Annotated in this window: 136 protein-coding genes, 4 tRNA genes and 1 rRNA gene; 49 read left to right on the forward strand and 92 right to left on the reverse strand. The window is 61.9% G+C overall.

Annotation, left to right across the window (positions count from 1 at the left end):
* Positions 1-134 precede the first annotated feature (134 nt).
* The gene (locus ACP7DE_RS20885; protein ID WP_426073885.1) at positions 135-3,473 is read left to right on the forward strand and encodes a DEAD/DEAH box helicase; all 3,339 of its coding nucleotides are present in this window, start codon (positions 135-137) and stop codon (positions 3,471-3,473) included.
* Positions 3,474-3,532: 59 nt separating this feature from the next.
* On the opposite strand, the gene ACP7DE_RS20890 is transcribed toward ACP7DE_RS20885, so the two are convergent.
* Together ACP7DE_RS20890 and ACP7DE_RS20895 are read right to left on the reverse strand one after the other, a co-directional pair.
* On the reverse strand, positions 3,533-4,945 hold the full coding sequence (locus tag ACP7DE_RS20890) for a heavy metal sensor histidine kinase (protein WP_426073886.1): 1,413 nt from the start codon (positions 4,943-4,945) through the stop codon (positions 3,533-3,535).
* On the reverse strand, positions 4,942-5,652 hold the full coding sequence (locus ACP7DE_RS20895; protein WP_426073887.1) for a heavy metal response regulator transcription factor: 711 nt from the start codon (positions 5,650-5,652) through the stop codon (positions 4,942-4,944). The genes ACP7DE_RS20890 and ACP7DE_RS20895 overlap by 4 nt, the downstream gene beginning before the upstream one ends.
* A gap of 137 nt (positions 5,653-5,789) precedes the next feature.
* Between ACP7DE_RS20895 and ACP7DE_RS20900 the strand changes: the two genes are divergently transcribed.
* Positions 5,790-6,284 carry a GlcG/HbpS family heme-binding protein gene (locus ACP7DE_RS20900; protein ID WP_426073888.1) on the forward strand — a complete coding sequence of 165 codons (495 nt, stop codon included), beginning with the start codon at positions 5,790-5,792 and terminating at the stop codon, positions 6,282-6,284.
* A gap of 10 nt (positions 6,285-6,294) precedes the next feature.
* A complete protein-coding gene (gene uraH, locus ACP7DE_RS20905; RefSeq protein WP_426073889.1) occupies positions 6,295-6,705 on the forward strand; it encodes a hydroxyisourate hydrolase in 411 nt (136 codons plus the stop codon).
* Between the two features lie 14 nt (positions 6,706-6,719).
* On the opposite strand, the gene ACP7DE_RS20910 is transcribed toward uraH, so the two are convergent.
* Positions 6,720-7,418: a glutathione binding-like protein gene (locus ACP7DE_RS20910; protein WP_426073890.1), complete on the reverse strand. Its 699-nt coding sequence runs from the start codon at positions 7,416-7,418 to the stop codon at positions 6,720-6,722.
* A 188-nt stretch (positions 7,419-7,606) separates the two neighbouring features.
* On the opposite strand from ACP7DE_RS20910, the gene ACP7DE_RS20915 reads away from it, so the two are divergent.
* On the forward strand, positions 7,607-8,032 hold the full coding sequence (locus ACP7DE_RS20915) for a hypothetical protein (protein ID WP_426073891.1): 426 nt from the start codon (positions 7,607-7,609) through the stop codon (positions 8,030-8,032).
* Positions 8,033-8,036: 4 nt separating this feature from the next.
* Here the strand turns inward: ACP7DE_RS20915 and ACP7DE_RS20920 are convergent, their stop codons facing one another.
* Complete coding sequence (locus ACP7DE_RS20920; RefSeq protein WP_426073892.1) at positions 8,037-9,683, reverse strand: methyl-accepting chemotaxis protein; 1,647 nt, start codon at positions 9,681-9,683, stop codon at positions 8,037-8,039.
* A 325-nt stretch (positions 9,684-10,008) separates the two neighbouring features.
* Here ACP7DE_RS20920 and ACP7DE_RS20925 point away from each other — a divergent pair, with 325 nt between their 5' ends.
* Positions 10,009-10,374 carry a hypothetical protein gene (locus tag ACP7DE_RS20925; protein ID WP_426073893.1) on the forward strand — a complete coding sequence of 122 codons (366 nt, stop codon included), beginning with the start codon at positions 10,009-10,011 and terminating at the stop codon, positions 10,372-10,374.
* On the opposite strand, the gene ACP7DE_RS20930 is transcribed toward ACP7DE_RS20925, so the two are convergent.
* Entirely contained in the window at positions 10,368-10,805 is a 438-nt protein-coding gene (locus ACP7DE_RS20930; RefSeq protein WP_426073894.1) for a hypothetical protein, read from the reverse strand. The genes ACP7DE_RS20925 and ACP7DE_RS20930 overlap by 7 nt on opposite strands.
* 193 nt (positions 10,806-10,998) lie before the next feature.
* On the opposite strand from ACP7DE_RS20930, the gene ACP7DE_RS20935 reads away from it, so the two are divergent.
* The gene (locus ACP7DE_RS20935; RefSeq protein WP_426074002.1) at positions 10,999-11,817 is read left to right on the forward strand and encodes an AraC family transcriptional regulator; all 819 of its coding nucleotides are present in this window, start codon (positions 10,999-11,001) and stop codon (positions 11,815-11,817) included.
* 48 nt (positions 11,818-11,865) lie between these two features.
* Here ACP7DE_RS20935 and folE read toward each other — a convergent pair whose 3' ends face one another.
* Positions 11,866-12,432, reverse strand: coding sequence for a GTP cyclohydrolase I FolE (gene folE / locus ACP7DE_RS20940; RefSeq protein WP_426073895.1), 567 nt, complete (start codon positions 12,430-12,432; stop codon positions 11,866-11,868).
* 77 nt (positions 12,433-12,509) lie between these two features.
* Complete coding sequence (gene nudC, locus ACP7DE_RS20945) at positions 12,510-13,346, reverse strand: NAD(+) diphosphatase (RefSeq protein ID WP_426074003.1); 837 nt, start codon at positions 13,344-13,346, stop codon at positions 12,510-12,512.
* Positions 13,347-13,638: 292 nt separating this feature from the next.
* On the opposite strand from nudC, the gene ACP7DE_RS20950 reads away from it, so the two are divergent.
* The 5 genes from ACP7DE_RS20950 to ACP7DE_RS20970 all read left to right on the forward strand — a co-directional run bounded on the left by ACP7DE_RS20950 (position 13,639) and on the right by ACP7DE_RS20970 (position 22,122).
* Positions 13,639-15,972 (forward strand): catecholate siderophore receptor Fiu, encoded by a 2,334-nt coding sequence (locus ACP7DE_RS20950; RefSeq protein ID WP_426073896.1) that lies wholly within the window; start codon positions 13,639-13,641, stop codon positions 15,970-15,972.
* Positions 15,973-16,354: 382 nt separating this feature from the next.
* A complete protein-coding gene (locus ACP7DE_RS20955; RefSeq protein ID WP_426073898.1) occupies positions 16,355-17,668 on the forward strand; it encodes a dicarboxylate/amino acid:cation symporter in 1,314 nt (437 codons plus the stop codon).
* A 108-nt stretch (positions 17,669-17,776) separates the two neighbouring features.
* On the forward strand, positions 17,777-18,769 hold the full coding sequence (locus ACP7DE_RS20960; RefSeq protein ID WP_426073899.1) for a porin: 993 nt from the start codon (positions 17,777-17,779) through the stop codon (positions 18,767-18,769).
* A gap of 109 nt (positions 18,770-18,878) precedes the next feature.
* Positions 18,879-20,786 carry a sensor histidine kinase gene (locus tag ACP7DE_RS20965; protein WP_426073900.1) on the forward strand — a complete coding sequence of 636 codons (1,908 nt, stop codon included), beginning with the start codon at positions 18,879-18,881 and terminating at the stop codon, positions 20,784-20,786.
* Positions 20,779-22,122, forward strand: coding sequence for a sigma-54-dependent transcriptional regulator (locus ACP7DE_RS20970; protein ID WP_426073901.1), 1,344 nt, complete (start codon positions 20,779-20,781; stop codon positions 22,120-22,122). Before ACP7DE_RS20965 ends, ACP7DE_RS20970 begins: the two co-directional genes overlap by 8 nt.
* Here ACP7DE_RS20970 and ACP7DE_RS20975 read toward each other — a convergent pair whose 3' ends face one another.
* Positions 22,123-22,860 carry a metallophosphoesterase family protein gene (locus ACP7DE_RS20975; RefSeq protein ID WP_426073902.1) on the reverse strand — a complete coding sequence of 246 codons (738 nt, stop codon included), beginning with the start codon at positions 22,858-22,860 and terminating at the stop codon, positions 22,123-22,125.
* 256 nt (positions 22,861-23,116) lie between these two features.
* Here ACP7DE_RS20975 and ACP7DE_RS20980 point away from each other — a divergent pair, with 256 nt between their 5' ends.
* Positions 23,117-23,965, forward strand: a complete 849-nt coding sequence (locus tag ACP7DE_RS20980) for a hypothetical protein (protein WP_426073903.1) — start codon at positions 23,117-23,119, stop codon at positions 23,963-23,965.
* Between the two features lie 6 nt (positions 23,966-23,971).
* On the opposite strand, the gene ACP7DE_RS20985 is transcribed toward ACP7DE_RS20980, so the two are convergent.
* Positions 23,972-24,481, reverse strand: a complete 510-nt coding sequence (locus ACP7DE_RS20985) for a hypothetical protein (RefSeq protein ID WP_426073904.1) — start codon at positions 24,479-24,481, stop codon at positions 23,972-23,974.
* Positions 24,482-24,731: 250 nt separating this feature from the next.
* Between ACP7DE_RS20985 and ACP7DE_RS20990 the strand changes: the two genes are divergently transcribed.
* On the forward strand, positions 24,732-25,646 hold the full coding sequence (locus ACP7DE_RS20990) for an ABC transporter ATP-binding protein (protein WP_426073905.1): 915 nt from the start codon (positions 24,732-24,734) through the stop codon (positions 25,644-25,646).
* A 9-nt stretch (positions 25,647-25,655) separates the two neighbouring features.
* A complete protein-coding gene (locus ACP7DE_RS20995) occupies positions 25,656-29,237 on the forward strand; it encodes an ABC transporter permease/M1 family aminopeptidase (RefSeq protein WP_426073906.1) in 3,582 nt (1,193 codons plus the stop codon).
* Between the two features lie 90 nt (positions 29,238-29,327).
* Here the strand turns inward: ACP7DE_RS20995 and ACP7DE_RS21000 are convergent, their stop codons facing one another.
* Entirely contained in the window at positions 29,328-29,576 is a 249-nt protein-coding gene (locus ACP7DE_RS21000) for an SDR family NAD(P)-dependent oxidoreductase (protein ID WP_426073907.1), read from the reverse strand.
* A gap of 204 nt (positions 29,577-29,780) precedes the next feature.
* Here ACP7DE_RS21000 and ACP7DE_RS21005 point away from each other — a divergent pair, with 204 nt between their 5' ends.
* Entirely contained in the window at positions 29,781-30,197 is a 417-nt protein-coding gene (locus tag ACP7DE_RS21005) for a hypothetical protein (protein ID WP_426073909.1), read from the forward strand.
* On the opposite strand, the gene ACP7DE_RS21010 is transcribed toward ACP7DE_RS21005, so the two are convergent.
* Both ACP7DE_RS21010 and ssb read right to left on the reverse strand, forming a co-directional pair.
* Positions 30,194-30,676 carry a DUF1203 domain-containing protein gene (locus ACP7DE_RS21010; protein WP_426073910.1) on the reverse strand — a complete coding sequence of 161 codons (483 nt, stop codon included), beginning with the start codon at positions 30,674-30,676 and terminating at the stop codon, positions 30,194-30,196. The two genes, ACP7DE_RS21005 and ACP7DE_RS21010, sit on opposite strands and share 4 nt — an antisense overlap.
* A gap of 192 nt (positions 30,677-30,868) precedes the next feature.
* Positions 30,869-31,387, reverse strand: coding sequence for a single-stranded DNA-binding protein (ssb, locus tag ACP7DE_RS21015; RefSeq protein WP_426073911.1), 519 nt, complete (start codon positions 31,385-31,387; stop codon positions 30,869-30,871).
* A gap of 381 nt (positions 31,388-31,768) precedes the next feature.
* Between ssb and uvrA the strand changes: the two genes are divergently transcribed.
* Complete coding sequence (uvrA, locus tag ACP7DE_RS21020) at positions 31,769-34,618, forward strand: excinuclease ABC subunit UvrA (RefSeq protein WP_426073912.1); 2,850 nt, start codon at positions 31,769-31,771, stop codon at positions 34,616-34,618.
* A 142-nt stretch (positions 34,619-34,760) separates the two neighbouring features.
* On the opposite strand, the gene ACP7DE_RS21025 is transcribed toward uvrA, so the two are convergent.
* Positions 34,761-36,632, reverse strand: coding sequence for a phosphoenolpyruvate carboxykinase (GTP) (locus tag ACP7DE_RS21025; RefSeq protein WP_426073913.1), 1,872 nt, complete (start codon positions 36,630-36,632; stop codon positions 34,761-34,763).
* 328 nt (positions 36,633-36,960) lie between these two features.
* On the opposite strand from ACP7DE_RS21025, the gene ACP7DE_RS21030 reads away from it, so the two are divergent.
* Positions 36,961-37,974, forward strand: coding sequence for a D-2-hydroxyacid dehydrogenase family protein (locus ACP7DE_RS21030; RefSeq protein WP_426073914.1), 1,014 nt, complete (start codon positions 36,961-36,963; stop codon positions 37,972-37,974).
* Here ACP7DE_RS21030 and ACP7DE_RS21035 read toward each other — a convergent pair.
* Positions 37,962-38,735, reverse strand: a complete 774-nt coding sequence (locus ACP7DE_RS21035; protein WP_426073915.1) for an L-asparaginase — start codon at positions 38,733-38,735, stop codon at positions 37,962-37,964. The genes ACP7DE_RS21030 and ACP7DE_RS21035 overlap by 13 nt on opposite strands.
* Positions 38,736-38,913: 178 nt before the next feature.
* Between ACP7DE_RS21035 and ACP7DE_RS21040 the strand changes: the two genes are divergently transcribed.
* Together ACP7DE_RS21040 and ACP7DE_RS21045 are read left to right on the forward strand one after the other, a co-directional pair.
* Positions 38,914-39,399, forward strand: coding sequence for an asparaginase domain-containing protein (locus ACP7DE_RS21040; protein WP_426073916.1), 486 nt, complete (start codon positions 38,914-38,916; stop codon positions 39,397-39,399).
* Positions 39,400-39,919: 520 nt separating this feature from the next.
* Complete coding sequence (locus ACP7DE_RS21045; RefSeq protein ID WP_426073917.1) at positions 39,920-42,691, forward strand: TonB-dependent receptor; 2,772 nt, start codon at positions 39,920-39,922, stop codon at positions 42,689-42,691.
* 134 nt (positions 42,692-42,825) lie between these two features.
* Here ACP7DE_RS21045 and ACP7DE_RS21050 read toward each other — a convergent pair whose 3' ends face one another.
* Positions 42,826-43,722, reverse strand: a complete 897-nt coding sequence (locus ACP7DE_RS21050) for a recombination-associated protein RdgC (protein ID WP_100874868.1) — start codon at positions 43,720-43,722, stop codon at positions 42,826-42,828.
* Positions 43,723-43,840: 118 nt separating this feature from the next.
* Positions 43,841-44,995: a DNA polymerase IV gene (gene dinB / locus ACP7DE_RS21055; protein ID WP_426074004.1), complete on the reverse strand. Its 1,155-nt coding sequence runs from the start codon at positions 44,993-44,995 to the stop codon at positions 43,841-43,843.
* A 203-nt stretch (positions 44,996-45,198) separates the two neighbouring features.
* On the opposite strand from dinB, the gene ACP7DE_RS21060 reads away from it, so the two are divergent.
* The 8 genes from ACP7DE_RS21060 to ACP7DE_RS21095 all read left to right on the forward strand — a co-directional run bounded on the left by ACP7DE_RS21060 (position 45,199) and on the right by ACP7DE_RS21095 (position 50,420).
* Positions 45,199-47,379, forward strand: a complete 2,181-nt coding sequence (locus ACP7DE_RS21060) for a S9 family peptidase (RefSeq protein ID WP_426073918.1) — start codon at positions 45,199-45,201, stop codon at positions 47,377-47,379.
* Positions 47,380-47,477: 98 nt separating this feature from the next.
* Positions 47,478-47,553 (forward strand) — tRNA-Val (locus tag ACP7DE_RS21065).
* A gap of 54 nt (positions 47,554-47,607) precedes the next feature.
* Positions 47,608-47,684: transfer RNA gene (locus ACP7DE_RS21070), tRNA-Asp, on the forward strand.
* Between the two features lie 217 nt (positions 47,685-47,901).
* Positions 47,902-47,977, forward strand: a tRNA-Val gene (locus tag ACP7DE_RS21075).
* A 57-nt stretch (positions 47,978-48,034) separates the two neighbouring features.
* Positions 48,035-48,111: transfer RNA gene (locus ACP7DE_RS21080), tRNA-Asp, on the forward strand.
* Positions 48,112-48,217: 106 nt separating this feature from the next.
* Positions 48,218-49,321 carry a hypothetical protein gene (locus ACP7DE_RS21085; RefSeq protein WP_426073919.1) on the forward strand — a complete coding sequence of 368 codons (1,104 nt, stop codon included), beginning with the start codon at positions 48,218-48,220 and terminating at the stop codon, positions 49,319-49,321.
* The gene (locus tag ACP7DE_RS21090) at positions 49,312-49,938 is read left to right on the forward strand and encodes an ABC transporter ATP-binding protein (RefSeq protein ID WP_426073920.1); all 627 of its coding nucleotides are present in this window, start codon (positions 49,312-49,314) and stop codon (positions 49,936-49,938) included. The genes ACP7DE_RS21085 and ACP7DE_RS21090 overlap by 10 nt, the downstream gene beginning before the upstream one ends.
* Positions 49,939-50,072: 134 nt before the next feature.
* A complete protein-coding gene (locus tag ACP7DE_RS21095; protein WP_426073921.1) occupies positions 50,073-50,420 on the forward strand; it encodes a CzcE family metal-binding protein in 348 nt (115 codons plus the stop codon).
* Between the two features lie 71 nt (positions 50,421-50,491).
* On the opposite strand, the gene ahpF is transcribed toward ACP7DE_RS21095, so the two are convergent.
* The 21 genes from ahpF to ACP7DE_RS21200 form a co-directional block, all read right to left on the reverse strand.
* Positions 50,492-52,087: an alkyl hydroperoxide reductase subunit F gene (gene ahpF, locus ACP7DE_RS21100; protein ID WP_426073922.1), complete on the reverse strand. Its 1,596-nt coding sequence runs from the start codon at positions 52,085-52,087 to the stop codon at positions 50,492-50,494.
* Positions 52,088-52,191: 104 nt separating this feature from the next.
* The gene (ahpC, locus tag ACP7DE_RS21105; protein ID WP_034780873.1) at positions 52,192-52,755 is read right to left on the reverse strand and encodes an alkyl hydroperoxide reductase subunit C; all 564 of its coding nucleotides are present in this window, start codon (positions 52,753-52,755) and stop codon (positions 52,192-52,194) included.
* 188 nt (positions 52,756-52,943) lie between these two features.
* Complete coding sequence (locus tag ACP7DE_RS21110) at positions 52,944-53,345, reverse strand: DUF3597 domain-containing protein (RefSeq protein WP_426073923.1); 402 nt, start codon at positions 53,343-53,345, stop codon at positions 52,944-52,946.
* A gap of 176 nt (positions 53,346-53,521) precedes the next feature.
* Positions 53,522-56,374 (reverse strand): EAL domain-containing protein, encoded by a 2,853-nt coding sequence (locus tag ACP7DE_RS21115; protein WP_426073924.1) that lies wholly within the window; start codon positions 56,372-56,374, stop codon positions 53,522-53,524.
* Between the two features lie 134 nt (positions 56,375-56,508).
* Positions 56,509-56,901, reverse strand: a complete 393-nt coding sequence (gene rbsD / locus ACP7DE_RS21120) for a D-ribose pyranase (RefSeq protein ID WP_426073925.1) — start codon at positions 56,899-56,901, stop codon at positions 56,509-56,511.
* A gap of 4 nt (positions 56,902-56,905) precedes the next feature.
* Positions 56,906-57,817 carry a ribokinase gene (gene rbsK, locus ACP7DE_RS21125; protein WP_426073926.1) on the reverse strand — a complete coding sequence of 304 codons (912 nt, stop codon included), beginning with the start codon at positions 57,815-57,817 and terminating at the stop codon, positions 56,906-56,908.
* Positions 57,814-58,872 carry a LacI family DNA-binding transcriptional regulator gene (locus tag ACP7DE_RS21130; RefSeq protein ID WP_426073927.1) on the reverse strand — a complete coding sequence of 353 codons (1,059 nt, stop codon included), beginning with the start codon at positions 58,870-58,872 and terminating at the stop codon, positions 57,814-57,816. The genes rbsK and ACP7DE_RS21130 overlap by 4 nt, the downstream gene beginning before the upstream one ends.
* A gap of 20 nt (positions 58,873-58,892) precedes the next feature.
* Entirely contained in the window at positions 58,893-59,864 is a 972-nt protein-coding gene (locus tag ACP7DE_RS21135; RefSeq protein WP_426073928.1) for an ABC transporter permease, read from the reverse strand.
* Positions 59,865-59,882: 18 nt separating this feature from the next.
* Entirely contained in the window at positions 59,883-61,442 is a 1,560-nt protein-coding gene (locus tag ACP7DE_RS21140; protein ID WP_426073929.1) for a sugar ABC transporter ATP-binding protein, read from the reverse strand.
* A 91-nt stretch (positions 61,443-61,533) separates the two neighbouring features.
* Positions 61,534-62,493 (reverse strand): sugar ABC transporter substrate-binding protein, encoded by a 960-nt coding sequence (locus ACP7DE_RS21145; RefSeq protein ID WP_426073930.1) that lies wholly within the window; start codon positions 62,491-62,493, stop codon positions 61,534-61,536.
* Positions 62,494-62,701: 208 nt separating this feature from the next.
* On the reverse strand, positions 62,702-63,583 hold the full coding sequence (locus ACP7DE_RS21150; protein ID WP_426073931.1) for an EamA family transporter: 882 nt from the start codon (positions 63,581-63,583) through the stop codon (positions 62,702-62,704).
* A 163-nt stretch (positions 63,584-63,746) separates the two neighbouring features.
* A complete protein-coding gene (locus ACP7DE_RS21155) occupies positions 63,747-64,835 on the reverse strand; it encodes a zinc-ribbon domain-containing protein (protein ID WP_426073932.1) in 1,089 nt (362 codons plus the stop codon).
* Between the two features lie 8 nt (positions 64,836-64,843).
* Positions 64,844-65,968, reverse strand: a complete 1,125-nt coding sequence (locus ACP7DE_RS21160; protein ID WP_426073933.1) for a hypothetical protein — start codon at positions 65,966-65,968, stop codon at positions 64,844-64,846.
* Positions 65,969-66,037: 69 nt separating this feature from the next.
* Positions 66,038-66,760: a hypothetical protein gene (locus ACP7DE_RS21165; protein ID WP_426073934.1), complete on the reverse strand. Its 723-nt coding sequence runs from the start codon at positions 66,758-66,760 to the stop codon at positions 66,038-66,040.
* Positions 66,761-66,804: 44 nt separating this feature from the next.
* Positions 66,805-67,836: a zinc ribbon domain-containing protein gene (locus ACP7DE_RS21170; RefSeq protein ID WP_426073935.1), complete on the reverse strand. Its 1,032-nt coding sequence runs from the start codon at positions 67,834-67,836 to the stop codon at positions 66,805-66,807.
* Positions 67,837-68,117: 281 nt separating this feature from the next.
* A complete protein-coding gene (locus ACP7DE_RS21175) occupies positions 68,118-70,379 on the reverse strand; it encodes a YgiQ family radical SAM protein (RefSeq protein ID WP_426074005.1) in 2,262 nt (753 codons plus the stop codon).
* A 226-nt stretch (positions 70,380-70,605) separates the two neighbouring features.
* Complete coding sequence (locus ACP7DE_RS21180) at positions 70,606-70,884, reverse strand: DUF4404 family protein (protein ID WP_426073936.1); 279 nt, start codon at positions 70,882-70,884, stop codon at positions 70,606-70,608.
* Positions 70,885-70,895: 11 nt separating this feature from the next.
* Positions 70,896-71,108 (reverse strand): VF530 family DNA-binding protein, encoded by a 213-nt coding sequence (locus ACP7DE_RS21185; protein WP_071326083.1) that lies wholly within the window; start codon positions 71,106-71,108, stop codon positions 70,896-70,898.
* Positions 71,109-71,229: 121 nt separating this feature from the next.
* Entirely contained in the window at positions 71,230-73,383 is a 2,154-nt protein-coding gene (locus ACP7DE_RS21190; protein ID WP_426073937.1) for a M3 family metallopeptidase, read from the reverse strand.
* Between the two features lie 225 nt (positions 73,384-73,608).
* Positions 73,609-75,753 carry a M3 family metallopeptidase gene (locus ACP7DE_RS21195; RefSeq protein ID WP_426074006.1) on the reverse strand — a complete coding sequence of 715 codons (2,145 nt, stop codon included), beginning with the start codon at positions 75,751-75,753 and terminating at the stop codon, positions 73,609-73,611.
* A 168-nt stretch (positions 75,754-75,921) separates the two neighbouring features.
* Positions 75,922-76,140, reverse strand: a complete 219-nt coding sequence (locus ACP7DE_RS21200) for a SlyX family protein (protein WP_426073938.1) — start codon at positions 76,138-76,140, stop codon at positions 75,922-75,924.
* Between the two features lie 158 nt (positions 76,141-76,298).
* Here ACP7DE_RS21200 and ACP7DE_RS21205 point away from each other — a divergent pair, with 158 nt between their 5' ends.
* Entirely contained in the window at positions 76,299-76,664 is a 366-nt protein-coding gene (locus ACP7DE_RS21205) for a type II toxin-antitoxin system RelE/ParE family toxin (RefSeq protein WP_426073939.1), read from the forward strand.
* A gap of 16 nt (positions 76,665-76,680) precedes the next feature.
* Positions 76,681-77,037, forward strand: coding sequence for an addiction module antidote protein (locus ACP7DE_RS21210; protein WP_353659549.1), 357 nt, complete (start codon positions 76,681-76,683; stop codon positions 77,035-77,037).
* Positions 77,038-77,048: 11 nt separating this feature from the next.
* Here the strand turns inward: ACP7DE_RS21210 and ACP7DE_RS21215 are convergent, their stop codons facing one another.
* Positions 77,049-79,109, reverse strand: coding sequence for a UvrD-helicase domain-containing protein (locus tag ACP7DE_RS21215; RefSeq protein WP_166448575.1), 2,061 nt, complete (start codon positions 79,107-79,109; stop codon positions 77,049-77,051).
* A 210-nt stretch (positions 79,110-79,319) separates the two neighbouring features.
* Here ACP7DE_RS21215 and ACP7DE_RS21220 point away from each other — a divergent pair, with 210 nt between their 5' ends.
* A complete protein-coding gene (locus ACP7DE_RS21220; RefSeq protein WP_426073940.1) occupies positions 79,320-79,805 on the forward strand; it encodes an SRPBCC family protein in 486 nt (161 codons plus the stop codon).
* Positions 79,806-79,814: 9 nt separating this feature from the next.
* Here the strand turns inward: ACP7DE_RS21220 and ACP7DE_RS21225 are convergent, their stop codons facing one another.
* Positions 79,815-80,936 (reverse strand): HD-GYP domain-containing protein, encoded by a 1,122-nt coding sequence (locus tag ACP7DE_RS21225; protein ID WP_426073941.1) that lies wholly within the window; start codon positions 80,934-80,936, stop codon positions 79,815-79,817.
* Between the two features lie 163 nt (positions 80,937-81,099).
* Complete coding sequence (locus tag ACP7DE_RS21230; protein WP_426073942.1) at positions 81,100-82,548, reverse strand: dihydrolipoyl dehydrogenase; 1,449 nt, start codon at positions 82,546-82,548, stop codon at positions 81,100-81,102.
* A gap of 128 nt (positions 82,549-82,676) precedes the next feature.
* On the opposite strand from ACP7DE_RS21230, the gene ACP7DE_RS21235 reads away from it, so the two are divergent.
* Positions 82,677-83,567 carry an ArgP/LysG family DNA-binding transcriptional regulator gene (locus tag ACP7DE_RS21235; protein ID WP_426073943.1) on the forward strand — a complete coding sequence of 297 codons (891 nt, stop codon included), beginning with the start codon at positions 82,677-82,679 and terminating at the stop codon, positions 83,565-83,567.
* 1 nt (position 83,568) lies between these two features.
* Here the strand turns inward: ACP7DE_RS21235 and ACP7DE_RS21240 are convergent, their stop codons facing one another.
* Both ACP7DE_RS21240 and hemE read right to left on the reverse strand, forming a co-directional pair.
* Positions 83,569-85,650, reverse strand: coding sequence for a primosomal protein N' (locus ACP7DE_RS21240; RefSeq protein WP_426073944.1), 2,082 nt, complete (start codon positions 85,648-85,650; stop codon positions 83,569-83,571).
* Positions 85,651-86,491: 841 nt separating this feature from the next.
* On the reverse strand, positions 86,492-87,577 hold the full coding sequence (gene hemE, locus ACP7DE_RS21245; protein ID WP_426073945.1) for a uroporphyrinogen decarboxylase: 1,086 nt from the start codon (positions 87,575-87,577) through the stop codon (positions 86,492-86,494).
* 198 nt (positions 87,578-87,775) lie between these two features.
* Here hemE and ACP7DE_RS21250 point away from each other — a divergent pair, with 198 nt between their 5' ends.
* From ACP7DE_RS21250 to ACP7DE_RS21270, 5 genes are all read left to right on the forward strand, one after another.
* A complete protein-coding gene (locus ACP7DE_RS21250; RefSeq protein WP_426073947.1) occupies positions 87,776-89,719 on the forward strand; it encodes a prolyl oligopeptidase family serine peptidase in 1,944 nt (647 codons plus the stop codon).
* A 35-nt stretch (positions 89,720-89,754) separates the two neighbouring features.
* Complete coding sequence (locus tag ACP7DE_RS21255) at positions 89,755-93,921, forward strand: SNF2-related protein (RefSeq protein WP_426073948.1); 4,167 nt, start codon at positions 89,755-89,757, stop codon at positions 93,919-93,921.
* A gap of 69 nt (positions 93,922-93,990) precedes the next feature.
* Entirely contained in the window at positions 93,991-94,479 is a 489-nt protein-coding gene (locus tag ACP7DE_RS21260; protein WP_426073949.1) for a hypothetical protein, read from the forward strand.
* A 163-nt stretch (positions 94,480-94,642) separates the two neighbouring features.
* Complete coding sequence (locus ACP7DE_RS21265; RefSeq protein ID WP_426073950.1) at positions 94,643-96,502, forward strand: DUF885 domain-containing protein; 1,860 nt, start codon at positions 94,643-94,645, stop codon at positions 96,500-96,502.
* A gap of 169 nt (positions 96,503-96,671) precedes the next feature.
* Positions 96,672-96,986, forward strand: coding sequence for a hypothetical protein (locus ACP7DE_RS21270; protein WP_426073951.1), 315 nt, complete (start codon positions 96,672-96,674; stop codon positions 96,984-96,986).
* Positions 96,987-97,070: 84 nt separating this feature from the next.
* Here ACP7DE_RS21270 and tatC read toward each other — a convergent pair whose 3' ends face one another.
* The 41 genes from tatC to ACP7DE_RS21475 form a co-directional block, all read right to left on the reverse strand.
* Positions 97,071-97,826 carry a twin-arginine translocase subunit TatC gene (gene tatC / locus ACP7DE_RS21275; RefSeq protein WP_426073952.1) on the reverse strand — a complete coding sequence of 252 codons (756 nt, stop codon included), beginning with the start codon at positions 97,824-97,826 and terminating at the stop codon, positions 97,071-97,073.
* Positions 97,823-98,356, reverse strand: a complete 534-nt coding sequence (gene tatB / locus ACP7DE_RS21280) for a Sec-independent protein translocase protein TatB (RefSeq protein ID WP_426073953.1) — start codon at positions 98,354-98,356, stop codon at positions 97,823-97,825. The genes tatC and tatB overlap by 4 nt, the downstream gene beginning before the upstream one ends.
* A 48-nt stretch (positions 98,357-98,404) precedes the next feature.
* Complete coding sequence (tatA, locus tag ACP7DE_RS21285) at positions 98,405-98,641, reverse strand: Sec-independent protein translocase subunit TatA (protein ID WP_034780931.1); 237 nt, start codon at positions 98,639-98,641, stop codon at positions 98,405-98,407.
* A gap of 80 nt (positions 98,642-98,721) precedes the next feature.
* On the reverse strand, positions 98,722-99,093 hold the full coding sequence (locus ACP7DE_RS21290) for a histidine triad nucleotide-binding protein (protein WP_426073954.1): 372 nt from the start codon (positions 99,091-99,093) through the stop codon (positions 98,722-98,724).
* A 15-nt stretch (positions 99,094-99,108) separates the two neighbouring features.
* Complete coding sequence (locus ACP7DE_RS21295) at positions 99,109-99,480, reverse strand: phosphoribosyl-ATP diphosphatase (RefSeq protein ID WP_071326066.1); 372 nt, start codon at positions 99,478-99,480, stop codon at positions 99,109-99,111.
* Positions 99,477-99,914, reverse strand: a complete 438-nt coding sequence (hisI, locus tag ACP7DE_RS21300) for a phosphoribosyl-AMP cyclohydrolase (protein ID WP_426073955.1) — start codon at positions 99,912-99,914, stop codon at positions 99,477-99,479. Before hisI ends, ACP7DE_RS21295 begins: the two co-directional genes overlap by 4 nt.
* Before the next feature lie 26 nt (positions 99,915-99,940).
* Positions 99,941-100,702, reverse strand: a complete 762-nt coding sequence (gene hisF, locus ACP7DE_RS21305; protein WP_426073956.1) for an imidazole glycerol phosphate synthase subunit HisF — start codon at positions 100,700-100,702, stop codon at positions 99,941-99,943.
* Positions 100,703-100,761: 59 nt separating this feature from the next.
* Positions 100,762-101,535, reverse strand: a complete 774-nt coding sequence (gene hisA / locus ACP7DE_RS21310) for a 1-(5-phosphoribosyl)-5-[(5-phosphoribosylamino)methylideneamino]imidazole-4-carboxamide isomerase (protein WP_426073957.1) — start codon at positions 101,533-101,535, stop codon at positions 100,762-100,764.
* Between the two features lie 69 nt (positions 101,536-101,604).
* Positions 101,605-102,243 (reverse strand): imidazole glycerol phosphate synthase subunit HisH, encoded by a 639-nt coding sequence (hisH, locus tag ACP7DE_RS21315; protein WP_426073958.1) that lies wholly within the window; start codon positions 102,241-102,243, stop codon positions 101,605-101,607.
* Between the two features lie 35 nt (positions 102,244-102,278).
* Entirely contained in the window at positions 102,279-102,869 is a 591-nt protein-coding gene (gene hisB, locus ACP7DE_RS21320; RefSeq protein ID WP_010402123.1) for an imidazoleglycerol-phosphate dehydratase HisB, read from the reverse strand.
* A gap of 19 nt (positions 102,870-102,888) precedes the next feature.
* A complete protein-coding gene (hisC, locus tag ACP7DE_RS21325; RefSeq protein ID WP_426073959.1) occupies positions 102,889-103,983 on the reverse strand; it encodes a histidinol-phosphate transaminase in 1,095 nt (364 codons plus the stop codon).
* A 33-nt stretch (positions 103,984-104,016) separates the two neighbouring features.
* Positions 104,017-104,955 (reverse strand): DNA-methyltransferase, encoded by a 939-nt coding sequence (locus tag ACP7DE_RS21330; protein ID WP_426073960.1) that lies wholly within the window; start codon positions 104,953-104,955, stop codon positions 104,017-104,019.
* A complete protein-coding gene (gene hisD, locus ACP7DE_RS21335; protein WP_426073961.1) occupies positions 104,952-106,277 on the reverse strand; it encodes a histidinol dehydrogenase in 1,326 nt (441 codons plus the stop codon). The genes ACP7DE_RS21330 and hisD overlap by 4 nt, the downstream gene beginning before the upstream one ends.
* 26 nt (positions 106,278-106,303) lie before the next feature.
* Complete coding sequence (gene hisG / locus ACP7DE_RS21340) at positions 106,304-106,984, reverse strand: ATP phosphoribosyltransferase (RefSeq protein WP_426073962.1); 681 nt, start codon at positions 106,982-106,984, stop codon at positions 106,304-106,306.
* A 20-nt stretch (positions 106,985-107,004) separates the two neighbouring features.
* Complete coding sequence (gene murA, locus ACP7DE_RS21345) at positions 107,005-108,255, reverse strand: UDP-N-acetylglucosamine 1-carboxyvinyltransferase (RefSeq protein ID WP_070257789.1); 1,251 nt, start codon at positions 108,253-108,255, stop codon at positions 107,005-107,007.
* Positions 108,256-108,259: 4 nt separating this feature from the next.
* A complete protein-coding gene (locus tag ACP7DE_RS21350) occupies positions 108,260-108,496 on the reverse strand; it encodes a BolA family protein (RefSeq protein ID WP_010402134.1) in 237 nt (78 codons plus the stop codon).
* Positions 108,497-108,554: 58 nt separating this feature from the next.
* Positions 108,555-109,316 carry an ABC transporter permease gene (locus tag ACP7DE_RS21355; protein ID WP_426073963.1) on the reverse strand — a complete coding sequence of 254 codons (762 nt, stop codon included), beginning with the start codon at positions 109,314-109,316 and terminating at the stop codon, positions 108,555-108,557.
* Positions 109,313-110,230: an ABC transporter ATP-binding protein gene (locus tag ACP7DE_RS21360; RefSeq protein WP_426073964.1), complete on the reverse strand. Its 918-nt coding sequence runs from the start codon at positions 110,228-110,230 to the stop codon at positions 109,313-109,315. The genes ACP7DE_RS21355 and ACP7DE_RS21360 overlap by 4 nt, the downstream gene beginning before the upstream one ends.
* Before the next feature lie 211 nt (positions 110,231-110,441).
* Positions 110,442-110,789 (reverse strand): STAS domain-containing protein, encoded by a 348-nt coding sequence (locus tag ACP7DE_RS21365; protein ID WP_426073965.1) that lies wholly within the window; start codon positions 110,787-110,789, stop codon positions 110,442-110,444.
* Positions 110,790-110,841: 52 nt separating this feature from the next.
* Positions 110,842-111,477, reverse strand: coding sequence for an MlaC/ttg2D family ABC transporter substrate-binding protein (locus ACP7DE_RS21370; protein ID WP_426073966.1), 636 nt, complete (start codon positions 111,475-111,477; stop codon positions 110,842-110,844).
* A gap of 72 nt (positions 111,478-111,549) precedes the next feature.
* Complete coding sequence (locus ACP7DE_RS21375; protein WP_426073967.1) at positions 111,550-112,431, reverse strand: MlaA family lipoprotein; 882 nt, start codon at positions 112,429-112,431, stop codon at positions 111,550-111,552.
* Entirely contained in the window at positions 112,428-112,898 is a 471-nt protein-coding gene (gene mlaD / locus ACP7DE_RS21380) for an outer membrane lipid asymmetry maintenance protein MlaD (RefSeq protein WP_070346035.1), read from the reverse strand. The genes ACP7DE_RS21375 and mlaD overlap by 4 nt, the downstream gene beginning before the upstream one ends.
* A 79-nt stretch (positions 112,899-112,977) precedes the next feature.
* Entirely contained in the window at positions 112,978-113,763 is a 786-nt protein-coding gene (mlaE, locus tag ACP7DE_RS21385; protein WP_426073968.1) for a lipid asymmetry maintenance ABC transporter permease subunit MlaE, read from the reverse strand.
* On the reverse strand, positions 113,760-114,569 hold the full coding sequence (locus ACP7DE_RS21390) for an ABC transporter ATP-binding protein (RefSeq protein WP_426073969.1): 810 nt from the start codon (positions 114,567-114,569) through the stop codon (positions 113,760-113,762). Before ACP7DE_RS21390 ends, mlaE begins: the two co-directional genes overlap by 4 nt.
* Before the next feature lie 257 nt (positions 114,570-114,826).
* Positions 114,827-116,290 (reverse strand): glutamate synthase subunit beta, encoded by a 1,464-nt coding sequence (locus ACP7DE_RS21395; protein ID WP_426073970.1) that lies wholly within the window; start codon positions 116,288-116,290, stop codon positions 114,827-114,829.
* A 78-nt stretch (positions 116,291-116,368) separates the two neighbouring features.
* On the reverse strand, positions 116,369-121,069 hold the full coding sequence (locus tag ACP7DE_RS21400; protein WP_426073971.1) for a glutamate synthase-related protein: 4,701 nt from the start codon (positions 121,067-121,069) through the stop codon (positions 116,369-116,371).
* 194 nt (positions 121,070-121,263) lie between these two features.
* On the reverse strand, positions 121,264-121,971 hold the full coding sequence (locus ACP7DE_RS21405) for a transposase (protein WP_426073972.1): 708 nt from the start codon (positions 121,969-121,971) through the stop codon (positions 121,264-121,266).
* A 154-nt stretch (positions 121,972-122,125) separates the two neighbouring features.
* Entirely contained in the window at positions 122,126-122,806 is a 681-nt protein-coding gene (locus ACP7DE_RS21410; RefSeq protein WP_426073973.1) for a response regulator transcription factor, read from the reverse strand.
* Positions 122,807-122,943: 137 nt separating this feature from the next.
* Entirely contained in the window at positions 122,944-124,080 is a 1,137-nt protein-coding gene (locus ACP7DE_RS21415) for an ATP-binding protein (protein ID WP_426073974.1), read from the reverse strand.
* Positions 124,081-124,131: 51 nt separating this feature from the next.
* On the reverse strand, positions 124,132-127,236 hold the full coding sequence (locus ACP7DE_RS21420) for a DEAD/DEAH box helicase (protein ID WP_426073975.1): 3,105 nt from the start codon (positions 127,234-127,236) through the stop codon (positions 124,132-124,134).
* 210 nt (positions 127,237-127,446) lie between these two features.
* Positions 127,447-127,935 carry a YbjN domain-containing protein gene (locus tag ACP7DE_RS21425; protein ID WP_426073976.1) on the reverse strand — a complete coding sequence of 163 codons (489 nt, stop codon included), beginning with the start codon at positions 127,933-127,935 and terminating at the stop codon, positions 127,447-127,449.
* A gap of 25 nt (positions 127,936-127,960) precedes the next feature.
* Complete coding sequence (locus ACP7DE_RS21430) at positions 127,961-128,650, reverse strand: hypothetical protein (RefSeq protein WP_426073977.1); 690 nt, start codon at positions 128,648-128,650, stop codon at positions 127,961-127,963.
* 9 nt (positions 128,651-128,659) lie between these two features.
* A complete protein-coding gene (locus ACP7DE_RS21435; RefSeq protein WP_426073978.1) occupies positions 128,660-130,366 on the reverse strand; it encodes a putative porin in 1,707 nt (568 codons plus the stop codon).
* Between the two features lie 66 nt (positions 130,367-130,432).
* Positions 130,433-131,149: an energy transducer TonB family protein gene (locus ACP7DE_RS21440; RefSeq protein ID WP_426073979.1), complete on the reverse strand. Its 717-nt coding sequence runs from the start codon at positions 131,147-131,149 to the stop codon at positions 130,433-130,435.
* A 10-nt stretch (positions 131,150-131,159) separates the two neighbouring features.
* Positions 131,160-131,570, reverse strand: coding sequence for an ExbD/TolR family protein (locus ACP7DE_RS21445; RefSeq protein WP_034753784.1), 411 nt, complete (start codon positions 131,568-131,570; stop codon positions 131,160-131,162).
* Between the two features lie 13 nt (positions 131,571-131,583).
* Positions 131,584-133,365: a DUF2341 domain-containing protein gene (locus tag ACP7DE_RS21450; RefSeq protein WP_426073980.1), complete on the reverse strand. Its 1,782-nt coding sequence runs from the start codon at positions 133,363-133,365 to the stop codon at positions 131,584-131,586.
* A 56-nt stretch (positions 133,366-133,421) separates the two neighbouring features.
* Positions 133,422-135,053 (reverse strand): ShlB/FhaC/HecB family hemolysin secretion/activation protein, encoded by a 1,632-nt coding sequence (locus tag ACP7DE_RS21455; protein ID WP_426073981.1) that lies wholly within the window; start codon positions 135,051-135,053, stop codon positions 133,422-133,424.
* 153 nt (positions 135,054-135,206) lie between these two features.
* A complete protein-coding gene (locus ACP7DE_RS21460) occupies positions 135,207-148,886 on the reverse strand; it encodes a filamentous haemagglutinin family protein (RefSeq protein WP_426073982.1) in 13,680 nt (4,559 codons plus the stop codon).
* 186 nt (positions 148,887-149,072) lie between these two features.
* Positions 149,073-150,020, reverse strand: a complete 948-nt coding sequence (locus ACP7DE_RS21465; RefSeq protein WP_426073983.1) for a FecR family protein — start codon at positions 150,018-150,020, stop codon at positions 149,073-149,075.
* On the reverse strand, positions 150,013-150,570 hold the full coding sequence (locus tag ACP7DE_RS21470; RefSeq protein WP_426073984.1) for an RNA polymerase sigma factor: 558 nt from the start codon (positions 150,568-150,570) through the stop codon (positions 150,013-150,015). The genes ACP7DE_RS21465 and ACP7DE_RS21470 overlap by 8 nt, the downstream gene beginning before the upstream one ends.
* Before the next feature lie 2 nt (positions 150,571-150,572).
* A complete protein-coding gene (locus ACP7DE_RS21475) occupies positions 150,573-151,238 on the reverse strand; it encodes a secretin and TonB N-terminal domain-containing protein (RefSeq protein WP_426073985.1) in 666 nt (221 codons plus the stop codon).
* 247 nt (positions 151,239-151,485) lie between these two features.
* On the opposite strand from ACP7DE_RS21475, the gene ACP7DE_RS21480 reads away from it, so the two are divergent.
* The 5 genes from ACP7DE_RS21480 (at position 151,486) to ACP7DE_RS21500 (ending at position 155,827) form a co-directional block, all read left to right on the forward strand.
* Positions 151,486-151,872 (forward strand): hypothetical protein, encoded by a 387-nt coding sequence (locus tag ACP7DE_RS21480; protein ID WP_426073986.1) that lies wholly within the window; start codon positions 151,486-151,488, stop codon positions 151,870-151,872.
* A gap of 92 nt (positions 151,873-151,964) precedes the next feature.
* On the forward strand, positions 151,965-154,313 hold the full coding sequence (locus ACP7DE_RS21485) for a Tex family protein (RefSeq protein WP_426073987.1): 2,349 nt from the start codon (positions 151,965-151,967) through the stop codon (positions 154,311-154,313).
* 18 nt (positions 154,314-154,331) lie between these two features.
* Positions 154,332-154,835, forward strand: coding sequence for a GNAT family N-acetyltransferase (locus ACP7DE_RS21490; RefSeq protein ID WP_426073988.1), 504 nt, complete (start codon positions 154,332-154,334; stop codon positions 154,833-154,835).
* 73 nt (positions 154,836-154,908) lie between these two features.
* The gene (grxD, locus tag ACP7DE_RS21495; RefSeq protein WP_116742780.1) at positions 154,909-155,220 is read left to right on the forward strand and encodes a Grx4 family monothiol glutaredoxin; all 312 of its coding nucleotides are present in this window, start codon (positions 154,909-154,911) and stop codon (positions 155,218-155,220) included.
* Entirely contained in the window at positions 155,213-155,827 is a 615-nt protein-coding gene (locus ACP7DE_RS21500; RefSeq protein WP_426073989.1) for a UbiX family flavin prenyltransferase, read from the forward strand. The genes grxD and ACP7DE_RS21500 overlap by 8 nt, the downstream gene beginning before the upstream one ends.
* Positions 155,828-155,959: 132 nt before the next feature.
* Here the strand turns inward: ACP7DE_RS21500 and ACP7DE_RS21505 are convergent, their stop codons facing one another.
* Positions 155,960-156,286 (reverse strand): hypothetical protein, encoded by a 327-nt coding sequence (locus ACP7DE_RS21505; protein ID WP_426074011.1) that lies wholly within the window; start codon positions 156,284-156,286, stop codon positions 155,960-155,962.
* A gap of 89 nt (positions 156,287-156,375) precedes the next feature.
* Positions 156,376-156,783: a hypothetical protein gene (locus ACP7DE_RS21510; RefSeq protein WP_034753756.1), complete on the reverse strand. Its 408-nt coding sequence runs from the start codon at positions 156,781-156,783 to the stop codon at positions 156,376-156,378.
* Between the two features lie 699 nt (positions 156,784-157,482).
* On the opposite strand from ACP7DE_RS21510, the gene ACP7DE_RS21515 reads away from it, so the two are divergent.
* The 6 genes from ACP7DE_RS21515 (at position 157,483) to ACP7DE_RS21540 (ending at position 164,210) form a co-directional block, all read left to right on the forward strand.
* On the forward strand, positions 157,483-157,887 hold the full coding sequence (locus tag ACP7DE_RS21515) for a MerR family transcriptional regulator (RefSeq protein ID WP_426074007.1): 405 nt from the start codon (positions 157,483-157,485) through the stop codon (positions 157,885-157,887).
* Positions 157,888-158,067: 180 nt separating this feature from the next.
* Complete coding sequence (locus ACP7DE_RS21520) at positions 158,068-159,252, forward strand: isovaleryl-CoA dehydrogenase (protein ID WP_426073990.1); 1,185 nt, start codon at positions 158,068-158,070, stop codon at positions 159,250-159,252.
* A 53-nt stretch (positions 159,253-159,305) separates the two neighbouring features.
* On the forward strand, positions 159,306-161,108 hold the full coding sequence (gene aceK, locus ACP7DE_RS21525) for a bifunctional isocitrate dehydrogenase kinase/phosphatase (protein ID WP_426073991.1): 1,803 nt from the start codon (positions 159,306-159,308) through the stop codon (positions 161,106-161,108).
* Positions 161,101-162,297 (forward strand): acetyl-CoA C-acyltransferase, encoded by a 1,197-nt coding sequence (locus ACP7DE_RS21530; RefSeq protein WP_426073992.1) that lies wholly within the window; start codon positions 161,101-161,103, stop codon positions 162,295-162,297. Before aceK ends, ACP7DE_RS21530 begins: the two co-directional genes overlap by 8 nt.
* Before the next feature lie 76 nt (positions 162,298-162,373).
* Positions 162,374-163,042, forward strand: coding sequence for an SDR family oxidoreductase (locus ACP7DE_RS21535; protein ID WP_426073993.1), 669 nt, complete (start codon positions 162,374-162,376; stop codon positions 163,040-163,042).
* A gap of 40 nt (positions 163,043-163,082) precedes the next feature.
* Positions 163,083-164,210, forward strand: coding sequence for an acyl-CoA dehydrogenase family protein (locus ACP7DE_RS21540; protein WP_426073994.1), 1,128 nt, complete (start codon positions 163,083-163,085; stop codon positions 164,208-164,210).
* Between the two features lie 489 nt (positions 164,211-164,699).
* Here the strand turns inward: ACP7DE_RS21540 and ACP7DE_RS21545 are convergent, their stop codons facing one another.
* The 4 genes from ACP7DE_RS21545 to ACP7DE_RS21560 form a co-directional block, all read right to left on the reverse strand.
* On the reverse strand, positions 164,700-165,593 hold the full coding sequence (locus tag ACP7DE_RS21545; RefSeq protein ID WP_426074008.1) for a YihY/virulence factor BrkB family protein: 894 nt from the start codon (positions 165,591-165,593) through the stop codon (positions 164,700-164,702).
* A gap of 87 nt (positions 165,594-165,680) precedes the next feature.
* Positions 165,681-166,760 carry a S66 peptidase family protein gene (locus tag ACP7DE_RS21550; RefSeq protein ID WP_426073995.1) on the reverse strand — a complete coding sequence of 360 codons (1,080 nt, stop codon included), beginning with the start codon at positions 166,758-166,760 and terminating at the stop codon, positions 165,681-165,683.
* 89 nt (positions 166,761-166,849) lie between these two features.
* On the reverse strand, positions 166,850-169,642 hold the full coding sequence (locus ACP7DE_RS21555; RefSeq protein WP_426073996.1) for a TonB-dependent receptor: 2,793 nt from the start codon (positions 169,640-169,642) through the stop codon (positions 166,850-166,852).
* Between the two features lie 216 nt (positions 169,643-169,858).
* Complete coding sequence (locus tag ACP7DE_RS21560; protein WP_426074010.1) at positions 169,859-171,670, reverse strand: ABC transporter substrate-binding protein; 1,812 nt, start codon at positions 171,668-171,670, stop codon at positions 169,859-169,861.
* A gap of 216 nt (positions 171,671-171,886) precedes the next feature.
* Between ACP7DE_RS21560 and ACP7DE_RS21565 the strand changes: the two genes are divergently transcribed.
* Together ACP7DE_RS21565 and dacB are read left to right on the forward strand one after the other, a co-directional pair.
* The gene (locus tag ACP7DE_RS21565; protein WP_426073997.1) at positions 171,887-173,125 is read left to right on the forward strand and encodes a nucleoside recognition domain-containing protein; all 1,239 of its coding nucleotides are present in this window, start codon (positions 171,887-171,889) and stop codon (positions 173,123-173,125) included.
* Between the two features lie 8 nt (positions 173,126-173,133).
* Positions 173,134-174,636 (forward strand): D-alanyl-D-alanine carboxypeptidase/D-alanyl-D-alanine endopeptidase, encoded by a 1,503-nt coding sequence (dacB, locus tag ACP7DE_RS21570; protein ID WP_426073998.1) that lies wholly within the window; start codon positions 173,134-173,136, stop codon positions 174,634-174,636.
* A gap of 14 nt (positions 174,637-174,650) precedes the next feature.
* Here the strand turns inward: dacB and ACP7DE_RS21575 are convergent, their stop codons facing one another.
* The 3 genes from ACP7DE_RS21575 to rrf form a co-directional block, all read right to left on the reverse strand.
* Entirely contained in the window at positions 174,651-175,514 is an 864-nt protein-coding gene (locus ACP7DE_RS21575; RefSeq protein WP_426073999.1) for a CPBP family intramembrane glutamic endopeptidase, read from the reverse strand.
* A gap of 18 nt (positions 175,515-175,532) precedes the next feature.
* Positions 175,533-176,006, reverse strand: a complete 474-nt coding sequence (locus ACP7DE_RS21580) for a MarR family winged helix-turn-helix transcriptional regulator (RefSeq protein ID WP_426074000.1) — start codon at positions 176,004-176,006, stop codon at positions 175,533-175,535.
* A gap of 174 nt (positions 176,007-176,180) precedes the next feature.
* Positions 176,181-176,293 (reverse strand): 5S ribosomal RNA (gene rrf / locus ACP7DE_RS21585).
* Between the last annotated feature and the right edge of the window lie 221 nt (positions 176,294-176,514).

The following is a 176,514-nucleotide window of genomic DNA, read 5'->3' on the forward strand; positions in this document are numbered from 1 at the left end:
GTTGCTGCCTGGCTTTTTTTCGTCCGCAATCACCACTTTTTTTGCGGCAAAGCCCGCGCAATAGGCAAAAGTGCAAAACGTGCAGCGCGCATACGCTTTACAATCCTCGCTCGCTTTACAAAATATTGGTCATCATGAATCAGGCAGAACAGCAGCGCCTCCTGGCTATCCTGGAGTATTGGCACAAGATCGAATTCTTTATCCCGTTTGACCTGAATCAAATCACGGACGTTGAAGACCAGTCCACCGTGCGTCTCCTGCAGCGCGAACAGCTAGCGCAACTGCCGCTGCAGTTCGCCACGCAATGGCAAGTGCCGTCCGACCGCGAAATCGACGGCTTCTCGCTGTTCCTCGGCGTGTTCGACAAGGCCGAAATCAACAAGGCTTGCCCGCCGGCTAACGGACCGGAAAACATCGCCGAAACAGAAAAGACGGAACTGGCCGGACGTTCGTGCTTTGCCCGCCTGAACCTCAATGCACTGGGCGAGCCGCAGTTCGATCCCGTTTCCGTGTCGACCTTGCCGTGGGCACTGGGCCGCGCACGCACGCCGGACTGGTCGGGCCTGAGCCTGGACGCCTTCAGCGACAGCCAGTTGGTGCTGCAAGACAGCTTGCGCAACTTCGCCGCCGCCCGCACGCCGCAGCAAGTGACGGACGAGGCCGGCAATGTGTCGGCGCCCCTGTCTGGCATGGAAATCGCGGCCCTGGCCGACCTGCTGCGCGACTGGGCCGGCTTCCACCCGTCGGCCGGCCAGCCGTTGGCCGTGTTGGAATTGCGCACGCGCAAAAAACGCGCCGCCGTAACGGAAGCCGATACGCTTGAGTCCAGCCAGAACCGCACCTTGGACTTTGGCGACGCGGTGGAACCATCGATCGATATCCTCAACAGTTTTTACCTGGACGACCTGGAACAGATCATCCGCGCCTTGCGCGGCGGCAAGTTGCCCGCGACAGTCGCCGCCTATCTGACGCCGCTGGCGCAGGATGAGCGCATCGACCTGTACAGCCCGGCCGGACGCCAGGCGCTGGCCGCCATGCTCAACCCGGCCAACATGAACCGCGGACACTGGCTGGAAGACGCCAGCTACGCCATGAGCCTGATGCAGCAGTTCGCCATCCACGGCGCGCGTACTGGCTTGAGCGAACGGGGCATCTTTTCCGTCAACGGTCCACCGGGCACGGGCAAGACGACCTTGCTGCGCGAATTGTTCGCCGACAACATCGTGCGCCGCGCCAGCGTGCTGTCCTGCCTGGACCGCGCCGGCGACGCCTTCATCGGCAAGGTGGCCGTGGCCTTCGAAGGCGTGCGCGATCCGATCACCATCGCCCGCTTGCGCCCGGAACTGACGGGCTTTGAAATGGTCGTCGCCTCGTCCAACAATGCGGCGGTGGAAAACATTTCCGGCGATCTGCCGAAACCCAAACAGCTGGGCAAGGAATGGGCACGCACGCGCTATTTCGAAAGCGTCGCGCGCCGGGTCGTGGCCGACGGCAATGGCGCCAACCGCGCCTTGAGCGAGGCTGAGGCGCCATGGGGCTTGATGTCCTGTGCGCTGGGCAATAGTGCCAACCGCCGCCGCTTCGTCAGCAATTTTTATGACGACGACTGGGACAAGAGCACGGCGCGCAAAACGCCGAACGCGCAGAATATCCGCCAGTGGCTGGCCAGCTACCAGGGCGTCAGCTTCGCCCAGGCGGCGCGCGAGTTTCGTGAGACGGAACACGTGGTGGAAAAGGCCTTGGCCGAGCACGCCCAATACGCGGCCCTCTGGCAAGCCGTGGGCACTTGCACGGAAAACGACTTCACCCAGGCCAGCCAGCAAGCGCTGATTACTGCCGAGCAAGAGATGGATGCGGCGAATGGCGCCCTGTCCGGCGCGCTGGCGCAACAGGACACCTTGCTCGCCAGCAAGAAGGAATTGCTGGAAGAGGAACGTTTGGTGGCGCTGACGCAGCCGGGTTTCTTTGCTCGTTTATTCCGCACGGCACCGGCGCGCGCCTACAAGGACGCCGTCATCGCCAACGCCGAGGCGCAGCGCCAGGCCGCGCGCGACGTCTCCGCCATCAAGCTGCTGCTGAAAGGCGAACTGGAGCCGCGCTGCGAGCGCGCCCGCAACTGCCTGCACATCGCCTTGCGCACGGCGCAGTCGCGCCAGCGCGAATGGGATGACAGCACGGAACTGCTGCGCCGCGCGCGCATGCGTTTCCCCACCATTATCGCGCCAGCGACCCTGGACGAGCTGGACGGCGACGCGCTGCAGATAGCCGGCCTGTGGCATGAGCCAGCCCTGGCGCGACTGCGCTCGCGCTTGTTCGCCAAGGCCCTGGCGCTACATGAAGCCTGGCTGGCGGAAGTGGCGAAAAAAGGCGGACCCGGCTTTGGCGGCAACTTGCTGGCCGTGTCGAAATTGCTGAAAAACAAGCGCGCCTATGACCAGTCGCATATCGCCATGGTGTGGCACAGCCTGTTCATGGTGGTGCCTGTTGTGTCGACCACGTTTGCCTCGTTCGCGCGCCAGTTCCAGGGCATGGGTCCCGAATCGCTGGGCTGGCTGTTCATCGACGAGGCGGGCCAGGCCGTGCCGCAAGCGGCGCTGGGCAGCCTGTGGCGTGCCAGGCGCGCTGTCGTCGTGGGCGACCCGCTGCAAATCGAACCCGTATTTACTGTACCGGGCCGCCTTGTGCAAACCCTGTCCGCCCTGTCGCCGCATACGCAGGATGGCAGTTACGCACCGACAAGCGTTTCCGTGCAGACCCTGGCCGACAAGGCCAATCGTTATGGCGCGCATGTCGGCGCCGGCAGCGCCCAGCCCCTGTGGATAGGCAGCCCCTTGCGCGTGCACCGCCGCTGCGTGGAGCCAATGTTTTCGCTGGCCAATAGCATCGCCTATGAAGACAAGATGGTCTATGGTTTGAGCGAACGCACGCCGCCGGCCAGCGCGCGCGGCCTCACGCGCGGTCCCAGCCGCTGGATCGACGCCGTCGGCCCCGTCAGCTACAAGCAGGTGGTGCCCGTGCAGCTCGATTTCGTGCTGGAAGTGCTGTTGAAACTGTACCGCCGCGACGGCAAGCTGCCGGAAATGTATCTGATTACGCCGTTCAAGGCCGTGCGCAAGGAATTGCGTTCGCGCATCGTCGACCTGGACTGGGACCGCCGCCTCGGCTATGGCAAGGCCCCCACGGTGCGCGAATTGCGCCAGTGGAGCAGCCAGATGGTGGGCACCGTGCATACTTTCCAGGGCAAGGAGCAAAGCGTGGTGATGCTGATTCTCGGCGCCGACGACAGCACGGCGGGCGCCGCGCAGTGGGCGGCCAGCACGCCGAACCTGCTCAACGTGGCCCTCACGCGTGCACAACACTATGTGTACGTCGTCGGCAACCCGCTGCTGTGGGGACAGTTGCCGCATTTTGCGCCCGCCTGCGCGCAACTGCCGCATACGGGCATGCATGAGTTTTTGGTGGAGATGGGCTAAAGGCCACGTGACCATGCTTTGCTGCGTAGGTCAGATTACGGCCCGTGGCCTAATCCGACCTACGCGCGTTCCTGCGCTGGGAAAACGAGGGAAAACGTCGTGGCGGCCGCATCCGACGCCACGGTCGCGCTGCCGCCATGCAATTGCATGATGGCCGTGACGATGGCCAACCCCAGGCCTGTGGAAGCGGCCGAGTCGCTGCGGGCCGGGTCGGCGCGGTAAAAGCGCTCGAACAGGTGCGGCAGGTGGCGCGCGGGGATGGCGGGACCGAGGTTGCTCACGCTCAATTCCACGCCCTCGTGCGTCGTGTGCGAACGCAGCAAGATGGTGCTGCCTGGCGCCGCGTGGCGGATGGCGTTCGACAGCAGGTTGCCGAGTGCGCGGCGCAGCAGTTGCGGCTCGGCTGTCACTGCGCCGCTGCCGTGGCAGGCCAGCGCCAGCCCCCGCTCTTCGGCCAAGCCTTCAAAGAAATCGGCCAGGCGCAAAAACTCCTCCTGCACGGGCAAGACTTGCTTAACGAGCAGCATTTCATCCTGCTGCGCGCGCGCCAAAAACAGCATGCTGTCGATCATGCGCGACAGCCGTTCCAGCTCTTCCACATTCGACGACACCAGCTGCTCATACTCGTGCGCACTGCGAGGACGGGCCAGCATCACCTGGCTTTGTCCCAGCAGATTGGTGACGGGCGTACGGAATTCATGCGCCAGGTCGGCGGAAAATTGCGACAGCCGCGCATAGCCTTCCTGCAGCCGCGCCAGCATGGCGTTGAGCGCCTGGATCAAAGGCAAGAGTTCCGTCGGCGCGCCGCGCGCCTCCAGCTGCTGGCCCAGCTTGCCGGGCCGCACCAAGGCCGCATGGGCGGCGATATTGCGCAACGGCCGCAGCCCCCGCAACAGCATCACGCTGGCCAGAATGGCCGCCACCAGCGCGCTGACGGCCACCGACACGACGATCTGCCAGCGGTAGGCGGCAAACATGGCCGTGCGGTCGCCGTAGACCCTGGCGACAGAAATGTCGGCCATTTGCGCCGGGTCGCCAATGCGCGCGCTGGCCGCCACGACCCTGGCCGGATAGCCGTCGCGGCTGGTCCAGCTGACGATGGCGGCAGCCGTGACCGGCGCATCGACGGCCACGGGAACAGCATGCGCCACCGTCTCGCCATGCGGATTGACATCGATCAAACGCGTGCCATCGGCGCGCACAATACGTACCAAGGAATTTTCTTGCCCGCTCATGGTGTCGCGGAAATACTGGGGCCGCTCGCGGATGATATCGAGGGTGCCCGCATTGCCCAGTAGCTGCTGGATCTGGCGCAGTTTTCCCAGCAACAAGATGTCGTCACGACGCTCGATTTCCGCCACGAATGAACGGTACAGATGCATGCCCAGCCCGGCCGACACGAGCGCCACGATCAGCACGAAGACGACGGTGACGCGCAGGGTCAGCGAACGGCGCAGTTCCGCCAGCTTCATTGCGTGGCGCCGTTCTCAGGCACCGTGGGCGCACGCAATTCGCAGACATAGCCCATGCCGCGCAAGGTGTGGATCAGCTTGGGTTCGAACGGGTCGTCGAGCTTGCTGCGCAGGCGGCGGATGGCCGCGTCGATGACGTTGGTGTCGCTCTCGAAATTGATGTCCCACACTTGCGAAGCGATAATGGAGCGCGACAAGACCTCGCCCTGGCGCCGCGCCAATAAATGCAGCAAGCCGAATTCTTTCGCCGTCAGCGTGATGCGCTGGCCTTGCCGGCTGACCTTGCGTTTCATCACATCGATTTCCATGTCGCCGATACGGATGACGTCATCTTCGCGCGGCGGTCCGCGCCGCAGCAGGGTGCGGATGCGCGCCACCAGCTCGGCAAAGGCAAACGGTTTCACCAGGTAATCGTCGGCGCCCAGTTCCAGCCCTTTGACGCGGTCCTGCACTTCGTCACGCGCCGTAAGGAAAATCACGGGCACATCCGCGCCGCCCTCCTGCAGGCGCAGTGTGCGCAAGACTTGCCAGCCATCCATGATGGGCAGCATGACGTCGAGTACGATGAGATCGGGCGCTTCCGTGCTGGCCATGTGCAAGCCGTCACGGCCATTGCGCGCCAGGCTCACCGTAAAGCCGGACTCGGCCAGGCCGCGCAGCAAATAGTCGCCCGTCTTCGGTTCGTCTTCGATGACCAGAATACGCATGGCAGCTTTCTTAATGGAAATTGGAGTATTTTACGCCGCACGCAGGCCACTGCGGATGATAAAAATGTCATGCGGCTATCATCTTCGCGTAGGGCAACACTGGGCATACTGGCGCCACTTTATTCCATAGATGCCAGATGAAAACCCTGTTACTCGGCAGTACCCTGCTGTGCCTGCTGGCCAGCCCAGCCCACGCCCAATTACGCACGGTCGATGACCTCTCGCTGGCAGCGGCCAACAAGTTGGCCAACGCGGCCATGGCCGCTTGCCAGGCGCAAGGGCGGCACATCGTCGTCAGCGTACTGGACCGTGGCGGCAATGTCGTCGTCGTACAGCGCGCCGATGGCGTCGGTCCCCACAACACGGATGCCAGCCGGCGCAAGGCATACACAGCCCTGTCCACCAAAAGTGATACCTACACGCTGGCCGTGGCTGCCCGCAACAATCCGGACATGGCCAACCTGAGCACCGTGCCGGAGCTGTTGCTGCTGGGTGGCGGCCTGCCGTTGATGGCCCAGGGGCAAGTGGTCGGCGCCATCGGCGTCGCTGGCGGCGGTGGCGCGCAGCAAGACCGCGCCTGCGCCCAGGCAGCCCTGTCCTCCATCCCTGAACTCGATCTCCCTACACCTTGAAAGGAACACGATGAACTACCTGAAAAAAACCGCTGCCGCCCTGACCTTCGCCAGCCTGTCCAGCATGGCCCTGGCCGCCGCCAATCCCTTGAGCGTGCACATCCTCGACTTGCAAAGCGGCCAGCCGACGGCGGGCGTGACGGTGACCCTGGAGCAAAAGAAAGGCGAAGGCTGGCAACAGTTGGCCAGCGCCGTCACGAATGCGCAGGGGCGCATCGCGGCCATGTATCCGGCCGAGACGCCCATGCAGGCGGGCGACTACCGCATCGTGTTTAAAACAGGCGAACACTATGCGCGCCTGAAACAAGAAACCTTCTTCCCGGAAATCCCCGTGCAATTTCACGTGGAAAAGACTGACCAGCACTATCACATTCCCTTGCTGCTCAGTCCTTTCGGCTTTTCCACGTATCGGGGTAACTGAGGGGGAAATGAAGCTTAGCCGATAGTTTTCGCCGTCTGCCCGAACAACACGCTTTTCGCGTCGCCGCTGACGGTGGGCTGCACGTTGATTTCGGCCGCGCGCGCATACGCGCGCACGGTGGAGGGACGCGCGGCAATGGCCGCGAACCAGCGCGCCAGGTGCGGGAAATCTTCCAGCTTCTGGCGCTGGCGTGCGTGCGGCACGATCCACGGGTAGATCGCCATGTCGGCGATGGAGTAGCTGTCGCCGGCTACGAAGGCACGGTCCGCCAGGCGCTTGTTCAGCACGCCATACAGGCGGTTCGTTTCATTGACGTAGCGCGTGATCGCATAGTCGATGGGCTCCGGCGCGTATTGCACGAAATGGTGGTTCTGCCCGGCCATAGGACCCAGTCCGCCCATTTGCCAGAACAGCCATTGCATGACCTCGGCGCGGCCGCGCACGTCCGCCGGCAGGAATTGCCCGCTTTTCTCGGCCAGGTATTGCAGGATCGCGCCCGACTCGAACAGGGACAAGGGCGCGCCGCCATCTTCCGGCGCCTGGTCGACGATGGCGGGGATGCGGTTGTTCGGCGCGATGGCGAGAAATTCGGGCTTGAATTGCTCGCCCTTGCCGATATGCACGGGAATAATGTTGTAGGGGATGCCCGCTTCTTCCAGGAACATCGTCACTTTGTGCCCGTTGGGCGTGGTCCAGTAATACAGGTCGATCATCGTGGTCTTTCCAGGTAGATAAGTAGGGCAGGCGAACTTGGCCTAACTATTGTCGCGCCGCAACTGATATGCATGGATATAATGCCACGTAAGCGAAAAACAAGACGGCGCCCAAGCAAGGCAAGCATTCACTAGCGCCGTCACGCAGGCATCCCGACATTCCAGAGAACAAACCAAGAAAGCCGACCATGCGCAAACTCCTGATCGTCATGCTGTCCGTCCTGCTGTCAGGCTGTGTCCAGGACTTCGCCATCTATCTGTTCGACGGCCAGGACCATTCCCTGACCGTGCGCCGCCAGCAACGTTATTTTTGGCAAGATACCGTGGAAGTGCAGCTGATGGCCACCAATCTGCCGCAATGCCAGCGCCTGCATATCCTGTCGACCGACGCACCCGCCGACATCAAGGTCGAGCTGTTTGCTGCCGGCGATGGCCTGTGGAATATCCGCATGGGCAAGCAACTGTGGCAGGCGGAAACGACTACCTGCAATGCGCTGACCGAAATGGAAAACGACCCGAAAGCCGACCTGGGCCAGCCGGTCGGGCAATTCGTGGTCGTCGATGACAAGCTGGAATTCGAACCGGCGCCGCAAGCGGCGGCACCAGCGCAATAACTTCTTAGCGCGCCGCCAGGCTGCGCAGCGGCTTTTTCGCCACGGCGCGTGGCGCGCCACCCGAACTTGTCGCCAGGCGCGGCGACGTTCCCGGTTCCTGCGCCGACAGTTTGAAGCGCGCCACCAGTTGCGCCAGCACGGCCGCCTGGTCCTGCATGCTGGCCGCCGCCGCTGCCGCCTCTTCCACCAGTGCCGCATTTTGCTGCGTCACACTATCCATTTCCGTGATCGCCTGGTTGACATGGCCGATGCCCGTGCTTTGCTCGTGCGAGGCGGCCGTGATGTCGGCCATGATGTCGGTCACACGCGAAACGCTGGCCACCACCTGATCCATGGTCGTACCCGCCTGTGCGACCAGAGTGCTGCCGGCCGCGATGCTGTCGACGGAAGCGCCGATGAGTTCCTTGATTTCCTTCGCTGCGCCAGCCGATCTTTGGGCCAGATTACGCACTTCCGACGCCACCACGGCAAAGCCGCGGCCCTGTTCGCCGGCACGCGCCGCTTCCACCGCAGCGTTCAAAGCCAGGATATTCGTCTGGAAGGCGATGCCATCGATGACGCCGATGATGTCGACGATCTTGCGCGACGAGGCGTTGATGGTGTCCATGGTGCCGATCACTTGCGCCACCACGGCGCCACCCTGGCGCGCCACGGCAGAAGCGGACTGTGCCAGTTCATTGGCCTGCACGGCATTGCCCGCGTTTTGTGTCACGGTCGAGGTCAATTCCTCCATCGAAGCCGCTGTTTCTTCCAGCGAACTGGCCTGCATTTCCGTGCGCGCCGACAAGTCCATATTGCCGCTCGCAATCTCGCTCGATGCCGTGGCGATCGTCTCGGCGCTGTGGCGGATTTCACTGATCGCATCGACCAGGTTGGCCTGCATGGTTTTCATTGCGTACAGCACGCTGTGGCGGTCGTTGGCGTGCGTGCGCACGTTGCCGCTCAAGTCGTTGTTGGCGATCTTTTCAGCCACGTCGGCTGCATACTCCGGGTCGCCGCCCAGCGCATGGCGCAGGCTGCGGTTGATCACGACGACGACGGCAGCCAGCAAGCCACACACCAGCACCAGCACGCCCAGCGAAGTCAGCAGTGACTGGCGGAAGGCCGCATCGATATCGTCCATATACACGCCCACCACCAGGGTCCAGGCCCACGGTTTGTAGGCCACCACGCGGCTCATCTTCGGTTCGGGGTTTTTCTGGCCCGGACGGGGAAAATAATAGTGGACGAAGCCCTTGCCCGCATCGCTCTTGCCGACAGCAACGATGTCGCGGTACAGATAAGTGCCGTTGGCATCCTTGAAGTCCGCCATGTTCTTGCCGTTGGTTTGCGGCGCGGCGGGATTCATCACGACAACGGCATCGAGGTTGATGATGGACAAATAACCGGTCTCGCCAAAACGCATGCTCTTGATGACGGCGGTCGCCTGCTTTTGCGCCTCTTCCTTCGTCAAGGCGCCGCTGGCGGCCAGGTCGCCGAACATCTTGACGGCGCCCAAGCCCAGGTCGGCGGCATTGCTCAGGTCGGCGCTGCGCTCTTCGATGCGGATCTTGCGAATTTCCAGGGCGTTATAGACAAAAATGACGGTGATGCATAACAGACTGCAAATCAGGGGGATCCATAACTTCTGCTGGAACGTCAATTTTTTCATGCTGTGTCTCCAACTATCTATTTTTGGCGAGGGGCGTGGCCCGCTTCCTGCCCGGCAGGCCAGGAATGCGGCGGCGACGGTGCTCGGGCGGCACCGTTCAGACGTCTCCAGCATACGCTCGAACGACCAATATTTACAATGCCGGCAAGCAATGATTTTTGCCCGGTGTTGTTAATGCGTTGAGACAATTGATGAGAATTCATGCTGCGTTGCAATAAAAAGGCAGGCAGACAGGCTACCGCAAGGCAGGCGAGGGTGGCGTGCGTGTGTCAAAATGCACACCGGCGGATACACGACGAATCACGATGAATCACGAAAGAACAGCATGACCAAGAATGAAGCCATGAAACGCATCAACGACCGCCTGGGCAAACCCACCCTGACGGACAAGAACACGCATTTTGCCAGCGTCGCCAGCTATGGCACGGACGAAGGCTGGTGGCTGAAGATTCCCTTCCTGACCTTCAAGCAGGAATTGCACTTCGTCCTCAACAATGAAAAGACGAAAAGCTTCCAGCACCTGAAAATCGGCGCCAACCAGATCCTCAGCCCCGGCATGAAGTTCCGCAGCACGGGCGGCGCAGCCGACGCCTTCATGTCGGCCTCGGCGCCGAAACGCCTGGTCGACCTGCTCGACGGCGGCAGCAAGTACAACTTCACCAAGCATTTTGTCAACGACTATCGTTATTGATGCACGGCCGTGCTACCGTCGCCTGACGGCAGCCGCGGCGGCAACCACGCCTTGAGCAAATGCTGCGCGATATCGAGCGCGTCGTCGCGGCTGGTGCCAAAATGCAGGGGGTAGCCCCAGAACTGGCCAAACATGACGGCAAAGGCCTTGCCCGCCAGGCGCTTGGCCGCGCTCGGTTCGACCAGCACCATGCCCTGGATATACGCGCGCAGAGCGGCCTTGTGCCGCTTCATCCACAGCACGGCGCGCTTGCGCTCATCCTGCGGATGCGCATGCCCGTCCTCGTCCAGGCCTTCTTCACTGAGAATGACAAACGCCTGCTGGCGTGCCAGCAGGGCCTCGAACTGGGCGAACAAGGCAGCGTCGTGATGGTGTGCGGCAGGATCGCGGCGGATCCAGACCAGGGGGAAATCGGTGATATCGAGTTGCATGGGAGACTCCTATGGGGGGTTGCCGTTCCTCCCGGCCTTCATCAGAACACTGGCGGCAGCGGTTGCCGTTGAAGCGGGGCTGCGGATAGGGACACGATACCGATGGCGGCGCCCGACGTCATTGCATAAAATAGCCACAATATTATTCAATCCAGCCAAAACGCCGCCCATGCCACATCCATTGCTGCCTAGCATGCTCTCCACCCAGTTGGGCCTTGACGGGTCCGCCTCCATCATCGATTTCGACGTCGACGGCGTGCTGCGCCCCCTGTTGGCCCTGGGCCTGGCCAGCGTGCGCGAGGAATGGGAGCAAGCGCCGCACCAGCACCGCAAGGGACAGTTGCTGTACGCCACGCGGGGCGTGATTCATTGCGAAATAGAAAGCGGCGTGTGGATCGTACCGCCCCAGTGCGCCGTGTGGATACCGGGCGGCCTGATGCATGCCGCGCAGGGCGTGGGCGAGGCCGAATGCTACTGCCTGTTTGTCGAGGCGGCCATGGCACCGGCCTTGCCCGCCGTCTGCTGTACCGTGGCCGTCTCGCCGCTGCTGCGCGAACTCATCGCCAAGGCAGCCGGCTTTCCCACCCTGACCGCGCTGCATGGCGCGCAGGAACGCCTGGTGGCCACCCTGCTTGATGAGTTGGCCGCGGCACCCGTGGAAGACTTGCATTTGCCGATGCCGCGCGATGTGCGGCTGCGCCGCCTGGCCGCCCTGCTGCTGGCGCAGCCGGCCGATAAAAGCACCTTGGCGGAATGGGCCAGCCGCATCGGCATGAGCGAGCGCAGCATGACCCGGCAGTCATTGGAAGAAATGGGCATGAGCGTGGGCCGCTGGCGCCGGCAATTGCACGTCATTCTTGCCTTGCAAGGGCTGGCGCGGGGCCACAGCGTGAAAGCGGTGGCGCTGGAACTGGGCTATGAAAACACCAGCGGTTTTGTCACCATGTTCCGCAAGGCGGTGGGCAAACCACCGGCGCGCTATCTGGCGCAACGGGAATCCGGAAAAACATAAAAAAGGCGGCATCGCGCCGCCTTCGTCCTGCATCGCCGCCGAAAACAATCAGCTTTCGCGTGCCAGGGCCAAAAATTCCGTGCGCAGCGCCAGGTTCGGCTGCATCTCGCCCAGCATGGCCGAGGTGATGGTTTCTTCGCCCGGCGTGCGGATGCCCCGGCTTTCCATGCACAGGTGACGGCAGCGCACGACCACGCCCACCGATTTCGGTTCCAGCACTTCCATCAGGGCATTGGCGATCTGCATCGTCATGCGTTCCTGCACTTGCAGGCGCTTGGAGAAGCAATCGACCAGGCGCGTCAGTTTCGACAGGCCGACGATCTTGCCGTTGGGCACGTAGCCGATGGTGGCCTTGCCAAAGAAGGGCGCCAGATGGTGTTCGCAATGGCTGTAGACGGGGATGCCGCGCACGACGATCAACTCGTTATACTGTTCCGCGCCATCTTCAAAGGCTTTCAGCAAGTCCACCGGATCCTGGCTATAGCCGGAGGTCCAGTGCTTCCACGCCTTGGCCACGCGCATCGGCGTTTCCAGCAAGCCAGGACGCTGCGGATCTTCACCAAAGCTGCTAATCAGCCGGCGCCAGTCGTTTTCGGAAAATTCTTCTTGAGACATGCTAAACCACCCTAAAATTTGCAATTGCCGCCAGTATATAGAAAATGCGACAAGCTGCCCGAACCGCCCTGCCTTTCCTATGCCGCTGGCGGACGGTGCGCGCCGACCAGCAGCGCCGAAATCGACACGCTCGAACTCGCTTCCGGCCAGGCATCGCCGGGGCCAAACCAGCGCGCCTCGGCGATCTCGTTCTCGTCGAGGCGGATCTCGCCATCGAGGTAATCGGCTGTAAACGCGATCATCAGCGAATGGGGAAACGGCCAGGACTGGCTCATGAAGTACTGCAGATTGTGCACGCGCAAACCCACCTCTTCCATCACTTCGCGGTGCACGGCTTCCTCGATCGATTCACCCGCTTCCAAGAAACCAGCCAGCGGGCTAAAACGCTGCGATGGCGAATCTTTGTGCATGGCCAGCAACACGCAGTCGCCCTTGCGGATGAGTACCATCATGGCTGGCGAAATGCGTGGATAGGCGAGCATGCCGCAGGCGGCGCACGTGAAGCAGCGTTCGCCGCGCGTGCGCTGCATGGGCGCGGCGCACACGCCGCAATGGCGGTGCGTGCGCGCCCACTCGGCCAGCTGCGCGGCGCGGCTGGCCAGGCCCAGGAAGGCGTCGTCGACAGCATGGAACAACGAGCGCATGCCGTGCCAGGCCAAGCCGCTGTCGGCGGGCAGCAGCTCGTCATCGGTCCAGACGGTCTGGCAATAGCGGCCCTGCCACAGGCCCACGGGCTGGGCGCGGCTCAAGTCGATATCGAGCGCGGCCGCCTCGGCGGCAGTGGGCAGGATCAGCTCGGGCGTACGCAACAGCAGGCGCCCACGGTAAAAGACAAAGGTGAGCGTCTCGGTGGCGGCCGGGGCCGGTTCGGGTAGGTCGATCAGGGGGACAAAGGCATCGGGAGTCTGCAGCATGCTGGGCGGAGATTTGTAAAGGTTGCTCATCATACTCCCGCTCCAGAACGCTTGCGCGCATAGCAGCGGCCAGGCAGCAAAGCAAGCATTCATGCACCATGACAGTGTTTTTTTTGCGGCACACCCAATCCGTTGCGTAAACGATACTGATAACGATTCTCATTTACGAAGTAGCGCCCAGTTATTACAATACGGCCTTCCGTCTCCATCGCCAGCCACTTGCCCGCGTGCCGAAGCACTGCGGCGCAGAGCCAGCCAGGAACCACTACCCTGACCTTATCGAGAGAGCAAGATGGCAATCAAGAGCCGCAAACACGCCCCAACCCGTTTCAACCAGCACATCGGCGCCGCCCTGGCCGTGATGCTGCTGCCTGTGGCCGCCCAGGCCGCCGATCCCGCAGGCCAAAGCGCGCCGTCTTCGCAACAAACCCTGAACGAAATCAAGGTCGTGGGCTCCAAGGAAAATGATTTCAAGGCCGAAAAAGCCTCGTCGCCGAAATACACGGAAGAGCTGGTCAACACGCCGCAAACCATCGTCGTCATCAAGAAGGAATTGATCGAACAGCAAGGCGCGCTGACCCTGACGGAAGCGCTGCGCAACACGCCAGGCGTGGGTACCTTCTTCCTCGGTGAAAACGGTAATACCAACACCGGCGACGCAGTGTACATGCGCGGCTTCGACTCCTCGGGCAGCATCTATGTCGATGGCGTGCGCGATGTCGGGTCCATCTCGCGCGACGTCTTCAACATCGAACAGATCGATGTGCTGAAGGGCCCGGCGGGCACGGACAGCGGCCGCGGCTCGCCTACCGGTTCGATCAACCTGGTCAGCAAGACCGCCACTATGGAAAACAAATTCAAGTCGCTGCTGACGGCGGGCAGCGGCAAGCAGAAACGCGCCACGGCCGACTGGAACCGCATTCTCGACACCGATACCGGTACGGCATTGCGCCTGAACCTGATGACGCAAGACAGCGGTGATCCGGCCCGCGATGAAGTCAAAAACAAGCGCTGGGCCTTCGCGCCCACCGTCACCTTCGGCATCGGCAAGCCGACGCGCATCACGGCCAGCTACCTGCACGTGGATCAAAACAACGTGCCCGACGGCGGCGTGCCGACTATCGGCTTGCCTGGCTACGCCACGCCGGACAGCATCACGCCCACAAACAAGGTCATCCGCACCTTCCTGAACGGCGCGGCCAAGGTCGATCCAAAGAATTTCTACGGCTCCACTTCAGACTACAACAAGGTCAAGGCCGACATGGGCACCTTGCGCATCGACCATGATTTCTCGCCCAACGTGCAGCTCCAGAACACCACGCGCTACGGCAAGACCAAGCAGGACTACCTGCTGACGGCCTTTATGGGTAACACCGCCGGCCTGAAGACGCCGGTTGTCACCGATCCGTCAACCTGGACCATGGCGCGCTCGCTGCGCACTGTGAAGGACCAGGAAAACACCATCCTGACCAACCAGACCGTGGTCAGCGCGCAATTCGACACGGGCGTGCTGAAGCACTCCCTGGTGGCCGGCGCCGAATTCACCAGCGAAAAGCAGACCAACTACAGCTATGTGCCCGCCAGCCTGGGCACCTTGCCGGATGCCAATCTGTACAATCCGAATCCGCGCGACCCGGTCAGCGGCTATAAACCAGTACGCAGCGGTGCCTACGCGCAAGGCGAAGTCAATACCCAAAGCGCATATGTCTTCGACACCGTCAAGTTCGGCGACAAATGGATCTTCAACGGCGGCGTGCGCTTCGACCACTTCAACACCACGTATGATGCCGTCACCCTGCAAACGGCCGTGGCGCAAGGCCAAGTACAAAAACTGCCAGTCGGCACGCCGATTCCGGTGCATATCACCTTAAACGACACCTTTGCCAACGGCAAGATCTCGGCCATGTACAAGCCGACGCCGGACAGCAGCGTGTATGCCTTGCTGGCCACGTCGAAAGCGCCGCCAGGCACCAATTTTGCGCTGAGCACCAACGCCAACAGCGCGCAAAACCCGAACTATGATCCACAGGAAACCATCACCAAGGAAATCGGCACCAAGTGGGACTTCCTGAAGCAAAAATTGTCGCTGTCGGCCGCCGTCTACCAGACCACCGTCAAGAATGAAGTGGAGCAGGATCCTGTCATCCCGACCATTTTTTACCAGACCGGCAAGAAGCGCGTGCAAGGCCTGGAACTGGGCGTGGTGGGCGAGATCATGCCGAACTGGCTGGTCAGCGCCGGCTATACCCGCATGAACACCAAGGTCGAGTCGAACAAAGTCTTCACGGCCAGCGGCGCCCAGAACCTCACCTACACGCCAAAACAGGCGTTCACCAGCTGGACCTCGTACACCCTGCCGTTTGGCTTGAAAATCGGCGGCGGCGCGCGCTACGTGGGCGAAATGCTGCGCGGCACCGACGGCGCCGTCGGCACGCCGGCCCGCGTCGATGCCTACTGGGTCTTCGATGCCATGGCAACGTATCCAGTCAACGAAAACCTGGACTTGCAGTTGAACGCCTACAACCTGGCCGACAAGACCTATGTGGCGGCCATCAACAAGTCCGGCTTCCGTTACACCCCGGGCCAGCCACGTTCGTTCAGCCTGACGGCGAATATCAAGTTCTAACATCGAGAACACGCATTGCGCCACATCGAGCCCCTCTTCGGAGGGGCTTTTTTATTGTCCTGATAATCTTGCCTTGTTGGCGCACCGCCACCGTGCCGCGACTAGCGTATGAAAAGTCATACAGCGATGCCCCGCCGCGTCCAATATTTCGCGCAAGCACGCCAAGTTGCGACATCTTAACAACAAAAAATCTTCCTTAAATCAACAACTTAAGAAGTTAGCTACCAAATTCCCATTTCAGGCATATCCTTTGCTATGTACAGGTTTTGCTGCAAATAATCGCTAGCACGCAAAAGCTTGTTTTTGAGAAATATTGACTCCAAGCTTGAGTTGCTCGCTATCAATAATCCGCTCACAGCGGCGTTTCACCGGAGGAGTCAAAATGAAAAAGAAACGGCCATTAACCCTGTACATCCTGATTGCCATGATCCTCGGCATTGCCGTCGGCTATGGATGCAACACCGCCTTCCCTGATGCCAAGCTCAGCGCTCAAATCGCTGGCAATATTTCCATCGTCACCGACGTCTTCCTGCGCCTGATCAAAATGATCATTGCGCTGCTGGTATTTTCCACCCTGACAGTCGGCATCGCCCACATGGGCGACGGCAAGACAGCGGGCCGCATCGGCTTGAAAGCCATGTGCTGGTTCGTCGTTGCTTCACTCGTCTCGCTGGCACTGGGCATGGTGCTGTCGAACCTGATGCAGCTGGGCACGAACCTGGGCTTGCCATTGCCGGACGTACACGCTTCGACCAATTTGAAAACGGCTGCCTTCACCTTGAAAGATTTCTTCACGCACCTGGTGCCGAAGTCGCCGATCGAGGCCATGGCCAACAATGAAATCCTGCAAGTGCTGGTGTTCTCGATCTTCTTCGGCGGCGCACTGGCCGGCCTGGGCGAATCGGGCAAGACCCTGACGGCTGTCGTCGACCAGCTGGCGCAAGTCATGCTGCGCATCACCGGCACCATCATGAACCTGGCCCCACTGGCCGTGTTCGCCGCCATGGCCTCCGTCATTACCACCCACGGCCTGGGCGTGCTGATCACGTTTGCCAAATTCATGGGCGGCTTCTACCTGGGTCTGCTGTGCCTGTGGGCACTGCTGATCGGCGCCGGCTTTGTCGTCATTGGCCCGCGCATCTTCAAGCTCGTCGGCCTGATCCGCGAACCGTTCCTGCTAGCATTCTCGACGGCCAGCTCGGAAGCGGCCTATCCAAAACTGCTGACGGCGCTCGACCAATTCGGCGTGGACCGCAAGATTTCCAGTTTTGTGTTGCCAATGGGCTACTCCTTCAATCTCGATGGCTCGATGATGTACTGCACCTTTGCCGTGCTGTTCATTGCCCAGGCCTATGGTATCGACCTGTCGCTCGGCACGCAGATCACCATGCTGCTGCTGCTGATGCTGACCTCGAAAGGCATGGCCGGCGTACCGCGCGCCTCGCTGGTGGTGATTGCCGCTACCCTGAACCAGTTCAATATTCCGGAAGCGGGCTTGCTGCTGCTGATGGGCGTGGACCAATTCCTCGACATGGGCCGTTCGGCCACCAACGCGGTCGGCAATGCCGTCGCCACGGCCGTCGTCGCCAAATGGGAAGGTGGTCTGGCCACCGAGGAAGAAGCAGCCGCGGCTAACGCCGCCAACCAGAACACGGAAAGCCATTGGGGCGAAGCTGACCACGCTAGCAAAGCCTGATAGCGCCATGGTCCGCCACAAGCGGGCCATTTATTTGTTGTCCATGTTGAGTAACAAGCAGTCAGGTAGTGCGATCAGTAGTCATTCCAACTTATTAGAGAGATTTTCATGAAAAAAGTCCTGTTTACCCTGCTGGCCCTTGGCGCAGCTTCCGGCGGCGCATTGGCCCAATCAAGCGTGACCATGTATGGCGTGGCTGATGCCGGCCTGGTGTTCGACAAGGATGCGGCTGGAGACCGCGTGAACCGCGTCGCCTCCGGCGTCGCTTCCGGCTCGCGCATCGGCTTCAAGGGCAAGGAAGACCTCGGTGCTGGCCTGGCCGCCACCTTCGTGCTGGAAAGCGGTTTCAATATCGACACCGGCACCTCGGGCCAGGGCGGCCGGCTGTTCGGCCGCCAGGCGTACGTTGGCCTGACCGGCAGCGCCGGCGCCGTCACCCTGGGCCGCCAATATTCTCCGTACTACCTGGCCTTGCGCGACGTAGCCGATCCGTTTGTCATCGGCCTGGCCGGCACGGCATCGAACATTATGGCGACGAATTACCGCGTCGATAACATGGTGCAATACACCACGCCCACCTGGAGCAAGCTGTCGGCCGACCTGGCGTATGGCTTCGGCGAAGTGGCCGGCGACAATGCGAAAAACCGCAGCATGGGCGGCGCCGTGCATTACATCGACGGCCCGCTGAACGTGACCCTGACGCACCACCGCAAGGAAAATGCGCTGGCGACCCAGCAAACGCGCAACACCCTGCTGGCCACGCGCTACGACTTTGGCGTAGTGCAAGGTAACTTCGGCTACGCCGACAACCGCGCCCTCGACAACAGCAAGAGCAATGACATCCTGGTTGGCTTCAGCGCCCCGTTCGGCGCCACCAAGCTGGTCGCGTCGTACATCCGCCACAACGACAAGAGCAACGCAAACCGTGACGCCCAGCAGTGGGCCATCGGCGCGTTCTACGCCCTGTCCAAGCGCAGCGACCTGTACACCGGTTACGGCCACATCAGCAACAAGAACGGCGCCACCTTCGTCGTCGGCAATGCCACTGACGATGGCACCGGCAACAGCGGTTTCAATTTAGGTATGCGTCATACGTTCTAATCGCGGCTCACGTTAGCGCAGGCCGCCGGATGCACATCCGGCGGCTTTTTTATTTCCGCGATTACTTAAATGCGATACTGTGGATTCTTGCAAGTTGGCAGCTGATTTTATGAATAGCAGTAACAAACCCTCCCTTTCCTGGCGCCAGCGCCTGTCGCAACGGTCGGGCCGCGAAACGCTGGCCTGGGGCGTGGTGCTGGCCGCCTGCCTGGCCACCGTCTGGCTCGTGTATTTCTGGACCGAACGCATCGCCATCGGCAAGCTGCAGGCGAGCGGCGCACAGCGCCTGGAGGTGTATGTCAGCAGTCTTGAAAATGCGCTGGAGAAATACGACTTCCTGCCCAAGACCCTGGAGCTGAACCGCGACGTCATCCGTTTGCTGCAGCACCCGGAAGACCCGGTACTGGTCGATACGGTCAACCATTACCTCGAGCAGATGAATGCCCAGGCGAAATCGTCGACCATTTTCATCAGCAACCTCGACGGCAACACGCGGGCCGCCAGCAACTGGCAGCAGCCCGACAGCTTTATTGGCGACAATATCTCGTTCCGCCCCTACGCCCAGGACGCGCTGCGCGGCACGCCGGGCCGCTTCTATGGCGTGGGCACGACGCGGCTGGAGCCCGGCTACTTCTTTGCCCATGGCATCTACCAGAATGGCCACATGCTGGGCCTGGCAACGGTCAAGGTGAACCTGGAAAACCTGGAAAAACGCTGGGTGCAGGGCGCCGACAAGGTGATGCTGGCCGATGAGCACGGCGTGATCTTCCTCAGTTCCATGGCGGACTGGAAGTACAAGACCCTGGCGCCGCTGTCGCCCGCCATCGTCGAAGAGCTCAACCGCACGCGCCAGTATTACTCAAAGCAGCTGGAGGCCATTCCCTTCGTTTCCGACCGCCAGTTGGGCAATGGCGCGCGCGTGATCAGCGTGCGCGAGCAGGAACACGCCGACACGCCACCGAAGACCAGCTCAAGCGTCATGACGCAGATCAAGCTCAAGTCCCCGCAAGGCTGGACCTTCATCTATTTATCCGACCTGGCGCAGGCCAAGGCCAGCGCGCGCGCGGCGGCGGCCTTCTCCTGCGTGCTGCTGGGCTTCTTCATGCTGCTGTTCTTTTACCTGCGCCAGCGCCGCGCGGCCGTGGCGCAAAAATTGCGCGCCCGCGAAGACCTGCAGCATGCTTATGACAACCTGGAAGCCATGGTCGAGGAACGCACGTCGGAACTCAATGCCATGACGCAAAGCCTGAGCCAGGAAATCGAGGTGCGCAGCAAGGCCGAGCAGAAACTCCACATCACGCAAAACGAACTGTTTCAGGCCGGCAAGATGGCCGTGCTGGGACAAATGTCGGCCAGCATCACGCATGAACTGAACCAGCCGCTGACGGCATTGCGCACCATGTCCGACAATGCCGTCATCCTGCTCGAGCGGGGACGGCTCGACGACGCGCGGCGCAACCTGGCGAAGATCTCGCAAATTGCAGCCAGGATGGGGACCATTACGGGGCAATTGAAGATTTTTGCGCGCAAATCGACCACCAGCCTGACCTCCGTGTCGATTCCGACGGCGATCAGCAACGCCCTGTTCCTGGTCGAGCGCCGCCTGCAGGTTGAAAATGTACGTTTCACCCTGCAACTGCCGCCTGAAGACCTCTTCGCCATGTGCGAAAGCAACCGCCTGGAACAGGTGCTGGTCAACCTGTACGCGAATGCGCTCGACGCCATGAATGGCAGCGACGTGCGCAGCTTGCGCGTGGCCGTCGAATGCACGTCGGAACACGTGCTGATCCACGTGGCCGACACGGGGCCAGGCCTGTCGACGGAAGTGTGCGAACACCTGTTCGAACCGTTCTTCACGACCAAGCCGCAAGGACTGGGACTGGGCCTGGGCCTGGCCATTTCCGAACAGATCACGCGCCAGTTCGGCGGCGTGCTGCGCGCCGAGAACGCCCCCGGCGGCGGCGCCATCTTCACCATCGAACTACAGATTGCAACGCAGGAGGAAAAACATGTTTGACGGCTTGAAGGTCTTGCTGGTCGAGGACGACCCCACCGTACGCGAAGGCAGCGAGCAGGCACTGCAGCTGGCCGGGCTGGACGTGCTGGCCTTCCACTCGGCCGAGCTGGCCTATAAACTGCTGACGCCGGATTTCCCCGGCATCGTGGTCAGCGATGTGCGCCTGCCCGGCATGAGCGGCCTGGAATTGCTGCAAGCGGTCAAGACGCTCGATGCCAACCTGCCCGTGATCCTCGTCACGGGCCACGGCGACATCACCATGGCCGTGCACGCCATGCGCACAGGTGCCTACGATTTCATCGAAAAACCATACTCATCCGAGCAATTGGTCGACGTCATCCTGCGCGCGCTGGAAACGCGACGCCTGACGCTGGAAGTGCACAGCCTGCGCCGCCAGCTCGAGGACGGTGGTGGCATCGAAGCGCGATTACTGGGCAATTCAATGGCGATGCGCGACATACGTCGCTTGATACTCGACGTTGCCGATGAACCGGCTGACGTGCTGATCTATGGCGACACGGGCACGGGCAAGGAAATGGTGGCCCGCTGCCTGCACGACTTCAGCCATCGCCGCAAGCACAACTTCGTCGCCGTCAACTGCGGCGCGATTCCCGAAAGCATCTTTGAAAGCGAAGTCTTCGGCCATGAACCGGGCGCGTTTACGGGTGCGGCCAAGCGGCAAGTGGGCAAGATCGAGCATGCCAACCAGGGCACTTTTTTCCTCGACGAAATCGAAAGCCTGCCCCTGTCCCTGCAAGTGAAATTGCTGCGCGTGCTGCAGGAACGCTATATCGAACGGCTCGGCTCGAACGTGCCCACGCCCGTCGACGTGCGCGTCATCGCGGCGGCCAAGCTGGACCTGGAAGACTTGTCGCAGCAGCAGAAGTTCCGCAGCGACCTGTACTACCGCCTGAATCTGATCGTGCTGCATCTGCCACCGCTGCGCGAACGACGTGAAGATATTCCCATCCTGTTCGAGCACTTCGTGCTGGCCGCCGCCGCCCGCTACAACCGCGCCGCGCCCGTGGTCTCCAGCACGCAGATGCGCAACCTGATGGCCCATTCCTGGCCCGGCAACGTGCGCGAACTGCGCAATATCGCCGACCGCTTCGTACTGGGCATCGCCGGTGGCGCCTCGAGCCTGCTGGCGGGCGGCCAGGCCAGCCCCCTGTCGCTGGCGGAGCAGGTCAACGGCTTCGAACGTGCATTGATCGAACAGGAACTGCGCGCATATTCAGGCAACGTCAGCGAAGTGAGCACGGTGCTGGGCTTACCGAAACAGACCTTGTACCACAAGATGCAGAAGTACAATCTGGTAGCCGAAGAGTTCAGATAATCAGGCGACCCGGCCCGTGCGCAAGGGCACAACCCAGTCGGGCCGGCCGTTCGCCAGCGCCAGCCGGGCCGCCTTCTCCCAGTCATACTCCACCGCATGAAAGTGCGCCGTCCAGGCGCCGTCCGCGCCCTGTTCGGCGATCGCATAGCGCGCATGCGGCGTGCCGTTCTGCATCACGTGCGGATAACCGTGGTCATCGTCGTACGCTTGCAAGCCTACGCTGCCCGGGTTGACGATCAGCCGCCCATCGGCCAGACGCACTTGGCGCGGCATGTGCGTGTGGCCGCACAGGATCAATGCCGCGTTCGCCTCGCCGGCGCGCGCCGCCACCTCGTCAGGCGTGGCCGCGCGGCTGCCTTGCGGCGTGACGCTGTCGAGAAAATACACGAGGTCGCTTGTCGGGGTGCCATGCACGAGCAGCACATCGTGGCGCAAGCGCAAGGTGGCCGGCAGCGCGTCTATCCACGCAAGTTGCTCGGGCAGCAGTTGCGCGCGCGCAAAGGCGTCCGAGACGCCCATGCGGGCCGGATCAGCCAGTAGCTGGCGCTCGTGGTTGCCGCGGATGCTGGGCAAGCCGAGGTCCATCAGGCGCGCCGCCGTGGCGCGCGGCTGCAGATGGCCCGAGACGATATCACCCAGGTTGACGATCACATCCACGCCCTGGCGGGCGATGTCGGCCAGCACGGCCTCAAGCGCATCCAGGTTGCCATGGATATCGGAAATGGCAGCGATTTTCATGTGCAGGTCTCCTCTTTTTACACACCATTCTGCACGCGTCCAACGTTGCAGACAATGCCGGCACGCTGCAGTCGGCCTGGCAAGCTGGCCTGGCACAGGTAGCAGCTGTTAGGCTCGGTAGGACAAATCCGACGGTAATTTGCGCCGTGCGGCTACGTGATTCAAATGTAACAATTGCTACCATTTCCTTATTGCATTCAGCTGTAGGCCGCCCCAGCGTCGCGGCCCACCCATCATCTTTCCAAGGAGTAGTCCCATGGTTGTTACGTCCGTCCCCGCCCGCCTGTCCCCACCCCGTTTGCGGCATCTGGCCTTGCGCGGCAGCATGATACTGGGCGTGCTGGGCATGGCCACGGCGGCCGCCACGGCGCGGGCCGAGCCATCGCCCGCCCTGGACCGTGCCAGCATCTCGGTAGGGGCGTTTTCCGCCGATCCGCGCATCAATATCGGCGCCGACACGCAGTTTGGCCGCATCGACGCGCCCGAATCGAAGCCCAGCCATACCACCATCCCGCGCATCAAGGCGGACTTGCTGATCGGCGACCGCCACGGCCTGGCATTCGACTATTACCGCTACGACAAATCCTACACGCCCAGCCTGACGGGCGAGACCATCATCAATGGCCAGCCCGTCACGGGCACGGCCACAGCGAATGCCGACCTGAAACTGGACCTGGCCAAGTTGGCCTATAAATGGTGGCTGGGCAGCGGCAACGACACCTTCGGCATCGGCCTGGGCGCCGCTTACTATCATGCCAGCCTGAACGGCACGGCCACCGGCGTCGTCAATGGTGAAACGGCCACGGCACGCGACTCCATCGGCGAGCATGCGTTAGCGCCGCTGCTGGAAGTGGGCTGGCGCCACGCCTTCACGCCGGACTTGCGCATGTATGCGGAAGTGTCGGGCATCAAGAAAAATGGCGGACGCATCAACGGTCACATCTACGGCGGGAATGTCGGCGTGGAATGGTTTCCGTTCAAGAATATCGGTTTCGTGGCCGATTACGGCATGTCGAAAATCAAGCTGCACCGCGACAGCGAACGTGATGCCGACCTGAACATCCGCCTGACGGGACCGTCAGCGTATGTCAAAGTACGCTTCTAAACCGGCTCAGGCCGCCGGTTTCAGCAGCGTTAGCTGAAACTGCGGCAGGCTGGCATCGTCCCACGCCTCGACCCTGGCAAACGGCAGGCGCGCAAACGCCTGCTGCCAGAACGCGCAGGCAGCGGCATCGGCGCGAAACATCGCCACCATCCATGTCTGCGCGCTACCCAGCAACACTCTGCGCACCACCTCCAGCGCCACGCCCCGGCGCCGGTATTTTTTTAGAATGAAAAAGTCGCTGAACTCCTGCACGGCCAGCTCACCCGCCATGCCCGGCTCCGTGAGAAAAAAGCCCGCCAGTTCGCCATCGACCTCGATCCAGCTGGCCGTATGGCCGGCCGCATGCACATACGACGCCAGCCCCGCATCGAACACATCATAGCGGCCACCGGCCAGCAGCGCCTCGCCGCTCCAGGCCGAATTATCGTAGCAATACAGCTGGAACAACTGCGCCAGCGCGCCCTCTTCGCCGGGCGCAACGGCGCGCAATGTCATGTTCTGTACGACCGGCATCATCCCGCCTTTCCGCCACCTGGCGTCGCTGAAATGGCGAGTGTAGCACCACGTCACTCATCCGTCCCTCCTGTCTTTCAGCCCTGCATTTCCACCCCTGGTCGCAAAAAGATTACTTTTTTCCAATTGCTTATATATTATTTCCTTTAAGTAACGTCCGCCATCGCGGCTGACAAACAAGGTGATCCCCTTTTACAGACCGGCAGACAGGCATCTGCCGGCTTTTAGACCCAAGCTCTGGAGAATGCTGCACATGCTATCGATCAAACAGCTGAACAAAACATATGCCAATGGCGTCAAGGCCATCAACCATGTCAGCCTGGAAATTCCCAACGGAATGTTCGGCTTGCTGGGACCGAATGGCGCAGGCAAGTCCTCGCTGATGCGTACCATTGCCACCTTGCAAGACCCCGATAGCGGCAGCATCCACTTCGATGGCCTCGACGTACTGCAGGATAAGGCAGGCTTGCGCCGCCAGCTCGGTTATCTGCCGCAAGATTTCGGCGTGTACCCGAAAGTGAGTGCGGAAACCCTGCTCAATCACTTTGCCGTGCTCAAAGGCTTGACGGAGAAAGGGCCGCGCAAGGAAGCCGTGGAAGCCTTGTTGCAGCAAACCAATCTATGGGAAGCACGCAAGCGCAACCTGGGCACATATTCGGGCGGCATGCGCCAGCGCTTCGGCATCGCCCAGGCACTGCTGGGGGCGCCGCGCCTGGTGATCGTCGATGAACCGACGGCCGGCCTGGATCCGGACGAGCGCAACCGCTTCCTCAACCTGCTGGCGAAGATCGGCGAGCAGGTGGTGGTGATCCTGTCGACGCACATCGTCGACGACGTGACGGACCTGTGCCCGCGCATGGCCATGATCGTCAAGGGCCAAGTGCTGGTGCAGGGCGAGCCGCAAGCGGCCATCGACACTCTGCACGGCAAGGTCTGGCGCCGCAGCGTCACGACGGAAGAACTGGCGCAGTACCAGCAAACCTTGAACGTGCTGTCGACGCGCCTGGTGGGCGGCAAGCCGCAAATCAATGTGTTTGCCGACAGCCAGCCCGACAGCGGCTTCGTGCAGATCGCCGCGGACCTGGAAGACGTGTACTTCCTGCACGTGCGCAACGCTGCCCGCCATGGCGCCGCGGCTCCCGCCGCACCGGTAGCAGTCGCAGCATAAGGGGCCGCCATGTGGAAGGAATTTTTCAAGTTTGACCTCGGCTATCAGCTGAAACAGCCGCTGCTGTGGATATTTGCCGTCATCCTGGCTTTGCTGGCCTTTGGCGCCAGCAGCAGTGATTCGATCCAGATCGGCGGTGCCATCGGCAACATTAACCGCAATGCGCCCACCGTAGTGGCGCAGCTGCTGACGATGTTCAGCCTGCTCTCGATGTTGCTCATCACCATCTTCATCGCCGGCGCCGTGCTGCGCGACAGCGAAATCGGCATGGCCGACATGCTGTTCGCCACGCCCATGCGCAAGTGGGATTACCTGTTCGGCCGCTTCGCCGCCGGCTTTGTCGCCTGTCTGGTGATCTTTGCCGCCATTGCCCTGGCCCTCATGCTCGGCCCCCTCATGCCCTGGGTCGATGCGCAGCGCGTGGGGGCGTTCTCCCTGCATGCGTATGCGTGGAGCTTCGCCGTGATGGTGATCCCGAACTTGCTCTTCATCGGCGCCCTGCTGATGCTGCTGGCGGCCACCACGCGCTCGATGTTGCTCGTCTACGTGGGCGTGCTGGGCTTTTTCGTGCTGTGGGGCACGGCCGGCGCCTTTACGCGCGACATCAACAACGAATGGATCGCCGTCCTGCTCGACCCGTTCGGCATGCGCGCCCTGGGCCGCATGACGCGCTACTTCACGTCCGCCGAAGCGAACGCGGGCCTGCCGCCCCTGTCCGGCTTCCTGCTGGCCAATCGCTTGCTGTGGCTGGGTATCACGGCCGTACTGTTCGCCGCCACCGTGGTCCTGTTCAAGCCGCAGCGCACGGGCACGGGCAAACGGCTGTTCGGCAAGCACAAGGCCGTGGCCGCCGCCCCCGCCGTCACGCCGCCGCTGCAGCTGCCGCGCAGCATTCCCACTTTTACCCCGGCGACGGCCTGGCGCCAGTGGTGGCACATCCTGTGCTTCGACGCGGCTGGCGTCTTCAAGAGCCTGCCCTTCCTCGTCATGCTGCTGTTCGGCGTCATCAACCTGATCGCCGGCTCCAGCGTGGCCAAGGACATGTACGGCACGGCCGTGTATCCGATGACGCATCTGATGCTGCAAAGTATCAACAACAGCTTCAGCTTCCTGTTAATTATCATCGTCACGTTTTACGCGGGCGAATTGATCTTCAAGGAACGGCAAGCCAGGATCGCCGATGTCAGCGATGCCATGCCCGTGCCTGACTGGGTGCCCCTGCTGGCCAAATGCACGGCCCTGATCGGCGTCATCGGCGGCTATCTGCTGGTGGGCGTCATCGCCGCGATCGGCTTCCAGCTCGTCAAGGGCGGCGCGCCCGTGGAGCTGGGCCTGTACCTGAAAGGCACCCTGTTGGGCGCCCTCTTCTTCGTGCTGATGGGCTTGTGCGCGCTCACCCTGCAAGTATTGTCGAATAACAAGTTCATCGGCTACCTGCTGGTGATCCTGCTGATGGTGGCGCAAGCCGTGCTGGGCATGCTGCACCTGGAGCACAATCTGTACGCCTTCGGCGGCACGCCGGCCATCAAGTACTCGGACATGAATGGCTATGGCCACTTCTTGACGGGCTGGGCCTGGTTTGCGCTGTACTGGAGCCTGTTTACCGTGGCACTGGTCATGCTGGCGCAGGCGTTCTGGGTGCGCGGCCTGTCCACCGGCTGGCGCGCCCGCGTGCGACTGGCGGGGCAGCGCCTGAACGGCCGTGCCGGCGCCGCGCTGGCCGCAGTCCTGCTGTGCTGGGCGGGTACGGGTGGCTGGATCTTCTACAACACGAATGTGCTGAATCAGTACGAACCGTCGAACATCGGCATGGACAAGCAGGCGCGCTACGAAAAATTGTACAAACAATACAAAGACTTGCCGCAACCGAAGATCACGGATGTCCAGGCCGATGTGGATATTTATCCTAAGCAACGTAAAGTGTTGATCAAGGGCCACTACGTGTTACAGAACAAGACCGCACAGCCGCTCGACACACTGCGCATCCAGCTCGATCCGCAGCGCAAGACGACCTGGCTGAACTTGCCTGAGCACAAGGTGATGCTGGACGACAAGGAACTCGGTTTCAGCATCCTCAAGCTGGCCCAGCCCCTGGCGCCGGGCGCCACCCTGCCGCTGGACTTCACGGTGACGGTCACGCACCAGGGCTTTACCAACGATGGCACGCCGGACCAGGTCAACCTGAACGGCAGCTTCTTCAACAACCAAGCCTTCTTCCCCCACTTCGGCTATGCGAAGGAGATGGAGTTGCTGGACCGCAATGAGCGCCGCAAGCGGGGCCTGGGCGAACCCCAGCGCATGGCCAAGCTGGAAGATCAGTCCGCGTATGGCAACACGGTACTGGGCGGCGAGGCGGACTGGATTCATTTCGACACCACCGTCTCGACCAGCGGCGCGCAGATCGCGCTGGCGCCTGGTTACCTGCAGGCAAGCTGGGAAAAGGATGGCCGCCGCTATTACCGCTACAAGATGGACCAGCCGATGCTGCCATTCTTTGCCTACCTGTCGGCGCGCTGGGAAGTCAAGAAAGGCGAGTGGAACGGCCTGCCGATCGAAATTTATTTCGATAAAAAGCACGGTTACAACACGCAGCGCATGATCACCTCCGTGCAAAAGTCGCTCGACTACTACAGCACCCAGTTCACGCCCTACCAGCACAAGCAGGTGCGCATCCTGGAATTCCCCGGCTACCAGAGCTTTGCCCAGTCGTTTGCCAACACGATTCCCTACTCGGAAGGCATCGGCTTCATCGCCGACCTGCGCGACAAGGAGGATATCGACTACGTGTTCTACGTCACGGCGCATGAAATGGCGCACCAGTGGTGGGGCCACCAGGTGATCGGCGCCAATGTGCAGGGCGCCAGCATGCTGATGGAGTCCTTGGCGCAATATTCGGCGCTGATGGTGATGGAAAAGGAATACGGCCGCACTAAAATGCGCCGCTTCCTGCGCTATGAACTGGACCGCTACCTGAGCGGACGCGGCGGCGAAGCCATCGAAGAACTGCCGCTGGCGCGCGTAGAGGGACAGCAATACATCCACTACAACAAAGGCAGCCTGGTGTTCTACCGCCTGCGTGACGAGCTCGGCGAGGAAGCCCTGAACCGTGCCCTGAAACGCTATCTGCAGGACAAAGGTTACCAGCAGGCGCCATTCACCACCTCGGGCGAACTGCTGGCGTACATCCGTGCCGAAGCGCCACAGGACAAGCAGACGCTGGTCACAGACCTGTTCGAGAAAATCGTCTTCTACGACAACCGCGTGACGCAAGCGACGGCCGTGAAACGCCCGGACGGCCAGTGGGATGTCACCATGCAACTGCACCTGGCCAAGCTGGAGTCCGACGGCAAGGGCAAGGAGAGTGCTCGCGTCTATGACGAGCCGGTGGAAATCGCCATCTTCGCGCGCGCCCCGGGCGCCAGGGAAGAGGATGAAAAAGTCCTGTTCACGGACAAGCGCGTGTTGTCGGGCAGCGACCCGGTGGTGACGATTACGGTGAAAGACAAACCGTTTGAAGTAGGCGTCGATCCCTACAACAAGATGATCGACCGCGTCTCGCGCGATAACCGCAAGGAAGTCAGTTTTAAATAAGGCTTGCTTCAAGGCGCTTGCTGCTACGCAAACAGGCCGCGCATTCGATGAGTGCGCGGCCTGTTTTTTCGATGCGTTTGTTACGCGCAATCAATCCATCAACGGTACACGAGACCACCATCGATTAGCGGCCACCTGATCGAGCTGCGACACGTCGGCAATGACGGTGACGGCGCGGCGCCCCAGCGCGCGCACTTCGGCGGCGGCAAGGTCCAGCTTGTCCTGGTTCAAATCCACCAGTGCGATATCGGCGCCATCTTTGGCCAGGCGCAAGGCGATGGCCTTGCCTATGCCTTGCGCGGCACCCGTGACCAGCGCGACTTTTCCGGAAATACCCATCTGCGTTCCTTTCAGTACAGGGAAAAAGAGCAGCAAAAAACCGGTCCGGCGCAGCAGCGCCCGCGGCCGGTTCCGCAACGTAGAGACGCTTCAGCCTACCTGAAATTGGCATTTGGCCGCAGCTTGAAACGTGCGCAGCCGCTGGCGTAAGATGGGCGGCATCACCATCGCCTGCTTATTCATCCGCGTTCAAAGGAGTGCCCTATGCTGCGTCGTCACCTGTCCCTCCGCGCCAGCCTGCTGCTGGCGGCACTCGTCTTTGCCACGCCGGCCTGGAGCGCCGATCCTGTCCACAAGGAAAACGTCGAATTGACGGCAGGCAAATCCGCCCACAATGTCAAAGGCAAGATCAAGGGGTACGCCACGGCCGAATACACGTTGACAGGCAAAGCCGGCCAGACCTTCAGCGTCAAGCTCAAGACGAATCAACCGTCGAATTACTTCAACATCCGCCAGCAAGGCCAAGAGGAAGCCCTGTTCATCGGCTCGACCAGCGGCAACAGTTTCCAGGCAAAACTGCCAGCCGATGGCGAGTACACGGTGCAGGTGTATTTGATGCGCAATGCGGCGCGCAGGAATGCGGTGGCGATGTACACACTGGATATCGGCTTGCGCGATTAGGCAAGGGAGCGGCCAACGCGGTCGATGCGGGCCGCATAACAGCCCCGCTTGGCATTGTGGACGTGAATATAACTGACGTCTGCATGGCCGAATAGTTGTGCAATGACGGCTTCCACGGCGGTGCCGTCCACCACTTCCGCATCGAGCATCATGCCATCAACAGCATAGGCGCGCAGCGACAATAAACGCCGCCGCATCGATTCCGGCACTTGATTGATGGCATCGTACGCTTGCGTAGCGCCCTCGCGGACAAAAATGGCGTGGGACGCCCGGTAGGGCGTCATGGCGGGCTGGCAGACATGGTTCAACAACAGCACGGTCTCGCCCAATTCGGCATCCACCAACGCTATACGGTCAGGAAATCCGGGATGCTGGTCGACCACACAGCGTCGCATGCCGAGCGCCGTTAACGCGGCATCGGATAAGGAAAAAAGGGGCAGAAAAGGCTCGGGCGACAGCCCCGTAATGCGAAAATCCATGCTGTTCTCCAGCGTCGTCAAAACCACCATCAGACCAGCATCCAGACAGCACCGCCATCCGTTCCTTGCTGTGGAATGAGACTCTGCGCCCTGGATTGCCGTCGACAGCCCGTGCCTACAAAAAAAGCCTGCTTCACGAATGAAACAGGCTTTTTATCCACAGTGCCTGACGGCAGGCGTCAGAATGGCAGATTAAAATGGAATATCGTCGTCCATATCCGAGAAGTTCGGTGCTGGCTTCGGTGCCGGGCGTGGCGCCGGTGCCGGGGCTGGACGCGGGGCTGGCGCTTGGCGCGGGGCCGGGGTGTCGTAGCCACCACCACCGCCGCCGCCACTGTAGCTGTCATCGCCACCGCCGACGTCGCCGCCCATGCCGGAGCGACCGCCCAGCATTTGCATCTGTTCCGCGATGATGTCGGTTGCGTACTTCTCGACGCCGTCCTTGTCCGTGTATTTACGGGTTTGCAAACGGCCTTCGACGTAGACGGATGAGCCTTTTTTCAGGTATTGGCCGACGATTTCCGCCAGACGGCCGAAGAACGAGATACGGTGCCACTCTGTCAATTCTTTTTGTTCGCCCGTGTTGCGGTCCTTCGATTTGTACGAAGTGGCCACGGCGATGTTGGCGATCGCGTCGCCGCTAGGCATGTAGCGGATTTCCGGGTCACGGCCCAGATTGCCGACGATGATGACTTTGTTGACTGATGCCATGAATAACTCCTGATGAACTGCAGCGGGAGTCGGTGTCCCGCGCGTTAGTTTAGTGTACTAAACGAGGATTATAAGCGACCACGCGGCGCAAAGCACCCGCTTTCTAACGGACGCCAGCAGCCGTGCGGCAGCACGTTTTTTTCACGGCAAGGGAAAACAAGAAACTTGAATACTGGTATTATATACAGTGTTTAAACTTCTGCACGCATCTGTATCAAACTTTGTCGGGGCACGTTCGCCTGGCGGCGCAATCCGCCCATGGACGCCTCAGGCATGCAGAGCAAAACCCGGCTATAGTAACAGGTTGACCCGTTGTGGCTCCTCATCTGCCCCCAGGCACAATGCGCCAGCCGCACCACTCACTGAAAGCAAGGCAATCACATGGAACAGATCCGCATTCGCGGTGCTCGCACGCATAACCTCAAGAATATCAATCTCGATTTGCCGCGCAATAAGCTGATCGTGATTACCGGCTTGTCCGGCTCCGGCAAGTCTTCGCTGGCCTTCGACACCTTGTACGCGGAAGGCCAGCGCCGCTATGTCGAGTCGCTGTCGGCCTATGCGCGCCAGTTCCTGCAATTGATGGAAAAGCCGGACGTCGACCTGATCGAGGGCCTATCCCCCGCCATCTCCATCGAACAGAAGGCAACGTCGCACAACCCACGTTCGACAGTGGGTACCGTGACGGAAATCCACGATTATTTGCGCCTGCTGTACGCGCGCGTGGGCACGCCCTACTGCCCCGACCACCCGGAAAATGCGCTGGCCGCCCAGTCCGTCTCGCAAATGGTTGACGCCGTGCTGGCCATGCCGGAAGACACCAAGCTGATGATACTCGCGCCCGTCGTCGCGAACCGCAAGGGCGAACATGTCGACCTGTTCGAGCAAATGCAAGCACAGGGCTTCGTGCGTTTTCGCGTACAGAGCGGCACGCATGCGGCCAAAATCTATGAAGTCGATGACCTGCCGAAATTAAAAAAGACGGAAAAACACACAATCGACGTCGTCATCGACCGCGTCAAGGTGAACCAGGAAATCAAGCAGCGCCTGGCGGAAAGTTTCGAGACAGCCCTGCGCCTGGCCGACGGCCGCGCCATTGCCTACGAAATGGATACCGCCCAGGAACACGTGTATTCGAATAAATTCGCCTGCAATGTGTGTGGCTACTCCCTGCAGGAACTGGAACCGCGTTTGTTCTCGTTCAACAACCCCATGGGCGCCTGTCCGGAATGCGACGGCCTGGGACACATCGAATTCTTTGACCCGAAACGCATCGTCGCGTTCCCGAATCTGTCGCTCGCGTCGGGCGCCGTCAAGGGCTGGGACCGCCGCAACCAGTTTTACTTCCAGATGCTGTCGAACCTGGCCGCCTACTATGAGTTCGACCTGGACATGCCGTTCGAGCAGCTGGACTTGAATTCGCAGCAGGCCGTGCTGTACGGTTCCGGCAAACAAGTGATTCCGTTTAGCTATGTGAACGAACGGGGCCGTACCGTCATCAAGGAACACACGTTCGAAGGCGTGGTCAACAATCTGCAGCGCCGCTACCGCGAAACGGATTCGATGGCCGTCAAGGAAGAACTGGCCAAGTTCATCAATGAAAAATGCTGCCCGTCATGCAATGGCGCACGCCTGCGCGTGGAAGCGCGCTTCGTCAAGGTCGGCACCGGCAAGCAGCAGCGCGCCATCTATGAAGTAGCAGGAAAACCGCTGCGCGAGACCCTGGAATTCTTTGAAAAGCTGAAACTGACGGGCGCCAAGAAAGAGATCGCCGACCGCGTCGTCAAAGAAATTATTTCGCGCCTGAAATTCCTCAACAACGTGGGCCTCGATTACCTGTCGCTGGACCGCAGCGCCGACACGCTCTCCGGCGGCGAAGCTCAACGCATCCGCCTGGCATCGCAAATCGGCTCCGGTTTGACGGGCGTCATGTATGTGCTCGATGAACCGTCGATCGGCTTGCATCAGCGCGACAATGACCGTTTGATCGAAACGTTGAAACACTTGCGCGACATCGGCAACAGCGTGCTGGTAGTCGAGCATGACGAAGACGCCATCCGCACGGCCGACTACATCGTCGACATGGGCATCGGCGCGGGCGTGCACGGCGGCGAAATCATCGCCGAAGGCACCCTGCAAGACATTCTCAAGAACAAGAAATCGCTGACGGCGCAGTATCTGAACGGCAAGCTGAAAATCGCCGTGCCAGCCAAGCGTCACGCCAGTAATCCGGAAAAACAGCTGGTCATTACTGGCGCGACGGGCAACAACCTGAAAAAAGTCTCGCTGAGCTTGCCGGTGGGCTTGATGACGTGCGTCACGGGCGTGTCCGGCTCGGGCAAATCGTCGCTGGTCAACGATACCTTATATCCTGCCCTGTCGCGCCATTTGTACGGTTCGCAGACGGAACCGGCGCCGCACGAATCGATCAGCGGGCTGGAACATTTCGACAAGGTCATTTCCGTCGACCAAGCCCCCATCGGCCGCACGCCACGTTCCAATCCGGCCACCTATACGGGCTTGTTTACGCCGATCCGCGATTTGTTCTCCACCGTGCCAACAGCCAAGGAACGGGGCTACAGCGCCGGGCGCTTCTCGTTCAACGTGAAGGGTGGGCGCTGCGAAGCGTGCCAGGGCGATGGCGTGATCAAGGTCGAAATGCATTTCTTGCCCGACGTCTACGTGCCATGTGATGTGTGCCACGGCAAGCGTTACAACCGCGAAACCCTGGAAGTGCACTACAAGGGCAAGAACATCACGGAAGTGCTGGGCATGACGGTAGAAGAGGCGCATGAATTCTTCAAGCCCGTGCCCTTGATCGCGCGCAAGCTGCAAACCCTGCTCGACGTGGGCCTGGGCTACATCAAGCTGGGCCAGAGCGCCACCACCCTGTCCGGCGGCGAGGCGCAGCGCGTCAAATTGTCGCTGGAACTGTCCAAGCGCGACACGGGCCGCACCCTGTACATCCTCGACGAACCGACGACAGGCTTGCACTTCCACGACATCGATTTGCTGATGAAAGTGATCCACCGCCTGCGCGACCAGGGCAACACCCTCGTCATCATCGAGCACAACCTGGACGTCATCAAGACCGCCGACTGGATCGTCGACCTGGGCCCCGAAGGGGGCGCCGGCGGCGGCCAGATCATCGCCACAGGCACGCCAGAAGACGTGGCCCTGAATCCGGCCAGCGTGACAGGTAAATACCTGGGGCCGCTGCTGAAGCAATAACGACGGTAGCGCAATAAAAAACGGCGCGGATTGCTCATGCAATCCGCGCCGTTTCTCTTTTTGCTAGCACCCCAGTCATTGCCGGCGTGTCATTTATCGCACGCCAGTCTTCGCCGACGTGTTTCTCCCCCACTACTAAACTTTACGCACTCAGCCGCTTTTCCAGCGCAGCCTTGTTATCTGCCAATTCTTGCGGCAGATGATACGCGAGTTTTTCAAACAACTCCGTATGCAATTTCAATTCTTCCAGCCACGCGGCCTTGTCGATCGAGGTGATGGTATTGAACTGTTCTTGCGTGAATGGCAAGCCATCCCAGTTCAGGTCACCATACTCCGGCGTCGTGCCAAACAGGTTTTCCACGCCGCCCGCCTTGCCTTCGATACGCTCCAGCATCCATTTGAGCACGCGCATATTGTCGCCAAAGCCAGGCCAGACGAACTTGCCAGCCTCGTCCGTGCGGAACCAGTTGACGCAATAGATCTTTGGCAGAGCAGCCGGGTTGACTTTGCCCACCTTGACGCCCATGTACAGCCAATGCTGGAAGTAATCGCTCATGTTATAGCCGATAAACGGCAACATGGCAAATGGATCGCGGCGCACGACGCCCATCTGGCCCACGGCCGCAGCCGTCGTTTCCGAGCCCATGGTGGCGGCCATGTAGACGCCTTCGACCCAGTTGCGCGCTTCCGTTACCAGCGGCACGGTGGTCGAACGGCGGCCACCGAAGATGAAGGCCGAAATCGGTACGCCTGCCGGATCGTCCCAGGCGGCGTCGATCACCGGGTTTTGCGTAGCAGCAACAGTGAAGCGCGCATTCGGGTGCGCCGCCTTGGTGCCGGACGCCGGCGTCCAGTCCTTGCCCTGCCAGTCGATCAGGTGGCTTGGTGCTTCTTTCGTCAAACCTTCCCACCAGACATCGCCATCGTCCGTCAGCGCCACGTTGGTGAAGATCGTGTTGTCGCGCATGGACGCCATGCAGTTGTAGTTGGTTTTTTCGTTGGTGCCCGGCGCCACGCCAAAATAACCCGCTTCCGGGTTGATGGCATACAAACGGCCATCGGCACCCGGCTTGATCCAGGCGATATCGTCGCCGATGGTGGTCACTTTCCAGCCGTTGAAACTTGCCGGCGGGATCAGCATGGCGAAGTTGGTCTTACCGCAAGCCGATGGGAACGCTGCCGCCACGTAATGCTTCTTGCCTTCCGGCGATTCCACACCGAGGATCAGCATGTGTTCGGCCAGCCAGCCCGGGTTGTTGTCGGATGCTTGCGCTTCCTGGTAGCCCATGTTCGAAGCGATGCGCAGGGCGAAACATTTCTTGCCCAGCAAGGCGTTGCCGCCGTAGCCCGAACCGAAAGACCAGATTTCGCGCGTTTCCGGGAAATGCACGATGTACTTGGTGCTGTTGCACGGCCATTTCACGTCTTGCTGACCCGTCGCCAGCGGTGCGCCGACGCTGTGCACGCACGGCACGAAGGCGCCATCGGTGCCCAGCACGTCATACACGGCACGGCCCATGCGGGTCATGATCTTCATGTTAACGGCGACATACGGCGAATCAGACAGTTCCACGCCGATGTGCGCGATGGGCGAACCCAGCGGACCCATCGAGAATGGCACGACGTACATGGTGCGGCCGCGCATGCAGCCATCGAACAGGCCGTTCAGGGTGTGGCGCATCTCGCCGGGCTCGGTCCAGTTATTCGTCGGGCCAGCCGCTTCTTTCGTTGCCGAGCAGATATACGTACGGTCTTCGACGCGGGCCACGTCGCTCGGGTCGGAGCAGGCCAGGTAGGAATTCGGGCGCTTTTCCGCGTTCAGCTTTTTCATGGTGCCGCTGGCAACCATCGCGGCACACAGGCGCTCGTACTCTTCTTGCGAGCCATCGCACCAGTAGATGCGGTCCGGCTTGGTCAGCGCGGCAATGTCGGCCACCCAGTTGATCAGTTTCTGTTGTTTAATATAAGCTGGGACGTTGAGTGCGGCGACGCCACCCATGACGGGCTGATTCATATTACCTCCAATACCAATAAAAGAAATTCTGGTCGTTCCGGCAAGACAGGCAGCATCGTTGAGAGGTGGCTGCGGCTCACTGCGGGCGGCGTGCTCACGCGGGCAGGGCTCTGGTGTCGTTTACCTGGATCATGCACCCAGGTAGCGGGAACAGTTTGCGCTATAGCTATAATCAGGAAGCTTCAAAAGTGCCGGCGATTGTACACCCGAGTAACGGCTATTCTCGCAAAAATGTAGGAGAATAGCTTGACTAATGTAGTAGGCTATTCAGCATTGTCCGTATCCTGTTATTTCCCTACCAAATCCTTACTCAAATCGGCCATCCACCATGAAAATTGCCATACTCGATGACTATCAGGATGCCGTGCGCGGCCTCGATTGTTTCCCATTGCTCGATGGCCACGAGGTCAAGGTGTTCAGCAATACGGCGCGGGGCCTGGGCCAGCTGGCGATTCGCCTGGCGCCGTTCGACGCGCTGGTGCTGATCCGCGAACGCAGCAGTTTCAACCGCGCCTTGCTGTCGAAACTGCCGAATCTGAAACTGATTTCGCAAACGGGCAAGGTCAGCGGACACATCGACGTGCCGGCCGCAACCGAGTTGGGTATCGCCATAGCGGAAGGCATCGGCTCGCCCACGGCGCCGGCCGAACTGACGTGGGCGCTGATCATGGCGGCGCAGCGCAAGATCGTGCCGTACGCGCAACATTTGCAGGAAGGGCTATGGCAGACGTCGTCGCTGGAAGCGGCGCGCAATACGCTGGGCACGGTGCTCAAGGGACGCACCCTGGCGATCTGGGGCTACGGCAAGATCGGCCAGCTGGTCGCCAGCTATGGCCGCGCCTTCGGCATGACCATTCTCGTGTGGGGCAGCGAAGCGAGCCGCGCCGCGGCCGTGGCGGCCGGCGATACGGCGGCGGCATCGCGTGCAGCCTTCTTTGAACAGGCCGACGTATTGACCTTGCACCTGCGCCTATCCGACGCCACGCGCGGCCTGGTAACAAACGAAGACCTGGCGAGCATGAAACCGACCAGCCTGTTCGTCAACACCAGCCGCGCCGAACTGGTGGCCGATGGCGCGCTGGAAGCGGCGCTGCCGCTGGGATGCCCGGGTGCCGCCGCGCTGGACGTGTTTACGGACGAGCCGCTGCCTCCAGGCACGCCATTGCTGCTGCTGCCGAACGTGCTGGCCACGCCACACCTGGGCTACGTCGAGCGTGACAGCTATGAACTGTATTTCCGCTACGCCTTGCAAAACATCGTCGATTTTGCGCAGAATCAATGCACGCGCCTGCTCAATCCCGCAGTGCTGACGCATGCGCGGCAAATGCCTCAGGAGCGCTGAAAGCCCTTGATGAGGTCCGGCTCACCCGTGATGCGTATGGCGGGCGCTGGCAGCACGTGCCGGCCGCGCCACAGGCCGGCCCAGCCAGGCGGCCAGGCGATGTCCGGCCCCTCGTACGGCGCCACGCCGGCGCGCACGGCGACCACCGGCACGGGCGGCATGTCAGCCAAGGGCTCGCCTGGGGTGCGCGGCATGTCCAGGCTGTACATGTAATTAGGTAATAAAGCGTCGCATACGCGGCCAAACCAATCGCTATGGTCGTCGTCGCGCCCCAGCGCCTGCGCCAGGCCCTGCGGGTCGAAACGGGCCAGAGCATCGATCAGTTCGCCGGTAGCGGCGCCGGGCTTATCGCCCCAGCCCATCACGGGGTTGACGTTGTAATCGGCGCCCGAGCCGTACCAGCCTTCGCGCCAGGGCCGCTGCATCCAGTCGCGCGGCCCCGTAAACAAATGCCAACGCCAGTGCAGGCCCGACGGTTTCGGCCAGGAATACAGATACAGTTTTTGATAACCGGCCTGGTGCAGCTCACGCACCATGGACATCAGGCGCGCGTGCGGCATGCGGTCGGGCGGCGCGCGGCGAAACAGGATCGCTTCGCCATCGGCAAACTGCACATCGTCGGTCGACAGGTTCAGGTCCAGGGTCCGCGCTTCGCTGCCGAAACGGGCGGCGATCCAGCCCGTCAGCAGATTCACGGACGTGATCACGCCATAGCCGCGGTGGCGGTGAAAAATGACAGTGCCGGGAGCGAGCGCTTTCATACGGAGTGGGGGCGGTAGGCAAACAAAGAAACCAGTGTACTCACAGATGGGCAAATTTTCCAGATGCGGCGCAAACGCAGGCGGCAAGCACGCTGCCCCATCTGCAGCGCCCATTCACGCAACGCTGCCAATCCACGCTATCATGCGCGTCATTCTCCACTGACATCGTGACCACATCATGACTTTGCGCATACTCGCCACTGGCGGCACTTTCGACAAACACTACAACGAATTGAACGGTACTCTGGGCTTTTCCGACAGTCATTTGCCGGCAGCGATAGCCCGCGCGCGCATGACGGCACCCGTGGCCCTGGAGCAACTGCCACTGCTGGACTCGCTCGACATGCAGGATGCGGACCGCCAGCGCGTGCTGGCCTCGTGCCGCGCGGCACAGGAAAAAGCCATCGTCATCATCCACGGCACCGACACCATGCGCGAAACGGCGCAAGTGCTGGGCGCGGCGAACCTGCAGCAAACGGTCATCCTGACAGGCGCCATGATTCCCTACGAAATCAACAATTCCGATGCCCTGTTCAACCTGGGCTTTGCCTGCGGCGTGGCGCAAACCTTGCCAGCCGGCGTGTATGTGGCCATGAATGGCCAGATCTTCGCCTGGGACAATGTGCAAAAGAACCGCGCCGCCGGCGTGTTCCAGCCCTTATAAGCCGATGGCAGGCAAGATGTAAAAAGCAGACTGGCAAACGCTCTGACTGACACTCTGTCACAATTCGACAAGCCCGTTTCCAACGGGCTTTTTTTACATTTTTCACCGTTCATAAATTCAGCAATACAACAGTTTTCATCGAATTATTATAGGTAAAACATTAAATTGCCAATATAATAATTTTATGTTGTAAAAAAACGCCATCTATCATTTTTAAAAACATCAATATTATTAAATATAAAACTTCAATTTAACAATTTAGTTAAATATTCTTCTGTATCCATAATTTATTGCCAAATCCGACACGGTTGATATGCATTTTTTCTTGCTGAGACGACATAATGTTTGCCTCGACAAGTCATAAGTGCATTTATAACAATATTGCGCTAAGTAGTCTTCCACTTCCTATTGACGTGGTTTCGCCTACCGTACACGAGCATCCTGGTCATCTATCCGATGGCTTGATACGTGCTCGTGTACCGCTTGTCGTTATTAAAACTACTACGGAGTAATTGTTACAATGGCATTTAAAGAAAAAATTGGCGTGCGCAGCGTACGCCTGGCCCTGACCGTCCTGGCAGGTAGCGTGTTGTTCTCTGGCCAATCCATGGCGGACGAGGCAATTCAAAAAGTTGAAATTACCGGTTCGAGTATCAAGCGTATCGCCGTCGAAGGCGCCTTGCCTGTACAGCGCCTGACGCAAGAAGCGATCGCCAAATCGGGCGCCACCTCGGTAGCCGACCTGATCCAAGCCCTGCCGGCCATGCAAGGCTTCACCATCGGCGCAGTTGCTGCCGGTTCCGATTCGGGTGGCAATACCAGTGCATCGCTGCACGGCATTGGCGAGACCTACACTCTGGTACTGTTGAACGGCCGCCGCATCGCGCCACAAGGTTCCGGCACCACGGTCAACCTGAACGCCATCCCGATGAGCGCCGTTGAGCGCGTCGAAATCCTGACCGATGGCGCTTCGGCCCTGTACGGCTCGGACGCCATCGCCGGCGTACTGAACTTCATCCTGAAGAAAAACGTCCAAGGCGCGACCCTGGAAGCCACCTATGGCGGTCCGGAAGACAAGGGCGGCAACGCCTGGAATACCAGTGTCACCTACGGTTTCGGCGACCTGGACGAAGACCGCTTCAACGTGCTGGTATCGTACCGCCACGACGAACAGTCGAAACTGATCGCGACCGACCGCAAATTCGCCGATACCTCGTTCCTGAAATTCGCCCGCGGCGGCAAGAACTACATCTGGGACCGCACCAGCACCTCGGCCTCGCCGGCAGGCGCGACTGTTGCCTACAACAACAGCACCACTTCGACGGCCTTCACGCCGTATCTGAAGCAAAACAATGGAAATTGCCCTGATAATTCCTACGTCACGACCAGCAATCGCAACGCTTGCGGCTTCGACACCGGTTCCACCGTAGAAATCGTGCCGCAATCGAAACGCGACAGCCTGTTCTCCAAAGCAACCTACAAGCTCAATGACAGCCTGAACGCGTTCGCCGAACTGGCCTACTCGCGCTACGACCTGACGGCGCGTATCGCCGCCAACCCGATCCCCATCTCGATCGCGCAAACGGAAAAAGACCCTGTCACCGGCGTTGAAAAGCTGGTGTTCAAAAATCCTTCCGCCTACGCGAATTATGTACAACCCTACCTGTCGCCAGCGCAACAGGCGGACATCAAATCGATCACGGCCAACTACCGCAGCACCGACTTTGGTTTGCGTGCAAGCCAGACCGTTACCCAAACCAAACACATGGTGGTTGGCGTGGAAGGCGAACTGGGCGCGTGGAACTTCGAGAGCGGCCTGACCTGGTCGCAAAACTCGATCGACGAGCGCTACACGAGCGGTTACCAGAAAAACCAGGCCTTCAAGGACATACTGGCCAACCCGGATTTCGATGCGTTCGCGTTGGGCCAAAAGCCATCCGTGCAAGCGCAGGTCGCCGGCGCGCAATTCGTCGGTTCGGTACGCACCGCATCGACCACCATGCGCGGCGTCGACACGCATGGCTCGCGTGAATTGTTCTCCTTGCCAGGCGGCAAAGCCAGCCTGGGTATCGGCGGCGACTACCGCACCTACCGCTATGAGCAGTCGCCAGGCGCCACCGGCGACGACATCTACAGCTTCAACACGAAGGCTGCCTACGACATGAGCCGCGACACCTACGGCGCGTTCGTCGAGTTGCTGGCTCCACTGGCCAAGTCGTTCGAAATGACCGTCGGCGGCCGTTACGATGCGGTCAAGGCAATCGATGATAAGCTGAACAACAAAACCATCGGCAAAAAGGACAGCGCCAATACCTACAAGGTATCGGCACGCTGGCAGCCGGTACAAACCGTGCTGATCCGCGGTTCCTACGGCACGGGCTTCAAGGCGCCAAGTATGCTGGACATCGCTCAGCCACTGGTCAACGCCGGCTTTACCGCCAAGAAATTTGACTGCCCAACCCCAGGTTCGCCACTTTGCCGCGGTGAAACAACGCAATACAACGCCGTGTCGCAAGGCAATCCAGAACTGCAATCGGAAAAATCGAAGCAATTCACCCTGGGCTTCCGTGTCGAGCCTAGCGCAGCCTTCTCGTTCGGCGCCGACCTGTGGGACGTGAAACTGCGCAATGCCGTATCGGAAATCACCGAAGAGCAGGCATTTGCCGATCCGGTCAAGTACGCAACGAGCTTCTCGACCTACAAGGAACCATCGACCGGCAATACCTACTACGCGTTCAAGAAACTGTCGGTCAACATCGGCAAGAAGGAATACCGTGGTATCGACTGGGATCTGTCGGCCAACCACAAGTTTGACTTCGGCAAGCTGACCGCCCAATTGAGCGGTACGCACATGTTGCACGCCAACTACACCAAAGCCGGCAGCGACAATGTGTTCACCAGCAACATGAACTTCTTCGGCGACACCAACGAAGTCACGTTCCGCAACCTGATGAAGCTGACGACGACCCTGGATACGGGCCGCCTGAGCAACACGGTAACGGTCAACTACCGTAACGGCTACACCGATGCCCCCGCGACCGTGTATGACTTAGCAGCCAAAAAAGAAGTGAAGGGTTTCCGCCTGCAAGTACCGTCGTACACGACGTTCGACTGGCAAGCACGTTTCGCCTTTGACAAGCAAACCACGATCCGCGCAGGCATCAAAAACCTGTTCGACCGTGCACCGCCGCTGTCGCTGCGCGCTTCGTCGGGCCACCAAGTCGGCTTCGACCCACGCTACGCCGATCCAATGATGCGTTCGTTCTACATCACCGGCAACTACAAGTTCTAATTTGACGTTGTGAATTGACTTGTCTGGAAAGCGCCTTGCACTTCACCGTGCAAGGCGCTTTTTTTATGCGTCCGCAGATTGCACAGGCGAAAAAAAGGAGCCGCAGCTCCTTTTCCGTACCTGTACGACTGCTTTTATGCCGTCGCCTCGCCGCCCAAGGCTTCGACCACATCGGCCATCAGCTTGCTCAGCTCGCCCGTCATCAGCATCACGTCGCCGTCGAAACGCTCGTCGTCGTTCTTCGTGCTCGATTCCGTTTCCTTGATCACGTCCAGCGGCTTGACGCTCTTGATGGCCAGGGACTCCGTCAGCACGAACGATATCTTGTCATTCCACGTCATGGCCAGGCGCGTGCACTGCTTGCCGGCCGCGATGTGGCGGCGCACATCGTCCGCTTCCAGGGTATGGCGCACGTAGCGCACGGTGGCCTTGCTTTCGCCCGTGGCGCGCAATTCCGTATCCATGTCGACCGTGAAGCCGGCAGGCGCATCGTCCGCTTGCAGCCATTCCGTCATCACCGCCACCGGCGAGCGCTGCACGCGCAGACTTTCCAGCGGCAGTTTATCGACGGCCTTCAACAGCAGCTTGATGACTTCATCGGCTTTTGCCGGGCTGGCGGCATCGACCACCAGCCAGCCATTGACGGGGTCGATCCACGTCCAGACGTTGCTGCGGATGCTGAAGGCGCGCGGCAGCAGCTCGTCGGCCACGCGCTCTTTCAATTCTTTCATGGCTTTCTTGCCAGGCGCAAAGCCTTGCGCTTCTTCCATCTCGGCAGCGCGGGCCTTGGCCACCTGGTTGATGACGGTCGCTGGCAACAGTTTCTTTTCCGTGCCCAGCAAGATCAGCATTTGCTTGTTGACCACGTGGACCAGACCGCCATTCGGGCGTGGCGTATCCCAGCCCTGGCGCATCAGATCCATGCTGGTCGCCGGCGTAAATTTGTTCGAGGACAAGGCCTCTTCCAGTTGTTCTGGCGTATAAGCCCATGGTGCGGGCAGGCGGTAAATCTGAAGATTCTTGAACCACATAATTTTTGTCTTCCGTTTGTTTCAGTAGTGCCAGGGGAACGCCATTCTACACTTTCGACACGGGAATGCCGTCAAAAGCGCGGACTGGCGCGATGCTTGTTATGCATGGGGAATGCCGCTACAGGGCGGGGAACAGCTCCGCCTGGGCTGGCGCCTGCCGCGTCACGCCGGCCGGATCGGACAAGGTCGAGATGCGCACGCCCAGCAGGCGGATTTTCTTTTCAAACGGCACGCGCCGCAGGCAATCGCGGCTGGCGCGCAGGATGGCGGCGGCGTCCGCCGTGGCGCTGGGCAAGGTGATGTCGCGCGTGACGGTGCTGAAATCCTCGAAGCGCAGCTTGATGCCCACCGTGCGCCCCGCCAGCGACTGTTTATCCAGGTCGCCCGCCACGCGCGTGCACAGGCTTTCCAGCTTTTCCGACAGGGTGGCGCGGTCACGCACCACCTGCAAGTCGCGCTCGAACGTCGTTTCGCGGCTGACGGACTTGGTTTCCCTGCTCGTCTGCACAGCCCGCTCATCGATGCCCAGCGCCGCCTGGCGCAGCCAGCCCGTGTACAGGTCGCCGAACTGCGTGCGCAGCATGGCCAGGTCGGCTTGCGCCAGTTCACCAATGCTGACGATGCCCAGCGCTTCCAGCTTGGCCGTGGCTTTCGGGCCGATGCCGTTGATCTTTTTTGCCGGCAAGGGCCACACGCGCGTTTCAATATCCTCGGGCGACAAAATGGTCAATCCGTCGGGTTTTTCCAGATCAGAACAGATTTTCGCCAGCAATTTGTTGGGCGCCAAGCCGATCGAGCACGACAGGCCCGTCGCTTCGAACACGGCCGCCTTCAGGCGCGCCGCCATGGCCGGCGCCTGCTCGCCGTATTCGGTCAGGTCGACATAGATTTCATCGATGCCCACGTTCTGGATGATGGGGCACAACTGGGCCACGGCTTGCTTGAAGCGGGCCGAATACTCGCGGTAAGCCTCGAAATCGGCCGGCAGCAGGATGCTGTCCGGCGCCAGCTTGGCCGCCTTCATGATGCCCATGGCGGAAAACACGCCAAACTTACGCGCCGCATAGGTCGACGTGGTGACGACGCCGCGCCCCACGTAGTCGCGCATGCGCGCAAATTGCCGCGTGCCATCTTCCTGCAGCACGGGCTGCTGCAGCCGGCCGCCGCCAATGACGACGGCTTCGCCGCGCAATTGCGGATATTTCAACAGTTCCACGGAGGCGAAGAAGGCGTCCATGTCCAGGTGGGCAATCCAGCGGCGCGCTTCAGGCAATATTGGGGCAGATAGGGTCAAAGGGGCACCTCGCGGCGGATTGGCTTGCCTTTATTGCGGCAAGATACTGTGCATGCATACAGTATTACCCGAAATGGCCACGGATGCAAGATGAAACGAACGCGGCGCGACGGCGGCGATCAGCGGTTGCTTTTCTCAATGGCAAGATTACAATCTTGGCACAACTATTAAAAGGAGTCGTCTTGTCTATCACCCATCACGCTTCGCGCCGCCGGTCCGTCTGGTCATCCATCCTGCCGGCCCTGCTACTGTCCACGCTGGCGCCATCTGCGCTGGCCGACACTACCACCACCGTTGCCGCCACCGTCGCCACGTCCACCGCGCCGGTTGCCGGCAAGACAGCCTGGCAGGAAACGCGCCACGGCACGGTCGTCACGGACGACTACCGCTGGCTGCAAAAGAAAACCGACCCTGCCGTGATCGATTACCTGAATACGGAAAACGCCTACACGGCCGCCGTCACGGCCCCGATCCAGCCGCTGGCAGACAAGATCTATGCGGAAGTCAAGGGCCGCATGCAGGAAGTGGACTTGTCCGTGCCTGCGCGCCAAGGTAACTTTTACTATTACACGCGCACGGAAGCGGGCAAGCAATACCCGCTTCATTGCCGCCGTCCTGTCGGCGCCAGCGGTGCCTACGATGCGCAGGCGGTCGAGGAAATTCTGCTGGACCAGAATCAATTGGCCGAAGGCAACAAATTCTTTGCCGTGCGCGCGTTTTCCATCAGCCCGAATGAACAATTGCTGGCCTACACCACCGACACGACGGGTTTCCGCCAGTACGAGCTGCATGTCAAGGATTTGAAGACGGGCAAGTTGCTGGGCGACAGCATGCCACGCGTGACTTCGCTGGCCTGGGCGGCGGACAATGCCACCCTGATGCTGGCCCAGGAAGATGCCACCACCAAGCGCTCGGACCGCTTGTTCCGCCTGGCCCTGGGCGGCGCGCCGCAACAGGTCTACCACGAGCCGGTGGAACAGTTCGCCATCCATGTGGACCGCACGCATGACAAGCAGTTCTTCGTGCTGACCTCGGGCAGCACGGATACCACCGAAGTGCTGCTGTTGCCAACGAACAAGCCGCAAGGCAGTTTCCAGAGCGTGCTGAAACGCGAAAAAGGCCACCGCTACGTCGTCGAACACCGCGACGGCCAGCTGTATATTCTCACCAACAAGGAGGCGAAGAATTTCCGCGTCGTCAGCGCGCCGCTGTCTGCGCCGCAGCTGAAACACTGGAAGCCCGTCGTGCCGCACAACAAGGACGCCGTGATCCAGTCCATCGACGTCTTCCAGGGCTACCTGGTGGTGATGGAAAAGGCACGCGCCCTGAACCGCGCGCGCATCTACGATTTCGCGCATAAAAACTGGAAGACGGTGCAATTCGACGACCCCGTCTACCTGGCCACGTCGGTCGGCACGCCGGAGTTTTCCGCCACACAATTTCGCATGTCATACCAGTCGCCTGTCACGCCGCCCACGGTGATTGACGTCAGCATGGAGGATGGCAAGCGCACGGTGCTGAAACAGCAGGAAATCGTCGGCGGCTTTGACGGCAGCCGCTACACCACGCAGCGCTTGTGGGTGAAGGCGCGCGATGGCGTGCAAGTGCCGCTGTGGGTCGTCTACAAGAAAGGCGTCAAGCTCGACGGTTCCGCACCGCTGCTGCTGTACTCGTATGGCTCGTATGGCATTTCCACGGAAGCCACTTTTTCCATCAGCCGCATCAGCCTGCTGGAGCGGGGCGTCATCTATGCGCAAGCGCATATCCGCGGCGGGACGGACATGGGCGAAGCCTGGCATGAAGACGGCATGCTGATGAAGAAGAAAAACACCTTCCATGACTTCATCGACAGCGCCGACTACCTGGTGCGCGAAAAATGGACCAGCCCGAACCGCCTGATCATCCAGGGCGGCAGCGCGGGCGGCCTCTTGATGGGCGCCGTCGTCAACATGCGCCCCGACCTGTTCCACGCCGTGCACGCGGCCGTGCCGTTTGTCGACGTGATGAATACCATGATGGACGCCAGCCTGCCCCTGACGACGGGCGAATACCTGGAATGGGGCGATCCTAACCAGAAAGCGGCCTACGACTACATGCTCAGCTATTCGCCCTACGACAACATTGCGCGCAAGAACTATCCCGCCATGCTGGTGACGACGGGCCTCAACGACAGCCAGGTCATGTACTGGGAACCGGCCAAGTATGTGGCCAAGCTGCGCGCGTATAAAACGGACAGCAATCCGCTGCTGCTGAAAACGAATATGGGCGCCGGCCATGGCGGCGCTTCGGGCCGCTACAACGCCATCGCCGAGAACGCGTTTAATATGGCGTGGATGCTGTCCCAATGGAATATCACGGAATAATGTGAAAAAGCGCTTGCACAAGGATTTCCATCGTCCTATAATAGCGCCTCTTCCAGACGTGGTGACAAACGTCGGGATGGTTTTCTGAGACAAGCAACGGGTGCTTAGCTCAGTTGGTAGAGCGGCGCCCTTACAAGGCGTAGGTCGGGAGTTCGAGCCTCTCAGCACCCACCAAATCAGAAAACTGTCCAGTGCTTCATGGATCAGCAATACAGATCATACGAGCTTGGAGTGGTAGTTCAGTTGGTTAGAATACCGGCCTGTCACGTCGGGGGTCGCGGGTTCGAGTCCCGTCCGCTCCGCCAATAAAAGAAAAGCCCTTTGGTTCTCAGAACCGAAGGGCTTTTCCCATTTCAGAAGCAAAAAACACCTCAGTACTCCTCCCCTTGAACATTTTTGCGCTTTTCAGCAAAAAAACTGCTTTTAGCCCTCAAGAATAGTTGCACAAGCGGGAAAGCGCCCCCTATAATAGTGCCTCTTCCAGACGTGGTGACAAACGTCGGGATAGTTTTCTGGGTATGCGGGTGCTTAGCTCAGTTGGTAGAGCGGCGCCCTTACAAGGCGTAGGTCGGGAGTTCGAGCCTCTCAGCACCCACCACCAATACAGAAAATTATCCAGTGCTTCATGGATCAGCAACACAGATCATACGAGCTTGGAGTGGTAGTTCAGTTGGTTAGAATACCGGCCTGTCACGTCGGGGGTCGCGGGTTCGAGTCCCGTCCGCTCCGCCAATAAAAGAAAAGCCCTTTGGTTCCCAGAACCGAAGGGCTTTTCCCATTTCAGGCCCGAAAAATGCACTAGAATCAGCGCTCATCCTGACTCTGCAGCTCCTGCCTGATGCGCCTGCCCCACAGTCTTTCCCCTTACCTCGCCCTGCGCCTGCGCCTGGCCCATCATGCTTTGCTGCAATTTGCCGCCAGCCTGGCCAGCTCCATGGAAATTCTCGTGTTCCTGGCCGGCCCCGTCCTGCTGGGTCTACTCAGCGTCATCGCCCTGCCCGGCTTTCTCGCCGTGAGCCTGCCCTGGCCCGCCGCCCTGGGCGTGCTGAGCGCGCAAGCCCTGCTGACCTGCCTGCCCGCCTGGCTGCTGCGCAAGCGGCTGCTGCCGGCCCCCATCGCCGCCTGGCTACGCCAGCTGCCCTTGCCGACGCGCTTGCGCTGGCAAGCCGATGTAGCCGTGGCCGGCTTGCTGATGCTGCCGCTGGGCCTCGCTTATGCCGTCTCGGCCGCCATCTGGCTGGTGCAGTCGCCGCCCTGGCTGCGCCCGATTGTCGCGCCTGGCATCGCCGCCACCATCGCCGCCTGGCTGCTGGCCTGGCTGCTGACGACGCTCATCGTGACGCAGCGCCTGCGCGCGCCACGCCCCGCACAAAGGGCGCGCTCGCCAACGATGAGCGCCTATGTGCCGCAACGGCCGCGCTGGCGCACCGTGTTCCTGTGGCGCCAGCTGTTCTGGCTGCCGTTCTGGCGTAACGACAATGTGATTGGCATCCAGCAAAGCGTGCTGCTGGCCACTGCTGGCGCCAGTATGCTGGCCTGGCTGCTGCGTGCGCCCCTGGTGCCCGCACCGCTGCTCGGTTTACTGGCCAGCGCCAGCCTGATCATTGTGACGGACCGCGGCGACAAGGCCGTGCGCGAGCAGATCGCCGTGCTGCGCCCTTCGCTGAACGCCTGGCCCCTGGCCAGCACTGCCTTGACACGCCTGGCCTGCGCCGCGAGCCTGCTGCCACCGTTTGCCGTGCTGCTGGCAGGCGCTGTCTTACTGTACAACATCCACCCCGCCTCCTTGCAGCAGCGCGTCACCAGCGTGTATGCCCTCACCGCCAGCGCGGCCTTGCTGGCCATCGTCGGCTTGCCCCGCCTCAAGGCGCGCGGGCGCGTCGTCCTCGTCGTCTTGTCCATCCTTGCCTTGAGCGCTATCGGAAGCGAATTATGGAATTGAATATCCCCTCTCCTGTCCTGCAGATCCAGCACCTCGATTTTCACTTTGCCACGCACAGCGTCTTCCGGGGCTGCAATCTGCAATTCGGCCCCGGCATCACCTGGCTGCGCGGCGCGAACGGGGCCGGCAAGACGACCTTGCTGAAGTTGGCGGGTGGCGCCCTGCTGCCCGCGCGCGGCGCCATCCGTCTGGATGACGTCGACAGCGGCTGCATGCCGCTGGCGTACCGCGCACTGGCCTTCTATTGCGGCGGCGACGCGCCCGCCCTGCCCTGGCTGCAGGTGCATGAATGGCTCGACTTGCACCTGGCACTGTACCCGGGCAGCGACCAATCCCTGCTGAACGACGAGCTGAAGGCGTTTGCCATGACGTCCACCTTGCAGCAAAGCATCACCGCCCTCTCGCTGGGCCAGCACAAAAAACTGCAACTGGCGCTGGCCCTGGCCTTGCCCGTGCGCCTGCTGCTGATCGATGAACCATTCAATGGCCTCGACGCGGCCGCCATGGCGCATCTGCGCGCGCGCCTGGCCGACCCGCTTCGCCTGGCGCGCCAATGCATCGTGCTGACCAGCCACCTGGCGCCGGACGTACCGCTGGCGGCGACGGTGGAAATATAGACAGAAAATACAGATTTGCAGTTCAACCAAGAAACGCTTACGATGCCGTGTTGCAAAAACCGGCGATCCCGGTGCAGCCACAACAACAAAATGGCGCGGTTATGCACCGCGCCTGGCTTATTCTTGGAGAAATTATGTTGAACACCCACCGCAACGCCCTTGCCATCCTGTGCGCCGCCTTCGCCACCTGTGCCACCTCGGCCATCGCCGCCGGCCCCACGGGCACGCCCGCCGACTATGGCAGCAGCGCCCCCCATGCCGCCGCCCAGCGCAGCATCGACCTGCAGCCCGAGACGCGGCACATCAACGTCACGCGCGGCGAAGCCGTCACCATCGCGCGCGCCGGCCAGCGTTTTACGTGGCACGTGCAAACCTTCAACAACAAGACCGTCTTCGCCCTGGCCGAGATCGCGCCCAAGGACATGCCCGTCGATGGCGTCGCCGTGTATGTGGCCGCCAATCCCCAGTACGCGGGCAGCTGAGTTTCCTCTACGCATAAAAAAACCGGAACAGCCTCGCGGCCGTTCCGGTTTTTTTTGATACAGCGCAATGATCAAGCCGTCAGTGCTTCCTTGACAGCGGACTCTTCGACCACTTCCTCGTCATCCGAGCGGATCAGGTGGTCAAAGGCGGACAGGGCTGCCTTGGCACCTTCGCCGGTGGCGATGATGATCTGCTTGTACGGCACCGTGGTGACGTCGCCGGCTGCAAACACGCCGGGGATCGAAGTCTGGCCGCGGGCATCGACTTCGATTTCACCGTGGCGCGACAACGCTACCGTGCCTTTCAGCCACTCCGTGTTCGGCACTAGGCCGATTTGCACGAAGACGCCTTCCAGCTCGACCTTGTTCGACTCGCCGCTAATGCGGTCCGTGTAGCGCAGGCCATTGACGATCTTGCCATCGCCGTGGATCTCGGTGGTTTGCGCCGAGGTGATCACGGTCACGTTAGGCAGGCTGTGCAGCTTGCGTTGCAGCACTGCATCGGCGCGCAGTTCCGCGCCGAACTCGATCAGGGTCACGTGTTTCACCAGGCCGGCCAGGTCGATCGCCGCTTCCACACCCGAGTTGCCGCCGCCGATCACGGCCACGCGCTTGCCCTTGAACAAAGGACCATCGCAGTGCGGGCAGTACGCCACGCCGTGGTTGCGGTATTCCTTCTCGCCCGGCACATTGATTTCGCGCCAGCGGGCACCGGTGGCCAGGATGACGGTCTTGGCTTTCAAGATGGCGCCATTCGCCGTTTCAATCTCGACCAGCTTGCCCGGCGTCAACTTCGTGGCGCGCTGGGTGTTCATGATGTCGACTTCGTATTCCTTGACGTGCTGTTCCAGCGCCATGGCAAACTTCGGACCATCCGTTTCTTTGATGGAAATGAAATTCTCGATGGCAAGGGTATCGAGTACCTGGCCGCCAAAACGCTCGGCCAGCACGCCCGTCTTGATGCCTTTGCGGGCCGCGTAGATGGCCGCTGCCGCACCGGCAGGGCCGCCGCCGACGATCAGTACATCAAAGACGTCTTTCTTGTTCAGCGCTTCCGCCTGACGTGCGCCGGCGTTGGTGTCGAGCTTGGCGAGGATTTCCTCGACATTCGTGCGTCCCTGGCCAAAATGCTGGCCATTCAGGAACATCATCGGCACGGCCATGATCTGGCGCGCTTCCACTTCTTTCGGGAACACGCCGCCATCGATGGTGGTGACCTTGATGCGCGGGTTGATCACGGCCATGGCATTCAATGCCTGCACCACTTCCGGGCAGTTATGGCAGGAGAGCGAAATAAACGTTTCAAACTCGTAGTCGCCGTCGAGGTTGCGGATCTGTTCGATCACGGCGTCGTCGAACTTGATGGTGTGGCCGCCCACTTGCAGCAGCGCCAGCACCAGCGAAGTAAATTCATGGCCCAGCGGGATGCCGGCGAAACGCACGCCGATATCGGTGCCTGGGCGGTTGATACTGAACGATGGCTTGCGCTCGGCGCCATCATTGCGCTTGACCAGAGTGATCTTGTCGCTCAACAGGACGATTTCCTGGAGCAATTCTTCCATTTCACGGGCCTTGGCGCTGTCATCGAGACTGGCGACGATCTCAATGGGCTGCACTACTTTTTCCAAATAGGTTTTCAACTGCGCTTTGAGATTTGCGTCCAACATGATTTTTTCCTTTGACAAATATTTAGGCGAATGCCGGGCCGGACACCCGGTCCGGCATCGCGGTAACTACTTGTTTGCTGCTAGATATTGCAAGGTTTCAAGACTTAAATCTTGCCAACCAGGTCCAGCGATGGGGTCAGGGTTGCTGCGCCTTCCGTCCATTTGGCTGGGCAAACTTCGCCTGGGTGAGCGGCAACGTATTGGGCTGCCTTGACTTTGCGCAACAGTTCCGATGCGTCACGGCCGATGCCGTTGTCATGCACTTCCAGCACTTTGATGAAGCCGTCTGGATTGATGACGAAGGTACCGCGCAGTGCCATGCCTTCTTCTTCGATCATGACTTCGAAATTGCGCGACAGGGTACCGGTTGGGTCGCCGATCAGGGCGTATTGCACTTTCTTGATCGCGTCCGAGGTGTCATGCCATGCTTTGTGCGCGAAATGCGAGTCGGTCGAGATGCCGTAGACGTCGACGCCCAACTTCTGGAATTCAGCGTGGTGATCGGCCAGGTCTTCCAGTTCGGTTGGGCAAACGAAGGTGAAGTCGGCTGGGTAGAACACGAATACCGACCACTTGCCTTTCAGCGACGCTTCCGTCAGGTCGACGAATTTGCCATTGTGGAACGCGGTTGCCTTGAATGGTTTAACTTGGGTATTGATGAGCGACATAATCATTTCCTCTCGTGTGGTGAATCAGTAAGACCCTAGTGTAAGGGGTTTTAATCCATATGCAAAATTGATTGTAACAATAGTTTCAATTGTTTTTAGCTATCGCAACGCTATGGGAACACCATCATAGGCAGTTCTTGCAGGATTGAATAGCGGCAGCGGTGGGGATTCGTGCTGCCGCCGGGTGCTTAGTTCTTCAGTTCTTCCGGTACCTTGCCGCCGTTTTCCGCCAGCTTGATCATCACCTGGCGATGCAGCCAGATATTCATGCTGGCCGAATCATTGGTATCGCCCGTGAAGTGCAGCTCTTGTGCCAGTTCCTTGCGCGCGGCCAGGCTGCTGTCAAGCTGAAGCAGTTTCATCAGGTCGACGATGGATGTGCGCCAATTGAGTGTTTCCGCGTTCTTGCTGGCCAGGTCGACCAGCACCACTTCCACGTCCACCACCGGCACGGCAACCGCTGGTGCAGGTGCAGGTGCTGCCGCCGATGCTGCTGCAGGTGCTGTCGTAGCGGCGGCTGGCGTGGCTGCCGGAGCGGCGTCGGAAGCATGGTGGAAGATTTTGTTGTAGATATTGCTGAAAATGCCCATGAGGTCACCTCAAGTTGAGTGAATGGAAGAAGATTTGCCTGCGCGCCCGGTTCATAACGCGAACCGGTGACAGCTGGAGCCGGGCGCAGGCGCCAGCCCGTCGAGTATAAGCCTGTTCAGGCCGGGAGCCCTGTCCCGCAGGGCCAGTGGACATCTGGTGGCAGAGTATGCCTGTTTCAAGGGTGCAAGGGCCGCCGGGCGTGCAGCAGCGCATCGAACGCTTCGATGGCCAGCGGCGGCGCAAACAAATCGCCTTGTGCAAAATCGCAGCCGATCTCCAGCAACCGCGCGCGCTGCTCTTCGGTCTCCACCCCTTCGGCGATGACCCGCAAGCCCAACTTGTGGGCCATGGTGACGATGGCTTCGCACAGCACCAGTTCGCTGGCGCCGGGCGCCAGCTTGCGCACCAGCACGCCGTCGAGTTTCAGGTAATCGATGCCGCATTGCTGCAATTGCGTCAGCGAGGCCTGGCCGCTACCGAAGTCGTCCAGGGCGATCTGCAAGCCCGCCTCGCGCAAATGCTGCAGCCGCTGCGCCATGCCGTTGCCGGCGCTGGCACCGTGTCCCAGCAGCGCATCTTCGCGCATGTCGAGCACGATGGCCGAGGCCGGCACATCGAACGCCATCAGTTGGCGCAGCCAGGTGCCGGGCGACTCCACTTCGCGCTGCAATTCCAGCGGCGACTGGTTCAGACACAGCTGCAGTCCCGGCAAGCCGATGGCCTGGCCCTGCGCGCGCCAATGCAGCAATTGCGCGGCTGCCGTGCGCAGCACCCAGTCGCCGATCTCCACGATCAAACCGCTGCTTTCGGCCAGCGCCAGGAAATCGGGCGGGCACACGATGCCCCGCTGCGGATGATGCCAGCGCAGCAAGGCTTCCACTTTAACAATATTGCCACTACGCAGTTCGACAATGGGCTGATAATGCAGCTGCATCTGCTGTTCGCGCAGGGCCGTGCGCAAGTCCGCCCCCATGCGCATGCGGTTGACGGCCGCCACCTGCATCGCCGGCGTAAAGTAGCTGTAGCGGTTGCGCCCCGCCCCTTTCGAGACATACATGGCCTGGTCCGCATGCTTGAGCAAGTCCTCGATAGTGCCCGCGTCGTCCGGATACAGGGTGATGCCGATCGAAGCCGAGACGAATGCCTGTTCCTGTCCCAGCAAAAACGGCGCCAGCAAGCCGTCGAGTATCTGCCGCGCGATGCGGTCGACTTGCTGCAGATCATCAAGGTCGGACAGAATCACCGTGAATTCATCGCCGCCCAGGCGCGCCACCGTGTCCGTCTCGCGCACGCCGACGCGGATGCGCCGCGCCGCTTCGATCAGCAAAATATCACCCTGGTGGTGGCCCAGGGTGTCGTTGACTTCCTTGAAATGGTCGAGGTCGATGAACAGGATGGCCACGCGGCTCGTATCGCGGCGGCCCTGGGCCAGCGCCTGGCGCAGGCGCTCATGGAACATGCGCCGGTTCGGCAATTGCGTCAAGGTATCGAAATTGGCTTGCTGCCAGATTAGCGCTTCCGTTTGCCGCTTGTCCGTCACGTCTTCCAGCATGCACAGGTGGTGTGGCCCGCCGTGGCGCGCCGTGGCAATGGCCGTCACCGATGCATCGACCCAGACCACGCCGCCATCGGGACGCACGATGCGCTTGGCGTGGCGGAAGCCCTGCATGCGCCGCGCCAGCAGCTGCGCCACCTGCTCTTGCTCGCCGGCCACGTCGTCGGGATGGCTGATCTCCATCCAGCTCGACCGCTTCATGTGTTCCAGGCTGCGCCCGCTGATGGCCAGGTAGCGCGGATTGATGTCGAGAAACTGTCCGCTCACGGTATCGATCAGGGCGATGCCCATGGGCGCTTCCTCGAACATGGTGCGAAAGCGCAACTCCCCCTGGCGGATGGTTTCCTCGGTGCGGTGGCGCTCGCGCGCCAGATTGCTGAAGTGAAAGGCCGCCGACACGGCCAGCAGGCTGCCCGCCACGCCCAGCGACAGGTACAGCCAGCCCAGGTCGGCGCCTGGCACGGGGCGATACAAAAAGTCCTTGTAGGCGCCGCTGTCCGTGGCATTGGGCGGCAACACGCCCATGGCGACATACGTGTCGGCGATATGCTGCCAGCGCTGGGGATTCATGTAGCCGAGCTCCACCAGCACGGGCTGCAGCAGCAATTCCATCTGCTGCGCCTCGTACAGCAGATGCGCGCGGTCGTGGCGCTGGCTGTATTTGACGTGGATCAGACGCGCCATTTCCTCGCGGTGCGCCATCGCGTATTGCCAGCCGCGCAGGCTGGCCGCACGGAACGCTTTGACGCGCTCGGGATGGCGACGCAGCTCGTGCTCGCTGGTAAACAAGTTGTCGCCGTAGAAATCGATACCGGCCGTGCGCGGCGTAAATTGATAGTAGGAAAAACCCGCCCGGTCCAGGTAGTCCGGTTCGTTTGTGGAGTACGCGGCAATCGCATCGACCTTGCCGTCGATCAAATCCTCGACCCGGTAGCTGGGCGGCAAGTGACGCAGCTGCTGCGGCGCGACGCCCATTTTCTGCAGGAACAGCGACACTTCATCGGAAGCGGTCGCCACGTCGGACGCACCTATCATCACGGCCGCCCCCGCCAGCTTGCGCACATCGGGCGCGCCGCCATGCCGGCGCATCAGCAGCACGCTGGGCGAATGCTGGAACACCACGGCCAGCACCACCAGGGGCTTGCCAGCCATGCGGCTGAGCAACAAGCTGCTGTTGCCGACGCCATACTCGGCCTGACCCGCCAGCACGGCGGCCTCGGCACGCGGCACACCGCTGCCTTCGACCAGCTTGACCTCCAGCCCCGCCTCGCGGTAATAACCTTGCTCGATGGCCGCGTAATAGCCGGCAAACTGGAATTGATGCGTGAAATTGAGCTGCAGGGAGATGGATTCCAGCGCCCGGGCGGGCGTTGCCAGGCACAGCAGCAGGAAGAAAAGGCAGCGCCAACCGTACACAAGCCTGCCGGCAGGCGGCAAGAAGGAGCGGAAAGCGTCGGCTGCTTTCATCGGCATGGCAGGACACCACAGGAAACTGCCGAGCTGGCAGGGGTAAGGCTATTGTAGCCGCCCCTTTTGCCGATGGATGATTATTTCTGTGAAGTCAATAACGATGATGTTTTTGGCAAACAGTTTCACCATTATTTGCGCTAGAACACGACGCCAGCCACCAGAATGACGTTGGCATACGGACTGCACTCACCCGTGCGCACGATGGCGCGCGCGCCCTTCGACAGTTGCTTGAACTCGTCGTGCGTCACCTGGCGCGCATCGGGTAAATCCAGCGCCGCCACCTGCGCCGCCATGGCCGGGTTGTGCTGCAGTAACTCGCTGGCGAACAAATGGTATTCCACCTGCATTTCGCTCAGCACGGTGTTCACGGTATCGATGAAGCCGGGAATGCCGCGCGTCAAGGCCAGGTCGATCAGGGGCACGCCCGGTTGCGACGGCAAGCCCGCATCGCCGATGACGAGCATATCGCCATGCCCCAGCGAAGCAATCATGTGCGACAGCGCAATATTGAGCAGCGGTGATTTTTTCATAGGTTCAGAACAGCTCGTGCAAGTGGGGGATCGAGGTTTGCGCGCCAGGCTTGGTAACGCTCCAGGCGGCCGCGCGCTGGCCTTGTTGAATCGCTTCGGCCTCGTCCATGCCGGACGCCAGGCCCGCCACAAAACCGCCGATAAAGGTGTCGCCGGCGGCCGTCGTATCGACGGCTTTCACCACTTCGGCCGGGAAATCATAATCGCCGCCATACAGCGCCGCGTGCACGCCCTTGGAGCCGAGGGTGATGATGACGTTATCGCTGCCCAGCTTTTGCAGCGCAGCCGCCAGCACCTTGACGTCCACGCCTTCCGGGCTGACGCCGGCCAGCATGGCCGCTTCGATTTCATTCGGAATCAGGTAGTCGACCAGTTCCAGCACGCCGTCCGGCAAGCTGGCGGCCGGGGCCGGGTTCAACACCACGGTCTTGCCCAGGGAACGGGCCAATTTGATGGCGTGCACGACGGTGGCCATCGGCGTTTCCAGCTGCAGCACGACAATATCGGCCTGTTCAATTAACCCTTGCGCAGCGTCAATGTGCGCAGGGCTGAGCAGATCGTTGGCGCCGCCGGCAATCACGATGCTGTTCTGGCCATTCTCGTCCACCAGGATCGAGGCGATGCCGGACGCGACACCGGGCAAGGTGGTGATGTGACTGTCGATGATGCCGTCGCCCACCAGCGCCGCGCGCAGGGTCGTGCCGAACGCATCATCGCCCACGCAAGCGACCATGGCCACTTGCTGGCCACCGGCGGCCACTTTGCCGCTGAGGCGCGCGCAAGCGACGGCCTGGTTGGCGCCCTTGCCGCCAGGAATGGTGCGAAAAGCGCCGCCCGTCAGGGTTTCGCCGGGGAGGGGCATGCGCGGCACGCGCAAGACCAGGTCCATATTGATGCTGCCGATAACCACGATCATGATGTCATTCCCATCAGTTCAGTTGCAGGTGAAGAAGTCGGTGCGGAAGAAGTTACAGTGGCAGGCACGCTGGAGCCGCGCACGTGCAGTTCGGGCGCGATGCTGCGCTGCTGGCGCGGCAAGGCCGGGTCGGCGATGCGCGCCAGCAGGCAGGCGGCCGTGATGTGGCCCAGCTCGCGCGTGTTTTGCGCCACGCTGCTCAAGGCCGGATGCACGAAGCTGGCCAGGTCGATATCGTCGAAGCCGACGACGGCCAGCTCGCCAGGCACGGCAATGCCGCGCTCGGCGGCGGCGCGCAGGGCGCCAAATGCCATCAAGTCATTGCAGCAGAACAAGGCGTCGGGGCGCTGGCCTTGCGGCAGCGCCAGCAAGTCCAGCGCCGCCGCATAGCCGCCCGCGCTCGTAAAATCGCTATGGCGGCACAGCGCGTCGGCCAGGACCACGCCCGCGTCCGCCATGGCGCCGCGCGCGCCGTCGACGCGCTCGTTGGAAATGCTCACTTCGCGGGGGCCGGCGATGCAAGCGAGGCGCCGGCGTCCCAGCCCCAGTAAATGGCGCGCGGCCAAAGATCCCCCGGCGCGGTTGTCGACAGCCACGGCATCGATGGACAGGTCGCTGGGCGCGCGGTCGAGCAGCACGGCCGGCACCTTCATCTTGCGCAGCAATTCGCCATCGCTGTCGGCCAGCGCGGATAAAATCAAGCCGTCGCAGCGCTTGGTCAAGAGCACGTTCAGGTAGTCGCGCTGCTTGACGGGGTCATCATCGGAATTGCACAGGATCACGCTGTAGCCGGCAGCGTAGCAGCTGTCCTCGATGCCGCGCGCCACTTCCGAAAAATACGGGTTCGTATTATTTGGGATGATCAGGCCGATGGTACCCGTGCTGCGGCTGCGCAAGGAACGCGCCAGCGCGCTAGGCACGTAATGCAATTGCTCCGCCGCCGCCAGCACGGCGCGGCGCGCCTCGTCGCTGACGGGGCGGGTATTGTTGAGGACGTGCGAGACAGTGGTAAACGACACCCCTGCCGCCTGCGCCACTTGTTTGATGGTTGCCATGGTCGCGCGGTTTCCTTCCCTTACGAACGCTCGCCGCGGCGGCGGTAAGTGTCGAGCACCACGGCGGCGACGATCACCAGGCCCGTGACGATGCGTTTCACGGGTTCGGACACGCCCACTTGCGCCAGGCCCGCTTCCAGCACGGAAATGATCAGCACGCCGATAAAGGTGCTGATGACGGAACCGCGTCCGCCCATCAGGCTGGTGCCGCCGATCACGACGGCGGCGATCACTTGCAATTCCATGCCCACGCCGCCATTCGGGTCGGCCGCTTCCAGGCGCGACACTTGGAACAGGGCGCCCACGCCGGCGAGGAAACCCATCAAGGCAAACACCAGCACTTTTGACGGTTTCGTGTTGATGCCGGACAAACGCACGGCTTCTTCATTCGTGCCGATACCGATCCAGTGGCGTCCCAGCACCGTGCGCGTGAGCACCAGGTGGCCGATCACAACAATGGCGATGGCGGCGATGAAGGCGGGCGACAGGCCAAAGGCGATCGGCGAGCTGATGCCGTCAACGGCGCTGCCGATGTATTCCGTGCGCGAATTGGTCACTTGATAGGCGAGGCCCCGGGCCATTTCCAGCACGCCCAGCGAAACGATGAATGAGGGAATGCGCCAGCCGACGGAAATCAGGCCCGTGGTGGCGCCGCACAGCGCGGCGACGAACATGCCCAGCAGGGCCGCGCTCCACACGGGCCAGCCCCAGTGCACGACAGCCAGCGATAGCACGGAGGCGGCCAGCGCCATCACGGAGCCGACCGACAGGTCGATGCCGCCGATGATCAGCACGAAGGTCATGCCGACAGCCATTACCACCAAAGTCGGGATGTTGTTCGACAGGGTGCTGAGCGTGGCGAGCGTAAAGAAGTTTTCGCTGGCAAACGAGAACAGCACGCACATGGCCAGCAGGGCGCCGATCAGGCCCGCATAGTTTTTCAGGTCGGCCAGGCTGCGCTGCAGATACGAAGGAGATGAGTGGGTGGTCATGGGAATCTTTCCGGCGGATCAGGCCGCAGCTGGAGTGGAAGTTGGGGTCAAATAGCCGGAGAAGGCGGCCGACAGCAGCGCGTCCTGGCTCCAGGCACCGCGCTCGAAGGTCTCGACGATGCTGCCCGCGCTCATGACGGCGATGCGGTCGCAGATCAGCATCAGTTCGCGCAAGTCGCTCGACACGATGAGCAAGCCCTTGCCCTGGCGCGCCTGTTCGGCCAGCACCTGATAAATATCAAACTTGGCGCCGATATCGATGCCGCGCGTGGGCTCGTCGAACAGCATCACGGGGCAGTCCCGGTACAGCCAGCGGGCGATCACCACTTTTTGCTGGTTGCCGCCAGAGAGTTCCGCCACCGTTTGCGCGCTGTTGCGCGAGCGGATGCCCAGGCGCTGGATATAATCGTCGGCCACCGTCGCTTCGGCCGCATCGTTGAGCCAGCCAAGGCCAGCGTGGCTGACGGTATCAAGCGAGGCCAGGGTGGTGTTGACGGCGATGGACTGGCGCAGCAACAAGCCTTGTCCCTTGCGGTCTTCCGTGATCATGGCGATGCCGGCCTGGACAGCCGCCTGCGGCGAGGTCAAGGCGGCGGGCGTTGTGCTGTCACCGAGGAAAACTTTGCCGGCATCGGCGCGGTCGGCGCCGAAAATCAGGCGCAGCAATTCCGTGCGGCCCGATCCGATCAAGCCGGCAATGCCGAGGATTTCGCCGGCGCGCAAGTCGAACGAGGTGGGCTTGACCACCTTGCCGCGCGCCAACCCGCGCACGCGCAGCAGCGGCGCGCCGATGGTGCGCCCGCTCAAGTCCACCGCATCGTCGGCCGAGCGGCCCACCATCAGGCTGACCAGGTCGGCGGCGGAGTGTCCCGCGATATCGTCATCGCACACCAGTTGCCCATCGCGCAGCACGGCGATGCGGTCAGCCACGCGCTTGAGTTCTTCCAGGCGGTGCGAAATATAGATGATGCACACGCCTTCGGCCTTCAGGCGCTCGATTTGCAGGAACAGCAATTCCACTTCGCGGTGCGTCAGCATGGCCGTCGGCTCGTCAAGCACCAGCAGGCGGCAGGAACCGATCAGGTTGCGCGCGATTTCGATCATTTGCTGGTGGCCGATGCCCAGTTCGCCCACGAGTGTCCACGGGTCGAGTCCGCCCAGGCCGACTTTATCCATCTGTTCGCGCGCATCGCGTTCGAGGCGCGGTCGGTCGATGAAGCCGAAACGCTGCGGCAAATTCTTGAGGTACAGGTTTTCCGCGATCGACAGGGTGGGAATCAAATTGAGTTCCTGCATCACCATGCGGATGCCCAGCGCCTCGGCGGCAGCGCGCGAGGCAGGCTGATAGGGCTTGCCATCGAGCAGCATCGTGCCCGTGGTGGCTTGCTCCAGGCCGCAGATGATCTTCGACAGGGTGCTCTTGCCCGCGCCGTTCTCTCCCGTCAGCGCCAGCACTTGGCCAGGGGCGAAGCGCAAGCCCACGCCGCCCAGCACGGGGCCGACATAGGACTTGCCGATGTTGTCCAGGGTCAATAGAGGGGTGGCGGCCGGTGGCGCCGGGGGAATGTCGGTAGGCATGATAAAACTCCGCGGTAGTGGCGGCGGGGCCGGCACCGCCTACTCGTGAGTACGCAGGCGCCGGCCCCGGCGGGATCAAACGATCAGGCGATCAGGACTGGGCGCCCTTGGCGACCAGTTCGACCTTGGTTTCGATGACGCCACCAAGCTCGGCCTGTTTCTTCTTTTGCGCCAGGGCTTTGAGCACGGTCTCGATACCGAACACGGCTTGCTGCGAACCGAACTGGTCGGCGGTAGCCAGCACGCGGCCATCGGCCAGCATCGGCTTGATGGCGTTGATGTTGTCGTAGCCGACGACCAGCACTTTGCCAGTCTTGCCGGCCGCCTTGATGGCGGAAATGGCGCCGATGGCCATGTTGTCGTTACCGCACAGCAAAGCCTTGATATTCGGGTTGGCGTTCAGCATGGCGGCCGCCACCGTGTTGGCAGGGGCGATTTCCCACTGGCCCGACTGCACGCTGACGACCTTGGCGCCGGCCGCATTCATGGCGTCCTGGAAACCCAGGGTGCGCTGCTGCGCATTGTAGGTGGTGGAGACGCCTTCGAGGATGCCGACCGGATCGCCCTTCTTGATTTGCTTGGCCAGGTAGTCGCCGACCACCTTGGCGCCCTTGCGGTTGTCCGGACCGACGAACGGCACGGTGATGCCCTTCTCTTTCAGGGCGCCCTCGTCGAGCTTGTTGTCGATATTGACGACGATGATGCCCGCGTCGATGGCTTTCTTCAGCACCGGCACCAGCGCTTTCGAATCGGCCGGCGCGATCACCAGCGCGTTGACGCGCGAGACGATCATTTGCTCGACCAATTTGATCTGGCTCGACGTATCCGTTTCATCCTTGATGCCGTTCGACAGCAAGTCGTACTTGGCGGCATTCGCCTTCTGATGCGCCTTGGCGCCGTTTTCCATGGTCAGGAAAAATTCATTGGCGAGCGACTTCATCACCAGCGCCACCTTCGGTTTGGCAGGTGTCTGCGCCATGGCTGGCACGGCGGGCAAGGCACACACCAGGACAGCGGCGGCAATCATTTTCAGGCGAATACGGGATGTCATGAGCGTCTCCAGAGTTGTTGGTCAAGCACGTGTAGAGCATGCTTTTATGAAATTTCATTGCGCGCAAACGTTTGCGCGATGCGAATAGTGCCTCAATGCGCTATATCAGTGCAAGCAAAACTGTATGTGCGGTGCAGCAAAAAAGGAATGCCCAGAGGAGAACAGGCAGGCCGATGCGATCAGCCTGCCTGGGGGAAATGGACGGAAATCAGGGGGTTGTTGCGGGACGGGCGCTGGCCCACTGCACGGCCAGCACGCTGGCCAGCACCAGCAGCAAGCCCAGCATCGACCAGCCCGTCATGGCCTGGCCCAGCAAGGCCCAGCCCAGCACGACAGCCATCAGGGGACTGAGCAAGCCCAGCGACGAGACGGCAACGGGCGACAGGCGGGCGATGCCACGGAACCATAAGGCATACGCCAGCAAGGCGCCGGCCAGGCACAGGTAGGCATAGGCCAGGACTTGCTGCAAGGATAGCGCTGGCAAGGGTGCGTCGGCCAGCAAGGCGACGGGCGCCAGCATCAGGCCGCCGAGCAGCAATTGCCAGCCCGTCAGCGCCAGCACGGGCAAGTCCGGCCTCCAGCGCCGCGTCAGGTAAGTGCCAGCCGCCATGCAGGCCGTGCCGCCCAGTGCTGCGGCGATGCCGATGGGTTCCCACACCGTGCGCGGCGACAACAACAGGACGCCCATGCCGGCCACGCCCAGCACGCTGGCCAGCAGCGCAAGGCGGGCCGGACGGCGCCCTTCCACGCCCCAGGCCAGGCCCATCACCAACAGCGGCTGGATGGCCCCCACCACGGCCGCCAGGCCGCCCGGCAAGCGGTAGGCGGCCACGAACAGCAGCGCCTGGAACACGCCGATATTCAGTGCGGAAAGAATCAGCACGCGGCCCCAGTCGCACCGCGCGGGCAGGCGCCGCATCAGGAGCAGCAACAGCAAGCCTGCCGGCAGCACGCGGATCAAGGCCGCCGTGAAGGGGCGATCGGGCGGCAGCAATTCGGACGTGACGATATACGTGGAACCCCAGATCAGGGGCGCCAGCGCCGTGAGCACGATATCGCCCCAGGCGGGACGGGCAGCGGAGGCGGACATATACTATCTCGACGTTAAGATAAAAGCCCAGTGTGATCGCAGACTATCTTGATGTCAAGATAAACCAGTCGCTGCGCCGCTGCCTGACGGGCGTAAAAAAGCCCGGCATGACCGGGCTGCGGGGACTGTGCCAGGCGGCAAGCTGCGCCGCCTGGATCGCCGCTTAGTCGCGCATGCGCCGCAGGGTCGTCACCCGCATGCCGCCCATGCTGATCTGCGCCGTGCTGCCATCGTCGCTGACGATAATGTCCATGGCCGCATCACCCGCACCTTCCGGCGCGATCGTCACGGTATTGCCTTTGGTGGTGAAGGTGGCCTTGGTCGAGGTCCCGTTATTGATCACGCTGTCGCGTGTAAATTCCAGGACATTGCCCATCGCCGCCTGCCATTTCCCCACCGCCGGGTGGCCGCCAAAGCGGAACACGCTCTTCAGCTTGTCCAGCATGCCCGCGCCCTGCACGGCCGGTGCTTTGCCTATCACACCGGTCATGGCCGCCTGGCTCATCTGCGCTTCGTCGATGACTTGCCACTGCTTGTCGACCAGCGCCAGCGGCAACCGCACTTCCAGGTCGCCGTCCGGCAAGCGTTGCAGGATCAGCGCGCGGTCCGCCGACTTGGCGAACCACGCCGCCTCATCGGTCAACGCCAGCGTGGCCTTGGCCATCGCCACTTGCTGTGTGCCCAGGTCGCGCACCTGATCGTAGCCGCTGACCTTGGCCACTTTCACGCCCTTGGCCACGCATAGCTTGTCGCCGCGCAAGGCGGCCTTGCCCGGTGCGGCCAGCGCGTAGACAAATTGCGATTGCGCAAGCCAGCCACCACTGCCTTGTTCGACGGGAGCGGCGTACAGCCCGCCACGCACGAGGATATCCAGCCATTGCCGAGTCGAACTGTCGTACGAGGCCACGCGAATTTCTTCCTTCTGGTACGGCAAATTGGTGAGGCACAGCAACTTGTCGCGCGCCGTCTCGTCGGTCGCCAGGTGGGCATTGATGGCGCGGCTGAAACTGCTGGCCGAGGCCGCCTCTGGCGCCAGCAGCCACGCCAGGGCGCCACCGGCCACGATGACCACCGCCAGCGCGCCGCCGGCCAGGATGAGGTGGCGCCGCTGGACACCAGCCGGCTTGGCAGGCGCGGCGGGTGCCGGCGCAGGTCCGGGCGACGGCACGGCGTTCAAGGCCTTGCCGCATTCATCGCAAAAGCGCGCGCCGGGGACATAGGCGGTGCCGCATTTGGTGCAAAAGTGAGCCATGGTATGCCTTACTTGAGTTGATGCGCGCATTCGCCGCAGAACGCATCGTCGGATGCGACAGGTGCCTTGCAGCTCGGGCATTGCAGGCTGTCAGCCGGTGCAGCGGCTGGCGCTGCCGGGGCGGCTGGAGCGGCTGGTGCCGTCGCCTGCTCGGCCAGGGCACGCGCACGTTCACGCGCTTCCTCGGCTTTCTTCTTGACCACGGCCAGGCCGTCGTTCAGGCTCGCTTCGGAGGCGCTGAAATCGACATTGCGCGTGGCGTTCAGGTAAATGATGCACACGCCCTTGGTAAAGATCAGGCCCGGCACCACGGCCGCGGCCGCCATCAGCAAGCCGCCGCCCAGGCCGGCAGCGATGATATACCCGGAACCGCCGTTCAGACCCGAAGTCAGGGAAAACATGTTCATCTGGTTGCCCAGGCCAAGGATGCCGGCCGACATGCCCGTGGTCAGCGACACGCCCGTGCCCAGCACGCCAAAGATCAGCAGCGCGGCAAACGAGGTGATCAGGAACAGCAGCACTTCCAGCAAGATCACCGAGACCAGCTTGGTGCGCACGATCAGGTTCAGGCGGGCAATGATCTGGAACACGCTGGCGCCCGACCAGGCGGCAGGGCCGGCCAGCGGCAGCATCACGTAGAACAGCGCAAACACCAGCACGCCCAGCACGATGGCCGACAGCGGGAAGACCACCGCGTACAGCACGGGGCCGAGCACGGGGATCTTGCAGACGAACAAGATGATGGCGATGGCGATCATGGCCGCCAGCACGATCAAAAATTCTAGGAAGACGACCGCGATCAGGCGGTGGCTGGTGTACAGCGAGACGAGCACGGCATCAACCAGGCTCAGGCCAGGCTGGCCCTGCACATCGCGCATCAGCAAGATGCCCACGGCGTTGGAGCCGTAAAACATCACCAGGAAAGCCATCAGGCCGCCCAGGAAGGCCAGCACGACACTGCTCATGCTGCCGGCGAGCATCGTCAGCACGCCACCGACGAGCACGGCGCCGATGAAGGTCAGGGCCAGCAGGGCAATCGCGCGGAAGTTCTTGATGGCGTCGGTCGCTTCGATCAGCGATCCCACGGCGGAGGAAAAGGGAAACGGTTTATGTGCTTCTGTGGAAATGGTCATGTCTAGCCTGGAAGGGGTCAATCGGGATGGGACGGCCTGCCTGGCCGCCCCGTGGTATTGCTATCTATGTTAGTAGGCAAGCGCCAGTTGCAGCTCGCTCGCAGGCGCCTGGCGCTGGACGATCTGCAGCTTGACGTCCTGTCCACCGACACGCTTGCTATTCAGGTACAAGGCGGTACGCACGGGGTAAATACCCTGCGGCACGCCTTCGGGCATGGGAATCGAGAAGCCGCCCTTGTAGGCGCCGCTGCCGTTGTTGCTGCTGACCACTTTGCGCACAGTTTTGATCAGCTCGCCATTTGGCTTGTACAGGCTCAATTCTTCTTCCACCAGCGGATACGGATCGCGCGTGCCGGCCGCCACTTCAATATACGAATTGGTCTGCGCCTTCTGGCCCGGACGCACGGAGGACGGCGTAAAGCCTGTCTCATATTTCACCAGGGTCGACTGCTCGGGCAGCTTGCCCTTGTTGGCCACCTTGTAGTCGGTCTGCACCTGCTGCGCCGTCTTGACTTGCTGGCTTTGATAATTCAAGGCCACGCAGGCGAGCGCACCCAGGCTGGCGCCCAAGGCCGCGCCGCGCACGGTATTGTTGCCACCGCCCAGCAAGCCGCCGACGACGGCGCCGATGCCGGCCAGCATGGCCGTATTGCATTCACCGCTGGCCGCTTCCGTGCCTGCGGTGGTGGTGCCGGTGGCGCCTGGGCCGCCCGGCGCGGCGCAACCGGCCAGCATCGAGGACACGACCAGCAACGCCACCATGGGTTTGGCAATTTGTTTCAAGTTTTTCACGTTATTCTCCGGGAGGAACAAAATAGGGGGGCAAGCAGCGTGGCTTACTCGATCTGGATTTGCGACAGCGCCTTGTCTTGCGCTTCTTTCGCCTTGCGCTTGATGTCGAGCGCGTAGCGGTTGCCAGTGTCCATGCGCAACACGGCATTCGCGTTGGCAATGGCACAGTCGTATTTGCGCTGGCTCATGCAGTGACTCGCTTCCGACAGGCTTTCCGTGATCACGCTTTCCAGGCCGGTAGTCTGTTTGACAGGCGCCGGTGGCGGCACGGCTTTGACGGGCTTGGCTGGTTTTTCCACGACGGGTGCCGGTGCCGGCTCGGGGGCCGGAGCAGGTGCCGGTGCAGGTGCAGCCGCCGGCACTGGCGCGGGTTCGTCTGCAGCCGCGGCAGGTGTCGCGGTAAAATCGGCCGTCGTGGCGCCATCGAGCGCAGGGTCGCTGATGGCCAGCGGCTGCTCGGCGGCAGGCGCAGGGTCCTCCAACGCGGGCAAGGCTGGAGCGGGTTCGGATGCCGGTGCAGCAGGCTTGCCTGACAAGAAATAGTAAGCGCCCGCACCGCCCAGCAGCACCACGGCGGCGACGGCGGCGGCGATCAGTTTTATGCGATTGCCGCCCGTTTGGCTGTCAACTGGCAGGTCGGGAACGCTGTCTGTCACTGGTGCGGGAGTGGCTTCTGGTTCCGGCGCAGGCACGGGATCGACATGGCGCTTTTCCAGCACCGGCGGTGGTGGCGGCGCGACCGGCTCCGGGATGGAGACGAGAATGTGAATAGGAATGGGTTCCGGGACAACTTCCGCGACCACTTCTACCACTGGCGCGGGCTCAGGAACGAACACACGCACTGGTTCAGGAATCGGCTCAAGAATCGGCTCCGGCGACGCCACTGGCGCCACGGCAAAGCTGAACGCGCACTTGGGGCAGAATTTGGCATCGGCCTTGCAATCGTGGCCGCACTGGCCACAGGATTTGCCTGGCACCGTGGTGGCAACGGTCGTGGCAACGGCAAACGTCGTGCCGCAGGAAGAACAGAATTTTGCGCCCGGTTTATTCTCGGCCTGGCAGGAAAGGCATTTCAATTGGCATCTCTTTTCATATCAACGCTGACGCCGTACGCCTGTATCGCTTGCCAGAATGGCAGCATTGTTGCCGTACGGCTAAATATTCAACGAGTATATTTTCAAACACCAAGTTGCCACAAGGGAAAATTGCCTTTTGCTCTATTCAATTTTTAAATATTGCTAAAAATCCTGCCGCCAAGGAGGTGCCGCGCCCCATCTTGGTGCGCAGAGAGCAAAAAACCCGGCAACGCAGTACGCGTTGCCGGGTTTTCAGGCTATGCCCAAGGGCCGAAGGCAGCTTACTTGCGTCCGCCCCGTGCCGGCGTGGCATGGCCGCCCTTGGCGGGCGGCTTGCTGCCCCGGCCCATCGGCACGGCGGCCGGCTTGGCACGGGTCTTGATGGTCGACAAGATCGATGGACGCACTGTCGATTCGACAGCCGTGACTTTCGGCGCCGCTGCCGTACCGCCCAGGGCGATGCGGTTCTTGCCCGGCGTGACCTTGAACTTGTCCGGCGTGCCGGCGCCATGCGTCTGGCGGCTGCGTTCGCCTGCGGCCAGGCCGCCCGACTCCGACGAGGTCCAGGCGGGTATCAAATGCTTGTCGCCATTGCCGATCAAGTCGCCACGGCCCATGTTGACCAGCGCTTCGCGCAGGATGGGCCAGTTGGCCGGATCCTGGTAGCGCAGGAAAGCCTTGTGCGTGCGGCGGATCTTGCCGCTGCGCGCCGTTTCCACCACTTCCGAATCTGCCGTCACCTTGCGCAAAGGATTCTTGCGCGTGTGATACATCGTCGTGGCCATGGCCATCGGCGTGGGCATGAAGGTTTGCACCTGGTCAAGCTTGAAATTGTTTTTCTTCAGCCACAGGGCCAGGTTCAGCATGTCCAGGTCCGTCGTGCCCGGATGGGCGGCGATGAAGTACGGGATCAAATACTGCTTCTTGCCCGCTTCCAGCGAGAAACGGTCAAACATTTCCTTGAACTCGTCATACGCGCCGATGCCGGGCTTCATCATCTTCGACAAAGTGCCCTCTTCCGTGTGCTCGGGCGCGATCTTCAGCAAACCGCCGACGTGATGCGTCACCAGTTCCTTCACGTACTCGGGCGAACGCACGGCCAGGTCGTAGCGCAAGCCCGAGCTGATCAGCACTTTCTTGATGCCGGGAATGGCGCGCGCCTTGCGGTACAGGGAAATGAGCTTGCTGTGGTCCGTGCCCAGATTCACGCAGATGGACGGGTACACGCACGACAGGCGGCGGCACGACACTTCGATTTCTTTTTCCTTGCAAGCCAGGCGGTACATATTCGCCGTGGGGCCACCCATATCCGAAATGGTGCCCGTAAAGCCTTTGGTTTTATCGCGGATATGCTCAATCTCGCGCAAGATCGACGGTTCCGAACGGCTCTGGATGATGCGCCCTTCATGCTCGGTGATCGAGCAAAAGGTGCAGCCGCCGAAGCAGCCGCGCATGATGTTGACGGAGAAGCGGATCATTTCCCAGGCCGGGATGTGCGCCTTGCCATAGCTCGGGTGCGGCGCGCGCGCATAATTCATGTCGTACACGCCATCCATCTCGTCCATGGCCAGCGGCAGCGGCGGCGGATTGAGCCACACGTCGCGTTCGCCGTGCGCCTGCACCATGGCGCGCGCATTGCCGGGATTCGATTCCAGGTGGAACACGCGCGAGGCGTGCGCATACATCACCGGGTCATCCTTGACGACGTCGTAGGCGGGCAGGCGTACGACGGTCTTGTCGTGCTTTTCCTTAGCCATGGCCAGGCGCTCTTCGCGGCTCATGATGCGGATCGGCTTGATGACTTCGGCCGATTTCGAGGCATTTTCCGTGGCGCAGGCGGTCTTGTCTTCCTGCACCATCTCGTACGGGCTGTAGTGCGGGTCGACCTTGCCGGGCACGTCGACGCGGGTGGAATTGTGCACGCCCCAATCGTCGCCGGGCAGCCAGCCGGACGGCACCATGAAGGCCGTACCGCGCAAGTCGCGGATATCCTTGATCGCTTCGCCGGCGGCGAGGCGGTGCGTCAGGTCGACCAGCGCCCGTTCGGCATTGCCAAAGATCAACAAATCAGCCTTGGAATCGGGCAGGACGGAACGGCGGACCTTGTCCGACCAGTAATCATAATGGGCGATGCGGCGCAGGGACGCCTCGATGCTGCCGATCACCACCGGCACGTCGGGATACGCTTCGCGCGCGCGCTGGGCGTACACAGTCACGGCGCGGTCCGGGCGTTTATTCGGCTCGGCATTCGCCGTGTAGGCGTCGTCGGAGCGGATCTTGCGATCGGCCGTGTACTGGTTGACCATGGAATCCATGTTGCCGGCGGTAATGCCGTAGTACAGGCGCGGCTTGCCGAGGATGCGGAAGGCGTCGGCCGACAGCCAGTCCGGCTGGCTGATGATGCCGACGCGGTAGCCTTGCGCTTCGAGCAGGCGACCCACCAGGGCCATGCCGAAACTCGGATGGTCGATGTAGGCGTCGCCCGTGACGAGGATGACGTCGCACTGGTCCCAGCCCAGCGCATCCATCTCGGCACGCGACATCGGCAGGAAAGGCGCCACGGCAGCGCGGGCAGACCGCTTGGGAACGGTCGCAAATAAATTGGTAGGGGAGCTCATAGGGTACGAATTGTACCGGAATTGGCCATTTCCAACCTGACGGCCGGCTTTTTACTGTTGGATTTTCGTATAAAAAACGTTTATTTTTCAATCACTTGGGGAAATGTGGCCCTTTCCCGCAGGAACGGGCCCGGCATTTCCCATGCCTTGCTCAAATACCCATATTAGCTAAAATCTCACCTAATTCTCGCAGCGCAGGCTCCAGTTTCGGATGCTTGACGGCGAACTTGGCCGACAATTCCTGGCTGCGCTCGGCCAATCCATACGTTGTCGACTCTTCGTCCTGTTCCTGCGCGGCGCGCTTTTCCATCAACAACTTGATGTCGACATCAAGTTTTTTCAGCAAACCATGCAGTTCTTCATCGACGGGGCCGCTGGTTGCGAGTGTCGAATGCAGCTGTTGCAGCGATTCCTTGAGTTTGCTATCCATATCTTTTCCTGTCAGTCAGTAAATTGCGTGTCCAGGTACAGCTGTTCCACCTTGCTCCTGGCCCACGGGGTCTTGCGCAAAAACTTCAGGCTCGACTTGATGCTGGGATCGCTGATAAAGCAATTGATATCGATGTGCTTGGCCAAGCCGTCCCAACCGTAATGGGCGTGCAGGCGCGTCACGATACCCTCCAGGGTAATGCCATTCAAATCTTGCTGACTCATATACTCTTTCAACTGCCTTCTTATTTACATCTTCATTGACATCTTACTCAATTCTACGCCGCCGGCACGGAAAGCTTGCGTGCGCCATGTCAACGCAGCGCAAGCTTCAGATGAGGACGGCCTACTTGGCATTCAAGCCGCGGCGTTCCAGCAGCGGTTCCACGGTGGCATCGCGGCCGCGGAAGTCGCGGAACAGTTGCAGCGCATCGACGCTGCCGCCACGCGACAGCAATTTGCTGCGGAACCAATCGCCATTCTTGCGCGTCAGGCCGCCGTTTTCCTTGAACCAGTTGACCGATTCCGCATCCAGCTTTTCCGACCACAGGTAGGCGTAGTAGGCTGCCGAATAGCCACCCGAGAAGCTGTGCGAGAAGTAGCTGGTGCGGTAGCGCGGCGGCACGGGTGCGTAGTCGACGCCCGCATCCTTCAACGATGCCGCTTCAAAGGCCAGCACGTCGGTCGGGATCTGGCTCGGCGCCAGCTGGTGCCAGCGCTGGTCCAGCAGGGCCGCCGACAGGTATTCGGTGGTCATGAAACCCTGGTTGAATTTCTTCGCCGCCGTGACTTTATCGAGCAATTCCTGCGGCATGGCCGCGCCGCTCTGGTAGTGCTTGGCATAGTTTTGCAGCACTTCCGGCCAGACGGCCCACATTTCATTGACTTGCGATGGATACTCGACGAAGTCGCTCGGCACGCTGGTGCCGGCAAAGCGCGGGTATTTCACGTTCGAAAACATGCCGTGCAGCGCATGACCGAATTCGTGGAACATGGTCGTCACTTCATCGAACGTCAGCAAGGTCGGCTGACCGGCGGGCGGCTTGGGAATATTCAATTGGTTGGCGACGACGGGATGCGTGCCCATCAACGACGATTGCGACACATATTCATTCATCCACGCGCCACCATGCTTGTTGCCGCGCGCATAGAAGTCGGCGATGAACAGGGCCAGCGGCTTGCCGTTGGCGTCGAGCACGTCGTAGACGCGCACGTCCGGGTTGTACACCGGTAGATCAGTACGCTGCTTGAAGCTGATGCCATACAGTTTATTGGCGGCAAAGAAGACGCCGTTGTTCAACACGCTGTTGAGTTCCAGGTACGGTTTCAACTCGTTTTCATCGAAATTGAAACGTTGCTTGCGCAGCTTGTCCGTGTAAATGGCCCAGTCGGCGGCCGCCACCTGGAAACCGCCCTTTTCCGCATCGACCACTTGCTGCAAGTCGGCCGCTTCGCGGCGCGCATTGGCGACGGCAGGTTTCGCCAGTTCCGACAGCAAGGTGTTGACGGCCGTGGTCGTCTTGGCCGTCTGGTCTTCCAGCGAATACGCGGCGTAGTTGGCGTAGCCGAGCAGGCTGGCCCGTTCAGCGCGCAGTTTTGCCAGCTTCAGCACGATGGCGCGGTTGTCGAACTCGCCGCCCTGGCTGCCCCGATTCAGCGACGCATCCATCAAACGCTGGCGTGTCTTGCGATCCGTCAATACGGCCAGCGGTGGCTGGCCACTGGTGTTGACCAGGGCGATGAGGAACTTACCATTCAAGCCGCGCTCCTTGGCGGCGGCGGCGGCCGTGTCGATATCGCTATCCGTCATGCCGGCCAGCTCGGCGCGCGTATCTACGACGATGCTCTTGGCATTCGTTTCCTTCAGCACGTTTTGCGCGAAGGCCGTTTCCAGGCCCGCCTGCTCGGCATTGTAGGCTTTCAATTTTTCCTTGTCCGCATCGGACAGCTTGGCGCCGGCGCGCACGAAATCTGTGTGATAGCGTTCCAGCAAGCGCAAGGATTCGGCATCGAGGCCCAGCTTGTCGCGCTTGGCGTACAGGGTGTCGATGCGGGTAAACAGTTTCGGATTCAGGGTGATCGCATCGCCATGCGCGGCCAGTTTCGGCGACACGTCCACTTCCACCGCTTCGAGCACGCTATTCGTGTTGGTCGAGGTCATGTTGCTGAAGATGCTATTCACGCGGTGCAACAGCTGCCCCGTGCGCTCGAGGGCCACGATGGTGTTTTCAAACGTGGGCGCCTGGCGGTTGCTGGCAATCGCATTGACTTCGGCCAACTGGCGTTTCATGCCTTCGGCAAACGCCGGCGCGTAGTGCGCATCCTTGATCAGGCCGAACTGCGGCATCTGGAACGGCAGCGGACTCACTTTGAGCAGGGGGTTCTGGGCGCTGACGGCGGCGGCAGGCGCGGATTTTGCCGTGGCGGCAGCCATGGCGGACGGAGCGGCGTGGGCCAGCATGACGCTGGCGGCGATGACGAGCAGTTGTGGACGGATCATGACATCTTTCAGGAAGCGCGGGAAGAACCGCGATCACGTCGCGGGCCAGTGGCAGATCATAGCAGCCTGTCACACAGGCGTCATCCAACATGGGCGATCCTGTGGTGCATCACGCCAAATGCACGGTTTACCACGGTTTGTCATCAAAATCTCCAAATAAAAATGGCCACCAATTGCTTGGCGGCCATTTTCATGCACCCGGCTTTGTCGCCGGAATCACACCACTTACTTGCCGTTCAAGCCACGACGTTCCAGCAGCGGCTCGATCTTCGCATCGCGGCCACGGAAGTTGCGGTAGATGTCGAGCGCATCGGCGCTACCGCCGCGCGACAGCAACTTGGCTCTGAACCAGTCGCCGTTCTTGCGCGTCAGGCCGCCGTTTTCCTTGAACCACTCGACCGTGTCGGCATCAAGCTTTTCCGACCACAGATACGCGTAGTAGCCGGCCGAATAACCGCCCGCGAACGCGTGCGAGAAGTAGGTGGTGCGGTAGCGCGGCGGCGCCGGCGCGAAATCGACGCCCGCGTCCGTCAAGGCGGCTTTCTCAAACGCGAGCACATCGGTGGGGATCTGTGCCGGGGTCAACTGGTGCCAGCGCTGGTCCAGCAGGGCCGATGCCAGGTATTCCGTGGTTTTATAGCCCTGGTTGAAATTGTCGGCCGCCGTCACTTTCGCCAGCAACTCAGCCGGGATGGCCGCGCCCGTCTGATAGTGCTTGGCATAGTTTTGCAGCACTTCCGGCCACAGCGCCCACATTTCATTGACTTGCGACGGGTATTCGACGAAGTCGCGCGGCACGCTGGTGCCGGCGAAGCGCGGGTATTTCACGTTCGAAAACATGCCGTGCAGCGCATGGCCGAATTCGTGGAACATGGTGTTGACTTCGTCAAACGTCATCAGGGTCGGCTGGCCCGCTTCCGGCTTTGGAATGTTGAGGTTATTCGCAATCACCGGCTTGCGGTTCAGCAAGCTCGACTGGCCCACATAGGCGTTCGCCCAGGCACCACCGCGCTTGTTGCTGCGCGCATAAGGGTCCAGGGTAAAGATGGCCAGCTGCGTGCCGTCTTCGTTGAAAACGTCGTACACCAGCATGTCGGACGTGTAGACGGGCAAGTCGGTGCGCTGCTTGAAGCTCAAACCGTACAGTTTGCCAGCGGCAAAGAACACGCCCTTGGTCAGCACGCTGTGCATTTCAAAGTACGGTTTTAATTGAGTCTCGTCGAAGTTGTAGCGTTCGGCGCGCACCTTGTCGCTATAGAAAGCCCAGTCGGCGGCGCCCACCTTGAAGCCGCCTTTTCCTGCATCGATGACCTTCTGGATATCGTCCGCTTCACGGCGCGCATTGACGACGGCCGGCTTCGCCAATTCGCCCAGCAGGGCGTTCACGGCGGTGGTGTCGTGCGCCGTCTGGTCTTCCAGCGAGTAGGCCGCGTAATTCGGGTAGCCCATCAGCGCGGCACGTTCGGCACGCAGTTTTGCCAGTTCCAGCACTTCCTGGGTATTGTCGAACTCGCCGCCACGGCTGCCGCGCGCTTGCGAAGCGGCCATGATGCGTTCGCGGACGGCGCGGTTGGTCAGCAGCGACAGCGGCGCCTGGCCCGTCGTGTTGACGAGGGCGATCACATACTTGCCATCCAGGCCACGCTTCTTGGCCAGGCCGGCGGCCACTTCGATGGCGGCCGGCGACAGGCCGTCGAGCTCTTCGCGCGTATCGACGACGACGGCCGAAGCGTTCAATTCTTTCAGCACGTTCTGCGCGAACTTGGTCGACAGGGCCGCCAACTGGCCGTTGTAGGCGCGCAGCTTTTCTTTATCGGCCGCCGACAACTTGGCGCCCGCGCGCACGAAGTCCGTGTGATAGCGTTCCAGCAAGCGTTTCGATTCGGCATCGAGGCCCAGCTTGTCGCGCTTGGCGTACAGGGTAGCGATGCGCTTGAACAATTTGTCGTTGAGCATGATCGCGTCGCTGTGGGCCGCCATCTTCGGCGCCAGCTCGCGTTCCAGGCTCTGGATCGTGTCATTCGTGTTGGAGCCGGACATCACGGAAAACACGGTGCGCACGCGGCTCAGCAACTGGCCCGAGCGCTCCATGGCGACGATGGTGTTGTCGAACGTAGCTGGCTTCTTGTTATTCGCAATCGCATTGATTTCCGCCAGGTTGGCGGCCATGCCGGCCGCAAAGGCGGGCGCGTAGTCGGCGTCCTGCACCTTGTCGAACGGTGGATAGTTGAATGGCAGACTGCTCGCTTGAGCAAACGGGTTTGAAACGGGCAAGGCTGCCGCCGCGGTAGCGGCAGTGGTTGGCGCGGTAGTGGCGGTAGCGGCAAAAGCGGCTGGCGCCAGCATCAGGCTGGCGGCGATGACGAGCATTGTTGGACGGGTCATGTCTTCTTTCAAGAAACGCAAGAGAGCCGCGATTGTGTCGCGGGCCAGCCTGAAATAATAACAGCCTGACACACTTGCGTCACCAGCAAAACCGACCGTAGCGGGTCGGCGGGTAATGAATGGTTTTCATGCCCTTCGCACCACGATGCCGATTTAGTAATGCGGCGGACGCTCGTTGACCAGTCCGCCATTTGCCTGCTGCGTCCCGTCGCGCACGTGCTCGCCCAGCTTGTGCAGCATCGCTTCCAACTGGTCGATGCGCTTGCCCTGCTGGTACACCATCTGGTTCAGCGACTCGACCAGGTCTTCCTGCTGCGCCAGCTTAATTTCGATATCGACGAAACGTACTTCCATCTGTTCTGCATTGTCCATGGTGCTCTCGGTGATTCCTGACTGAAAGCGGCATTCTACCGCCGCAGCGGCGTGAGCCAGGACAAACTCCCTCCATTCGCCGCCGGACGGGGCCCGATTTCTGTTTATTCTGCACACATGGGCTCAAGCCGCTTGACGAATGAGAACAAACGATTACAATGAACACACCTGCGGCTCCTGAGCCATCCCTGATCGATACGCGCAAGACGGCTGAATATCGCCGCTGGGAAGATTGCCTGCACGACGTGGCGGCCGCCGCCATCGATGCGCGCATCAAGCATTTGCAGCATGGAAAAAAGGGCGATTGGCGGCCGGTAGGCGAGGGCGTCTGCGAGCTGCGCTTTCTACAGACGGGGCCCGGCTGGCGCGTGTATTTTCACGAAACGAATCTGGGTACCCTGATCTTGCTGCTGCTGGGCGGCGACAAGTCCAGCCAGCGGCGCGACATCAAGCAGGCGCAAGCAATCCTCAGGAACTTGAAAGCCCGGCAGGCAGGCATCAGGAAAGCGGCTGCAGCCCCATGACAGGAGCACGAAAGAAATGAACCAACACCCCGACCATGACACCTTCGACCTCGACGACCTGGAAGCATTAGGCCTGAGCAAGTTTGACCCGACGCAACACCTGACCAGCAAAGCCGCCGTGGCCGCCTACATGAGCGAAATCGTCGCCACCGGCAACGCGGAACTGTTCCAATCCGCCATGAACGACGTGGTGCGCGCCTATGGCATGGGCAAGGTGGCCGCCAGGGCCGACATCACGCGCGAAGGCGCGTATAAGGCCTTGCGCGAAGGCAGCAAGCCGCGCTTCGAAACCATTTTAAAAATGCTCGATGCGCTGGGAATGCAGCTGGCCATCGTGCCGAAAACCACGCCGGACGGCGCCGTGGAAGCGTGAACGTACTTTAACTAAACTTTCGGCGCGGCCAGCAGCGCCTTCATGCGCGCCAGCCGTTCCTTGGGCGAAATCACTTCCGCTTCCGTCGGCACGGCATCGCCCACGTCGAGTTCCATTTCCTTGATGAAGCGTGACGGGTCGCAATGGACTTGCTCGCCGGCGCGCTTGCGCTTCTTGCACCAGGTGATATGCAAGGTGCGCTGGGCGCGCGTGATGCCCACATACATCAGCCGGCGCTCTTCCTGGATGCGCGCGGCGATGGTTTCGGCAGGCGCGTCGGGGTCACCCTTGTGCGGCAAAATCCCCTCTTCCACGCCCACCAGAAACACGTGCGGGAACTCCAGCCCTTTCGAGGCGTGCAGGGTGGACATGCGCACGGCGTCCTGTTCTTCGTCCTTGCCTTCCAGCATGGTCATCAGGGCCACCATCTGCGTCAGTTCCAGCACGTTCTTTTCTTCGCCATCGCGGTCCTTGCCGCCCCGGCCCCGTTCCTTCAGCCAGTTGACGAATTCCAGCACGTTCTGCCACTTGCTTTGCGCTTGCCGTTCCTCGAAGGCATCGTACAGATACGATTCGTAGTGGATTTCCTTCATCATGTCATCCAGCACTTCGGCCGCGTTGTCGCCGCTGCCGGCCGCACCCGGACGGCTGGCGCGCGATTCGAGGTCGTTGATGAAGTTGCAGAAGTCGCGTAGCGGCCCCAACTGGCGGTCCGTCAGCTTGGCCTCGATGCCGCCCTTGAACACAGCCTGGAACAGCGAACACTGCCACTGACCCGAGAACGCGCCCAGCACTTCCAGGGTCGACTGTCCCACGCCGCGGCGCGGCGTCGTCACGGCGCGGATGAAGGCAGGATCGTCGTCCTCGTTGGCCAGCAGGCGCAGATAGCTGATGATGTCCTTGATTTCGGCCTTGTCAAAGAAGCTCTGGCCGCCCGAAATCGTGTACGGGATGCGTTCCTTGCGCAAGCACTGCTCGATGATGCGCGCCTGGTGGTTGCCCCGGTACAAAATCGCGTAATCGGAAAATTTGTTCTTGCGTTCGAAATGGTCGGCCGAAATCATGATGGCCACCTGTTCCGCCTCCTGCTCGTCCGTCTGCATGCCCAGCACCTTGATCGGTTCGCCCAGGCCGTGTTCCGACCACAGCGACTTTTCAAACAGCTTCGGGTTGTTGCCGATGACGGCGTTGGCCGCATTGAGCACACGCATGGTGGAGCGGTAATTCTGCTCGAGCTTGATTACGCGCAAATCGGGGAAATCCGTTTCCAGCGTCTTCAGATTTTCCACCGTGGCGCCGCGCCAGGCATAAATGGCCTGGTCGTCGTCGCCCACGGCTGTAAACATCGGCTTCTTGCCGATGCCCGTCACCATCAGTTTCACCAGTTCGTACTGGCACGTGTTCGTATCCTGGTATTCGTCGACCAGCAGATAGCGCAGGCGGCGCTGCCACTTGTCGCGCACGGGGCCGTTGTTGCGGAACAATTCCACGGGCAAGCGGATCAGATCGTCGAAATCGACGGCCTGGTAGGCGGACAGCGTCGCCACATAGCTGCGGTAGATGCGCGCCGCGTTCGCTTCGTCTTCATCCTTGGCTTGCGCCAGCGCCATGTCCGGATCGATTAAGCCATTTTTCCACAAGGACATGGCATTCTGGATGCCACGAATGACCTGTTTATCGGTGGTAATGGCAAGGTCTTGCACCAGCGAAAAACAATCGTCGCTGTCCATGATGGAAAAGCGGTCTTTCAAGCCCACGCCATTGGCTTCCTGGCGCAGGATTTTCACGCCCAGCGAGTGGAAGGTCGACACCGTCAGCTGCTTGGCCTGGCGTGGTTGCTTGAGCAACTTGGCGATGCGTTCCTGCATTTCCAGCGCCGCCTTGTTGGTGAAGGTCAGCGCGGCGATGGTGCGCGGGTCATAGCCCCGGTCTTCGATCAGATGGGCGATCTTTTGCGTGATCACGCGCGTCTTGCCCGAACCGGCGCCCGCCAGCACCAGGCAGGGGCCGTCGAGGTAGGTAACCGCTTCGCTTTGGGGCGCATTCAGACCGAACTGTGGTGCTTTGGACATCAGGGGTATTTTCGCAGGGAACAGCAGCCCATTGTAACAGCGTGGCGCCCGCCATTTGCACGGCAAGATCTGCATGAAAAACAGGCAATGACATCGATATCCCGCCCTGTGCCGCCATCTCGGCCCATGCAATGCGTGCGGCGATGTCAGCGCTGGAGTACCATTCCGCCTATATCGCCCGTGCGCGCCCACTTACCGAATGACAGTCCCATGAAATTTGAACACCTGATTGAAATCAACGATCCTTTGAACCCGCTGATCGACACCCTGAGCCTGGAACAAGTCTGGCGCGGCCTGGTCTTGCGCGCCGAGTCGCCCAAGCTGTTCGTGCCGCACCTGGACGAATGCCAGATCAGCCAGCGCAGCGATGCCGGTTTCGCGCGCAGCCTGCGCTATGGCGAGCTGGTCATCAACGACAAGGTGGTGCTGGTGCCGCAACTGCAGGTGCGCTACGAAGTGCCGGCGCAACAGGATATCAGCGCCTCCTCGCTAGTGATGACCATTGAGATGCCCGACGAGGCCAGCCTGTGGGTGCGCTTCCAGTACGACGACGGCCACGACGCGGCCACCGATGCGGCCAACGCCCTGTACGACGACTTCCGCCGCTCCGCCTACAAGGAGTCCGACATCGACACCGTGCGCATCATGCGCGAGTTGGCGCTTGAGGGACGGCTGGATGCGGGCTTGCTGAACTAAACGCTTGGGCTAAATTCGCGCGCTGCGGCCCCACAGCTGGTCGGGGCGAAACTGCAAACCCGCCTGCTCCGCGCTGAGCACTTCACGGATGGCGTGCAAATCCACACGCGTATCACGGCGCAGCGGCACGTCCAGGCGCGCGCCACGCGGGCCGATCAGCGACTGCACGTGGGGCGTGCTGGCATTCAAGCCCTTGCGCGTAACGACGCCGATTTCACCATTTAACAGTTTGACGAAGGTGCCGACCGGGTAGATGCCCAGCTCGCGCACCAGCAGGGACGCCAGCGGCGCATCCAGGGTAGCCTTGTCGGCCATCAACATTTCGCGCAAGGCCACGTTCGGCAGCAAAGGTTGGCGATAGCTGCGCTTCGACACGCGCGCGCAATAGCGGTCGGCCAGCATGATCAGGCGCGCGCCGATGCCGATCGCCTCGCCTTGCGTGCCCAGCGGATATCCGCTGCCATCGATATTTTCATGGTGCTGCAGCACGGCCTGCAGCCAGACGGCGTCCGTCACGCCCGTCGCGCGCAGCAAGTCGACACCCGCTTGCGGATGGGCGCGCAAATAGGCGCGCTCCTGCGCGTCCAGCGGCCCCGCCTTGTGCTGGAAATCCGCATGGCGTTCCAGCATGCCCACATTCATGCTCAACGCGGCCAGTACCACGCTGCGGATCACACCATCATCGAGTTTCAGGGCGCGCGCCAGCAAGGCCGTGATGACGGCCGTGTCGACGCTGTGGCGCACGGCAAAATCGCCCGCGCCCTGGTTGTGCAGGATGCAGGCCAGCGCCACGTCGGCGTCCAGTGCAACGGCCTCTTCCACCAGTTGCGCCAGCGGCGCCAGCGACAAGTGGCTGCCCGCCTGCCTGGCGGCAATCGCCGGCAAGACCAGCGCCAGGCCCGCCGTGACGAGGTTCAGCATGCGCAGGGCCGATGGCGCTTCCGTGGCCGTGCGCGGCACGTCAGCACTGGTATCGGCGATGACGCCGCGCGCCAGCAGCAATGCGATCTGGTTCTCGCTGCTGATGACATGGCCCAGCCTGGCCAGCAAGCCGCCCGTCTCGCCGTGCACGTCCCAGGGCAGGGCTACGCCCAGGGCGAGTTCTCCCGCGTAAATGCGCCGAATTTTCACATCGTCTCCGTCATCGCTAGCCGCTCCCCTTTTTACCATCAGGGCGTCGTGGGCATGAACCATTTGAAATGTTTTTTGCTTTTAATCAATATTCCAATGTGGTAACGATGATCGCGCAATCATGTGCGCTTGTCTACAAAATTATATAAAGCATAAAGTTGCATCAGACGCCAGGCGAGCAATCGGCGCAGCCGGGCGCGTGTTCCGGGTCTTTTTCCAGATGCAGCGCCAACTCGCGCAAGGCCGTGCGCACACCTTCCTCAATGACGGGGTGGTAAAACGGCATGTCGAGCATGGCCGGTACCGTCAACTGGGCCTGGCATGCCCAGGCCAGCAAATGGCTCAAGTGTTCCGCCCGAGGGCCGATCAGCTCGGCGCCGAGAAAGCGCTTGCTGCCAAATTCCGCATACACGCGCAGCAAGCCCTGGTTTTGCAACATCACGCGGCTGCGGCCCTGGTTGCCGAATGACACGGCGCCGACGGCAAAGCGGCCCGCGTGGCTCACGCACAATTGCTGGTAGGTGGCGCCCAGGGTGGCGATCTGCGGTTCCGTGAAGGCGATGGTCAACGGCGTGCGGCGCAAGCCCGGTTTGACGTCAGGAAAGCGCGCCGCGTTGTCGCCCGCGATGCGGCCCTCGTCGGCTGCTTCGGGCAGCAGCGGCAAGGCGTTGTCGGCGTCGCCCGCGATGAAGATGGCGCTCTTGCCGCACTGCATGGTGCGCGGGTCATGCAGGGGGATGCCGTGGCGGTTGAGTTCGATTTGCGCCGTTTCCAGGCCGATGTGATCCACATTCGGACGGCGGCCAATGGCGGCCAGCACATACTCAAACTGCTCGGTTTTTTCCTCGCCTGCGCCATTGCGGCTGGTCAGCGCGATACCGCTGCCGTCTGGCGTTGTTGCCACGTGCGCCACGCTGGTCTGGAAGCGGATATCGAGTTCGCGCGCCAGCACGGCAGCCGCCTCCCGCAGCACCAGCGGGTCAGTCAGTTGCGCGACTTTGTTGCCGCGCGCAAACAGGGTCACGCGCACGCCCAGGCGAGCCAGCGCCTGGCCCAGCTCCAGGCCGATCACGCCGCTGCCGACCACGGCCACTGAGCTTGGCAAGTCCGTCCACTCGAACACGGCGTCGCTCGTGATGACCCTGTCGCCGCCCGCCTGCCACTCGGGCGGCACGATGGGCGTGGAACCGGTGGCGATCACCACGCTGGTGGCCTCGACAAGCGTATGTTCGTCTACCTGCAATTTGCCGGGCGCGATGAAGCGCGCATGGCCGCGCAGTTTTTCTTCGTCGGGGATGGCGTTGACGCCGTCGAGCACGAAGCCGACAAATCGGTCGCGCTCGCTGCGCACCCTGGTCATCACTTGTCGGCCGTCGATGCGCACGGGGCCCGGATGCACGCCAAAAGCCGGCGCGGCAGCCACGGCATGGGCCGCCTCGGCGGCCGCGATCAAGAGTTTGCTGGGCATGCAGCCCACGCGCGCGCACGTTGTGCCGTACGGCCCGCTTTCGATCATCAGCACGCGCTTGCCCTGCATGCGCGCCGCCTTGTGCGCCGTCATGCCGGCCGTACCGCTGCCAATCACGGCCACATCCACCTTTATCGTCTTCATCGTGCTATCCATCCACTGAGGTTGCTCACAGCGTTCGATACTACCCGTTTAGCGAAAATAAGGTTTTACATTGCAGCAATATATGCATTAGTATAACTAATCATTTTCAAAATATATAAGCTGAGCTAATGGGATCACTCGATTATCGCGCACTGGCTGTGCTGGACGCCGTCGCCAGCCATGGCAGTTTCGACAAGGCCGCTCTGGCCCTGGGCATCACCCAGTCGGCCGTCTCGCAGCGCATCAAGGCGCTGGAAGACGCTAGCGGGCGCCTGCTGATTATCCGTGGCCAGCCAGCCGTGCCGACGGGACTGGGCCAGCGCCTGATCGTGCATCACCGCAACGTCAAGCTGATGGAAGCCTCGCTCGACATCGACCTGGGCAACAGCGTCAGCATGCCGGAAATCGCCATCGCCATCGATGCCGACAGCCTGGCCACCTGGTTCCCCGACACCTTGGCCGCCCTGCTGGCGCCACCGCGCTGCCAGCTCGACGTGCGCCTGGCCGACAGCGACAGCGCCTTGCAGATGGTGCGCGACGGCACGGTGTTTGGCTGCGTGGCGGCCGAATCCGGCACAGCGCTGGACGCGGCGGCGGCCACTAGCGTCACGCCGCTGGGCACCTTGCGCTATGTCTGCGTGGCCACGCCCATGTTTGCGGGCCACTGGTTCGGCGATGGTTTTATTACCGAGGCGGTGCAACTGGCGCCGGCCGTGGTGGGCCAGCACGGCTTGCTGGCGCGTTTCCTCGCGGAACAATTGAGCATGCGTGAACCGTTTCCACACCACACCTTACCGGTGGAAACGGCGCGCCGCGCCTGCGTCCAGGATGGCCTGGCCTACGGCCTGATGCCGCAGCGCTTGGCCGCGCCAGCGCTGGCAACAGACCGTCTCGTGGATCTGATGCCGGGCAGCACCCTGGACGTACCGCTGAGCTGGCATGCCTGGACCCTGGACACGCCGTTTACCAAGCTGCTGTCCGAGCAGATCGTCAAATCGGCGCGCGACTACCTGAACTAATTCAGATATCCAGCGGGTCCACTTCCAGCGACCATTTCACGCGCGTCTTCATGGCGCGCAACTCAGTCAGCCATTCCTTCAGGAACGCCTGCAAGGCGGGCCGCGAGGGGGATTCCAGCAGCAGCTGGGCGCGGTCCACATTGTAGACGCGCGTCATGCTCATGGGAATCGGGTCATTGATGGTCACCTGCGGGTGTTCCATACACTCTTTCGCCGCTTGCAGGAATTCGATGGCCGTGGCCAGCTCGGGCGCCTCGGCGCGCAGCAGGGCCTGGAACAGATACGGCGGCAGCGCCGCCTGGGCCCGCTCTTCCAGCAAGGTCGTGGCGAAATGGTCGTAATCGTGGTTGACGACGGCGTCGTACAGCGGATGGCGCGCATAACGCGTCTGAATCAGCACTTCGGAAACGCTGCCGCCCTCCGTCTGCGCGGCTCGCCCCGCCCGGCCCGCCACCTGCATCAACTGGGCGAACAGCCGTTCGCTGGCCCGGTAATCCTGGGAAAACAGGGCCGTGTCCGGGTTTAAAATACCCACCAGGGTCAGCTTTTTGAAATCGTGGCCCTTGGCCACCATTTGCGTACCGATCAAAATGTCCACCTCGCCCCGGTGCACGGTGTCAAACGCTTCCTGCGCGCTGCCCTTCTTGCGCGTGGAATCGGCATCGATGCGCAAAATGCGCGCCTCGGGAAACAGTTGCTGCAAGCCCTCTTCCACGCGCTGCGTGCCGCGTCCCAGCGGTTGCAGATCGACGTTGCCGCAGGTGGGGCAATGGCGGGGAATGCGCAATTCCAGGCTGCAATGGTGGCAGCGCAAGCGGTGTTCGGGCTTGTGCAGCACCATGAACGAGGTGCAGCGCGTGCAATTGCTGATCCAGCCGCACGATTCGCAGCAGATCACGGGGGAATAGCCGCGCCGGTTCAAGAACAGCAGCGACTGCTCGCCGCGCTCCATGCGCAGTTTTAATGCGGCTACCAGATGCGAAGTCAGGCCATCTTTCGGCTTGTCGCGCTCCATGTCCAAAATCTTGACGCGCGGCAACACCGCGTTCTTGACGGCCCGTTCGCGCAATTCCAGCTTGCGATAGCGCCCCGTCTGCGCATGCTGCCAGCTTTCCAGCGAAGGCGTGGCCGAACCCAGCACAATGGGAATCTGCAATTGCCAGGCGCGCCATACGGCCAGGTCGCGCGCCGAATAGCGCAAGCCTTCCTGCTGCTTGTAGGAAGGATCATGTTCCTCGTCGATGACGATCAGCTTGAGCTGCGGCAAGGATGCCAGGATGGCCAGTCGCGTGCCGAGCACAATGCGCGCCTGGCCCTGGTGGGCGGCCAGCCAGTGCAGCATGCGCTCGCCTTCGGACAGGCTGCTGTGCAAGGTGGCCAGCATGACGCCCGGAAAGCGCGCGCGGATATTGCCTTCCAGCTGGGGCGTGAGGTTGATTTCCGGCACCAGGATCAGGATTTGCGCCGCCTCGTCGCGTGCCAGCACCTGGGCGCACGCTTGCAGATACACTTCCGTCTTGCCGCTGCCCGTCACGCCGTACAGCAGGGTCGGCTTGAAACCCCGGGCGCCGCCGATGGCGTCGGCCGCCTCTTGCTGGGCGGCATTGAGTGCCGGCATGTTCAGCGGCGTGCCGTCGTGCGCGTCGGCCAGCTTGGCCAGCTTCTTGATGGCGCGGTCCAGCGCCACGGTGGTGAGCACGCGCAAATTCTTCGGCAAACCCGGCAGGGCCACTTCGCCCAGCGGACGCTGGTAGTAATCGGCGGCAAAGGCGGCCAGCGCCAGCCACTGTTCCGATAATGGCGCCAGCTGGTTGCGCACGGCCAGCACGTCCTTCAATTTCGCGGCGGGCACGTCGGTGCTGTCGGACACGCCGACGATCAGCCCCATCACTTCACGCCGGCCGAATGGTACCAGCGCCAGCTGTCCCACTTGCGGCAGTGACACGGCAACCTCCACGCCGGCGTCCGCACCGGCGTCCGCACCGGCGTCTAACGCCGCGTTCCAGCGGTAGTCGAACAGGGCGTTCAAGGGCGTGTCGAGCGCGATTTTCAGGATGCACGACGTCAAAATGCACTGCGACATGGGGGTGGCCTATCTCAATAAAAAAGCGCGCCTGAGGTGGATGGCGCGGCGGGATGTCAGGCATCAAGCCAGCGGGCCATGATACTTGTTTCGTCCATCAAACACCTAACGGCGGACGCGACCGCGTGGCATGCTGCCTGAAGAAAATTCTGTGGATAACTTTGTGGACAAAGCAAAATTAACTTTCAGAAAAATGTAGATAGAAGATTTTGATCGCCGTCAAGAGGGACACGCAAGAAAAATTAACTATTTAAAATCAATGACTTAAAAATTGATCCCCGGGAGGCGATAAATCCGTCGGGCATTTCCGCCGCTGTGCATAACTGAACCATTTCTCATTTTTTTGTACAGAAATAAGCACCGTTTTGATGCACTCAATCCGGGAAAATGCCTGCCGCATGAGGCAAAGTTGACAATTGCCGGGCAAGCGTTCGTTTTTGCCTGCCGGGCGGCGAAACATTGTGCAATGATCATGCGCTGCAACATACACCTCAGGTGAAACCTGAACATCTGCGCTAAGTATCGGTTAACAAATTACTTTTCAATTTTATCCACAGAATCTGTTGATAACTTTGTGGACAATGAAGGAATAAGGCTGGCAAACGAAACAATAACCTTATCAATTGCAATAAAGTCCGCCGGGCAATGCATTTTTTATTCCTTAATAATCAATCACTTGCAGATCTTCCCCGGGCATGGCTTTTCGACTGCCTATTATTTCCGCAGCAAAAAAAATTGTGCATAAGTCGGTATTTCTTGCTAGGGCGCAGCAAAGAAAAAGGCAGGCTTCCGTTGGAAAGCCTGCCTTGTGCGCCCCTGAGCCACGGAAAGCGGTGCGTGCTTACTGGCCGCTGCGCATGGCGCGGCTCATGCTGTGCACGGCTTCCACCATGGCCGCCACCGACTCTGGCGGCGTGAACTGGGAAATGCCATGGCCCAGATTGAATACGTGGCCCGTGCCTGCCGACGGCGCGCCGAAGGCATGCAAGACCTTGGCCACTTCGGCGCGGATCTGCTCGGGGCTGGCGAACAGGATGGCGGGGTCGAGATTGCCCTGCAAGCCCACTTTATGTCCCACCAACTGGCGCGCGCGCGTCAGGTTGACGGTCCAGTCCAGGCCCACGGCATCGGCGCCGATATCGGCGATTTGCTCGATCCACTGGCCGCCGCCCTTGGTAAACACGATGGCGGGGATTTTCACGCCATCCTTGTCGCGTTTCAGCTGCGCCACCACTTGCTGCATGTAGGCCAGCGAAAATTCCTGGTAGGCGCCATCGGCCAGCGCACCGCCCCAGGAATCGAAAATCATCACGGCTTGCGCGCCGGCATCGATTTGCGCATTCAGATACTGCGCCACGGAAGTGGCGTTGATGGCCAGGATGTGGTGCATCAGGTCAGGGCGGTTGTACAGCATCTTCTTGATGGTATGGAACTCTTTCGAGCCGCCGCCTTCCACCATGTAGCACGCCAGGGTCCACGGGCTGCCGGAAAAACCGATCAGCGGCACGCGGCCATTGAGTTCCGTGCGGATTTGCGTGACAGCCTTGAAAACGTAGTCGAGCGATTCCAGGTCCGGCACTTGCAAGGCCATCACATCTTGCTCCGTGCGCAGCGGACGCTCGAACTTCGGCCCTTCGCCACCGGCGAAATACAGACCCAGGCCCATGGCGTCAGGCACCGTCAGGATGTCGGAAAACAGGATGGCGGCGTCGAGCGGGAAGCGCTCCAGGGGCTGCAAGGTCACTTCCGTGGCGTAATCGGGATTCTTTGCCAGCCCCAGGAAGGAGCCGGCCCGCTCGCGCGTGGCGCGGTATTCGGGCAGGTAGCGGCCCGCCTGGCGCATCAGCCAGACGGGAGTGTGCTCGGTCGGCTGGCGCAACAAGGCGCGCAGGAAAGTATCATTCTGGAGCGGAGCAAATTGTGGCATGGAAGGCAATCGAGCTTGGAGAAGCGGTATTATCGCATCCAATCGTTGCCATTTCATTGATTCCAGTGCTGCTTTGCCGCATTTGCCCCGCACAGCGATGACTTTCGTTGTGGCAGCCCTTCCATTATGATGATGCACGCCGCCGCGCTGCCTGACGCCGCCTGGAGGCCCCTCTTCCCACCACGACACGGAGCCCGCATGACCTCGACCGCATCCAGCACCCCTTATGGCATTTGGCCATCGCCGATCAGCGCGGCCATCGTCGCCGCCGGCGCCTCGCCGCTGACGCAGCTGGCCCTGGGCGGTGCGGATGGGACCGATGTGCTCTGGCTGGCCGGGCGCGCCAGCGAGGCGGGCCGCAATACCCTGCTGCGCCAGCGCGGCGCGCGTGTCGATGAACTGACGCCGGCGCCGTTCAATGTGCGCACCCGCGTGCATGAATACGGCGGCGGCGCGTATGCCGTCGATGGCGATACCGTGTATTTCTCGCATTTCGCCGACAATTGCCTGTACCGCGTGGCCGGCGACGGTGCGCCCGAAGCGTTCACCACGGGCGGCAGCACGCGCCATGCGGATTTTGTTGTCGATACGGCCCGGTCCCGCCTGATCGCCGTGCGCGAGCAGCATCCCGCAGAAGGCCACGCGCAGCCGGACAACTGCCTGGCGGCCGTCAGCTTCGACGGGGGCGAAACGGTGCTGGCACGCGGCCACGATTTTTATGCCGCGCCGCGTTTGTCGCCGGACGGCAGCCAGCTGGCCTGGATCAGCTGGGACCACCCGCGCCTGCCGTGGCAAGGCACGGAACTGTGGCTGGCCGACGTGCACGCGGATGGCAGCCTGGGGTCGCCGCGCCTGATCGCCGGCGGCGCGCGCGAGTCGATTTGCCAGCCGGAATGGTCACCGAACGGCTTGCTGCACTTCGTCTCCGACAGCAGCGGCTGGTGGAATCTGTACCGCCTGCATGGCGCCGACATCGAGGCGCTGTGCCCGATGGAAGCGGAATTTGCCACGCCGCACTGGACTTTCGGCGGCAGCATGTACGGTTTTCTTTCCGACGACGAGATCGTCTGCACGTATATCCAGGCCGGTATCAGCTACCTGGCGCAATTGAACGTGGCGGCGGCCAAGCTGGAGCCGATTCCCCACCCATACCAGGAAATCCGCGAATTGCGCGTGGGGCGCGGCTTCGTCGCGCTCTTGGGCGGCAGCCCCACCATCGCACTGGAACTGGCGCGCATCGATTTATCGAACCATGAGCTGGAAGTGCTGGCGCAGTCGATAGCACACTTGCCCGCGCTTGCTTACCTGTCAGTGCCGCGCAGCTTGAGCTTTCCTAGTAGCAATGGCCGCACGGCCTACGCCTTCTTTTATGCGCCCACCAATGGCGACGTGCAGGCGCCCGCAGGAACCTTGCCGCCCGTCATCGTCATCAGCCACGGCGGCCCCACCAGCATGGCCAGCAATACCTTGAAACTGGCGACGCAGTACTGGACCAGCCGCGGCATCGGTGTGCTCGACGTCAACTATGGCGGCAGCAGCGGTTTCGGCCGCGAATACCGCGACGCGCTGCGCGGGCAATGGGGTATCGTCGACGTGGAAGACTGCATCGCCGGCGCGCGCTACCTGGCGACCAACGGCCTGGCCGACCCGGAACGCCTGATCATCCGCGGCGGCAGCGCCGGTGGCCTGACAACCCTGTGCGCCCTGACCTTCCACGACGTCTTCAAGGCCGGCGCCAGCTATTACGGCGTGTCCGACCTGAAAGGCCTGGACCTCGATTCGCACAAGTTCGAATCGCACTACAACGACTACCTGATCGCCTCGCAGCCGCAAGCCGAAGCGCTGTACCGCGCGCGCTCGCCCATCCACCACACGGATAAACTGTCGCGCCCGATGATCTTCTTCCAGGGCCTCGATGACAAAGTCGTGCCGCCGCAGCAGTCGCAGCTGATGGTCGACGCCCTGCAGGCACGCGGTGTGCCGGTCGCGTACGTACCGCTGGAAGGCGAAGGCCACGGCTTCCGCAAGGCGGAAAACATCGTGCGCACGCTGGAGGCGGAACTGTATTTCTACCAGCGCGTGTTCGGCCTGCCCGTGGCGGCCGGCGAGCCTCCCGTGCATATCGCCAATTTGCCCGCATGACAGACCCGCATTCAGACCCGCATTCAGACCAACTCATGCTGGACGAGTTCGCCGCCCTGGAGCAGCACGAACAGATGATCCTGGCCTTGCTGGCCATCGCGGGCGAACCGGTCGGCAAGCATGCCGTGTATGAACACTTGCAGCGCGCCAATGTCGTCGAGCCGGACGGCACGCCGTTTGCCCTGCTCACCGTCACGGGCATGCTGCAACATTTGACGCGGCACGCGCTGGCGTCCGAAGTAGTGGGACGGGGCTTTGCCTGCGAAGCCAAGCTGCGCTGGCCCGCCATGCGGGCCGCCATCGAGCACCTGGTGTTTCGTGACCTGTGCCAGGCCATCGAGCTGATCAACCCCGTGCGCCGCAACTGGGATGGTTATGTGGAATTGCGCAGCTACCGGCAAGGCGTGGCGCGCCTGCGCATCGCCCTCTTGCGCAATGACGAGGTGCGCCACGTGGCTGCCATCCTGGCCGCTTGCATGGCGTGCTATGAAGCGCAGCAGCTGCATCCGCTGATCGAGATTTTCGGCCGGCCGTTCGAGCCGGAGATGCTGTCTTTTGTCATGCCGCAACTGCAGGATGACATTCTGGCCGTGCTGCTGGGCAATGCCCCGCGCGAGCCGGCCACGGCGCACGCCATCCGCACCTACGCGCGCGCCCACCATGCGCGCCAGGCGGCCGCTGGCGACCATATCGGCGCCGCCCTGCCGTTGGCATTGGCCGAAGACGCCCTGCTGTGCGGCGAACTCGACGCGGCCGCGCGTTACCTGGCGGGCCAGCAGGGGCCGCAGGCGCTGTTTGTCGACAGCAGCATCGCCCTCTTGCGCGGCGAACATGCGCACGCATTGGCGGGCTTTGAAACAGCCTTGAAAGGCTTGCGCAAGGAAGCGGGCAAGCGCAAGCTGTGCTTTACGGGCATCGGCGGCCACCTGTACGTGCTGGCCCTGCTGCGCGGCAATGATGCCAAGCTGCTGAAAAACGCGGAGACCTATCTCGATATCGCGCTGCACGCGCAGCCGAACCACGACAGCATCGTCTACCAGCAACTCAACACCTTGCGCCTGGTGCGCGCCGGCGTGCAACTGGCGGAAAGCATCCCCACGCGCAGCTGGGAAACGGGACTGCAGGCGCAGCTATTCCAGGCCTTGCTGTACTACTGGCTGGCGCTACCGCAATTGAGCGAACGCAAGGATCAACTGCGATCGGTGGTGCAGCAAGCCGACGCCGCCGGCTACGATTTGATCGCCGCGCAAGCGGCCGGCTTGCTGGGCTTGATGGGCGAGCCGCAGCAGGAGCGCTATGCAACGGCCAAGCGGGCGCAGCACGGCTTGACGGACATGGCGCCGTGGTTCGAGCGCCAGGAAGCGTGGCAGCGCCAGCTGAGCGCCCTCATCAACCTGCAACAGAGCGCGCCCGCCGAAGCGGCGGGCAGCGTCTCGCGCCTGGTATGGCTGGTGGCATTCGACCCGCGCTTCGGCTTGACGGCCGTGGAAGTGCGCGAGCAGAAGCGCGATGCGCGCGGCGGCTGGAGCAAGGGCCGCGCCATGGGCTTGAAACGCCTGGCCGAAGAGGCGGGCGACATCGATTTCCTCACGCCGCAAGACGCGCGCGCAGCCGGCAGCCTCGCGCCCTTCAAACAGTACTATTCATCGGCACCCCGCTATGAAATCGAGCTCGACAAGGCCGCCATTTTGCTGGTGGGCCACCCGCTCGTCTTCTGGCTCGACCATCCCGAGACGCGCGTGGAACTGATCGCCGGCGCGCCCGAACTCCTGATCAAATCGCACGAGGGGCAGCTGTGGCTGGGCATGCAGCCGCCCCTGCCCGACAGCGGCAGCAATGTGGTGGTGCAGCGCGAGACGCCGACGCGCTTGCGCGTGGTGCACATCCTTGACGAGCACCGGCGCATCGGCGCCATCGTGGGCCTGGGCCTGTCCGTGCCCCTGCATGCGGAAAAACAGGTGATGCAAGCGATCGGCGCCATCTCCTCGATGGTCACCGTGCAATCGGACATCGGCGGCGGCGCCGGCGACGCGGAAGCGATCACGGCCGACCACCGCCTGCATGTGCACCTGCTGCCTTACCAGCAGGGCTTGAAAATGCAGATTTTAGTGCGCCCCTTGCTCGACAATGGCGCCTATTACGCGCCCGGCAGCGGCGCCGAAAGCGTATTTGCCGACGTGGCGGGCCGGGCCGTGCAGGCGCGGCGCGACCTGAACGCGGAACGCGAAGCACAGCGCCAGCTCATCGGTCGTTGCCTGGTGCTGGAAGAGGCGGAAGAGGAACATGGCGAGTGGCTGCTGGGCCAGCCTGCGCTGGGCTTGCAATTGTTGGTCGAGTTGCAAGCGCTGGACGCGGCCGCTATCGGCTCCGGTATTGTGCTGGCCTGGCCCGAAGGCGAAACCATGCGCGTGTCAAAACGCATCGACAGCGGCCAGATGCGCTTGAATATCAAGAGCGAAAAAGACTGGTTTGCCGCCAGTGGCGAAGTGCAGATCGATGAAGACAAGGTGATGGATTTGCGCGCCTTGCTCGATTTGATGCAAAACAATAAAAGCCGCTTCGTGGCCCTGGGCGACAACCAATTCCTGGCCCTCAGCGACGAATTGCACCGGCGCCTGTCAGAGCTGGCCGCGTATGGCGAGGTGCATGCCGATGGCGTGCATATCCACCCGCTGGCCGCCTTCGCGCTGGAAGAGCTGGCCAACGACGCGGGCGGCGTGAAGGCCGACAAATTGTGGCGCGAACACTTGCTGCGCCTGCGCGCCCTCGACGATTTTACGCCGCAGTTGCCCAGCACCTTGCAGGCGGACTTGCGCGACTACCAGCTGGCTGGCTACCAGTGGCTGGCGCGCTTGGCGCACTGGGGCGTGGGCGCCTGCCTGGCTGACGACATGGGACTCGGCAAGACTTTACAGGCGCTGGCCCTGATCCTGGCGCGCGCGCCGAACGGCCCCACGCTGGTCGTCGCCCCGACGTCCGTGTGCATGAACTGGATCAGCGAAGCGCAGCGCTTCGCGCCCACCCTGAACGTGAAACTGTTCGGCAGCGGCGACCGGGCCGACATGCTGGAAACATTGCAGCCGTTCGACGTGGTGGTGGCCAGCTACGGTTTGCTGCAGCAGGAAGCGACCCTGTTTGCCGGCGTGCGCTGGCATACCATCGTGCTCGACGAAGCGCAAGCCATCAAGAATGGCGCCACCAAGCGCTCGCAAGCCGTGATGGCCTTGCAAGGCGATTTCCGCATGGTGGCCAGCGGCACCCCGCTGGAAAACCACCTGGGCGAATTGTGGAATCTGTTCCGCTTCATCAACCCCGGTTTGCTGGGCACCCTCGACCAGTTCAACCTGCGCTTCGCGGGGCCGATTGAGAAAGATCAGGACAAGCGCGCGGCGGCCGGCGCGCGCTTGCGGCTGCGTCGCTTGATCGCGCCCTTCATCTTGCGCCGCACGAAGACGCAAGTGCTGTCGGAATTGCCGTCACGCACGGAAATCGTGCTGGAAGTGGAACTGTCGCCGCAGGAAACGGCGCTGTACGAATCCTTGCGCCGCGAAGCGCTGGAAAAGCTGGCCATGGTGGAAGGGCCGGCGTCGAAAAAAGCCATCCAGATCCTGGCGGAAATCATGAAGCTGCGCCGTGCCTGCTGCAATCCGCAGCTGGTGGCACCGGAGCTGGGCCTGGCCAGCAGCAAGCTGGCAGCCTTCGCGCAGTTGCTGTCGGGCTTGCTGGAAAACCGCCACAAGGTGCTCGTCTTCAGCCAGTTCGTCGACCATTTGACCCTGATCCGCCAGCATCTGGAGCAGCATGGCGTCAGCTACCAGTATCTCGACGGCAGTACGCCCATGCAGGAGCGCAAGCGCCGGGTGGATGCCTTCCAGGCGGGAGAAGGCGATGTTTTCCTGATCAGCCTGAAGGCGGGCGGCATGGGCATCAATTTGACGGCAGCCGATTACGTGATCCACATGGATCCGTGGTGGAATCCGGCCGTGGAAGACCAGGCCTCCGACCGCGCCCACCGCATGGGGCAATTGCGCCCCGTCACCATTTACCGGCTGGTGGCGAAACACACGATCGAAGAGGGCATCGTCGAATTGCACCAGCATAAGCGCGACCTGGCCGACAGCTTGCTGGAAGGCAGCGACGCGGCTGCGCGCATGTCGGCCAATGACATGCTGGGCATGCTGCAGGAAGGGTTGAAGCAATGAGATTGAAAAAATGAACGGGGAAACGGCGTTCCATGCGATGATCGTTTTTCCGTTCTTTTTTCTTGCCCCATGACCGACTTTATCGCCACCAGCGCCGGCCAGCGCGCCACCTTTTTGTGCGGCAAATCCTGGACCGCCTACGTCAGCACTTTCATCATTGCCGTGCTGCTATTTTTTGCCGCCCTGCCGCTGGCCTTCAAGTACAACGCGCGCGCTGCCTTCGTGGTGCTGATCGGCTCAGCCCTGATCGTCGCCTACCGCCTGCTGACGATACGCAGCTATCAGCTGTATTACGACGAAGCGGGCGTCTGGCTGGCATCCGGCATCTTGCCGTGGAAAAAGAAACTCATGGGCGTCAAATGGCGCGACATGGATGAAGCCGTCTATGAAACCAATTTCTGGAGCTGGTTGTTCCAGTCCTACACGGTGCGCGTCAGCCAGCGCTACACGCAAGACATCGAAATCCACGCCACCGGCATGGCGCGCGGCAAGGATGCCGTGGCGACCTTGAATGCACGCCATCAAGAGATGCTACAAGGCAGCGCCATCGTCGTCTAGCGGACTGGCAGACGGGCAAAAAACTGCGCAAGCGCGGCAATTAATGCTAATCTTTGGCCGCTCTGGCAAGCAAAGCCAACCTTTCAATAGTTGTTTGTTACTTATATTATCAGTTTATTATTTTTAGATTAGAACAAACAACAAAATATTCAAGAGATAAACTATGCTAATAAAAAACAAAATTGCGCTCGCCGCATTGATGCTGGCCTTTACCCTGACACCGGCCAGCGCCGCCAAGAAGGCGCAGAAGAACGGCAAGGCCAGTACCAGCAGCAAGAAAAAAACCGTCGCCAACAAAGTGGCTTTCGTCAGTGCCGCCACCGCAGCCACGGTCGCCGCGGTCGCCAGCGAGAACAGCAGCGACCGTTCCATGAATAATCTGAGCGGCCAATTCCTCACGGCCCTGTGGCGCCTGGATCCGGAAAGCGCGATTTCGGTCGGCAAGTACGATGGCGCCGCCAACCTGAGCATCCCCGACGCGGCCAGCCGCCAGAAGCAACTGGCCTTCATCGAAGAATGGCTGGGCAAGTTCGGCAAGCTGAATGCCAGCAAAATGTCGGACAAGCAACGCACCGACCTGGCCTTGCTGACGAATAAACTGCAATCGGACCGCTGGTATCTGACCACTTTCCGCGAATTCGAATGGAACCCTGCCCAGTACAACGTGGCCGGGTCCATCGACTTCATCCTGAACACGGAGTACGCGGCGCAGCCGCAGCGCCTGCGCACCTTGCTCAAGCGCATCGCCACCGTGCCGCAATACTATGCGGCAGCGCGTGCCAGCATCGTCAACCCCACACGCGAACACACGCAGCTGGCCATCGCCCAGAGCGCTGGCGTGCTCAGCGTACTTGACGACCTGAACAAGACGGCACAGGGTTCCATCCTGACGCCGGCGGAAAAGCAGCTGTACAACGCGCGCATCGCCGCGGCCCGCACGGCCGTGCAAGGCTATGCTGCCTGGCTGACGGAACAGGATGCCACGCTGGCGCAGAACGGCAATGCGCGCTCTTTCCGCATCGGCAAGGACTTGTACGAGCAGAAATTTGCCTACGATATCCAGGCCAGCGTGAGCGCCGAGCAGATGTACCAGAAAGCCCTGGCCGCGCGCGAAAAGTTGCTCGAACACATGGATAGCCTGTCCGACGAACTGTGGGTGAAAACCATGGGCGCCACGGCCAAGCCGGCGGATCGCACGGCGAAGATCGGCATGGTAATCGACAAGCTATCCAGCAAGCATGTGGCCGCCGCCGATTTCGTGCCGGAAATCCGCCGCCAGATCCCGGAATTGCAGGACTGGGTGACCAGCCACAACCTGCTGACGATGGACCCGAAAAAGCCGCTGGTCGTGCGTGAAACGCCCGCTTACCAGCGCGGCGTGGCCGGCGCCAGCATCGAAGCGCCCGGCCCCTACCGTCCGCAGGACCGTACCTATTACAACGTGACGCCGCTCGATGGCGAAACGCCGGAACAGGCGGAAAGCAGCTTGCGCGAATACAACCACTGGATCTTGCAGATCCTGAACATCCACGAAGCCATCCCCGGCCATTACACGCAGCTGGTGTACGCCAACAAGTCGCCCTCGCTGGTCAAGTCCATCTTTGGCAACGGCGCCATGATCGAAGGCTGGGCCGTGTATGGCGAGCGCATGATGCTGGAATCGGGCTATGGCAATAACGCGCCGGAAATGTGGCTGATGTATTCGAAGTGGAATTTGCGCAGCGTCACCAACACCATCCTCGACTACAGTGTGCACGTGCTGGGCATGACGCAAGAGCAGGCGCTCGACCTGCTGACGCGCCAGGCCTTCCAGACCAAGCGTGAAGCGACGGAAAAATGGCGCCGCGTGCAGTTGAGCTCGGTGCAACTGACCAGCTATTTCAGCGGTTACAGCGAAATCATGGACTTGCGCGAACAGCGCAAGCAAGCGTTGGGCAACAAATTCGTGCTGAAGGATTTCCATGAGCAATTCCTCAGCTACGGCAGCGCGCCCGTGAAAGTCATCAAGGAGTTGATGAATTAAGCGGCGCTCGCCATCCGCTTGCAAAGGGCGCTGCGGCGCCCTTTTTGCATCCGTTTGCGCCACCGCAAACGACCCTGCCTGATACGTTCTACGCTGACGTGAAGGCAGGTGCAGCTCTCCTCACTGGCAATTGCCGATTTTTCTGCTAGGCTGGTAATCAGGAGCGTCCATGCATATGCCCATCCACTTCGATACCCTTGACTACGCCAAACGTCTCGCGTCAGCGGGCGTTCCCACCACGCAAGCCGAAGCGCATGCCTCGGCCCTGGGCGACGTGCTGGGCACGGCCGTGGTCGTCCATGGAGAGTTGGCGGTGCTAGAGCATAACGTGCTCGGGGAAATCAAGCTCGTTGAGCAAAAAATCGATGCCCGCCTGGAACGCATGGACTTACGCCATGGCGCGGACATGAAGCATGTCTACTGGATGATGAGCACCCTGATCCTGCTGAACCTGGGCATTTTGAGCAAGCTGATGCTGCAGTAAGCACCCACTGACGTTTTCACATGAAAAAAGCCGCTGCTCCTGGCGGAGGACAGCGGCTTTTGCGTGGCAGCGTCTGGAACGCGTCTAGGACGCTTCTTCCGGCGCCTGAGTGGCCCTGACGAAGATGGGCGCCACCAGCAGGCCCAGCTCGAACAGCAGGCACATGGGAATGGCCAGCGAGAACTGGCTGACCACGTCCGGCGGCGTAACGATGGCGGCAATCACGAAGGCGCCGACGATGATGTAGGGACGCACTTCCTTGAGTTTCGCGATAGTAACCAAGCCCATGCGCACGAGGATCACCACCACCACGGGCACCTCGAACGTGGCGCCAAAGGCAAGGCACATCGACATGACGAAATCGAGGTAGTTTTCGATATCGGGCATGACGGCGATCGACGATGGCGAAAAGTCGCTGATGAAGTGGAACACGCGGCCAAACACAAAGAAATAGCAGAAGGCCACGCCGGCGATGAACAGCAGGGAAGACGAGATGACCAGCGGCGCGATCAGGCGCTTTTCATGCGTGTACAGGCCGGGCGCGATAAAGGCCCACATCTGGTACAGGACCCAGGGCAAGGCGACGATGAAGGCGATCATCAGCGTCACTTTCATCGGCACCAGAAACGGTGAAATGACGCCGGTGGCGATCATTTTCGAGCCGGTCGGCAGCGAGGCGATCATCGGTGCGGCAATAAAATCATAGATCTGCGAGGGGCCGGGCCAATAGAACAGCACGGCGCAGACGACGGCGATGCCGATCGAGGCCTTGACTAGGCGGTTGCGCAGCTCGACCAGATGCGAGATAAAGGTTTCTTCCACCGGGGATTTGCTACTCATGAGTAAAAGGAGGAGGAAGTGGCGCGCGGACGGAAACGCGCCACGCGAGCGGCCGCCGACTGCACGTGCTGCTTGCCGCCATGACGCTGCTTGTACCAGCCAGGGATGGCGGCATTGCGCACCAGCTTCTTGCGGCGAAATTCGCGCGCCTTGCGGGCCAGGTCTTCGTTGGTGGCGCGCAGCATTGCTTCATGGGCATCGTGGTGCCCATCATACGAGCTGGAATCGCCACGCCAGGCGTTTTCCACCTCGGCCAGGTTGCCGGAGATGGAGTTTTCCACGCCATGCATGGACTTCTCCACGCTTTGCTTGACTGAATGAGCTGCATCCTGCACGTCTTTCTGCAGGTTTTTCAGCTCTTCCAGCTCAATTTCGCGCGAGACTTCGGATTTCACCTGATTCAGGTAGCGTTGCGCACGGCCATACAGGGTGCCGGCCATGCGTGCTACTCTCGGCAACTTTTCAGGGCCAATGACTATCAACGCAACCACGCCGATGATGGCGATTTTAGAGAGACCGAGATCGATCATAAGCTGACAAGGGCTGTTACCGGACGAGGCAAGCGCCCCGCCACGCTATCAGAACTTGCTTTTCTCTTTCGTCTCGACGTCGATGGTGCTTTTGTCGGCCACTTGCGATGGCGCAGCAGGAGGGGTATTGGCTGCCGGGGCGTCATCTTCGCCCTTGACGCCATCCTTGAAGCCTTTGACGGCCTTGCCGATATCACCGCCGATATTGCCCAGTTTCTTGGTGCCGAAGACCAGCATGACAATGACCAGAACGATCACCCAGTGCCAAATACTCAATGAACCCATCACATTCTCCTTGCGGGACGGTGCCCGAATAGCGTCAACTAATGCCGGTAGTATACACGCGAACCCGGCGCGCGGCGAAATCAGTGCTGGCCGCGCCAGGGACGGGGACCGCCGTACACATGCATGTGCAGGTGATACACCTCTTGCCCGCCGTCCGGGCCACTGTTGATCATGGTCTTGAAGCCGCCGGCAGGCGTGCCATCGGCCTCATAGCTGACGGCGCAGTCGAACTCGGCTGCAAGCTTCGGCGCCAGGCGCAGCAACTTGCCCAGCATTTCCGCATGGCTATCGTCGCAGTCGGACAGGCTGGCCACGTGGCGCTTCGGAATCAGCAGCAAATGCACGGGGGCGGCCGGGTTGATGTCCTTGAAGGCCAACAAGTCGTCGTCTTCATACACGATGGAAGAAGGAATTTGTTTTGCAGCAATCTTGCAAAAAATACAGTTATCCATGCACGCTCCAGTAGGTCAATGTTTGTCTGTTTCGCCGGCGTCGCGCAGTTCATCCTTGCGTGCCGCCTTTTCTTCGAGGCCCGACAAACCTTCACGGCGCGCCAGCTCGTCGAGCACCTGCTGCGGCGTCAGGTCGAACTGCGCCAGCATCACCAGCGAGTGAAACCACAGGTCGGCGCACTCGTACAGGACCTTCGACGGGTCGTTGTCGCGCCGCGCATCCTTGGCGGCCATCACCGTTTCCGTGGCTTCTTCGCCGATTTTTTTCAGGATGGCGTCATCGCCCTTGGCAAACAGGCGCGCGACATAGGACGTGGCGGGGTCGCCGCCGTTGGCCGGCTTGCGCGATTCGATCACGGCGGCCAGGCGCTTCAAGGTTTCACTCATTTGGTCTTGCTTTCCGCGTAAATCGTGTCAGGGTCTTTCAGGACGGGGTCGGTGATCTGCCATTCTCCCGTTTTTTCATCGCCGTCGAATTTCTGGAAGAAACACGAGTGGCGGCCCGTATGGCAGGCGATGCCGCCGGCTTGCTCGATTTTCAACAAGACCACGTCTTCATCGCAATCGAGGCGGATTTCCAGCACCTTTTGCGTATGGCCGGACTCTTCCCCCTTGTGCCAGAGTTTCTTGCGCGAACGGCTCCAGTACACGGCTTCACCCAACTCCACCGTGCGCGCCAGCGCGTCACGGTTCATCCAGGCAAACATCAGCACGTCATTACTGCCCGCTTCCTGCGCGATCACGGGCACCAGGCCGTGCTCGTCCCATTTGACCTTTTTCAGCCACTTGGCATTGCTTGCTACGATCGTTGCGTTTTGCATGTTCTGTATCCTGGGTACTATTTTGTTTACGCCAGGCGCATGGGGATGCCCTGCTGCGCCATGAAGCGCTTGGCTTCCTGTACCGTGTGCTGGCCATAATGGAAGATGCTGGCGGCCAGCACGGCATCCGCGCGCCCCACCTTGATGCCGTCGACCAAGTCTTGCAAGCCGCCCACGCCGCCCGAGGCGATCACGGGAATGCTGACGGCATCGGATACGCCACGCGTCAAGCCCAGGTCGAACCCCACCTTGGTGCCATCGCGGTCCATGCTGGTGAGCAAGATTTCTCCGGCGCCCAGGCTTTCCATTTTACGCGCCCATGCGAACGCGTCCAGGCCGGTGGCAGTGCGTCCGCCATGGGTAAACACTTCCCACTTGCCGGGCGACACCTGCTTGGCATCGATGGCCACGACGATGCATTGCGAGCCGTGCTTTTGGGATGCCTCGTACACCAGTTGCGGGTTCGTCACGGCCGAGGTGTTGATGCTGACCTTGTCGGCGCCCGCGTTGAGCAGGCGGCGCACGTCTTCCACCACGCGCACGCCGCCGCCCACGGTCAGCGGAATGAACACTTGCGACGCCACGGCTTCGATGATGTCGAAGATCAGGCCGCGGTTGTCGCTGGACGCGGTAATGTCGAGGAAAGTGATTTCATCGGCACCCTGCTCGTCATAACGACGGGCAATTTCCACCGGGTCGCCGGCGTCGCGCAATTGCGTGAAGTTGACACCTTTGACGACGCGGCCATTGGTCACGTCGAGGCAGGGGATGATACGTTTTGCAAGCATGATGGTATCCAGATTGTCGCCAGGCCAGGCATGCACGCGCACGCCCCGGCCGGGCTGGCTTAAACGGCGGCGTCGGTCAGTTCATCGGCGCGTTCCTGCGCTTGCGCCAGGTCGATCGTGCCTTCATAGATGGAACGGCCGCAGATCACGCCTTCGATGCCTTCGGCCTGGACCGCGCACAATGCTTCCACGTCGCCGATATTGTGCAGGCCACCCGAAGCGATGACGGGGATTTTGACCGCTTGCGCCAGCTTGACGGTGGCTTCGATATTGATGCCGCCCATCATGCCGTCGCGGCCGATATCCGTATAGATAATCGATTCGACGCCATAGGCTTCGAATTTTTTCGCCAAGTCGATCACTTCGTGGCCCGACATCTTGCTCCATCCATCCGTTGCCACTTTGCCATCCTTGGCATCGAGGCCGACGATGATGTGACCCGGGAAGGCGCCGCAGGCGTCGTGCAGGAAGCCGGGGCTTTTCACGGCCGCCGTGCCGATGATGACGTAGGTGATGCCGGCGTCGAGGTAGCGCTCGATGGTATCGAGGTCGCGGATGCCGCCGCCCAGCTGCACGGGGATTTCCTCGATGTCGTTTTCCACAGCGAAATCCTGCACGGCCTTGAGGATGGCTTTCACGGCGCCTTCGTTCTTCGGCTTGCCGGCAAAGGCACCGTTCAGGTCGACCAGGTGCAGCCGGCGCGCGCCTTGCATCAGCCAATGGCGGGCCATCTCGGCCGGGTCTTCGGAAAATACGGTGGCAAGTTCCATATCGCCTTGTTTCAGGCGTACGCAGTGACCGTCTTTCAGGTCGATGGCGGGAATAAGCAGCATGGTCAGTGTGGTATCAGAGTGAGTGAGAAGCGAAGCCGGAAAGGCCACGAAGGTACATCAAAAGGTACGTCAGGGTTGCCAGTGAACGAAGTTCTGGTACAGCTGCAAGCCAGCGGCAGCACTTTTTTCAGGATGAAACTGTGTCGCGAAAATATTATCACGCGCGACGGCGCACGCGAACGGCGCGCCATAGACAGTCTCGCCCACCGTGTGCGCCGCCTCTTGAGGTTGAGCAAAATAGCTGTGCACAAAGTAAAAATACGCGTTGTCGTCTATGCCATCCCACATCGCATGGGACGCCGTTTGCCGTACTTGGTTCCAGCCCATTTGCGGCACCTTGAAGCGCGAGCCGTCTTCCTGCACCTGGCCATCGAGCTGGAAACGCACGACTTTGCCTGGCAGCAAGCCCAAGCCGGCCGCATCGCCCTCTTCGCTGCCATCAAACAGCATTTGCTCGCCGATGCACACGCCCAGCACGGGCTTGCTGTCGGCCGCGCGCAGCAGCGCTTCGAGCACGCCCGATTCGCGCAGACTGCGCATGCAGTCGGGCATGGCGCCCTGGCCCGGCAAGACGATGCGGTCGGCGCTGTCGATGTCGGCAGCTACGCCGGAAATGCGCACATCGGCGTCGGGCGCCACGGCACGCAGGGCCTGCGCCACCGAGCGCAGGTTGCCCATGCCGTAATCCACCACCACAATTTTATTCATGTTTGATCTCGGAATCTACAGTGGTTCGCGGGCGCTTACAGGCTGCCCTTGGTCGATGGAATGATGCCGGCCGCGCGCTCGTCGAGCTCGGCAGCCATGCGCAGCGCGCGGCCAAAGGCCTTGAACACGGTTTCGCACTGATGGTGGGCATTCGTGCCGCGCAAGTTATCGATATGCAAGGTCACGCCCGCATGGTTGACGAAGCCGCGGAAAAATTCCAGGGTCAGGTCGACGTCGAAGCCGGCGATCATGGCGCGCGTAAACGGGATGTGGTATTCGATGCCCGGGCGGCCCGAAAAATCGAGCACCACGCGCGACAGCGCCTCGTCCAGCGGCACATACGCGTGGCCGTAGCGGCGGATGCCCTTCTTGTCGCCGATGGCCTTGGCCACGGCCATGCCCAAGGTGATGCCCACGTCTTCCACCGTATGGTGGTTATCGATATGCACGTCGCCCGTCGCTTCGATATCCAGGTCGATCAAGCCGTGGCGGGCGATCTGGTCCAGCATATGGTCGAGGAAGGGCACGCCGGTATTGAGTTTTTGCTGGCCGGTGCCGTCCAGGTTGAGGGCGACGCGAACTTGCGTCTCATTGGTGTTGCGCGTGATTTCTGCGGTGCGGTTCATGGGAGGCTCTGGCGATAGGCTAAACGAGGGATGCCTTGAAGGCATCGTAAAAAAGGGAATTCTCTTCCGGGGTGCTGACGCTGATGCGCAGGCAATTGACCAGCGCAGCATGCATTTTACTCATATTTTTAATTAAAACCCTGCGGGCAAGCAGTTTTGCGCAAACATCGTCGGCATCAGCCACACGAATCAGAAGAAAATTTGCCTTCGAGGGAAACACCGTCACGCCGGGCAGCGCCGCCAGGCGCAGTGCCAGATCGTCGCGCGCACTGTTGAGCAGGTCCGCCTGGGCATTGAGCACGTCGAGGTGCTCGAGCGCGAATTCGGCCGCCGCCTGCGTCAGCACATTGACGTTGTACGGCGGGCGCACTTTTTCAAACTGCGCCAGCAAGGCCGGCGCGGCCGACATGTAGCCGAGGCGAATGCCGGCCAGACCCAGTTTTGACACGGTGCGCATCACCACCAGATTCTCGAATTCGGGCAGGCGGCCCATGAAGCTGCGCTGCGCGAACGGCTCATACGCTTCGTCGACGACGGCGATGCCCGTGTCGCCGAGTGCAGCCAGGATGCGCTCGATATCGGCGCTGGCAAACAGGTTGCCCGTCGGGTTGTTCGGGTAGGCGAGCAATACCAGCGCCGGGCGGTGCTGTTCTATCGCCGCCAGCATGGCCGGCAGGTCCAGGCTGAAGTCGGCCTGCAGGGGCACGCCGACGAAATCCATACCGGCAAACTGCGCCGAACGGGCATACATGACGAAGGCCGGCACGGGGGCCAGCAGCACGGCGCGCTGTCCCTGCTCCTGGTGGGCGCAAGCCATGGCCAGGATGGAGATCAGTTCATCGGAACCGTTGCCCAGCATGACGGCGTAACCGTCTGGCACGCCCAGCTTGGCGCAGATGGCCGCCTGCAAGCTGGCGTAGGACGGCGGATAGCGGTTCAGCGCCACGCCGGCCAGGCGCGCGCCCAGTTCCTCGCGCAAATGCTGCGGCAGCGGATACGGGTTTTCCATCGCATCGAGTTTGATGTAACCGCTGGCATCGGCTACCTGGTAGCTTTTGACGGCCCGCACATCGGACCGCACGGTGTTGCTGATTAACTGATCGAGGAAAGACATGCTGCAAACACTCCTGATGGAATTAAATGGAGACTAAATGACGACGTCTTCCGGCACGGCGACGCTGCGCGCCTTGCGGGCCGGCGCTTTTTTCACGGCGGGCGGCTTTTTCGCGGTTGCCGGCTTCTTGGCTGCCGCCGGTTTCTTCACGGCCACCTTGGCGGCCTTCGCCGCGGGAGCGGCCGGTGCGGCCAGTTCCTGCGCCAGTGCCGCCAGGCGCTGTTCGATGATGGCGCAATAATCGGGGTTCAGTTCGAAACCGACGAAATCGCGTCCGCAGCGCTTGGCCGCCAGCGCCGTGGTGCCGCTGCCCATGAACAGGTCGAGCACCACGCCGCCGGGCGGACACGAAGCCTTGAGCATGCGCTCGATGATTTCTAATGGCTTTTGCGTCGGGTGGTCGGCCCGTTCCGGGTGTTCCTTGTGCAGGCGCGACACGCTCCACAAGTCTTTCGGGTTGTAGCCCACTTCCAGCCATTTCGCGCCGATGAAGATCGAGCGCGAACGGGCTTTCTTGGTGGCCGCGTCGTAGGCGATGCGCACCGCATCAAGGTCGAAGTAGTAATCCTTGCGCTTGACGAAGAAGCCGATGGTGTCGTGCACCGATGAAAAGCTGCGCACGCTGCCGCCCATGGACGGCACGCGGCGGTCCCAGATGATTTCATTCATCATCGCCATGCGCTGCTTCAGCATGACGAAGATCTCCGGCGAATAGCGCCAGGTGAGAAAAATATACAGGCTGCCGTTGGCTTTCAGCTTGGGCAGCGCCGCATCGATCCACGCTTCCGTCCAGCGCAGGTAGTCGGCCACGGACTGCTGGTCCGAGGCATTGCCGTAATCCTTGCCCAGGTTGTACGGCGGATCGGTCAGAATCAGGTCCACGGAGCCATCGGGAATGCGCGCCAGCCCCGCCAGCGCATCCTCGCAATAGACCCGGTTGACCCAGTCCGGCCGCTCCGCCATATTTGTCATGGCTGCGGCTTCAAACGCAGTTCGGCGCTGCGCGCGTGGGCTTGCAAGCCTTCGCCATACGCCAGGGTGGCGGCGACGCGGCCCAAGGTTTGCGCGCCCGCTTCGCTGACGTGAATGATGGACGAGCGCTTCTGGAAGTCGTATACGCCCAGCGGCGACGAAAAGCGCGCCGTGCGCGAGGTCGGCAGCACGTGATTGGGACCACAGCAATAGTCGCCCAGCGATTCGGACGAAAAGCGGCCCAGGAACATGGCGCCCGCGTGGCGTATCTGTTCGGCCCAGTGCTGCGGGTTTTCCGCCGAGATTTCCAGGTGTTCGGCCGCGATGGCATTGGCGATTTCACACGCTTCTTGCATGCTGCGCACCTTGATCAGCGCGCCCCTGTCCTGCAGCGACGTGCTGATGGTGGCCTGGCGCGGCATCGTCGGCAGCAGCTTGGCGATGCTCGCTTCGACTTGCGCGATGTAGCCGGCGTCGGGGCACAGCAGGATCGCCTGCGCCAGTTCGTCGTGCTCGGCCTGCGAAAACAGGTCCATCGCCACCCAGTCCGGGTCCGTCGTGCCGTCGCACAGGACCAGGATTTCGGATGGTCCCGCGATCATGTCGATGCCGACGATGCCGAACACGCGGCGCTTGGCGGCAGCCACATAGGCGTTGCCGGGGCCGACGATTTTGTCGACGGCGGCAATCGTCTGCGTGCCGTAAGCCAGCGCGCCGACCGCTTGCGCACCGCCGATGGTGATCACGCGCGTCACGCCGGCAATCGCGGCGGCGGCCAGCACCATCTGGTTTTTCACGCCATCGGGCGTCGGCACCACCATGATGATTTCGCCCACGCCCGCCACGTGTGCGGGAAGGGCGTTCATCAGCACGGAAGACGGATAGGCTGCCTTGCCACCCGGGACGTAGATGCCGACCCGGTCCAGCGGCGTGATCTTCTGCCCCAGTACCGTGCCATCGGGTTCGGTGTAGCTAAAACCGCGCAATTCTTCGCGCTGGCGTTCGTGGAAGGCGCGGATGCGCTGCGCGGCGATCTGCAGCGCCTCGCGCTGGGCCGATGGCAAGCCGTTCAGGGCCGCCTGCAATTCGGCTTGCGAAATATCGAAGGCCGCCATTTCCGCCGCGCCGCCATGCGGGATGCGGTCGAAACGGTTGGTGTATTCGAGTACGGCGGCGTCGCCGCGCGTTTTCACGTCGGCCAGGATTTTCGCCACCGACGTTTCAATCGCCGCATCGGTGTCCGCCTCGAACGCCAGCAGCGTATCGAGCGATTGTTGGAAACCATCCTGGCTTGAATCGAGCTTGCGTATCTGTATCGGCATAATCGGCTTTCTGCTACTGAGAGTGTCTAGGCTTGCGAAGCAGTTTGCGAGGCACGTTCAAAGGCCTCGATAATCGGCTGCAAGCGCTCGCGCTTGAGCTTGAGCGCAGCCTGGTTGACCACCAGGCGCGACGAGATTTCCATGATGTGCTCGACCTCGACGAGGTTGTTCGCGCGCAAAGTGCTGCCCGTGCTGACCAGGTCGACGATGGCGTCGGACAGGCCGACCAGAGGCGCCAGCTCCATCGAGCCATACAGCTTGATCAGGTCGACGTGCACGCCCTTGGCGGCGAAATGCTCGCGCGCCGTGTGCACGAATTTGGTGGCCACGCGCAGGCGCGCACCCTGCTGCACGGCCCTTTCGTAGTCAAAACCGGCCTGCACCGCCACCGACATGCGGCAGGCGGCGATATTCAGGTCGATCGGCTGGTACAGGCCTTCGCCGCCGTGTTCGAGCAAAACATCCTTGCCCGCCACGCCGAAATCGGCCGCGCCGTACTGCACGTAGGTCGGCACATCGCTGGCGCGCACGATGATGACGCGCACGTTCGGATCGTTGGTGGCCAAAATCAGCTTGCGCGAGGTCTCCGGGTTTTCCAGCACCTTGATGCCGGCCGCTTCCAGCAGCGGCATGGTGTCCTCAAAAATGCGGCCTTTTGAGAGCGCCAGGATCAGCTGGGAGCTGTCACCGTTATTCGATCCGTTCATGCTGATTCCTTTTCTTGTTTTTACTTGATGCGCACGATATTCGCGCCGACTGCCGACAATTTGACTTCCATGCGGTCGTAGCCACGGTCGAGGTGATAGATGCGGTCGATCAAGGTTTCGCCGTCGGCCGCCAGGGCGGCGATCACCAGCGAGGCCGAGGCGCGCAGGTCGGTCGCCATTACGGGCGCGCCACGCAGCTGCTTGACGCCGGCGATGATGGCCGTATTGCCCTCGATGGTGATGTCGGCGCCCAGGCGGTTCATTTCCTGCACGTGCATGAAACGGTTCTCGAAGATCGTCTCAGTGACGCGGCTGGCGCCATTGGCGATGGTATTGACGGCCATGAACTGCGCCTGCATGTCGGTCGGGAAGCCCGGGTATTCCGTGGTGCGGAAGCTGACGGGGTTCGGACGGGCCGACATCTCGGCGCGGATCCAGTCGGCACCAAAAGTCATCGTCAGGCCCATGGCGCGCAGCTTGTCGAGCGCCGCGTCGAGAATGTCGGTGCGCACATTGCGCAGGGTGATGTCGCCGCCGGTGGCTGCCACGGCGCACAGGAAGGTGCCCGTTTCGATGCGGTCGGCGATCACCGCGTGCGAGGCGCCATGCAAGGCGTCGACGCCCTGAATCACCAGGCGGCTGGTGCCGATGCCATCGATCTTCGCGCCCATGGCTACCAGCAGGTGCGCCAGGTCGGTTACTTCCGGTTCGCAGGCGGCGTTTTCCAGGATGGTCTCGCCTTCGGCCAGGGTCGCTGCCATCAGCAGGTTCTCGGTGCCGGTGACGGTGATCATGTCGGTGACGATGCGCGCGCCTTTCAGCTTGGCGCACTTGGCGTAGATGTAGCCCGCTTCAATGCGGATCTCGGCGCCCAGCGCTTCCAGGCCCTTGATGTGCTGGTCGACGGGACGCGAACCGATGGCGCAGCCACCCGGCAGCGAGACCTTGGCTTCGCCGAAGCGCGCCAGCATCGGGCCCAGCACCAGGATCGAGGCGCGCATGGTTTTCACCAGTTCATACGGCGCTTCCAGGGTATCGATGGCGCTGCCGTTCAAGACCACGCGGTCGCCGTCCTGCTGCACTTTCAGGCCCGTCTGGCCCAGCAGTTTCAACATGGTGGCCACGTCGTGCAGGTGCGGCACGTTGGTCAGGTCCAGGTCGCCCGCGGTCAACAGGCCGGCGCACAGGATGGGCAAGGCAGCGTTTTTCGCGCCGGAGATGGCGATGTCGCCGTTCAGGCGGTTGCCGCCGTTGATGAGGAGCTTGTCCATGTGCTTATCCTTGGAATTCTTCAGGTGTCAGGGTTTTCATCGACAGCGCGTGGATTTCCTCGCGCATGCGGTCGCCCAGCGCCGCGTAGACGATCTGGTGGCGGGCGATCAAACGCTTGCCGGCAAACGCGGGCGAAACGATCACGGCCTGGAAGTGCTGACCATCGCCCTCCACTTCGAGGTGCGTGCATTCGAGGCCGGCCGACAGGTAGCCGTGGATCAGTTCTGGAGTGGTGGTCACGATAAGTCCTTGATATTGAATAATGTAGTGATGTGATGTGCCGCAATTAGTGTCGTAACTAGTGACGCAAACGATAGCCGCTTTGCAGCAGGCGGATCGATGCCAGCGCCAGGATCACGAGGAAGCCAGCGACGATGGAAAGACTGAGCCAGGGGCTGACATCGGACACGCCGAAGAAGCCGTAACGGAAGCCGTCGATCATGTAAAAGAAGGGGTTCAGGTGCGACACCGTCTGCCAGAACGGCGGCAGCGAGTGGATCGAATAGAACACGCCCGACAAAAAGGTGGCCGGCATGATCAGGAAGTTCTGGAAGGCCGCCAGCTGGTCGAATTTTTCGGCCCAGATGCCGGCGATCAGACCCATGGTGCCCAGCATAGCGGCGCCGAGGAAGGCAAAGATGACGATCCACAGGGGCGCGACGAACGACAGGTCGGCGAACCAGCAGGTAATGGCAAACACGCCAAAGCCCACGGCCAGGCCGCGCGCGACGGAAGCGAGTACATACGCCGAGAAGATTTCCCAGTGTGACAGGGGCGTCAACAGCACGAACACCAGGTTGCCCGTGATCTTGGACTGGATCAGCGAGGACGAGGAATTGGCAAACGCGTTTTGCAGCACGCTCATCATCACCAGGCCGGGAATCAAAAAGGCCGTGTAGCTGACGCCGGGGCTCGGCTCCACGCGGCCGTCGAGCACATGGCCGAACACCAGCAGGTACAGCATCGACGTGAGCACGGGCGCGGCCACGGTTTGCGTCGCCACCTTCCAGAAGCGCAGCGTCTCTTTGTAGACGAGGGTGCGAAATCCTGTCGAAATCATACGGTACCTTTATCCATGATCTGCAAGAAGATATCTTCCAGGTCGGCTTGTTGCAATTGCATTTCGTCGATCTCGACGCCCGCTACACGCAGGCGGGCAAGGATTTTCTCGACTTCGCTGTATTCGTTGACGCGCAGGCTGAACTTGTTGGGCGCCTGCTGTTCTTCCGGGTGCAGCACCAGGTGCTGCAGGTCGGCCGGCAGGCTGCCGTATTTGAGGTGCACTTGCAGCTGCGAACCGGCGATGCGGCGGATCAGGGCCGACATGGTATCGAGCGCCACCACCTTGCCCGTCTTGAGCATGGCCACGCGCTGGCACATGGCTTGCGCCTCTTCCAGGTAGTGGGTGGTCAGCACGACCGTGTGACCACCTTCGCGGTTCAGGCGCGAAATGAACTTCCACAGGGTCTGGCGCAGTTCCACGTCAACGCCGGCGGTCGGCTCATCGAGCACGATGACGGGCGGCTTGTGCACCAGCGCCTGGGCGACGAGCACGCGGCGTTTCATGCCGCCGGACAGGGCGCGCATATTCGTGTCGGCCTTGCCGGTCAGGTCGAGGTTTTCCATGACCTCGTCGATCCACTTATCGTTGTTCGGCAGGCCGAAATAGCCGGACTGCAGACGCAGGGTTTCGCGCACGGTGAAAAACGGGTCAAACACCAGCTCCTGCGGCACCACGCCCAGGTTGCGGCGCGCGTTGCGGAAGTCCTTGACCACATCGTGACCGTGGATCTTGACAGTGCCCGCGTCGGGACGTATCAGGCCGGCGATGATGGAAATGAGGGTCGTCTTGCCGGCGCCATTGGGGCCGAGCAGGCCGAAAAACTCGCCTTCCTCGATGGCCAGCGACACGCCGCCCAACGCCTTGAGCGATTTATAGCTCTTTTCTACATTCGTGATTTGAATTGCGGTCATGTGCTTGTTTCAAGTGTAATGCGTCTGGTGTGGTGCGCCAGTTGCCGGGGACATCCAGGCCGGCAGGCCGGTGCAGGGTGCCGCCTTCAGACGAGGATGGCGCAACAGTCAATTATAGTTGGAAAATTCGTGGAACACTTGGAGATCAATCCGGCGGCGCTGCTGGCCTGCCGGCTTGAAAGCTACTGCTGATGCGGGGAGTGGGACAGGATCAATGATGATGCAGGTCGGACGGGCTGCGTTCGGCGTGGCCGCCGGCGCTGCCGCAGTCGTCGGCGCTCAAAGTGCTCGAGACGAGCGAGCAGACGCCATATAGCTTGGTGAGGTTTTTCAGGTTGTTCGGCAGGTTTTTCAGCTCCAGCACGGCGCCGGCATCCTGCGCGGCGCGCTGCCACGTCAGCATGACGGAAACGGCGGCCGAATCGACGGCCTTGACGTTGCGCAAGTCGAACTTGGTCTGACCCGAGCGAATGGCGTCCAGACCCTGCTCCAATGCCACAGTGGCATTGTGCACGGTCAGGGAAGTCAGGGACTGCAAAGTGTCGAGAGAGTCGGGCATGGCGTCGGGCTGCGCTGGTCTGGAGCTGATTCAGGAGCTATATGATAGCCGATTATTTGGCTTTGACAGCGGGACGGCTGGCCAGGGCCTTGTTTTTTGCCTGCAAGGTCTTGATCAGGCCATCGATGCCGCCCTTGCTGATCTCGCTGGCGAAGCTGCTTTTATACGTTTCCACCAGCCACGCGCCGAGCACGTTGATGTCATAGATCTTCCAGCCGGACGGGGTTTTCGCCACGCGGTAGTTCAGGGGCACGGGTTCGCCGCGCGCCACGTTGACCTGCGAGCGCACTTCCACTTCCGTATCGCCAGGATCGGCGCGCATCGGCTTGAATTCCACAGTTTCGTTCTTGATCTGCGACAGGGCGCCCGAATACGTGTAGATCAGCAAGGTGCGAAATTCCGCGGACAGCTGCTTTTGCTGGTCCGGCGTGGCGTCGCGCCAGAAGCGGCCGGCGGCCAGGGCAGTCATGCGCTGGAAATCCACGTACGGCAAGACCTTGCTTTCCACCAACTCGGTGACGCGCTTGATATCGCCGGCCTGGATGGCCTTGTCGTTCTTGGCCGTGTCGATCACGTCCTGGCTGATGCGTTTGACCAATACGTCCGGCGCTTCCATAGCGGGGGCGGCCTGGGCGGCGGTGGCAAAGGCGATGGTCGCCATCGCCAGCAGTTGTTTCATCAATTTCATGGTTCTACCTTTCATGATGTTGCTATGCACCGGCTGGCGTTGATCGCAGCCGTGGTGTTTCTGTACCAGAGTTTACTCCTGCGGCCTGGCCTCGGAGGCAACGGTATTGCTACCAGATGTTACGAGGTCCTCGGGCGCCAGCACGGCGGCGACCGCGGCCGCAGGCGCGTCGCTGGCCGGTGGCGGTTTTGCCTCGTACTCCGGCTCATAATCGCTGGTGTCGTTTTTTGGCACTTTGCGGTCGCGGCGGTCCGTATCGCCATCGAAAACCTTGCTTTCGCGCGCCTGCAGGAAGCCGTCGCGGATGAATTCATAACGGTCCAGCGCAGCCGCTTCCATCAGGTTGGTCGCGTCGAGCAGCGCGGCGCGCTTGTCGACCACGCGCGTCACCGTGCCGATATTGCGCACCGAGGCAGGATCCTTGTAGCGCCATGGGTCGCCCGTGATATCGAGCGGCAGGGCCACCGTGTCGCGCACGGTCGATGGGCCCAGCAGCGGCAGCATCACGTACGGACCAGGTTGGACGCCATACCAGCCCAGAGTCTGGCCAAAGTCTTCACTGTGCTTGGGAATGCCCGCCTGCGAGGCGATGTCGATCAGCCCGAGGAGGCCGAAGGTCGAGTTCATGCTGACGCGCACGACGTCTTGCAAGCCAGCTTCACCCTTGCCTTGCAGCAAGTTGTTCACGGCGCTCCACACATCGGACAAGTTGCCGAAGAAGTTGCCGACGCCCGTTTGCATGAATGACGGCGTGACCTTCTTGTAGGCGGTGGCGACCGGTTTCAGGGCCACCTGGTCAACGGTATCGTTGAACTTGAACATGGCGCGGTTGTACCCTTCCAGCGGGTCGCGCGGATTGGTGCCGGTGGCGCAAGCGCTCACGCTGGCGGCGATGGCCAGGGCCAGGCTGATACGTACCAGACTGCCTTGGGATTTCTTGGTCGACTCGCTCATTTGCTATCCTTTCCTTCCGCTGCCTTGCTGTAGATGAACTGATTGATCAGGTCTTCCAGCACTGTGGCCGATTGAGTACGGGCGATCTTGTCGCCCTCTGCCAGGTTAGCCAGATCGCCGCCTGCTTCCAGGCCGATATATTGCTCACCCAGCAAACCGGCCGTCAAAATCTTGGCCGAGCTGTCTTTCGGAAATTTGTAACCATCTTCGATGTCGAGTTTCACCAGCGCCTGGTAAGTCTTGTCGTCAAACCGGATCTCCGCCACGCGCCCCACCACCACGCCAGCACCCTTGACGGGCGCCTGCGGCTTGAGGCCGCCAATATTGTCGAACTTGGCACTTATGGTATACGTCTTGCTGAAAGACAGCGAGCTCATATTGCCGGCCTTGAGCGCCAAAAACATCAATGCCGCCACACCCAGCAAGACGAACAAGCCGACCCAGACATCCAAAGATTTACGTTGCATAAACAATCCTAAATAATTTTTACTTGCTGCCGCCTGCGCAACATCTTGCCCAGGCCCGCTGTTTGTCGCTGATCGTCAATTACTTGCTAAACATCAACGCCGTCATCATGAAATCGAGCCACCACACCATCAACGATGAAATCACCACCGTGCGCGTAGTGGCGCCGGAGACGTCTTCCGGCGTCGGCTGTGCCTGGTAACCCTGGAACAACGCGATGAACGTCACCGCAATGCCGAAGACCATACTTTTAACGTAGGTACCGTTGGCGATATCTTTCCAGACATTCACACCGCCCTGCATCTGCGACCAGAACGAGCCTTCATCGACGCCGATCAGCACCACGCCCACCAGATAGCTGCCGATAACGCCGACCGCCGTGAAGATGCCACCCAGGATCGGCATGGCGATCACGCCGGCCCAGAAACGGGGCGCCAGCACGCGCTGGATCGGATTGACGGCCATCATTTCCATGGCCGACAACTGCTCGCCCGCCTTCATCAGGCCGATTTCCGCCGTCAGCGAGGTACCGGCGCGGCCGGCGAACAGCAGCGCCGTGACGACCGGACCCAGTTCACGCATCAAAGACAGCGCCACCAACTGCCCCAGCGACTGCGTCGCGCCAAAGGTGCTCAGTGTGTAATAGCCTTGCAAACCCAACACCATGCCGACGAACAGGCCGGACACGGCGATGATCACCACCGAACGGCTGCCGAGATAAAACAGTTGCTCGATTACCAGGCCCGGACGGCGCCACAGGCCGCCCGACGAGGCGATGATGATAAAGAACGAACGTACGGCAAAGCCGAGCTCTTGTACTGACAGCCGCAACCATGCACCGATCGCCGCCAGGAAACGCGCGATCATCGGCTCGCTCCCGCGTGCAGGCCCAGGTCGTCGGCCAGCGACTTGCCCGGATAGTGGAACGGCACGGGGCCATCGGCCTCGGCATTGACGAACTGCTTGACATACGGATGCGTCGACACGGCCATCTCGGCCGGCGTGCCGTGCGCCACGATCTTGCCCGATGACAGAAAATAGACATAATCGGCGATGGCGAAACACTCCTTCACGTCGTGCGATACCAAGATAGACGTGGAACCCAGCGCATCGTTCAAATTGCGGATCAAATTGGCCGTCACGCCCATGGAAATCGGGTCCAGGCCGGCGAACGGCTCGTCGTACATGATCAGTTCAGGGTCGAGCGCGATGGCACGCGCCAGCGCGACGCGGCGGCCCATGCCGCCCGAGATCTCGGCTGGCTTCAATTGCGCCGCATTGCGCAGCCCCACGGCGTTCAGCTTCATCAGCACCAGGGTGCGGATCAGCTCTTCATTCAGGTCCGTGTGTTCGCGCAGGGGAAACGCCACGTTTTCGAACGCCGTCAAGTCGGTAAACAGGGCGCCGTGCTGGAACAGCATGCCCATCTTGCGACGCAATTGATACAACTCGTCGGTCTTGAGCGTATGCACGATCTGGCCGTCGATATTCACGGAGCCGGAACTGGGGCGCAACTGCCCGCCGATCAGGCGCAATACGGTCGTCTTGCCACTGCCGGAGCCACCCATGACGGCCACAACTTTTCCACGTGGGAAATCCATTTGAAGGCCCGATAAAATCGAACGTTCTCCATAGGCAAAGTGTAAATCACGGATCTCAACAAGATTTGGCACGACGAAACTCACTATTTTAATGGCGTATTGTAGTGCAGAAACGCCAACCTCTGCTGAGACACCCCTTGGGACAGCCCCGTAAAGGGAAGAATACAACACTAATGAATCGAAAGTCAGATATTGTAGTGGAAATTTGACCTGCGCATCGCGTCCCCATCCGATGGCGTTCACGGCTGTCTACTTGATAAGTAAAATAACAAAGGCCACGTCGCAATCCGCGCCGTGGCCCTGTCAAAAAACGAACAATTGCTCGTTAATTAGCGTGGCAGCAGGGAGGTTCCCATCAGGAACTCGTCGACGGCGCGCGCGCACTGGCGCCCTTCGCGGATGGCCCAGACCACCAGCGACTGGCCACGGCGCATATCGCCGGCGGCAAACACCTTCGCCACCGAAGTCTGGTAGCAGCCTGCGCCCTCCGTTGTCGCCTTGACATTGCCGCGTGCATCCGTATCGACACCAAACGCTTCCAGCACTTGTTGTACAGGTGAAACAAAACCCATGGCCAGGAAGACCAGGTCGGCTTTCATCTCGAATTCCGAGTTCGGCACTTCGCTCATCTTGCCGTCTTTCCATTCTACGCGGCAAGCGATCAGCTTTTCCACCTTGCCGCCCTTGCCTTCGAAACGCTTGGTCGCCACGGCCCAGTCGCGCTCGCAGCCTTCCTCGTGCGAGGACGAGGTGCGCAACTTGGTCGGCCAGTATGGCCAGACCAGCGGCTTGTTTTCCTGTTCCGGCGGCTGCGGCATCAGTTCGAACTGGGCCACCGAAGCGGCGCCATGACGGTTCGAGGTGCCGACGCAGTCGGACCCCGTGTCGCCGCCGCCGATCACCACCACGTGCTTGCCCGTCGCCTTGATCTGGTCCTTGAGCTTGTCGCCCGCGTTGACCTTGTTTTGCAGCGGCAGGAAATCCATGGCGAAGTGCACGCCTTTCAACTCGCGGCCCGGCACGGGCAAGTCGCGCGGCTGCTCGGCGCCGCCGGCCATGATGACGGCGTCAAATTCTTTTTCCAGGTCTTCCGGGAAAATGGTTTCCTTGGCCCAGTTGTTGACGTGGGCAGGGAAATCCTTGCCGACCAGTACGCTGGTGCGGAAGACCACGCCTTCGGCTTCCATCTGTTTCACGCGCAAATCGATGTGCGACTTTTCCATCTTGAAGTCAGGGATGCCATAACGCAACAAACCACCGACCCGGTCGCTCTTTTCAAACACGGTGACGGCATGGCCGGCGCGCGCCAGTTGCTGCGCCGCCGCCAGGCCGGCAGGGCCGGAACCGACGATGGCCACTTTCTTGCCCGTGCTGAAAGGGGCCGGCTGCGGCGTAACCCAGCCGTGTTCCCAGCCCATGTCGATGATTTTATGTTCGATCGACTTGATGCCGACCGGATCTTCGTGGATGCCCAGGGTACAGGCCGATTCGCACGGCGCCGGGCAGATGCGGCCCGTAAATTCCGGAAAGTTATTCGTTGAATGCAAGATGTCGAGCGCTTCGCGGTAGGCGCCGCGGTACACCAGATCATTCCAGTCGGGAATGATGTTATTCACGGGACAACCCGTGGTGCAGAAGGGAATGCCGCAATCCATGCAGCGCGCGCCCTGCACGGTGGCTTGCGCGTCGGACAGGTGCAGCACGAATTCCTTGTAGTTCTTCAGGCGCGCGGCAGGCTCCAGATAGTGTTCGTCCTGGCGCTTGAATTCCATGAAGCCGGTAATTTTACCCACGATGTTTCCTTTTATATTTGCTGGCGGGGAGCGGCTGGGCCGCTCCCTGGTCATTCATTGGCAATGAGCTTAGCTGGCTCAGGCGGCGACGGCTTGTACTTCCATGGCGGCATCGGCAGCCATCTCAATCAGCGCGCGCTTGTATTCGTTCGGGAAAACTTTCACGAACTTGCCGCGCGCCGCGGCCCAGTCGTCCAGCAAGACGCGGGCGCGCGTGCTGCCCGTGTGCTTGAAGTGACGCTCGATCAGGCGCTTGAGGATGACTTCGTCGGCTTCCGGCACACCGTCGCGGTGCTGGGAATGCCAAGCATCGCGGTCGAGATGCTGTTCCGCTGCGGACACGACCTTGTCCAGGCTGACCATGGCCGTGTTGCACTTGCTGGCAAAATCGCCGGCCGGGTCATACACATAGGCGATCCCGCCCGACATGCCGGCTGCGAAGTTACGTCCCGTATTGCCCAACACCACCACCGTGCCACCCGTCATGTATTCGCAGCCATGGTCGCCCAGGCCCTCGACCACCGTGGTAGCGCCCGAGTTGCGTACGGCAAAGCGTTCACCGGCCACGCCATTGAAGAAGGCTTCGCCGGCAATCGCGCCGTACAGCACCGTGTTGCCGATGATGATGTTGTCCACGGCCCAGCCGCGAAATTCCGTATTCGGCCGCACGATGATGCGTCCGCCCGACAAGCCCTTGCCCACGTAATCGTTGCCCTCGCCCACCAGGTCGATCGTGATGCCGTGCGCCAGGAAGGCGCAGGCCGACTGGCCGGCCGTGCCTTGCAATTGAATGTGGATGGTGTCGTCCGGCAAGCCGGCGTGGCCATACTTTTTTGCCACTTCGCCGGACAACATGGTGCCCACCGTGCGGTTCAAGTTACGCACGGGCGAAATGAAGGAGACGCGCTCGCCCTTTTCCAGCGCCGCACGCGCTTGCGCGATCAGCTTGTGGTCCAGTGCTTTTTCCAGCGCATGATCCTGGAATTCCACATGGCGGCAGGCTAGTCCATCCGGCGTTTCCGGCTTGTAGAAGATGGCCGAGAAGTCCAGGCCCTGCGCCTTCCAGTGCGAAATCGCCTTCGATTTGTCCAGCAAGTCGACGCGGCCGATCAGTTCATCGTAGGTGCGGATGCCCAGCTGCGCCATCAATTGACGGGCTTCCTCGGCAACGAAGAAGAAGTAATTGACGACATACTCGGGCTTGCCGGAGAACTTGGCGCGCAGCACCGGATCTTGCGTGGCCACGCCCACGGGGCAGGTGTTCAGATGGCATTTGCGCATCATGATGCAGCCTTCGACCACCAGCGGCGCCGTGGCGAAACCGATCTCATCGGCACCCAGCAGGGCGGCGATAACCACGTCGCGGCCCGTCTTCATCTGGCCATCGGCTTGCACGCGGATGCGGCTGCGCAAGCCATTCAAGACCAGCGTTTGTTGCGTTTCGGCCAGACCCAGCTCCCACGGCGTACCCGCATGTTTCACGGACGACAATGGGGAGGCGCCCGTGCCGCCATCATGGCCGGCGACGACCACGTGGTCGGCTTTCGCCTTGGTAACGCCGGCGGCCACCGTGCCGATGCCCACTTCCGACACCAGTTTCACGGAAATCGAGGCGCGCGGATTGGCGTTCTTCAAGTCATGGATCAGCTGCGCCAGATCTTCGATCGAATAGATGTCGTGGTGCGGCGGCGGCGAAATCAGGCCCACCCCCGGCACGGAAAAGCGCAGGCTGGCGATGTATTCGGACACTTTATGGCCCGGCAACTGGCCGCCTTCGCCCGGTTTCGCGCCCTGCGCCATCTTGATCTGGATCTGGTCGGCCGAATTGAGGTAGGCCGCCGTGACGCCGAAACGTCCCGACGCCACCTGCTTGATGCGCGAGCGCATGGAATCGCCTTCCTGCAGCGGAATATCGACGACGATCTGCTCGGCGCCCACGATGGAAGCCATGGTGTCGCCCTGGCGGATCGGGATGCCCTTCAATTCCTGCGTGTAACGGTTCGGATCTTCGCCGCCCTCGCCCGTGTTCGACTTGCCACCGATGCGGTTCATGGCGACCGCCAAGGTGGCGTGCGCTTCCGTGCTGATTGAGCCCAGCGACATCGCGCCCGTGGCGAAACGCTTGACGATTTCCTTGGCAGGTTCCACTTCGTCGAGCGGTATTGCCTTGGTCGGGTCAAGCTTGAATTCGAACAGGCCGCGCAGGGTCAGGTGGCGACGGCTCTGGTCGTTGATGATTTGCGCGTACTCTTTATAGCTGGAGAAATTGTTGCTGCGCGTGGAGTGCTGCAGTTTCGCTATCGCGTCCGGCGTCCACATGTGGTCTTCGCCGCGCACGCGGAACGCATATTCGCCACCCGCGTCGAGCTTGTCGGCCAGTACGGGATCGTTGCCGAAGGCCAGCGCGTGCAAGCGCAGCGCTTCTTCCGCCACTTCAAACACGCCGATGCCTTCCACGTTCGACGCCGTTCCCTTGAAGTATTTGTCGACCAGCGACTTGTTCAAGCCGATGGCTTCGAAGATTTGCGCGCCGCAGTACGACATATACGTCGAAATGCCCATCTTCGACATGACTTTCATCAAGCCTTTGCCGACCGCCTTGGTGTAGTTATAAATGGCTTTGTCGGCCGACAAATCTCCGGGCAAGCCGTGCGCCATCTCGGCCAGGGTTTCCATGGCCAGGTAGGGATGGACGGCTTCCGCGCCATAGCCCGCAAGCAAGGCGAAGTGGTGCGTTTCGCGGGCCGAGCCCGTCTCCACGACGAGGCCGGTGGAAGCGCGCAAGCCCTTGCTCACCAGGTGCTGGTGCACAGTCGAGGTGGCCAGCAGCGCAGGGATCGCCACCTGGTCGGCGCAGATGGCGCGGTCCGAAACGATCAGGATGTTGTGGCCCGACTTGACGGCATCGACGGCTTCCGCGCACAGCGAGGCCAGGCACGCTTCCACGCCTTCCTTGCCCCAGGCCAGCGGGTAGCAGATATCCAGTTCATACGACTTGAACTTGCCGCCCGTGTGGGCACTGATGTTGCGCAAACGCGCCATGTCGTCAAAGCCCAGCACGGGCTGCGCCACTTCCAGGCGCATCGGCGGGTTGACGTTGTTGGTATCGAGCAAGTTCGGTTTCGGGCCGATGAACGACACCAGCGACATCACCATCGCTTCGCGGATCGGGTCGATCGGCGGGTTGGTCACTTGCGCGAACAGCTGCTTGAAGTAGTTGTACAAAGGCTTCAATTTGTTCGACATGACGGCCAGCGGCGAGTCATTGCCCATCGAACCCGTTGCCTCTTCGCCGGCCACGGCCATTGGCGCCATGAGGAATTTCAAGTCTTCCTGCGTGTAACCGAACGCCTGCTGGCGGTCCAGCAGCGATGGCTGGGCTTTTTCGCCCTGCGCGCGGTCCTGTTTCGCTTGTCCTTCGGCCAGCTTGATCTCGTCGAGCTTGATGCGCACCGAGTTGATCCATGCTTTATACGGCTTGGCGTTGGCGTAAGTGTTTTTAAGTTCCTGGTCATCGATGATGCGGCCCGCTTCCAGATCGATCAGGAACATCTTGCCAGGCTGCAAGCGCCATTTCTGGATGATCTTCGATTCGGGAATCGGCAGCACGCCCGATTCCGACGCCATCACCACCAGGTCGTCGTCGGTGACGATATAGCGCGCCGGACGCAAGCCATTGCGGTCCAAGGTGCCACCGATGTGGCGGCCATCGGTGAACGCCATGGCGGCGGGGCCATCCCACGGTTCCATCATGGCCGCGTGGTATTCATAGAAAGCGCGGCGGTTGTCATCCATGGTCGTGTGGTTTTCCCACGCTTCCGGAATCATCATCATCATCGCCTGGGCGATCGGATAGCCGGCCATCAGCAGCAGTTCCAGCGCATTGTCGAAGCACGCCGTGTCAGACTGGCCTTCATAGATCAGCGGGAAGAGTTTTTGCAGATCGTCGCCCAGCACGGCCGACTTCATCACGCCTTCGCGCGCGCGCATCCAGTTGAAGTTGCCTTTAACGGTATTGATCTCGCCGTTATGGGCGATCAGGCGGTACGGGTGGGCCAGCGGCCATTCGGGGAAGGTATTCGTCGAGAAACGCTGGTGCACCAGGGCCAGGGCCGAGATGCAGCGCGCGTCCTGCAAGTCTTTGTAGTACACGCCCACCTGGTCGGCCAGCAGCAAGCCTTTATAGACGATGGTACGCGCGGACATCGACGGCACGAAGAATTCCTTGCCGTGCAGCAGTTTCAAGGCCTGGATGGCGTGGCCCGACGATTTGCGGATCACATACAGTTTGCGCTCGAGCGCGTCGGTGACCATGATGTCCGGGCCGCGGCCGATGAAAATCTGGCGGATGACCGGTTCCTTGGCGCGCACGGTGGGCGACATCGGCATGTCCGTATCGATGGGCACGTTGCGCCAGCCCAGCACGACCTGGCCTTCGATGCGCACGGCGCGCTCAATTTCCTGTTCGCAGGCGATGCGCGACGCGTGTTCCTTGGGCAGGAAGACCATGCCCACGCCGTATTCACCAGGCGGCGGCAATTCCACGCCCTGCTTGGCCATTTCTTCGCGGTAGTACTGGTCGGGAATCTGGATCAGGATGCCGGCGCCATCGCCCATCAGCGCATCGGCGCCCACGGCGCCCCGGTGATCGAGGTTTTTCAGAATCAGCAAACCCTGTTCGACGATCGAATGGGTCTTGTTGCCCTTGATATGGGCGACGAAACCGACGCCGCAGGCATCGTGTTCATTGGCTGGGTCGTACAGGCCTTGCGCTTTCATGGGCTTCTCCGCTGCATATGACTATCGAAAAACTAGAGTAGTGCAACGCAACAAAAAACTCAACTACAAAAATTAGGGTCGGAGTCGAATTAAATTCTATTTCGTCGCTCTAAAAATTTAATAGGGACATAGTCAAAACGATTTCAATAAAACGTTAGAAAGGAACCATTTTTTGTTTTAAATGCGAATGTGTTTCAACTGGCGTCCGCTTCGGACACGATTTTGCGGGGACGGCCCCGCTTGGCAGGCAGCACTTGCCGCTGCATTTTCTGTTCCAACGCCTGCTTGAACGGCTCGGAACCCAGCGGCCAGCCCTTGAGTACAGCCTGTTCCACGGTTTTCACCTGGCTGCTGCCCAGGCCTTGCTCGAACAGGCGCAGGTACGCCGCCTCGCGGTCGAACGGCGTATTACCGAGCGCCCAGTACAGCGCATGGTCGGTGATGACGGGATCGGGGCGCACACCCGCGTGGTGGGCATAACTGGACCATGCGTGGTCCAATGCCTGGCCCACCAAACCCGTTTGCACGGGGACGCACTCCAGGTAGCGACAGCAAGTAAGAAAAAAATTGTCGGGATCGATGACGGAAGTTTTGTAGCGTCCCTGCCACAAAGCCCCTTCTCGGCCGTATTGTCGATTGAAATACGGCACGTAATAGCGCCCCAGCCACTGCATCAACTGCCCCAGGCCCGTTGCATCGCTTGGGGTGGCCAGTAAATGTAATTGATCTGGCAACAAAACATAGGCATGGATGGCCACCTTGAACATTTTCGCGCCCGTTTTCAGCCAGGACAAAAATTGCGCGTAGTCAGCCGCCTCCAGGAACACGGGCTGGCGGTTGCTGCCGCGCTGGATCACGTAATGGGGCAATGTAGGAATGATGAGGCGGGGCAAACGGGCCATGGCAGAATCGAAAAATGAAGGCTAAGGCCTTGATTTTACACACTTGCACGTACAAGACGCGACTCTGACCCTGTTTTATTGAACATACTGGCAAAAACGATTGACTCTGTCCCTTTTATGCAGCCCCCAGACTTGCGGGTGGCTGGCATCGAGATCAGGACAGATTAAAGCTGGCCGACAGACTGTAGCCCTCGCCATACGCGCTGCGCAGCGGCAAGTCCTGGCCCAGGCCCGTCTTGGCTTTCTTGCGCAGCCGGTACACGAGCATATCGACGCGGCGGCCCGCATCGGGATCTTCGCCACCCATGCCAGCCACGATGACGTCGCGCGGCACGGGGCGGGTATTGATGGTCAAGAGGTGCAGGAAGTTGAATTCTTTTTCCGTCAGGGCAATGACGGCGCCCATCAGTTCAAGTTGGCGAGCGCTTACTTTCAAGGTCCACTTACCAGGTTCCAGTACGGGATCTTGCGGCCCGACGCGACGGTCGAGCGCCTCGATGTGGGCGGCCAGTTCGGGAAATTTTATCGGCTTGGTCAGGTAATGGTCGGCGCCCAGGCGCAAGCCCAGGATACGGCTGTCGAAAGCGACACGCCCCGTCAGCACCAGTACGCCGATTTGCGGATACAGCTGGCGCATGCGGGGGATGACGTTGAAGCCGTCCTCATCGGGCAAGCCCAGGTCCAGCACGACCACGCCGACATTGCCATGACTCAACGCCGTCCACATCCCGCCAGCGGAGCTGGTGATATGGACTTCGTGTTCGAGCTCAACGAGAAACTCCGCCATGTCTTCCGCGTAGTCCAGATTGTCTTCGACGATCAATATTTTCGTCATTGCTACGCCATTCTTCCGTTAGTGAGCTACCGTGGGCAAACCATGCCATTCACTTCTGCACCATGATGGACGGCACAATAGGTTTACGTCAAGGAATTATCACGGTTGCCTTTAGCGGAAGCAAGGCTTTTCCTTGCCTAGACAGTAAGCGGCAGCCAAATGCGGAAAATGGCCCCGCCTTCGGGCAGATTATGCCCCTGCAAACTCCCCCCGTGCACCTCGACGACGGCGCGCGCCATGTACAGGCCCAGGCCCGCACCCGGATGCGTCGCATAGCGTCCACGGCTTCCTTTCACGAACAGCTGCGCCAGTTCTTCTTGCAGCAGGCCGGGCCCCGCATCGCGCACGCACAGCGCCACGCCGCCCTCGGGCACCAGCTTGCCCGACAGGATGATGACACTGCCCGGCGGGCTGAACTTGACGGCGTTGTCTAACAAGATTTGCAGGCATAAGGCCATGCCGGGCACATCGCAGCGCAGCCTGGCCGGCAAGTCCTCATCGAGGTCCAGCTGCACGCAGTAGTTGTCCGGTACGGTAGCGGCCGCCTGCTGCAGCAAGGCCAGCGGCGCGACGCCGTCGGCAGCCCGCTCGCGGCCGATGGCCGCCATGCGTTCAGGTGACAGGTAATCATCGATCATGCCCAGCAAACGGTCGACGGCCGTCTGGATTTTCACATAGCGCTTGCGCGTGGCCTCGTCGGCATCTTTCGATGTCGAGACGAGGCGCTGGATGGCGCCGTCGATGGTGGCCAGCGGCGTGCGGAATTCATGCGACAGCATCGAGGCGAAGCGCTTTTGCTCCTTTTCGCGTTCCGCTTCCTGCGCCTGGGCAGCACTGACGTCGCGCACCGTGCCCACCAGCGTGATGCTGCGCCCCGCCGCCGCGGGCACGATAGTCGAGCTGATTTCCAGCGCCAACGGATGCCCTTCGGCATGCGGCAGCGCCACTTCGCGCAACAGGGTCAAACGGCTGGCATCGCCATCGCGCCAGCGCTGCAGCCGGGCCGGCACGTCTGCCGTCAGACGCGCCGCGTGCTCGCGCAAGGCGGGCAAGTCATGGCCCGTCAGGCGCTGCGCGGCGGGGCTGATGTAGAGCAATTCGAGGGTAGTGGCGTCGAGCAGGAAAGTCGCGTCACGGCTGTGTTCGGCCAGCAGGCGGAACTGCGCTTCGCCCGCTCGCGCGCGCAGCAGGGCGCGGCGCAACTGGACGAAACGCAGCGCCATAAGGATGACGCCGGCAAGCAGCAGTAGAAGAAAGGGCAGAAAGGGCAGCATGCGTTTTGCCTGGCGAGAATGGAATGCGCCAAGTATAAGCGTGCGGCGCCCTTAATCTTCCAGTGGGGCAAAAATCTGCTGCAAGTCTTCCTGCGTGAGGGCCATCTTTTGCGACTCGCCTTCGGCCAGGATCGATTGCGCCAGCTCCGATTTCTTTTGCTGCAGCAGCTGGATTTTTTCTTCCAGCGTGCCCTTTGCGATCAGTTTATACACGAACACGGGCTTGTCCTGGCCGATGCGCCAGGCGCGGTCGGTGGCCTGGTTTTCCGCTGCCGGATTCCACCACGGATCGTAGTGGATCACCGTGTCGGCCGCCGTCAGGTTCAAGCCCACGCCGCCCGCCTTCAGGCTGATCAGGAAGATCGGCACGGCGCCCTGCTGGAAGGCCGCCACTTGCGCGCCCCGGTCCTTCGTTTCACCCGTCAGCAAGGCGTAGGGAATGTCGCGCGATTCCAGCTCTTCCTCAATCAATTCCAGCATGCTGGTAAATTGCGAAAAGACGAGAATCTTGCGCCCTTCGTCGAGCAAGTCTTCCACCATCTGCATCAGGTCGAGCAGCTTGGCCGAGCCGGCCGACTGCTTCTTCGCCGGCAGGGATTTCACCAGGCGCGGGTCGCAACAGACCTGGCGCAGTTTCAGCAGCGCTTCGAGGATGACGATCTGGCTGCGCGCCACGCCCTTCTTGTCGATTTCTTCGCGTACTTTTTGATCCATCGCAAGACGCACGGTTTCATACAGGTCGCGCTGCGGTCCCGTCAATTCCACCTTGCGCACCATTTCCGTCTTCGGCGGGAGCTCTTTGGCCACATTGTCCTTCGTGCGTCGCAGCAGGAAGGGTTTGATGCGACGATTCAGGAGCATGCGGCGCAGCGGGTCGTCCTGGCGCTCGATCGGATGACGGAACTGGCTATTGAAGGTTTTCTCGTCGCCCAACAAGCCCGGCAGCAGGAAGTGGAATTGCGACCACAGCTCGCCCAGATGATTTTCCAGCGGCGTGCCGGACAGGCACAGGCGGTGGCGCGCGCGCAACAGGCCCGCGCTTTGCGCCGCCTTGCTGCGCGTATTCTTGATGTAATGCGATTCGTCCAGGATGACCAGGTGGAAATCGTGCTCGCGCAGGGTTTCCTCGTCGCGCGGCAACAGGGCGTAGGTGGTCAGCACCAGGTCGCATTGGTCGATCTGGTCGAATTGCTGGGCGCGGTCCTTGCCTTGCAGCAGCAATACTTTCAGGCTAGGCGCAAATTTTGCCGCCTCGTCCTGCCAGTTGCCCATCAGGCTGGTCGGCGCGATAACGAGGGCGGGATGCGTGAGGCGTCCCGCTTCCTTTTCCACCAGGATATGCGCCAGCGTCTGCACGGTTTTACCGAGCCCCATGTCATCGGCCAAAATACCGGCCAAGTCATGGTCGCGCAGGAATTGCATCCACGCCAGGCCATCGGCCTGGTAATCGCGCAGGGTCGCTTGCAAACCGGCTGGCGCCGCCACTTTTTGCACGGAACCGAATTGGCTCAGCTTGCGGCCCATGGCGCGCAATTGCTCGCCGCCCGTCCAGCGCAGTTCCAGGCCCCGCGCCAGTTCTTCCAGGCGCGCCGCGTCCAGAGTCGACATGCGCACCGCATGTTTGATCTTGTCGCTGAAATACAGTTCCCCCAAGGTGTTGAGGATGGGGCGCACGCGGCCCCACGGCAGCGCCACGCGCGTGCCGTCCGGCAAGGTTGCCAGCATCTGGTCATCGTCGGCATGCGCCTCGATGACTTTCGGGTTGAAATCGTTGGGCGCGTTGCGGATCAGCTGCACCAGCACGGGCAGCAGCGGCACTCTTTCCTGATTGACGACGATGCCCAGTTCCAGCTCGAACCAGGCGTTGCCGCTCTCCGGGTCCTGGTCGTCGATCTCCGCATACCAGTCACCGGCCTCGCTCACATCGTAGCGGTACTTGGCCGTCTTTTCCACGATCCAGCCCTGCTCCAGCAAGGCATCGATGCCGGACTCGCCAAAACGCAGCCATTCCGCCTGGGACGGCAGCAACAAGGCGCCCTTCAAGCCGCTCAAGGGGGCGGCGCCCGGCTTCTTGAATTGCAGCTCGGCCAGGGTGGTCAGGGCGCGCGCTTCATCGAGCGTATTGCGCTGGATAATTTCCGTTACCTCGCCCACTTGCCGCACCACGCGCTGCGATGGGTCGAACGCGACGCGCTCGCCATCGTAGTCGTAGGACAGCACGGCGAAATCGCTCCAGCGCTGCGCGCTGCCATCGGCCAGCATGGCGCTGTCGAGCAGCAGGACCGGTTGCGCTGGCACATCCTTGCGCAAGCGCTGCGGCAACGGTTGCGGCAGCGGCATCAAATGCTGCAAGCCTTGTGCCAGCAGCAGTTGCGACACGCGTACCTTGTCGTTCGCATTCAACGGCGGCGCCTGCGCCACCAGCGCCTGCAAGTCGGCCAGGGAAATGTCGGAGCCGCCCTGGTTCAATTCCAGCACGCCGCACGACAGGTTGTCGATGTACCACGGCGGATCGGTGGGCAGCATGTAATCGATCTGGTCGGCGCCATGGTGCTTCGCGCCTTCCGGCGGGTCCACTTGCCAGCCCAGGCGCATGGTCTTGCCTTCGTCGCGCCAGAACAGGCGCGCGGGACGCACGGGACCTTCCTTCAAGGGATACACGAGGCCATTACCCACATCGGCCCAGGAATTGGCCCACAACAGTTTATCCTGCTCGGCCAGCATTTTCAGCAGGGCCGCGCCCACCTTGCCCTTCGGCTCCGTGGCGCTGCCCGTCTGCGAATTCTGCCCGCTGCGCATGGCCACGAAGAAACGCACGAGATCTTCGTCGGCCGGCGTCAAAAAGGTGGGCGGCGCCGACAACAGGGAAAAAATTTCACTGATGGGACTCGCTGCCGCCACGTCGCCATTCGGCCGCAGCCGCGCCTTGTACAGGCACAGGGCCACGTGGCGGCCACCGCTGGTGGGCGCCAGCACGTAGATCAAACGATGCTGGTTGAGTTTAGGGTCCGGTTCGGCAATGCTCAGCACCGCTTTCGGATGGGCGGCAGCCTCCACCCGCTGCAGCCAGGTGGCGACGGCATACGGCAAAGGCGCTCCCGGCGCGCTGGCCGGGGCAACTGGGGTTTCACTGGTTTCGTCGCGGGTAAAATCCATGGGGCGCATTTTTGTGTAAAGGTCGTATCCAAATCGGCAACAGGCAATATTATCCGCCATACAGGCGTTGCTGGCTTGATTCACACACGCTCTTTGAACAGTTTTAATGCGCGATGCCTAAAAAATAAGTATTTAATACGACACTTGGGACCCGCAAGCGGCAAAAAAGGCCCGTCACCGGCCATTTTTGCCGCCCGTGGACGGCACTTGTCAGGCCGACACAGTTTCTTCTTCTGCCACGCTGGCGGCCTCCATGACCGGTGCAGTGGCCGTGTCAGCAGGCGTAAAGTTACGCAAAAACAAGAAGAACTGACCCATCATCTGCGTCCACAGTTGCAGATTGATATTCAGGTACTCCTTGCTGACGCCGCCGGCGACCAGTACATCCATTTCCAGCACGACGAAATCACCATGCTGGGCCACGCGGGCAAAACGCTTGCTGCGGTGCCATTCGGCCAGCAAGCCGGCCGGCAAGTCGCCGCCCTGCACGCGCAGCGGGCAGCTCAGGGTCAGGTCCGCGTACTGGCCAGGCGCCGCTTCATTGCCCCACAGCACTTGAAAGCCGATGCCATGGCTGGCGCTGTGCAGGCGCACCACGCCGTCGTGTTCAATGCTCGTCACGGCGCAGCCGGCCGCCTTGATGGCGTCAGCCATTTGTTCCGCATTCAGGGTGGTCAGCAAGTTGTTGGTGTTTTCCATCGTCATTCCATTCATTTCAAAAAAATTATTGGGGTGCGGCCGCGGGCGCGGCCGGCGTTTCTGTTTGACGCGCATCAAAGCGGCCCTGGTACAACTGGTCGCCGTAATGCTGGGCGATTTGCTCGAGCTTGACGCGGCTTTGCGCGGCGAACGGCTGGCGCGCTTTCATGACGTCCAGCACGTCGAGGCCTTCATACGCTTGCAGGATTTCCTGCCCGGTCGCATACAGCTGGGCATTCTTGCTTTCGCAGCGCGCCAGGGCACCGCGCTGCGACGTCAATTCACCGTCGAGACGCGCACGCTCCGCTTCGATCTGCTTGCCCTTGGCGGCCAGTTGCTCGCCAGCCTGGCGGTACTGCGCCAGGCTGGCGCTTGCCTCTTGCGCGGCGGTGGCGCTGCGCTGTTGCTGCTCGCCCAGTTTTTCCCGCTGCGCGCGCTCCTGCGCCAGCTGCGAGTGGCTGCGTGCCAGTTCCTTTTTCAAGCCATCGCTGGCCGGTGCAGCGGCCACGGGCGCCACCTTGGCAGCAGGCGCGCCCTTGGCTTTGAGCAAGTCCAGCTCGCCGCGCGTCTGCTGCAATTGCGCCGTGACATTGCGCAACTCGGCACGCAAGCGCTCTTCCATGCTTTGCCCCTTCTGTCCCTGCGCCTGGGCGGCGCCACCGGCCAGCAGCATCAGCAGCAGGAGCGGCAAGCGCGTTTTGTTGAGTATCAACATTATGGCTCCTTAAAAACGCGCGTTCAGTTCGATTTGCAGGGTGTCGATCGACAGCGCAGAACCGAACACTTCGCGGCTCGACGTCCAGCGACCGTTCAACCAGGTATTCTTGTCGAGCGCATACGCGCCGCCCAGGTAGTAGCCGCGTGCATTCGTGCCGCCCAGGTGGAAAGTGGAATCGTTGTAGGCGTCAGGCAAGGCATCCGGTTCGATGCGCTTGTAGCCGAGCAGCACGTTCCAGTCGCCGCGCGCCGCCGGGCTGGCCTTGCCCAGGGTCGCCTGCAGCATGTAGGCATTGCCGCCGCTCCTGAAATCGGCTTGCGAGACGCCGCCCGTGCCACCAAAGTTGTTCATGATGCCGCCCTTGGCACGCGCCCACATGGCATTCTTGTCGTAAGCCATGTTGCGCACATAATCGCCTTCGATGCGCAAGTCCGTGCCGCCGGCCACCTTGCTATCCCAGCGCGCATTCAGATTGGCCAGGCGGAACTTCGACGCCAGGCCGACGAATTGCGGCTGCGGCGTATTTGCCGGGTCGAGCGGGTTCAACGCGATATTGCGCAGCAGCATCAAGCTATTGCCCTTTTGCATGCTCGATGGACGCGACCAGTCCGTGTTGCAGCCATCGGCGCCCGCGTACAACGCGCACGGCTGCGAGTACTCGCCGCTGATGTTGCGGAAGTTGTAGTAGGCCAGCGCACCGCGCAATTGATGGTCGCTATTGATCTTCCACGAGGCGCCCACCTGCGCGCCCAGCAGCCATTTGTTTTCGCTGGACATTTTTGCCTGGCTGCGGCTAGGCGCATTGTCGGACGAATACTCGAGCGGGATCAGGCCCAGCGTGCCGAACACGGTGACGTCCTTATTTGCGCCCACCGGTTGCTGCACCTTGGCGGCGATGCCGTCAAAATTGAGTTCGCTGGAAAACAGTTCGTCGCCGGACACAAACGGGTTGTCGAAGCGGCCCGCCGTCAGTTTCAGCCACGAAGCGGGCTGGTAGGACAGCCAGGCCTGGTCCAGCCAGATGTTTTTCTTGCCCAGGCCACCGCCCAGGGTTTGCGTGGTGGACACCGGGCTGTCATCGTTGCCGCTGGCCAAGCGTATGCCCGCTTGCGTGCTGTCGGAAATGTCGGCCAGGATGCCCAGGCGGGCGCGCGCGCGCAGCAAGTGCTTGCGGTCTTCGCGCGTGTTCAGCAGCGCCGGCAGGGCCAGGTTGGTATTCGAATTGACGTCGTAGCCGCTGCCGCTGTTGAGCGAGCGCCAGTCGATCTCGATATTGCTGTTGGCCATGTCGTAATAGCGCGATTCGTAGCGCGCGCGCACGTCGCCTTCCAGGCGGATGCGCTTGGTCCAGGCCGGCGTTTCATTCGGTGCCGCCCAGCCGCCCGCCTTCGCTTCGGCCAGCACTTGTCCCTTGATCTCGTCGCGGATCTGCTCGCGCACTGTTTGCGAAATATACGGCACGCGCACATCGCCCGCCTGCACCTGCGCCAGGGCCGTTGGCGCAGCGGCCGGACGGGCTTGCGCTGCGGCCAGCGCTTCGCTCTGCGCCTGCGCCAGCAGCGCTTCGCCGGCATCCTTGTTCAGGGCGCCGCTCTGGATCAAGCCGCGGATCAGTTTGACCATGGTGCTGTCGGCCGGTGCAGTCTGGGCTTGCGCCGCGCCTGCCGCCACACTCAGGGCGAAGGCAGCCAGCGCCAGCGGAAGGCGGCGCATACGCTGTGAGGGGAAAAATATGGAATTCATTGTTTCTTTCGGTAAAAATTAAAATGAATGTGTGCACTACGGCCGGCGGCCTTTGATTGAAACGCGGGCCGGGAAACGCAAGGACGCCGGCGGCCGCTCATCGGCGCGGAAGTCGCGCACCATGGCCAACACCTGCTCATCCGTCTGCGCATTGCCCGTGCCTTGCACCAGCTGCACTTTCGTCGTCCTGCCTTCCGTATCGAGCCACAGGTCGACGCGGATGTCGGCAAACGCCAGCTGGCGCGTGCGCGGGTCGCGGGCGAACGCCATCTGCAAGGCATTCGCCACATAGCGGCCATACGATCCCGCGCCGAGGCCGCCACCACCGCCGCCGCCTGTCATGCCGCCGCCGCGCCCGGCCTGGATACCGAAGGCGTCGCTGCCAGCCTGCGCCGCGCCATCGATGGTGACGGGGTCGCCCTTGTCCGGCGACGGACTTTCCGGCGCGTCATCCATGGGCTTGTCGGCCGGCGTCGGTTCCGGCTCCGACACTTCCGGCACCACCTTGTCGGGCGTCGGTTCCGGCAGTTTTTCCGGTTCCGGCGGCGGCGGTGGCGGCGGTGGCAGCATCAGCATCGGCGGGGCCGCCACTTCGCGCTTGGTGGCGGCCGTGTCGGACAGCAAATACCAGACCAGCGCGGCCAGTGCAGCAGCCAGCAGCGCGCCACCGGCCACGCCGCCCCAGCGGCGCCACCACTGCGCCGCGCCCGACGGTTCCGAGGCAGCCGTCTTCATCATGTCGTCACGCTTCACCTTGCGCTCCTCATGCCGGCTTGCCGGTCACCAGGCCCACCTGGTTCAGGTCGATGCGGCGCAGCAAGTCGAGCACTTCGACCACTTTCGCGTACTGCACGGCGGCATCGCCGCGCACGATCACGGGAAAGTCGGGCGTCAAGGCCTTTTCCGTGCGCAAGCGCTCTTCCAGCTCGGGCAAGGTGACGGGATAGGCATCGAGGAAGACCTGGCCCGCGTTGTCGATGGTGATGGCCTTGGTCTTCGGTTTTTCCAGCGCCATGGCCGAGCTGGCCTTGGGCAGGTCGACCTTGATGCCGGGAATGCTGGCGTTGCTGGTCAAAATGAAGATCACCAGCACCACCAGCAGCACGTCGACGAAGGGCGTGATGTTGATGCCGCCGCTACGCTTGCGGGGGGTAAACTTGGCGGAGGTGGCCATGGTTATGCGCCCCTCACGCCTGTTGCAGCACGGGACGCATCTGCCGTCCGTCGCCCTGCTCTTCAGCCAGACGTGTGGCAAATTCATCGACGAAGACAGCCATATCGGCGACGATGGCGTCCGAACGCGAGGACAGCCAGTTGTAGCCAAACAGGGCGGGAATCGCCACGCCCAGGCCCGCAGCCGTACACAACAGCGCAGCAGCCATCCCCGGCGCCACCGAGTTGATGTCCACGGCGCCGGCCATGGCCGCCACGACGAACACCAGCATGATGCCGATCACGGTGCCGAACAGGCCCACGTATGGCGCGCCTTCGATGGTGGTCGAGAGCCAGATCATGCGTTTCGACATGCGTTCGCTTTCGCGCACCATCACGCCATCCATGGCCGCGCGGATGGCGCCGATGGTGGCGTTCGAAACGGCGTTCAAGTCGTAGCCGCGGTCATGCCGGCGGCGCATCTCGTCGATGGCTACGTCATACAGGCGCCACAGCGAGGAATCCGTCTTCACGGAAGTGCTCAGCTTGCCGTTACGCGCCAGGTGATCGAGCGGCGCGCCGGCCGCTTCGTGGAACGACTGCATGAATTGCGCATTCGCACGCGCAATGGCGCCATAGCTGCGGCCCTTGCCGATCATGATGATCCACGACAAGACCATCATCAAGCCCAGCAAGCCCACGACGATCCAGGCGTCGAGCGGCATGGCGGCGATGATGAAGCCGAAATGGCTTTTACCGGCCTGCTGTTCATCGGCGCCAAACACCGCCAGGCGCGATTCGGAACCTTGCGAGACGGCATCGGCCAGCAGCAGCGCATCGGGACGGGCCGTGCGCGACAGGCGCAGCTCGTCGATGGCGCCCGTGAAGTTGGCCAGGGTTTCGGCACCGGAGGCGGCCGGAGGCGCATCGGCGCCCACCGAGGCCGCCGTGCTGAACGCCGGCAGGGCGGTGGCCAGCGAGACGGCCGGACGGCCGCCCACATACAGGGCCACATTGTTTTTATCGGCTTTGACAGCCAGGTGCGACCATTGCGCAGCCTGGATCGGTTGGCCAGGCTTGCTGCGCTGGCCATTTACCTGCACGAACGGCACGCCCTGGTCGATACCGATCAGCAATTCACTGGTGCCATCGCGGCGTGCATACAGCACTTGTCGCGCACCCAGGCTGTCCGGACGGACCCAGGCCGAGAAGGTAAATGGCGCAGCGGCGGCCAGCGCCAGCGAAGGCGAGGCGGGCAGCATCAATGGCGTGGTGCCCAGGCGGGCGCCGGCGCCGATGACGGAACCGTCGAGCGCCGGCACGGCCGTCTGGGCATGGTTGCCGTAGGCGGTGCTGTCGCGCGAGGGCACGCCCGGTTCGCTGAAGTGGTACACCAGGCTGTAGTCGGGGTCAAAAGTCCGCTGGCCATTGCCGGACGCGGGCGCCTTCGGATTGCCGTAATACATCCACAATTTTTGCGGCGTGCCCGCGCTCAGGGCCGGTACATCAACCCAGATCAGGGCGATGCCCAGCAGCGGGTTGAATTGCTCGATCTGGTGGTTCAGCACCGTCTTGTCGTCGCCCGCCACGAAGCGCAGGTCGGCGCCGTTGTCGCTGACGCCTTCAAAGTTGAAGTTACCCGAATGCAAGCGCAGCAGCACGGGAATGCGGCCGGGATCGCCGCCCACGGCACCGGCTTTCGGGCCGGCATCGACGGTGACGGGTTTGCGGTAAGCCCAGTCGGGCTGCCACCAGGCATGCGCCAGGCCGGGAACGAGCGTGCCCAGGATCGTGAGCAAAAAAAGAAAACGTTGCATGACAGTGATTCTCCGAAGAAAAGTCTAAAAAAGTACAGTGCTGGTGAGCTGGCCCGTCAGTAGCTGGCCGACAGGTTGAAATTGATGCGGCGCACGTGTTTGTGCGTGCGCGGGCCATCGCGCAGCGGGTAAGCAAAATCGATGCGGCCATTCAGGTAGCGCAGGAACTGGAAGCTGCTGCCCACGCCCACGGACGCCAGGCCGAACAGGTCTTTCTGTTCCGGCAGCGGGTCACGCAAGCGCAGGCGCGCGCCATCGGCAAAGGCAAACAAACGCCAGTTTTCCAGGCGGTTGAAATACGTCAGCTGGGGCGTGCGCCATTCGACGCTGCCCGAGACGCCGTAGTCGCCCGTCGCTTCGGCCGACAGATAGCCGCGCACGGAATTGGCGCCGCCGGCGGCCATCTGTTCACCCGACACCAGCGCCGCATCGGCCAGTTGGCCCGCCAGCTTGCCGTACAGCTGCGCGCCGCTGCCCAGGGTGGTGGTCACGTTGGCATCGCCCTTGAGCACGAGGAAGCTGGGCGAGGCCTTGTAGCGCTTGTTGTCGTAGGCGGCGCTGTCGCTGCCATAGCCGAACGCGGCGCGCGTGCCGGCCACCAGCGACAGGCCCAGGCCGTAGGTCGCCGTCTCCGTCTGCGCAAAACCGTTGTAGGCCACGCTGAGCGGCACGTACTTCAGGGGTATGCTGGAACCGGCGCCATTCAGTTGCAGCGCTTCCTGGTTATCCTTGAAATCGATGCCGCCGCTAAAGCTGTGCCACCAGATGCCGCTATTGGGCACCGTGTAGTTGAGCTTCATGCCCAGCGCATGGCCCTTGCCCAGCACGCTGGTGCCGCCGGTGCTGGCCACGTTGCTGTTCGACTGGTAGCCGGTCGCCTCCACGCTCCAGCCCTGCGTGCCGATGGGTGCCACGTACGAGGCGGACCACACCTTGGTCTGGTTCAGGTCGCCCGGCGTGCCGAAAAAGCTGAGGGTGGCGCTATGCCCGAGCTGCCACAGGTTGTCGTGGCCGACCGACATGCTGGTGCGCAGCTTTTTCGTATCGGCGCTGTAATCGTTGTTCAAGCCCACGCTGGCGCGCCACGGGCTGCTGTCTTCCACTTTCAAGTCCACGTCCATGGTGCCGGGCAGGCTGCCCTGCTTGACCAGCGGCATCACCTGGCGCTTGGGGCCGCGGTTCAGGGCCGTCAGTTCCACTTGCGCCTGCGTAAAGTCGGGCACCTTGCCCTCCGTCAGTGCCGGCACTTGCTGGCGCACGTCGAGCGGCGAGTTGTATTGCGCACCGACGACGCGCAAGCGTCCCACCTTGGTTTCGCTCACCTGCAGCACCACCACGCCCTGCTCCACCTGCTGCTCCGGCAAGTCCACGTAGACGGACTGGTAGCCACGCGCCTGGTAGGCGGCAACGAGGGCGTCACGCGCCCCCTCCACGTCCTTCAGGCTGCGGCCCGGCCCCAGGAAGGGCGTGACCGCCTCTTCGATGGCACGCGCATCGAGCACGGTATTGCCGCGCACCAGGTATTCCTCGATCGTCACTTGCCGTTCCGGCACGGCCGGCGCGGCGACAACTGTTTCCTGAGCGCAGCTCATGCCGGGCAACGCCAGCATGGCCAGGCACAGCATCGTCAAGGCGGTCGCGGGTGCCGCTGGTGCTGCCCCCTTGCCCTGTTTTTTCATCTCACGCATCTTCCATTCACCTTAAAATCAAACGGTTGCCCTGTATTGCGGCGCTGGGCCGGCGTTTTATACTGCGGATGTGGTCCACCGAAGCTTGTCTACTGATGCCTAGACTGCCGCCGCGCGCGGCAACTGTCGAATGTCATCAAATGTTCATAAAACTCATGGTTGCAGGCCGCGCCGCTCGTTCGGCGTGAGTGCCTGCAACTGCGGCGCCGTCAAAGGCCCTGCGCCCAGCACCTGCACCACGCCGGCCGGCTGGTAGTTCGACGCCTGTGGCTCACCACCCTTGTGCTTGCCGACACCGCCTTCGTCCGCCTGCTCGTTGCCAAAGCCTAGTACTTTCACCGTGAACAGCGATGGCAGCGCCTGGCGCGTGGCAGCCCGTTCACGCTGCAGCACGTCCTGCGCCGCAGAGACGGCTTGCGTGGCGGCCGCACTGGCATTGCTGAGCGCACCCACGTTCACTGCGGCGATGACCGGCATGCCTGTCGACTTGCCCTGCACCTGGATGTTTGCCGCATTCACCACCTGCAGCGCGGCCAGGTTGACGTTGCCCGAGACGCGGATGCCCGCCTCGCCCGCGTCGATGGTGCCCAGCGGGGCGATCAGGTCGATGTCGCCGGGCGGCACCTCCGGGATCGGGTTCAGGGTGGCGATGCCGGCGCCCGTGTTCGGCGTGGTCGGCGACAGGCTGACCACGCCGATGTTGTCGTAGACGCGGCGCTGTGGTGTAAACACCACGGTGGACTTGGAGCCGCGGCCGGCATTGATGTCGCCCTGCGACGACCAGGCCAGGATATTGCCGCCGAAGGTGGTGAAGATGCGGCTCTGGCCCAGCAGGATGCTGTCCCTGGCATAGATCTGGATTTCGCCGGCGCCCTGCGTCAGCACGCCCGAGCCTTCGCCCGGCACGAAGCCGCCGTCCACCCCGACCAGCGTGCGCCCGCCCGGCGTCAGGATGTCGATGTTGCCGCCGAAGTCGGTGTGGATGCCGGCATCGGCCAGGTCGAACACCGGGGCGTGGGTGTCGCCCAAACGCGCATATTGTTCGCGCGTCAGATAATTGACGCCCTTGCGCGGCCGCTTGGTACTGACTCCCTCGGCGCCGTCCACATAGTAGGTGGCACCACTGAACATGGTCAGGTCACCCGCGTAGGTCACGGGTTTGCCCTGCGCATCCTTGGTCGGGAACAACGTGGCGATCGCTTCGCGGCCGCGCAGGTAGCTGCCTTCGCGCACGCCGCCCGCCGCCGTGTACTCGCGCCCGCCAGCCTTGAGTTCAGCGAAATAGACGTTGCGCAGGAAGACCCGCTGCTGCTCGGCCGGCAAGGCCGCGAAAAACTTGCGTGCGTCCATGCTGGCTGCATCAAAGCGCTTTCCGAGACCATTGGGCTGGCCGGCGCCGTAGCGGGTTTCCAGCCAGTTGACCAGGTGCAGTTGGCTGGAAAGACCATACTCGCGCTGCAGGTCGCGCTTGGCGCCGCCGCTGCTGGCCTGGCGAGTCTTGTCGAGCTCGCTCTGACGCGTGGCCAGGAAGGCGGGCGCGCCCGCTTCATCGCCGCTGTAGCCGAATTCCGTGCGCAACCAGTCGGCCAGGCCCAGGCGGCCGCCATACACGGCCACCGCCTTGCCGGGCTGGTCGGCCAGCGATTTGCCTCGGTCGATCAGGTTGGCAGCGTCGAGATAGCGCGCCGCAAAGGCGTCGTAGTTGGGACCATGTGCCCCAACCCCGGCCGCCACCGCGATGCTGGCGCCGCTGCTGCGATCACCAGACGTGACATTGGCCACCGCCCCGATACTCTTCAGCTCGGCCTTGTCGGCCATGTCAATGTCGCGCCCGGCCGTCACTTCCAGCGTGCCTGGACCGCCCACGTAGAAGGTGCCGTAACGGATGTCGCGGCCGGCATGCACGACCGACACCGCGTCCGGATTGTTGTGCAGTATCAGATTGCCGCGCGCCGAACCAACAAAGTTTTCCGTCGGCCGCAGCGGCAGCGAAGGATTGGCGTACGCTATCTCCGAAGTCCAGCCCAGCAGTCCCTGTGGCGTGGCTTCGACCAGCCCCAGCGCCGTGCCGGAGTTGACGATGTCGCGTCCTGCACGGATATCGACCGGACCGGCGCCCTCGTACCAGGTACTGTGGCTGGCCGCGTTGCCGCCGCCGCGCGTAATGATGGAACCGGTGCGCAGCCCGACGATATCGCCCGCCAGCGCGTAATAGCGTGCTGGCAGCTGGTCCTGCACCGCATAGCCCGAGGCGGTGGGCGGCGTCAGCGTGAACAGCGGATAGCGCTGCGGTAAAGCGCCGGCTTCGCGCGACGCGAACAGCACGCTGGGCGCCTGTGCTTCCTGGCTGACGTTATGCGTATACATGTCGCCATAGGCGGTGGTGCCGGAGACGCCCGCGAAGCCCGGATTGAAAGGGCTGGGCAGCGCAGTCGAATCGGCGCCCGACGCCGTCACCGAATAAGCACCGGCGTAGATCGAATCGGCTGCCAGCAGTTCCAGCTGCCCCGGCGTGCGGCGGGTGAAATGCGCATTGACCGGCGATGGCGCCAGCAGCAGGCCGGTGGCCGGCCGCGCCAGCGCATTCGTGCCAATATCCTCCGCACCCTGGGCGGAGTTGCCCACATACAAGTTGCCGCTGGCGGCCACCGCGCGCAATTGCGACGGCATCACGAAACGCCCGCCGCTGGAAGCCTGGTTGCCGCTGGCGCGGTCGTCGCTCCAGGCCGTGGACGGCGTCAGGTTGCCGCCCGCGCTGAACAGGTCGATAGCGGTCGACGGCGTCCACAGCGAAAACCAGCTGTAGCCCTCGCCGTCTTGCGCCACGCCCTTCGCGGTGAACGGCGTGCCGTTGTTGATCTGGGTGACGCGGCCCGCGTCGCCCACGCCGCCCAGCACCAGGTCGCCGCGCGCATCGATGCGCACGCCGGAGTCGCCCGGCACCACCACCGGCCCGCCGCCCGCGATGGACGAGGTGGCGGTGTAGACCTGATAGGCGCGCGACTCCTGGCTGTCACCCTTGTCGAAGCGCAGCTCGATGCCACCCACCGATCCCGCCTCCATGCGCAAGGCGCCGCGCAGATTGACGAAGGTGCTATTGAGGTCGCCACGGTTGCCGGCAAAACGGGTATCCGGCATGATCTCACCGGTCGTGGCGGCAAACGAGCGCACTTCGGCCACCGGATTGAGGCCGCCGCCAATGCGCACGTCGAGGTCGCCACCGCCGGTCAGCGTCAGCGCGGAACCGTCGGCCGATACCCGGCCGGTGCTGGCCACCGCCAGGTTCAACCCCTGGCTGCGCATGACGAATTTGGCGCCTTGGTCGGTACGCGGCGACAGCATGCCGGCGGCACCGCCCGCCTCGAGCACGAGGTTGCCGCCGCCCAGGGTACCGATGCCGGTGAAGCCGGTCATCACGGGCAGGGTCTGGTACAGGTAGTTAATGCCGATGCCGCCGGCGACGTAACTGCCAAAGTTGATCCACCAGGCGGTGGGCACGCCATCGCCCTGGGCGACCGCGCTGCCGGTGCCCTGGCGCCACAGCCAGGTGCCGACGGCGCTGCTATCCTGCTGCGGACGCAGGTAGCCCAGGTCGTCGGGGCGACGCTCGGTGCCGTAACCGGCACCCACCAGATCGCCGGTGACGTCGCCCTGCGCGCGCACCAGCACGTTGCCGCCATGCTCGGGATACCAGGCCTGGTACAGGCTTTGCGCGCCACCGTCCACATAAGGCTTGAAGGCGTCGCCATCGGGGCCGAGAATGGAACCCTTGCGATCGGCCGCGCGCGGCAGCCGGTAAGCCGCCGCCACATTGGCCGCCTGGGTACCGGCCGTATATACGCCATACGGCGAACTCTGGTTAAAATTGCCGCTGGCCAGAAGGTCCAGGTCACCGGTACCCGTACGCAGCACGCTGAACAGCTGTTGCCGCGCAGGCAAGGGCACCATCGGGAAGCTGGCGCCTTCGGGCAGCCAGGTCACCAGGTCACCCACGCCCCACTGGTTGTACGCCAGCAGCTCCTCCACGCTGGCAAAGTCGGCGAGATTGATCAGCATGCCGGCGGGATAGCCGGAATACAGTTCCGAGTCGCCCATCCAATAGAAATTGCCCGCCACACCCTCGATCGGCGGCGCCGCCACCGTCGGCAATCTAGGTGCCAGAACCGCGCCGTAGTGGTGGTCGGTCAGCAGCAGACTGCGGTTGGCGCCCATGGGGCGCAGCGCGCGGGTATCGGCCGCCTGCATATCGGCACCCGCCACCAGGCGCATCGACCACGACTGCGAACCGCTGGCCAGCATCGGCGCCAGCGCCCAGTTACGGCCCTGGTTGCCGTCGGCATCACCCGGACGCAGGGCCACCGAGTCGGCGCCGCCAGGCAGCCGCACCCAGGTTTCGCTCGGCACCAGCGCGCCCTTGCGCAGCGTCAGTTCGCCGGCCAGCACTACGCCATTGACGGGTATATCGGGTACGCCGTCGCCATCGTAGTCGGGGCTCGGCATGTCCTTGATCGCGCCCACCGGGTACGGCAGCGGCACGCCGCCGGGCCAGGTCATGGCCGCCACGGACATCCCCACGGGCAGGCGGGTGCCGGCGTCAAGCCGCGTGCCGCTGCCCAGTGTGACGGCCTTCGCCAGCACGGTGCCCGCCAGATACACGACATCGCCAGCGGCATTGCGCACGGCGCCGCCCAACACCGTACCGGCCGGCAATTCCACCTCGGCCGTCAGGGTGGCTTGCGACGGCAGCGCCGTGCCGGCCCGCAAGCTCATGGCTTTCATCGGCAGGTCGTAGTTCAAGGTGCGGCCGGACTGGAAGAAGGTGTCGTCGGCCAGCGTGACCAGTTGGCCAGTCGGCACGATGACGTCGGCGCCGAACGGCACCCGGCCCTTGGCCAGCATCCAGCCCTTGTCGTCCGGCGTGACCGGCAAGGCCTTGCCATCGAAGCCGTCATTGATGCTGCCGAAGACGTTCAGGTTGCCGCCCGCGCGCAGCACCAGCGCGCCCGCTTCGCCGGAGCCGGCCACGCCGGTCTTCTGCGTGTGCGGATTGACGCTGGCGTAGCGGTGGCCCGACAAGTCGATGTCGCCATCGACATGCAGGTCGCCGTCCGGCGTGGCGCTGAGGATGGCCACGCCCGGACGCAGGTGGAAGGCGTCCTTGTCCTTGCGCAGGCCGGACAGGCGGCCATTCATCAGCCCGTCGTTGGCCAGGGCGCCCGTCATGAAAGCCACGCTATCGTCGTGCTTGCGGTCCAGATAGGCCTGGTCGATGACCTGGTAAGGGCGGCCGTCGGCCGTCGTTTCCGTACCCGGGCGGGCGTCCGTGTACGACCAGAAACCATTGACCGTGATGGCGCGGGCGCCGTCGATGGCCAGCGGACCGGCCGCATCGATGGCGATATCGTTGCCGGTGGCGCCGCCCAGGCGCCGGGCGCTCAATTCCAGCGTGCCCAGCGAGGCGATGCGGTCGGCCTTGCCGGCGGTGCCGGCACGCAAGTCCATGCGCGCGCCGGTATCGAGCACCAGCCGGCCGCTGCCGGCATCGATATCGATCACGGCGCGGTTGGGCGCCTCGATCACCTGGCCATAGCTATCGACCCGCAGCACGCTGCCGTGGGCGTCGAGCAGCGCGCTGCCGGCCACGCTGACGCCGTCACGCGCTGCCAGGCGGATGCTGCCCACCTGCTCGCCGCTGGCGTCGACAGTGCCGTTGACGGCCAGACGGCCGCCGTCTACCGATACCGTGATTTCGCGCGCTTTCAATTCATTCTCCAGTACCAGGTCACCCTGCTTGAGCTGGAAGCTGCGGCTGCCGAACACGCCGCCCTTGGTCAGGCGCTGATTCAAGCCTTTGAAATCGGCGATATGCTGACCGCGCACGTCGAGGCCGCCCGCCGCGAACGGCACGTCGGTGCCGCCCGCGTCGTAGTGGCCGCTACTGCCGCCGGCGATGCTGCCCAGCAGCGCCACGCTGCCCGCCTGCGCGTCCAGCGCGGTGGCGGTGAGCTTGCCGGCGCGGTTGGAAACGGCCGAGAAATCGATGCTGGAAGCGGCCGCCTGGCGCACGTCGCCGTGGCGGCTGTCCAGCACCACGTCGCCGCCCCAGCTGTACTTGGCCACGCCGTTGAAATCGATCTTGCGGCCGGCCAGGTCGAGCCGGGCACCGTCGCCCAGTACCACGTCTTGCTCGGCGGACACGCTGAGCTTGCCGCTTGGCAGCAGCACTGCCGTGTCAAGCGTCACGCTGCGACCGTCCAGCGCCACTTCGGCGCCCAGTGCGCCGGCCAGCGAGGCCGCACCCGGGGCGGTTGCGGCCACCCCGAATGGCTTGGCGACATGAATGTCGCCGCCCGCCTTGATCTTGTTGACGGAGCCGGCGGTGCCGGTGAGCAGCGCCGTGTTTAGCGCCAGGTTGCCGCCGCTGCGCAGATAGCCCTTGCTGGCCGTATCCCAGCCGCTTTGCGACTGATACACCGAAAGCGAGCCAGTGTGGTTGGCAGTGATGCGCTCGCTGGCGTTGATGGCGACATCGGCAAAGCCGAGGATCAAGCGGTCCATGCTATGGATGGTGTCTGGCCGGCTGTTGGGGCCATAGCCGAACTCGACCTGGCGGGCGTCGACATGCAAGCGCCCGCTGCCGCTGCCGGCGCCGCCGCTGGCGACCAGGCCCGGCGCGGTCGTGGCGCCGTTCCACACCAGCACATCGGTCTTGATGCGCGCCACGGCGTCGCGGCCGCCGGCGCCGTAGATCGCCGGGGTGCCGATCACCAGCCGCTCCAGCGACGACTTGCCGCTGGCCGCATCGATGGTCGACAGTTCCACGTTGTCGTAGAAATTGATGGCGTCGCGCGCCGTCAGCACCAGGCTTTCCAGCGCCGGCGCACCCGCGCTGGCGTCGCCGCGCAGCAGGCGGTCGAGGATGCCCTGGTTCAGGGTCAGTCCGGCCGGCAGCGCGTCGCGCGCGGCCATGGCGGCCAGCGATGCTGCGCTGCCCACATTGATGCCGCCCACGGCCAGCACCAGGTTGCGGGTGCCGTAGGTGGTGGCGTCGCGCAGGTTGAAGCTCTGGTCCGTGGCGGCGACGATGCTGCCTTCCGAATACAGCGGCGTGCTGCCGCTGCACACGGCGCCCGCCGCGCAGGCGCCGATATCGATGCGGCCCGGCCCGGATCGCGGATCGGTGCTCACGCCGGGCGCCAGCATGTCCAGCCGGCCATTCGATACGGCCAGCACGCTGGACGTACCAGGCGCATACACATAGCCGTTGCTCGCATCCCAAGCGGCGGCGCCACGGCCCAGGGTGTTGATACCGCCACCCTGCTCGATGACGATGCCGCCAGCCTTTTTATTGGTCACCAAAAACACTTCGCCAGCCTTGAGCACGGCACCGTCGCGCACCACGATGTTATCGACGCCGCCCTGGAACTGGGCGATATTCGCTTGCTGGTTGCCGTTGGTACTGCTGTAGTTGACGGTAGGCAAGCCGCCGATGCCCAGACGCGGAGCGCCGATGGCGTTCAGGGCGTCGACCCGCACGGCGATACCTTCGAAGCCGACGCTAGGCGCGGCGGTGCTGCCGATGATTTCGTAGTTCTTGCCGAAGCCACCCATCAGCAGCGCGCTGCCCCCAAAGCCATCCTTGCCTGGCGTGTAGTTGGCCGTGCCGGCAAAGCGCAGCGCATCGTCGGTGCTGGCCTTGGACTGCACCAGTTCGATGTGCAGCGCCTTGGCGTCGCGTTCGAGCAGTGGCCGCGGCACGCCGTCGCGCACCGCCTGCGCCAGCGCGAATGCGCCGTAGCTCGTTTCATTGTATTGCGAATAGCTGCGCAGCACGTCAGCCGGCGTCAGCACCGCCTGTGATGGCAGCGCCGTGCGCCGGTCGGTATTGCTGGTGCCCAACTGGACAGCGGCGGTAATCGAGCCGTTGCGCATGGCCGTGGCCGACCCGACGGGCAAGCCGCCGGCGGCCAGACCGTTCAGTTCCACCCGGAACGCGCCGGGCAGTAGCGCAAAACTCGACGGCAGCAGGGTATAAGTGCCGGCAGCCAGGCCGGGCACGCCGGCGCCGATGGTGATCTGGCGCCCCAGCGCCGGATCGCCGGCGCCATTCTCGGCCACGATGGGCGCATAGCCCGCCTGCGCACCCGGAACGATGGCGTAGACGGGATTGGTGGTCAGGCCCGGCAGCACGAAGCCGCCTTTGCTGGACGTCTGCACCAACGGGTTGAGGCGGGCGTCGGTCGAACCGCCGCGTCCGGCAAGGAAGGCCGCGCCGGTCAGGGTGCCGCCGCCGGACAGGTCGAGCACGGCGCCAGCGCGCACATCGACGTGTTCGCCGGTGAGCACGACGGCCGGGTCCTTGCCCACCCCCTTGTATGCGACGTCGACGCCGTCCATCATATAGCTCAGGCCATCGAGCGAGCCGCCGTACGGCATCACCAGGCCGTTGGCGCTGACCGATGTCACACTGCCGGGCAGCAGATTGGTCTGGCCGGTCACTGCGCCATTCGTATTCTGGCCCAGCGTGATTTTGCCCAGCGGCGCGCGCACCACGCCACCTTGATTCACCGTGGCGGCACTCAGTTCAAGCGAGCCGAACACCGAGTAGGGCAGGGCGGGCAATGGCGCGCCAGGGTCGCCGCTGCGCTCGATGGTCAGCCTGCGGCCCGGATCGAACTCGGTCGCCCTTTGCCCGAATTCGTTGAGCACGTTGCGTTTGCCCACCTCCACCTTGCCGGTGGCGCCGCTCACCGGATAGATTTGTGCGCCCGCCAGGGTCAGATTTCCGGGCGTGTACAGCGCGGCCGCCGTGCGCATGCGGATGTCGCCGCTCGAGCGCAGCGCCAGTTCGCCAAAGGCATCGCGCTTGACCTCCAGGTCGTCGGCGACGTTTTGCGCGATCACGCCGTTGCTGCCGACATTGACGGCGTTGGCAAGATCGATCAGCGCGGCATGCAGCGTCAGGCTGGCATGGTCGTCCACGTTGGGTACGCCCAGCTTGCCGGCGCCGACGCCGCCATTGCCGGAGCCGCGCACCGGGTTGGGCATCAGGTGGTCGTCGCTCTGGCTGCGGCTGGTGCCGGCCAGACGGATGTAGGGCGCCGCAAGTTTGACTTGCGCGGTGGTAGCGGCATGGGCATGGTCGGCCAGGGCCAATGCGCTGGCGGTCAGGCGCAGGCTCTGCCCCAGCGACAGGTCGAGGTTGCCATCAAAACTGATCAAGCCGTTCGACAGCAAGGCCAGGTGGTCGAAGCCGCCGGCGGCCACACGGTCCGCACCCAACCGGGCCACGCCGTAGCGCAGCGCCGGATCGTTATCACCCACCTGGAGGTCGGCGGCCAGGCCACTGTCGCCCTGGAGGCGCGACAGCACCAGCTCGCGCGGCACGCGCACCGCGTCTTCCACGCCCAGGCCCTTCAAGTCGAGCTTGCCGACGATGCCGTAGTTCGGGGCTTCGAGGTTCAGCGCCAGCGTGCCGCCGGCCGCGCCGGCGCCACCGGCTGCCGCATGCAGGCTGCCGTCGAGGAACAGGCCACGGAAGGAACTGAGTGCGATGCTGCCGCCGTCGCCGGCCACCAGCACGCTGCCCTGGCCGGGCAGGTCGAGCTGGGCGGCGGCGCCGGACGCTTCCAGGCGTGCGCCGGGGCGCACGATGACAAAGGCGTCGGCCGCCTCGACCTGGGTGGCGTCGAGATTATGCCTGGCGCCGATCTCGATGGTGCCGCCAGCGCCCACATGGCCATACACGCCGCCCTGGGCGTCGGTGGCGGTGGCCGCGCGTCCGGCCACGTCGAGTACCGCGCGCTCGCCGATCCAGATCGACTGGGCATTGGCGCTGCCGTCCGGACGGTTGATCTCGCCACCGGTGACGAGCATGCCCGGCAACACGGAAATGCGGCCGCCGGCCGCGCTCAGCGTGCCTTCCACGGTGATCTGGCCGTTGCCGGTCAGGCTGATGCTCTTGCCGTCGTCCACGCGCAGCGTGGCGCCCTGCCCCACCACCAGCGGCGCCTTGGCGTTGCGGGTGCCTGCCGACAGCGCGATATCGGCGCCGGCGCGTTGCTTGAGCACGCCTTTCGCCGCATTTTCCTGCCACTGCGGCGCCAGCCACGGTTGCAGGGCGGCGGCTGGATCAGTGCCAGTGGGCAATTGGCCAGCCAGCGCCAGGTCGGCGCGCAGCAAGGGCATGCTGACGTCGATGGTGGCATCCTGTGCCACCTGCACACCCTGCTGGCCGTTGATGTTGTAGTGCGCAAAGCCACGCTGGAACAGTGCATTGTCCAGCACCAACAGCGGCTTGACCACCAGGTCCTTCGGCGCACGGTTGCCGGCCAGCAGGCGCTCGCCCGCCTGCAAGGTCACGTCGGCCGCGAACCCGGTACCGGCCGCCACCCTGGCGTTGAAAGCGGGCACCGGCATGCCGTTAGGGAAGGCGTCGGCCGGCACCAGGTAGCCGGAACCGAGCTTGCCGCGCACGCCCGTGAGCGTGATGCCGGCCGGCACGGTCATGCCGCTGCCGTATTCAATGCCATTGCTGCCGATGACGTAGATGAATTCATAGCTGATCGAGGCGGGCGGCACCACCCAGGCGGCTGGCAGGGTATAGGGGCGCGCCGCGCTAAAGTCCGGCAAGTCCAGTAGCGGCTGGCCGGGATGGATCAGACTGCTCACATAGCTGAAGTCGGCATCGAGCACGGTGCCGGCCTTGATGGTGAAGGCTTCTGCCAGCGTCAGGTGCACGGGTACGGACTGGCCTGCAGGCAACACGCCATTGCCGGCCAGCACGCCGCTGCCCAGCGCCACGCCGGTACCGCTGTCGATGGTCAGCGTACCGCCACCGTTGACGCCGTAGCCACGCAGTTCGCCATCGAGCACCAGTGTCTCCGACTTGACACTGTTGAGATCGTTCTGATTCGAGCGCAGCGTGATGTCGCCGCCGCGCCCGCCCTTCAGCTTGCCGTCGGCCAGCAAGGCGGCGCCCGAGGACGTGTCGATCGCACTGCCGGCCGCCAGGTTGACGGTACCGCTGCTGACCAGCGACACCGCGCCGCCGTTGACATAGGGCAGGCCGGACGTGTTGCTCGGGTCAAGCTTGAGCTGGCTCCACAGGCCGCGCGTGTCGAGCGTCACACCGGCCGTCACATCGATGCCCACCTTTGCTCCTGCCGCTGGCGTAGCGACCGTTGTATCGAGCCAGCCGCTCGTGCCGTTGGACAGCTTGCTGACGATGTCGCCCAGCACAATGCGGCCGCCGCGCGCCGTCAGCCCGGCGTTGACCTTGACCTGGGGCGCATGCAGCGCGATTTCGCCGCCAGGCGTGACCTGCACCGCGGCATCGACCTCGATGGCGCTGCCGGCGTAGGCCTTGATGCCGCCCAGGTGTTGTGCATTGAGCCAGCCGGCGTCGAGGTAGGTCTTGCCGACCAGGTTCTTGGGCAGCGCGTCTTCGCGCCGGAGATCGCCGGCGCTGGCGCCGCCGGTGCCGATATGGATGGCTTGCAGCAGCGCCGCAGGATTGTCGCGCAGCTGCGTGCTGGCGGCGTCGTACACCGGCGCCAACTGGCCCAGCACCAGCTGGCCATTGCGGGCGGCGGCCAGTTGCGACTGGCGGTAACTGTCGAGGGTGGCGTCGCGCGCGTCCTGCTGGCGCTCACCCTGAAACACGGTCGATTCGATCGCGCCTTCGAGCACGGCAGATGTGGTTCCCACCACCACGCGGCCCGCGTCACGACCCACGGTATAGCCGTTTTCCAGCCGTTGCTGGGCGCCGATCAAGGGATTGGCGAAATTTTCCGTCACTTCTGCGCCCCAGCGCTGGTGGTGCGCGGCGTAGCCTTGGTAGACGCCGGTATACAGCATGTCGCCGGGCGCCGTCGACAACCTGTAGAGCTGGCCATCCTTGCCGCTGAGCCAGCTCTGGCGAATCATGCCGGTCTGGACATTAAAAGTGCCGCCGGACACGTTGAGCAGAGAGCCAGCCTGGGTCACCAGTTCGCCACCCTGGAAGGCCACCGTACCGCCCTGCGCCGCCCATTCCCCGATGCCATGGCCACTGGTGTTGAGATAGCCGCTCACTTCGAGCAAGCCGCCGCCCGTGTACCAGCGGTCGGTCGGATAGCCATTCGTGCCGGCCGCCACCCGCACCAGGTCGCGCCGGTCGACCCACAGGTCGGTGCTGTTGAGCACCTTGCTGTCGCGGTTGCCGGGCGCGTCGCGCTGTTCGTTGCCCTGCGCATTGATCAGCACATTGTTCGAAGCCATCGCCACGTTGACGCCGACGGCGCCGGAGACGTCGATGCTGGCGCCGCGCGCGACTTGCGTGCGGCGCGTGGCCAGCGCATTCACCTGGCCACCGGTGGCCAGGGTCAGCGAGCCGCTGTCGAAGGCGATATCGCCGCCGGAGGCAATCTGGATCAGCGACAGGTCGCGGCGGTTGTAGGCGCCGTCGCTCAGCAGCGCCGAATCCTTGATGAGCGCGTCGCGCTGCACGTCCAGCGCGGTGGCGCCGCTGTCGTCGAGCAAGACCGTAGTGAGGCTGTCCGGGGCCAGGGTCACCAAGCCTTCGCTGCCGTCGGCCTTCAGGTGCACGGTGCCGCGTGTCGTCACGCTGGTGCTGCCGAGCAGCACGCCGGACTGCTTCACGTCGCGGCCCGTCAGGGTGACGTCGCCGGTGAGCGCTTGCACCAGGCCGGCATTCGTCACCTTGCCTGCGCCGCTTTGTGTGTTGAACTTGACGTCGACCTCGTTGCCACGGGTGCTGGAGGTCTGGTTGGCGTCCGTGCCCAGCCCCTTGCGGATGACAAAGCTGTCGCCGGCGGCCAGCGTCACTTGACCGTTCGGCGCCGCCAGGCTGCCGCCGTTATGCACTTCGCGCCCGGCCAGCAGCACGTAGCCACCGCCTTCCGTCACCGTCTGCGGCTTGCGGGTGCTGATCTGTGCGCCCGCCTGCACCACCACGTCAGCCGTGGCGTTGGCGTGCGTGGCCACGCTGCCGTTGAGCAGCAGGTCGTTGGCCAGCGTGGGCTTAAAGCCCGAGCCCAGGGTTTCGCTGTAGATGCCCTTCTTGAATTGACTGTCGCTCATGCCCACGGCGGCGGCCACCAGGCTGCGCGTGTCGACCTGGCTGCTGCCCGTAAACACGATGCCGTTGCGGTTGACCAGCATCACCGTGCCGTCGGCCTTGATCTGGCCGCGCACCTGGCTGGGACGAGCCAGCGGATCATTGACGCGGTTGAGTACGGACCAGTTCGCCAACTGGTCGAATTGCAGCGTGGTGTTCAGGCCGATGTTGAATGTTTCCCAGTTCAGGATCGCCTTGTCGGCCGTCTGCTTGACGCTCACCACGGTCTTGCCGTCGGCCTGCGCCTGCGTGGGGCCATTCGCATTGAACCAGCCGGCCGTCAGGCTGTTGCTGTCGACTTTCAAGCCGCCTTCGGCCAGGCCTTCCGGCACCTTCGAGCCGGCGGCGATGGCCGCCTGGCGCGCCGCCTGCTGGGCCGCCTGCTGCACGGCGATGGCGCGCGCCGCCAGTTGCAGGTTGTTCAGCGAACTTTGCAGCTGTGCATTGGCTTTTTGCTGCTGCGCCTGCTTATTGTCCGTCCCGATGATGGCCTGGCCATTCGGCAAGCGTCCCGTGGCCGCTGCCGTGCCCTGCTGCGCACCCTTGCCGGCAAACCAGGCGCCGCTGAACGGCTGCTGCGCCTGCGCGCCACCCGCCTGCAACAGCAGGGCGATGGCCAGCGCCAGCGGTTTCAATCGCACTGGGCGCCCAGTCCGGTTGCCCGCCATGGCGGAGGAGGATGCGTGTTTCGTGACCGACTTGCTTCGCTGCATGGCGACATTCCCTTTTCATGTTCCGTTGCTGACCGATATCGCGAGGCGGCGCGCGGCACGCACGGGGCGGGCGGCAGGCACTGATTCGCGGCTTACAGCAGCATTGACAGGGAACAAGGTCCGGGACTGCAAAAGGTCATCAAAATGTCATAATTGGCGCCCCGCCTTGGCGCGCCAAGGCGGGGCTCAGCCGAACAGCACGATGCCGCCCGGCAAACGCGTCACGCGCGCGCCATACGCATCCTGAATCAGGGCGATGACGTCGTCGAGACGGTCGAGCGAAAAGCTGGCTTGCACGCGCGTGAGTTTCAAGGCGTCGCCATTGAGGATCAGCTTGCCGGGACGATAGCGGTTCACTTCGTCCACCACCTCGGCCAGCGTGCTTTGCTTGAACACCAGCAGCCGCTGGCGCCACGCGCTGACGTCGCCCCTTGCCACCGCATGCGCGATGCCGAAATGCTCGGGCCGGTAGCGCAGCTGCTGGCCGGCGGCCAGTTCCGCATCGTTGCCAGCCTGCGCCACGCGCAAGCGGCCAGCCAGGCACGTCACGCACACTTCCTGGCCAAACAGGCGGATATTGAAGCGCGCGCTGGCGGCCGACACCGTGCCGTCGCCCGCTTGCACGCGCACGCGCGCCGCACCGCGCAAGCCGGCCTGGAATTCCGCCTCGCCGGCTAGCAGCACCAGCGACGCGGCACCATCCTGCAGAGGCGCCGCGTCGAGGCGCGTCTGCGTATTCATCTGCACCAGCACGCCGCCATCGAGCGCCACTGCGCGCTGCTCGCCCGTGCCCGTGGCGTAGTCGGCGCCCAGGCCCGCCACGGCCGGCCACAGGTCCGTCGGCGGGCGCAGCACCAGCAGCCCCAGCGAGGCCGCCACGGCACCGCCCAGCCAGGCGCGCCGCGCCGTGCTCACCGGGCGCTGCGCCCGCTCGACGGCGCGCGCCGCCGGCGCCATCGCGCCCCACACGGCACGCGCCTCGGCAAACGCGTTGGCATGCTTGCGGCTGCGCGCACACCAGTGGCGAAACACTTGCGCATCGCGCTCGCTGACCTGGCCCGAGGCCAGCCGCACGACCCACGCCTGCGCTTCCTTCTGGATGACACCCATGTCGTCTTCCGCTTGTTCAGTCATGATGTTTAGACGTTTTTCCCGCGCCGGGACCGAAGCGCTGGATGAAATCACGTCCCATGCGTTCGCAGCAATGTTCCAGGCCGGCGCGCAATTCCTTCTCCACCGTGCGGGCGGAAATGCCGAAGCGCTCGGCGATGTCGCGGTGCGGCAATTGATCGACGCGGGCGGCGATGACGATGGCGCGCCGGCGTTTCGGCAACTCCTGCAAGGCCCGCTCCAATTCTTCCAGTTCGGCGCGCGCGCTGAAGGTGCGGGCCGGGTCGGCCAATTCATCGGCCATCTCGTACAGGTCATCGATATCCAGCAGGCTGAGCAGCCGCGCATTGTCGCGGCGTTGATCTTCCGCAATGTTAATGGCGATGCGCATCAGGTAGGCGGACGGATAGCTGATCGCCTCGGGCGCGTTCATCCGCTCCACCCGCAAATACGTTTCATGCAGCGCGTCATTGGCCAGGTCTTCCGAGCCCAGGCGGCGCTGCAGGTGGCGGCGAAACTGTCCATAGCGTTCCAGGAACAACTTGCGCAAGGTGGTTTTGAGTAATTCCGACATGCTCAGGGCGCCCCGGCCAGGTGCAGATACGGTGCGCAATCGGCATCCGGATCGGGCCGCGGCGTCAGTAAAATCGTCAGCGGCTGCGGCAAGCCCGCCGGTGGCGCGCCATCCATCAGCAGGCTGCCCAGGCGCTGCAGCACGGCGCGGTCGCGCTGCGCCACGCCGCTCGGTTCGAGTACGTGCACGGCACGTACCTTGCCCCGTTCATCGAGCCACAGCTGGAAGGCCAGGCGGTAGCGGCCGAAGGCGTCAGGATGCAAACGGCACAGGGCGCGCGTGAGCGAGCGCTGCAGGATAGCCGCATAGGCTAGCAAGGGCGGTACGGCAGGGGCAGCCTCGGCCGGTACAGGCGCCGGCGCCACGGGGGCATCGGCCAGCGCCAGCAAAGTGAATGCATTGCTGCCGCTAAAGCGCGCGCCCAATTGCGTACCGACCAGCAAACGCTGCAACGCCTCGGCCGGCGTGTAGTCGCCGCGCACGGGCGAGGCCACGCGCCCCGCCGCCAGTTGAGTGCTGACCAGCACGGAATACCCGGTCACTTCGCCAAACGCCACCAGCGCCGCGTCGAGCGGCTGGGCGGGCAAGTCGAAGCGCAGGGTCGTGCGCGCGGCCGCATCAGCACCGTCCGCACTGGCAGCCGGCCGCACGAATGTCATCAAGGTCATGAATGTCATCAGCAAGCAGGCGGACAGGGCATTGCCCCTTGCGGCGCGGCGGTGGCTTTGTGTCATTTTCCAGGGGAAGCAACGAGATCCTGCTCATGAAGTGTCTTGACTGCAAGCTTGTCTGCAGAATGGCAAGATGGTAGCTTCATAAAATGACAACTGCATGACATGGCGTCTGGCCTGTGTCATCGCTACGACACATGGCCTTGCTATGCTGAGCGCTTCATCCACCGCTCCGGGAGCCGCCATGGCGCGCCTGTTATCGCTGTTGCTGTTGGCCTGTGCCACCCTGCCCGTGCAGGCGGACGAGCACACCGTCGTCGTCAAGGCCGCCGCGCCGGAAAAGGGCTGCGTGGAGGTGGAAGTACAGGGCAAGCGCGCGCAATCCCAATCCATATCTTGCTTGAACGAAAAATTATTACCTAGCAGCAATACCGTGAACCGGCCGCCGCCCACCCTGTCCGGCGCGGAAGCGACCGTGCAGCGTCCGTCGAACCAGCTGGGCCTGTACAACCGCGCCGCCCTCGAACACCGCATGGGCAATGCCTTTGGCAAATCCGTCACGCCGCAGAGGCCGGCACCGCCGCCGCCCGCCAGCCCGCTGCTGCCGCCCCCGCTGCTGCCACCCCGTTAGCTGTTGTCAACGCACAGTCCATTTGCGCTGTCAAGATTGCGCAATCGCGCCGATTGCGTATCATTCCAGGCTTGATCGCTCTGGAAACAACCATGCTGCCCACTATCGAACAACGTCTTGCCCTTGAACTTGCCGCCAAACCGGTGCAGGTTGCCGCCGCCATCGAACTGCTCGACGAAGGCGCCACCGTGCCCTTTATCGCCCGTTACCGCAAGGAAGCGACCGGCGGCCTCGACGATATCCAGCTGCGCCTGCTCGAAGAGCGCTTGCGCTACCTGCGCGAACTGGAAGAGCGGCGCGCGGCCATCGTGGCCTCGATCACGGAGCAGAACAAGATGACGCCCGAGCTGCTCGATGCCGTCATGCATGCGGAAGACAAGACGCGCCTGGAAGATTTGTATCTGCCGTACAAGCAAAAGCGCCGCACGAAAGCGCAGATCGCCATCGAAGCGGGCTTGATGCCGCTGGCCGACGGTTTACTCAACAATCCGGAACTGACGCCGGAAATGGAAGCGGGCAAGTTCCTGCGCGACGCGTTTACGAGTGCCGACGGCAACAACCCGGGCGTGCATGACACCAAGGCGGCCCTCGACGGTGCGCGCCAGATTTTGATGGAGCGCTTTGCCGAAGACGCGACCCTGCTGCACACCTTGCGCGAGTATGTGCAGGAGCACGGCATCGTCGAATCGAAAGTGGTGGAAGGCAAACAGGACGAAGGCGAAAAATTCGCCGATTATTTCGCATACTCGGAAACCATTTCCACAGTCCCCTCGCACCGCGCGCTGGCCCTGCTGCGCGGCCGCCGCGAAGGCATGCTCGACGTCACCCTGCGCCTGGACACGGAAGCGGAAAAACCGAAATGGGATGCGCCGCACAACCCGTGCGAAGGCCGCATCGCCGCCCGCTTCGGCATCAAGAGCCTCGGCCGTCCGGCCGACAAGTGGTTGCTTGATACGGCGCGCTGGACCTGGCGCGTGAAAAGCTTTATGCACCTGGAAACGGAACTGATGGGCGCGCTGCGCGAACGCTCGGAACTCGACGCGATCAACGTCTTCGCCACCAATTTGAAAGCGTTGCTGCTGGCCGCGCCGGCCGGCCAGCGCGCCACCATGGGTCTCGATCCTGGCTTGCGCACGGGCGTGAAGGTGGCAGTGGTCGATGCCACCGGCAAAGTCGTCGACACGGCCGTGATTTACCCGCACCAACCGAAGAATGACTGGGATGGCTCCCTGCATACGCTGGGCCGCCTGGCCGCCAAGCACAATGTGTCCTTGATTTCGATTGGCAACGGCACCGCTTCGCGCGAGACCGACAAGCTGGCACAGGACCTGATCAAGCAGCACCCGGAAGCGAAAATGACGAAGATCGTCGTCTCGGAAGCGGGCGCGTCGGTGTATTCGGCGTCCGAATTCGCCTCGAAAGAGTTGCCGGACATGGATGTGTCGCTGCGCGGCGCCGTGTCGATCGCGCGCCGCCTGCAAGACCCGCTGGCCGAACTGGTCAAGATTGACCCGAAATCGATCGGCGTGGGCCAGTACCAGCATGACGTGAGCCAAAGCCAGCTGGCCCGCTCGCTCGATGCGGTGGTGGAAGATTGCGTGAACGCCGTCGGCGTGGACGTCAACACGGCCTCGGCGCCGCTGCTGGCACGCGTCTCCGGCCTATCGGCCAGCGTGGCGCAAAGCATCGTCAGCTACCGCGACTTGAAGGGCGCATTCACTTCGCGCGCGGCGCTAAAAGCCGTGCCGCGCCTGGGCGATAAAACGTTCGAACAGGCGGCCGGCTTCTTGCGCGTGATGGGCGGCGAGAATCCGCTGGACGCCTCGGCCGTCCACCCGGAATCGTACCCGCTGGTGGAAAAGATTTTGGCCGACATCAAGAAGGACATCAAGGCCGTCATCGGCGAGACCGCCTTGCTGAAAACCCTCAGCCCGGCCAAGTATGCGGATGAAACCTTCGGCGTGCCGACCATTTCCGACATTTTGAAGGAACTGGAAAAGCCGGGCCGCGATCCGCGTCCGGAGTTCACCACCGCCACCTTCAAGGAAGGCGTGGAAGAAATCCGCGACTTGCGCCCGGACATGATCCTCGAGGGCGTCGTCACCAACGTGGCCGCTTTTGGCGCCTTCGTCGATATCGGCGTGCACCAGGATGGCCTTGTGCACATCTCGGCCCTGTCGAACACGTTTGTGAAAGACCCGCACACGGTGGTGAAGGCTGGGCAAGTCGTGCGCGTGAAGGTGCTGGAAGTCGATGAAAAGCGCAAGCGCATCGCGCTGACCATGCGCCTGACGGACAGCGCGCCACAAGCGGGCAGCAAGCCCGAGCAAAAGGGCGACCGCAACGACCGCCGTAGCATGGCGCAGCACCAGTCGCAGTCGCGCAATGCGCCAGAGCCGGCCGGCAGCATGGCCGCCGCGTTCGCCAAGCTGCGCGGTTAAGCAACCGCCAGGCGCAGCGTGGCAGCTATCGTCATCCTGGCGGTGGACGCCGCCAGTGCCGGGGCGCAGTTGCTGCTCGACGAATTGTCGGACGTACTGCTGCGCCTGAATGGTGACAGCGGCCGTTCCTCCTTCAATGTCGAGGCGGCAACGCCGCGCGGCGGCTTTTACCTGGCCAGCGACGTTGCTGGAAACCTGCTGGGTTGCGCCGCCCTGCGGCCGCTGGGCGAGCCGGACAGTCCCACGGCAGAACTCAAGCGCATGTATGCGCGTCCCGGCGCCGCTGGCGTGGGCGCGGCCCTGCTGGCCCATGTGGAGGCGCAGGCGTGCCGGCATGGCTACCAGGCCGTGCACTTGTCCACCCGCGTGGCAAATAGCCGCGCTGTGACGTTTTATGCCAAACACGGCTATGCACCCGTCATTGCCTGGGGCAAATACGTGGGCGCGGCGCAATCGATCTGCCTGGGCAAGCAATTATCAGTAGCAACGAGCATCAACGTGGCTGACTTGCCCGATTTATGACTTGAGCGCATACCCGTGCCGTCGTTTTCTTATAAAATGACGGCATCTATTTATTTACCCATCAGAGGCAGCTATGAGCGACGTACAAACCTGGATCAAAGAAACCGTGACAAGCACGCCAGTCGTGCTGTTCATGAAGGGCACGGCCCAGTTCCCGCAGTGCGGCTTTTCCGGCCGCGCCATCCAGATCCTGAAAGCGTGCGGCGTGGAAAACATCGCCACCGTCAACGTGCTGGACGACCCGGAAGTGCGCCAGGGCATCAAGGATTACTCGAACTGGCCCACCATTCCGCAGCTGTATGTCAAAGGCGAGTTCATCGGTGGTTCCGACATCATGAATGAAATGTTTGAATCGGGCGAACTGAAGTCCCTGATCGATGCCTGATAGCCAGCTTGCGCGGCCGCGCCGTATTGTGGTGGCCATCACGGGCGCCACAGGCGCCGTGTATGGCTTGCGGCTGCTGCAATTGCTCGTCGCCGTCCCCGGCGTCGAGACGCATCTGGTCTTGTCGGATGCGGCCGTACTGACCCTGCACCAGGAAACGGGCGTAGGGCGCAAGGAAATCGAAGCGCAGGCGCACGTGGTGCACAAGCTGCGCGATATCGGCGCGAGTATCGCCAGCGGCTCGTTTCAATCGGATGGCATGGTCGTCGCGCCGTGCTCGATGAAGACCCTGGCGGCCGTGGCGCATGGCTTGTCGGACAATTTGATTACGCGGGCCGCCGATGTGGTGCTCAAGGAGCGCCGGCGCCTGATTTTGATGGTACGCGAAACGCCATTCAACCTGGCACATCTGCGCAATATGACAGCCGTGACCGAAATGGGCGGCATCATCTTTCCGCCACTCCCCAGCTTTTATCACCACCCGCACAGCATCGCCGAGATGGTCGACCATACGGTGGCACGCGTCATCGACCTGCTCGGCATCGAGCACGGCCTGGCGCCGCGGTGGAATGGTCTTAAGTCCTTTGGCGACACCCCTATCCTCTAGTTGGCGTCACGATGTCTGACAAAAGCGTAGCGAGCGGCAGTGATTTGTGGCCGAGAAGCGCAACCGTGCTCTAGCACGGTGAGCATCGCCGGCCGCAAAGCGCGACGCGCAGTAGCTTAGCTCAGGCATCCATCATCGTTTGTCGAATTGGTGGGCACTGGCCTGTTTCAAATCCCTGGCTTCTTCAACCATCCTGCGGTGGGCGATCCGTTTGCGCATCACTTCCGCATGTTGCGCGGCAGTCATAGGGGGCACGGTCATCAAGTCCTTCAGCTGCGCGGTATTGCTGTAGTTACTTTTCATAAGACGGCTCAAATGCTCGGCTCCGTAGTGGATGAACTGGCTACTTCTGATGTGATTATGCGCTGGTATTGGCCGCTGCGCCGCTGCGTACGGGATTATTGTCAAATAATTCCGCTGCAGCGCAACATGCGAGATCTTATTGTGCGGCAAAATCATGTCTCCAGTATGACGCTGCGCAAATAAAAGGACAGGAAGAGCACCGTCAGCGAAAGGCGGACGGCGCCGGCCGGGGAGGGCCTGAATGCTTACTTTTGGTAGTTGACTCTGACCAGCATGCGAATAAATTCTCGCGCGATTTGACGATGATGTTCATCTAATCTTTGCAAATCGGCAATTAATTTCACATCGGCGGACTCAAAACGCGATAAAGCGCTGCCCGCTTCGCCATTCGGGGTAGCGCTTTCCGGGCCGCCAAAACGCAACCATTCCGCCGGAACGCCCAACCATTGGGCAATCATGCGCAATTTCTCTTGCGTGGGAATTGCTTCGCCTACCAACCATTTCCTAGCTGCATGCACGGTAATCGGGCGTCCGTCGAAACGGATGTTGAATTCGCGGGCCAGTCTGGTCGGGCTGTCTGGAGAGTAATGGGCGTTTTTGAGAGCCAACTGAAGTCGTTGGCTGAAGCTTTCGCGTTCGTTAGAAGAATTCATAGGTGTACTATTTCATGTTGTAACATGAAAGTCAGTTTCTTGAATGACCATACAGATTGTTACATTTGAAAAAAGTATCAATTAACAATTAACACTCCGGCCGGCCTTTTCGGGTAAAAATATGGCCGAATTTTCTCTTGTGATTCTGTGTGGCTCCGGTTCAAATTCGCGGTTAGCCTTGATTTTCGCACTGCAGCACGATTCAAAGCCTCGGTTTGGCATTACAACGTACGGTATCGGATAATGCCCACCTCTACCGATACGCGCAATGGCCATGTCATACAATTTCTTGTAGACAAAGTTTTCAGAAGGGCCATTCTATTTCCAATATAGAAATAATCTAAACAAGGTGCTCATCGTCAAACGTTGTTTTTTGATCGTCCTACTGGAAAGAATCTGCGCTCAAAAATTTTACTGCCATCGCAGCGAAAAGAATGTCGCCGTTATGCCAGGAAAGCTCTTTTTGGTGTCATCTTGGCCACCAACTCTCGATCTTAAGCGTGTTTGCACAAGAAGAATCAATTTATTTTCAGTAACTGTTGTCTTATTCGCCAAATTGCTTGTGCGCACCCTCTTTTTTCTTTGTTGCAGCACGGACAGGGCACGCTACAATAGTATTGACATTGACGTTGCCACCCGCCTGCCTCGCAGTACCCATCTATCGACCGATCACCCATGCAACCGACACCGCCCGCAGCAATGACGACCTATACCATTACCGAACTGGCGCGGGAATTCGACATCACGGCGCGCGCCATCCGTTTCTATGAAGACCAGGGCTTGCTCAGCCCGAAGCGCGAAGGCGCCGGCGGGCGCAGCCGCGTCTACACGCCGCGCGACCGCACCCGCCTGAAACTGACCCTGCGCGGCAAGCGCCTGGGCCTGGCGCTGTCGGAGATCAAGAGCCTGGTCGACATGTACGAGTCGCCGAAGGACACGCGCGCGCAAATGGACTGTTTCCTGGGCGTGCTGGCGCAGCACCGGCAGACGCTGGAGCAGCAGCGCATCGATATCGAAATGGCGCTGGCGGAAATCAGCGCGCATGAAGACGCGTGTGCGCGCATGTTGGCAGACTTGAACATGGACAAGGTGTCAACAAGCTGAGTGGCCACGCGGCAGACACTGGCCGCCCCCACATCGCTTTATACGCATCGCTTTACACGCCTCACTTTACGTGCCCCACTTTATGCGCCTCGCTTTACGTTTACGTAAACGTCACAACTGAGTATCATAGCTTCATTGACCCCGCATCCATGACCGCCACACTATAACGACGAGGACGACATGCTCCATCTCCCAGGCTTGACCTTTGACCACGGCGACGACATCGCCTCCCTAAGAGTAGCAATCCAACAATTTGCCGCCGCCGAAATCGCGCCGCGCGCGGCCGAAATCGACCGCACCGACCAGTTCCCCATGGACCTGTGGCGCAAGATGGGCGACATGGGCTTGCTCGGCATCACCGTCAGCGAAGAATACGGCGGCGCCGGCATGGGTTACCTGGCGCACATCATCGCCATGGAAGAAGTCTCGCGCGCCTCGGCCTCCGTCGGCCTGTCCTACGGCGCCCATTCGAACCTGTGCGTCAACCAGATCAAGCGCAACGGCACGGCCGAGCAAAAGGCGAAGTACCTGCCGAAACTGATCACGGGCGAACACATCGGCGCCCTGGCCATGTCGGAACCGAACGCGGGCTCGGACGTCGTCAGCATGAAGCTGCGCGCCGACTTCAAGGGCGACCGCTGGGTCTTGAACGGCACCAAGATGTGGATCACCAATGGTCCCGATGCGGACGTGCTGGTGGTGTACGCGAAAAACGACCTGGAAGCGGGCTCGCGTGGCATGACGGCTTTCCTGGTCGAAAAGAATTTCAAGGGCTTTTCCATCGCGCAAAAGCTCGACAAGCTGGGCATGCGCGGCTCGCACACGGGTGAACTGGTGTTCCAGGATTGCGAAGTGCCGGCCGAAAACGTGCTGGGCGGCCTGGGCAAGGGCGTCAATGTGCTGATGTCGGGCCTCGATTTCGAGCGCACCGTGCTGTCCGGCGGCCCGCTGGGCATCATGCAGGCTTGCATGGACCTGGTCGTGCCCTACGTGCATGACCGCAAGCAATTCGGCCAGGCCATCGGCGAATTCCAATTGATGCAAGGCAAACTGGCCGATATGTATTCGACCATGATGGCGTGCAAGGCCTATGTGTATGCCGTGGGCCAGGCCTGCGACCGCGCCACCACGCCGGAAGCCGTGCGCCAGTTGCGCAAGGATGCGGCCGGCGCCATTCTGTATAGTGCGGAGAAGGCGACCTGGATGGCGGGTGAAGCGATCCAGGCTTTGGGCGGCAATGGCTACATCAACGAGTATCCGGCCGGCCGCCTGTGGCGCGATGCCAAGCTGTACGAGATCGGCGCCGGGACCAGCGAAATCCGCCGCATGCTGATAGGCCGCGAACTGTTTGCGGAAACCAAGTAAGCACGGGTGTGCGGCGATCGACTGGGTGATGAGCTATTCATGCGAGCACAGATATGACGCAAATTGCCTTCCCAAAATTGCTTTCCTCCCAGATTGCATTCGATATCGCGCGCACCATCCGCGACGGCTTTGACAAGCATTACCGCCTGTTCCGCGCCACCAGCCAGCAAGCCAAGCAGTATTTCGAGCAAGGCGCCTGGGCCGCGGCACAGACGGCGGCCCGCGAGCGCATCGACTTTTATGACAAGCGCGTGCAAGAATGCGTGCAGATGCTCGAAGATGAGTACGAAGAGTCGGAGTTGAGCGACGAAGTGTGGCGCGAACTCAAGCTGCACTACATCGGCATGCTGACCGAGCACAAGCAACCGGAACTGGCGGAAACCTTCTTCAATTCCGTCTGCTGCAACATCCTGCACCGTACCTACTTCAATAACGACTATATTTTCGTGCGTCCCGTCGTTTCCACGGAATACATCGACACGCAAGACCCGGTGCCCACCTACCGCGTGTATTACCCCGGCAAGGATGGCTTGCGCCACACTCTGACACGCATGCTGACGCACTTCCAACTGGACTGCGCATTTGCCAATCTGGAGCGTGACGTGGCCCAGGTGGAAGCGCGCCTGCAGCAGCTATTCGGCGCCGACAGACTGGAGCCGAACCACCAGATCCAGGTCTTGACCAGTTTGTTCTACCGCAACAAGGGCGCTTACCTGGTCGGCAAGGGCATCAACGGCAACCGCGAATATCCGTTTGTCGTGCCGATCCTGCACAACCGCCACGGCAAGCTGGTGCTCGACACGGTGCTGTTCGAGCAGCAGCAGATTGCCGTGCTGTTTTCATTTACGCGCGCGTATTTCCTGGTCGATATGGAGGTGCCGTCGGCCTATGTGCAATTCCTGCGCAGCTTGCTGCCGCGCAAACCGCGCAGCGAAATCTATACGATACTGGGCCTGCAAAAACAGGGCAAGACGCTGTTTTACCGCGACTACCTGCAGCATCTGAAACACTCGTCGGACCACTTTGAAAGCGCGCCCGGCATCCGTGGCCTGGTGATGCTGGTGTTTGCCCTGCCGTCGTTTCCCTATGTCTTCAAGGTGATCAAGGATTTTTTTCCGCCGCCCAAGGAAACCACGCGCGCGCAAGTCCAGCAAAAGTATTTGCTGGTGAAACACCACGACCGCGTGGGCCGCATGGCAGACACGCTCGAATACTCCAACGTGGCCTTTCCCCGCGCCCGTTTTGCTGCGGAACTGCTGGCCGAACTGAAACAGTTCGCCCCCTCGCTGATCGAAGAAGACCAGGAGCAGATCATCATCCGCCACCTGTACATCGAGCGGCGCATGGTGCCGCTGAACATGTGGCTGAGCAATGCCGAAAAGGAAGGCCGCGATGACCTGGTCGAACACGCCATCGTCGAGTACGGCAACGCCATCAAGGAGCTGGTCGCGGCGAATATTTTCCCCGGCGACATGCTGTATAAAAACTTTGGCGTGACCCGTCATCAACGTGTCGTTTTTTACGATTACGATGAAATCGAGTACATCACCGATTGCCAGTTCCGCGTCATTCCCCAGGCGCGCACGGAAGAGGAAGAAATGTCGGCCGAACCGTGGTATCCGATCGGAAAACATGATGTGTTTCCCGAACAATTCGGCACCTTCCTGCTGGGCAATCCGCGCATCCGCAAGTATTTCATGCAGCACCATGCCGACCTGCTGACGGCGCAATATTGGCAGGCGCGCAAGCAGCGCATTGAAGACGGCCATATCGAGGACGTATTCCCGTATCCGCAGCACCTGCGTTTTTGTAAGCAAGCACCTTCCCACCCCCAACCGGAGATCCAACATGCATGATCCAGTCGTAATCGTCGGTGCCGCGCGCACCCCCATGGGCGCCTTCCAGGGCGACTTTGCCAACGTCACCGCCAGCGACCTGGGCGCCGTGGCCATCCGCGCCGCCGTCGAACGGGCCGGCGTGGCGCCGGACGCCGTCGAACACGTGTATTTCGGTAATTGCCTGATGGCCGGCCAGGGCCAGGCGCCCGCGCGCCAAGCCTTGCGCAAGGCCGGCTTGCCGGACTCCACCGGCGCCGTGACGCTGTCGAAAATGTGCGGCTCGGCCATGCAGACGACCATGTTCGCGCATGACACCTTGCTCGCCGGCAGCGCCGAGGTGGTGGTGGCGGGCGGCATGGAATCGATGACTAACGCCCCCTACCTGGTGCCGAAGGCGCGCGGCGGCTACCGCATCGGCCACGGCATGATCTATGACCACATGATGATGGATGGCCTGGAAGACGCCTACAGCCGCGATGAAAAGGGCAATGCCCGCTCGATGGGCACGTTTGCCGAAGAGTGCGCCAGCCAGTACAGCTTCACACGCGAAGCGCAGGATGCGTTTGCCATCGAATCGGTGAAACGTGCGCAAGCAGCCACCAAGGATGGCAGTTTCGCATGGGAAATCGTGCCCGTTACCGTCTCCGGCCGCGGCGGCGATACCATCGTCAGCATCGATGAAGGCCCGCAAAAGGCCCGCCTGGAAAAAATCCCGACCTTGAAAGCGGCGTTCAAGAAGGACGGCACCATCACGGCCGCCTCGTCTTCGTCGATCAACGATGGCGCGGCGGCCCTGGTGCTGATGCGCGAGTCGACGGCGAAAAAACTGGGCTGCACCGTCATCGCAACAATCCACGGCCACGCCACGCACGCGCAGGCACCGAACGAGTTCACCACGGCCCCCATCGGCGCCATCAAGAAGCTGTACGCCAAAACGGGCTGGAGCAGCAGCAAGGTAGACTTGTTCGAGATCAATGAAGCGTTCGCCGCCGTGCCGATGGCCGCCATGCACGACCTCGACATTCCGCACAGCAAGATCAACATCCACGGCGGCGCGTGCGCGCTGGGCCATCCGATCGGCGCCTCGGGCGCGCGCATCATCGTCACCCTGCTGGGCGCCTTGAAAAAAACCGGCGGCAAACGGGGCGTGGCAGCCCTGTGCATCGGCGGCGGCGAAGCGACGGCGATGGCAATCGAACTGGTATAAGCTGCACTGAAGCACGGGCGCGCACGGCTATCATGGCCAGGGGCGCGCCCTTTCATTCATTCCAGGGAGAAAACACATGCCTACCGCATTGATCATCGGCGCCTCGCGCGGCATCGGCCACGAAATCGTCCGCCAATACCGCCACGATGGCTGGAAAGTGATCGCCACGGCGCGCACACCCGATGCTTGCGATGCCCTCAGGCAACTGGGCGCGGAAGCGCATCAGCTCGACGTGACGGACGTGGAAGGCTGTGCCGCCCTGGGCTGGAAGCTCGACGATGAAAAACTCGACGTGGCCATCCTCAACGCGGGCGTGTATGGCCCCCGTCACGATGGTTCCCCCACGCAAGAAGATTTCGATGCCGTCATGCACACGAACGTGCTGGCGGCCATGCGGCTGCTGCCGATCCTGGCGCCGCTGGTGGTGTATGCAAAAGGGAAACTCGCCGTGCTGTCCTCGCACATGGGCTCCTTGAGCGAGCGCGGCAACCCCAGCGGTTCGCTGTATCGCGCCAGCAAGGCCGCCTTGAATTCCGTGCTGATCGACACAGCCCTCGTGCATGGCCCGCAAGGCGTCAGCTGCGTGGCTTTCCACCCGGGCTGGGTACGCACGGACATGGGCGGCGCCGGCGCCGATATTTCACCCGAGCAAAGCGCTGCCGGCATCCGCACCACCCTGGCCAGCCTGCCGGCCACGGACAAGGCCGTGTTCCGCAACTACGATGGCAAGCCCATCGGCTGGTAACTCCCTGAATCCACTATAAAAATATACGAGACGACGTCCCATGATACTCAATGAAGAACAATCGATGATCCAGGAAGCGCTGCGCAGTTTTTCGCGCGAGCGCCTGGCGCCCAATGCGGCCCGCTGGGACAAGGAACATCATTTCCCCAAGGAAGAATTGCAGGAACTGGCCGCACTGGGCGCCTTTGGCGTGGCTGTGCCGGAAGCGCTGGGCGGCGCCGGCCTCGACTACGTGTCGCTGGCCCTGGTGCTGGAAGAAATCGCCGCCGGTGATGGCGGCACGTCAACCATCATCTCGGTCAACAACTGCCCCGTGTGCAGCATCGCCATGATGTACGCCAACGATGCGCAAAAGGAACAATGGCTGCGTCCCTTGGCGCAAGGCGCCATGCTGGGCGCGTTTTGCCTGACAGAACCGCACACGGGCAGCGACGCCTCGGCCCTGCGCACCACAGCCGCCCTGGACGGCAATGAATACGTCATCAACGGCACGAAACAATTCATTACCAGCGGCAAGTATGCGGACGTGGCCATCGTCATGGCCGTCACCGACAAGGCGGCCGGCAAGCGCGGCATCAGTGCCTTCTGGGTGCCGACGAATACGCCCGGCTACATCGTGGCGGGACTGGAACAGAAGATGGGCCAGCATTCGTCGGACACGGCGCAAATCCTGTTCGAGAATTGCCGCATCCCGACAGAAAACCTGATTGGCGAAGAAGGACAAGGCTACAAGATCGCCCTGTCCGGCCTGGAAGGCGGACGCATCGGCATCGCTTCGCAAGCCGTGGGCATGGCGCGCGCTGCGTACGAGGCGGCCTTGAGCTATGCGCGCGAACGCGAAAGTTTCGGTAAACCCATCTATGAACACCAGGCCGTGCAATTCCGCCTGGCCGACATGGCCACGCAGATCGAAGCGGCACGCCAGCTGATACGCCATGCGGCATCGATGAAGGATGCGGGTCTGCCCTGCCTGAAGGAAGCGGCCATGGCCAAGCTGTTTGCATCGGAAATGGCGGAAAAAGTGTGTTCGGACGCCATCCAGGTGCACGGCGGCTATGGTTATGTATCCGACTTTCCCGTCGAGCGCATCTACCGCGACGTGCGCGTGTGCCAGATTTACGAGGGCACCAGCGATATCCAGAAAATCCTGATCGCCAGGGCTTTATAGGCAAGGAAAGAAAGGCGCGTGAGACAGTAAAAGCCTCGGCACCTTGAGCAACCGTAGCGAGCAAGCGCGATATCGGCTTGAGTAACGCAGCCGTACTGAAGTACGGCGAGTAAGGCCGAGTCGGGAGCGGGCTGCGCAGTAGGTTGCTCAACGCGCCAGCCATAGACGAAAAAAAAGCCCGCTAGCGCGGGCTTCGTTCCAATGTATTACCAATGCTTTAATCGTGTCATGGACGCCAGTGCTATCTGCAAAGTGCCTCCTGATTTTCGGACTCCCATGCTATCTGCATGGTGACTCCAATGTGTAGCGACCATCGTATCCGGAATTACAAAATCCACTCTTCGCTCTGTCACGCCATCGACATTACACCTGTCGGTCGCCGCGCTGAAACTGGATGGTGAGATGATTTGCTGCCAAATCTCAATCACTGAACGGAGTATAGCACAGCTTTTTGTGCGATGCAATAATGAATTGAATCCATACTTTAAATCAAGTCCTTAGTGCCAACGGCTTCTCCTCTTCGCCGCCACGGGCCACTCTTTCGTATTCGGAAATCACTTGCGCGCCCAGCAGCAGTAGGGTGGCGCCGATTTCCAGGCTGAACATGACGACGATGGCCGTCGTCATCGAGCCATACACGACGTTGACCTGCGACAAGGTGGAGAAATACCAGACCAGCACATGGCGGGCGATTTCCCACAACAGGGCCGCCGTCACGCCGCCGATCAGCGCATGCGTGATCGACAGGCGCCCGACGGGCATGACCAGGTAGATCGAGCTGAGCACCAGGATTTCACCCGCCAGCCCCAGTAAATATAGCAGCACGCCGGACACGCCTTCCAGGCCCCAGTCGTGGCGCAAAAAGCGCACGCTTTCCTCGCCCATCACCTGCAGGCCGCCCGCCACCAGGGTGATCAGCAGGATGCCCGCGCCCAGGCACAGGATGTAGCAGTACGGCAGCACGGCGGAAATGAGGAAATGGCGGCGGCGGATGGCTACGCGGTGCATGAAGATCACGCTCATGGCGTTTTCCAGAACGGTAAACGCCAGCGAGCTGAAAAACAGCATGGTCAGCAGCAGCAGCCAGCCGATCACGCCCCGGTTGTTGAGAAAATGCGCCACTTCAGCCACGATGGCTTTCGATTGCCCCGGCACCAGCCATTCCAGGTAATGTCCGATGGTCCGCAACAGCTCGTCTTCTGCGATCACGTGCGACAGGGCCACCACCACCAGCATCAGCAGGGGCACGATGGAGAGCAGCGAGTAATACGCGACGGCGCCCGCCAGCAGCAAGCCCTGGTTGGCGCGAAAACCCTTCAGCACCTGCAGCACGAAAGCCAGCGGGTGTCTGAGGATGTAGGTACTGGCGTGGCGATTGATCATGTCGGGAGCGGTGAAGAAGGCGGCGCGGCCTCGTGCCACGCTTGCAATCACACTAGCATACTGACAATCGCCCCGCTCCACCGTACGCTAGCAGACACCAGGCTCCAGCAAGGTCAAGGTTTGCCGGTCTGCATCCAAGGTCGCCAATATACCCATCGGTAGCGTGAACTGGTGGCGGATGTGGCCGAACGAATAACCGCTGACGGCCGGCACACTCAATAGCTGCAGATGCTGCTCCAGGGTAGCAGCGAGAGTCAGCGCCGTGTCGCCTTCGGCCGCCTCGCAATGCTCGAAGATACCCAGCATCAAGGCCGCCGCATGCTTGAAACCGATCGACAGGTCCAGTTGGCACAACATCCTGTCGATGCGGTAGGGCACTTCATTGATTTCTTCGAGGAAAAGAATGTGCTCGCGGAAATCGGCCGCATACGGCGTACCGGCCAGCGCGCTGACCATGCACAGGTTGCCGCCCGTCAAGCGTCCCGTCGCCTGGCCGCCGTGCACGGTGCGGATGGCGAAGTTCGGCTGCGTCTGCGCGCGGCGGTGGTTGTCCAGCGCCATCGGGATCGTGTAGCTGTCTTGCGGCGTCATCAGCACGTTTTGCAGCTGCGTCACCGTGTAGTCGGAAAACGTAGACGAGGCCACGGGGCCGTGAAACGTCACCAGGCCCGTCTGGCGGACGATGGCCAGGTGCAGGGCCGTGATGTCGGAATAGCCGATCAGCACTTTCGGGTTGCGCTGGATCAAGGCATAGTCGAGCAGCGCCAGCAGCGAAATGCAGCCGGAGCCGCCACGGATGGCCCAGATCGCCTTGACCTCGGGGTCGCGGAACGCGGCGTGCAGGTCGTCCAGGCGCTGCTGCACCGTACCCGCATAGTTGCCGTGCACGGCGCGAATGTTGGCGCCCAGGCTGGCGCGCAGTCCCAGCGATTCGATATTGCGCTGGGCCTTGGCGATGGCGTCCTCATCCGTAAAGCCGCCCGGTGCGATGATGGCCACCAGGTCGCCGTCGCGCAGGCGCGCCGGTTTGATCAATGCGTGTTGCTGTTGCATGCGTTTGCCCTTCCCTTGCACGGCCGCCGCCCACGCCGGTGTGCCTGCCGCCCCGAGGGTGGCGGCCAGCAAGCCGCCGAAGTGGCGCCGGCTGAGATTGGTCTGACTGGACATGCGGCCCTTTCCTGAAACAAAAAACGGCGACGCCAGGCGCCGCCGCACGAGAGTAGCATGCCGGCAATCTTGCCGCCGGCATGGCTGCCTTACATGAACTTGTACTTCAGCTGGAACGACAGCGAACGGCCACGCGGGTCGGCCACGCGAGGGTCCCAGCCGGCGCCCACCACTTCATCCACGTTGTGCGCGGTGAACGGCGGATCGCGGTCGAACAGGTTCTGGATACCCACGGTGATGGTGGTATTTTTGAAGCCCGTGTACGTGCCCGACAAGTTATACGTGGTGTAGCTGGATACATCCGGCTTGAAGCCCGGTGGTGGCGTGCCCTTGCCGCCATTCGGCACCTGATCCTTGTAGCCCGACGAAAAACTCTGGATCAGCAAGCCGCTCCAGTCGCCGCGCGATACGCCGAAGCTGGCATTGTGTTTCCAGCGCAGGTACAGGTCGCGCGTATAAAACTTGCCGACCAGCTCCTGGTATTCCTGGCCTTGATATTCCGCAAACTTGAAGCTGTCCATATACGTGCCGTCCAGGGTCGCCGTCCATTTCGCGTCCCGGATCTTGCCTTCGCCGCGCAAGCCCACGTCCAGGCCGCGCACGCGGCTGCCTGCCGCATTGATCCAGCCCGCCTGCACGTACTCGATGGTGCCGTCCGGATTGCGGTGGATGTACTGGTTCAGCGCCTGGTAATTGGTCAGCACAATTTGCGGCGTGCGGTTCAGGATGCGGTCCTTGGTGTTGATGGCCCAGTAGTCGAACGAAGCGGAATAGCCCTTGAATGGCTCAATGACAAAACCGACGCTGCCCTGCTTCGACGTTTCCGGTTTCAGGTTGGTATTGCCACCCGTCTTGTAGTCGAGGCGGTCGATGGCGCAGTACTCGGGCACGCCCGGATGCTTGGCGCAGCCTTCCTGGTCGATCACGCCGTTCGGCAATTCCTGGCTCAGCGAACCGGAATACAGTTGCTGGAAGCTTGGCGCGAGGAAACCCTTGCTGGCCGAACCGCGGAACAGCAGGAAGTCCGTCGGCTGGTAGCGGAAGGCCACTTTCGGATTCGTCGTCGCGCCCACCAGGCTGTAATCGTCGCGGCGGATGGCCAACTGCATTTCCAGGTCCTTCGTGACCGGCACCAGCAATTCCGCATACACGGCCTTGACGGTACGGCTGGCATCTTTCAATGCGGCATTGCCCGGCGCCAGCAGGATCTGCATGGCATCGACGTCCTGTCCAAAGCTGTAGCCTTCGCGGCGCAAGTCAAAACCGGCCGCCATCGCCAGCGCACCGGCCGGCAGCTGGAACAGTTCGCCCGAAACGGAACCGTCGATCTGCGTCAGGGTTGTCTTGCCGTGCTGGAAGTCGCCACGGAACTTGGTCGACTCGATCAATTGCTTGGCCGCGTCCGTCTGGCTCTGGCCGGCGCCCACCCAGGGATTGATGATGCCGCTGGCCAGCGCCGCGTACAGCTTGTCCGTATAGGAATAGCCATCCGTCAGCTTGGTCTTGGTGCTGCTTTCGGCGCGCGAAATGCCCGCCTTGTAATCCCACTTGCCGAAGTTGCCTTCGAAGCCCACCAGCACGCGGGCATTGTCGGTCGTGTTTTCCTGCGTGCGGTTGCCCACGTCATTCGCGCGCCATTTGTAGGCAATCGGCTTGGTATTGTCAAACGTGGGGATGTAGGCCGACAGGTCCTGGTAATACGCGCCGCCGACCGGGTACAAATTCTTGTTGGCAACGGTCGCCTGCACCTGCATCGGCGTCAAAATGGCCGTGGCCTTGGTGCGCGAACCGAGCACTTCAACAAACATGCGGTGGTCGGGCGCCAACTGGAAGGTGCCGCGCGACAACAGATTGGCCCGTTCGACAGGGAATTGCAGCACATAGTCGGCGCCGTAGTCATACGCACACGAATGCGTGGTGCTGCGTGGTGAGGTCACGTCTTTCCACAGTGGCGTCTGGTACTGCGACATGCCGGCGATGCTGTCGCACTTGCCCTGGAAGCTCAGGGGATTGGCTTGCAGATACACCGTCGGGTCGCCAGGCAAGGTGTAACCGCCAATAAACGTCCCTGGTTTTTTCGGATCAGGATTGGGGATTTGCAGTGCCGTGCCCGGCCCCGACATCTGGTTGGCAAACGGCGTGCCCGTGGTATCGGGCGACAGGCCACGGCCCGGCTGGAAGCCGTTGACGAAGGAGCGGTCGCTGCCGTTCAGGCGCTGCGCCTTGTCGACGGTCAGGCTGGCCATGATGTTATAGCGATCGCTTTCCAGCGAGCCCGTGCCGGCCAGCAGCGAAGCGCGGCGCGTGGCGCCGCCGCCTGCCTGCGTGTCGTTGGTGGAGACGGACGCTTCCACGCCGCTGTAATTGGTTTTCAGAATGAAATTGATCACGCCGCCGATGGCGTCCGTGCCGTAGATGGCCGAGGCGCCATCCTTGAGAATTTCCACGCGCGAAATCGCGCCCAGCGGAATGGAGTTCAGGTCGACCGACTTGCCGCTGGCGCCGTGCGTGGCGATGCGGCGGCCGTTCAACAGCACCAGGGTGCTCGACGGTCCCAGCCCGCGCAGCGAGGCGAACGAAGCGCCGCCGCTGACCCTGTCGGCATCCGCGCCAAACACGTTATTGCCCGAAGTCATGTTATCGGCGCCCGTGCCATTCGCCGACAGGGTGCGCACCAGTTGCTCGGTCGTCGTGATGCCCTGCTTTTCGATCTGGTCAAAGGTGATGACTTGTACCGGCAGCGCGCCTTCCTTGGCCACGCGCTTGATGCTGCTACCCGTGACTTCGACCCGTTGCATCGCTGGCGCCGCCGCTTCCTGTGCCATTACCGGCCCCACTACCCCCATCAATGCCACCAACTGCGCTAGCTTCTTCAATTTCACAGGTCTTCTCCTTGTTGGGCAATCGAAACTTGAGTTATCAAGTCAGGCTGTTAGATATGTCGCAACGTCTGTCTCGCAGTACATTTTTTTATGACATTTGCGCATGACTTTATTTGTTTTCATTTTCAGAGTAGCGCGATGCATCCGCGGCCAGCCAATGAAAAATGCTTTCCTAACCATAACTTTTTGGAATGAATGCCCTTTTCAGCGACGTGGTCACTTGCCTGCGGGGCTAGCCCTGGTTTTATCCACGTCCAGATAGCGCCAGGACGTGAATTCCACAGGGTGGCGCCTGTAGTTTTTTAGCCACGGTTGCTGCAGGTCGGCAGAGATGGGATGCGTCAGCAACACCCACGGCGTGTAGGCGTGGATCAGCTGAAACAGGTCGAAGTACAGACTGCGTCGGCGCGGCGTATCGGATAGCAGGCGCGCCTCCTCATAGCGTTTATTGTAATCGGGCAAGTTGAAGCGGGCGTAGTTAGCGCGGCCAACGTTGCCGCCATACAACAATTGCATAAAGTTATCGCCATCGGGGAAGTCGGCGATCCAGTTGGTCTCGAACATTTGCACCTTGCCCAGACGCGACGCCTTGATGATTTCCGTCTTCTTGTCGCTTTTAAATGCCACGCGCAGGCCGATGGCGGTCAGGTTACGGCGCCAAAGCTCATCGCGCAGGCGCCCCACGGTGCTCGGCTCCGTATGCATGGTCAGCAGCAAGGGCGTGCCGTCCGGCTGGGTGCGGAAACCATCGGCGCCCGCCTTGTAGCCAAAGCGCTCCAGCAAGGCGCGCGCCAGCACCGGATCGTAGCCGACGGGGCTGCGGTAGTGCTTGTCGTAACCGAGCACATTGGGCGGCAGCGGCGACTGCGCCGGCAAGGCCAGGCCTTTCTTCAGCAGCGCGATGTCTTCGCGGCTGTTGTAGCTGAGGGCGATGGCGCGCCGCAGGGCCAGCTTGTCCTTGGTCGTGCCGCCCAGCACGGGATCGTCCATATTCATCCACATGTAATACGTCTGCAGCACGGGAAAGCGCGTCAGTTGCAGACCCTTGGCGGCCAGCGCCGGTTTCAGGGCACCGTTTTCCAGCACCATGTCTGTCATCGATTCGGGCACTTGCTCCAGGTAATCGAATTCGCCTTTCAAAAAGCCCAGCATGCGCGATTGATATTCCTCGACGATGCGCACCTCGATGCGCTCGACCAGCGGCAGGCGCTGGCCTTCCAGCGCGGTGGCAATGGCGCGTGCGTCCAGCGGCAAGGCATCCAGCGCCTTGGCTTCCGTACGGAATACGGTGGGGCGGAAAGTCGGATTGGCCTGCAGCACGATCTTGTCGCTGCGTTTCCATTCTTTCACCAGGAACGGCCCCGTGCCCACAGGATGGTTGCCGATCTGCCCCGGCGCCGCATACGCTTCGGCCACTTCGCGCGCCACCACGCCGGTGGCCGGCATGGCCAGGTAAAACAGGAAGTTCGGGTCAACGCCGTTCAGGCGGATGCGCAGGGTGTATTTGTCCAGCGCCTGCAAACCGGCGATCGGCGTGTCGTAGCTGAATTTGGCTTTCAGGGCCGCATCGCCCACCAGCTTATCTTCCAGCAAGAACAACCACGGCGACTTCAGGCTGGGGTCATACAACCGCGTCAGGCTGTAGACATAATCCTGCGCCGTCACTTCGCGCGGCCGGCCCTTGAAGGCGGGATCGGGGGTGAAGAAAATACCGGGCTGCAGGTGAAAGATATACGTGCGTCCACCGTCTTCCACGGTCGGCAAGCCGCGCGCCGTATTGCCCTGCAGTTGCACCGGGCGCGCCAGGTAATCGTAGCGCAGCAAGGGATCGAAGATGTTTTCCATCAAGTTCAAACTGGCCAGGTCCGACGCCACGGCCGGGTCCAGGCCCGTCTCGCTGGTGCTAAGGAACAAGTGCAATGTCTTGCCCGCCCGGCCCGCCGCGGCATCGGTGGCGGCGTGGGCCGGTACAGTGAAAAGCGTCAACATGGCCAGGCCGGCGGCGCAGGCGGTTTTGCGTAAAAACATCATCAGTGATCCAGTGCAGACAAGGTAACGAACAGCGATAAGCGACAGGCATCCCCCACACTACGCGGGCAAGCTACGGGGCGCCAATGAAAACAGGCTGCCAGCTTATAACTTTTTGGCATGCGATTGCTGCATTCTTTCATCAACTCGTATCGGGCTGCCCCTATACTTTGTTTGCAGACATTTTTCACTCCCGACACACAGAACTGATCGCATATGGCACTTAATTACATCTGGTCCGGCTTTTTCCTCGTTGGCTTCCTGGCCGCAGTGCTGCAGTGGCTGTTTCTCGGCGATAACGATATCTTCAAGCGCATCATCGATGGCACGTTCGAAACGGCGCGCATGGGTGTAATGGATATCGCCCTGCCGCTGGCGGGCGTGATGACCTTGTGGCTCGGCATCATGAACATCGGTGAAAAGGCGGGCATCGTCGGCTGGCTGGCGAAAGTGATCGCGCCCTTCTTTTCGCGCATCTTCCCGGAAATCCCGAAAGACCATCCGGCTACGGGCCACATGGTGATGAATTTCTCGGCCAATCTGCTGGGCCTGGACAATGCTGCCACGCCGTTCGGCTTGAAGGCCATGGAAAGCCTGCAAACCTTGAACCCGAACAAGGAAGAGGCGACGAATGCGCAAATCATGTTCCTGGTGCTGCACACCTCGGGCCTGACCCTGATTCCGCTGGCCATCATGGCGCAGCGCTCCATCCTCGGCGCGGCCGACCCATCCGACATCTTTATCCCCTGCATGATCGCCACCTATGTCGCCACCGTGGTCGGCATCATCACCGTGTCCATCAAGCAACGCATCAACTTGCTCAACCGCGTCGTGCTGGGCTGGATGGGCGGCATGACGAGCGCCATCGTCGCCATGATCTGGTACTTCACGCAATACCTGACGAAACAGGAAATCGAACTGGTCTCAAAAGTGGTCAGCAACCTGGTGTTGATCAGTGTCATCGCCATCTTCATCATCGGCGCCCTGCGCAAGAAGGTGAACGTGTATGACGCCTTCATCGAGGGAGCGAAAGGCGGCATCCAGACCTCGATCACTGTGATTCCCTACTTGGTCGGCATGCTGGTGGCCATCAGCGTGATCCGCAACGCGGGCGTGTTCAATTTCCTGATGAGCGGCATGAACTGGTTCTTTGCCAACCTGGGCATCAATACGGATTTCGTGCCTGCCTTGCCGACGGCCATGATGAAGCCGCTCAGCGGCTCCGGCTCGAAAGCCATGATGATCGACGCCATGAATACCTACGGCGTCGATTCCTTTGTCGGCCGCCTGGCCTGCGTCTTCCAAGGCTCCGCCGACACCACCTTCTATATCGTAGCCCTGTATTTCGGTTCCGTCGGCATCCGCAAGACGCGCTATGCGATCACGGCCGGCCTGATCGCCGATCTGGCCGGCGTGATCACCGCCGTCTTTGTCGCCTACGTCTTTTTCCACTAAGGAGCACCATGTTCCGTCCTGTTCTGATGGCTGCGCTGTTGGCTGGTCTTGGCCTGTCGACTGCCCACGCACAATTGCCCGAATCCGTCAGCCTGCTGCTGCGCAGCGCGAATATTCCCGAAGACGCCATGGGTGCCATCGTCTTGCGCGGCAACGCCACCGTGCTGTCGCATGGCGCCGAGCGCAGCATGCAGCCCGCGTCCACCATGAAGCTGGTAACGACGGCCGTGGGCCTGGAGCAATTGGGTCCCATCTTTCGCGGGCGCACGGAGTTGCGCACCAGCGCCGACGTCATCAATGGCGTACTGAAGGGCGACTTGATCCTGCGCGGCGGCGCCGACACGGATTTCAATGCGGACGTGCTGGCGCACATGCTGCAAACCCTGCGCAACCAGGGCATCGTGAAAATCAAGGGCGACCTGATCCTCGACCGCCAACTGTTCCAGCCGGCCAGACCCGATATCGGTGCGCTGCCCTTCGACGAGTCGGCCGAGTTCCGCTACAACGTCATCCCCGATGCCTTATTGCTGAATACCAATCTGCTTGATATCAATATGAGCTCGACGGACCGGCAATTGAGCGTCCTCATGCAGCCGCCGCTCGAGAATGTCAGCATCACCAGCGACATGAAACTCATCAAGGGCAGTTGTGCCCGGTGGGAAGACGGCTGGCGCCCGCCCGAATACCGGCGCGATGCGAGCGGCAAGTTGCAGGTGATACTGCACGGCACCTTCCCGCAAAATTGCAACAAGGCCACCAGCATCAATGTGCTTGATCGCAACGATTATGCGGACCGTTTGTTCCGCGCCACCTGGAAACGCCTGGGTGGCACGATCACGGGCACGGTGCGCGAAGCGCCGGCAACAGGCTTGCCGCCGACGGCCGAACCGGTCGGCACGCGCATGCTGGCCGACCATGTGGCACGCGCCTTGCCAGAGGTCCTGCGCGATATAAACAAGACGTCCGACAACACTCTGGCCCGCACCTTATTCCTGAGCCTGGGCAGCTTGCAAAGCGATGGCTGGCTGGGTAGCCGCCCCGTCGCCATGGCGGCGCCCGAAGATACGGCCAATCGGGCGCGGCTAGTCATCCAGGAATGGTTCCAGCGACACAATATCGATACCCAAGGCATGCTGATCGACAACGGTTCCGGCTTGTCGCGCACGGGACGCATTGCGCCGGCGCAACTGGCCGGCGTGCTGCAAGCGATGCAACAAAGCCCATGGGCGCCCGAGTTCCAGTCCAGCCTGCCCATCGTGGCGCTGGACGGCACCATGCGCAAACGCATGCTGAACAGTCCGGCCGCCGCGCGCGCGCGCATCAAGACGGGCACATTAAAAAATGTGGTGGCCATCGCCGGCTACGTGCCCGACGCCAACAATCAACTGTGCGTGGTGGTCGCCATGATCAATAGCGACCTGGTGGGCAACGGCAATGGCCGCGCGGCTGTCGATGCGCTGATCGAGTGGGTCGCCAGAAGCGGCGCCACGCCGGTAGCGACCGGACAATAAGCCGGCACAGCGGTCTAGTTTCGCGGCGTGCGTGCTGCGCTGGCAAAAGCCAGGCGCAGCATGTAGGCGGCAACGGCGCTGATCAGCAAGACGGTCACCAGCGAAGCTTCCACGCCGAAGGCACCGCCAGTCAGCATGGCGTTGCCGGACAGTTCACCGCGCAGCAAGCCGTCCGTGACCACATGGCCGGACACCGTCGATGAGAACACCTGGCTGACACAGTAATTCCAGCCAATATGCGTGCCGATGCAAACCCACAGCCGGCGCGTCTGCATGTACAGGGCCGCCTGCAGCACGCCATAGGCGGTAATCGCTAGGATTGCCAGCAGCGAAAAGCCGGCATTGGGCAAATGCGCCAGGGCGAACACCAGGGATGAAATCACGATGGCAGCCTTGTTGCCCAGCGCACGTGCGGTCACGCCAAAGAGCACCCCACGAAACATCATCTCCTCGGCCATCCCCACCAACACCAGTTCGGCCAGCGGGAGCAGCAACAAGACGCTCAGGGCGTTGACGCCGCTAAACTGATATACGCCCAGCGCAGCGAGCACAACAAAGGTGAGGGCGACCAGTCCGGCGCCGAGCAGCAATCCACGTCCCAGTTCACGCGCCATGCCCGGCATCGCCAGTTCCACCGGTTGACGCTTTTCGATGTGGCGCACATAGAAACGGTAGCCGCACCATACCAGTACTGCCGCCAGCAACTGCGGCCACAAGATGCGGTAGGACTTGTCCACGAGCTGAGAGGCGATGATCATGGTCAGCGGCACCGGGGCAAACGTCAGCACCATGCCCAGCACAATCTGCACCAGGGGATAGGCCATCAGGCGAGCCAGGGGGGATTTTTTGCTTGCCATGCTCAGGGTGTTGTCCATCATCGCTTTCCTCGTGGGTTGTCAGGGAGTGGCTTTTACCTGCTTGCTGGCATCGCGGATGCGCTCGCCGAATGAACGCTGTTCCAGAATTGTGATGGCTTGCGCCAGGCATGTTGATAAAGGAAATGCCAGTTCCGCATCGAGGCTGTCGGCGGCGCACTTGGTCGCCTGCCAGCAAGTCTGCAGATGGGGCAGCAGCGCCTCGCCCTGGCTGCTCAGGCGTACTACGCGCTGACGTCCATCCTCGCCATCGGCGGCTACCAGCAGCAAGCCTTCCTTTTTCATCAACGCTACCGTTTGTGTGACGGCCGGCTGCGTGATACCTGCCAGTTCGGCCAATTGACCGATGGTCGCGCTCTGCTGTTGTGCCAGTACCCGCATCACCGGCGTATAGCGGGGCCGGTAATCGAGGCCCGCATCCGCATAAGCCTGCTGGACGGCGCCGTCGAGCAGTTCGATCAGGTGGCGTAGTTGTGTTCCGAGTCCTTGTTTCATGTAGTGATAGTAGCAGGATTTATATAAGCACTTATATAAATATTCGATTTTGTTGCATTTCATGCGCAACGTGCCAGGTGAGTACCTGAAAATGGGAGCGGAGTGGAAAGAAACCACCAGACGAAAAAAAACCCCACCATTGCTGGCGGGGCTTTTCTCTACTGCGAATAACAAGCCTGACGATAACCTACTTTCACACTGGTTGCAGCACTATCATCGGCGCAAAGTTGTTTCACGGTCCTGTTCGGGATGGGAAGGGGTGGGACCAACTTGCTATGGTCATCAGGCATAACTTGTACTGACGCTTGTTCTCGGTGGAGCAACAAGGCCATGAATCTGGAAGAAGTGTCGATTATTTACTGAGATGTTACTTGGGTAATGACTGCGTTATCAACAACACGCAACATGTACTTTCTCATCCTCTGTACCTGCTAAGGTTATAGGGACAAGCCGTACGGGCAATTAGTACTGGTTAGCTTAATGCATTACTGCACTTCCACACCCAGCC

The sequence above is a fragment of the Janthinobacterium sp. DSP2-3-3 genome (assembly GCF_049897325.1).
GTDB lineage: Bacteria > Pseudomonadota > Gammaproteobacteria > Burkholderiales > Burkholderiaceae_D > Janthinobacterium.

Bases quoted from the DNA above. Each gene is read 5' to 3' on its own strand.
- uvrA (WP_426073912.1), top strand. From the start codon at position 31,769: ATGGAACAGATCCGCATTCGCGGTGCTCGCACGCATAACCTCAAGAAT.
- ACP7DE_RS20930 (WP_426073894.1), bottom strand. From the start codon at position 10,805: ATGCAACTCGATATCACCGATTTCCCCCTGGTCTGGATCCGCCGCGAT.
- ACP7DE_RS21205 (WP_426073939.1), top strand. From the start codon at position 76,299: ATGAACACACCTGCGGCTCCTGAGCCATCCCTGATCGATACGCGCAAG.
- ACP7DE_RS21035 (WP_426073915.1), bottom strand. From the start codon at position 38,735: ATGAAAGCGCTCGCTCCCGGCACTGTCATTTTTCACCGCCACCGCGGC.
- ACP7DE_RS21000 (WP_426073907.1), bottom strand. From the start codon at position 29,576: ATGGGTATTTCCGGAAAAGTCGCGCTGGTCACGGGTGCCGCGCAAGGC.
- ACP7DE_RS21085 (WP_426073919.1), top strand. From the start codon at position 48,218: ATGCGCCTGCCCCACAGTCTTTCCCCTTACCTCGCCCTGCGCCTGCGC.
- ACP7DE_RS20990 (WP_426073905.1), top strand. From the start codon at position 24,732: ATGCTATCGATCAAACAGCTGAACAAAACATATGCCAATGGCGTCAAG.
- ACP7DE_RS21295 (WP_071326066.1), bottom strand. From the start codon at position 99,480: ATGAGTGAAACCTTGAAGCGCCTGGCCGCCGTGATCGAATCGCGCAAG.
- ACP7DE_RS21425 (WP_426073976.1), bottom strand. From the start codon at position 127,935: ATGGAAAACACCAACAACTTGCTGACCACCCTGAATGCGGAACAAATG.
- ACP7DE_RS21535 (WP_426073993.1), top strand. From the start codon at position 162,374: ATGCCTACCGCATTGATCATCGGCGCCTCGCGCGGCATCGGCCACGAA.
- ACP7DE_RS21450 (WP_426073980.1), bottom strand. From the start codon at position 133,365: ATGCAACGTTTTCTTTTTTTGCTCACGATCCTGGGCACGCTCGTTCCC.
- ACP7DE_RS20910 (WP_426073890.1), bottom strand. From the start codon at position 7,418: ATGATCGACCTGTATTACTGGACCACGCCCAACGGGCACAAAGTGACG.
- ACP7DE_RS20970 (WP_426073901.1), top strand. From the start codon at position 20,779: ATGTTTGACGGCTTGAAGGTCTTGCTGGTCGAGGACGACCCCACCGTA.
- ACP7DE_RS21210 (WP_353659549.1), top strand. From the start codon at position 76,681: ATGAACCAACACCCCGACCATGACACCTTCGACCTCGACGACCTGGAA.
- ahpC (WP_034780873.1), bottom strand. From the start codon at position 52,755: ATGTCGCTCATCAATACCCAAGTTAAACCATTCAAGGCAACCGCGTTC.
- ACP7DE_RS20950 (WP_426073896.1), top strand. From the start codon at position 13,639: ATGGCAATCAAGAGCCGCAAACACGCCCCAACCCGTTTCAACCAGCAC.
- ACP7DE_RS21270 (WP_426073951.1), top strand. From the start codon at position 96,672: ATGCATATGCCCATCCACTTCGATACCCTTGACTACGCCAAACGTCTC.
- nudC (WP_426074003.1), bottom strand. From the start codon at position 13,346: ATGCTGCAGACTCCCGATGCCTTTGTCCCCCTGATCGACCTACCCGAA.
- ACP7DE_RS20915 (WP_426073891.1), top strand. From the start codon at position 7,607: ATGCGCAAACTCCTGATCGTCATGCTGTCCGTCCTGCTGTCAGGCTGT.
- ACP7DE_RS21330 (WP_426073960.1), bottom strand. From the start codon at position 104,955: ATGACAAATATGGCGGAGCGGCCGGACTGGGTCAACCGGGTCTATTGC.
- ACP7DE_RS21200 (WP_426073938.1), bottom strand. From the start codon at position 76,140: ATGGACAATGCAGAACAGATGGAAGTACGTTTCGTCGATATCGAAATT.
- ACP7DE_RS21545 (WP_426074008.1), bottom strand. From the start codon at position 165,593: ATGATCAATCGCCACGCCAGTACCTACATCCTCAGACACCCGCTGGCT.
- ACP7DE_RS21005 (WP_426073909.1), top strand. From the start codon at position 29,781: ATGCTGCGTCGTCACCTGTCCCTCCGCGCCAGCCTGCTGCTGGCGGCA.
- ACP7DE_RS21530 (WP_426073992.1), top strand. From the start codon at position 161,101: ATGCATGATCCAGTCGTAATCGTCGGTGCCGCGCGCACCCCCATGGGC.
- ACP7DE_RS21550 (WP_426073995.1), bottom strand. From the start codon at position 166,760: ATGTCCAGTCAGACCAATCTCAGCCGGCGCCACTTCGGCGGCTTGCTG.
- ACP7DE_RS20935 (WP_426074002.1), top strand. From the start codon at position 10,999: ATGCTCTCCACCCAGTTGGGCCTTGACGGGTCCGCCTCCATCATCGAT.
- ACP7DE_RS21480 (WP_426073986.1), top strand. From the start codon at position 151,486: ATGGCGCGCCTGTTATCGCTGTTGCTGTTGGCCTGTGCCACCCTGCCC.
- grxD (WP_116742780.1), top strand. From the start codon at position 154,909: ATGAGCGACGTACAAACCTGGATCAAAGAAACCGTGACAAGCACGCCA.
- ACP7DE_RS21110 (WP_426073923.1), bottom strand. From the start codon at position 53,345: ATGGGCATTTTCAGCAATATCTACAACAAAATCTTCCACCATGCTTCC.
- ACP7DE_RS21375 (WP_426073967.1), bottom strand. From the start codon at position 112,431: ATGAGCGAGTCGACCAAGAAATCCCAAGGCAGTCTGGTACGTATCAGC.
- ACP7DE_RS20960 (WP_426073899.1), top strand. From the start codon at position 17,777: ATGAAAAAAGTCCTGTTTACCCTGCTGGCCCTTGGCGCAGCTTCCGGC.
- ACP7DE_RS20965 (WP_426073900.1), top strand. From the start codon at position 18,879: ATGAATAGCAGTAACAAACCCTCCCTTTCCTGGCGCCAGCGCCTGTCG.
- ACP7DE_RS21560 (WP_426074010.1), bottom strand. From the start codon at position 171,670: ATGTTTTTACGCAAAACCGCCTGCGCCGCCGGCCTGGCCATGTTGACG.
- ACP7DE_RS21040 (WP_426073916.1), top strand. From the start codon at position 38,914: ATGACTTTGCGCATACTCGCCACTGGCGGCACTTTCGACAAACACTAC.
- ACP7DE_RS20885 (WP_426073885.1), top strand. From the start codon at position 135: ATGAATCAGGCAGAACAGCAGCGCCTCCTGGCTATCCTGGAGTATTGG.
- ACP7DE_RS21255 (WP_426073948.1), top strand. From the start codon at position 89,755: ATGCTGGACGAGTTCGCCGCCCTGGAGCAGCACGAACAGATGATCCTG.
- ACP7DE_RS20925 (WP_426073893.1), top strand. From the start codon at position 10,009: ATGACCAAGAATGAAGCCATGAAACGCATCAACGACCGCCTGGGCAAA.
- ACP7DE_RS21045 (WP_426073917.1), top strand. From the start codon at position 39,920: ATGGCATTTAAAGAAAAAATTGGCGTGCGCAGCGTACGCCTGGCCCTG.
- ACP7DE_RS21050 (WP_100874868.1), bottom strand. From the start codon at position 43,722: ATGTGGTTCAAGAATCTTCAGATTTACCGCCTGCCCGCACCATGGGCT.
- ACP7DE_RS21520 (WP_426073990.1), top strand. From the start codon at position 158,068: ATGCTCCATCTCCCAGGCTTGACCTTTGACCACGGCGACGACATCGCC.
- ssb (WP_426073911.1), bottom strand. From the start codon at position 31,387: ATGGCATCAGTCAACAAAGTCATCATCGTCGGCAATCTGGGCCGTGAC.
- ACP7DE_RS21250 (WP_426073947.1), top strand. From the start codon at position 87,776: ATGACCTCGACCGCATCCAGCACCCCTTATGGCATTTGGCCATCGCCG.
- uraH (WP_426073889.1), top strand. From the start codon at position 6,295: ATGAACTACCTGAAAAAAACCGCTGCCGCCCTGACCTTCGCCAGCCTG.
- ACP7DE_RS21420 (WP_426073975.1), bottom strand. From the start codon at position 127,236: ATGGATTTTACCCGCGACGAAACCAGTGAAACCCCAGTTGCCCCGGCC.
- ACP7DE_RS20995 (WP_426073906.1), top strand. From the start codon at position 25,656: ATGTGGAAGGAATTTTTCAAGTTTGACCTCGGCTATCAGCTGAAACAG.
- ACP7DE_RS20955 (WP_426073898.1), top strand. From the start codon at position 16,355: ATGAAAAAGAAACGGCCATTAACCCTGTACATCCTGATTGCCATGATC.
- folE (WP_426073895.1), bottom strand. From the start codon at position 12,432: ATGTCTCAAGAAGAATTTTCCGAAAACGACTGGCGCCGGCTGATTAGC.
- tatA (WP_034780931.1), bottom strand. From the start codon at position 98,641: ATGGGTTCATTGAGTATTTGGCACTGGGTGATCGTTCTGGTCATTGTC.
- mlaD (WP_070346035.1), bottom strand. From the start codon at position 112,898: ATGCAACGTAAATCTTTGGATGTCTGGGTCGGCTTGTTCGTCTTGCTG.
- murA (WP_070257789.1), bottom strand. From the start codon at position 108,255: ATGGACAAGCTCCTCATCAACGGCGGCAACCGCCTGAACGGCGACATC.
- dacB (WP_426073998.1), top strand. From the start codon at position 173,134: ATGTTCCGTCCTGTTCTGATGGCTGCGCTGTTGGCTGGTCTTGGCCTG.
- ACP7DE_RS21460 (WP_426073982.1), bottom strand. From the start codon at position 148,886: ATGCAGCGAAGCAAGTCGGTCACGAAACACGCATCCTCCTCCGCCATG.
- ACP7DE_RS20975 (WP_426073902.1), bottom strand. From the start codon at position 22,860: ATGAAAATCGCTGCCATTTCCGATATCCATGGCAACCTGGATGCGCTT.
- ACP7DE_RS21470 (WP_426073984.1), bottom strand. From the start codon at position 150,570: ATGTCGGAATTACTCAAAACCACCTTGCGCAAGTTGTTCCTGGAACGC.
- ACP7DE_RS21355 (WP_426073963.1), bottom strand. From the start codon at position 109,316: ATGATTTCGACAGGATTTCGCACCCTCGTCTACAAAGAGACGCTGCGC.
- tatB (WP_426073953.1), bottom strand. From the start codon at position 98,356: ATGATCGATCTCGGTCTCTCTAAAATCGCCATCATCGGCGTGGTTGCG.
- ACP7DE_RS21090 (WP_426073920.1), top strand. From the start codon at position 49,312: ATGGAATTGAATATCCCCTCTCCTGTCCTGCAGATCCAGCACCTCGAT.
- ACP7DE_RS21030 (WP_426073914.1), top strand. From the start codon at position 36,961: ATGAAAATTGCCATACTCGATGACTATCAGGATGCCGTGCGCGGCCTC.
- hisB (WP_010402123.1), bottom strand. From the start codon at position 102,869: ATGAACCGCACCGCAGAAATCACGCGCAACACCAATGAGACGCAAGTT.
- ACP7DE_RS21175 (WP_426074005.1), bottom strand. From the start codon at position 70,379: ATGTCGCGTGCCGAGATGGATGCGCTGGGCTGGGACCAGTGCGACGTC.
- mlaE (WP_426073968.1), bottom strand. From the start codon at position 113,763: ATGATCGCGCGTTTCCTGGCGGCGATCGGTGCATGGTTGCGGCTGTCA.
- rbsD (WP_426073925.1), bottom strand. From the start codon at position 56,901: ATGAAAAAATCACCGCTGCTCAATATTGCGCTGTCGCACATGATTGCT.
- ACP7DE_RS21360 (WP_426073964.1), bottom strand. From the start codon at position 110,230: ATGACCGCAATTCAAATCACGAATGTAGAAAAGAGCTATAAATCGCTC.
- ACP7DE_RS21235 (WP_426073943.1), top strand. From the start codon at position 82,677: ATGGGATCACTCGATTATCGCGCACTGGCTGTGCTGGACGCCGTCGCC.
- ACP7DE_RS21135 (WP_426073928.1), bottom strand. From the start codon at position 59,864: ATGACCACCCACTCATCTCCTTCGTATCTGCAGCGCAGCCTGGCCGAC.
- ACP7DE_RS21435 (WP_426073978.1), bottom strand. From the start codon at position 130,366: ATGCGCCGCCTTCCGCTGGCGCTGGCTGCCTTCGCCCTGAGTGTGGCG.
- ACP7DE_RS21410 (WP_426073973.1), bottom strand. From the start codon at position 122,806: ATGACGAAAATATTGATCGTCGAAGACAATCTGGACTACGCGGAAGAC.
- ACP7DE_RS21260 (WP_426073949.1), top strand. From the start codon at position 93,991: ATGACCGACTTTATCGCCACCAGCGCCGGCCAGCGCGCCACCTTTTTG.
- ACP7DE_RS21505 (WP_426074011.1), bottom strand. From the start codon at position 156,286: ATGATTTTGCCGCACAATAAGATCTCGCATGTTGCGCTGCAGCGGAAT.
- ACP7DE_RS21215 (WP_166448575.1), bottom strand. From the start codon at position 79,109: ATGTCCAAAGCACCACAGTTCGGTCTGAATGCGCCCCAAAGCGAAGCG.
- ACP7DE_RS21095 (WP_426073921.1), top strand. From the start codon at position 50,073: ATGTTGAACACCCACCGCAACGCCCTTGCCATCCTGTGCGCCGCCTTC.
- ACP7DE_RS21155 (WP_426073932.1), bottom strand. From the start codon at position 64,835: ATGGCTCACTTTTGCACCAAATGCGGCACCGCCTATGTCCCCGGCGCG.
- ACP7DE_RS21565 (WP_426073997.1), top strand. From the start codon at position 171,887: ATGGCACTTAATTACATCTGGTCCGGCTTTTTCCTCGTTGGCTTCCTG.
- ACP7DE_RS21145 (WP_426073930.1), bottom strand. From the start codon at position 62,493: ATGACATCCCGTATTCGCCTGAAAATGATTGCCGCCGCTGTCCTGGTG.
- ACP7DE_RS20890 (WP_426073886.1), bottom strand. From the start codon at position 4,945: ATGAAGCTGGCGGAACTGCGCCGTTCGCTGACCCTGCGCGTCACCGTC.
- ACP7DE_RS21140 (WP_426073929.1), bottom strand. From the start codon at position 61,442: ATGCCTACCGACATTCCCCCGGCGCCACCGGCCGCCACCCCTCTATTG.
- ACP7DE_RS21025 (WP_426073913.1), bottom strand. From the start codon at position 36,632: ATGAATCAGCCCGTCATGGGTGGCGTCGCCGCACTCAACGTCCCAGCT.
- ACP7DE_RS21265 (WP_426073950.1), top strand. From the start codon at position 94,643: ATGCTAATAAAAAACAAAATTGCGCTCGCCGCATTGATGCTGGCCTTT.
- rbsK (WP_426073926.1), bottom strand. From the start codon at position 57,817: ATGATCGTGGTTATCGGCAGCATCAATATGGACCTGGTCTTGCGCGTG.
- ACP7DE_RS21195 (WP_426074006.1), bottom strand. From the start codon at position 75,753: ATGCTCGTCATCGCCGCCAGCCTGATGCTGGCGCCAGCCGCTTTTGCC.
- ACP7DE_RS21150 (WP_426073931.1), bottom strand. From the start codon at position 63,583: ATGTCCGCCTCCGCTGCCCGTCCCGCCTGGGGCGATATCGTGCTCACG.
- tatC (WP_426073952.1), bottom strand. From the start codon at position 97,826: ATGAGTAGCAAATCCCCGGTGGAAGAAACCTTTATCTCGCATCTGGTC.
- hisH (WP_426073958.1), bottom strand. From the start codon at position 102,243: ATGAATAAAATTGTGGTGGTGGATTACGGCATGGGCAACCTGCGCTCG.
- hisG (WP_426073962.1), bottom strand. From the start codon at position 106,984: ATGAACGGATCGAATAACGGTGACAGCTCCCAGCTGATCCTGGCGCTC.
- ACP7DE_RS21160 (WP_426073933.1), bottom strand. From the start codon at position 65,968: ATGACCATTTCCACAGAAGCACATAAACCGTTTCCCTTTTCCTCCGCC.
- ACP7DE_RS21130 (WP_426073927.1), bottom strand. From the start codon at position 58,872: ATGGCAACCATCAAACAAGTGGCGCAGGCGGCAGGGGTGTCGTTTACC.
- ACP7DE_RS21455 (WP_426073981.1), bottom strand. From the start codon at position 135,053: ATGCGTGAGATGAAAAAACAGGGCAAGGGGGCAGCACCAGCGGCACCC.
- aceK (WP_426073991.1), top strand. From the start codon at position 159,306: ATGACGCAAATTGCCTTCCCAAAATTGCTTTCCTCCCAGATTGCATTC.
- hisF (WP_426073956.1), bottom strand. From the start codon at position 100,702: ATGCTTGCAAAACGTATCATCCCCTGCCTCGACGTGACCAATGGCCGC.
- ACP7DE_RS21510 (WP_034753756.1), bottom strand. From the start codon at position 156,783: ATGAATTCTTCTAACGAACGCGAAAGCTTCAGCCAACGACTTCAGTTG.
- ACP7DE_RS21365 (WP_426073965.1), bottom strand. From the start codon at position 110,789: ATGCCCGACTCTCTCGACACTTTGCAGTCCCTGACTTCCCTGACCGTG.
- ACP7DE_RS21290 (WP_426073954.1), bottom strand. From the start codon at position 99,093: ATGGATAACTGTATTTTTTGCAAGATTGCTGCAAAACAAATTCCTTCT.
- ACP7DE_RS20900 (WP_426073888.1), top strand. From the start codon at position 5,790: ATGAAAACCCTGTTACTCGGCAGTACCCTGCTGTGCCTGCTGGCCAGC.
- hisI (WP_426073955.1), bottom strand. From the start codon at position 99,914: ATGCAAAACGCAACGATCGTAGCAAGCAATGCCAAGTGGCTGAAAAAG.
- ACP7DE_RS21230 (WP_426073942.1), bottom strand. From the start codon at position 82,548: ATGAAGACGATAAAGGTGGATGTGGCCGTGATTGGCAGCGGTACGGCC.
- ACP7DE_RS20895 (WP_426073887.1), bottom strand. From the start codon at position 5,652: ATGCGTATTCTGGTCATCGAAGACGAACCGAAGACGGGCGACTATTTG.
- hisD (WP_426073961.1), bottom strand. From the start codon at position 106,277: ATGCCGATACAGATACGCAAGCTCGATTCAAGCCAGGATGGTTTCCAA.
- ACP7DE_RS21540 (WP_426073994.1), top strand. From the start codon at position 163,083: ATGATACTCAATGAAGAACAATCGATGATCCAGGAAGCGCTGCGCAGT.
- ACP7DE_RS21445 (WP_034753784.1), bottom strand. From the start codon at position 131,570: ATGGCCACCTCCGCCAAGTTTACCCCCCGCAAGCGTAGCGGCGGCATC.
- ACP7DE_RS21405 (WP_426073972.1), bottom strand. From the start codon at position 121,971: ATGGCCCGTTTGCCCCGCCTCATCATTCCTACATTGCCCCATTACGTG.
- ACP7DE_RS21465 (WP_426073983.1), bottom strand. From the start codon at position 150,020: ATGACTGAACAAGCGGAAGACGACATGGGTGTCATCCAGAAGGAAGCG.
- ACP7DE_RS21415 (WP_426073974.1), bottom strand. From the start codon at position 124,080: ATGCTGCCCTTTCTGCCCTTTCTTCTACTGCTGCTTGCCGGCGTCATC.
- ACP7DE_RS21485 (WP_426073987.1), top strand. From the start codon at position 151,965: ATGCTGCCCACTATCGAACAACGTCTTGCCCTTGAACTTGCCGCCAAA.
- ACP7DE_RS21575 (WP_426073999.1), bottom strand. From the start codon at position 175,514: ATGATGGACAACACCCTGAGCATGGCAAGCAAAAAATCCCCCCTGGCT.
- ACP7DE_RS21430 (WP_426073977.1), bottom strand. From the start codon at position 128,650: ATGTTGATACTCAACAAAACGCGCTTGCCGCTCCTGCTGCTGATGCTG.
- ACP7DE_RS21515 (WP_426074007.1), top strand. From the start codon at position 157,483: ATGACGACCTATACCATTACCGAACTGGCGCGGGAATTCGACATCACG.
- ACP7DE_RS21500 (WP_426073989.1), top strand. From the start codon at position 155,213: ATGCCTGATAGCCAGCTTGCGCGGCCGCGCCGTATTGTGGTGGCCATC.
- ACP7DE_RS21010 (WP_426073910.1), bottom strand. From the start codon at position 30,676: ATGGATTTTCGCATTACGGGGCTGTCGCCCGAGCCTTTTCTGCCCCTT.
- ACP7DE_RS21400 (WP_426073971.1), bottom strand. From the start codon at position 121,069: ATGAAAGCGCAAGGCCTGTACGACCCAGCCAATGAACACGATGCCTGC.
- ACP7DE_RS21240 (WP_426073944.1), bottom strand. From the start codon at position 85,650: ATGTCGCAGTGCATTTTGACGTCGTGCATCCTGAAAATCGCGCTCGAC.
- ACP7DE_RS21475 (WP_426073985.1), bottom strand. From the start codon at position 151,238: ATGACCTTGATGACATTCGTGCGGCCGGCTGCCAGTGCGGACGGTGCT.
- ACP7DE_RS20985 (WP_426073904.1), bottom strand. From the start codon at position 24,481: ATGATGCCGGTCGTACAGAACATGACATTGCGCGCCGTTGCGCCCGGC.
- ACP7DE_RS21220 (WP_426073940.1), top strand. From the start codon at position 79,320: ATGAAATTTGAACACCTGATTGAAATCAACGATCCTTTGAACCCGCTG.
- ahpF (WP_426073922.1), bottom strand. From the start codon at position 52,087: ATGTTGGACGCAAATCTCAAAGCGCAGTTGAAAACCTATTTGGAAAAA.
- ACP7DE_RS21115 (WP_426073924.1), bottom strand. From the start codon at position 56,374: ATGCCGATGAAAGCAGCCGACGCTTTCCGCTCCTTCTTGCCGCCTGCC.
- ACP7DE_RS21370 (WP_426073966.1), bottom strand. From the start codon at position 111,477: ATGAAATTGATGAAACAACTGCTGGCGATGGCGACCATCGCCTTTGCC.
- ACP7DE_RS20980 (WP_426073903.1), top strand. From the start codon at position 23,117: ATGGTTGTTACGTCCGTCCCCGCCCGCCTGTCCCCACCCCGTTTGCGG.
- hisC (WP_426073959.1), bottom strand. From the start codon at position 103,983: ATGTCTTTCCTCGATCAGTTAATCAGCAACACCGTGCGGTCCGATGTG.
- ACP7DE_RS21580 (WP_426074000.1), bottom strand. From the start codon at position 176,006: ATGAAACAAGGACTCGGAACACAACTACGCCACCTGATCGAACTGCTC.
- ACP7DE_RS21190 (WP_426073937.1), bottom strand. From the start codon at position 73,383: ATGATCCGTCCACAACTGCTCGTCATCGCCGCCAGCGTCATGCTGGCC.
- hemE (WP_426073945.1), bottom strand. From the start codon at position 87,577: ATGCCACAATTTGCTCCGCTCCAGAATGATACTTTCCTGCGCGCCTTG.
- ACP7DE_RS21180 (WP_426073936.1), bottom strand. From the start codon at position 70,884: ATGGATAGCAAACTCAAGGAATCGCTGCAACAGCTGCATTCGACACTC.
- ACP7DE_RS20920 (WP_426073892.1), bottom strand. From the start codon at position 9,683: ATGAAAAAATTGACGTTCCAGCAGAAGTTATGGATCCCCCTGATTTGC.
- hisA (WP_426073957.1), bottom strand. From the start codon at position 101,535: ATGCTGCTTATTCCCGCCATCGACCTGAAAGACGGTCACTGCGTACGC.
- ACP7DE_RS21185 (WP_071326083.1), bottom strand. From the start codon at position 71,108: ATGAGTCAGCAAGATTTGAATGGCATTACCCTGGAGGGTATCGTGACG.